At 66.4% G+C, this 226908-nt stretch carries 215 protein-coding genes, 8 tRNA genes, 3 rRNA genes, 1 pseudogene and 3 riboswitches (2 of these 230 cut by a window edge); of the genes and pseudogenes, 62 read left to right on the top strand and 165 right to left on the bottom strand.

Annotated features, from left to right (window positions below):
* On the top strand, positions 1-1084 hold the 3' portion of the coding sequence (locus tag KR541_RS01885) for a Do family serine endopeptidase (protein WP_050013118.1). The gene continues 122 nt to the left of window position 1, outside the view; only the last 1084 of its 1206 coding nucleotides appear in the window; its start codon lies off the left edge, out of view; the stop codon is at positions 1082-1084.
* A 196-nt stretch (positions 1085-1280) separates the two neighbouring features.
* On the opposite strand, the gene tatC is transcribed toward KR541_RS01885, so the two are convergent.
* From tatC to KR541_RS01740, 29 genes are all read right to left on the bottom strand, one after another.
* Complete coding sequence (tatC, locus tag KR541_RS01880; protein ID WP_050013119.1) at positions 1281-2069, bottom strand: twin-arginine translocase subunit TatC; 789 nt, start codon at positions 2067-2069, stop codon at positions 1281-1283.
* 41 nt (positions 2070-2110) lie between these two features.
* Complete coding sequence (tatB, locus tag KR541_RS01875) at positions 2111-2644, bottom strand: Sec-independent protein translocase protein TatB (RefSeq protein ID WP_089488091.1); 534 nt, start codon at positions 2642-2644, stop codon at positions 2111-2113.
* Between the two features lie 24 nt (positions 2645-2668).
* Positions 2669-2899, bottom strand: coding sequence for a Sec-independent protein translocase subunit TatA (gene tatA / locus KR541_RS01870; RefSeq protein WP_006477115.1), 231 nt, complete (start codon positions 2897-2899; stop codon positions 2669-2671).
* Between the two features lie 94 nt (positions 2900-2993).
* A complete protein-coding gene (locus tag KR541_RS01865) occupies positions 2994-3359 on the bottom strand; it encodes a histidine triad nucleotide-binding protein (protein WP_050013121.1) in 366 nt (121 codons plus the stop codon).
* 31 nt (positions 3360-3390) lie between these two features.
* Entirely contained in the window at positions 3391-3783 is a 393-nt protein-coding gene (locus KR541_RS01860; RefSeq protein WP_050013122.1) for a DUF4870 family protein, read from the bottom strand.
* A gap of 70 nt (positions 3784-3853) precedes the next feature.
* A complete protein-coding gene (locus KR541_RS01855) occupies positions 3854-4219 on the bottom strand; it encodes a phosphoribosyl-ATP diphosphatase (protein WP_011546603.1) in 366 nt (121 codons plus the stop codon).
* Complete coding sequence (hisI, locus tag KR541_RS01850; protein ID WP_011546604.1) at positions 4216-4632, bottom strand: phosphoribosyl-AMP cyclohydrolase; 417 nt, start codon at positions 4630-4632, stop codon at positions 4216-4218. Before hisI ends, KR541_RS01855 begins: the two co-directional genes overlap by 4 nt.
* Complete coding sequence (gene hisF, locus KR541_RS01845) at positions 4632-5405, bottom strand: imidazole glycerol phosphate synthase subunit HisF (protein WP_027783356.1); 774 nt, start codon at positions 5403-5405, stop codon at positions 4632-4634. Before hisF ends, hisI begins: the two co-directional genes overlap by 1 nt.
* A 106-nt stretch (positions 5406-5511) precedes the next feature.
* On the bottom strand, positions 5512-6267 hold the full coding sequence (gene hisA / locus KR541_RS01840) for a 1-(5-phosphoribosyl)-5-[(5-phosphoribosylamino)methylideneamino]imidazole-4-carboxamide isomerase (protein WP_006477123.1): 756 nt from the start codon (positions 6265-6267) through the stop codon (positions 5512-5514).
* Positions 6268-6431: 164 nt separating this feature from the next.
* Entirely contained in the window at positions 6432-7073 is a 642-nt protein-coding gene (gene hisH, locus KR541_RS01835) for an imidazole glycerol phosphate synthase subunit HisH (RefSeq protein ID WP_050013124.1), read from the bottom strand.
* Positions 7070-7690: a YchE family NAAT transporter gene (locus KR541_RS01830; RefSeq protein ID WP_050013125.1), complete on the bottom strand. Its 621-nt coding sequence runs from the start codon at positions 7688-7690 to the stop codon at positions 7070-7072. Before KR541_RS01830 ends, hisH begins: the two co-directional genes overlap by 4 nt.
* A 60-nt stretch (positions 7691-7750) precedes the next feature.
* On the bottom strand, positions 7751-8338 hold the full coding sequence (gene hisB, locus KR541_RS01825) for an imidazoleglycerol-phosphate dehydratase HisB (RefSeq protein ID WP_011546606.1): 588 nt from the start codon (positions 8336-8338) through the stop codon (positions 7751-7753).
* Between the two features lie 64 nt (positions 8339-8402).
* A complete protein-coding gene (gene hisC, locus KR541_RS01820) occupies positions 8403-9476 on the bottom strand; it encodes a histidinol-phosphate transaminase (RefSeq protein ID WP_050013126.1) in 1074 nt (357 codons plus the stop codon).
* Positions 9477-9616: 140 nt separating this feature from the next.
* Positions 9617-10933: a histidinol dehydrogenase gene (gene hisD, locus KR541_RS01815; RefSeq protein ID WP_216089324.1), complete on the bottom strand. Its 1317-nt coding sequence runs from the start codon at positions 10931-10933 to the stop codon at positions 9617-9619.
* Positions 10934-10957: 24 nt separating this feature from the next.
* Positions 10958-11611, bottom strand: coding sequence for an ATP phosphoribosyltransferase (gene hisG, locus KR541_RS01810; RefSeq protein WP_050013128.1), 654 nt, complete (start codon positions 11609-11611; stop codon positions 10958-10960).
* Positions 11608-12870 carry a UDP-N-acetylglucosamine 1-carboxyvinyltransferase gene (murA, locus tag KR541_RS01805; protein ID WP_486195637.1) on the bottom strand — a complete coding sequence of 421 codons (1263 nt, stop codon included), beginning with the start codon at positions 12868-12870 and terminating at the stop codon, positions 11608-11610. The genes hisG and murA overlap by 4 nt, the downstream gene beginning before the upstream one ends.
* 101 nt (positions 12871-12971) lie before the next feature.
* On the bottom strand, positions 12972-13211 hold the full coding sequence (locus KR541_RS01800) for a BolA family protein (RefSeq protein WP_006477131.1): 240 nt from the start codon (positions 13209-13211) through the stop codon (positions 12972-12974).
* A gap of 55 nt (positions 13212-13266) precedes the next feature.
* On the bottom strand, positions 13267-14088 hold the full coding sequence (locus KR541_RS01795) for an ABC transporter permease (protein ID WP_252996639.1): 822 nt from the start codon (positions 14086-14088) through the stop codon (positions 13267-13269).
* On the bottom strand, positions 14085-15011 hold the full coding sequence (locus KR541_RS01790) for an ABC transporter ATP-binding protein (RefSeq protein WP_050013130.1): 927 nt from the start codon (positions 15009-15011) through the stop codon (positions 14085-14087). The genes KR541_RS01795 and KR541_RS01790 overlap by 4 nt, the downstream gene beginning before the upstream one ends.
* Positions 15012-15203: 192 nt before the next feature.
* The gene (locus KR541_RS01785) at positions 15204-15479 is read right to left on the bottom strand and encodes an STAS domain-containing protein (protein WP_050013131.1); all 276 of its coding nucleotides are present in this window, start codon (positions 15477-15479) and stop codon (positions 15204-15206) included.
* Positions 15476-16105 carry an MlaC/ttg2D family ABC transporter substrate-binding protein gene (locus KR541_RS01780; RefSeq protein ID WP_050013177.1) on the bottom strand — a complete coding sequence of 210 codons (630 nt, stop codon included), beginning with the start codon at positions 16103-16105 and terminating at the stop codon, positions 15476-15478. The genes KR541_RS01785 and KR541_RS01780 overlap by 4 nt, the downstream gene beginning before the upstream one ends.
* Positions 16106-16216: 111 nt before the next feature.
* Positions 16217-17179 (bottom strand): MlaA family lipoprotein, encoded by a 963-nt coding sequence (locus tag KR541_RS01775; RefSeq protein ID WP_050013178.1) that lies wholly within the window; start codon positions 17177-17179, stop codon positions 16217-16219.
* Positions 17180-17209: 30 nt separating this feature from the next.
* Entirely contained in the window at positions 17210-17770 is a 561-nt protein-coding gene (gene mlaD, locus KR541_RS01770) for an outer membrane lipid asymmetry maintenance protein MlaD (protein ID WP_050013132.1), read from the bottom strand.
* A gap of 24 nt (positions 17771-17794) precedes the next feature.
* Positions 17795-18562: a lipid asymmetry maintenance ABC transporter permease subunit MlaE gene (gene mlaE, locus KR541_RS01765; RefSeq protein ID WP_050013133.1), complete on the bottom strand. Its 768-nt coding sequence runs from the start codon at positions 18560-18562 to the stop codon at positions 17795-17797.
* The gene (locus tag KR541_RS01760; protein WP_050013134.1) at positions 18559-19380 is read right to left on the bottom strand and encodes an ABC transporter ATP-binding protein; all 822 of its coding nucleotides are present in this window, start codon (positions 19378-19380) and stop codon (positions 18559-18561) included. The genes mlaE and KR541_RS01760 overlap by 4 nt, the downstream gene beginning before the upstream one ends.
* Before the next feature lie 84 nt (positions 19381-19464).
* Positions 19465-20589, bottom strand: a complete 1125-nt coding sequence (gene thiE, locus KR541_RS01755) for a thiamine phosphate synthase (RefSeq protein ID WP_124631193.1) — start codon at positions 20587-20589, stop codon at positions 19465-19467.
* Positions 20586-21401 carry a thiazole synthase gene (locus KR541_RS01750; RefSeq protein WP_089488086.1) on the bottom strand — a complete coding sequence of 272 codons (816 nt, stop codon included), beginning with the start codon at positions 21399-21401 and terminating at the stop codon, positions 20586-20588. The genes thiE and KR541_RS01750 overlap by 4 nt, the downstream gene beginning before the upstream one ends.
* Before the next feature lie 38 nt (positions 21402-21439).
* Complete coding sequence (gene thiS / locus KR541_RS01745; protein ID WP_027783340.1) at positions 21440-21637, bottom strand: sulfur carrier protein ThiS; 198 nt, start codon at positions 21635-21637, stop codon at positions 21440-21442.
* Positions 21638-21669: 32 nt separating this feature from the next.
* Positions 21670-22806 carry an FAD-dependent oxidoreductase gene (locus KR541_RS01740; RefSeq protein WP_089488085.1) on the bottom strand — a complete coding sequence of 379 codons (1137 nt, stop codon included), beginning with the start codon at positions 22804-22806 and terminating at the stop codon, positions 21670-21672.
* A gap of 225 nt (positions 22807-23031) precedes the next feature.
* A riboswitch (TPP riboswitch) is annotated at positions 23032-23155 on the bottom strand.
* A 270-nt stretch (positions 23156-23425) separates the two neighbouring features.
* Between KR541_RS01740 and KR541_RS01735 the strand changes: the two genes are divergently transcribed.
* From KR541_RS01735 to KR541_RS01720, 4 genes are all read left to right on the top strand, one after another.
* Positions 23426-25195, top strand: coding sequence for an ABC transporter ATP-binding protein/permease (locus KR541_RS01735; protein ID WP_050013136.1), 1770 nt, complete (start codon positions 23426-23428; stop codon positions 25193-25195).
* The gene (locus KR541_RS01730; RefSeq protein WP_089488084.1) at positions 25192-25968 is read left to right on the top strand and encodes an SDR family NAD(P)-dependent oxidoreductase; all 777 of its coding nucleotides are present in this window, start codon (positions 25192-25194) and stop codon (positions 25966-25968) included. The genes KR541_RS01735 and KR541_RS01730 overlap by 4 nt, the downstream gene beginning before the upstream one ends.
* Before the next feature lie 130 nt (positions 25969-26098).
* Positions 26099-27361: an MFS transporter gene (locus KR541_RS01725; protein ID WP_216089323.1), complete on the top strand. Its 1263-nt coding sequence runs from the start codon at positions 26099-26101 to the stop codon at positions 27359-27361.
* Between the two features lie 25 nt (positions 27362-27386).
* Complete coding sequence (locus KR541_RS01720) at positions 27387-28670, top strand: D-amino acid dehydrogenase (RefSeq protein WP_216089322.1); 1284 nt, start codon at positions 27387-27389, stop codon at positions 28668-28670.
* 78 nt (positions 28671-28748) lie between these two features.
* Here the strand turns inward: KR541_RS01720 and thpR are convergent, their stop codons facing one another.
* The 5 genes from thpR to KR541_RS01700 all read right to left on the bottom strand — a co-directional run bounded on the left by thpR (position 28749) and on the right by KR541_RS01700 (position 36876).
* Complete coding sequence (thpR, locus tag KR541_RS01715) at positions 28749-29318, bottom strand: RNA 2',3'-cyclic phosphodiesterase (protein ID WP_050013140.1); 570 nt, start codon at positions 29316-29318, stop codon at positions 28749-28751.
* Positions 29315-29449 carry a hypothetical protein gene (locus KR541_RS36900; protein WP_265183412.1) on the bottom strand — a complete coding sequence of 45 codons (135 nt, stop codon included), beginning with the start codon at positions 29447-29449 and terminating at the stop codon, positions 29315-29317. Before KR541_RS36900 ends, thpR begins: the two co-directional genes overlap by 4 nt.
* 169 nt (positions 29450-29618) lie before the next feature.
* Entirely contained in the window at positions 29619-31085 is a 1467-nt protein-coding gene (locus KR541_RS01710; RefSeq protein ID WP_050013141.1) for a glutamate synthase subunit beta, read from the bottom strand.
* Positions 31086-31170: 85 nt separating this feature from the next.
* Positions 31171-35874: a glutamate synthase-related protein gene (locus tag KR541_RS01705; RefSeq protein ID WP_050013142.1), complete on the bottom strand. Its 4704-nt coding sequence runs from the start codon at positions 35872-35874 to the stop codon at positions 31171-31173.
* Between the two features lie 288 nt (positions 35875-36162).
* A complete protein-coding gene (locus KR541_RS01700) occupies positions 36163-36876 on the bottom strand; it encodes a transposase (protein WP_027783329.1) in 714 nt (237 codons plus the stop codon).
* A 193-nt stretch (positions 36877-37069) separates the two neighbouring features.
* On the opposite strand from KR541_RS01700, the gene KR541_RS01695 reads away from it, so the two are divergent.
* The gene (locus KR541_RS01695) at positions 37070-37801 is read left to right on the top strand and encodes an OmpW/AlkL family protein (RefSeq protein ID WP_050013143.1); all 732 of its coding nucleotides are present in this window, start codon (positions 37070-37072) and stop codon (positions 37799-37801) included.
* A 187-nt stretch (positions 37802-37988) separates the two neighbouring features.
* On the opposite strand, the gene ugpQ is transcribed toward KR541_RS01695, so the two are convergent.
* The 12 genes from ugpQ to KR541_RS01635 all read right to left on the bottom strand — a co-directional run bounded on the left by ugpQ (position 37989) and on the right by KR541_RS01635 (position 50136).
* Entirely contained in the window at positions 37989-38759 is a 771-nt protein-coding gene (gene ugpQ / locus KR541_RS01690; RefSeq protein ID WP_216089321.1) for a glycerophosphodiester phosphodiesterase, read from the bottom strand.
* A 28-nt stretch (positions 38760-38787) separates the two neighbouring features.
* Complete coding sequence (locus KR541_RS01685; protein WP_089488079.1) at positions 38788-39873, bottom strand: sn-glycerol-3-phosphate import ATP-binding protein UgpC; 1086 nt, start codon at positions 39871-39873, stop codon at positions 38788-38790.
* 32 nt (positions 39874-39905) lie between these two features.
* Complete coding sequence (gene ugpE, locus KR541_RS01680) at positions 39906-40751, bottom strand: sn-glycerol-3-phosphate ABC transporter permease UgpE (protein WP_089488078.1); 846 nt, start codon at positions 40749-40751, stop codon at positions 39906-39908.
* The gene (gene ugpA / locus KR541_RS01675; protein ID WP_027783324.1) at positions 40748-41632 is read right to left on the bottom strand and encodes a sn-glycerol-3-phosphate ABC transporter permease UgpA; all 885 of its coding nucleotides are present in this window, start codon (positions 41630-41632) and stop codon (positions 40748-40750) included. The genes ugpE and ugpA overlap by 4 nt, the downstream gene beginning before the upstream one ends.
* A 96-nt stretch (positions 41633-41728) precedes the next feature.
* The gene (gene ugpB / locus KR541_RS01670) at positions 41729-43063 is read right to left on the bottom strand and encodes a sn-glycerol-3-phosphate ABC transporter substrate-binding protein UgpB (protein WP_089488077.1); all 1335 of its coding nucleotides are present in this window, start codon (positions 43061-43063) and stop codon (positions 41729-41731) included.
* Between the two features lie 88 nt (positions 43064-43151).
* Positions 43152-44360: a deoxyguanosinetriphosphate triphosphohydrolase gene (locus tag KR541_RS01665; RefSeq protein WP_050013148.1), complete on the bottom strand. Its 1209-nt coding sequence runs from the start codon at positions 44358-44360 to the stop codon at positions 43152-43154.
* Between the two features lie 40 nt (positions 44361-44400).
* Entirely contained in the window at positions 44401-45480 is a 1080-nt protein-coding gene (gene aroB / locus KR541_RS01660; RefSeq protein WP_050013149.1) for a 3-dehydroquinate synthase, read from the bottom strand.
* Positions 45477-46031 carry a shikimate kinase AroK gene (gene aroK / locus KR541_RS01655; RefSeq protein ID WP_050013150.1) on the bottom strand — a complete coding sequence of 185 codons (555 nt, stop codon included), beginning with the start codon at positions 46029-46031 and terminating at the stop codon, positions 45477-45479. Before aroK ends, aroB begins: the two co-directional genes overlap by 4 nt.
* A 40-nt stretch (positions 46032-46071) precedes the next feature.
* A complete protein-coding gene (locus tag KR541_RS01650) occupies positions 46072-47703 on the bottom strand; it encodes a type IV pilus secretin PilQ (protein WP_050013151.1) in 1632 nt (543 codons plus the stop codon).
* Positions 47700-48566 (bottom strand): hypothetical protein, encoded by an 867-nt coding sequence (locus KR541_RS01645; RefSeq protein ID WP_050013152.1) that lies wholly within the window; start codon positions 48564-48566, stop codon positions 47700-47702. The genes KR541_RS01650 and KR541_RS01645 overlap by 4 nt, the downstream gene beginning before the upstream one ends.
* The gene (locus tag KR541_RS01640; protein ID WP_050013153.1) at positions 48563-49216 is read right to left on the bottom strand and encodes a hypothetical protein; all 654 of its coding nucleotides are present in this window, start codon (positions 49214-49216) and stop codon (positions 48563-48565) included. The genes KR541_RS01645 and KR541_RS01640 overlap by 4 nt, the downstream gene beginning before the upstream one ends.
* Entirely contained in the window at positions 49213-50136 is a 924-nt protein-coding gene (locus tag KR541_RS01635; RefSeq protein WP_050013154.1) for a type IV pilus biogenesis protein PilM, read from the bottom strand. Before KR541_RS01635 ends, KR541_RS01640 begins: the two co-directional genes overlap by 4 nt.
* 226 nt (positions 50137-50362) lie before the next feature.
* Here KR541_RS01635 and KR541_RS01630 point away from each other — a divergent pair, with 226 nt between their 5' ends.
* Positions 50363-52750, top strand: a complete 2388-nt coding sequence (locus tag KR541_RS01630) for a penicillin-binding protein 1A (RefSeq protein WP_089488075.1) — start codon at positions 50363-50365, stop codon at positions 52748-52750.
* An 81-nt stretch (positions 52751-52831) separates the two neighbouring features.
* Here the strand turns inward: KR541_RS01630 and cyaY are convergent, their stop codons facing one another.
* Entirely contained in the window at positions 52832-53158 is a 327-nt protein-coding gene (gene cyaY / locus KR541_RS01625) for an iron donor protein CyaY (RefSeq protein ID WP_050013156.1), read from the bottom strand.
* Between the two features lie 36 nt (positions 53159-53194).
* Between cyaY and lptM the strand changes: the two genes are divergently transcribed.
* On the top strand, positions 53195-53473 hold the full coding sequence (gene lptM, locus KR541_RS01620; RefSeq protein ID WP_050013157.1) for an LPS translocon maturation chaperone LptM: 279 nt from the start codon (positions 53195-53197) through the stop codon (positions 53471-53473).
* Between the two features lie 81 nt (positions 53474-53554).
* Here the strand turns inward: lptM and msrQ are convergent, their stop codons facing one another.
* The 5 genes from msrQ to KR541_RS01595 form a co-directional block, all read right to left on the bottom strand.
* Positions 53555-54241, bottom strand: coding sequence for a protein-methionine-sulfoxide reductase heme-binding subunit MsrQ (gene msrQ, locus KR541_RS01615; protein ID WP_176015605.1), 687 nt, complete (start codon positions 54239-54241; stop codon positions 53555-53557).
* 20 nt (positions 54242-54261) lie between these two features.
* On the bottom strand, positions 54262-55257 hold the full coding sequence (msrP, locus tag KR541_RS01610; RefSeq protein ID WP_124631185.1) for a protein-methionine-sulfoxide reductase catalytic subunit MsrP: 996 nt from the start codon (positions 55255-55257) through the stop codon (positions 54262-54264).
* A 160-nt stretch (positions 55258-55417) separates the two neighbouring features.
* Positions 55418-56596, bottom strand: coding sequence for a c-type cytochrome biogenesis protein CcsB (gene ccsB, locus KR541_RS01605; protein WP_050013160.1), 1179 nt, complete (start codon positions 56594-56596; stop codon positions 55418-55420).
* 4 nt (positions 56597-56600) lie between these two features.
* The gene (locus KR541_RS01600; protein WP_050013161.1) at positions 56601-58814 is read right to left on the bottom strand and encodes a cytochrome c biogenesis protein ResB; all 2214 of its coding nucleotides are present in this window, start codon (positions 58812-58814) and stop codon (positions 56601-56603) included.
* A 214-nt stretch (positions 58815-59028) separates the two neighbouring features.
* Positions 59029-59682, bottom strand: coding sequence for a c-type cytochrome (locus KR541_RS01595; RefSeq protein ID WP_050013162.1), 654 nt, complete (start codon positions 59680-59682; stop codon positions 59029-59031).
* A 214-nt stretch (positions 59683-59896) separates the two neighbouring features.
* Between KR541_RS01595 and yihA the strand changes: the two genes are divergently transcribed.
* Together yihA and hemB are read left to right on the top strand one after the other, a co-directional pair.
* Positions 59897-60556 carry a ribosome biogenesis GTP-binding protein YihA/YsxC gene (yihA, locus tag KR541_RS01590; RefSeq protein ID WP_050013163.1) on the top strand — a complete coding sequence of 220 codons (660 nt, stop codon included), beginning with the start codon at positions 59897-59899 and terminating at the stop codon, positions 60554-60556.
* 253 nt (positions 60557-60809) lie between these two features.
* Entirely contained in the window at positions 60810-61808 is a 999-nt protein-coding gene (gene hemB / locus KR541_RS01585) for a porphobilinogen synthase (protein ID WP_050013164.1), read from the top strand.
* A gap of 129 nt (positions 61809-61937) precedes the next feature.
* Here the strand turns inward: hemB and dsbD are convergent, their stop codons facing one another.
* The 55 genes from dsbD to KR541_RS01310 form a co-directional block, all read right to left on the bottom strand.
* A complete protein-coding gene (dsbD, locus tag KR541_RS01580; protein WP_124631184.1) occupies positions 61938-63791 on the bottom strand; it encodes a protein-disulfide reductase DsbD in 1854 nt (617 codons plus the stop codon).
* Complete coding sequence (gene cutA / locus KR541_RS01575) at positions 63784-64110, bottom strand: divalent-cation tolerance protein CutA (protein ID WP_050013166.1); 327 nt, start codon at positions 64108-64110, stop codon at positions 63784-63786. The genes dsbD and cutA overlap by 8 nt, the downstream gene beginning before the upstream one ends.
* Positions 64111-64309: 199 nt before the next feature.
* Positions 64310-64705 carry a 50S ribosomal protein L17 gene (gene rplQ / locus KR541_RS01570; protein WP_006477175.1) on the bottom strand — a complete coding sequence of 132 codons (396 nt, stop codon included), beginning with the start codon at positions 64703-64705 and terminating at the stop codon, positions 64310-64312.
* Positions 64706-64853: 148 nt separating this feature from the next.
* Positions 64854-65831 carry a DNA-directed RNA polymerase subunit alpha gene (locus KR541_RS01565; RefSeq protein ID WP_006477176.1) on the bottom strand — a complete coding sequence of 326 codons (978 nt, stop codon included), beginning with the start codon at positions 65829-65831 and terminating at the stop codon, positions 64854-64856.
* A gap of 124 nt (positions 65832-65955) precedes the next feature.
* Positions 65956-66579, bottom strand: coding sequence for a 30S ribosomal protein S4 (gene rpsD / locus KR541_RS01560; protein ID WP_006477177.1), 624 nt, complete (start codon positions 66577-66579; stop codon positions 65956-65958).
* A 154-nt stretch (positions 66580-66733) separates the two neighbouring features.
* Positions 66734-67135, bottom strand: a complete 402-nt coding sequence (gene rpsK / locus KR541_RS01555) for a 30S ribosomal protein S11 (RefSeq protein ID WP_004197937.1) — start codon at positions 67133-67135, stop codon at positions 66734-66736.
* A gap of 28 nt (positions 67136-67163) precedes the next feature.
* Positions 67164-67529, bottom strand: coding sequence for a 30S ribosomal protein S13 (gene rpsM, locus KR541_RS01550; RefSeq protein ID WP_006477178.1), 366 nt, complete (start codon positions 67527-67529; stop codon positions 67164-67166).
* 38 nt (positions 67530-67567) lie between these two features.
* Complete coding sequence (gene rpmJ / locus KR541_RS01545; RefSeq protein ID WP_004199844.1) at positions 67568-67684, bottom strand: 50S ribosomal protein L36; 117 nt, start codon at positions 67682-67684, stop codon at positions 67568-67570.
* 20 nt (positions 67685-67704) lie between these two features.
* Entirely contained in the window at positions 67705-67923 is a 219-nt protein-coding gene (gene infA, locus KR541_RS01540; RefSeq protein ID WP_004521905.1) for a translation initiation factor IF-1, read from the bottom strand.
* 7 nt (positions 67924-67930) lie between these two features.
* Positions 67931-69280, bottom strand: a complete 1350-nt coding sequence (gene secY, locus KR541_RS01535) for a preprotein translocase subunit SecY (RefSeq protein ID WP_050013167.1) — start codon at positions 69278-69280, stop codon at positions 67931-67933.
* Positions 69281-69322: 42 nt separating this feature from the next.
* Positions 69323-69757, bottom strand: a complete 435-nt coding sequence (gene rplO / locus KR541_RS01530; protein ID WP_006482880.1) for a 50S ribosomal protein L15 — start codon at positions 69755-69757, stop codon at positions 69323-69325.
* A 26-nt stretch (positions 69758-69783) separates the two neighbouring features.
* Entirely contained in the window at positions 69784-69966 is a 183-nt protein-coding gene (gene rpmD, locus KR541_RS01525) for a 50S ribosomal protein L30 (RefSeq protein WP_006400644.1), read from the bottom strand.
* Positions 69967-69981: 15 nt separating this feature from the next.
* Entirely contained in the window at positions 69982-70500 is a 519-nt protein-coding gene (gene rpsE / locus KR541_RS01520; RefSeq protein ID WP_006752931.1) for a 30S ribosomal protein S5, read from the bottom strand.
* A 14-nt stretch (positions 70501-70514) separates the two neighbouring features.
* On the bottom strand, positions 70515-70880 hold the full coding sequence (gene rplR, locus KR541_RS01515) for a 50S ribosomal protein L18 (protein WP_006477183.1): 366 nt from the start codon (positions 70878-70880) through the stop codon (positions 70515-70517).
* Between the two features lie 12 nt (positions 70881-70892).
* Positions 70893-71423, bottom strand: coding sequence for a 50S ribosomal protein L6 (rplF, locus tag KR541_RS01510; RefSeq protein WP_006477184.1), 531 nt, complete (start codon positions 71421-71423; stop codon positions 70893-70895).
* Between the two features lie 18 nt (positions 71424-71441).
* A complete protein-coding gene (rpsH, locus tag KR541_RS01505; RefSeq protein WP_006477185.1) occupies positions 71442-71837 on the bottom strand; it encodes a 30S ribosomal protein S8 in 396 nt (131 codons plus the stop codon).
* A 14-nt stretch (positions 71838-71851) separates the two neighbouring features.
* Positions 71852-72157: a 30S ribosomal protein S14 gene (gene rpsN, locus KR541_RS01500; RefSeq protein WP_006482884.1), complete on the bottom strand. Its 306-nt coding sequence runs from the start codon at positions 72155-72157 to the stop codon at positions 71852-71854.
* Positions 72158-72164: 7 nt separating this feature from the next.
* Positions 72165-72704, bottom strand: a complete 540-nt coding sequence (gene rplE / locus KR541_RS01495) for a 50S ribosomal protein L5 (RefSeq protein ID WP_006477186.1) — start codon at positions 72702-72704, stop codon at positions 72165-72167.
* Positions 72705-72720: 16 nt separating this feature from the next.
* Positions 72721-73029 (bottom strand): 50S ribosomal protein L24, encoded by a 309-nt coding sequence (rplX, locus tag KR541_RS01490; RefSeq protein ID WP_006477187.1) that lies wholly within the window; start codon positions 73027-73029, stop codon positions 72721-72723.
* Between the two features lie 9 nt (positions 73030-73038).
* Positions 73039-73407 (bottom strand): 50S ribosomal protein L14, encoded by a 369-nt coding sequence (rplN, locus tag KR541_RS01485; RefSeq protein ID WP_006482918.1) that lies wholly within the window; start codon positions 73405-73407, stop codon positions 73039-73041.
* 309 nt (positions 73408-73716) lie between these two features.
* Positions 73717-73989: a 30S ribosomal protein S17 gene (gene rpsQ / locus KR541_RS01480; protein ID WP_006477189.1), complete on the bottom strand. Its 273-nt coding sequence runs from the start codon at positions 73987-73989 to the stop codon at positions 73717-73719.
* On the bottom strand, positions 73986-74180 hold the full coding sequence (gene rpmC, locus KR541_RS01475; protein ID WP_006400652.1) for a 50S ribosomal protein L29: 195 nt from the start codon (positions 74178-74180) through the stop codon (positions 73986-73988). Before rpmC ends, rpsQ begins: the two co-directional genes overlap by 4 nt.
* A gap of 9 nt (positions 74181-74189) precedes the next feature.
* On the bottom strand, positions 74190-74606 hold the full coding sequence (rplP, locus tag KR541_RS01470) for a 50S ribosomal protein L16 (protein WP_006482873.1): 417 nt from the start codon (positions 74604-74606) through the stop codon (positions 74190-74192).
* A gap of 2 nt (positions 74607-74608) precedes the next feature.
* Positions 74609-75409 carry a 30S ribosomal protein S3 gene (rpsC, locus tag KR541_RS01465; protein WP_006482899.1) on the bottom strand — a complete coding sequence of 267 codons (801 nt, stop codon included), beginning with the start codon at positions 75407-75409 and terminating at the stop codon, positions 74609-74611.
* An 11-nt stretch (positions 75410-75420) separates the two neighbouring features.
* Complete coding sequence (rplV, locus tag KR541_RS01460) at positions 75421-75750, bottom strand: 50S ribosomal protein L22 (RefSeq protein WP_004199272.1); 330 nt, start codon at positions 75748-75750, stop codon at positions 75421-75423.
* Positions 75751-75762: 12 nt separating this feature from the next.
* Positions 75763-76038 carry a 30S ribosomal protein S19 gene (gene rpsS, locus KR541_RS01455; protein WP_004199273.1) on the bottom strand — a complete coding sequence of 92 codons (276 nt, stop codon included), beginning with the start codon at positions 76036-76038 and terminating at the stop codon, positions 75763-75765.
* A 10-nt stretch (positions 76039-76048) separates the two neighbouring features.
* Positions 76049-76876, bottom strand: a complete 828-nt coding sequence (rplB, locus tag KR541_RS01450; RefSeq protein ID WP_006482900.1) for a 50S ribosomal protein L2 — start codon at positions 76874-76876, stop codon at positions 76049-76051.
* A 2-nt stretch (positions 76877-76878) separates the two neighbouring features.
* Complete coding sequence (gene rplW / locus KR541_RS01445) at positions 76879-77193, bottom strand: 50S ribosomal protein L23 (protein WP_004199275.1); 315 nt, start codon at positions 77191-77193, stop codon at positions 76879-76881.
* The gene (gene rplD / locus KR541_RS01440; RefSeq protein WP_006477192.1) at positions 77190-77810 is read right to left on the bottom strand and encodes a 50S ribosomal protein L4; all 621 of its coding nucleotides are present in this window, start codon (positions 77808-77810) and stop codon (positions 77190-77192) included. The genes rplW and rplD overlap by 4 nt, the downstream gene beginning before the upstream one ends.
* A complete protein-coding gene (gene rplC / locus KR541_RS01435) occupies positions 77810-78460 on the bottom strand; it encodes a 50S ribosomal protein L3 (protein WP_006482922.1) in 651 nt (216 codons plus the stop codon). The genes rplD and rplC overlap by 1 nt, the downstream gene beginning before the upstream one ends.
* A gap of 178 nt (positions 78461-78638) precedes the next feature.
* On the bottom strand, positions 78639-78950 hold the full coding sequence (gene rpsJ, locus KR541_RS01430) for a 30S ribosomal protein S10 (protein WP_004199280.1): 312 nt from the start codon (positions 78948-78950) through the stop codon (positions 78639-78641).
* A gap of 284 nt (positions 78951-79234) precedes the next feature.
* Positions 79235-80425, bottom strand: coding sequence for an elongation factor Tu (gene tuf / locus KR541_RS01425; protein WP_011350666.1), 1191 nt, complete (start codon positions 80423-80425; stop codon positions 79235-79237).
* A gap of 41 nt (positions 80426-80466) precedes the next feature.
* Entirely contained in the window at positions 80467-82569 is a 2103-nt protein-coding gene (gene fusA / locus KR541_RS01420; protein ID WP_044849034.1) for an elongation factor G, read from the bottom strand.
* A gap of 123 nt (positions 82570-82692) precedes the next feature.
* The gene (gene rpsG / locus KR541_RS01415) at positions 82693-83163 is read right to left on the bottom strand and encodes a 30S ribosomal protein S7 (protein ID WP_006477195.1); all 471 of its coding nucleotides are present in this window, start codon (positions 83161-83163) and stop codon (positions 82693-82695) included.
* Between the two features lie 172 nt (positions 83164-83335).
* Positions 83336-83716 carry a 30S ribosomal protein S12 gene (rpsL, locus tag KR541_RS01410; protein WP_006400662.1) on the bottom strand — a complete coding sequence of 127 codons (381 nt, stop codon included), beginning with the start codon at positions 83714-83716 and terminating at the stop codon, positions 83336-83338.
* Between the two features lie 226 nt (positions 83717-83942).
* A complete protein-coding gene (gene recQ / locus KR541_RS01405) occupies positions 83943-85790 on the bottom strand; it encodes a DNA helicase RecQ (protein WP_050013168.1) in 1848 nt (615 codons plus the stop codon).
* 277 nt (positions 85791-86067) lie between these two features.
* On the bottom strand, positions 86068-90309 hold the full coding sequence (gene rpoC / locus KR541_RS01400; RefSeq protein ID WP_050013169.1) for a DNA-directed RNA polymerase subunit beta': 4242 nt from the start codon (positions 90307-90309) through the stop codon (positions 86068-86070).
* Positions 90310-90330: 21 nt separating this feature from the next.
* On the bottom strand, positions 90331-94437 hold the full coding sequence (rpoB, locus tag KR541_RS01395) for a DNA-directed RNA polymerase subunit beta (protein ID WP_050013170.1): 4107 nt from the start codon (positions 94435-94437) through the stop codon (positions 90331-90333).
* A gap of 381 nt (positions 94438-94818) precedes the next feature.
* Entirely contained in the window at positions 94819-95193 is a 375-nt protein-coding gene (rplL, locus tag KR541_RS01390) for a 50S ribosomal protein L7/L12 (RefSeq protein ID WP_006477198.1), read from the bottom strand.
* A gap of 63 nt (positions 95194-95256) precedes the next feature.
* Complete coding sequence (gene rplJ, locus KR541_RS01385; RefSeq protein WP_011546647.1) at positions 95257-95754, bottom strand: 50S ribosomal protein L10; 498 nt, start codon at positions 95752-95754, stop codon at positions 95257-95259.
* A 308-nt stretch (positions 95755-96062) separates the two neighbouring features.
* A complete protein-coding gene (gene rplA / locus KR541_RS01380; protein ID WP_006482906.1) occupies positions 96063-96761 on the bottom strand; it encodes a 50S ribosomal protein L1 in 699 nt (232 codons plus the stop codon).
* A complete protein-coding gene (gene rplK, locus KR541_RS01375) occupies positions 96762-97193 on the bottom strand; it encodes a 50S ribosomal protein L11 (protein WP_006477201.1) in 432 nt (143 codons plus the stop codon).
* A gap of 141 nt (positions 97194-97334) precedes the next feature.
* Complete coding sequence (gene nusG / locus KR541_RS01370; protein WP_006400672.1) at positions 97335-97892, bottom strand: transcription termination/antitermination protein NusG; 558 nt, start codon at positions 97890-97892, stop codon at positions 97335-97337.
* A gap of 1 nt (position 97893) precedes the next feature.
* Positions 97894-98274, bottom strand: a complete 381-nt coding sequence (gene secE / locus KR541_RS01365; protein WP_006482892.1) for a preprotein translocase subunit SecE — start codon at positions 98272-98274, stop codon at positions 97894-97896.
* 42 nt (positions 98275-98316) lie between these two features.
* Positions 98317-98392, bottom strand: a tRNA-Trp gene (locus tag KR541_RS01360).
* A gap of 59 nt (positions 98393-98451) precedes the next feature.
* Positions 98452-99642 carry an elongation factor Tu gene (tuf, locus tag KR541_RS01355; protein ID WP_011350666.1) on the bottom strand — a complete coding sequence of 397 codons (1191 nt, stop codon included), beginning with the start codon at positions 99640-99642 and terminating at the stop codon, positions 98452-98454.
* A 66-nt stretch (positions 99643-99708) separates the two neighbouring features.
* Positions 99709-99783 (bottom strand) — tRNA-Thr (locus KR541_RS01350).
* A gap of 22 nt (positions 99784-99805) precedes the next feature.
* Positions 99806-99879: transfer RNA gene (locus KR541_RS01345), tRNA-Gly, on the bottom strand.
* Between the two features lie 43 nt (positions 99880-99922).
* A tRNA-Tyr gene (locus tag KR541_RS01340) sits at positions 99923-100008 on the bottom strand.
* A gap of 1755 nt (positions 100009-101763) precedes the next feature.
* Positions 101764-101876 (bottom strand): 5S ribosomal RNA (rrf, locus tag KR541_RS01335).
* Positions 101877-102102: 226 nt separating this feature from the next.
* Positions 102103-104983: ribosomal RNA gene (locus KR541_RS01330) — 23S ribosomal RNA — on the bottom strand.
* 286 nt (positions 104984-105269) lie between these two features.
* A tRNA-Ala gene (locus tag KR541_RS01325) sits at positions 105270-105345 on the bottom strand.
* 38 nt (positions 105346-105383) lie between these two features.
* Positions 105384-105460, bottom strand: a tRNA-Ile gene (locus KR541_RS01320).
* A gap of 63 nt (positions 105461-105523) precedes the next feature.
* Positions 105524-107056: ribosomal RNA gene (locus tag KR541_RS01315) — 16S ribosomal RNA — on the bottom strand.
* The 16S, 23S and 5S rRNA genes sit together here with 2 tRNA genes alongside, the layout of an rRNA operon.
* Before the next feature lie 566 nt (positions 107057-107622).
* Positions 107623-108897 (bottom strand): SGNH/GDSL hydrolase family protein, encoded by a 1275-nt coding sequence (locus KR541_RS01310; RefSeq protein WP_050018274.1) that lies wholly within the window; start codon positions 108895-108897, stop codon positions 107623-107625.
* Between the two features lie 200 nt (positions 108898-109097).
* Here KR541_RS01310 and paaA point away from each other — a divergent pair, with 200 nt between their 5' ends.
* From paaA to KR541_RS01270, 8 genes are all read left to right on the top strand, one after another.
* Positions 109098-110096 (top strand): 1,2-phenylacetyl-CoA epoxidase subunit PaaA, encoded by a 999-nt coding sequence (paaA, locus tag KR541_RS01305; RefSeq protein WP_050018275.1) that lies wholly within the window; start codon positions 109098-109100, stop codon positions 110094-110096.
* Positions 110097-110132: 36 nt separating this feature from the next.
* Complete coding sequence (gene paaB, locus KR541_RS01300; protein WP_006482881.1) at positions 110133-110417, top strand: 1,2-phenylacetyl-CoA epoxidase subunit PaaB; 285 nt, start codon at positions 110133-110135, stop codon at positions 110415-110417.
* 10 nt (positions 110418-110427) lie between these two features.
* The gene (gene paaC, locus KR541_RS01295; protein WP_050018276.1) at positions 110428-111231 is read left to right on the top strand and encodes a 1,2-phenylacetyl-CoA epoxidase subunit PaaC; all 804 of its coding nucleotides are present in this window, start codon (positions 110428-110430) and stop codon (positions 111229-111231) included.
* A gap of 25 nt (positions 111232-111256) precedes the next feature.
* A complete protein-coding gene (gene paaD, locus KR541_RS01290; RefSeq protein WP_050018277.1) occupies positions 111257-111811 on the top strand; it encodes a 1,2-phenylacetyl-CoA epoxidase subunit PaaD in 555 nt (184 codons plus the stop codon).
* Positions 111812-111813: 2 nt separating this feature from the next.
* A complete protein-coding gene (paaE, locus tag KR541_RS01285; protein ID WP_050018278.1) occupies positions 111814-112902 on the top strand; it encodes a 1,2-phenylacetyl-CoA epoxidase subunit PaaE in 1089 nt (362 codons plus the stop codon).
* Positions 112903-113341: 439 nt separating this feature from the next.
* Positions 113342-114154: a DUF1835 domain-containing protein gene (locus KR541_RS01280; protein WP_050011867.1), complete on the top strand. Its 813-nt coding sequence runs from the start codon at positions 113342-113344 to the stop codon at positions 114152-114154.
* 16 nt (positions 114155-114170) lie between these two features.
* Entirely contained in the window at positions 114171-114776 is a 606-nt protein-coding gene (locus tag KR541_RS01275) for a TetR/AcrR family transcriptional regulator (RefSeq protein WP_006482923.1), read from the top strand.
* A 232-nt stretch (positions 114777-115008) separates the two neighbouring features.
* Positions 115009-115656 carry a GNAT family N-acetyltransferase gene (locus KR541_RS01270; protein ID WP_124556854.1) on the top strand — a complete coding sequence of 216 codons (648 nt, stop codon included), beginning with the start codon at positions 115009-115011 and terminating at the stop codon, positions 115654-115656.
* 56 nt (positions 115657-115712) lie between these two features.
* Here the strand turns inward: KR541_RS01270 and KR541_RS01265 are convergent, their stop codons facing one another.
* A complete protein-coding gene (locus KR541_RS01265) occupies positions 115713-116237 on the bottom strand; it encodes an Lrp/AsnC family transcriptional regulator (RefSeq protein WP_040143005.1) in 525 nt (174 codons plus the stop codon).
* Between the two features lie 215 nt (positions 116238-116452).
* On the opposite strand from KR541_RS01265, the gene hppD reads away from it, so the two are divergent.
* Positions 116453-117550, top strand: coding sequence for a 4-hydroxyphenylpyruvate dioxygenase (gene hppD / locus KR541_RS01260; protein ID WP_050011865.1), 1098 nt, complete (start codon positions 116453-116455; stop codon positions 117548-117550).
* Between the two features lie 133 nt (positions 117551-117683).
* Here hppD and KR541_RS01255 read toward each other — a convergent pair whose 3' ends face one another.
* On the bottom strand, positions 117684-117878 hold the full coding sequence (locus tag KR541_RS01255) for a hypothetical protein (protein WP_050011864.1): 195 nt from the start codon (positions 117876-117878) through the stop codon (positions 117684-117686).
* A gap of 330 nt (positions 117879-118208) precedes the next feature.
* On the opposite strand from KR541_RS01255, the gene KR541_RS01250 reads away from it, so the two are divergent.
* Positions 118209-121799: an indolepyruvate ferredoxin oxidoreductase family protein gene (locus KR541_RS01250; RefSeq protein ID WP_089488061.1), complete on the top strand. Its 3591-nt coding sequence runs from the start codon at positions 118209-118211 to the stop codon at positions 121797-121799.
* Between the two features lie 151 nt (positions 121800-121950).
* Here KR541_RS01250 and KR541_RS01245 read toward each other — a convergent pair whose 3' ends face one another.
* A complete protein-coding gene (locus tag KR541_RS01245) occupies positions 121951-124221 on the bottom strand; it encodes an NADP-dependent malic enzyme (protein ID WP_124556851.1) in 2271 nt (756 codons plus the stop codon).
* 459 nt (positions 124222-124680) lie between these two features.
* Between KR541_RS01245 and KR541_RS01240 the strand changes: the two genes are divergently transcribed.
* The 7 genes from KR541_RS01240 (at position 124681) to KR541_RS01210 (ending at position 132218) form a co-directional block, all read left to right on the top strand.
* Positions 124681-125367, top strand: coding sequence for an orotate phosphoribosyltransferase (locus KR541_RS01240; RefSeq protein WP_011546659.1), 687 nt, complete (start codon positions 124681-124683; stop codon positions 125365-125367).
* A 239-nt stretch (positions 125368-125606) separates the two neighbouring features.
* On the top strand, positions 125607-126203 hold the full coding sequence (locus tag KR541_RS01235; protein ID WP_050011860.1) for a YbhB/YbcL family Raf kinase inhibitor-like protein: 597 nt from the start codon (positions 125607-125609) through the stop codon (positions 126201-126203).
* Positions 126204-126419: 216 nt separating this feature from the next.
* The gene (locus KR541_RS01230) at positions 126420-126992 is read left to right on the top strand and encodes a flavodoxin family protein (protein WP_011546661.1); all 573 of its coding nucleotides are present in this window, start codon (positions 126420-126422) and stop codon (positions 126990-126992) included.
* 178 nt (positions 126993-127170) lie between these two features.
* Positions 127171-128121, top strand: a complete 951-nt coding sequence (gene argC, locus KR541_RS01225; protein ID WP_089466425.1) for an N-acetyl-gamma-glutamyl-phosphate reductase — start codon at positions 127171-127173, stop codon at positions 128119-128121.
* A 434-nt stretch (positions 128122-128555) separates the two neighbouring features.
* Entirely contained in the window at positions 128556-129977 is a 1422-nt protein-coding gene (locus KR541_RS01220) for a DUF2957 domain-containing protein (protein ID WP_089488060.1), read from the top strand.
* A gap of 147 nt (positions 129978-130124) precedes the next feature.
* Positions 130125-131366, top strand: a complete 1242-nt coding sequence (locus KR541_RS01215; protein ID WP_050011856.1) for a DUF2957 domain-containing protein — start codon at positions 130125-130127, stop codon at positions 131364-131366.
* 18 nt (positions 131367-131384) lie between these two features.
* Complete coding sequence (locus KR541_RS01210; protein WP_089488059.1) at positions 131385-132218, top strand: OmpW/AlkL family protein; 834 nt, start codon at positions 131385-131387, stop codon at positions 132216-132218.
* A gap of 190 nt (positions 132219-132408) precedes the next feature.
* On the opposite strand, the gene KR541_RS01205 is transcribed toward KR541_RS01210, so the two are convergent.
* Positions 132409-133338 (bottom strand): LysR family transcriptional regulator, encoded by a 930-nt coding sequence (locus KR541_RS01205; RefSeq protein ID WP_216089318.1) that lies wholly within the window; start codon positions 133336-133338, stop codon positions 132409-132411.
* 94 nt (positions 133339-133432) lie between these two features.
* Between KR541_RS01205 and KR541_RS01200 the strand changes: the two genes are divergently transcribed.
* Positions 133433-134722 (top strand): MFS transporter, encoded by a 1290-nt coding sequence (locus tag KR541_RS01200; RefSeq protein ID WP_216089317.1) that lies wholly within the window; start codon positions 133433-133435, stop codon positions 134720-134722.
* Between the two features lie 88 nt (positions 134723-134810).
* Here KR541_RS01200 and KR541_RS01195 read toward each other — a convergent pair whose 3' ends face one another.
* The 3 genes from KR541_RS01195 to KR541_RS01185 form a co-directional block, all read right to left on the bottom strand.
* Positions 134811-135449, bottom strand: coding sequence for a LysE family translocator (locus tag KR541_RS01195; RefSeq protein WP_050011852.1), 639 nt, complete (start codon positions 135447-135449; stop codon positions 134811-134813).
* A gap of 76 nt (positions 135450-135525) precedes the next feature.
* Complete coding sequence (locus KR541_RS01190; RefSeq protein WP_280884377.1) at positions 135526-136512, bottom strand: NAD(P)-dependent oxidoreductase; 987 nt, start codon at positions 136510-136512, stop codon at positions 135526-135528.
* A 62-nt stretch (positions 136513-136574) separates the two neighbouring features.
* Complete coding sequence (locus tag KR541_RS01185; protein ID WP_012327737.1) at positions 136575-136808, bottom strand: hypothetical protein; 234 nt, start codon at positions 136806-136808, stop codon at positions 136575-136577.
* Between the two features lie 359 nt (positions 136809-137167).
* Between KR541_RS01185 and KR541_RS01180 the strand changes: the two genes are divergently transcribed.
* Genes KR541_RS01180 through KR541_RS01165 form a run of 4 tightly spaced genes read left to right on the top strand, consistent with a single transcriptional unit; the run spans position 137168 to position 141423 of the window.
* Entirely contained in the window at positions 137168-138373 is a 1206-nt protein-coding gene (locus tag KR541_RS01180; protein WP_050011850.1) for an efflux RND transporter periplasmic adaptor subunit, read from the top strand.
* Positions 138374-138376: 3 nt separating this feature from the next.
* The gene (locus tag KR541_RS01175) at positions 138377-139075 is read left to right on the top strand and encodes an ABC transporter ATP-binding protein (RefSeq protein ID WP_050011849.1); all 699 of its coding nucleotides are present in this window, start codon (positions 138377-138379) and stop codon (positions 139073-139075) included.
* An 18-nt stretch (positions 139076-139093) separates the two neighbouring features.
* Positions 139094-140248: an ABC transporter permease gene (locus tag KR541_RS01170; protein ID WP_050011848.1), complete on the top strand. Its 1155-nt coding sequence runs from the start codon at positions 139094-139096 to the stop codon at positions 140246-140248.
* An 8-nt stretch (positions 140249-140256) separates the two neighbouring features.
* Positions 140257-141423: an ABC transporter permease gene (locus KR541_RS01165; protein WP_050011847.1), complete on the top strand. Its 1167-nt coding sequence runs from the start codon at positions 140257-140259 to the stop codon at positions 141421-141423.
* Positions 141424-141445: 22 nt separating this feature from the next.
* On the opposite strand, the gene KR541_RS01160 is transcribed toward KR541_RS01165, so the two are convergent.
* The 3 genes from KR541_RS01160 to KR541_RS01150 all read right to left on the bottom strand — a co-directional run bounded on the left by KR541_RS01160 (position 141446) and on the right by KR541_RS01150 (position 144281).
* Entirely contained in the window at positions 141446-142777 is a 1332-nt protein-coding gene (locus tag KR541_RS01160) for a carotenoid oxygenase family protein (RefSeq protein WP_124631745.1), read from the bottom strand.
* 15 nt (positions 142778-142792) lie between these two features.
* Entirely contained in the window at positions 142793-143425 is a 633-nt protein-coding gene (locus tag KR541_RS01155; RefSeq protein ID WP_124631746.1) for a DUF2239 family protein, read from the bottom strand.
* A 124-nt stretch (positions 143426-143549) separates the two neighbouring features.
* Complete coding sequence (locus tag KR541_RS01150) at positions 143550-144281, bottom strand: glutathione S-transferase family protein (protein ID WP_050011844.1); 732 nt, start codon at positions 144279-144281, stop codon at positions 143550-143552.
* Positions 144282-144321: 40 nt separating this feature from the next.
* Here KR541_RS01150 and KR541_RS01145 point away from each other — a divergent pair, with 40 nt between their 5' ends.
* The 4 genes from KR541_RS01145 to KR541_RS01130 all read left to right on the top strand — a co-directional run bounded on the left by KR541_RS01145 (position 144322) and on the right by KR541_RS01130 (position 148768).
* Positions 144322-145296 carry a LysR substrate-binding domain-containing protein gene (locus tag KR541_RS01145; protein WP_204383555.1) on the top strand — a complete coding sequence of 325 codons (975 nt, stop codon included), beginning with the start codon at positions 144322-144324 and terminating at the stop codon, positions 145294-145296.
* Positions 145297-145507: 211 nt separating this feature from the next.
* Positions 145508-146848 carry an MFS transporter gene (locus KR541_RS01140; protein ID WP_050011842.1) on the top strand — a complete coding sequence of 447 codons (1341 nt, stop codon included), beginning with the start codon at positions 145508-145510 and terminating at the stop codon, positions 146846-146848.
* A gap of 62 nt (positions 146849-146910) precedes the next feature.
* Positions 146911-148314 carry an enolase C-terminal domain-like protein gene (locus tag KR541_RS01135; protein ID WP_216089316.1) on the top strand — a complete coding sequence of 468 codons (1404 nt, stop codon included), beginning with the start codon at positions 146911-146913 and terminating at the stop codon, positions 148312-148314.
* A 142-nt stretch (positions 148315-148456) separates the two neighbouring features.
* Positions 148457-148768: a hypothetical protein gene (locus KR541_RS01130; RefSeq protein WP_050011841.1), complete on the top strand. Its 312-nt coding sequence runs from the start codon at positions 148457-148459 to the stop codon at positions 148766-148768.
* Between the two features lie 68 nt (positions 148769-148836).
* On the opposite strand, the gene KR541_RS01125 is transcribed toward KR541_RS01130, so the two are convergent.
* The 5 genes from KR541_RS01125 to KR541_RS01105 form a co-directional block, all read right to left on the bottom strand.
* Positions 148837-148912, bottom strand: a tRNA-Ala gene (locus tag KR541_RS01125).
* Between the two features lie 66 nt (positions 148913-148978).
* Positions 148979-149341: a c-type cytochrome gene (locus KR541_RS01120; RefSeq protein WP_050011840.1), complete on the bottom strand. Its 363-nt coding sequence runs from the start codon at positions 149339-149341 to the stop codon at positions 148979-148981.
* Positions 149338-150138 carry a BON domain-containing protein gene (locus KR541_RS01115; protein ID WP_050011839.1) on the bottom strand — a complete coding sequence of 267 codons (801 nt, stop codon included), beginning with the start codon at positions 150136-150138 and terminating at the stop codon, positions 149338-149340. The genes KR541_RS01120 and KR541_RS01115 overlap by 4 nt, the downstream gene beginning before the upstream one ends.
* A gap of 17 nt (positions 150139-150155) precedes the next feature.
* Positions 150156-150740 carry an SIS domain-containing protein gene (locus KR541_RS01110; protein WP_209926131.1) on the bottom strand — a complete coding sequence of 195 codons (585 nt, stop codon included), beginning with the start codon at positions 150738-150740 and terminating at the stop codon, positions 150156-150158.
* Positions 150741-150866: 126 nt separating this feature from the next.
* Positions 150867-151295: a YraN family protein gene (locus KR541_RS01105; RefSeq protein ID WP_176016556.1), complete on the bottom strand. Its 429-nt coding sequence runs from the start codon at positions 151293-151295 to the stop codon at positions 150867-150869.
* A 46-nt stretch (positions 151296-151341) separates the two neighbouring features.
* Between KR541_RS01105 and rsmI the strand changes: the two genes are divergently transcribed.
* Entirely contained in the window at positions 151342-152229 is an 888-nt protein-coding gene (gene rsmI, locus KR541_RS01100; protein ID WP_050011836.1) for a 16S rRNA (cytidine(1402)-2'-O)-methyltransferase, read from the top strand.
* Between the two features lie 103 nt (positions 152230-152332).
* On the opposite strand, the gene KR541_RS01095 is transcribed toward rsmI, so the two are convergent.
* Positions 152333-152944 (bottom strand): septal ring lytic transglycosylase RlpA family protein, encoded by a 612-nt coding sequence (locus KR541_RS01095; protein ID WP_050011835.1) that lies wholly within the window; start codon positions 152942-152944, stop codon positions 152333-152335.
* Here KR541_RS01095 and KR541_RS01090 point away from each other — a divergent pair.
* The 4 genes from KR541_RS01090 to KR541_RS01075 all read left to right on the top strand — a co-directional run bounded on the left by KR541_RS01090 (position 152826) and on the right by KR541_RS01075 (position 155452).
* Positions 152826-153140, top strand: coding sequence for a hypothetical protein (locus KR541_RS01090; RefSeq protein ID WP_162484451.1), 315 nt, complete (start codon positions 152826-152828; stop codon positions 153138-153140). The genes KR541_RS01095 and KR541_RS01090 overlap by 119 nt on opposite strands.
* A gap of 461 nt (positions 153141-153601) precedes the next feature.
* Positions 153602-154246 carry an MBL fold metallo-hydrolase gene (locus tag KR541_RS01085; protein ID WP_050011834.1) on the top strand — a complete coding sequence of 215 codons (645 nt, stop codon included), beginning with the start codon at positions 153602-153604 and terminating at the stop codon, positions 154244-154246.
* Entirely contained in the window at positions 154243-154902 is a 660-nt protein-coding gene (locus tag KR541_RS01080; RefSeq protein WP_050011833.1) for a 3'-5' exonuclease family protein, read from the top strand. The genes KR541_RS01085 and KR541_RS01080 overlap by 4 nt, the downstream gene beginning before the upstream one ends.
* Positions 154903-154981: 79 nt before the next feature.
* A complete protein-coding gene (locus KR541_RS01075; protein ID WP_006477376.1) occupies positions 154982-155452 on the top strand; it encodes an Lrp/AsnC family transcriptional regulator in 471 nt (156 codons plus the stop codon).
* A 57-nt stretch (positions 155453-155509) separates the two neighbouring features.
* On the opposite strand, the gene KR541_RS01070 is transcribed toward KR541_RS01075, so the two are convergent.
* The 3 genes from KR541_RS01070 to KR541_RS01060 form a co-directional block, all read right to left on the bottom strand.
* Positions 155510-156667 carry a cation diffusion facilitator family transporter gene (locus KR541_RS01070; RefSeq protein ID WP_050011832.1) on the bottom strand — a complete coding sequence of 386 codons (1158 nt, stop codon included), beginning with the start codon at positions 156665-156667 and terminating at the stop codon, positions 155510-155512.
* Between the two features lie 242 nt (positions 156668-156909).
* Entirely contained in the window at positions 156910-157203 is a 294-nt protein-coding gene (locus KR541_RS01065; RefSeq protein WP_006491875.1) for an H-NS histone family protein, read from the bottom strand.
* Positions 157204-157562: 359 nt separating this feature from the next.
* On the bottom strand, positions 157563-158222 hold the full coding sequence (locus KR541_RS01060; RefSeq protein WP_216089315.1) for a HugZ family pyridoxamine 5'-phosphate oxidase: 660 nt from the start codon (positions 158220-158222) through the stop codon (positions 157563-157565).
* Between the two features lie 284 nt (positions 158223-158506).
* Here KR541_RS01060 and KR541_RS01055 point away from each other — a divergent pair, with 284 nt between their 5' ends.
* Entirely contained in the window at positions 158507-159619 is a 1113-nt protein-coding gene (locus tag KR541_RS01055) for an MFS transporter (protein ID WP_425542614.1), read from the top strand.
* Positions 159620-159707: 88 nt separating this feature from the next.
* On the opposite strand, the gene KR541_RS01050 is transcribed toward KR541_RS01055, so the two are convergent.
* Both KR541_RS01050 and KR541_RS01045 read right to left on the bottom strand, forming a co-directional pair.
* Positions 159708-160850 carry a branched-chain amino acid ABC transporter substrate-binding protein gene (locus KR541_RS01050; protein WP_050011830.1) on the bottom strand — a complete coding sequence of 381 codons (1143 nt, stop codon included), beginning with the start codon at positions 160848-160850 and terminating at the stop codon, positions 159708-159710.
* A 437-nt stretch (positions 160851-161287) separates the two neighbouring features.
* Entirely contained in the window at positions 161288-162370 is a 1083-nt protein-coding gene (locus KR541_RS01045; protein ID WP_089488051.1) for an NAD(P)H-dependent flavin oxidoreductase, read from the bottom strand.
* A gap of 223 nt (positions 162371-162593) precedes the next feature.
* On the opposite strand from KR541_RS01045, the gene KR541_RS01040 reads away from it, so the two are divergent.
* Entirely contained in the window at positions 162594-163286 is a 693-nt protein-coding gene (locus KR541_RS01040; protein WP_050011828.1) for a dienelactone hydrolase family protein, read from the top strand.
* Positions 163287-163367: 81 nt separating this feature from the next.
* Entirely contained in the window at positions 163368-164846 is a 1479-nt protein-coding gene (locus tag KR541_RS01035) for an amidase (RefSeq protein ID WP_216089625.1), read from the top strand.
* Between the two features lie 105 nt (positions 164847-164951).
* Here KR541_RS01035 and metF read toward each other — a convergent pair whose 3' ends face one another.
* From metF to flhD, 25 genes are all read right to left on the bottom strand, one after another.
* Complete coding sequence (gene metF, locus KR541_RS01030; RefSeq protein WP_050011827.1) at positions 164952-165782, bottom strand: methylenetetrahydrofolate reductase [NAD(P)H]; 831 nt, start codon at positions 165780-165782, stop codon at positions 164952-164954.
* Positions 165783-165816: 34 nt separating this feature from the next.
* Positions 165817-166170 (bottom strand): phage holin family protein, encoded by a 354-nt coding sequence (locus tag KR541_RS01025; RefSeq protein WP_011882923.1) that lies wholly within the window; start codon positions 166168-166170, stop codon positions 165817-165819.
* A gap of 96 nt (positions 166171-166266) precedes the next feature.
* Positions 166267-167685 (bottom strand): adenosylhomocysteinase, encoded by a 1419-nt coding sequence (ahcY, locus tag KR541_RS01020; protein ID WP_050011826.1) that lies wholly within the window; start codon positions 167683-167685, stop codon positions 166267-166269.
* Between the two features lie 32 nt (positions 167686-167717).
* Positions 167718-167846: riboswitch (S-adenosyl-L-homocysteine riboswitch) on the bottom strand.
* Between the two features lie 112 nt (positions 167847-167958).
* Complete coding sequence (locus tag KR541_RS01015) at positions 167959-168693, bottom strand: RNA polymerase sigma factor FliA (protein ID WP_006484033.1); 735 nt, start codon at positions 168691-168693, stop codon at positions 167959-167961.
* Between the two features lie 22 nt (positions 168694-168715).
* Positions 168716-169534 carry a nucleotide-binding protein gene (locus tag KR541_RS01010; RefSeq protein ID WP_050011825.1) on the bottom strand — a complete coding sequence of 273 codons (819 nt, stop codon included), beginning with the start codon at positions 169532-169534 and terminating at the stop codon, positions 168716-168718.
* Positions 169527-171299, bottom strand: coding sequence for a flagellar biosynthesis GTPase FlhF (gene flhF / locus KR541_RS01005; RefSeq protein ID WP_050011824.1), 1773 nt, complete (start codon positions 171297-171299; stop codon positions 169527-169529). Before flhF ends, KR541_RS01010 begins: the two co-directional genes overlap by 8 nt.
* Positions 171296-173398 (bottom strand): flagellar biosynthesis protein FlhA, encoded by a 2103-nt coding sequence (gene flhA, locus KR541_RS01000; protein ID WP_050011823.1) that lies wholly within the window; start codon positions 173396-173398, stop codon positions 171296-171298. Before flhA ends, flhF begins: the two co-directional genes overlap by 4 nt.
* Positions 173395-174594, bottom strand: a complete 1200-nt coding sequence (gene flhB, locus KR541_RS00995) for a flagellar biosynthesis protein FlhB (RefSeq protein WP_050011822.1) — start codon at positions 174592-174594, stop codon at positions 173395-173397. Before flhB ends, flhA begins: the two co-directional genes overlap by 4 nt.
* 338 nt (positions 174595-174932) lie before the next feature.
* Positions 174933-175313 (bottom strand): DUF805 domain-containing protein, encoded by a 381-nt coding sequence (locus tag KR541_RS00990; RefSeq protein WP_050011821.1) that lies wholly within the window; start codon positions 175311-175313, stop codon positions 174933-174935.
* Between the two features lie 439 nt (positions 175314-175752).
* Positions 175753-176250: a VOC family protein gene (locus KR541_RS00985; RefSeq protein WP_050011820.1), complete on the bottom strand. Its 498-nt coding sequence runs from the start codon at positions 176248-176250 to the stop codon at positions 175753-175755.
* A 164-nt stretch (positions 176251-176414) separates the two neighbouring features.
* On the bottom strand, positions 176415-177644 hold the full coding sequence (locus KR541_RS00980; protein WP_050011819.1) for a DUF3443 family protein: 1230 nt from the start codon (positions 177642-177644) through the stop codon (positions 176415-176417).
* Positions 177645-177660: 16 nt separating this feature from the next.
* Positions 177661-178164 (bottom strand): DUF2844 domain-containing protein, encoded by a 504-nt coding sequence (locus tag KR541_RS00975; protein WP_050012090.1) that lies wholly within the window; start codon positions 178162-178164, stop codon positions 177661-177663.
* Positions 178165-178437: 273 nt separating this feature from the next.
* A complete protein-coding gene (gene cheZ, locus KR541_RS00970) occupies positions 178438-179169 on the bottom strand; it encodes a protein phosphatase CheZ (protein ID WP_069618698.1) in 732 nt (243 codons plus the stop codon).
* Between the two features lie 2 nt (positions 179170-179171).
* Positions 179172-179567, bottom strand: a complete 396-nt coding sequence (gene cheY, locus KR541_RS00965) for a chemotaxis response regulator CheY (protein WP_006754880.1) — start codon at positions 179565-179567, stop codon at positions 179172-179174.
* Between the two features lie 67 nt (positions 179568-179634).
* On the bottom strand, positions 179635-180726 hold the full coding sequence (locus KR541_RS00960; protein ID WP_050011817.1) for a protein-glutamate methylesterase/protein-glutamine glutaminase: 1092 nt from the start codon (positions 180724-180726) through the stop codon (positions 179635-179637).
* Positions 180723-181460 carry a chemoreceptor glutamine deamidase CheD gene (gene cheD / locus KR541_RS00955; protein ID WP_050011816.1) on the bottom strand — a complete coding sequence of 246 codons (738 nt, stop codon included), beginning with the start codon at positions 181458-181460 and terminating at the stop codon, positions 180723-180725. The genes KR541_RS00960 and cheD overlap by 4 nt, the downstream gene beginning before the upstream one ends.
* Positions 181457-182449 carry a CheR family methyltransferase gene (locus tag KR541_RS00950; protein ID WP_050011815.1) on the bottom strand — a complete coding sequence of 331 codons (993 nt, stop codon included), beginning with the start codon at positions 182447-182449 and terminating at the stop codon, positions 181457-181459. The genes cheD and KR541_RS00950 overlap by 4 nt, the downstream gene beginning before the upstream one ends.
* 3 nt (positions 182450-182452) lie before the next feature.
* Entirely contained in the window at positions 182453-184420 is a 1968-nt protein-coding gene (locus KR541_RS00945) for a methyl-accepting chemotaxis protein (RefSeq protein ID WP_060733873.1), read from the bottom strand.
* 37 nt (positions 184421-184457) lie between these two features.
* Positions 184458-184976, bottom strand: a complete 519-nt coding sequence (gene cheW / locus KR541_RS00940; RefSeq protein ID WP_050016005.1) for a chemotaxis protein CheW — start codon at positions 184974-184976, stop codon at positions 184458-184460.
* A 48-nt stretch (positions 184977-185024) separates the two neighbouring features.
* Positions 185025-187289: a chemotaxis protein CheA gene (gene cheA / locus KR541_RS00935; protein WP_050016003.1), complete on the bottom strand. Its 2265-nt coding sequence runs from the start codon at positions 187287-187289 to the stop codon at positions 185025-185027.
* A gap of 33 nt (positions 187290-187322) precedes the next feature.
* Entirely contained in the window at positions 187323-187700 is a 378-nt protein-coding gene (locus KR541_RS00930; RefSeq protein ID WP_050016002.1) for a response regulator, read from the bottom strand.
* Positions 187701-187716: 16 nt separating this feature from the next.
* A complete protein-coding gene (motB, locus tag KR541_RS00925) occupies positions 187717-188736 on the bottom strand; it encodes a flagellar motor protein MotB (protein WP_050015998.1) in 1020 nt (339 codons plus the stop codon).
* 13 nt (positions 188737-188749) lie between these two features.
* Positions 188750-189610, bottom strand: a complete 861-nt coding sequence (gene motA, locus KR541_RS00920) for a flagellar motor stator protein MotA (protein WP_050015994.1) — start codon at positions 189608-189610, stop codon at positions 188750-188752.
* 168 nt (positions 189611-189778) lie between these two features.
* Positions 189779-190333 (bottom strand): flagellar transcriptional regulator FlhC, encoded by a 555-nt coding sequence (flhC, locus tag KR541_RS00915; protein WP_050015993.1) that lies wholly within the window; start codon positions 190331-190333, stop codon positions 189779-189781.
* Positions 190334-190425: 92 nt separating this feature from the next.
* Complete coding sequence (gene flhD / locus KR541_RS00910; RefSeq protein ID WP_011350590.1) at positions 190426-190746, bottom strand: flagellar transcriptional regulator FlhD; 321 nt, start codon at positions 190744-190746, stop codon at positions 190426-190428.
* A 659-nt stretch (positions 190747-191405) separates the two neighbouring features.
* Here flhD and KR541_RS00905 point away from each other — a divergent pair.
* Positions 191406-192470 carry a glycosyltransferase family 4 protein gene (locus tag KR541_RS00905; RefSeq protein ID WP_050015987.1) on the top strand — a complete coding sequence of 355 codons (1065 nt, stop codon included), beginning with the start codon at positions 191406-191408 and terminating at the stop codon, positions 192468-192470.
* 102 nt (positions 192471-192572) lie between these two features.
* Here KR541_RS00905 and KR541_RS00900 read toward each other — a convergent pair whose 3' ends face one another.
* Positions 192573-192869: an H-NS histone family protein gene (locus tag KR541_RS00900; protein WP_006489320.1), complete on the bottom strand. Its 297-nt coding sequence runs from the start codon at positions 192867-192869 to the stop codon at positions 192573-192575.
* Between the two features lie 299 nt (positions 192870-193168).
* Between KR541_RS00900 and aqpZ the strand changes: the two genes are divergently transcribed.
* Positions 193169-193909, top strand: a complete 741-nt coding sequence (gene aqpZ / locus KR541_RS00895; protein WP_050015977.1) for an aquaporin Z — start codon at positions 193169-193171, stop codon at positions 193907-193909.
* Between the two features lie 131 nt (positions 193910-194040).
* Here the strand turns inward: aqpZ and KR541_RS00890 are convergent, their stop codons facing one another.
* Together KR541_RS00890 and KR541_RS00885 are read right to left on the bottom strand one after the other, a co-directional pair.
* Positions 194041-194865 carry a Cof-type HAD-IIB family hydrolase gene (locus KR541_RS00890; protein ID WP_050015975.1) on the bottom strand — a complete coding sequence of 275 codons (825 nt, stop codon included), beginning with the start codon at positions 194863-194865 and terminating at the stop codon, positions 194041-194043.
* A gap of 136 nt (positions 194866-195001) precedes the next feature.
* On the bottom strand, positions 195002-195883 hold the full coding sequence (locus tag KR541_RS00885; RefSeq protein ID WP_050015973.1) for a glucosamine kinase nucleotide-binding domain-containing protein: 882 nt from the start codon (positions 195881-195883) through the stop codon (positions 195002-195004).
* Positions 195884-196025: 142 nt separating this feature from the next.
* Here KR541_RS00885 and KR541_RS00880 point away from each other — a divergent pair, with 142 nt between their 5' ends.
* Complete coding sequence (locus tag KR541_RS00880; protein ID WP_050015971.1) at positions 196026-196628, top strand: DNA-3-methyladenine glycosylase I; 603 nt, start codon at positions 196026-196028, stop codon at positions 196626-196628.
* 90 nt (positions 196629-196718) lie between these two features.
* On the opposite strand, the gene KR541_RS00875 is transcribed toward KR541_RS00880, so the two are convergent.
* A complete protein-coding gene (locus tag KR541_RS00875; protein ID WP_050015969.1) occupies positions 196719-197960 on the bottom strand; it encodes a PepSY-associated TM helix domain-containing protein in 1242 nt (413 codons plus the stop codon).
* Between the two features lie 386 nt (positions 197961-198346).
* Positions 198347-198559, bottom strand: a complete 213-nt coding sequence (gene rpsU, locus KR541_RS00870; RefSeq protein WP_006401410.1) for a 30S ribosomal protein S21 — start codon at positions 198557-198559, stop codon at positions 198347-198349.
* 521 nt (positions 198560-199080) lie between these two features.
* On the opposite strand from rpsU, the gene KR541_RS00865 reads away from it, so the two are divergent.
* The 3 genes from KR541_RS00865 to KR541_RS00855 all read left to right on the top strand — a co-directional run bounded on the left by KR541_RS00865 (position 199081) and on the right by KR541_RS00855 (position 201836).
* Positions 199081-199899 carry a flagellin domain-containing protein gene (locus KR541_RS00865; protein WP_027783219.1) on the top strand — a complete coding sequence of 273 codons (819 nt, stop codon included), beginning with the start codon at positions 199081-199083 and terminating at the stop codon, positions 199897-199899.
* A gap of 193 nt (positions 199900-200092) precedes the next feature.
* Positions 200093-201508, top strand: a complete 1416-nt coding sequence (gene fliD, locus KR541_RS00860; RefSeq protein ID WP_089488043.1) for a flagellar filament capping protein FliD — start codon at positions 200093-200095, stop codon at positions 201506-201508.
* A gap of 31 nt (positions 201509-201539) precedes the next feature.
* The gene (locus tag KR541_RS00855) at positions 201540-201836 is read left to right on the top strand and encodes a flagellar protein FliT (RefSeq protein ID WP_027783217.1); all 297 of its coding nucleotides are present in this window, start codon (positions 201540-201542) and stop codon (positions 201834-201836) included.
* Between the two features lie 241 nt (positions 201837-202077).
* Here the strand turns inward: KR541_RS00855 and KR541_RS00850 are convergent, their stop codons facing one another.
* The 3 genes from KR541_RS00850 to KR541_RS00840 form a co-directional block, all read right to left on the bottom strand.
* Complete coding sequence (locus KR541_RS00850; RefSeq protein WP_216089314.1) at positions 202078-204564, bottom strand: tetratricopeptide repeat protein; 2487 nt, start codon at positions 204562-204564, stop codon at positions 202078-202080.
* Entirely contained in the window at positions 204561-206759 is a 2199-nt protein-coding gene (locus KR541_RS00845; RefSeq protein WP_089488041.1) for an O-linked N-acetylglucosamine transferase family protein, read from the bottom strand. Before KR541_RS00845 ends, KR541_RS00850 begins: the two co-directional genes overlap by 4 nt.
* 241 nt (positions 206760-207000) lie before the next feature.
* Complete coding sequence (locus KR541_RS00840) at positions 207001-208788, bottom strand: O-linked N-acetylglucosamine transferase, SPINDLY family protein (protein WP_124631516.1); 1788 nt, start codon at positions 208786-208788, stop codon at positions 207001-207003.
* On the opposite strand from KR541_RS00840, the gene KR541_RS00835 reads away from it, so the two are divergent.
* The 7 genes from KR541_RS00835 (at position 208787) to KR541_RS00805 (ending at position 217325) form a co-directional block, all read left to right on the top strand.
* Positions 208787-209050, top strand: coding sequence for a hypothetical protein (locus KR541_RS00835; RefSeq protein ID WP_060733872.1), 264 nt, complete (start codon positions 208787-208789; stop codon positions 209048-209050). The genes KR541_RS00840 and KR541_RS00835 overlap by 2 nt on opposite strands.
* Before the next feature lie 144 nt (positions 209051-209194).
* Positions 209195-209980 (top strand): class I SAM-dependent methyltransferase, encoded by a 786-nt coding sequence (locus tag KR541_RS00830; RefSeq protein ID WP_014722216.1) that lies wholly within the window; start codon positions 209195-209197, stop codon positions 209978-209980.
* Positions 209977-211362, top strand: coding sequence for an NAD(P)/FAD-dependent oxidoreductase (locus KR541_RS00825; RefSeq protein WP_213345879.1), 1386 nt, complete (start codon positions 209977-209979; stop codon positions 211360-211362). The genes KR541_RS00830 and KR541_RS00825 overlap by 4 nt, the downstream gene beginning before the upstream one ends.
* Positions 211359-212081, top strand: a complete 723-nt coding sequence (locus tag KR541_RS00820; protein ID WP_089488038.1) for a WbqC family protein — start codon at positions 211359-211361, stop codon at positions 212079-212081. The genes KR541_RS00825 and KR541_RS00820 overlap by 4 nt, the downstream gene beginning before the upstream one ends.
* A gap of 10 nt (positions 212082-212091) precedes the next feature.
* Positions 212092-212739, top strand: a complete 648-nt coding sequence (locus KR541_RS00815) for a class I SAM-dependent methyltransferase (RefSeq protein WP_050015944.1) — start codon at positions 212092-212094, stop codon at positions 212737-212739.
* Between the two features lie 57 nt (positions 212740-212796).
* Entirely contained in the window at positions 212797-213954 is a 1158-nt protein-coding gene (rffA, locus tag KR541_RS00810) for a dTDP-4-amino-4,6-dideoxygalactose transaminase (RefSeq protein WP_050015942.1), read from the top strand.
* Between the two features lie 2 nt (positions 213955-213956).
* A complete protein-coding gene (locus tag KR541_RS00805) occupies positions 213957-217325 on the top strand; it encodes a glycosyltransferase family protein (RefSeq protein WP_176016517.1) in 3369 nt (1122 codons plus the stop codon).
* Between the two features lie 70 nt (positions 217326-217395).
* Here KR541_RS00805 and KR541_RS00800 read toward each other — a convergent pair whose 3' ends face one another.
* Positions 217396-218919: a TIGR04222 domain-containing membrane protein gene (locus KR541_RS00800; protein WP_216089313.1), complete on the bottom strand. Its 1524-nt coding sequence runs from the start codon at positions 218917-218919 to the stop codon at positions 217396-217398.
* A 270-nt stretch (positions 218920-219189) separates the two neighbouring features.
* Positions 219190-219675 carry an RICIN domain-containing protein gene (locus KR541_RS00795; RefSeq protein WP_124555798.1) on the bottom strand — a complete coding sequence of 162 codons (486 nt, stop codon included), beginning with the start codon at positions 219673-219675 and terminating at the stop codon, positions 219190-219192.
* Positions 219676-220117: 442 nt separating this feature from the next.
* Here KR541_RS00795 and KR541_RS00790 point away from each other — a divergent pair.
* Positions 220118-220345, top strand: a pseudogene (locus KR541_RS00790) (tyrosine-type recombinase/integrase); the annotation flags it as partial.
* A 54-nt stretch (positions 220346-220399) separates the two neighbouring features.
* On the opposite strand, the gene KR541_RS00785 reads toward KR541_RS00790, so the two are convergent.
* Positions 220400-220475, bottom strand: a tRNA-Arg gene (locus tag KR541_RS00785).
* Positions 220476-220726: 251 nt separating this feature from the next.
* Between KR541_RS00785 and KR541_RS00780 the strand changes: the two genes are divergently transcribed.
* Positions 220727-221614, top strand: coding sequence for a c-type cytochrome (locus KR541_RS00780; RefSeq protein WP_089488035.1), 888 nt, complete (start codon positions 220727-220729; stop codon positions 221612-221614).
* A 110-nt stretch (positions 221615-221724) separates the two neighbouring features.
* Here KR541_RS00780 and KR541_RS00775 read toward each other — a convergent pair whose 3' ends face one another.
* Positions 221725-223812 (bottom strand): UvrD-helicase domain-containing protein, encoded by a 2088-nt coding sequence (locus KR541_RS00775; protein WP_089488034.1) that lies wholly within the window; start codon positions 223810-223812, stop codon positions 221725-221727.
* Between the two features lie 308 nt (positions 223813-224120).
* Here KR541_RS00775 and KR541_RS00770 point away from each other — a divergent pair, with 308 nt between their 5' ends.
* The 3 genes from KR541_RS00770 (at position 224121) to KR541_RS00760 (ending at position 226750) form a co-directional block, all read left to right on the top strand.
* Entirely contained in the window at positions 224121-224828 is a 708-nt protein-coding gene (locus tag KR541_RS00770; protein ID WP_050015910.1) for an SGNH/GDSL hydrolase family protein, read from the top strand.
* Positions 224829-225122: 294 nt separating this feature from the next.
* On the top strand, positions 225123-226175 hold the full coding sequence (locus tag KR541_RS00765; RefSeq protein WP_124555781.1) for an oxidoreductase: 1053 nt from the start codon (positions 225123-225125) through the stop codon (positions 226173-226175).
* 209 nt (positions 226176-226384) lie between these two features.
* Positions 226385-226750: a hypothetical protein gene (locus tag KR541_RS00760; RefSeq protein WP_050015906.1), complete on the top strand. Its 366-nt coding sequence runs from the start codon at positions 226385-226387 to the stop codon at positions 226748-226750.
* Positions 226751-226864: 114 nt separating this feature from the next.
* Positions 226865-226908: riboswitch (glycine riboswitch) on the top strand; it runs 59 nt beyond the window's last position.

Genomic DNA, 226908 nt, shown 5'->3' with positions numbered 1-226908 from the left:
CGCCACGCCGATCGTCGCGCTGCGCGAGGTCGCGCCGGGCATCGGCGGCGCTCCGGCGACCACGTCGTATGCCGAAGCCGCGCAGAAGGCGATGCCGGCCGTCGTCAACGTGTTCTCCAGCAAGGACGGCTCGCTGCCGCCCGACCCGCGCGCGAAGGATCCGCTGTTCCGCTACTTCTTCGGCGACCGCAACGCCCGCAAGCAGCAGGACGAGCCGGCCGCCAACCTCGGCTCGGGCGTTATCGTGAGCCCTGAAGGTTACATTCTAACGAACCAGCACGTCGTCGACGGCGCCGACCAGATCGAAGTCGCGCTCGCCGACGGCCGAACGGGCACCGCGAAGGTGATCGGCAGCGATCCCGAAACGGATCTCGCGGTGCTGAAGATCAACATGACGAACCTGCCGACGATCACGCTCGGCCGCTCCGACCAGTCGCGCGTCGGCGACGTCGTGCTCGCGATCGGCAACCCGTTCGGCGTCGGCCAGACGGTCACGATGGGGATCATCAGCGCGCTCGGCCGCAACCACCTCGGCATCAACACGTTCGAGAACTTCATCCAGACCGACGCACCGATCAACCCCGGCAACTCCGGCGGCGCGCTGGTCGACGTGAACGGCAATCTGCTCGGCATCAACACGGCGATCTACTCGCGCTCGGGCGGCTCGCTCGGCATCGGTTTCGCGATTCCGGTTTCGACCGCCCGCACGGTGCTCGAAAGCATCATCACGACGGGTTCGGTCACGCGCGGCTGGATCGGCGTCGAGCCGCAGGACGTCACGCCGGAAATCGCCGAGTCGTTCGGGCTCCAGCAGAAATCGGGCGCGATCGTCGCGGGCGTGCTGCAAGGCGGCCCGGCCGACAAGGCCGGCATCAAGCCGGGCGACATCCTGGTGAGCGTCAATAGCGAGGACATCACCGACACGACGAAGCTGCTGAACGTCGTCGCGCAGATCAAGCCGGGCACGCCGACCAAGGTGCACGTCGTACGCAAGGGCAAGCAGTTCGACGTGAACGTCGTGATCGGCAAGCGCCCGCCGCCGCCGAAGCAGACGCTCGACGAGCAGGACGGCGATAGCGAATGACGGTCGGCGGGCGGCACGCCGCCCGCCGGTCATGATGCGACGCGGAAACGGAAAAGGGCAGCCGGTTGGCTGCCCTTTTGCTTTGCTTCAAACGACGTCTGGTGCCGGAAGGTAGCTTTGCGATGCGCTGGCTGGCGGCCCACCGCAGTACCGGGCGCCTCCGGCCGGGCCGGAAAGCCGCCCCGGCGCCGCGCCGTCAACTCGCGGCTTCGCCGTTCCCCGCCTCGCCCTCTTCTACCGGCTTCTTCGGCACGAAGAACCGCGCGGCCAACAGGCCGATCTCGAACAGCACGATCAGCGGCAGCGCGAGCATCAGTTGCGAGAACACGTCCGGCGGGGTGACGACCGCCGCGACGACGAATGCGCCGACGATCACGTACGGCCGCATCTCCTTCAGCTTCTTCAGGGACAGCACGCCCATCCTGACGAGCAGCACGACGACGATCGGCACCTCGAACGTGACCCCGAACGCGATGAACATCCCGAGCACGAAGCTCAGGTAGTTGTCGATGTCGGTCGTCATCTCGGCGCCGAGCGGCGCGTTGTAATGCGCCATCACGCGGAAGATCGTCGGGAACACGAGGAAGTACGCGAACGCCATCCCGCACAGGAACAGCACGTAGCTGCTGCCGACGAGTGGCGTGACGAGCTTCTTCTCGTGCTGGTACAGCCCCGGCGCGACGAACGCCCAGATCTGATACAGCACGATCGGCAGCGCGATCACGAGCGCGACGAGCATCGTGACCTTCATCGGCACGAAGAACGAGCCGGTGACGTCGGTGACGATCATCTTGCCGTCTTTCGGCAGGTTCTCCATCAACGGCCGCGCGAGCAGCTTGAAGATGTCCGGCGCCCAGTACACGAGCCCGACGAACACGACGATCACGGCCAGCCCCGCGCGAATGATGCGATCGCGAAGCTCGACGAGATGGGAAATGAAGGTTTCTTCCGGGGCGTCGCCCGGGTTCTGCTGGGGGTCGCTCACACCGGCCCTCGGTAGGATTGACGAGCGAGCATGCGCTCGACTCAGAAGAAGCGCGTCGGCCGGCGCAGGCTGGCCGGCTGGTGGCGCGCGACACGCGCGGCGCCCGACTGCACGTGCGTGCGGCGGGTCGTCGCGCGCTTGTACCAGACAGGCGTCGCCGCCTGCTTGATGCGCCAGTTGCGACGCTTCGGCGCAAGCGCGGCCGTGCTGCCGCCACGCCACGACGGCGCCGCGGGCGTGTCGCTACCGTGCAGGCCGGCATCGACCGAGCCTTCGTTGAGACCGCCGACCGCGGAATGCCACGTATCGTTCAGTTCCTTCTCGTGCTCGCGCAGGTTATCGTGAATCGTCGTCTCGACATTGCGCGCGGCCGATTCGAAATCGGTCTTCATCGTCCGCAGCGCGTCGAGTTCGATTTCGCGCGAGACCTCGGCCTTCACGTCGTTGATGTACCGCTGCGCGCGGCCGAACAGCGCGCCTGCCGTACGCGCGACGCGCGGCAGGCGCTCGGGGCCGAGCACGACGAGCGCGACGACGCCGATCAGCGCCATCTTTGAAAGACCGAGATCCAGCATCGCGAATGCCTCAGCGTGCCGGCGTTACGCCTTGTTCGAATCGGAACGCGTCGTTTCCTTCGCGTTGACGTCGACCGCGCCCGAACGCGGCAGTTGCTGCGCGTCGGCCGGCGTTTCGCCTTCCTTCATGCCGTCCTTGAAACCCTTCACGGCGCTGCCGAGATCGTTGCCGATGTTGCGCAGCTTCTTCGTACCGAAAACCAGCGCGACGATCAGCAGCACGATCAGCCAGTGCCAAATGCTCAATCCACCCATGATGAAACCTCTCCTCAACCACGCCGCGGTGCGGCGTAAATCGCCGGCGACGCGCCGGCTTCGACTATCGGATGCGGGGAAACGCCCCGCGTCGTCAACCCATCCGTTGCCACGGGCGCGGGCCGGCCAGGATATGCGCGTGCAGGTGGTAGACCTCCTGCCCGCCGCCCGGGCCCGTGTTGATCACCGTGCGAAAACCGGTTTCGCCGCCCGTATACGCGACGCCGAGCTGGTCGGCCAGACGCGCGACGAGCAGCATCAGCCGGCCGAGCATCGGCGCATCGGCGTCGACCGCCGCCGACAGCGTCGGCAGGTGCCGGCGCGGAATCACGAGCACGTGCGTGTCGGCCGCCGGGCGGATGTCGCGGAACGCGACGAATTCGTCGTCCTCGTGCACCTTCGTGCTCGGGATCTCGCCTGCCGCGATCTTGCAGAACAGGCAATTCGGATCGTGACTCATGTTGCTCCTGCAAACGCCCGCGTGCGGCCGGTCAGAACCACGCCTGCGGATCGAGCGTCTTGTTGTCGTTCAGGTACAGCCAACCCTTGATGATACGGTACAGCGTCCAAATCCACGTGACAAACATCACGACGAATCCGACCACGACGAACATCAGCGCGAACCCGATCACGTAGGCGATCAGCGCGCGCCAGAACGTGCGGATCTGCCACTCGAAGTGATCGGCGTACGGCGTGCCGGCCACGTCGCCGCGCTTCACGTAGTTGATGATGATCGCGATGATGCCCGTGACGCCGCCCGTCAGCCAGTGAAACGCATAAAGACCGTACAGCACGTGGGTCAGCGTGCGCAGCCCGTTCAGGCGCTCGGCATCCGCGGCGCCCGGCACCGCCGGCGTCGGAAACTGGTTCGACGTATCGTTCATGATGCTACCCCCGTTAGATGACAATTCTTACAGCTTACCGCACTGTTGCCACCGCGGCGGACCCTGTTCGTCAGCCGCCGTTTTCCTCGCGCTCGCGGCGCTTGCGCAGCGCTTTTTCCTCGATGCCCGACAAGCCTTCGCGGCGCTCGAGCTCGGCGATCACGTCGGCCGGGCTCAGGTCGAAATGCGACAGCATCACGAGGCAGTGGAACCACAGGTCGGCCACCTCGCCGACGAGCGCGCTCGGCGCGCCGCCCTGGCGCACGTCCTTCGCGGCCAGCACGACTTCCGTCGCCTCTTCGCCGATCTTCTTCAGCACGGCGTCGTCGCCCTTGTGGAACAGGCGCGATACGTACGATTGATCGGGATCGCCGCCCTTGCGGCTGTCGATCACGGCCGCGAGGCGCAGCAGCGTGTCTTCGGTCGATTGCGTCATTTGTAGATGTGTTCGGGGTCTTTCAGCACCGGCTCGACCGCGACCCAGTCGCCGCCGTCCACCGTACCTTCGAATTTCTGGAAGAAGCACGAATGCCGGCCGGTGTGGCACGCGATGCCCGACACCTGCTCGACCTTCAGCAGCACGACGTCCTCGTCGCAGTCGAGCCGCACCTCGTGCACGTGCTGCACGTGGCCCGACTCCTCGCCCTTGAACCACAGGCGCTTGCGCGAACGCGAATAGTAGACCGCGCGCTGCGTCTCGATCGTCTTCGCGAGCGCCTCGCGGTTCATCCACGCGAACATCAGCACGTCGTTCGTCGACGCTTCCTGCGCGATCACCGGCACGAGGCCGTTGTCGTCCCAACGGACCTTGTCGAGCCACGCGGGCAAGGATTTCGTTTCGGTATTCATCACAGCCTCACCGCGATGCCCTGGTCGGACATGAAGCGCTTCGCCTCGCCGACCGTGTGCTCGCCGTAGTGGAAGATGCTCGCGGCCAGCACCGCGTCGGCGCGGCCGTCCTTGATGCCGTCCGCGAGATCCTGCAGGCAGCCGACGCCGCCCGATGCGATCACCGGCACCGGCACCGCGTCCGACACGCCGCGCGTGAGCGCGAGGTCGAAGCCCGATTTCGTGCCGTCGCGGTCCATGCTCGTGAGCAGGATCTCGCCCGCGCCGAGCTCGGCCATCTTGCGCGCCCATTCGATCGCGTCGAGGCCCGTGTTCTTGCGGCCGCCGTGCGTAAACACTTCCCAGCGCGGCGTCTCGCCGTCGGCCGACACGCGCTTCGCGTCGATCGCGACGACGATGCACTGCGAGCCGTACTTGTCGGCCGCGTCGCGCACGAGTTGCGGATTCGCGACCGCCGATGAATTCATGCTGACCTTGTCCGCGCCCGCGTTCAGCAGGCGCCGCACGTCCTCGACGGCGCGCACGCCGCCGCCGACGGTCAGCGGAATGAAGACCTGCGATGCGACGGCTTCGATGATCGGCAGGATCAGGTCGCGCTGGTCGGACGTCGCGGTGATGTCGAGAAAGGTCAGTTCGTCGGCACCCTGGTCGTCGTAGCGGCGGGCGATTTCGACGGGGTCGCCGGCGTCGCGCAGCTCGACGAAATTGACGCCCTTGACGACACGCCCGGCGGTCACGTCCAGGCAGGGGATGATGCGTTTAGCTAGAGCCATGATGTTGCGCCAAATGCCGCGCTGGGACGGCCGGTTGCGGAAGCCTCGCGCGAGGCTTCCGGTCGGGGCCGCCCGCGGGCGGCCCCGGCGAACGGGACGGACGCGGTTACGCGTTGTCGAGTTCGCCGTTCAGTTCGTCCGCGCGCTTTTGCGCGGCCGCGAAATCGAGATCGCCGGAGTAGATCGCCCGGCCGCAGATCACGCCTTCGACGCCGTGCTCTTCCACCTCGCACAGGCTCTCGATGTCCGTGAGGTTCGACAGGCCGCCCGATGCGATCACCGGGATGCCGACCGCCTGCGCGAGCTTCACGGTCGCGTCGATGTTGATGCCCTGCAGCATCCCGTCGCGGCCGATGTCCGTGTAGACGATCGATTCGACGCCGTAGTCCTCGAACTTCTTCGCGAGGTCGATCACCTCGTGGCCGGTCAGCTTGCTCCAGCCGTCGGTCGCGACCTTGCCGTCCTTCGCGTCCAGCCCGACGATGATGCTGCCGGAGAACGCGGTGCACGCGTCCTGCAGGAAGCCCGGGTTCTTCACGGCCGCGGTGCCGATGATCACGTAGGACAGGCCGGCGTCGAGATACTTCTCGATCGTCTCGAGGCTGCGGATGCCGCCGCCGAGCTGGACCGGGATTTCGTCGCCGACTTCGTCGAGGATCGCTTCGATCGCCTCGAGGTTCTTCGGCTTGCCGGCGAATGCGCCGTTCAGGTCGACGAGATGGAGCCGCCGGGCGCCGAGATCGACCCATTTGCGGGCCATCGCCGCCGGGTCCTCGGAGAAAATCGTGGCCTGGTCCATATCGCCCTGTTTGAGGCGCACACACTGACCGTCTTTGAGGTCGATGGCCGGAATCAGCAACATAGCAATCGGGTGTCGTCGTGGAAAATGAAAAGAATCAGGCGCGTACCGGCCAAACCGGTGCCGCGCCGTCTCGCTAGTTTAGTACAACTCTTTCGGCGCTTACGCGCGAGCGCCCCGCGCGACAGGCCGTTCGGCCAGGTCGACTGTGGCTCGCGCGCCACGTTTTACGGCTTCCAGTGGACGAAGTTGCGATACAGACGCAATCCGACCTCCGCGCTTTTCTCCGGGTGGAATTGGGTCGCGAAGATGTTGTCCCGCGCGACCGCGGACGTAAACGGCGCGCCGTAGGCCGTTTCGCCAACCGTGTGCGCCGGGTTGTCCGGGCTCACGTAATAGCTGTGCACGAAGTAGAAATACGCGTCGTCGGGCACGCCGTCCCACAGCGGGTGCGGCTGCGCCTGGCGCACGCGGTTCCAGCCCATCTGCGGCACCTTGAAGCGCGAGCCGTCGTCCTGCAATTGGCCGTCGAGATCGAAGCGCACGACCTTGCCGGGCAGCAGGCCCAGGCCCTTCGTGTCGCCTTCCGCGCTCCAGTCGAACAGCATCTGCTCGCCGACGCACACGCCGAGCAGCGGCTTCGTGCGCGACGCGTCGATCACGGCCTCCTGGAGGCCCGACTCGCCGAGGCAGCGCATGCAGTCGGGCATCGCGCCCTGGCCGGGCAGCACGACGCGGTCGGCCGCGCGAATCGCGGCCGGCGTGTCGACGATCGCCACGTCGGCGGCCGGTTCGGCCTTCTTGAGCGCCTGCGCGACCGAGCGCAGGTTACCCATCCCATAATCCACAATCGCAATCGAAGTTTTCATCTCAGTGCAGGCAGTAGCGCCCTCAGTCCATTGACGATGAATTCCACCGCCAGCGCCGACAGCATCAGACCCATCAGCCGCGTGGCGATGTTGATGCCGGTGCGGCCGATCCAGGTCGCGATCGGCTCGGCGAGCCGCATCGCGACGAAACACAGAAAAGCCAGGACCGCGCCGATCGCGACCAGCCCGGCCCGCTCATACCAGTGATGCGCGTTCGCCGCATAGATGATCACCGTGCTGATCGAGCCGGGGCCCGTGAGCAGCGGAATCGCGAGCGGCACGACCGCGATGTTGTCCTTCAGCTCGGCTTCGTGGCGCTCCTCCGGCGTCGACCGCGTGTTGCCGATCTGCGCGTTCAGCATGTTGATCGCCATCAGCAGCATGATGATCCCGCCGCCCACTTCGAGCGACCCGACCGAAATGCCGAAGAAGTTGATGATCTGCTGCCCGAGCAGCGCGGTCACCGTCATCACGCAGAACACCGACACCGATGCGATCCGGATCGTGCGCCGCCGCTCGTCGTCCGTCTGCTGCGCCGTCAGGCTCAGGAAGAACGGCACCGCGCCGACCGGATTGATCAGCGCGAGCAGCGAAATGAACGATTTGAGCAGATCCATCGCAAGCCGGCGCGCCGCGCCGAAGCCGTGAGGTTGTCCTTGGCGTCGTCCGTTCGGAAGTTAGAGGCTGCCTTTCGTCGACGGAATCTGCCCCGCCGCGCGCTCGTCGAGCTCCACCGCCGCGCGCAGCGCGCGGCCGAAGGCCTTGAACACGGTCTCGAGCTGATGGTGCGCGTTGATCCCGCGCAGGTTGTCGATATGCAGCGTGACGCCCGCGTGGTTCACGAACCCGCGGAAGAATTCGATCGACAGGTCGACGTCGAACGTGCCGATCCGCGCGCGCGTGAACGGCACGTGGAATTCGAGGCCCGGCCGGCCGGAGAAGTCGATCACGACGCGCGACAGCGCCTCGTCGAGCGGCACGTACGAATGGCCGTAGCGGCGGATGCCCTTGCGGTCGCCGATCGCCTTCGCGACGGCCTGACCGAGCGTGATGCCGACATCCTCGACCGTGTGGTGATCGTCGATATGCGTGTCGCCGTGCGCTTCGACCTCGAGATCGACCAGACCGTGTCGCGCGATCTGGTCGAGCATATGGTCGAGAAACGGCACGCCGGTGGCCAGCTTCTGCCGGCCGGTGCCGTCGAGATCGAGCTTCACACGGATCTGCGTTTCGCTGGTATTGCGAACGACTTCCGCCACACGCATGGCAATTCCTTGATTGAGTCTATGTAAATGGGGATTGATCGTCGCGCGCCGCCGCGCCCTGGGCTCAACCGGGCAGCGCGAGTTTCAAGGCGGCCAGCAGGCGGGCGTTTTCGTCGGGAGAACCGACGGTCAGCCGCACGCATTCGGCCAGCAACGGATGCATTTTACTCACGTTTTTGACCAGCACCCGCTCGGTGAGCAGCACATCGAACACGGCCGCGGCGTCCGGCACGCGCACCAGCAGGAAATTGCCGGCGCTCGGGAACACCGTCGCGCCCGGCAGCGCGGCCACCGCCTGCGCGAGGCGCGCGCGTTCCGCGCGCAATTCGGCCGCCTGCGCGTCGAGCACGTCGAGGTGGTCGAGCAGGAAATCGGCGGTCGCCTGGGTCAGCACGTTGATGTTGTACGGCGGGCGCACCTTGTCGAATTCGTTCAGCCACGCGGGCGAGCCGACCAGATAGCCGAGCCGGATGCCCGCGAGGCCGAGCTTCGACACCGTGCGCATCACGACGACGTTGTCGAACTCGCCGGCGCGCGGCAGCCACGAACGCTCGGCGAACGGCTGGTACGCCTCGTCGATCACGATCAGGCTGTGCCGCGCGGCCGCGACGATCCGCTCGACGTCGGCGTCGTCGTACAGCGTGCCGGTCGGGTTGTTCGGATACGCGAGATAGACGATCGCCGGCCGGTGCTCGGCGATCGCCGCGAGCAGCGCGTCGGCGTCGAGCGTCAGGTCCGCCTTCAGCGGTACGCCGACGAATTCGAGCTGCGCGAACTTCGCCGACAGCTCGTACATCACGAAGCCCGGCACCGGCGCGAGCACCTTGGCGCCCGGCTTCGCGCACGCGACCGAGATCATGCTGATGATTTCGTCGGAGCCGTTGCCGAGCAGCACGTCGCAGCCGGCCGGCACGCGCATCGCATGGCGCAGCTTGTCGAGCAGCGCGGCCGGACGCGGCGCCGGGTAGCGGTTCAGCGCGACCTGCGCGAGCCGCTCGCCGAGCGCCGCGGCGAGCGGCGCCGGCAGCGAATACGGGTTCTCCATCGCGTCGAGCTTCACGAACCCGCTCGCGTCGGGAACCGGATAGCTCGTCATCGCGAGCACGTCGCGGCGGATGATGTCTTGTGGCGTCGTCATGGTCTCAAGCCGGCGTGCATCGCGCCGGCATCAAATGGTCGGCAAGGCGGCGGCTGCCGCCCTGCGCTCGTCCCCTGCCCCGATCCGGGGCGGCCGGCGCCGGCGCCTCGGTGCCCGCCCGGCCCGCGCACCCTGCGCGGTCAGCCCTTCATCCGGAACTCGGCGCTCCTTGCGTGCGCCTGCAGCCCTTCGCCGTAGGCGAGCTCGGACGCGATCTCGCCGAGCGTCTGCGCGCCTTCCGCGCTGACCTCGATCAGGCTCGAGCGCTTGATGAAGTCGTACACGCCGAGCGGCGACGAGAAGCGCGCGGTGCGCGACGTCGGCAGCACGTGGTTCGGGCCCGCGCAGTAGTCGCCGAGGCTCTCGCTCGTGTAGCGGCCGAGGAAGATCGCGCCCGCGTGGCGGATCTGCTGGCCCCATTGCTGCGGCTCCAGCGCCGAAATTTCGAGGTGTTCCGGCGCGATGTCGTTCGCGATCCGGCACGCCTCGGCCATGTCGCGCACCTTGATCAGCGCGCCGCGGCCGTCGAGCGACGCGCGGATCACGTCCTGGCGCGGCATCGTCGGCAGCAGCTCGTCGATCGCCTTCTCGACGCGATCGAGGAACGCACCGTCCGGGCACAGCAGGATCGACTGCGCGAGTTCGTCGTGCTCGGCCTGCGAGAACAGGTCCATCGCGACCCAGTTCGGATCGGTCGTGCCGTCGCACAGCACGAGGATTTCCGACGGCCCGGCGATCATGTCGATACCGACCGTGCCGAACACGCGGCGCTTCGCCGACGCAACGTACGCGTTGCCGGGGCCGCAGATCTTGTCGACAGCCGGCACCGTCGCCGTGCCGTACGCGAGCGCGCCGACCGCCTGCGCGCCGCCGATCGTGAACACGCGATCGACGCCGCCGAGCAGCGCCGCGGCAAGCACGAGGTCGTTCTTCACGCCGTCCGGCGTCGGCACGACCATCACGATCTCGCCGACCCCCGCGACGCGCGCGGGAATCGCGTTCATCAGCACCGACGACGGATACGCGGCCTTGCCACCCGGCACGTACAGGCCGACGCGGTCGAGCGGCGTGACCTTCTGGCCGAGCACCGTGCCGTCGCTTTCCGTGTACTGCCAGCTATGCGTGCCGCACTCGATCTTCTGCTTCTCGTGGTACGCGCGCACCCGCGCCGCCGCCGCTTCCAGCGCCGCGCGCGCCTTCGGCGCGAGGCCGTCGAGCGCCGTCTGCAGCGCGTCCTGCGGCAGTTCGAGCGCGGCGACGCTGTTCGCGCTCAGCCGGTCGAAGCGGTTCGTGTACTCGAGCACCGCGGCGTCGCCGCGCGACTTCACGTCGGCGAGGATCTGCGCGACCGACTGCTCGATCGCTTCGTCTTCGCTCGCCTCGAACGCGAGCACGGCGCGCAGCGCGGCGCCGAAGCCTTCGTTCGTCGAATCGAGCTTGCGGATGGTGATGGACATGGGAGTTCCGTTACGGTGATGCGCTCAACCGCCATTCTGCGACGCGCGTTCGAACGCGTCGAGGATCGGCTTGAGCGCCGCGCGCTTCAGCTTGAGCGCGGCCTGGTTCACGACGAGGCGCGACGAGATCGCCATGATCTCCTCGACCTCGACCAGATTGTTCGCCTTCAGCGTGCCGCCCGAGCTGACGAGGTCGACGATCGCGTCGGCCAGCCCGACCAGCGGCGCCAGCTCCATCGACCCGTACAGCTTGATCAGGTCGACGTGCACGCCCTTCGCGGCAAAATGTTCGCGCGCCGTTTCGACGTATTTCGTCGCGACCCGCAGGCGCGCGCCCTGGCGCACCGCGTTCGCGTAGTCGAAACCGGCGGACACGGCCACCGACATCCGGCAGCGCGCAATGTTCAGATCGATCGGCTGGTACAGGCCGGAGCCGCCGTGCTCGACCAGCACGTCCTTGCCGGCCACGCCGAAATCGGCCGCGCCGTATTCGACGTAGGTCGGCACGTCGCTCGCGCGCACGATGATCACGCGCAGGTTCGGGTCGGTCGTCGGCAGGATCAGCTTGCGCGACGTTTCCGGATCCTCGGCCACCTGCACGCCGGCCGCCGCCAGCAGCGGCAGGGTTTCCTCGAAAATCCGGCCCTTCGACAGGGCGAGGGTCAGCGGCGCGGTCATGCTTGGCTCCCGGAGAGGCGGCGCACGTTCGCGCCAACGGCGGTCAGTTTGGTTTCCATGCGGTCGTAACCGCGGTCCAGGTGATAGATGCGGTCGACGAGCGTTTCGCCGTCCGCACGCAGCCCGGCGATCACGAGGCTCGCCGACGCACGCAGGTCGGTCGCCATCACGTTCGCGCCGGACAGCTTGTCGACGCCGGTCACGAGCGCCGTGTTGCCGTCGATCGTGATGTTCGCGCCGAGCCGGTTCAGCTCCTGCACATGCATGAAGCGGTTCTCGAAAATGGTTTCGACGACCTGCGCGGTGCCCGTCGCGACCGTATTGAGGGCCATGAACTGCGCCTGCATGTCGGTCGGAAACGCCGGGTATTCCGACGTGCGGATCGTCACCGCCGACGGGCGGCGGTCCATCTTCACGCGCAGCCAGCTGTCGCCTTCCTCGATCGACACGCCGGCTTCGCGCAGCTTGTCGATCACAGCGTCGAGGATGTGCGGGCGCACGCCCGTCAGCATCACGTCGCCGCCGGCCGCCGCGACCGCGCACAGGAACGTGCCGGCCTCGATACGGTCGGGGATCACCGAATGGCGCGCGCCGTGCAGCCGCTCGACGCCCTGGATCACGAGGCGATCGGTGCCGATGCCGTCGATTTTCGCGCCCATCGCGACCAGCAAGTGTGCGAGATCGCTCACTTCCGGCTCGCGCGCGGCGTTTTCGATCACCGTCTCGCCGTCGGCGAGCGTCGCGGCCATCAGCAGGTTTTCCGTCCCCGTCACCGTGATCATGTCGGTCACGATGCGCGCGCCCTTCAGGCGCTTCGCGCGCGCTTCGATGAAGCCGTGCTCGATGCTGATCTCGGCGCCCATCGCCTGCAGGCCCTTGATGTGCTGGTCGACCGGCCGCGCGCCGATCGCGCAGCCGCCCGGCAGCGACACCTTCGCCTCGCCGAAGCGCGCGAGCAGCGGGCCGAGCACGAGGATCGACGCGCGCATCGTCTTCACGAGCTCGTACGGCGCGACGAGGTTGTCGACGCGCGACGCGTCGAGCTGCACGCGGGCGCCGTCGGTCTCGCTCTTCACGCCCATCTGGTTCAGCACCTTCAGCGTGGTGCGCACGTCCTTCAGGTTCGGCACGTTGTCGAGTTCGACCGGCTCGGCGCTGAGCAGCCCCGCGCACAGGATCGGCAGCGCGGCGTTCTTCGCGCCCGACACGACGATCTCGCCGGCCAGGCGGCGACCGCCTTCGATCACGAGCTTGTCCATCCCCTGTCCCTGCGATTCCCCGTTGGCGGCCGGGTGTGCCGTGGCGACGCTCTGGACGGCGTCGCGCTCGTTGACGGTGACTTGCACTCAGTGATTTCCGTTTATGCGTTCTGCCATTCGGCGGGCGTCAGCGTCTTCATGCTGAGCGCGTGAATTTCCTGCTTCATGCGATCGCCGAGCGCCGCATAGACGAGCTGGTGCCGCTGGATCGGCCGCTTGCCTTCGAAGGCCGCCGACACGATCGTCGCGAAGAAATGCTGGCCGTCGCCTTCGACTTCCAGATGCGTGCAGGCGAGACCGCCGGCGATGTATTGCTTGACCTGTTCGGGAGTCGGCAACATGGTGTAAGGCTCCTGTCGGCGCACGCCGCCCCGGGGCGGCCGCGGCCTGTCGATATCAATGACGCAGTTTGTAGCCGGTCGCGAGCAGCCGCATCGCGATCAGCGCGAGCAGCACGAAGAAACCGGTGACGATCGCGAGGCTCGCGAACGGGTTGATGTCGGACGCGCCGAAGAACCCGAAACGGAAGCCGTCGATCATGTAGAAAAACGGGTTGAGACGCGACACTTCGCGCCACACGGGCGGCAGCGAGTGCGTCGAATAGAACACGCCGGACAGGAACGTCAGCGGCATGATCAGGAAGTTCTGGAACGCGGCGAGCTGGTCGAATTTCTCGGCCCAGATCCCGGCGATCAGGCCGAGCGTGCCGAGAATCGCCGAGCCGAGCAGCGCGAACGCCATGATGAACAACGGCGCCGCGAAGTGCATCGGGATAAACCAGATCGTCACGACGAACACGCCGGCGCCGACCGCGAGCCCGCGCACGACGGACGCGAGCACGTACGCGCCGAAGATGTCGCGATACGACAGCGGCGGCAGCAGCATGAACACCAGGTTGCCGGTGATCTTCGACTGGATCAGCGACGACGAGCTGTTCGCGAACGCGTTCTGCAGCACGCTCATCATCGCGAGGCCCGGCACGAGAAAGCTCACGTACTCGACGCCCGGATACACCTCGACGCGGCCCGACAGCGCATGGCCGAAGATCGTCAGGTACAGCAACGCCGTGACGATCGGCGCGCACACCGTCTGGAACGACACCTTCCAGAAACGCAGCAGTTCCTTGTAGAACAGCGTTCGAAACCCGTTTCCCGGCACGCGCCGGGCCGCCCCTTCGAGCGGCAGCGAACGCAGTTCGCGTGGGGAGTGTTGATTCATGCCAGACCCTCGATGACCTCGGCCCCGTTCATCACCTGGACGAACACATCCTCGAGGTCGGCCTTGCGGACCTCGATCTCGTCGAACGTGCAGCCGGCCGCACGGCATTGCGCGAGGATGCGTTCGACCTCGTCGTAGCTCGCGAGGCGCAGCAGGTGCTCGCCCGGCGCGCGCGCGGCCGGGTCGGTTTCCAGCCCGCGCAGCTCGGCCGGCAGCGCGCCGGTCGCGAACCGCAGGTACAGTTGCAGGCCCGCGAAGCGGCGCAGCAGCGCGTCGGTGCGATCGAGCGCGACGACTTCGCCGCGGCGCAGCATCGCGATGCGGTCGCACAGCGACTCGGCTTCCTCGAGGTAATGGGTGGTCAGCACGATCGTGTGGCCCTCGCGGTTCAGGCGCGAGATGAATTTCCACAGCGTCTGGCGCAATTCGACGTCGACGCCGGCGGTCGGCTCGTCGAGCACGATCACCGGCGGCCGGTGCACGAGCGCCTGCGCGACGAGCACGCGGCGCTTCATCCCGCCCGACAGCGCGCGCATGTTCGCGTCGGCTTTCTCGGTGAGATCGAGATTGGCCATCACTTCGTCGATCCAGTCGTCGTTGCGGCGCAGCCCGAAATAGCCGGACTGGATCCGCAGCGTCTCGCGGACGGTGAAGAACGGGTCGAAAACGAGTTCCTGCGGCACGACGCCGAGCGAGCGGCGCGCGTTGCGGAAATCCTGGACGACGTCGTGACCGCGCACCGAGATACTGCCTTCGTCGGCCCGGGCGAGTCCGGCGAGGATACTGATGAGCGTGGTCTTACCTGCGCCGTTGGGGCCGAGCAGACCGAAAAACTCGCCTTCCTCGACCGACAGGCTGACGCCCTTGAGCGCCTGAAGCGACTTGTAGCGCTTCTTGACGTGACGGATTTCTATGGCTGACATGACTGTGCGCGACGCCAGGGCCGCGACGCCTATTTTGTGCTTGCTGCGAAAGAAAATGGGGGCCGGACGCCGATTGGCTGCCCCGCAAAACGCTTGATTATAGGGCAAACCGGCTGGGGGAGCCGGCGCCGGCGGCGCGCGGCCTGAAGCGTGCGCGCGCCGGCTGGCGCGGCAGGCGTCGATCGGACAGCGTCAATGTCGGCCGGTGCCTTCGATGAGCGCGTCGACGCCGTACGCGCGCGCGAGGCTGGCGAGCTTCGGAGGGAGATTGAGGATGTCGAGAGCTGCGCCGCGCGTTTTGGCGGCACGTTGCCATGCGAGCAGCACGGCGAGCGCGGACGAATCGAACTGCGTGAGCGCCGCGCAATCGACGGCGGTCGCGCCCGCGCCGATGCGCGCAAGACCGTCCGCGAGCGCGGACTTCGCGCTCGCGACGGTCAGCGAGGAGCCGGCTTCGAAGCCGCTCACGACGCTTGCTTGCCGGCGGCAAGTTGCTGGTTGCGCTGCGTCAGGAACTGGATCAGCCCTTCGACGCCGCTTTGCTGGATCTTCTCGTTGAACTGCTGCTGGTACGTCTGGATCAGCCACGCGCCGAGTACGTTCAGGTCATACACCTTCCAGCCGTTCGCCGTCTTGTACAGGCGGTAGTCGATCTGGACCGGCTGGCCGTTGTTCATCGCGACCGTCTTCACGACGACGTCGGTGTCGGCCGGATCGGCGCGGAACGGCGGGTACTGGATCTGCTGGTCCGGCTTCAGCTGCGCGAGCGCACCCGAATACGTGCGGATCAGCAGCAGCTTGAACTGCTCCTGAACCTGCTGTTGCTGCTCGGCCGTCGCGGTGCGCCAGTTGCGGCCCATCGCGAGCTGCGTGGTGCGGCGGAAATCGGTGTACGGCAGGATGTCCTTGTTGACGATCGTGATGATGCGATTGGTGTCGCCCTGCTTGATCGTCTGCTGCTTGACTTCGTCGAGCACCTGCTGCGTCGCCGTCTTGATCAGCGCCTGCGGGTTCGACTGGTCGACTTGCGCGTGAGCCGCGCTGCCGAACGAGAACAGCGCCGCGAAAACGGGGATCAGGAACAGTTTTTTCATCATAGTGGCCTGCATGAATGAGTCGATGCGAAGGTTGGAGCAGGTAGCTTACGCGCAAGTTCGCATACGCTACCGACTGAATCGTTTCCGGCTGTAACGAATGTAAATCCGTCAGTGCAGCCGGATGCTCGGGAACCGGAACCCGCCCGGCGACGGAGGCGCCACCTGCATCGCCGGCACGTTCGTCTCGCTGGCCGGGTTCGGCGATTCGGCCGTGCCCGAGGCCGGCGCAGCAACCGCCGCGCCCGACGCGGGCGCCGGCGCCGCGCCGCCCACCGCTGCCGCGCCCGCCGTACCGGCCGCGCCGGCTGCCGCCGGTGCCGCGCCGTCTTCCGGCAGGTCGTACTTCGGCAGCGCGTCGTTGCTCGACGTCGCGGCGGCCTCGCCGCGCGCGTTGCTGATCAGCATCTGGCGACGCTGCAGGTACGCGTTGCGCACGAACGAATACTTGTCGAGCGCCGCGGCATCCAGCACGTCGCCCGCGCCGAGCAGGTTCGAGCGCGTGTTGACCAGGTTCACGCCGAACAGGCCCCAGCTCAGGCCGTCCGGCTTCACGTAGGTGAGCGGGTTGCCGACGTAGTCGACGCCGAGGCCAGCCGTGTCGCGCAGCGTGCTCGGCCCAAGCAGCGGCAGGACGAGATACGGGCCCGACGGCATCCCGTAGCGGCCCATCGTGATCCCGAAGTCGGCCGTGTGCTTCGGCAGCTTCGCGATCGTCGCGACGTCGAACAGGCCGCCGACGCCGAACACCGTGTTGATCACGACGCGCATGATGTCGCCGACGCCGTCCGCGATCCGCAACTGCACGATGTTGTTCGCCGCGATGTAGACGTCGCCGATGTTCGAGAAGAAGTTCGTCACGCTGTCGCGCACCGGCTGCGGCACCACGTACTGATAGCCCTTCGCGACCGGCTTCAGCGCGTACGTATCGACGGTGTCGTTGAACTTGTACATCGTCCGGTTGAAGCCTTCGAGCGGATCGCCCTTGGTCGGCGTCTGCACGGTCGCGCAGCCGCTCAACGCGGCGACTGCCGCCATCGCCAGCGCGGCGTGCCTGATGCGGATCGTGTGCATGGTCATTCCCTCTTGTTTTCTCTCGTGTGGTTATTGGCCGGCCGAACCGGACACCGCCGATGCCGGCACCGCCACTGGTGCGGGCGCGGCGGGTGCGGCGGGCGCGCCCGATGCCGGCTTCGCACCGCCCGCATCGGCGGCCTTGCTGTACAGGAACTGGCCGATCAGGTTCTCGAGCACGATCGCCGATTGCGTCATCGTGATCGTATCGCCCGCCTTCAGCATTTCGGTGTCGCCGCCCGGCTCGAGGCCGATATATTGCTCGCCGAGCAGGCCCGACGTCAGGATCTTCGCCGACGAATCCTTCGGGAACGGGTACTGGCCGTCGACGTCGATCGTGACGAGCGCCTGGTACGTGTTCGTGTCGAAGCCGATCGACTTCACGCGGCCGACCACGACGCCCGCGCTCTTCACGGCCGCGCGCGGCTTCAGCCCGCCGATGTTGTCGAATTTCATCCTCACCGAGTAGGTCGGCTGAAACGACAGCGAGCTCATGTTGCCGACCTTCAGCGCCAGGAACAGCACCGCAAGGAAGCCCACCACCACGAACAGGCCGACCCAGAAGTCGAGAGCAGTCTTTTTCATCGTCATCCCAAAATTTGGCTTGGCTGAGGCTTAGCTGAACATCAGCGCGGTCAGCAGGAAATCGAGGCCGAGTACGGCGAGCGACGCGAACACGACCGTCTTGGTGGTCGCGCGCGACACGCCTTCGGGCGTGGGCTTCGCTTCATACCCTTGAAACAGTGCAATGAAGGTCACGGCGAACCCGAACACGATGCTCTTGATCACGCCGTTGCCGACGTCGGCCCAGACCTGGACCCCGCCCTGCATCTGCGACCAGAACGCGCCCGGATCGACGCCGATCAGCACGACGCCGACGAAGTAACCGCCGAGCACGCCGACCGCGTTGAAGATCGCGGCCAGCAGCGGCATCGCGATGATGCCCGCCCACATGCGCGGCGCAATCACGTTCTTGATCGGGTCGACCGCCATCATCTCGAGCGCGGTGAGTTGCTCGCCGGCCTTCATCAGGCCGATCTCGGCCGTCAGCGACGTGCCCGCGCGGCCCGCGAACAACAGCGCGGTGACGACGGGGCCGAGCTCGCGCACGAGCGACAGCGCGACCAGCAGGCCGAGCGCCTGCTCGGAACCATAGCGGTTCAGCGTGTAATACCCCTGCAGGCCGAGCACGAAGCCGACGAACAGCCCCGACACGGCAATGATCACGAACGAATAGTTGCCGAGGAAATGGATCTGCTTCGTGACCAGCCGCGGCCGGCGCAGCAGCGGGAAGAATTCCAGCACGAGGCGCACGAACAGGCGCGTGCCGTAGCCCGCCCGCTCGAGGCCGCCGATGACGTAACGTCCGATCGCGCTGATCATGCGCGCCCTCCGCCGAGGCCGAAATCCGCTGCTAGCGGCGGGCTCGTGTAATGAAATTTGAACGGGCCGTCCGGCGCGCCGTCGATGAATTGCCGCACGCTCGGATCGGTCGACGCGCGCAGCTCGTCTGGCGTGCCCTGCGCAAGCACGCCGCCGTTGGCCAGAAAATACACGTAGTCGGCGATCGCGAACGATTCCGGCACGTCGTGCGTGACGAGGATCGACGTCGCGCCGAGCGCCTCGTTCAGCGTGCGGATCAGGTTCGCGGTGATGCCGAGCGAAATCGGATCGAGGCCCGCGAACGGCTCGTCGTACATGATGAGCTGCGGATCGAGCGCGATCGCGCGCGCCAGCGCGATGCGGCGCGCCATCCCGCCCGACACCTCGGACGGCATCAGGTCGCGCGCACCACGCAGCCCGACCGCGTTCAGCTTCATCAGCACCAGATCGCGGATCAGGTCTTCGGGCAGGTCGGTATGCTCGCGCAGCGCGAACGCGACGTTCTCGAACACCGACATGTCGGTGAACAACGCGCCGAACTGGAACAGCATGCCCATCTTGCGGCGCAGCGCATACAGGCCGTCGCGCGTTTGCGCGCCGACGTCGGCGCCGTCGAACAGCACCTGGCCGCGGTTCGCGCGCACGAGGCCGCCGATCAGGCGCAGCACGGTGGTCTTGCCGCAACCCGAGCCGCCCATGACCGCGACGACCTGCCCGCGCCCGAAGCGCAGGTTCAGGTTGGACAGGACGAGGCGGTCGCCGTAGCCGAAGTCGACGTCGCGAAGTTCCAGCAGGGTCTCGGTAGGAGTGGGGCTCACGGAGCTGACAGTCCTTTTACGCAGAACGCCGAATTATAGGGCCTGCATTGGAATGATGTCGTGACGCCGTTCCGGGCCCTGCGGTCAATGATTGTCAAATTGTCGGGCAAAGCACTGCTGCAGCGCAACAAGCGCCGTCCGATAGTCGTCCGCGCCCGTGACCGCGCTGACCACCGCGACGCTGCCGACGCCCGTCGCCAGCACGGCCGGCAGCGTGTCGAGCCCGACCCCGCCGATCGCAACGAGCGGCGCGCTCGCGCCGGCGAAGCGCGCGTAGCGGGCAATCCGGGCGAGGCCCTGCGGCGGCGCGGCGACGGCCTTGGTGGCGGTCGCGTACACGGGGCCGAGCGCGAGATAGCTCGGCCGCTCGTGCAGCGCCCGCAACATCTCGTAATAACCGTGGCTCGACAGTCCGAGCCGCAGGCCCGCGCGCGCGATCGCTGCCAGATCGGCCGTTTCGAGGTCCTCCTGGCCGAGATGCACGCCGTATGCGCCTTCTTCTGCAGCGATTTGCCAGTGATCGTTGATGAACACGCGCGCATCGGGATAGCGGCGCCCGGCCGCGACCGCGCGCGCGATTTCCCGGCGTAGCGCGTCCGGCGTCGCGTCCTTCACGCGCAGTTGCACGGTTCGCGCGCCGCCGTCGAGCACGCGCTCGACCCATTCGGCGCTCGGCACGACCGGATAGAGGCCGAGCCGCGCGGGACACGGCGCAAATGCTGGTTCCGGCGCAGGCGGCAGCCCGGCGACGCGCGGGAATTGCGCGGCATCGACCGGCCATGCATCGGCGGCGCCCGTCTCGTCGCCGTCGCGCCACGCCAGCGCGAGCACCAGCGCGTCGACCGGCGCGAAGCCGCAATCGAGGAAAGCGGCGAGCGCCGCGATCCAGTCGTCCGCGAGCGGATGCGCGGCGTCGAGCGCGTAGCGCACGCCGGCCGCATGCAGCACGGCGCCCTGCTCGTCGAATTCGATCGCCACCGCGTCCGGCGACGCAGGCCGCGACACGGCCGACACGCGCGCCTGCGCGGCACGATCGCCGGCCGACACGATCAGCACGTCGCCATCGGCGGGCACGTCAGGCGCCGCCACGCAGAGCCGCCACGGCGCCGCGCCGTCCGGCCAGTCGCCGAGCCGCGCGCGAATCCGCTCGGCCGCTTCGGCCAGCTCGTCGGCCGGCGGCCAGAACGCATCGGCGAAACGCGCGCTCATGCGCCGCCCCCATCCTGGTGCCAGAACGGCATCCCGACGACCGGCGTGCTCGCGTGCGCGGTGTCGCGCGCATCCATCGGGCCGGCGAGATACGCGGCGCGGCCGGCCTCGACGCCCTGCGCGAACGCGCGCGCCATGATCTCCGGATGCGTGGCCTGCGACACGGCCGTGTTCAGCAGCACGCCGTCGAAGCCCCATTCCATCACCTGGCACGCGTGCGACGGCACGCCGAGCCCGGCGTCGACGATCAGCGGCACGTCCGGCAGCCGTTCGCGCAGCACGCGCAGCCCGTACGGATTCACGACGCCCTTGCCGGTGCCGATCGGCGCGCCCCACGGCATCAGCGCCTCGCAGCCGACGTCGAGCAGGCGCCGGCCGATCACGAGATCCTCGGTGCAGTACGGCAGCACCTTGAAGCCGTCCTTGACCAGTTGCGCGGCGGCCTCGATCAGCCCGACCGGGTCGGGCTGCAGCGTGTAGTCGTCGCCGATCAGTTCGAGCTTGATCCAGTCGGTATCGAATACCTCGCGCGCCATGTGCGCGGTCGTCACCGCTTCGGCGACGGTCTGACAGCCGGCCGTATTCGGCAGCAGCGGCACCGCGTGGCGCTTGAGCAGGTCGAAGAAGCCGGCTTCGGCGGTGCCGCCCGTCATCTGGCGGCGCAGCGCGACCGTCACCATCCCGGGACGCGACGCGGCGATCGAATCGGACAGCGACTGCAGCGACGGATAGCGCGACGTGCCGAGCAGCACGCGGCTGGCAAAGGTGACGCCGTACAGCGTCAATGCGTCGGCGGAGGAGTGGGACGTCATGTCGTTTTCCTGAAAGAGCGGGGACGAACCGGCGGCGCTCAGCCGCCCGCGACGGGGTGCACGACGTCGAGCTTGTCGCCCGCCGCGAGCGCGCGCGCCGCATGCTGCGTGCGCGCGACGAAGTTGCCGTTCAGCGCCACCGCGTACGGCGGACGCGCGCCGTACGCGGCCAGCGCGTCGGCCACGGTCGCGCCGTCGGGCAACGTCAGGGTCTGTTGATTGATCTGGATATCCATGAGGCTCGGTCGGATTCGGTCGGCGGCGCGCGTCAGGCCGGCTGGCGCGCGTCGTTGCGGTGATGAAGCAGCGTCGGCCAACGGGCGGCGTCGCGCCACGCGGCAAACGCGTCGGCGTCGCCGAGCTTGCCGCCGAGCGCGGCCTGCGCGAACGCGACGGCCGCGTGCGCGACTTCCGGCGCGATCATGAAGCCGTGCCGGTACAGGCCGTTGACGGCGAGCGTCGACGCGCCGTCCCAGATCACCGCCGGGCGATGATCGGGCAGCGTCGGCCGGCACTGCGCGTTGAGTTCGAGGATGCGCGCCTCGCCGAACGCCGGATGCACGGAGAACGCCGCGCTCAGCAGTTCGAGCGCGGAGCGCACGCTGACGGGCGACATGTCCTCGCCCTCCACCTCGGTCGCGCCGATCACATAGAGATCGTCCTGCTTCGGCGCGACGTACAGCGGGTAGCGCGGATGCAGCAGCCGCACGGGCCGGGTGAGCCCGATGCCGGGCGCGTGCACGCGCGCGACTTCGCCGCGGATGCCGCGCAGCGCCGGCAGCGCGGGTTTCGCGCCGAGCCCGCGGCAATCGATCGTGAAATGCGCGGCGGGCAGGTTCGCGTCGTCGACCGGCGTGTGCCAGTGCAGCGCGACGCCGCGTTCGGCGAGGCCCGCCGCGAGCGCGCGCAGCGCCTGGCGATTGTCGAGCTGGCCTTCGCGCGGCAGCAGCAGCCCGCGCGCGAAGCGGCCCGCGAGCGCGGGTTCGGCCGCGTCGACCTGCGCACCGGCCAGCGTCACGAAGCCGCCGTCGAACAAGTCGGCCGGCGCATTCGCGCGCACGCGCCGCTCGAACAACGGCGCCTCCGCGCGGTCCGCGTGATGCCAGACGACGAGCGTGCCGTGCTGCTGGAAGAAGACGGGTTCGGGCAGTTCCGCGAGCCACTGCGGCCAGCGCGCGAGCGACGCGGCGCCGAGCTCGGTGATCAGCAGCTCCGCGCTGGCGGCTTCCGCGAGCGGCGCGAGCATCGCGGCCGCGACCCACGCGGCCGACTGCTCGCCGTCCGGGCCGCCGCGCTCGTAGAGCGCGACGCGATGCCCGTTGCCGGCAAGGCGCCACGCGATCAGGCGGCCGACGAGACCGCCGCCGAGCACCGCGAAATCGGGCCGTGCATCGCGGACGTTCATCGCGCGCCCTCCGCGCGGTCACGCGCGACGAACGCCGACGCGCGCGCGCCGTTGCATGCGAACGCATGCGATATCGGGCCGGGGACCCTGCAAAAGACTGAAGATTGTGCGGCCATCATTCCTTCCGTAACGCGCAATGCGCGTACCCAAAAGGACGAAACCGGCAGCAAAGGCCGGCCGGGCGGGACTCGGGCGCTGACCATGTGGGATGGCGGCCAGCGCGGCCCGGCGGGATCAGAAACTTCCCTCGCCGGTATTACCCGGATCGGGTGCGAAGGGTCTTTCTCAGCCTCGCCGCGCTGCCCGGAACATCCGCCGGCCGCGCCACGAAGCACCCCTGTTTCGTCGTCGGCCATTAGACCATAAAAGCGGAAAGCGCCGCAAACTGTCCCCCTTGCGGCAATTTCGCCGGCGTGTCGCGCCGCTCTGGCACAATGCCCGCAGGCCGGCCGCGCGAGCGGCCGGTTGCCGCGTCACCGCCGGTTTTTAAGTGCCGTTTAAGACGCACGGGCGACCATCCGGACGCCCGCCGTCAGTCGGCGCCGCGCCCCGGCATGCCGTATCGCGGCGCGCGCCCGGTTTCGCCCGGCCCGCGCGCCGGCTCATCATCAGGAAGCACATGACCCAATCGATCGATCCCGTCCGCTCCGCCTCCGACGCGCCGCAGGACGAGCGCCCGGTATCCGCATGGAGCCTCATCAAGCCCTACTGGGTATCGTCCGAATGGAAAATCGCGTGGGGCCTGCTGGTCACGATCATCGCGATCAACCTCTGCGTGGTCTGGATCAACGTCCGGCTGAACAAATGGAACGCGCAGTTCTACAACGCGCTGCAGTCGAAGGACGTCCACGACTTCCCGAACCTGCTGATGCAGTTCTCCGCGCTCGCCTTTGCATTCATCATCCTCGCCGTGTACGGCCGCTACCTGCGGCAAATGCTCGGCTTCCGCTGGCGCCAGTGGCTCACCGACCGCTTCCTCGGCCAGTGGCTCGGCGATCGCGCGTTCTACCGGATCGAGCGTGACCGCCTCGCGGACAACCCCGACCAGCGGATCACCGACGACCTCCAGTCGTTCGCGACCACGACGCTCGCGCTGTCGCTCGACCTGCTGTCGACGGTCGTCACGCTCGTGTCGTTCATCACGATCCTGTGGTCGCTCGCCGGCGCGCTGACGTTCACGCTCGGCGCGACGCCGATCGCGATTCCCGGCTACATGGTGTGGGCGGCCGCGCTGTACGCGGTGGTCGGCTCGCTGATCATCCAGAAGGTCGGCCATCCGCTCGTGTCGATCAACTACCAGCAGCAGCGCGTCGAGGCCGATTTCCGCTTCGGGCTGATCCGCGTGCGCGAGAACGCCGAGCAGATCGCGTTCTACGACGGCGAGAAGACCGAGACCGGCAACGCGCAGACCCTCTTCATGCGCATCCGCGACAACTGGTGGCGCGTGATGAAGTACACGAAGCGGCTCACGTTCGTGCTGAGCTTCTACGGACAGATCGCGATCATCTTCCCGCTCGTCGTGGCCGCGCCGCGCTACTTTGCCGGTGCGTTCTCGTTCGGCGTGCTGATGCAGATCTCGTCCGCGTTCGGCACCGTCAGCGATTCGTTCTCGTGGTTCATCAACAGCTACTCGACCCTCGTCGAATGGCGCGCCACCGTCAACCGTCTGCGCGAATTCAAGCGCGTGATGGGCACGTCGCACCTGAAGGAAAGTCTGTCGCCCGCGACCGAGCACGGCGGCATCAACCTGCATTACGTCGACGCAGCGAAACTGTCCACGTCGTCGCTGAAGCTCGCGCTGCCGAACGGCAACGCGCTGGCGAACATCGGCGACGTCACGATCGAGCCCGGTTCGCGCTGGCTCGTGATCGGCAAGTCGGGTTCCGGCAAGAGCACGTTCATGCGCGCGCTCGCGGGCCTGTGGCCGTTCGGCGACGGCGCGATCGACGCGCCGGTCGGCGCGCGGATGATGTTCGTGCCGCAAACCAGCTATTTGCCGATCGGCACGCTGAAGGCCGCGCTCACCTATCCGGCGACGCCCGACGCGTTCAGCGACGAAGCGTGCCGCGATGCGCTGCGCGCGTGCCGCCTCGGGGATTACGTCGAGCGCCTCGACGAAACCGCGCACTGGACCCGCGTGCTGTCGCCGGGCGAACAGCAGCGCCTGGCCGGCGCGCGCGTGCTGCTGCACAAGCCCGACTTCCTGTTCCTCGACGAAGCGACCAGCGCGCTCGATGCCGACAACGAAGCGCGCCTCTATCACCTGTTCGCCGAACGGCTGCCGAAGGCCGCGATCGTCAGCATCGCGCACCGCGAATCGCTGGCCGCGTTCCATATCGGCACGATCAACGTCGAGCGCGTGAACGACGACGACAAGGTCGCTGCGTGAGCCCACGCGCCGCGCACCTCGTGCGGATTGCGCTGATCACCGGCGCAGGTGCGGGGATCGGCGCGGCGCTCGCGCGGCGGCTCGCGGCACCCGGCGTCGCGCTGGCGCTGCATGCGCGCGGCGCGGACGATGCGGCACGCGCACGGCTCGCCGACGTCGCACAAGCGTGCACGGCGGCCGGCGCGGAATGCCTGACGCTGACCGGCGATCTCGGCGAGCCGGGTATTGCCGCGACGCTCGTCGATGCCGTCGCCACCCGCTTCGGCCGGCTCGACCAGCTCGTCGCAAACGCCGGCTTCGCCGCGCGGCAATCCTTTTTCGATCTGTCCGCGGATGCGCTCGCGTCCGCGTTCGCGGTGATGCCTGGTGCGTTCTCCGCGCTCGCGGGCCGCGCGCGGCCGCTGCTCGAAGCGTCGGCCGCCCCGCGGATCGTCGCGGTCAGTTCGTTCGTCGCACACCGCTACCGCGCCGATGCGCCGTTCGCGGCGACCGCCGCCGCGAAGGCCGCGCTGGAATCGCTGGTGCGTAGCGCAGCCGCCGAATTCGCCGCGCCCGGCATCACCGTCAACGCGGTCGCACCGGGCTTCACGCGCAAGGACCACGGGCCGAGCGCCGGCAACGCCGCCGCGTGGGCGCAGGCCGAACAGGCGACGCCGCTCGGCCGCATCGCCGAACCCGACGACGTCGCCGCGCTGATCGCGTTCCTGCTGTCGGATGCGGCGCGGCAGATCACCGGCCAGGTCATCCACGTCGACGGCGGCCTGACGCTCTGACGCGTCTTTCCTCCTCCCCGCTTTCCCGCACGACCCTGCATCCGCCTTTTTGGCGCGCCGGAACGCGCCCGTAAAATAACCGCGACGCGACGCGGCAACGCGGGACGAGACAAGAGAGAGGGCGGCAAGCATGCAGGCATTCCAGTGGTTCAACGCATTGTCGACGCGCGAGCGCCGGACGCTGTACGCCGGATTCGGCGGCTATGCGGTCGATGCGTTCGACTTCATGATCTATTCGTTCCTGATTCCGACGCTGATCGCCAGCTGGGGCATGACGAAGAGCGAGGCCGGGATGATCGCGACCAGTTCGCTGATCTCGTCGGCGATCGGCGGCTGGGTCGCCGGCATCCTCGCCGACCGCTACGGCCGCGTGCGCGTGCTGCAGTGGACGATCGCGACGTTCGCGCTGTTCACGTGCCTGTCCGGCTTCACGCATTCGTTCTGGCAGCTCCTCGCCACGCGCACGCTGCAGGGTTTCGGCTTCGGCGGCGAATGGTCGGTCGTGACGATCATGATGGCCGAGACGATCCGCTCGCCCGAGCATCGCGCGAAGGCCGTCGGCACCGTGCAGAGCAGCTGGTCGTTCGGCTGGGGCGCGGCCGCGATCCTTTACTGGGCGTTCTTCGCACTGCTGCCCGAGCAGGTCGCGTGGCGCGCGTGCTTCTGGATCGGCATCGTGCCCGCGCTGTGGATCCTGTACATCCGCCGCAACGTCAGCGATCCCGACATCTACACGGCCACGCGCCGCGCGCGCGACGAAGGCCGTGTGTCGGGCCACTTCCTCGAAATCTTCTCGCCGCCGCACCTGCGCGCGACGCTGTTCGGCAGCGCGCTGTGCACCGGCATGCTCGGCGGCTACTACGCGATCACGACGTGGCTGCCCACCTATCTCAAAACCGTGCGTCACCTGTCGGTGTTCAACACGAGCGGCTATCTGGTCGTGCTGATCGTCGGCTCGTTCGTCGGCTACGTGGCCGGCGCGATCCTGTCCGACCGGCTCGGCCGCCGCGCGTCGTTCATCCTGTTCGCGATCGGGTCTTTCTCGCTCGGCATGGCGTACACGATGCTGCCGATCACCGATACCGCGATGCTGCTGCTCGGCTTTCCGCTCGGCATCGTCGTGCAAGGCATCTTCGCGGGCGTCGGCGCGTATCTGTCGGAGCTGTATCCGGGCGCGATCCGCGGCTCGGGCCAGGGCTTCTGCTACAACCTCGGCCGCGGGCTCGGCTCGTTCTTCCCGATCCTCGTCGGCGCGCTGTCGCAATCGATGTCGCTCGTGAAGGCGATCGGCCTCGTCGCGGGCGGCGGCTACCTGCTCGTGATCGTCGCGGCGCTCGTGCTGCCGGAAACGCGCGGCAAGTCGCTCGCCGACGATCCGGCCGTCGCGTCGTGAGCCACCGTTTCATCCCGGACACCGCATGCACGTGATCGTTCTCGGCGCCGGCGTGATCGGCGTCACCACCGCCTGGCACCTGCGCGAAGCAGGCTGCGACGTCACCGTGATCGAACGCGAGGCCGACGTCGCGCAAGCGACCAGCCTCGGCAACGCGGGCGTGATCGCACCCGGCTACGTGACGCCGTGGGCCGCGCCCGGGATGCCCGGCAAGATCCTCAAGTACCTGTTCAAGCCCGCGTCGCCGCTGATCTTCCGGCCGACGCTCGATGCCGCCCAGTGGCGCTGGATCGCGCGCTGGCTGCGCGAATGCGAGTTCGAGCGGTTCCGCGTGAACAAGCAGCGGATGCAGCGCATCGCGTATTACAGCCGCGCGTGCCTGCATGCGTTTCGCGAGCGCTATCCATTCGACTACGGCGCGAGCCGCGGTTACCTGCAACTGCTGCGCGGCGCGTTCGACGTCCAGATGGCGCAGCCCGCGCTGAAGGTGCTGCGCGATGCCGGCATCGCGTTTCGCGAACTGGACGCGGCCGGCTGCACCGCGATCGAGCCGGGCCTGCGCTGGGCCAGGCAGGCCCCCGTCGGCGGCATTTACCTGCCCGACGACGAAGCCGGCGACTGCGCGCGCTTCACCCGCGAACTGCGGACGCTGTGCGAGGCGAACGGCGTGACGTTCCGGTTCCGCACCGGCATTCGAGCGCTTGATGTCGCGGGCGGCAAGGTGCGCGGCGTGCGGGTCGACTCGCTCGAAGCAGGCGCGGCCGGTCAGCGCGATGCGCTGCTCGCTGCGGACGCGATCGTCGTCGCGCTCGGCGTCGACAGCGCCGGCCTGCTGCGACCGCACGGCATCGACGTGCCGCTGTATCCGGTGAAGGGCTACTCGGCCACGCTCGCGGTCGTCGACGACGAAAAGGCGCCGTGCGCCGCGCTGATGGACGAATCGCTGAAGACCGCGATCACGCGCTTCGGCCCGGCGCTGCGCGTCGCGGGCACCGCGGAGCTCGGCAACCGCCGCGCGACGCTGCGGCAGCAGGCGCTCGACACGCTGATGAAGGTGCTCGACGACTGGTTCCCGCATGCGGCCGACCGCGCGTCGGCGCGCTTCTGGGTCGGCCGCCGGCCGATGACGCCCGACGGGCCGCCGCTGCTCGGCGCGAGCGGGATCGAGGGTCTCTGGCTCAACGTCGGCCACGGCTCGACAGGCTGGGCAATGTCGATGGGGTCGGGAAAGGTGGTCGCGGATCTCGTCACCGGGCGCGTACCGGAGATCGATCTGGCCGGGCTGACGCTCGCGCGTTACGACCGGTAGTGCAGCCGGCGGGTCATGCCGTCGAAGCGATGCGCGGTCGCGACCGGCGGCATGGCGCGCGGTCGTCAGCGCGTGTCGCTACCGCGGCGGCGTCCGGCATTCGGCCGGGGCGATCGGCGCCGACATGATCGGCCGATGCGACACGCCCTCCTGCGACAGCCGGCTTTCGAACAACGTCAGCGCTTCGACGCGCACCTCGACAGGCCGCCCCGGCGCGCCGCCGTGCGCGGGCTGGCCGACCGCATCGTGCGGCAGGCGCGCGAGCGTCACGTGCGGCCGGAACGGCCGCCGGTCGGCCGGCACGCCGAGTTCCTGCATCAGCGCCGCCAGCCCCGCATTCAGCGCGACGCAAGCGGCATCGGAAGCGAGCTCCGCAACGATCAGCCGCGCGCGCGGCAGGCTCGGCCACCACGCGATCCGCTCGACCGGCAACGACGGCAGCGCATGCGCGGCGGCGAGCGCGGGCAGGTACGCGGCCAGCGCGTCGCACCGCTCCCGCTCGATTGCGCCGATGAACGCGAGCGTCATGTGCAGTTGCGCGGGCAGTGTGCGCCGCGCGCCACGGGTGACCGGCAACGCGTGCAGCGCGTCGCGCGATGCCGCATCGGGCATCAGCGCGACGAACGCACGGAGCCGGTCGCCGTTCATGACTCGCGCACCACCACGCGCACTTCGGCCACCGCATCGATCGACGCCGGACGCCGCGGCAGCGCGATCGGCGCGTCGCTCCACAACACGCCGTTGACGGCGTCGATCAGCCGATGCGCGAATGTTTCCATCCAGAGCCCCCGTAAATGAAATCCCCGATGTGATCAGATTAGGCGACATTAGGCGACGCTCGACGGAAATGACGGGGGCTGCGCCAGCACGCAGCCGCGCCGAGCATAAAAAAACCGGGCGCCCTCTCGGACGCCCGGCGTTCATCGAAACCCGCTCGCGCGATTCAGCTCAGCGCGGCAGTTCCGAATGCCCCATCAGGTATGCATCGACCGAGCGCGCGCACTGGCGGCCTTCGCGGATCGCCCACACCACGAGCGACTGGCCGCGACGCATGTCGCCTGCCGCGAACACCTTGTCGACCGACGTGTAGTATGAACGATCGCCTTCGGTCGCCGCGCGCGCATTGCCGCGCGCGTCCTTCGCGACGCCGAACGCGTCGAGCACCGGCGCGGCCGGTTGCGTGAAGCCCATCGCGAGCAGCACGAGATCGGCCTTCATCTCGAACTCGGAACCCGGCACTTCCTGCATCTTGCCGTCCTTCCACTCGACGCGCACCGCGATCAGCTTCTCGACCTTGCCGTTCTTGCCTTCGAGACGCTTCGTCGCGACCGCCCAGTCACGCTCGCAGCCTTCCTCGTGCGACGACGACGTGCGCAGCTTGATCGGCCAGTATGGCCACACGAGCGGCTTGTTTTCCTCTTCCGGCGGCTGCGGCAGCAGCTCGAACTGCGTGACCTGCTTCGCGCCGTGGCGATTCGACGTGCCGACGCAGTCCGAACCCGTATCGCCGCCACCGATCACGATCACGTGCTTGCCCTTCGCGAGCAGCTGGTCGACGAGCTTGTCGCCCGCGTTCACGCGGTTCTGCTGCGGCAGGAAGTCCATCGCGAAATGAACGCCCGCGAGCTCGCGGCCCGGCACCGGCAGGTCACGCGGCGTTTCCGAACCGCCGGCGATCACGACCGCGTCGAACTCTTCCTTCAGCGTGTCCGGCGAGATGGTTTCCTTCGCGAGGCTGCCGATCGACTCGGGCAGCGGCTCCTTGCCGATGAACACGCTGGTGCGGAACGTCACGCCTTCCGCTTCCATCTGGCGCATGCGGCGATCGATCAGCCACTTCTCGAGCTTGAAATCGGGAATCCCGTAACGCAGCAGGCCGCCGATACGGTCGTTCTTCTCGAACACCGTCACGTCGTGGCCCGCGCGCGCGAGCTGCTGCGCGGCGGCGAGGCCCGCGGGGCCCGAACCGACGACCGCGACCTTCTTGCCGGTCTTGTGCTCGGCCGGCAGCGGCTTCACCCAGCCTTCGCCCCAAGCCTTGTCGATGATCGCGTGCTCGATCGACTTGATGCCGACCGGGTCGTCGTTGATCCCAAGCGTGCACGCCGCCTCGCACGGCGCCGGGCAGATGCGGCCCGTGAACTCGGGGAAGTTGTTGGTCGAGTGCAGGACTTCGATCGCCTGCTGCCAGTCCTGGCGGTAAACGAGATCGTTGAAGTCCGGGATGATGTTGTTGACCGGGCAGCCGTTGTTGCAGAACGGGATGCCGCAATCCATGCAGCGCGCGCCCTGGACCTTCGCGTCCGCGTCAGTCAGCGCCGCGACGAATTCCTTGTAGTGCTTCACGCGCGTGAGCGGTGCTTCGTACGCCTCGTGGCGGCGTTCGAACTCCAGAAAACCGGTTGCCTTGCCCATAAGGTGCTCTTCTGTTCGATGTATCGGGTGGGGGAGCCGCGCGCGGCCGTCAGGCGCGCGCGGCATTCGCTATGTCGTTCGTCGCTCAGGCGGCCAGCACTTCCTTCGCCGCCTTCTTCGCACCGATCTCGCCCAGCGCGCGCTTGTATTCGTGCGGGAACACCTTCACGAACTGGCGGCGCGCCGCGTCCCAGTTTTCCAGCAGCGACTTCGCGCGCGGCGAACCCGTGAACTGGAAATGACGCTCGACGAGCCCCTTGAGCAGCGCTTCGTCCGTCGTGCCTTCGTGCCAGAGCGCGCGGTCGACCGTGCGCTCCTGTTCGGCCTGCTGCAGCACCGGCTCGAGCGCGACCATCGACTTGTTGCACTTGGCCGCGAACGTGCCTTCCGGATCGTAGATGTACGCGAGACCGCCCGACATGCCGGCCGCGAAGTTGCGCCCGGTCTCGCCAAGCACGACGACCGTGCCGCCCGTCATGTATTCGCAGCCGTGGTCGCCCGTGCCTTCGACGACCGCCGTCGCGCCCGAGTTGCGCACGCAGAAGCGCTCGCCGGCCACGCCGCGGAAGAAGGCTTCGCCTTCGATCGCGCCGTACATCACCGTGTTGCCGCAGATGATGTTTTCCTCGGACTTGCCGCGGAAGTCGTTGGTCGGGCGGATGATGATCCGGCCGCCCGACAGGCCCTTGCCGACGTAGTCGTTGCCGTCGCCGACGAGGTCGAGCGTCACGCCCTTCGCGAGGAACGCGCCGAAGCTCTGGCCGGCCGTGCCCTTCAGCTGGATGTGCACCGCGTCGTCGGCCAGGCCGTCGTGGCCGTGCTTCTTCGCGATCACGCCCGACAGCATCGCGCCGACCGTCCGGTTCACGTTGCGCACCGGCTGGATGAACGACACGTGCTCGCCGTTCTCGATCGCGGCCTTCGCCTTCTCGATCAGCACGTGGTCAAGCGCGCGCTCGAGGCCGTGATCCTGCACGTCGACGTGACGCGGCGCGACGTCCTCGCATTCTTCCGGCTGGTAGAACACGCGCGAGAAGTCAAGGCCCTTCGCCTTCCAGTGCTCGATGCCCTTGCGGGTGTCGAGCAGGTCGGCGCGGCCGATCAGGTCGTCGAACTTCGCGATGCCGAGCTGCGCCATGATCTCGCGCACTTCCTCGGCGACGAAGAAGAAGTAGTTCACGACGTGCTCGGGCTGGCCCTTGAACTTCGCGCGCAGCACCGGATCCTGCGTCGCGACGCCGACCGGGCATGTGTTCAGGTGGCACTTGCGCATCATGATGCAGCCTTCGACGACGAGCGGCGCCGTCGCGAAGCCGAATTCGTCCGCGCCGAGCAGCGCGCCGATCACGACGTCGCGGCCGGTCTTCATCTGGCCGTCGGCCTGCACGCGGATGCGGCCGCGCAGGCGGTTCAGCACCAGCGTCTGCTGCGTTTCGGCGAGGCCGAGCTCCCACGGCGTGCCCGCATGCTTGACCGACGACAGCGGCGACGCGCCCGTGCCGCCGTCATGGCCGGCGATCACGACGTGGTCGGCCTTCGCCTTCGCGACACCGGCCGCGACCGTGCCCACACCCACTTCCGACACGAGCTTCACGGAGATGCTCGCGCTCGGGTTCACGTTCTTCAGGTCGTGGATCAGCTGCGCCAGATCCTCGATCGAGTAGATGTCGTGGTGCGGCGGCGGCGAGATCAGGCCGACGCCCGGCACCGAGTAACGCAGCTTGCCGATGTATTCCGACACCTTGTGGCCCGGCAGCTGGCCGCCTTCGCCCGGCTTCGCGCCCTGCGCCATCTTGATCTGGATCTGGTCGGCCGATGCGAGGTACTCGGCGGTGACGCCGAAACGGCCCGACGCGACCTGCTTGATCTTCGAGCGCAGCGAATCGCCGTCCTTCAGCGGAATGTCGCTGACGATCTCGTCGCCGATCACCGACTTCATCGTCTCGCCCGACTTGATCGGAATGCCGCGCAGTTCGTTGCGATAGCGCTTCTGGTCCTCGCCGCCTTCGCCGGTGTTCGACTTGCCGCCGATCCGGTTCATCGCGACCGCGAGCGTCGCGTGCGCTTCGGTGCTGATCGAGCCGAGCGACATCGCGCCGGTCGCGAAGCGCTTGACGATCTCCTTCGCCGGCTCGACGTCGTCGATCGGGATCGCCCTGGTCGGCTCGACCTTGAATTCGAACAGGCCGCGGAACGTCATGTGACGCTTGGTCTGGTCGTTGATCAGGTGCGCGTATTCCTTGTAAGTCTGGTACGAGTTGCTGCGCGTCGCGTGCTGCAGCTTCGCGATCGAATCCGGCGTCCACATGTGGTCTTCGCCGCGCACGCGGTACGCGTACTCGCCGCCCGCGTCGAGCATGTCGCGCAGGACCGGGCTGTCGCCGAACGCATCGCGGTGCAGGCGGATCGCCTCTTCCGCGACTTCGAACAGGCCGATGCCGCCGACCTTCGACGCCGTGCCCTTGAAGTACTTCTCGACGAGGTCGCTCGACAGGCCGAGCGCTTCGAAGATCTGCGCGCCCGTGTACGACATGTACGTCGAGATGCCCATCTTCGACATCACCTTCTGCAGGCCCTTGCCGACCGCCTTCGTGAAGTTGTAGACGGCCTTCTCCGGCGACAGGTCGCCCGGCAGGCCTTCGGCCATCTTCGCGAGCGTTTCCATCGCGAGGTACGGGTGCACGGCTTCCGCGCCGTAGCCCGCGAGCAGCGCGAAGTGGTGCGTTTCACGCGCGGAGCCCGTCTCGACGACGAGGCCCGTGCTCGTGCGCAGCCCTTGCTGGACGAGGTGCGTGTGGATCGCCGACGTGGCGAGCAGCGCGGGAATCGCGACGTGCTCGGCGTCCGTCTTGCGGTCCGACACGATCAGCATGTTGTAGCCCGACTTCACCGCGTCGACGGCTTCCGCGCACAGCGACGCGAGGCGCGCCTCGATGCCTTCCTTGCCCCAGGCGACCGGATAGCAGATGTTGAGCTCGTACGCGCTGAACTTGCCGCCCGTGTACTGGTCGATCGCGCGGATCTTCGCGATGTCCTTGAAGTCGAGCACCGGCTGCGACACTTCGAGACGCATCGGCGGGTTGATGTTGTTCGTGTCGAGCAGGTTCGGCTTCGGGCCGATGAACGACACGAGCGACATCACCATGTTCTCGCGGATCGGGTCGATCGGCGGGTTCGTGACCTGCGCGAACAGCTGCTTGAAGTAGTGATAGAGCGTCTTGTTCTTGTTCGACATCACCGCGAGCGGCGAGTCGTTGCCCATCGAACCGACGGCTTCCTCGCCCTGCTGCGCCATCGGCGCCATCAGGAACTTCAGGTCTTCCTGCGTATAGCCGAACGCCTGCTGGCGGTCGAGCAGCGCGGCGCCCTGCGTGCGGCCGGCCGCGACTTCCTCGGCCTTCGGCTCGATCTCGTCGAGCTTGATGCGCACCGCGTCGATCCAGCTCTTGTACGGCTTCGCGTTCGCGAGGTTGTCCTTCAATTCCTTGTCGTCGATGATGCGGCCGTGTTCCATGTCGATCAGGAACATCTTGCCCGGCTGCAGGCGCCACTTCTTGACGATCTTCGATTCGGGGATCGGCAGCGTGCCGGCCTCCGACGCCATGATGACGAGGTCGTCGTCGGTCACGATGTAGCGCGCCGGGCGCAGGCCGTTACGATCGAGCGTCGCGCCGATCTGGCGGCCGTCGGTGAACGCGATCGCGGCCGGGCCGTCCCACGGCTCCATCATCGCGGCGTGGTATTCGTAGAACGCGCGGCGGTTCTCGTCCATCAGCGTGTGCTGTTCCCACGCTTCCGGGATCATCATCATCACCGCGTGCACGAGCGGGTAGCCGGCCATCACCAGCAGTTCGAGACAGTTGTCGAACGATGCGGTATCCGACTGGCCCGGGTAGATCAGCGGCCACAGCTTCGGCAGATCGTCGGCGAGCACGTGCGACGCGATCGCGCCGGTACGCGCGTTCAGCCAGTTCACGTTGCCCTTCACGGTGTTGATCTCGCCGTTGTGCGCGATCATCCGGTACGGGTGAGCCAGCTCCCACGCCGGGAACGTGTTGGTCGAGAAGCGCTGGTGCACGAGCGCGAGCGCCGACACGACGCGCGGGTCCTGCAGGTCGCGGTAGTACACGCCGACCTGGCCGGCCAGCAGCAGCCCCTTGTAGACGACCGTGCGCGCCGACATCGACGGCACGAAGTATTCCTTGCCGTGCTTGAGCTTCAGCGCCTGGATGCGGTGGCTCGCCGTCTTGCGGATCACGTACAGCTTCCGCTCGAGCGCGTCCGTCACCATGATGTCCTTGCCGCGGCCGATGAAGATCTGGCGGATCAGCGGCTCGCTCGCCTTCACCGTCGGCGAGATCGGCATCGCATGGTCGACCGGCACGTCGCGCCAGCCGAGCACGACCTGGCCTTCGGCCTTCACCGTACGCTCGAGCTCCTGCTCGCACGCGAGACGCGATGCGTTTTCCTTCGGCAGGAAGATCATCCCCACCCCGTATTCGCCGGCCGGCGGCAGGTCCACGCCCTGCTTCGCCATTTCCTCGCGATAGAACGCGTCCGGAATCTGGATCAGGATGCCCGCGCCGTCGCCCATCAGCGGATCGGCGCCGACCGCGCCGCGGTGATCGAGGTTCTCGAGGATCTTCAGACCCTGCTGAATGATCTCGTGACTCTTCTTGCCCTTGATGTGAGCGACGAAGCCGACGCCGCAGGCGTCGTGTTCGTTTTGCGGGTCGTACAGACCTTGTGCGGCGGGCACCGCGGCGAGCGGCTGCTGGTGGTCGTTCATGGGGACACCGTCGTAAAGGGGGCCTGGAGGCCGTTGAACCGTTTTCTTGTTGCCATCGATCCCGCTCCCGGCGGGAGACGGCGCGGCCGACGGTGGTTGGGCAGGCTTCGCCCGGGCCACCGGAATTCGGAATATACGCGACGAATCAAGGGAATAGCAACAAAAACCGCTTGATCGAACCCCAATTAAATGAGTGCCTTGATGTGGTGCCTTTTTATTAGGGGCGTATCGATTTGGTGCAAAAAGAAGCGGCGCCCGCTGCGCCGCTTCCAGCCTGCCTTTCCGGGGTTACTGCTGGATCGGCGGCGTGTTCTCGCGCACCTTTCTGGGGCGTCCGCGCGGCAACGGCGACACACGCCGGTTCGCGGTGCGCGCCGCCCACTCGCGGTAATTCTCGCCGCCGAGCACCCAGCCCTTCAGCGTCGCCTGCTGCAGCTGGTCGGCCTGCCGCTCGTCGAGCGGCTGCTCGCACAGCTCCTTGTACGCGCGCTGGCGGTCGAACGGCGTGTTGCCGAGCGCCCAGTAGAGCGGATGGTCGGTGATCAGGCTGTCGACGGTGAGCCCGACGTGATGCCGGTAGCTCGACCAGCGATAGGCCTCGGGCGTCGCGACGAGCTGCGAGCGCACCGGGCTCATCTCGACCACGCGGCTCGCGAGCAGGAAATAGCGCTCGCCTTCGATCACCGTCGCCCGATAGCGGCCTTCCCACAGGGTGCCGCGCCGCGAATAGCGCCGGTTGAAATGCGCGACGTAGCGACGGCCGACGGCCTGCATCGCCTTCGGCAGGCTGGCCTCGTCGCTCGGCGTCACGAGCAGTTGCACCTGGCGCGGCAGCAGCACGTAGGCATGCACCGACAGGTGGTGATCGCGTGCGGCGGCCTTCAGGCAATCGATGAAGAGTTCGTAGTCCTGGTCGTCGACGAACGCGGGTTGCTGATCCAGGCCGCGCAGTATCACGTGCTGCGGCTGGTCGGGAACGTAGAGTCGTGCTAACCGTGCCATGCTGAATGTCCGTTTGAACGCGTTAGGAAATACCCGGAGGTCCGAAATTGCGCACCTGCGTGGAATGCCTGCCCCAGCGGCGCGCGTAAGCGTACGGTCGTGCGAATCCTAGGGAGAAAACTCTAACTTACGAGCTTGTTTGGTTTTAAACGCAGTCGTCATAATGAGCACGCCTTTGATCGGAGGAGACACAATGAAACGAAAACTGGCCATTACGGGGGCCGCAGCGCTCGCATTCGCATTCGCGGGCGGTACGGCACACGCACAATCCGCAGGTGATTTCTACGTCAGCACCGGCTGGCTGCACCTTTCGCCGCAGGACAGCAGCGACCCGCTGTTCGTCTACCGCGTGGGCGGCACGCCCATCAACCAATCCATTCCCAACACCGGCGCCGGCATCAACGACGCCGACACGCTGGGCCTCGCGGCGGGCTACTTCGTCACCGACCATATCTCCACCGAGCTCGTGATGGGGATACCGCCGAAGTTCGACATTACCGGCAAGGGTCAGTTCGAAAGATTCGGCGTACTCGGCCGTGCGTACCAGTGGAGCCCCGCCGTGTTGCTGCGCTACCACTTCAACGACGCCAATGCGAAGTTCCGTCCGTATGTCGGCGTCGGCGCGACGTACGTCTGGTTCACCGGCGCGAAGATCACGAACAGCAGCTTCGAGAACGGCGTGCTCGGCGGCCCGACCAGCGCGACGACCAGCAACCAGTGGGCGCCCGTCTTCAACGCCGGCTTCACGTACAACTTCACCAAACACTGGTTCGCGGGGCTGTCGCTCTCGTACATCCCGGTCAAGGTGACCGCGACCTTCACGACGGCCCGCCGGACGCCGGTCGGTACCCTGACCGAAACGTCGAAGGCGAAGATCTCGCTGAACCCGATCGTCACGTACCTGAACGTCGGCTACCGCTTCTAAGCGTAGTCGAATATTTGGGGAATGGTTAATCCTGCTGCAATTTGTAGCGGATTTTTCCTGACGTAACGTCGCCACGATGCAAAACGCCCCGGCGGGAATCCCGTCGGGGCGTCGTTTTTTCGCGTCAGGCACGTTCCGCGCAACGGTTTCGCCAGCGCCGCCGCGGCGCAAGCCGTGGCTGCGGCCATCAGACGGCGTCGATGCCGTCCAGCGCGTCGGGCGCAATCAGGTCGATGCGGTCCGTGCAGATGGCATCGACGCCCCAACGCGCGAGTTCGCGCGCCCGTTCGAGGTCGTTCACCGTGTAAACCAGGATGCGCAGCCCGGCGGCCTTGATCGCGCGCACGAGCGGTTCGTCGAGCCGACTGTGGTCTACATGCAACGATACGCAGCCGAGCGCATCGATCACCTGCGCCTGCCAGTCGTCCGGCACGACTTCGTAGAGCATCCCGCGCGGCAGGCCCGGCACGGTCGCGCGCGCCTGCTGCAATGCGTCGAACGAGAATGACGACAGCAGCGGCGCCACCGCGGCATCGCGCCAGTACGCGGCCGCGTCGGCCGCCACACGCTGCCCGGTTTCGCGTTCGCGCCCCGGGCACGGCTTGATCTCGACGTTCGCGGCCAGCCCGTGCGCGATGCAGCGCGCCGCGGCCGCCTCCAGCGTCGGCATCCGTTCGCCCGCGAAGCGCGCGTCGAGCCACGCGCCCGCGTCGAGCGCGGCCAGCGCCGCATAACGCATGCCCGCCGCCGCACCCTGCCCATTCGACGTGCGATCGACCGTGTCGTCGTGCAGCAGGAACGTCACGTCGTCGGCCGACAGCTTCGCATCGAACTCGACCATCCGGTGGCCGCGGCGCGCACCCTCGTCGAGTGCGGCGAGCGTGTTCTCCGGCGCGAGCGTGCCGCCGCCGCGATGGGCGACGACGCGCGGATAGGGCCAGCCGGTACGGGATGTCATCGTCGGTCTCTCGGCAGGTGCAGCAGGTTCAGCCGGCACGCTTGCCGGTCTCGGGATCGAAGAAATGCAGCCGGTGCGCAGGCAGCGCAGCCGCGAGCGCCGTGCCGCGCGCGGGACGATCCGCGTGCGGCAGGCGCACCGCGACATCGTGATTGCCCCAGCGGCCGTGCGCGAGATTGTCCGCGCCGAGCAGTTCGCACGAGTCGACCGGCAGCGTCGCCTGCGCGACGCCCGGCTGCGGCGTCATGTGCTCGGGACGCACGCCGAGCACCCAGTCGCGCCCGGTGGCGATCTCCGTGCCGATGCCGGGCGCGCCGGCGACCGGCAGCGCGGGGCCGCCGCCCGCAACCGTAAACGTCGCGCCGTCGTCCGACAGCCGGCCGTGCATCAGGTTCATCGCCGGCGAGCCGATGAAGCCCGCGACGAACACCGTCGCCGGCTTCTCGTACACGTCGACCGGCGCGCCGATCTGCTCCGCGTAGCCGCGGTTCATCACGATCACCCGCTGCGCGAGCGTCATCGCCTCGATCTGGTCGTGCGTCACGTACACGCTCGTCGTCGCGAGCCGCGCATGCAGCCGCTGGATCTCGAGCCGCATCTGCACGCGCAGCTTCGCGTCGAGGTTCGACAACGGCTCGTCGAACAGGAATACCGACGGCTCGCGCACGATCGCGCGCCCCATCGCGACACGCTGCCGCTGCCCGCCCGACAGTTCGCGCGGCCGCCGCGCGAGCAGCGGCTCGAGCTCGAGGATCTTCGCGGCCGCGGCCACCCGCGCATCGATCGTCGCGCGCTCGATCCCGCGAATCTTCAGCCCGTAGCCCATGTTCTGCGCGACCGTCATGTGCGGGTACAGCGCATAGTTCTGGAACACCATCGCGATGTCGCGGTCCTTCGGCTCCAGCGTGTTGACGACCCGGTCGCCGATCGCGATCTCGCCGTCCGTCACGCTCTCGAGCCCCGCGATCATCCGCAGCAACGTCGACTTGCCGCAGCCCGACGGGCCGACCAACACGATGAATTCACCGTCGGAGATCTCCACGTCGATGCCATGCAGCACGTGCTGCTTGCCGTCGTAGGATTTCCTGACGCCCTTCAAGCTCAGCGCAGCCATACCTGGTCCTTCTCCCGGTTACCGTCGGTCATTCATTTCTCGGAATCGACGAGGCCGCGCACGAACCAGCGCTGCATCGCCAGCACGACGACGAGCGGCGGGATCATCGCCAGCAGCGTCGCCGCCATCACGTATTGCCATTCGGTCGCGGCGTCGCCGCTCGCGATCATCGTCTTGATGCCCACCACCGCAGTCGACAGCGACGCTTCCGTCGTGATCAGGATCGGCCACAGATACTGGTTCCAGCCGTAGATGAACGTGATCACGAACAGCGCGGCGATGCTCGTCTTCGACAGCGGCAGCACGACGTCCCAGAAGAAGCGCAGCGGCCCCGCGCCGTCGATGCGCGCCGCGTCCATCAGCTCGTCGGGCAGCGTCATGAAGAACTGGCGGAACAGGAACGTCGCGGTCGCCGATGCGATCAGCGGCAGCGAGAGCCCCGCGTAGGTGTTCGTCAGGTGCAGCGTCGACACGACCTGCACGGTCGGAAAGATCCGCACTTCCACCGGCAGCATCAGCGTGACGAAGATCAGCCAGAACGCCGTATTGCGGAACGGGAAGCGGAAATAGACGATCGCGTACGCGGACAGGATCGACACCGCGATCTTGCCGACCGCGATCCCGAGCGCCATCGCGAAGCTGTTCACGAGCAGCCGGCCGAACGGCGCCGTCGCGCCGCCGCTGCCGTGCCCCCAGATGTACGCGACGTTCTCGAACAGGTGCGTGCTCGGCACGAGCGACAGCGGCACCGCGAACACTTCCTGCGCGTTCATCGTCGCCGCGCAGAACGCGACGTAGACGGGAAACACGATCAGCACGACACCCGCGATCAGCACCGCGTGGCAGAACAGGTCGAAGCCCTTGCGATTTTCGATCATGCGTATTGGACCCTGCGCTCGACGAAGCGGAACTGGATCACCGTGAGCCCCACGACGATGATCATCAGCACGACCGACTGCGCGCCCGAACTGCCGATGTCGAGCCCCTGGAAGCCCTCCGCGAAGATCTTGTAGATCAGCGTCTTGGTGCTCTGCGCCGGGCCGCCGCCGGTGGCCGCGTCGATCACCGGGAACGTGTCGAAGAACGCGTAGACGAGGTTCACGACCAGCAGGAAGAAACTCGTCGGCGACAGCAGCGGCAGCACGATGTTGAAGAAGCGCCGCACCGGCCCCGCGCCGTCGATCGCGGCCGCCTCGATCAGCGAGCGCGGAATCGCCTGCAGCCCCGCGTAGAAGAACAGGAAGTTGTAGCTCACCTGCTTCCACACCGACGCCAGCACGACGAGGAACATCGCCTGGCCGCCGTTCAGCGCGTGGTTCCACACGATGCCGCCCTTCGCGAGCGCATACGTGATCAGCCCGATGCTCGGGTTGAACAGGAACGCCCACAGCACGGCCGCGATCGTCGGCGCGACCGCGTACGGCCAGATCAGCAGCGTGCGGTACACGCGCGCGCCGCGGATCACGCGGTCGGCGCATGCGGCCAGCAACAGCGACACGACGAGCCCGCTCACGGTGACGAGCGAACTGAACACAAGCGTCGTGCGGAACGAATCGAGATACAGCGGATCGGCGAACAGGTGCGTGAAATTCGCGAAGCCGACGAATTCGCTCGACGTGCCGAACGCGTCCTGCATCTGCGTGGACTGCCACAGCGCGACGCCGGCCGGCCACAGGAAGAACACGGCGGTGATCGCGAGCTGCGGCGCGATCAGCAGGTACGGCACCGGGCTCGTACCGAAACGGGAACGGGATTGCATCGCGGATATCCGGTCAGGCGAAACGGAAGGGAAACCGCGCCGCCGGACGGCACGCGCTCGCGCGCGGCGCCGCCGGCGGCACGACGCGATGCGTGCTCAGCCGCCCGACTTCTCGAAGCGGCGCAGCAGTTCGTCGCCGCGCGACGCGGCCGAATCGAGCGCGTCCTTCGGCGACTTCTTCTGCGCCCAGACCTGTTCGAACTCCTCGTCGACGACCGTGCGGATCTGCGGCATGTTGCCCAGCCGCAGCCCCTTCGTGTACGGCAGCGGCGGCTTGTTCAGCATCTGCTTGATCGCGGTTTCGGCGCTCGGGTTCTTCGCGTAGAAGCCCTGCTGACGCGTCAGGTCGTACGCGGCGGTCGTGACCGGCAGGTAGCCCGTGTCCTGGTGCCACTTCGCGGCGACCGCGGGCGACGCCAGGTAAGAGAGGAATTTCGCGACGCCCTTGTAGGTCGCCGGATCCTTGCCGGCCAGCACCCACAGGCTCGCGCCGCCGATGATCGCGTTCTGCGGCGCGCCCTTCACGTTCGCGTCGTACGGCATCATGCCCGTGCCGTAGCTGAACTTCGCGAACTTCTGCACGTTCGCGAGCGCGCCCGACGACGTCGTCAGGATCCCGCAGTCGCCGCTGTAGAACTTCGCCGACGCTTCATCCTTGCGGCCCGCGTACGTGAACGTGCCGTCCTTCGCCATCTGCTGCAGGAAGGCGACATGTTCGATCTGCTGCGGCTTGTTGAACTCGAGCACGGCGTCGGTGCCGTCGAAGCCGTTGTTGCGGCTCGCGAACGGCAGCCCGTGCCATGCGCTGTAGTTTTCGAGCTGGATCCAGCCCTGCCAGCCGGTCGTGAAGCCGCACGCCATCCCCGACTTGCGCAGCTTCTCGGCATCGGCCTTCACGTCGGCCCACGTCTTCGGCGGCTGGTTCGGATCGAGGCCGGCCTTCTTGAACGCGTCCTTGTTGTAGTACAGCACCGGCGTCGAGCTGTTGAACGGCATCGACACGAGGTGGCCCGTCTTCGCGTCGCTGTAGTAGCTCGCGATGGTCGGCACGAACGCCTTCTCGTCGAGCGTCACGCCGGCCTGCTTGAACACGTCGTAGACGGGCACGACCGCCTTCTTCGCCTGCATCATCGTCGCCGTGCCGACTTCATAGACCTGCAGGATCGCCGGCGCGTTGCCGCTGCGATAGGCCGCGATGCCGGCCGCGAGCGCCTGGTCGTAGGTGCCCTTGAAGACCGGCACGATCTTGTAGTCGCTTTGCGACGCGTTGAACTGGTCGGCGATCGCGTTGACCCGCTCGCCGAGCGCGGCCTCCATCGCATGCCAGAACTGAATTTCCGTCGCGGCGAGCGCCACGTGCTGCACCCCGAACATCAGCGCGCCGCCGAGCGCGATCGAACGAACCAGTGTCCCCGCAGGCTTCTTCTTCATCGACCTCTCCTATGAAAACGTTACCAACAGCGTGTGCAACCTTCCCGTCGCCATTGAACCGGCGAAGTCTAGTGATCGTTTGTGACAGTCAGTTGTCGCTGATGACGAACAGGCGCTGATATTCCTTCAGCGCGAAGCGGTCGGTCATGCCGGCGATGTAGTGCGCGACGAGACGCGGCTGCTGCGCCGCGTCGTCGGACTGGTACGGCGGCGGCAGCAGGCGCGGATCGTCGATGAACGCGTCGAACAGCCCCGTGACGACGCGTTGCGCCTTGCTCGCCATGCGCATCACCTTGTAGTGGCGATACAGGTTCTTGAAGAGGAAGCGCTTGAGGGCCGCTGCCTGCGCGGCGACCTCGGGGCTGTGCGACACGAGCGGCGGCGCGTCGCGCACGTCGTCGAGCGACGCGGGCGCGACGCGCACGAGATTGCGCGTGGTTTCGTCGATCAGGTCGACGATCAGCGTGTTGATGATGCGGCGCACCGTCTCGTGCACGAGACGGCGGCCTTCGAGGTGCGGGAATTCGGCGAGCGCCGCGTCGTAGTGACGCTGCCACAGCTCGACTTCCGCGAGCTGCTCGATCGTGATCAGGCCGGAACGCAGGCCGTCGTCGACGTCGTGGTTGTTGTAGGCGATCTCGTCGGCGATGTTCGCGAGCTGCGCCTCGAGCGACGGCTGGCGGCCCTGCAGGAAGCGCTCGCCGAGCGCGCCGAGCTTGCGTGCATTCTCGCGCGAGCAGTGTTTCAGGATGCCTTCGCGCGTCTCGAAGCACAGGTTCAACCCGTTGAACGCGCCGTAGTGCTCCTCGAGCTCGTCGACCACCGCAAGGCTCTGCAGGTTGTGCTCGAAGCCGCCGTGCTCGCGCATGCACGCATTCAGCGCGTCCTGCCCGGCATGGCCGAACGGCGTATGGCCGAGATCGTGCGCGAGCGAGATCGCTTCGACGAGATCCTCGTTCAGTCGCAGGTTGCGCGCGACCGAGCGCGCGATCTGCGCGACTTCGAGGCTGTGCGTGAGGCGCGTGCGGAACAGGTCGCCTTCGTGATTGACGAAGACCTGCGTCTTGTATTCGAGCCGGCGAAACGCGGTCGAATGGACGATGCGGTCGCGATCGCGCTGGAATTCGGTGCGCGCCGCCGGCGGGGTTTCCGGATGGCGGCGGCCGCGTGACTGCGACGCGTGCGCGGCATACGGAGCGAGATGGGCTTCCAGCGCCGCCAGCGTCGGCGGCTCGGCCACCGGCGCAGCAGATGCGCGGCTGGCTTCGGGCAATGTGCTGCTGGATGTCTCGCTCACGTCTCCTCCATGTCAGGCGCGCCGGCGGATCCGGGCGCCGTTAGCCGGTCGTTTGCGCCAGTGTAGCGAATACCGCTTCGTCCGGCGCCTGCGTGATCAGCGTATCGCCGAATCGCTTCAGCAGGATGAACTTGATCGCGCCGGCCTCAGCCTTCTTGTCGACGCGCATCAGGTCGATGTAGCGCGCATCGCCGAGCGCCGGCCCGCGGGTCGGCAGATGCGCGGCCGCGATCACCGCATCGAGGCGCTGCCGCGACGCTTCGTCGAGCAGGCCGAGCCGCACCGACAGGTCGCCCGCCATCACCATTCCGCAGCCGACCGCCTCGCCGTGCAGCCATTCGCCGTAGCCTAGCCCGGCCTCGATCGCATGGCCGAACGTGTGGCCGAAGTTCAGGATCGCGCGCAGGCCGCCTTCGCGCTCGTCGGCCGCGACGACGCTCGCCTTGATCTCGCACGAACGCTTCACCGCATGCGCGAGCGCGGCGGGCTCGCGACGATTCAGCGCATCGACGTTCGCCTCGATCCAGTCGAAGAATGCCGCATCGGCGATCGCGCCGGTCTTGATGATCTCGGCCACGCCGGCCGCCAGCTCGCGATCGGGCAGCGTCGTGAGCGCGCCGATGTCCGCGATCACGGCCTGCGGTTGGTAGAACGCGCCGATCATGTTCTTGCCGAGCGGGTGGTTGATGCCCGTCTTGCCGCCGACCGACGAATCGACCTGCGACAGCAGCGTCGTCGGCACCTGGATGAACGGCACGCCGCGCATGTAGCACGCGGCGGCAAAGCCGGTCATGTCGCCGACCACGCCGCCGCCGAGCGCGACGAGCGTCGTCTTGCGATCGGCGTGATCCGTCAGCAGGCCGTCGAAGATCAGGTTCAGCGTTTCCCAGTTCTTGTATGCCTCGCCGTCCGGCAGCACGACCGTCGACACGCGCTTGCCGAGCGGCGCGAGCGCCGCGCGCAGCGCGTCGCCGTAGAGCGGATCGACCGTCGTGTTCGTGACGATCGTGACCGACGAACCCTTGATGTGGGGCGAGAACAGCTCGGTGCGGCCGATCAGGCCGGCGCCAATATGAATCGGGTAGGCGCGGTCGCCCAGATCGACGTTGACAGTAATCATGCTTGTAGCGGCTTGGCGATGACGCCGGCCAGTTCGAGTTGCATCAACACCATGTTGACGAGACCGTTGACCGACGGACGGCCGGTCTCGATGACGAAATCCGCGCATTCGCGGTACAGCGGGTCACGCACTTCGTACAGCGCTTCCAGACGCCCCTTCGGATCTTCGGTCTGCAACAGCGGGCGATTCTTGTCCTTGCGCGTGCGCAGCCATAGATCGTGCGGGTTGGCGCGCAGGTAGACGACGATGCCGTTGGTTTTCAGGCTGTTGCGGTTTTCCGGGCGCAGCACCGCGCCCCCGCCGGTCGCGAGCACGATGTTCTCGCGCTGCGCGAGCTCGGCGATCACCTGCGTTTCGCGATCGCGAAAGCCGGCCTCGCCCTCCAGCTCGAAGATCACCGGAATGCGCGCGCCCGTACGGGCCTCGATTTCGTGGTCGGAGTCGAAGAACGTCCTGTCGAGACGACGCGCGACCGCACGGCCCACGGTGGTCTTACCCGCTCCCATAAGGCCGACGAAAAATACGTTTGCATGTGGGTCCCGCGCTTGCAACGGCTTCCTCTGCTTCAATCTTGCTGGTGTGTGGCGCAGCTTACTGGCAAAGCGGCTGCCTTGTCGAGCCTGCGCCGGCGGCTTCCGGCCCCGTTTCCTCGGCATCCGCGTCGCCCGCGCCGGGTGCGCCGCAACGCGCATCGACGACGGTCGGCGTGATGAAGACGACCAGTTCGTTGCGTTGGTCGCGCTGCGCGCGGTGCCGGAAAAGCGCGCCCAGAAACGGTATTTTGCCCAAGAGCGGCACCCGCGTCACATCGTTCCGGCTCAGTTGTTCATAGATGCCGCCGATCGCGACCGTCCCGCCATTCTCGACCTCGACGCGCGTCTGCACGTGCTTCGTATGGATCGCGGGGCCGGCCGCGGTCGGCTCGCCGACGCTGTCCTTCGTCACGTCGAGATCGAGCACCACGCGCCCGTCCGGCGTAATCTGCGGCTCGACCTCCAGCTTCAGCGTCGCGCGGCGGAACTGCACGCCGCTCATGCCGTTGCCGACCTTCGCCTGGTACGGCAGCTCGGCGCCCTGCTCGACGATGGCCTTCACGCGGTCGGCCGTCACCACCCGCGGACGCGAAACGATCTGGCCCCGGCCTTGCGCTTCCAGCGCGCTCAACTCGATGTCGAGTACGCGGCTGAGCGGCGCGGCGAACAGCGTGAAGCCGGCGGTCGCCGCATCGAAGCCGCCGAGCGGCCGCGCGGCGAGATCCAGCGCGTTGCGCGCGTCCGCCGTGAAGGACGTGCCCTCGGCCGACGACGGCCACCCCTGCGCACGCAGTGCGACACGTGCGCCGAGGTTGCGCGAGAAACCCTGCTCGCCTTCGACGATGCGGGCCTCGATCCGGACCTGCCGCGACGGCCGGTCGATCGCGTCGATCAGGCCCGCGATCTGCACGATGCGCGGCGCGAGATCGGTCACGAACAGCAGGTTCGTACGGGGATCGGCCGCCGCCGCGCCGCGCTTCGACAGCAGGCGCTGGCCGGTCGCGCCGGCCAGCAGCCGCTGCACGTCCTGGGCGCGCGGATAGTGCAGCACGAACGTACGGCTTGCGAGCGGCTCCAGATCGGCGGCCCGCGCATGCATGTCGAAGCGCTCGCGTTCGCGCGCGGCCAGCTCGGCGGCCGGCGTGACCCAGATCACGTTGCCGCGCCGGGACATCGCCAGCCCGTGCGTGTCGAGCAGCGTGTCGAACGCGTCGCGCCAGCGGACATTGTTCAGACGTAACGTGACCGTGCCGCGCACCTGCTCGCCGACGACGATATTGAGCCCCGTGAATCGCGCGATCGCGTCGAACGCCGCCGCGAGCCCGACGCCCTGCAGATTCAGCGAGATCCGCCGCTCGTCGTCCGCATCGCCCGGTTGCCGTGCCGCGGCGTCGCTCATCCGGGCCGGCGGCGCCAGCGGGATCGGCGGCCCCTCGAGCGCGGGGACCGGCGCGGCGGCTTCCGTCTGCAGCGCCGTGCGCGCCGCCTGATCGAACGGCGGCGGGCCGGCGTCCTCCGCTACCGCGCTGTCCACGCTGTCGGCCACGCGCAGCGGCTGCGGCAGGCGCGGCACCGACACATTCGTCGGCCCGGCCGGCCAGACCGCCGGCAGCGGCGGCACCGACGCGCTTGCGCCGTCCGCCGTCACGCCGGCCCAGATGACGAGCATCCAACAGCCGTGCTTCGTCATGGCCGGCCTCCGTCGTCAAGCACAAGCCGCTGCGATCCGTCCGCCGTCGCAAGCGTCACGGCCGCGCGGTCGATACGCACCACGCGCGCGGCCCCCAGCACCTCGCCAGGTGCGACGGCCGTGAACGCGCCGTCGCCGTCGTCGAACAACGCGAGACCGGTACGCGCGTCGCGAATCGTGCCGGCAAGGCGGGCTGCGCACCCCGCCGCTTCGGCGAGGCCCCCCTCGTCGAATGGATCGGCGTCGGGCGCAGCGGCGCGAACCGGCGTGTTGCCCGCCGCGGCCGTTGTCGCCTGCAGCGCCGGAAATACGTCGACGGACATATCCACCCGCGCCGCCGACATGCCACGCTCGATACGCAGCGCCGACGGTACCGCCAACACCGGGAAGCGCGCCAGCCCGCCAACCATATGCAGCAACGCGTGAAAGCCGCCGTCCGCGGCGATGTGTACGGTGCGTCGGCCGTCCGGTGCCGCGCCATCGGCGCGCTGCGGTTCGATCGATACGCCGTGCAACCCGCTCGACGCGGCGAGATCGGCCAGCGCCAGCATCAGCGCGGCCCATTCCGGCGTAGGCGGCAAGCGATCGTCACGCGTCGACGCAGGATGCCCGTCGCGTCGTTGTCCGGCGGAAGCCAGGACGCGCTGCGCGTCGGCCGCGCGCGCCTGCGCCGCGGCGAGCAACGCGCGACTACGTGCCAGCCCGCTCCAGTCGGCCGCATTCGCCAGATGAATGCTGCCTGCCAGCACGGCCGCGAACGCCAGCACGCAACCCGCGGCATGCGCGGCGGCCGCCGACACGCGCGGCATGTGGCCCGCCCTGGCGCCCGCGCGCAGCGCCGGCCAATGCGCGAGCGCCGTCATGCGCCCCCTCCCGACACCGTCCGCGACGACGTCGCATCGTGCCAGCGCAACTGCACCGAGAACCGGAACGGCATCCCGGCCGTCGAAGCCGGCGCATCCGACGCAGGCTTCAACGTATCTATATCGATCCGCCAGTCGCGCTGCTCGCGCGCCATCGCGGCGAGCCACAGCGCAGCCGCCCGGTAACTCGCGGCGCGCGCATCGAGCACGGCGCCGGTCGTCGTCATGCGCAGCGCATCGAGCCGGACATGATCGGCGCGCACCTGCTTCAGGGTCGCCAGCAACCCGGCCACGCGCCGGTAAGGTGCGGCCAGCGCAGCCGCCTGCGCGTCGCGTCGCGCGACGGCGGCGGCTGCATCGGCCGCGCGCGTCGCAACGGCCACCCGCGGCTGCACCTGTCGCAGCCGCGCCTCCACGCCGGCGCGCTCGGCATCCACCCGCCACCGCGACAACACCGCAGCGCCCGTCCACAGACCGGCGCCAAGCACGCCGAGCAGGATCGCCACACCGCACTGCGTGGCCCGCCGACGCCGCAATGCCCGCGCCAACCGCTCGCGGTACGGCAGCAGGTTGAAGTCGCCGAGTACCGCCTGTACGAGCTGCTGCGCCGCCGCGCCGTCTCCGTTTGCCGCCACGTGACCGGCCGTCATTCCCACACCCCACGCAACGCGAGCCCGAACGCGACGGCAAACGCCGGGCCGCCTGGCACGGCGGCGCGCGCGCACGGCAGGCCGTCCCAGCCCGTGCAGTCGAACGGGACCACTGCCGTGCCGAGCACGTCGCCGATCTCGGCAATCGACGTATCGAAGCGGGCGATACATCGCTCGTCCCCGGCGACGAGTACGCAGCCCACGACCCCCAGCACGCGCCGACGCAACGCATCGGGAAGCGCCTCCGGCAACGTGCCGGACAGGGAGAGCACCTGCATCGCCGACCGTCCCTCGATTCGCCAGCCGCGCACGCCCGCGTCGCAGAACCAGAGCACGGCGTACGCGCCCTGCGCATCGAGTTCGAACCGTGCGGCATAGCGCAGCGCGCGCAGCACGGCGGCCGACTCGCCGTCGATCACCGTCAGGTCGATACCGGCCTGCGCGGCCACGTCGATCCGCCGCTCGAGCAGCGCCAGCGGCGCGACCGCCACCGCGATCTCGCCGGACCGCGCGCCGCCGTAGTGCCGCCAGTCGAACGCGAGACTGTCCGGCGCGAGCCCCGAGATGCGTTCGGCGGCCTGCCGCGCGGCGTCCGGGATGTCGCCGCGCCCGGCCAGATCGAGCGTCGCGGTGCGCATCTCGTCATCGTGCAGCGCCATCACGCCGCGCGCGTCGCACTGCACGTCGGACGCCGACAGCCGCGCCACGGCCGCCGCCAGCGACCGCGCGACCGCCGCCCAACGCGCGTCCTCCGGCCCGCCCGCCAAGCCAACCGGTTCGCGCTCGAGCCCCTCGACGCGCACCTCCGCTTCCCTGCCGCGCCGGCTCAGCACGGCCACCCTCACTTCGTGCGCACCGACGTCGATTCCCGTCGACCGGTGCCTGCCCTGTGCAAACCGCGCCACCCATCGTCCTGCCATCCCAGCCTCCCGAGATCGTCGCGGCCCATGCCGCGCATCCGAGACCTGATTCTGCAAAGCGACGCGCGCCGCCGACAGTCGGCCAAACGGCCAGCATTGGTCCACGGCGGCCGTGCACGGACTATGCTGACGGCACGCCGACCCGCGGCTTGGCGACGGGCGGCCCCCGCGTCAGGAGCGCTCTTACCGGGCAGCTATAATCGCGGGACTGTTTTCCGGTATGCCTATGCAATCCACGACTCCTACGTCCCCGCCTCCCGCCCCGGAGCCGAAGAAGCGGCCCTGGTGGCAAAAAGTCCTGCTCGGCTTCGCCGCGATGTGCGTGGCCCTCGTCGTGGCCGGCGGCCTCGTGCTCGGCTACGCGCTCGTCGTGGCCTGGCCGAACATGCCGTCGCTCGATGCGCTGACCGACTATCGCCCGAAGGTGCCGCTGCGCATCTACACGTCCGATCACGTGCTGATCGGCGAATTCGGCGAGGAGCGCCGCGACGTCGTCCATTTCAAGGACGTGCCCGACTCGCTGAAGAAGGCGATCCTCGCGATCGAGGATGCGCGCTTCTACGATCACGGCGGCGTCGACCTCACCGGCATCATCCGCGCCGGCTTCGTCGCGCTGACGAACGGCCACGCGTCGCAGGGCGCGAGCACGATCACGATGCAGGTCGCACGCAACTTCTTCCTGTCGAGCGAGAAGACCTACACGCGCAAGATCTACGAGATGCTGCTCGCGTACCGGATCGAGCGCGCGCTGACGAAGGATCAGATTCTCGAGGTCTACATGAATCAGATCTATCTCGGCCAGCGCGCGTACGGCTTCGCGAGCGCCGCACGGGTCTATTTCGGCAAGGACCTGAAGGACATCACGCTCGCGGAAGCCGCGATGCTCGCGGGGCTGCCGAAGGCGCCGTCCGCGTACAACCCGGTCGTCAACCCGAAGCGCGCGAAGGTACGCCAGGAATATATCCTGCAACGGATGCTCGAGCTGAACTTCATCACGCGCGAACAGTACGACGAAGCGTCCGCGCAGCCGCTCGTCGTCAAGGGTCCGGGCCGCGATTTCAGCGTGCACGCGGAGTACGTCGCCGAAATGGTCAGACAGATGATGTACGCGCAGTACCGTGAGGAAACCTACACGCGCGGCTTCAACGTCGTCACGACGATCGATTCCGCGGATCAGCAGGTCGCGTACACCGCGCTGCGCAAGGGCATCATGGATTACGAGCGCCGTCACGGCTATCGCGGGCCGGAAGGCTTCATCGAGCTGCCGGCCGGTGCCGACGACCGCGAACAGGCGATCGACGACGCGCTGCTCGAGCATCCCGACAACGGCGAGCTGATCGCCGCGGTCGTGACGGCCGCGAGCCCGCGCCAGATCACGGTGGCGTTCATCGACGGCAGTACCGCGACGATCGACGGCGACAACCTGCGCTTCGCGTCAGGCGCGCTGTCGGCCAACGCGCAGCCGAACCGCCGGATCCGCCCGGGCGCGATCGTCCGCGTGGTGAAGAACGACGCCGGCAAGTGGTCGATCACGCAGTTGCCGCAGGTCGAGGGTGCGTTCCTGTCGATCGTCCCGCAGGACGGCGCGATCCGCTCGCTCGTCGGCGGCTTCGACTACAACAAGAACAAGTTCAACCACGTCACGCAGGCATGGCGGCAACCGGGTTCGTCGTTCAAGCCGTTCATCTACTCGGCGTCGCTCGACAAGGGCCTCGGGCCGGCGACCGTGATCAACGACGGCCCGCTGTATTTTAGCGCCGCGGAAACGGGCGGCCAGCCGTGGGAGCCGAAGAACTACGGCGGCGGCTTCGAGGGCCCGATGTCGATGCGCACCGCGCTGCAGCGCTCGCGCAACCTCGTGTCGATCCGGATCCTGAACCACATCGGCACGAAATACGCGCAGCAATACATCACGCGCTTCGGCTTCGACGCCGAGCGCCATCCGGCCTACCTGCCGATGGCGCTCGGCGCCGGCCAGGTCACGCCGCTGCAAATGGCAGGCGCGTACTCGGTCTTCGCGAACGGCGGCTACCGCGTCAATCCGTACCTGATCGCCGAGGTCACCGATCCGAACGGCGCGATCGTCGCGCGCGCGCAGCCGCTCGTCGCCGAGCAGAACGCGCCGCGCGCGATCGACGCGCGCAACGCGTACGTGATGAACAGCCTGCTGCAGAGCGTCGCGCAGCGCGGCACGGGCGCGCGGACCAACGTGCTGAAGCGCGCCGACCTCGCGGGCAAGACCGGCACGACGAACGACTCGCACGACGCCTGGTTCGCCGGCTACCAGCACACGCTCGCCGCGATCGCGTGGATCGGCTACGACAATCCGCGCAGCCTCGGCGATCGCGAAACCGGCGGCGGCCTGTCGCTGCCGGTCTGGATCGACTACATGGGTGCGGCGCTGAAGGGCGTGCCGGAATTCAAGCCGACGGTGCCGGACGGCGTCGAGTCGCTCGGCGGCGAGCTGTATTTCACCGAGTTCACGCCGGGGCACGGCTTCGTGTCGACGGTCGGCGTGCCGCAGGCGCCGGCCGCGCAGAACGTCGACGAGGCCGTGCCGCACGTCGACGAACAGGAAAAGCAGGACATCATGAACCTGTTCCAGGGCCACTGACCCGCGGCCCGACCATGAAAAAAGCGCCCCGCGGGGCGCTTTTTCTTTGGGCACGACATTCGGGACCCGCTGCCCCGGCCGTCACGCGCCGAACGTGATCGGCAGGCCGGCCTGCTGCGTCGCGTATTCGGTGAGCGCCGAGAAGAACTCGGTGCCCGTGCGCGTATCGCGCCACGCACCGTCGACGAAACGGTAGTGGAATCCACCGGCCTTCGCGGCGATCCACACTTCCTTCATCGGCGGTTGCAGGTTGACGATGATCTTCGAGCCGTTTTCGAACGTCAGCGTCAGCACGCTGCCGTTGCGCTCCAGATCGATGTCGTGATCGCCGTCGTTCGCGACGTCCACGGTACGCTCGACGGCCGCCAGCACGGCCTCGGCACGGGCCAGGTATTCAGTATCGGACATGCTAAACTCTATCGGTTAAATTGTTCAGGGACGATCATGCGAGTCGTTTTCCGGATGAGCGCGATTGTAGCGGCTTTGGCGATTCTTGCCGGCTGCGGTCAAAGCGGCGCGCTCTATCTGCCCACCGTACCCCCGATGCCCAAGCCGATCCAGCAGCAGAACACGCCGCCGTCGGACGTGAAACCGACCGACGAAAACGCGTCGTCCGACGAGACGCCCGACACGTCCGGCTCGCCGCTCACGCTGTCGCCCGAACTGTCGAGCACCGCATCGACCATGCCCGCCCCGGCATCGGGCCCGGCAGCCACGAAGTAACGACGCGATGCCGCCCGCGCGGCGCGCGCAACGAGGCGATGACTCCCCGGTCATCGCCTTTTGTTTTTTCGGGCCGCCGCGTCACGCACGCACGCGCCGCCAGCCCCACGCAACCACCCGCCAGCCGAGCAGCGCGGCGACGATCGCCGCGTAGAGCTTCGGCTGCGCGAGATCGTGCTTGCCGGCCCGCATCCACCAGAAGTGCAGCACGCCGAACAGCGCGATCGCATAGATCGCGCTGTGCAGCGTCGCCCAGTGGCGCCCCAGCCGGCGCACCATCGCGCGCGGCGACGTCGCGGCGAGCGGAATCAGCAGCACGAACGCCGCGAAGCCGACGGTGATGAACGGGCGCTTGCCGACGTCCTTCAGGATCGCGACGACGTCGAACCACTTGTCGAACCACAGGTAGGTCGTGAAATGCAGCGTCGCGTAAAAGAACGCGAACAGCCCGATCATCCGGCGAAAGCGCAGCAGCGACGCGAAGCCCGTGATGCGCCTGAGCGGCGTGACGGCAAGCGTGATGCACAACAGGACGAGCGTCCACAAGCCGGTCGAGCGCGTGATGAATTCGATCGGGTTCGCGCCCAGCCGGTCCGTCAGCCCGAACAGCACGACGCGCGCGAGCGGATACAGGCCGGCCGCGAACGCCAGCACCTTGGCCGGTGCGAGCCAGCGCGGCGCGGCGGGACGGATCGCACCGGTCCGCGCGGTGCGTGCGGCCGACCGGACACCCGCGGCGCGCTCGGAAGTGAGCGTCGAAGGACGCATGTCGTTTCTCACCGTCGTGCTCAGAAATTCTTCTTCAGGTCCATGCCCTGATACATCGAGGCGACCAGATCGCCGTAGCCGTTGAACATCAGTGTCTTGCGCTTCGGCGTGAAAAAGCCGTCCTCGCCGATGCGCCGCTCGGTCGCCTGGCTCCAGCGCGGATGATCGACGTTGGGGTTCACGTTCGAATAAAAGCCGTACTCGTTCGCGGCGTACGTGTTCCAGCTCGTCTTCGGCTGCTTGTCGACGAAGCGGATCTTCACGAGCGACTTCGCGCTCTTGAAGCCGTACTTCCACGGCACGACGATCCGCACCGGCGCGCCATTCTGGTTCGGCAGTACCTGGCCGTAGACGCCCATCGTCAGCAGCGTCAGCGGATTCATCGCCTCGTCCATGCGCAGCCCTTCCGAATACGGCCAGTCGAGCACGGGCGTCGACAGGCCGGGCATTTGCGACGGATCGGCCAGCGTGACGAACTGCACGTATTTCGCGTTGCCGGTCGGCTGCACGCGCTTGATCAGCTCGGACAGCGGCACGCCGATCCACGGGATCACCATCGACCAGCCCTCGACGCAGCGCAGCCGGTACACGCGCTCCTCGAGCGGCGCGAGCTTCAGCAACTCGTCGAGATCGAACACTTTCGGGTGCTGCACCTCGCCTTCGACGCTCACGCGCCACGGGCGCGGCCGCAGCGTGCCGGCGTTCTGCGCCGGGTCGCTCTTGTCGGTGCCGAATTCGTAGAAGTTGTTGTAGGACGTGATGTCCTTGAACGGCGTCACCTTGTCGATGGCGACGAACTTCGGGTTCGTTTTTGCCGCGAGCTTCGCCGCGCGCGGATCGGGCGACGCATACGCGGCGAGCGCCGCGCCGCTGGCGCCAAACAGGCCGCCCGCGGCCGCGAGGCCGGCCGCCTGCAATACGCGCCGCCGGTTCTCGAACACCGCGCGCGGGGTGATCTCGCTCGGCGCGATGTCCGCGCCGGTCAGTACGTTACGCAAAGGGCGTTTGATCCACATCGTGCAGTTCCTCCCGCATGCGCGGCGCGCATGCTTCATCAGCGTTCGACCCGGCCCGTCACGCGCCGTTCGACGCCCGGTTCGCCCGCCGCGTTACAAAAGAAAACCGCCGGGCACGCAGTGCACCGGCGGTTCGATAGTCGGACGAGCGTCGGAAATCTTACAGTTTGCCGTAGCTGTGCAGCCCGGACAGGAACATGTTGACGCCGAGGAACGCGAACGTCGTGACCAGCAGGCCGGTGAGCGCCCACCACGCGGCCACCGCGCCGCGCAGGCCCTTCATCAGCCGCATGTGCAGCCACGCCGCGTAGTTCAGCCACACGATCAGCGCCCAGGTTTCCTTCGGATCCCAGCTCCAGTAGCCGCCCCACGCTTCGGCCGCCCACAGCGCGCCGAGGATCGTCGCGATCGTGAAGAACGCGAAACCAACCGCGATCGACTTGTACATCACGTCGTCGAGCACTTCCAGCGTCGGCAGGCGATCCGCGAGGATCCCGCGCTCCTTCATCAGATACGCGACCGACACCATCGCCGACAGCGCGAAGCTGCCGTAGCCGATGAAGTTCGCCGGCACGTGGATCTTCATCCACCAGCTTTGCAGCGCCGGCACGAGCGGCTGAATCTGCTGCGCATCGCGCGCGACCGAGTACCACATCAGGAAGCCGACCGCCGCGCTGATGACCAGCAGCACGAACGCGCCGAGCGAACGCGTGCCGTAGTGGCCTTCGTAATACAGATAAAGCAGCGCGGTGATCAGGCTGAACAGGACGAACACTTCATACAGGTTCGACACGGGGATATGCCCGACGTCCGCACCGATCAGGTAGGACTCGTACCAGCGCACCATCAGCCCGGTGAAGCCCATCAGCACGGCGACCCACGTGAGCTTCTGGCCGATCGCGGCGCCCGTTTCGGAGCGCGCGAGCAGGCCGATCCAGTAGAAGATCGTCGCGAGCACGAACAGCGCGCTCATCCACAGGATCGCCGACTGGCTCGACAGGAAGTACTTGAGGAAGAACGCCGAATCGGCGCGCGCGAGATCGCCCTGGTAGATCTGGATCGACAGCAGCGACAGCACGGCGATCGACGCCATCATCAGCCGCGCGGGCTTCCAGCGCCAGCCGAGCGCGACAAGCGCCGGCACGGTGCCGATCATCACCGCCTTGTCGTAGTAATCCATGTGCGCGTTGTAGTGCACGAGCGCATAGCCCGCGCCCGCCACCAGCGCCAGCGCGAACAGCCAGTCGAACAGCGACAGGCGCGCGAGGAACGGACGGTCGTCGAACAGCGGCGACGCTGCCGGCGCCGTACGGGAAGAGGAAACTTGCGTGAGATCCATGATGTTACCGGGTGGAATTCTCGGAATCGGAACCGCCGCCGGCAGGCGCGCGGGCCGTCGAAGCCGCACCGGCGGGTGCGGCGTCGCGAGGTGCGGCGTGCAAGGCGGCGCCGGCCGCGTCGCGCGTCTGCACGAATTCTTTCTCGAAATCGAAGGTCTTGCGGGCCGTGGACATGGCCATCACCACCTCGACGCCCGAACCGGCGTCCTTCAGCCAGAACCAGAGCCGCCGCTCGCGCACGTAGAACATCGAGAAGATGCCGGCGACCAGCAGCAGGCTGCCAAGATACACCAGATTCTTGCCGGGCGCGCGCGTCAGCTGAAATACCGAAGCTTGCACCTGCTTGAAGGAGTCAAGCTGCAAATAGACCGGCGATCCATACAGGAAGCTGTCGGATAGCGCATTGATCGCGTTCTGCACGAAGCGGATCGTGTCGGCGCCTTGTTGCGCGGCCGGCTCGCCCGCATGCTCGCGCGCGATCTGCCACACCTCCCACATCGAGCCCTCGAGCATCCGCAACAGCAGGCTCGCGGCCTTCTCCTGCTCGCCCTTCGGCACCGAGCGGTCGATGAACGTCGCCACCGCCTGGAAGCCGCCGATCGGCTGGCCGTCCGCGCCGCGGCCGACGCTGTCGTCGCTCGCCGCGAAAAGGGTCAGCACCTTCGACGCACTGTCCTGCAGGCGGCCGCGCAGCGACGCGTCGCCCGGCAGCGAGCGCTGCGCGAAGCGCGCGGCGGCCTCGGTGCGCACGGCCGGATCCTCGAGCGCGGCGCGCAGGCGCATCCATTCGCCGATCGAATCCTGGCTGTCGGCCGGAATCCGCATGTAGCGGAACGGATCGTTCGGACTCGCGCGCACGCCGGCGAGGAACACGCGCTCGCCGTTCATGTCGACGGGTAGCATGTAGTTGTTGAATTCGCGCGCCTGGCCGTCCTTGCCGCGAATCTTGTACTGCACCGACGGCCCGATGTTGTGGAGCTGCGTCGGCTTCGACGTCTTCGCGCCCGAGCCGAGCCGCTCGTCGAACACTTCCTTCAGCGAGCTGGTGGTCGCGACGCCGCGCACGTCCGGCTTGCCTTTCGCGTCGGCCATGTTCTCGACGTTGATCGCGCGGAAATCGGAGAATTCGATCGTGTCGCCGTCGGCGCCCGGGACCTGCAGCGGCGCCGAGCTGCCGATCGTGCCCTTCACGGGGACGGTCGCCGCGTGGCTGCCCGTCATCGGATAGGCCGTCATCTGCATCTGCGAGCCGCCGTCCTGGAAGCTCGACTGATAGATCGACACGCCCTTGTACGTGAACGGCTTGTTGACCTCCACCCGCGCCGGGATCTTCCGGCCGGTCTCGCGATCGATCACGACGATGTCGCTCGCGAACAGCTTCGGCATGCCGGTCGTGTAGTAATCGACGATGAATTTGTCGAGCTGGATCGAGAACGGCAGATCCTGAATCAGCGAGCCGCTCGGCTGGTTCAGGATCGCGGTCGACACGAACTGGCCCTCCGGCACCCACGCGTAGCCGCGGAAGGTCGGGTTCGACGCGGACAGCCGATGGTCGGGCGAGATATCGCTGATCGTCGCGCTCGTGTTGACCGGGCTCTTGCCGAACATCAGCATCTGGAATTTGATCGGCAGGTTGCTGTCGAGCAGGCCGCCGATACAGATCACGACGATCGCGAGGTGCGCGGAGATATAGCCCCACTTGGTCATCGCGCCGCGCTTCGCGGAGATCAGCGTCGCGCCGTCGGTTTCACGCACGACGTGCTTGTAGCCAGCCTTCGTGACGAAGGCGGCGAGCGTCGCCGCGACGCTCGCGCGCGTGCCGGACGCCGTGTATTCGGCCTTGTGGTGGAAGGCGCGCAGGCTGCCTTCGCGGACCTTGTCCTTCCAGCTCTTCGCATCGGCGAGCATCTTCGGCGCGTTGCGGATCACGCACAGCGAGATCGACGTGACGAGGAAGATCAGGATCAGCATGAACCACCACGCGCTGTACACGTTGTACAGGCCGAGCGAACGGAAGATGTCCGCCCAGAACGGCCCGAACTGGTTCACGTAGTTCGGATACGGATCGTCCTGGGTCAGGACCGTGCCGATGATGCTCGCGATCGACAGCACCACCAGCAGCGCGATCGCGAAACGCATCGAGCTCAGCAACTCGACCGCACGTTTCGACGCACCCTGACCCGACTTCGACTGCAACCCCGACGTGGTAACGCTCATTCAAACTCCGACTAAGGGGAAACCACCCCCACGCTCACTATGTTCGCTCGGGGAGCGCAGCTCCCCATCGCCTGCCAGCCGCGCCATCCCGGCCCGGCGAGTGCCGGCAAAAAAGAAGGGCGAGGCAACCGCGACGGCGCGGCGCCCCACCCTTTTCTTGTTCTGACTCCGGCCGCCCTTCGGGCGCCCGGTCATTCCATTCGCGGCTGACCGCTCAACGCAGGCCCGCGATGTAATCCGCGACGGCCTTGATCTCGGTATCCGACAGCCGCGACGCGATCTGATGCATCGCCTCGTTGTTGTTGCGCGCGCCGGCACCCTGCTGGAACGCGGTCAACTGCGCGACCGTGTAATCGGCCCATTGCCCCGACAGACGCGGGTACTGGACCGGGATCCCCTGCCCCGTCGGCCCGTGGCAGCTCGCGCAGGCGGGAACGCCCTTTTCCGCGATGCCGCCGCGATAGATCTTCTGGCCGATCGGCACCGTCGCCGCATTGCGTGCGGTACCGAGCTTCGTCGTCTGCGACCCGTAGTACGCGGCGACGTTGCGCATGTCGTCCGCGCTCAACGCGCTCGCGAATCCGACCATCACCGCGTTGTTACGCACCGGCCCCTTCGCGCCCGGCTGCGTCTTGAAGTCGTTCAACTGCTTGACCAGATATTCGGGATGCTGGCCGGCGAGCTTCGGGAAACTGCCCGACGCGCTGTTGCCGTCGGCGCCGTGACACGACGCGCAGACCTGCCCGGCAATCGCCTTGCCGCGGTCCAGATCCGGCTTGGCCGCATCTGCCGCGTTTGCCTCCGCTACGAAACCTACGAACCCTGCTGCAACCTGAAGCACCATCAGAGACTTGCACAGTCGATTCATTCGCACACCCTGTTTCGTCTTGTGGGAATTTGAGGTTCTGCAAAAAACGACGGCGTTCAGTCTACCGCAGAAGCCACATAAAAGCGCGAGGCAGGCGCCCGGTGGCCTTCGGCAAAACCGTCGTATTGTACAATATCGTGCTGAAAGCTCCCGCGCCTATCGGGGCTACCCCGCCTCCACCACGCGGCTCGCGCCGCCCGTCCTTCCGGTTCCCATGGCCTTTCTGCTCCATCAAGCCCGCTTCTACACGACCGTCAACCATCTGCGCGACCTGCCGCCGACGGTCCAGCCGGAAATCGCGTTCGCGGGCCGCTCGAATGCCGGCAAGTCGACGGCGATCAACGTGCTGTGCAACCAGAAGCGGCTGGCCTTCGCGTCGAAGACGCCCGGCCGCACGCAGCATATCAACTACTTCTCCGTCGGCCCGGCCGCCGAGCCCGTCGCGAACCTCGTCGATCTGCCCGGCTACGGCTATGCGGAAGTGCCCGGCGCCGCGAAGGCGCACTGGGAAATGCTGCTGTCGTCCTATCTCGCGACGCGCTCGCAGCTCTGCGGCCTGATCCTGATGATGGATTCGCGCCGTCCGCTGACCGATCTCGATCGGCGCATGATCGAATGGTTCGCGCCGACCGGCAAGCCGATCCACACGCTGCTGACCAAGTGCGACAAATTGACGCGCCAGGAAAGCATCAACGCGTTGCGCAACACGCAGAAGGGGCTCGACGCGTATCGCGACCAGGGCGTGAAGGGCAAGCTGACGGTCCAGCTGTTCTCGGCGCTGAAGCGCACGGGGCTCGACGAGGCCCATGAACTGATCGAGAGCTGGCTGCGGCCGTCCGTCGCCGACGAAAACAGCGAGCCTGTAGCACAATGAGCGGGCAACGCGCGGCTGGGATCGGCCCTGCGCACCTGACGGCGCCTGCGGATTCGGCCGGCTCATAAAAAAACCCGCCGTTGAACGGCGGGTCAAACAGCCTAATCGAAAAACGACAGGCACCCGCTCAGGGAGGAGAAGCGGGGAGCTGCACGCAACGCGTGCCGCTCGATCGCTATCATATACCAACGATCTCGAAAATGACCTAAGGGTTCCGTAAGGTCCTTCTTGCCCTGATTTCTGCCAAATCGCCATGAGCTTCCATCCGCTTCATCGTCCGCGCCGGATGCGCCGCGACGACTTCTCCCGCCGCCTGATGCGCGAAAACCGCCTGACCACCGACGACCTGATCTACCCGGTATTCGTCGTCGAAGGCACCAACGAGCGCCAGCCCATCCCGTCGATGCCCGGCGTCGAGCGCGTGTCGGTCGATCTGCTGATGCACGTCGCCGAGCAGTGCGTCGAACTCGGCGTGCCCGTGCTGTCGCTGTTCCCGGCCATCGAGCCGTCGCTGAAGACACCCGACGGCCGCGAGGCGGCCAATCCGGAAGGCCTGATCCCGCGCGCGGTGCGCGAGCTGAAGAAGCACTTCCCCGAACTGGGCGTGCTGACCGACGTCGCGCTCGATCCGTACACGAGTCACGGCCAGGATGGCGTGCTCGACGAAAACGCCTATGTGATCAACGACGACACGATCGAGATCCTGGTCGACCAGGCGCGTGCGCAGGCGGAAGCCGGCGTCGACATCGTCGCGCCGTCGGACATGATGGACGGCCGCATCGGCGCGATCCGCGAGATGCTGGAAAGCGACGGCCATATCCATACGCGGATCATGGCCTATTCGGCGAAGTTCGCATCGGCGTTCTACGGCCCGTTCCGCGATGCGGTCGGTTCGGCGTCCAACCTGGGCAAGGGCAACAAGATGACCTACCAGATGGATCCGGCGAACAGCGACGAAGCGCTGCGCGAAGTGCGCCTCGACATCGACGAAGGCGCCGACATGGTGATGGTCAAGCCCGGCATGCCGTATCTCGACATCGTGCGCCGCGTGAAAGACGAGTTCCGCTTCCCGACCTACGTGTACCAGGTGAGCGGCGAATACGCGATGTTGAAGGCGGCCGCGATGAACGGCTGGCTCGACCACGACAAGGTCGTGCTCGAATCGCTGCTCGCGTTCAAGCGTGCGGGCGCCGACGGCGTGCTCACGTACTTCGCGCTCGATGCCGCGCGTCTGCTGAAAGCGCAGCGCTGATCGCGCGCCGGCACGCGCCAGCAAAAACGGCGGGACACCTCGGTGTTCCGCCGTTTTTTGTTTACCGTCGATCGCGACCGTCAGCCGGCCGCGGATCTTCCGTTCGCCGGTCGCCGCAGCCGCCCGTCGTCATACCGTCGGAACGGCCGCCCGATCGAGGCTGCGCAGGAACGTGTCGGCCGCCTGATAGCCGACCACGCGGCCGATCTCGCGGCCATTGCGATCGAAGAAGATGATGCCCGGCGGCCCGAACAGATTAAAGCGCTTGAGCAGCGCCTGATCGTCCGGGTTGTTCGCGGTGACGTCCGCGCGCACGAGGTGAAGCTGCGCGAGCCGCGCCTGCACGCGCGCGTCGGTGAAGGTCAGATGCTCCATCTCCTTGCAGCTCACGCACCAGTCGGCGTAGAAGTCCAGCATCACCGGCTGGCCCGACGTCTTCAGCAGCGCGTCGAGTTCGCCGCTGGAGCGCACCGGGGCAAACGCGGGGCCGTCCTGCGCGGCAGCCGCGCCGGCCGTCGCCGCGCCGCCGGACGCCACCGTACGCGCCGCCAGCACGGCCAGCGGCTTGACGGGATCGGTCGAGCCCGCAGCCAGGCCGACGAGCAGCGTCGCGGCCCAGATCGCGAGCGCGGCGCCTACGCCGCGGCCCAGGCGGCGCCAGATCGACGCGGCGCCGGCATTCGGCGTGAACAACCCGAGCGCTGCGGCGGCGATCAGCAGCCACAACGCCGCGAGCACCATCTTCAGCCCGCCCGCCAGCACCGGCCACACGATCCACAGCGCGGCCGCGAGCAGCACGATGCCGAAGAACACCTTCACGCCGTCCATCCACGCGCCTGCGCGCGGCAGCACCGTCCCCGCTCCGACGCCGACGACCAGCAGCGGCACGCCGAGGCCCAGCCCCATCGCGAACAGCGCCGCGCCGCCGAGCCACGCATTGCCGGTGTGCGCGATGAACGCGAGCACCGCGAACAGCGGCGCCGTCATGCACGCGCCGACGACCAGCGCCGACAACGCGCCCATCGCCGCGACCGCGACGAAGTGGCCGCCCTGGCGCGCGCTCGATGCCTCGGCCGCGCCGTTCTGCCAGCGCTCCGGCAGCGCGATGTCCTTGCCCGAGATCAGCGACACCGCGAACGCGCTCAGCAGCACGCCGAACGCGCCGAGCACCCACGGGTTCTGCAACCATGCGCCGAGGCTCTGGCCGACCAGCGCGGCGGCGATGCCGAGCACCGTGTAGACCAGCGCCATGCCGACCACGTAGGTCAGCGACAGCGCGAAGCCGCGTGCATGCGTCGCGCGCGTGCCCTGGCCGATGATGATCGCGGACACGATCGGAATCATCGGGTACGAACACGGCAGCAGGCTCAGCACGACACCCGCGACGAAATAGAGCGCGACGATCGTGAAGAAGCCGTGGCCTTCGAGCAGCGACTGCGCGAAATCGGCGCTCGTGACCTTGTCGAACCAGCTGCCCGCGGCAGCCGTGTCGCCGGACGGCGACGCGGCGCCGAGCGCGGCGCCATCGACCTTCATCACGTGCTCGGCCGGCGGATAACAGATCCCTTCGTCCGCACACCCTTGCGACGTCACCGCGAGCTCGAACGGCCCGGCCGCCTGCTTCACCGGCACGTGAACGACGACTTCATCGCGGTAGGTCTCGACGTCCTTCTGGAACGTCTGGTCGAACTTCACGTGGCCGGCCGGGAATTGCGGCTCGCCGAGCGTGGCTTGGCCGCTTTTCACCGCGAACGCGAAGCGCTCGCGGTACATGTAGTAGCCGTTGGCGATCTTGAAGCGGACGTCCACCTGTCCCGGCGATTCGCTCGCGCTGAACTTGAACGCAACCGACGGATCGAGGAAATCGTCGGCCGCACGCGCGGCGGACAACCCGCCCAGCACGAGCACGAGCACGAACGACAACAGGACCGCAAGAAACCGCAGCGCGCGCACGCGCACCGAAAGCGCCATACCGTTAAACATGAAATAAACGTTGAGTTTCGTTGGTCACCCATTGGCCATACGCGGCCGATGCCGTCGTCTGCCACGAGACGATTTCAGGCGTCTCGTACGGATGATGCGCGAGAATAAATCGCTCCAGTTCGAGCGCCCGAACCGGGCTCGTCTTGAACAGCAACTGGATCTCGTCGGCCGTTTCGACCTTGCCCTGCCAGTGATAGCGCGACTTGATCGTACCGAGCTCCGACACGCACGCGGCAAGCCGCGCGTCGAGCGCGCCGTCGGCGAGCGCCGCGGCCGTCGGCGCATCGGGGACCGTCGTCAGCATCAGCACCACTATCATCCGCTCTCCTCGCTGGTCTGCAGGCGCCTGCCGGCGCCGGTTACCCGCCCAGGGACCGCACCGGTTGCCCGTATCGTAGCGCAGCCCGCGCAACGCTGCCGGCACCAGCCTGCGACAATCGACCGCAACCGGCATCCCAAAAACAAAAAGGGCCAAGCAATCGCTCGGCCCCTTTCAGATCCTGCTGCGTACCGGAAGCTTATTCAGCTTCTTGCACGTTTTCCGTTTCGTCGACTTCCGGACGGTCGAGCAGTTCGACCAGTGCCATCGGTGCGTTGTCGCCCACGCGGAAGCCGAACTTCAGCACGCGCAGGTAGCCGCCCGGACGGTTCGCGAAACGCGGACCGAGCACGTCGAACAGCTTCGCGACCGAGTCACGATCGCGCAGGCGGTTGAACGCCAGGCGACGGTTTGCCAGCGACGGCTTCTTGCCAAGCGTGATCAGCGGCTCGACGACTTTACGGAGTTCCTTCGCCTTCGGCAGCGTCGTCTTGATGACTTCGTGCTCGATCAGCGAGTTGGACATGTTACGGAGCATAGCCAGACGGTGGCTGCTCGTGCGGTTCAGTTTCCGCAGACCATGACGATGGCGCATTTCAGTTTCCTTGATTCAAAGTTTTGGTCCAGCTCTTCTATCGCGCCTCGGAGGGCGCACGGGCCGGTAACGAAAAAAGCAAGATGCGGATTTTAAAGGAAAATCCGCATCTTTGCCAACTACAGCGATAGCCAGGCTACAACCGGGATTACTTGTCGAGACCAGCCGGCGGCCAGTTCTCGAGCTTCATGCCCAGCGTGAGACCGCGCGAAGCGAGCACTTCCTTGATCTCGTTGAGCGACTTGCGACCGAGGTTCGGCGTCTTCAGCAGCTCGTTTTCCGTGCGCTGGATCAGATCGCCGATGTAGTAGATGTTCTCGGCCTTCAGGCAGTTCGCCGAACGAACCGTCAGCTCGAGATCGTCCACCGGACGCAGCAGGATCGGATCGATCTGCGGTGCACGCGACGGCGCTTCGGCTGCCGTTTCCGTGCCTTCCAGCGCCGCGAACACGGACAACTGGTCGACCAGGATGCGGGCCGACTGGCGGATCGCTTCTTCCGGCGTGATCACGCCGCTCGTCTCGATGTTCATCACGAGCTTGTCGAGGTCGGTACGCTGCTCGACCCGTGCGCTTTCGACCGCATAGCTCACGCGGCGAACCGGCGAGAACGATGCGTCGAGGACGATGCGGCCGATGATCTTGGCCGTGTCTTCGCCGTAGCGACGGACGTTGCCGGGCACATAGCCGCGACCCTTTTCGATCTTGATCTGAACGTCGAGCTTGCCGCCCTTCGACAGGTGCGCAATCACGTGATTCGGGTTGATGACTTCGCAATCGTGCGCCAGCTCGATATCGCCGGCCGTCACGACGCCTTCACCTTCCTTGCGCAGCGTAACCGTCACTTCGTCACGATTATGCAGCTTGAACACCACGCCCTTCAGGTTCAGCAGCAGGTTGACGACGTCTTCCTGCACGCCATCCAGCGTCGAGTACTCGTGCACCACGCCTGCGATCGTGACTTCGGTCGGCGCGTAGCCTACCATCGACGACAGCAGCACGCGGCGAAGCGCATTGCCCAAGGTGTGGCCGTAACCGCGTTCGAACGGTTCCATGACCACCCTCGCGTGGTTCTCGCCCAGCGATTCCACGGCGATGATCTTGGGTTTCAGCAAACTGGTTTGCATGGGCTTTCCTTTTCAATACCCTCGGCTCGTTACACCGATAAGGCTGACCGGTAACAACCAGAAAATAAACAGCCGAGGCCCCTCCTTGCGCAACGCAATCGGGGTACCTCGGCCGTCAATCGGATTAACGCGAATACAATTCGACGATCAGGCTTTCGTTGATGTCGCCTGCGATTTCAGCGCGTTCCGGCATTTGCTTGAACGTGCCTTCGAACTTCTTCGCATCGACTGCAACCCAGCTCGGCATGCCGCCTTGCTCGGCCAGCGACAGCGCTTCGACGATACGCGCCTGCTTCTTCGCCTTTTCGCGGATCGCGACGACGTCACCCGCCTTCACTTGCTGCGACGGGACGTTTGCGACGACGCCGTTCACGGTGATCGACTTGTGGCTCACCAGCTGACGCGCTTCAGCGCGGGTCGAGCCGAAGCCCATGCGATACACGACGTTGTCGAGGCGCGACTCGAGCAGTTGCAGCAGGTTTTCACCCGTGTTGCCCTTCCGGCGATCGGCTTCAGCGAAGTAGCGACGGAACTGACGTTCCAGCACGCCGTAGATACGCTTGACCTTCTGCTTTTCGCGCAGCTGCGTACCGTAGTCGGACGTACGTGCGCCCGAGGTACGGCCGTGCTGGCCCGGCTTGCTGTCGAGCTTGCACTTGTCGGCGAGCGAGCGGCGCGCGCTCTTCAGGAACAGGTCGGTGCCTTCACGGCGGGACAGCTTGGCTTTGGGGCCGATATAACGTGCCACTTTGCATTCCTTTATCAATCAGTCACGCGGATCGAAATCCGCGCTAGTCCGCTCCCTTTGGGGCGAACGGTGGGCTTAGTCAATCAAAAAAGCAACGCCCGTCGACGCTGAGCGGCGACAGGCAATGCGCTAGCACGAACGTGCCAGCACATCCTTAGATACGACGACGCTTCGGCGGACGGCAGCCGTTGTGCGGAATCGGGGTGACGTCCGAAATCGCGGTGATCTTGATGCCGAGGCCGTGCAGTGCACGCACTGCCGACTCGCGACCCGGGCCCGGGCCCTTGATCCGCACTTCCAGATTCTTCACGCCATATTCCATCGCGACGCGGCCAGCCGATTCAGCTGCGACCTGAGCGGCGAACGGCGTCGATTTGCGCGAGCCCTTGAAGCCCTGGCCGCCCGACGTCGCCCATGCCAGAGCGTTGCCTTGGCGATCGGTGATCGTGATGATCGTGTTGTTGAACGACGCGTGAACGTGAACCACGCCTTCAGCGACGTTCTTCTTAACCTTCTTGCGAACGCGTTGCGCCGCGGTGTTCGAAGCCTTAGCCATTACGTTTTCCTGTAACTGTCAGTTCCGCTTACTTCTTCAGCGCTTGCGCTGCACGACGCGGACCCTTGCGGGTACGTGCGTTCGTACGCGTACGCTGACCGCGCATCGGCAGGCCCTTGCGATGACGGACGCCACGGTAGCAACCGAGGTCCATCAGGCGCTTGATGTTCATCGTCACTTCACGGCGCAGATCGCCTTCGACGACAAACTTGCCCACTTCTTCACGCAGCTTTTCCAGGTCTGCGTCGGTCAGATCCTTGACCTTCTTCGAAAAATCGACGCCAGCTGCCACGCAGATGCTGCGCGAACGGGTGCGGCCGACACCAAAGATAGCCGTCAGGCCGATCTCGGTGTGCTGGTGATTCGGGATGTTAACCCCTGCGATACGAGCCATTGTTTTTCCTCAAACAAAAAGCGCAAACAAACGCGCGGTCAGCCTTGGCGCTGCTTGTGGCGCGGATCCGAGCTGCAGATCACGCGAACGACGCCTTTGCGCTTGATGATCTTGCAATTGCGGCAAATGCGCTTAACCGATGCCATCACTTTCATGATAATACCCTTTTTTCAAATCACTTCGCCCGGAACACGATCCGCGCACGAGACAGATCGTAAGGCGTCAACTCAACCGTCACCTTGTCGCCGGGCAGAATGCGGATGTAGTGCATCCGCATCTTTCCGGAAATATGCCCCAACACGACATGGCCGTTTTCCAGCTTCACACGGAAGGTCGCATTCGGGAGGTTTTCAATCACCTCGCCCTGCATCTGGATTACATCGTCTTTGGCCATAGTCCTTTCAACGCATCGGGATGTTGCCGCCCTTGAAGTTTGCCTTCTTGAGCAGAGACTCATACTGTTGCGACATAACGTACGACTGCACCTGCGCCATAAAGTCCATCGTGACGACGACAATGATCAGCAGCGACGTTCCACCAAAATAAAACGGCACGTTCCAGCGCAGCACCAGGAATTCCGGCAGCAGACACACGAAGACGATGTAGATCGCACCGGCCAGCGTCAGACGCGTGAGGATGCGGTCGATATATCGTGCGGTCTGATCGCCCGGACGGATGCCCGGAACAAACGCGCCGCTCTTCTTCAGGTTGTCCGCGGTCTCCCTGCTGTTGAACACCAGTGCGGTGTAGAAGAAGCAGAAAAACACGATTGCCAGCGTGTACAGCAGCACATAGACCGGCTGGCCCGGCTTCAGCGCTTCCGCAACGTTATGCAACGTATTGGAAATCCAGCTTCCCGTCGGCTGACCGGTACTGAACCAGCCGAGAATCGTTGCCGGGAACAGAATGATCGACGATGCAAAGATCGGCGGAATCACGCCCGACATGTTCAGCTTCAGCGGCAGATGCGACGACTGCCCGCCGTAGATCTTGTTGCCGACCTGGCGCTTCGCGTAGTTCACGAGGATCTTGCGCTGACCGCGTTCGATGAACACGACCAGGTAAGTCACCGCGGCGATCAGAACGACGATGATGATCGCCGAAATGATGCTCATCGAACCCGTACGCACCAGCTCGAACAACCCGCCCACGGCATTCGGGAACCCTGCTGCGATCCCGCCGAAGATGATGATCGAGATACCGTTGCCCAGACCACGCTCGGTAATCTGCTCGCCGAGCCACATCAGGAACATCGTGCCCGTCACCAGCGTCACGACCGTCGTCAGACGGAACAGCGTGCCGGGATCGGTGACGAGGCCCGGCTGGTTTTCCAGCGCGGCCGCGATACCGAATGCCTGGAAGGTCGCGAGCACCACGGTGAAATACCGCGTGTACTGCGTGATCTTCCGTTGCCCTGCCTGCCCTTCCTTCTTCAGCGCCTCGAGCTGCGGCGAAACGATCGCCAGCAACTGCATGATGATCGACGCCGAGATGTACGGCATGATCCCCAGCGCAAAGATCGTGAAGCGGGAAAGTGCGCCACCCGAGAACATGTTGAACATGCCCAGGATGCCGCCCGCCTGGCTCTGGAACAGCTTGGCCAGTTGATCCGGATCGATGCCCGGCACGGGAATGTGCGCGCCGATGCGATAGACGATCAGCGCCAGGAGCAGGAACATCGCTCGCCGGCGCAGATCGCCGAATTTCGCCGTGCTTCGACCGGGTTTTGCAAGACTCGGGCTGTTAGCCAAGTACCTTCTCCGATGAATGCAAGTGACGACGCGCTACGCGTGTCACTCGGCGAACGAACCGCCAGCCGCTTCGATCGCAGCGCGCGCACCCTTGGTGGCACCGAGACCCTTCACGACGATCTTGCGCTTCAGTTCGCCCGTCGCGATGATCTTTGCGCTCTTCGTCAGCTCGCCGACCAGGCCGGCTTGCTTCAGTGCGAGCAGATCGATCTCGTCGACCGGCAGCTTCTCGAGGTCGCCCAAGCGCACTTCACCGACGAATTCCTTCGTCAGCGACGTGAAGCCGCGCTTCGGCAGACGACGTTGCAGCGGCATCTGACCGCCTTCGAAACCGACTTTGTGGAAGCCGCCCGAACGCGATTTCTGACCCTTGTGACCACGGCCAGCCGTCTTGCCGAGGCCCGAACCGATGCCACGACCGACGCGACGCTTGGCGTGCTTGGCGCCAGCTGCCGGCTTCAGGTTATTCAATTCCATATCAACTCCTTGATCCGTAGGGCCGCTTACGCGATGACCTTAACGAGGTACGAGACCTTGTTGATCATGCCGCGGACCGCCGGCGTGTCCTGCAGCTCGCTAACCGAGTTGAGTCGGCGCAGGCCCAGGCCACGCACGGTCGCGCGGTGCGATTCGCGGGTCCCGATCAGGCTCTTCACGAGCTGAACCTTGACAGTTTTTTCAGACATGGTGACCACCCGGGCTTAGCCCAAAATATCTTCGACGGACTTGCCGCGCTTCGCCGCGATGTCTGCCGGGGTCGACTGCTTGCGCAGGCCGTCCAGCGTGGCGCGAACGAGGTTGTACGGGTTCGTCGAACCGTGGCTCTTCGCCACGACGTTCTGAACGCCCATCACGTCGAACACTGCGCGCATCGGGCCGCCTGCGATCACGCCCGTACCTGCCTTCGCCGGAGCGAGGAGGACAGCGGATGCGCCGTGCTTGCCGTGCACTTCGTGCTGCAGCGTGCCGTTCTTGAGCGGCACCTTGAACATGTTGCGGCGAGCTTGTTCCATTGCCTTCTGGACAGCGACCGGCACTTCCTTCGCCTTGCCCTTGCCCATACCGATGCGGCCATCACCGTCGCCAACCACGGTCAGTGCGGCGAAGCCGAGAATACGGCCACCCTTCACGACCTTGGTCACGCGATTGACCGAAATCATCTTTTCGCGAAGGCCGTCGTCGCGCTCGTCAGCCTGAACTTTCGCTTGCATCTTTGCCATGACGAATTCCTTCCTTAGAACTTGAGCCCAGCTTCGCGAGCTGCCTCAGCCAGCGCCTTGACGCGGCCGTGGTAGCGGAAGCCCGAGCGGTCGAAGGCGACGGATTCGATGCCGGCAGCCTTTGCCTTTTCGGCAATACGCTTGCCGATCAGCGTCGCGGCATTGACGTTGCCGCCCTTGCCCGACTTGTCGGCCAGTTCTGCGCGCACTTCTGCCTCGAGCGTCGACGCGCTGGCGAGCACCTTGGTGCCGCAGGGCGAGAACACTTGAGCGTAGATGTGCGTGTTCGTGCGATGCACGGCGAGACGCGCGACCTGCAGCTCAGCGATCTTGATACGCGTCTGGCGAGCGCGGCGCAGGCGAGATTGAGTCTTATCCATGATTGCGCACCCTTACTTCTTCTTCGTTTCTTTGAGGATCACAACCTCGTCGGCATAACGCACGCCCTTGCCCTTGTAGGGCTCCGGCGGACGGTAACCGCGGACTTCCGCAGCCACTTGACCGACTTGTTGCTTATTGATCCCCTTGATCACGATTTCGGTTTGCGTCGGGGTTTCAGCCTTGACGCCTTCCGGCATCTGGTGCACCACCGGGTGCGAGAAACCCAGCGACAGGTTCAGCTTGTCGCCTTGCGCTTGCGCACGGTAACCGACGCCAACCAGCGTCAGCTTGCGCTCGAAACCCTTGGTCACGCCGTGCACGGCATTCGCGATGATCGCGCGCATCGTGCCCGACAGTGCATTTGCTTCGCGGCTTTCGTCGACCGGCGACAGATTCAGCGTGCCGTCGTTGTTCGCCACGTTCACGAGCGGATTGATCGCTTGCGTGATGGTGCCCAGCGGACCCTTGACGGTGATTGCACCGTCGGCCAGCTTGACTTCCGCGCCTTGCAGCGCGATCGGGCTTTTACCTACTCGAGACATGTTTCTCTCTCCTCGGCTTTAAGCGACGTAGCAGATGACTTCGCCGCCGACGCCGGTAGCGCGCGCCTTGCGGTCGGTCATCACGCCCTTCGGCGTCGACACGATTGCCACACCGAGGCCATTCATGACCTGCGGAATGTCGTTGCGGCCGCGGTACACGCGCAGACCAGGCTTCGACACGCGCTCGAGGCGTTCGATGACCGGGCGACCTGCGTAGTACTTCAGCGCGATATTCAGTTCGGACTTCGCACCTTCCGCCTTCACGGCGAAATCGTCGATATAGCCTTCGTCCTTCAGGACTTGCGCGATTGCAACCTTGACCTTCGACGAGGGCATCGCGACCGATACCTTCTCGACCATCTGCGCGTTGCGGATGCGAGTCAGCATATCGGCGATAGGATCACTCATGCTCATTTACGTTTCTCCTATTACCAGCTCGCCTTGGTCAGGCCAGGAATCTCGCCACGGAATGCGATTTCACGAATCTTGTTACGCGCGAGGCCGAATTTACGGAACGTGCCACGCGGACGGCCCGTGATCGCGCAGCGGTTACGCTGGCGGGTCGGGTTTGCGTTGCGGGGCAGTTGCTGCAGCTCCAGGCGTGCTTCGTAGCGCTCTTCTTCCGACTTGCTTTGGTCTTCGACGATCGCCTTCAGCGCTTCGCGCTTTGCTGCGAACTTCGCGACCAGGCGGGCGCGCTTCTTTTCACGTTCGATCAGTGCCAGTTTAGCCACGGTAACCTCAGTTTCTGAACGGGAACTTGAAGCTGGCGAGCAGAGCCTTTGCTTCGTCGTCGGTCTTCGCAGTCGTCGTGATGCTGATGTTCAGCCCACGCAGTGCGTCGATCTTGTCGTAATCGATTTCGGGGAAAATGATCTGCTCTTTCACACCGATGTTGTAGTTGCCACGGCCATCGAAAGCACGACCCGACACACCGCGGAAGTCACGCACGCGGGGCAGGGCAACCGTCACGAAACGGTCGAGGAATTCGTACATCGCCTGGCCACGCAGCGTCACCATCGCGCCGATGGGATAACCCTGGCGGATCTTGAAGCCTGCGATTGCCTTGCGAGCCTTCGTGACGACCGGCTTCTGGCCGGCGATCTTCGTGAGGTCGCCAACGGCGTTCTCGATGATCTTCTTGTCAGCGATCGCTTCGCCAAGACCCATGTTCAGCGTGATCTTGGTGATGCGCGGCACTTCCATGACCGACTTGTAACCGAACTTCTCGATCAGGCCGGGCACAACCTTTTCTTTGTAAAACTCTTGAAAACGAGCCATTTTTTACTCCGCTGCGTCAGGCGCTCAGTACGGCACCGGTCGTCTTCAGGAAGCGAACCTTCTTGCCTTCCTCGACCTTGATGCCAACACGCGACGCCTTGCCATTCGCGTCGACCAGTGCGACGTTCGAAATATGCAGGGGCATCGTCTTCGCTTCCACGCCGCCCGTCGTACCCTTCATCGGGTTCGGCTTCACATGCTTCTTGACGAGGTTGATACCTTCAACCGTCACATGTTCAGCACCGACAGCCAGCACGACGCCGCGCTTGCCCTTGTCCTTGCCAGTGACGACGATGACTTCGTCACCTTTGCGAATCTTGTTCATCGCGACTCCTTACAGCACTTCCGGCGCCAGCGAAACGATCTTCATGAATCGTTCGCTACGCAGCTCACGCGTCACCGGCCCGAAGATACGGGTGCCGATCGGCTCGAGCTTGTTATTCAAAAGCACAGCGGCGTTGCCGTCGAACTTGATCAGCGAGCCGTCTTGACGGCGCACGCCCTTGGCGGTGCGAACCACCACGGCGTTGTAGATTTCGCCTTTCTTCACGCGCCCGCGCGGCGTTGCCTCTTTGACGCTCACCTTGATGATGTCGCCAATGCCGGCATAACGACGCTTCGAGCCGCCGAGCACCTTGATGCACAGGACTTCACGTGCACCCGTGTTGTCGGCTACTTCGAGCCGAGATTCGGTCTGGATCATGGTTTGTCTTTCCCAACTTAATCCGGATGCACCACCATGATGCATTCGGTCAGTCTTGGTCCCGTCAGCCAATCGGCTGCTTGGGTTGGAACAGCAGCGACGGCAAACGAAACCCGCCATCGCAATTCGGTGAATCTTTCGGACAGGCAGGCGCCAGTCCGCTTCCCCCACCAACTTCGCCCGCGACGGGGCTCCCATAAAGAGGGAAGACCAGGATTATAACAAATAATCCTGGTCCCGCAAGCAAAAACTTTGCGATTTCAAGCACTTCGTGACGAAGTGCCCGTTACTGCCTACTGCGCTGCCCGCTTAGATGACGCGAGCGGCTTCGACGAGGCGCGACACCGTCCAGGCCTTCGTCTTCGAAACAGGACGCGTTTCCTGGATTTCGACGAGATCGCCTTCGTTGTAGGTGTTCGCTTCATCGTGCGCGTGGTACTTCTTCGAGCGCACGACATACTTGCCGTAGATCGGATGCTTGACGCGGTGCTCGATCAGCACGGTGACGGTCTTGTCCATCTTGTTGCTGACGACCCGACCGACCAGCGTCCGCTTCAGCGAGGTTTTCACGCTATCGTTCATTTCTGGTTCGCCTTCTGAGTCATGACGGTCCGCACACGTGCGATGTCGCGACGAACCTTCTTCAGCTGGCTCGTGTTCGTGAGCTGCTGGGTCGCGAGTTGCATGCGCAGGCCGAATTGCGCCTTCAGCAGGTCCGCCAGCTCCTTGTTGAGCGCGGCCTGGTCTTTCTGGAGAAGTTCGGAAGCCTTCATGTTTTCTCCTTAGGCGCCGAGCTGGCGCACGATGAATGCCGTCTTCAGCGGCAGCTTGGCTGCGGCCAGACGGAACGCTTCGCGTGCCAGTTCTTCGGTTACGCCGTCCATTTCATAGAGCATCTTGCCCGGCTGAATCTCGGCGACGTAGTACTCCGGGTTACCCTTACCGTTACCCATACGCACTTCGGCCGGCTTCTGCGAAATCGGCTTGTCCGGGAAGATCCGGATCCAGATGCGGCCGCCACGCTTGATGTGACGCGTCATTGCACGACGCGCCGCTTCAATCTGACGTGCGGTCAAACGACCGCGACCGATCGCCTTCAGGCCGAATTCACCGAACGACACTGCGTTGCCGCGCGTCGCCTTGCCGGTGTTACGACCCTTCTGCTCTTTACGATACTTTCTGCGTTTCGGTTGCAGCATCGTTATTCTCCAGTCTTGCCGTCTTCGGGCTTGCCGGCGCCACGGCGCGGTGCGCCACGACGAGCACCCGGAGCGCCGCCTTCGCCGTCACGGCGCGGACGACGGTCGCCCGGACGCGCATTGCGACGCGGACGCTTGTCTTCGGCTACTTCTTCCACCACCGGTGCGTCGTTGCGGCCGAGCGTATCGCCCTTGTAGACCCACACCTTGACGCCGATGATCCCGTAAGTCGTCTTCGCTTCCGAAGTCGCGTAGTCGATATCAGCACGCAGCGTGTGAAGCGGCACGCGACCTTCGCGATACCACTCCGTACGAGCGATTTCGATACCGTTCAGACGGCCTGCGCTCATGATCTTGATGCCTTGGGCACCCAGACGCATCGCGTTCTGCATCGCACGCTTCATCGCGCGACGGAACATGATCCGGCGCTCGAGCTGTTGCGTGATCGAGTCAGCGATCAGCTGAGCATCGGTTTCCGGCTTGCGGATTTCTTCGATGTTGACGTGAACCGGCACGCCCATGCGGCGTTGCAGTTCCGTCTTCAGCTGTTCGATATCCTCGCCCTTCTTGCCGATGACCACGCCCGGACGCGAGCTGTAAATCGTGATGCGCGCGTTCTTCGCCGGACGCTCGATGACGACCCGACCGACCGAAGCGTTCTTCAGCTTCTTCTTCAGGTACTCACGAACACCGATGTCTTCCTGCAGCATCGCCGCGAAATTGTTGTTGTTCGCGTACCAACGCGAAGCCCAATTGCGGCTGACAGCCAGGCGGAAGCCAGTCGGATGAATTTTCTGTCCCATCGTATGGCTCCTTAATTCCCGACCGTCACAGTGATGTGACAGGATTGCTTCTCGATGCGGTTACCGCGGCCCTTGGCGCGCGCGGTGAAACGCTTGAGCGATGCAGCCTTGTCGACGTAGATGCTCTTGATCTTGAGCTCGTCGATATCAGCGCCTTCGTTGTGCTCCGCATTCGCGATTGCCGACAGCACAACCTTCTTCACGATGCCAGCCGCCTTCTTCGGCGAGAACGTCAGAACGTTCAGCGCCTTGTCGACCGGCAAACCGCGGATCTGGTCAGCCACAAGGCGCGTTTTCTGCGCCGAGATGCGGGCACCGCGATGAATTGCTTTCACTTCCATCTTGATTGCCCCTTATTTCTTGGCCTTCTTGTCGGCTGCGTGACCCTTGAACGTACGGGTCAGTGCGAACTCGCCAAGCTTGTGGCCGACCATGTTTTCCGAGATGTACACCGGAACGTGTTGACGGCCGTTGTGAACAGCGATCGTCAGGCCGATGAAATCCGGCAGAATCGTCGAGCGACGCGACCAGGTCTTGATCGGCTTTTTGTCGCGCGAAGCTGCAGCCGCCTCAACTTTCTTCAGCAAATGGGCGTCGCAGAACGGACCTTTTTTAACAGAACGTGCCATTGCCTACTCCTTAACGCTTGTGACGGCGCTGGACGATCATCGTCGTCGTGCGCTTGTTGCTGCGGGTGCGGTAACCCTTAGCCGGCGTACCCCACGGGCTCACCGGGTCGCGACCTGCAGCCGTCTTGCCCTCACCACCACCGTGCGGGTGATCGACCGGGTTCATCGCAACGCCACGCACCGTCGGGCGGATACCGCGCCAGCGGTTCGCGCCAGCCTTGCCGATCTGGCGCAGGCTATGCTCTTCGTTGCCGACTTCACCGATCGTTGCACGGCACTCGATGTGCACGCGGCGGATTTCGCCCGAACGCAGACGAACCTGCGCGTAGACGCCTTCACGTGCGAGCAGCATGGCCGACGTGCCAGCCGAACGCGCCATTTGCGCGCCCTTGCCCGGCAGCATCTCGATGCAGTGGATCGTCGTACCGACCGGAATGTTGCGGATCGGCAGCGTGTTGCCTGCACGGATCGGCGCTTCCGAACCCGACATCAGCTGTTGGCCGACGGTCAGGCCCTTCGGGGCGATGATGTAGCGACGTTCGCCGTCTGCGTAGAGCACCAGCGCGATGTTCGCGCTGCGGTTCGGGTCGTACTCGAGACGTTCGACCTTTGCCGGGATGCCATCCTTCGTGCGACGGAAATCGACGATACGATAGTGCTGCTTGTGACCACCACCCTTGTGACGCGTGGTGATACGACCGTTGTTGTTACGGCCGGCGGTCGAGCTCTGCGAGTCGAGCAGTGCCGCGAACGGCTTGCCCTGGTGCAGGTTCTTGTTGACCACCTTGACCATCGCGCGGCGACCCGGCGATGTCGGCTTAACTTTAACGATTGCCATGATTACTTGGCCTCCGCTTCAAAGTTGATTTCCTGGCCGGGCTTCAGGCAAACGTACGCCTTCTTCACGTCCTTGCGGCGGCCCATCGAACGGCCGAAGCGCTTTTGCTTGCCCTTCTGAACCAGCACGTTGACCGAATCAACTTCAACCTTGAACAGCAGCTCGACAGCCGCCTTCACTTCCTGCTTCGTGGCATCCGGTGCGACTTCGAACACGACTTGCTCGTTCTTGTCGGCAACCAGCGTCGCCTTTTCCGAGATCACCGGTGCGAGCAGGACCTGCATCAAACGATGATCGTTCTTGCGAATCTCGCTCATGACAGCAACTCCTCGATCTGGGCGACCGCAGCCTTCGTGACCAGCACTTTCTTGAAGTAGATCAGCGACAGCGGGTCAGCGTAGCGCGGCTCGACAATCGCCACGTGCGGCAGGTTGCGCGAAGCCAGGTACAGGTTCTCGTCGACCGTGTCCGTGATGATCAGAACGGAGTCGAGACCCATGGTCTTGAATTTGTCGGCCAGCAGCTTGGTCTTCGGCGCTTCGAGGATGATGTCCTCGACGACCGACAGACGGCCTTCACGGGCCAGCTGCGAGAAGATCGAGCAGAGACCTGCGCGATGCATCTTCTTGTTGACCTTGTGCGAGAAGTTTTCTTCCGGCGAATTCGGGAAGATACGACCACCGCCACGCCACAGCGGGCTCGACGACATACCGGCACGAGCGCGGCCCGTACCCTTCTGGCGCCACGGCTTCTTGGTCGTGTGCTTGACTTGCTCACGGTCCTTCTGTGCGCGGTTACCCTGGCGAGCATTCGCCTGGTAAGCGACGACGACCTGGTGGATCAGCGCTTCGTTGTAGTCACGACCGAACACGACGTCCGATGCGTTGACCACTGCACCTTCCTGACCATTTTCGTTCAGGAGCTTGAGTTCCATTATTTCGCCCCCTTGGTCTTGACGGCCGGCGTCACGAAGACCTTGCCGCCCTTCGCGCCCGGAATCGCACCCTTCACGAGCAGCAGCTTGCGCTCTGCGTCGATACGGGCGATTTCGAGGTTCTGCACCGTCACCGTCACGTCACCCATGTGACCCGTCATGCGTTTACCCGGGAAAACACGACCCGGATCCTGCGCCATACCGATCGAGCCCGGCACGTTGTGCGAGCGCGAGTTACCGTGCGTGGCACGGCCGGAGGAGAAGTTGTAACGCTTGATCGTACCGGCGTAGCCCTTACCGATCGACACGCCTTGCACGTCGACCTTCTGGCCCACTTCGAAAAGATCTGCACCGACCACGGCGCCATTCGACAGCTCGGCTGCCTTGGCCGCGTCAATGCGGAATTCCTTGAGGATTTCACCGGCTTCGACACCGGCTTTGGCGAGATGACCTGCCAGCGGCTTCGTCACGCGCGATGCGCGGCGGGAGCCGAATGCAACCTGCACGGCCGTGTAGCCGTCGGTTTCAACAGTCTTGATCTGCGTCACGCGGTTGTCCGACACGTCCAGCACGGTGACGGGAATCGAATCCCCTTCAGCCGTGAAGATACGGGTCATGCCAACCTTGCGACCTACGAGTCCAAGGCTCATCATTTTCTCCATTCCCGACTGCGATTGGTCGGGGCTGATTTACAAAATGCCGGGCACGCAAGGCCCAACTTTTTTACGCGAATACGCGAAAAGCCAAGCAGTATAGCCCGACTTCTCGATTTCCGCAAGCAATACAAAGACTTAGCGCCGCCCGGCATGCCGACCGGCGCTGGAAGCCTTACTGCAGCTTGATTTCCACGTCGACACCAGCCGGCAGGTCGAGCTTCATCAGCGCGTCAACGGTCTTGTCCGTCGGGTCGACGATGTCCATCAGGCGCTGGTGGGTGCGGATTTCGAGCTGATCGCGCGACGTCTTGTTGACGTGCGGCGAACGCAGGATGTCAAAACGCTGAATGCGCGTCGGCAGCGGCACCGGGCCACGGACGATTGCGCCAGTCCGCTTCGCGGTATCGACGATTTCGGCAGCCGATTGATCGATCAGACGATAGTCGAATGCCTTCAGGCGAATGCGGATTTTCTGTTGCTGCATGACAATTCCTTGAAAAGAGCGAGGCGATGTTGCATCGCCGGACACTAAAAGAACGTGAAACATGACGCCTGCGGGGAGCGAAGCATCAGGTTCCGGACAGGACTTCCACTGCTAAGCCCGCGATTCTACACGAAAATTCGCGGTGGCGGGCGTTTGTCAATAGGGCGATTCGCACGCCACAAAGAAAAACCGGGTGCCAGATCGAACTGGACACCCGGTTTCGACGGTACACAGCTGCTTACCGTGCAATCGCGGACCCCGTCGGGATCCGCGGATCGTCGATCTTACTCGATGATCTTGGCGACGACGCCGGCGCCGACGGTACGGCCGCCTTCGCGGATCGCGAAGCGCAGACCTTCTTCCATCGCGATCGGAGCAATCAGCTTCACCGTGATCGACACGTTGTCGCCCGGCATCACCATTTCCTTGTCCTTCGGCAGCTCGATCGAGCCCGTCACGTCCGTCGTACGGAAGTAGAACTGCGGACGGTAGTTGTTGAAGAACGGCGTGTGACGGCCGCCTTCGTCCTTGCTCAGCACGTACACTTCAGCCGTGAAGTGCGTGTGCGGCGTGATCGAACCCGGCTTCGCCAGAACCTGGCCGCGCTCCACGTCTTCACGCTTCGTGCCGCGCAGCAGGATACCGACGTTGTCGCCTGCCTGGCCTTGGTCCAGCAGCTTGCGGAACATTTCAACGCCCGTGCAGGTCGTCTTCACCGTCGGCTTGATACCGACGATTTCGATTTCCTCGCCGACCTTCACGATGCCGCGCTCGACGCGACCCGTCACCACCGTACCGCGGCCCGAGATCGAGAACACGTCTTCCACCGGCATCAGGAACGCGCCGTCAACTGCACGCTCCGGCGTCGGGATGTACGTGTCCAGCGCGTCGGCCAGGCTCATGATCGCCACTTCGCCCAGCTCGCCCGTGTCGCCTTCCAGCGCCAGCTTTGCCGAACCCTTCACGATCGGCGTGTCGTCGCCCGGGAAGTCGTACTTCGACAGGAGCTCGCGAACTTCCATCTCGACCAGCTCGAGCAGTTCTGCGTCGTCCACCATGTCGCACTTGTTCAGGAACACGATGATGTACGGAACGCCAACCTGACGCGCCAGCAGGATGTGCTCACGCGTTTGCGGCATCGGGCCGTCTGCTGCCGAGCAAACCAGGATCGCGCCGTCCATCTGCGCTGCGCCCGTGATCATGTTCTTCACATAGTCAGCGTGGCCCGGGCAGTCGACGTGTGCGTAGTGGCGGTTAGCCGTTTCGTACTCGACGTGTGCCGTGTTGATCGTGATGCCGCGCGCCTTTTCTTCCGGTGCCGCGTCGATCTGGTCGTACGCCTTCGCTTCGCCGCCGAACTTCTTCGTCAGAACCGTCGTGATCGCTGCCGTCAGCGTCGTCTTGCCGTGGTCAACGTGACCAATCGTACCAACGTTCACGTGCGGCTTGGTCCGCTCAAATTTACCTTTTGCCATGATTCTCTTCTTTCAAAAATTATCGGTTGGTAGCTGCAGATTTACTTCGACTTCGCGCTGATGATCGCTTCGGCAACGTTGCGCGGAGCTTCAGCGTAGTGCTTGAACTCCATCGTGTACGTTGCACGACCTTGCGTCAGCGAACGCAGCGACGTCGAGTAACCGAACATTTCCGACAGCGGCACTTCGGCGCGCACGATCTTGCCGCCGCCGACCATGTCTTCCATGCCCTGGACGATACCGCGACGGCCCGACAGGTCGCCCATCACGTTGCCCATGTAGTCTTCCGGCGTCTCGACTTCGACAGCCATCATCGGCTCGAGGACGACCGGGTTCGCCTTGCGCATCGCTTCCTTGAACGCCATCGAACCGGCCATGCGGAACGCGTTTTCGTTCGAGTCAACGTCGTGGTACGAACCGAACGTCAGGTGAACCTTCACGTCGACGACCGGGAAGCCAGCCAGCACGCCCGACTTCAGCGTGTCCTGGATACCCTTGTCGACCGCCGGGATGTATTCGCGCGGAATCACACCACCCTTGATCTCGTCGAAGAACTCGTAGCCCTTGCCTTGTTCGTTCGGCTCGAGCGTGATGACCGCGTGACCGTACTGGCCGCGACCACCCGACTGCTTGACGAACTTGCCGTCGACATCCTTCGCCGTCGAACGGATCGTTTCGCGGTACGCAACCTGCGGCTTGCCGACGGTCGCTTCCACGCCGAATTCACGCTTCATCCGGTCGACCAGAATTTCGAGGTGGAGCTCGCCCATCCCCGAAATGATGGTCTGGCCCGACTCTTCGTCGGTCTGCACGCGGAACGACGGGTCTTCCTGAGCCAGACGGTTCAGCGCGAGGCCCATCTTTTCCTGGTCGGCCTTGGTCTTCGGCTCGACTGCCTGCGAAATCACCGGCTCCGGGAACACCATGCGTTCGAGAACGATCGGGTTCGCCGGGTCGCACAGCGTGTCGCCCGTGGTCGCTTCCTTCAGGCCGACCGCTGCGGCGATGTCGCCTGCGCGGACTTCCTTGATTTCTTCACGCTGGTTCGCGTGCATCTGCAGAATACGGCCGAGGCGTTCCTTCTTGCCCTTGGTCGAGTTCAGCAGCGTGTCGCCCGAATTGACGACGCCCGAGTACACACGGAAGAAGATCAGCTGGCCGACGAACGGGTCGGTCATGATCTTGAACGCGAGCGACGAGAACTTCTCTTCGTCCGACGCCTTGCGCTCGGCTTCTTCGCCGTTTTCGAGTTCGCCCTTGACCGGCGGGATGTCGACCGGCGACGGCAGGAAGTCGATCACGGCGTCGAGCATACGCTGCACGCCCTTGTTCTTGAACGCGGTACCGCACAGCATCGGCTGGATTTCGCATGCGATCGTACGATCACGCAGCGCCTTGACGATGTCGGCTTCCGGCAGATCGCCTTCTTCCAGGTACTTGTTCATCAGGTCTTCGCTGGCTTCGGCAGCCACTTCGACCATCTTTTCGCGCCATTCCTTGCAGGTTTCCGCGAGCTCGGCCGGGATGTCGACGTAGTCGAACTTCGTGCCTTGCGACGCTTCGTCCCAAATGATCGCCTTCATCTTGATCAGGTCGACCACGCCCTTGAAGTTTTCTTCCGAGCCGATCGGCACCACGACCGGAACCGGGTTCGCCTTCAGGCGCAGACGGAGCTGGTCGTAGACCTTGAAGAAGTTCGCGCCGGTACGGTCCATCTTGTTGACGAACGCGAGACGCGGCACCTTGTACTTGTTCGCCTGGCGCCACACCGTTTCCGACTGCGGCTGCACGCCGCCCACTGCGCAGTACACCATGCACGCGCCGTCGAGCACGCGCATCGAGCGCTCCACTTCGATCGTGAAGTCGACGTGGCCCGGGGTGTCGATGATGTTGATGCGGTGTTCCGGATAGTTGCCGCCCATGCCCTTCCAGAAGGCCGTGGTAGCAGCGGACGTGATCGTGATGCCACGTTCCTGTTCCTGCTCCATCCAGTCCATCGTGGCTGCGCCGTCGTGGACTTCACCGATCTTGTGGTTCACACCGGTGTAAAACAGAATGCGCTCGGTCGTCGTCGTTTTGCCGGCGTCGATGTGAGCGCTAATACCGATATTGCGGTAGCGCTCGATAGGAGTCTTGCGAGCCACTTTGATCCTCTACTGGGATGACGTGATGCAGCCCTGCCGCATCACGCCTCAACACAAACGGGCGAGGCGCCTGAAAAGCGCACCCGCCCGGAATTTATTTCCGCAAACAGCCCAGCCAGGCGCTTAGAAACGGAAATGCGAGAACGCGCGGTTGGCTTCTGCCATGCGGTGAACTTCGTCGCGCTTCTTCATCGCGCCGCCACGGCCTTCGGCCGCCTCGGAGAGTTCACCTGCCAGGCGCAGGGCCATCGACTTCTCGCTGCGCTTCTTCGCAGCCTCACGCAGCCAGCGCATCGCCAATGCCATACGACGCGACGGGCGCACTTCGACCGGAACTTGATAGTTGGCACCACCAACGCGACGGCTCTTCACTTCGACCACCGGCTTCACGTTGTTGAGCGCAACCGTGAACACTTCCAGCGGGTCCTTGCCACCCTTGGTCTGGATTTGTTCGAATGCGCCATAAACGATGCGCTCTGCGACCGACTTCTTGCCGGACAGCATCAGCATGTTCATGAACTTGGCAACATCAACGTTACCGAACTTCGGATCCGGCAACACTTCCCGCTTGGGGACTTCGCGACGACGCGGCATGATTCTTCCTTTACTTGTTCAGTTGGAGCTGGATTCAGCTCCGCGGCCACCAACAAACCCGATCACATCTTCACGACTAACCAGCTTGGCCGGGTGACCACTTACTCGACAGCACCGGCAATCCGGCACTCCCGCCTTGACCGCCCTGCGGCGATCCCTGATCAAAAACTGCTTACTTGGCAGCCTTTGCACGCTTCGCGCCGTACTTCGAACGCGCTTGCTTACGGTCCTTGACGCCCTGGGTATCCAGCGAGCCGCGAACCATGTGGTAACGCACACCCGGCAAGTCCTTCACACGGCCGCCGCGGATCAGCACAACCGAGTGTTCCTGCAGGTTGTGGCCTTCACCGCCGATGTACGAAATCACTTCGAAGCCGTTCGTCAGACGAACCTTGGCGACCTTACGGAGTGCCGAGTTAGGCTTCTTCGGCGTCGTCGTGTACACACGGGTGCACACGCCGCGACGCTGGGGGCAGTCCTGCAGGGCCGGGCTCTTGCTCTTCGTCGTTTCCGACTGACGGCCTTTGCGAACCAGTTGGTTGATGGTTGGCATTGTTTATTCCTGAAATTGAACAAAATCTGCACGCCGATTTCGGGCAAAGCGAGAATCGACGCACAGTTGACTTCCGAACCGGCGAATCGGGTGCGAACTGTCGAACGCGACTCGGCCCACCGAATACCGGAACCCAGCATGATATTCCGGAAATGCCAACTAAGTCAACGGCTTGCGTGATTTGCCGGCCGAGCGCGCGGTTTACAGCAGGGGTCGGAACGCTGTGTCAGGCCGATTCGACGACGTCGATGATCTCGTCGCCGAAGCGCTCGAGCTTGCGCACGCCCATGCCGGGGATGTGGCGCAGGTCCTCGATCGTCTCCGGCGCGTTGCGCGCGATTTCGGCGAGCGTCGCGTCGTGGAAGATCACGTAGGCCGGCACGCCGTCCGTCTTTGCGGTTTCCGCGCGCCAGGCGCGCAGCGCGTCCCACCGTGCGCGCTCGCGGGCGCCCATGCCGGCCGTCGGGTCGACGCGCGTGCCGCTGCGGCTCGACGACTGGCGCGTGCGCTGCGGCTTCACGTAGCGGCGCAGCGTGACCTTTTCCTCGTTCTTCAGCACCGGCTTCGCGGCCTCGGTGAGCACCAGCGCGCCGAAGCCGCCATGATCGACGGCCAGGTAGCCGTACGCGACCAGTTGCCGGAAAATCGCGCGCCACTCGGGCTCGGAGAGCGCCGCGCCGATCCCGAACGTGCTCAACTGGTCATGGCCGCGCTGCAGCACCTTCTCCGTGCGGCCGCCGCGCAGGATCTCGATCAGATGGCTCGCGCCGAAGTTGAAGCCGCTTGCACGCTGCGCGCGGAACACGCACGACAGCGCCATCTGCGCCTCGCGCGTCGCGTCCCAGGAATCGGGCGGCTCGAGGCACGTGTCGCAGTTGCCGCACGGCTGGCTCGCCTCGCCGAAGTAGTTCAGCAGCCGGACGCGGCGGCACGAGATCGTCTCGCACAGCCCAAGCAGCGCGTCGAGCTTCGACGTCTGCACGCGCTTGTGCGCGTCGTCCGCGTCCGACTCGTCGATCATCTTGCGCTGCTGGACGACGTCGCCGAGGCCATACGCCATCCACGCGTTCGCGGGCATCCCGTCGCGGCCCGCGCGGCCGGTCTCCTGGTAGTAGCCTTCGACGCTCTTCGGCAAATCGAGGTGCGCGACGAAGCGTACGTCGGGCTTGTCGATGCCCATGCCGAACGCGATCGTCGCGCACATCACGATGCCTTCCTCGCGCTGGAACATTTCCTGGTGCTTCTGCCGCACCTCGAACTCCATGCCCGCGTGATACGGCAGCGCGCGCACGCCCTGCGCCTTCAGCCATTCGGCTGTTTCCTCGACCTTGCGGCGCGACAGGCAATAGACGACGCCGGCGTCCGTCGTGCCGTCGGCATTCGTGTGCTCGGCGCGGATGAAGTCGAGCAGCTGCGAACGCGCGTTGTCCTTCTCGACGATCCGGTAGCGGATGTTCGGGCGGTCGAAGCTCGACACGAACACGCGCGCGTCGTCGAGCGCGAGACGATGGATGATTTCGTCGCGCGTGATCGCATCGGCAGTGGCGGTCAGCGCGATGCGCGGCACCGACGGGAAGCGCTCGTGCAGCACCGACAGCTGAATGTATTCCGGGCGGAAATCGTGCCCCCATTGCGACACGCAGTGCGCTTCGTCGATCGCGAACAGGCCGATCTTCGCGCGCTCGAGCAGCTCGAGGAAGCGCCCGGTCATCAACCGCTCCGGCGCGACGTACAGCAGATCGATGTCGCCCTCGCGCAGCGCGCGCTCGGTGGCCGCCGCCTCGGCGCCCGACAGCGTCGAATTCAGGTAGGCCGCACGCACGCCGACTTCGCTCAACGCGGCGACCTGGTCCTGCATCAGCGCGATCAGCGGCGACACGACGATGCCGGCGCCCTGCCCAGCCTCGCGGCGCAGCAGCGCGGGGATCTGGTAGCACAGCGACTTGCCGCCGCCGGTCGGCATCAGCACGAGACAATCGCCGCCGCCGGCGACGTGCTCGACGATCTCGCCCTGCTGGCCGCGAAAGGCGGAGTAACCAAAGACTTCGTCGAGTATTTCGAGGGCGCGGGACATGAATGAGACCAGGGACGGCTAAACGATGACCGCAATTTTAACAACCCGCTCGCGCGACGCGTGGCGAATCGCACGATGTTGGCCATTCGGTCAGGGTTCGTTCGCGTGCATCACGGGCCTGTCGCGGTCATACCGAAGGCGATCGCGGGGCATGCGCCGGCGCGGCACAGGCACGTCATGCGCGTGAACGAAGGATGAAAAAAAACCGCCCGGCAGAACCGGGCGGTTTCGGTGACAGCGATGATAGCAAGGCAACGCGGCTTGCGCCGCGCCGCGCTTACTCGGCTGCCGGGTGTTGCGGCTCTTCCGCCGGCGCGCTCGGCGTGCCGAAGTCGAATGCCTCTTCCGCTGCGATCTGGTCGAAACGCTCGCGATCCGAAGATTCCTTCGCCTTGCGTGCCTTGTGGAACGCGAGACCCGTACCGGCCGGAATCAGACGGCCGACGATCACGTTTTCCTTCAGGCCGCGCAGATCGTCGCGCTTGCCCATGATCGCCGCTTCGGTCAGCACGCGGGTCGTTTCCTGGAACGATGCCGCGGAGATGAACGAGTCGGTCGACAGCGATGCCTTCGTGATACCGAGCAGCACGTTGTCGTACGAAGCCGGACGCTTGCCCTCGGCGATCATGCGATCGTTCTCGTCCAGCATGTCGGAACGCTCGACCTGTTCGCCCGGGATGAAGCGCGTATCGCCGTTGTCGGTGATCTGCACACGACGCAGCATCTGGCGAACGATCACCTCGATGTGCTTGTCGTTGATCTTCACGCCCTGCAGACGGTACACGTCCTGCACTTCGTCGACGATGTAGCGCGACAGCGCCTCGATACCCTGCAGACGCAGGATGTCGTGCGGATCGGCCGGACCGTCCACGATCATTTCGCCCTTGTTGACGACCTGGGCATCGTGAACCAGAACCTGCTTTTCCTTCGCGATCAGGAACTCGTGCTGGTTGCCCTCGAGGTCCGTGATGACGAGACGCTGCTTGCCCTTCGTGTCCTTGCCGAACGACGTCGTACCGGTGACTTCCGCGAGAATGCCGGCATCCTTCGGCGAACGCGCTTCGAACAGTTCCGCCACCCGCGGCAGACCGCCGGTAATGTCACGCGTCTTCTGCGCTTCCGTCGGGATACGTGCGAGCACTTCACCGACCTGCACCTGCTGGCCATCCTTCACGGTGATCAGCGCGCCGACCTGGAAGCCGATCTGCACTGCGTGCTCCGTGCCCGGAATCTTCACTTCCTCGCCGTTCGCGTCGAGCAGCTTCACCTGCGGACGCACGCTCTTCGAAGCCTGCGAACCGCGGCGCTTCACGTCGATCACGACCAGCGTCGACAGGCCGGTCACGTCGTCGATCTGCTTCGCGACGGTCACGCCTTCCTCGACGTTCTCGAACTTCACCGTACCACCGTACTCGGTGATGATCGGACGCGTCAGCGGATCCCACGTGGCGAGCTGCGTGCCGGCCTTGATCGTCGCGCCGTCGAGCTGCAGCAGCGTCGCGCCGTACGGCACTTTGTGACGCTCGCGCTCGCGACCGAAGTCGTCGGTGATCATCGCTTCGCCCGAACGGGAAATGACGATCTGCTCGCCCTTCGCGTTCGTGACGTAGCGCATCGTCGCCGTGAAGCGAACGATACCGTTGCTCTTCGCTTCGACCGACGAAGCCACTGCCGCACGCGATGCCGCGCCACCGATGTGGAACGTACGCATCGTCAGCTGCGTGCCCGGTTCGCCGATCGACTGCGCCGCGATCACGCCGACCGCTTCGCCGACGTTCACGAGCGAGCCGCGGCCGAGGTCGCGACCGTAGCAGGCTGCGCACAAGCCGTAACGCGTCTCGCAGGTCAGCGGCGTGCGCACGCGCACTTCGTCGATGCCGAGGCGTTCGATTTCCTCGACCGCCGTTTCGTCGAGCAGCGTGCCCGATTCATACAGCGTTTCCTGCGTTTCCGGGTTCACGACGTCCGCGACCGCGACGCGGCCGAGGATACGGTCGCGCAGCGCTTCGACGACTTCACCGCCTTCGACCAGCGCCTTCATCGCCACGCCGTTCGACGTGCCGCAATCGTCTTCCACCACGACCAGATCCTGCGTGACGTCGACCAGACGACGTGTCAGGTAACCCGAGTTCGCGGTCTTCAGTGCCGTATCAGCCAGACCCTTACGTGCACCGTGGGTCGAGATGAAGTACTGCAACACGTTCAGACCTTCGCGGAAGTTCGCGGTAATCGGCGTCTCGATAATCGAGCCGTCCGGCTTCGCCATCAGGCCACGCATACCGGCCAGCTGACGAATCTGAACCGCCGAACCCCGGGCGCCCGAGTCGGCCATCATGTAGATCGAGTTGAACGACTCCTGGCGCGTCTCGTTGCCGTCGCGGTCCGTCACCGGCTCCGTCGACAGCTGCTCCATCATCGCCTTGCCGACCGCTTCCGACGTTGCCGACCAGATGTCGACCACGTTGTTGTAGCGTTCCTGCGCGGTGACGAGACCCGACATGTACTGGCGGTCGTACTCCTTCACCTTCTTCGCGGCGTCGCCGACGATCGTTTCCTTCTGCGGCGGCACGAGCATGTCGTCCACGCAGATCGAGATGCCGGCACGCGTCGCGAGACGGAAACCCGACTGCATCAGCTGGTCGGCGAACACGACCGTCGCACGCAGACCGCACTTGCGGAACGCCGTGTTGATCAGGCGCGAGATTTCCTTCTTCTTCAGCGGCTTGTTCAGCACCGAGAACGGCAGGCCGTGCGGCAGGATCTCCGACAGGATCGCGCGACCGACGGTCGTCGCGTACAGCGTGATCTTCGGCACGAACGGCGGCGCGCCTTCGGACGTGTCTTCGTTGTGGACCATTTCGGTGATCCGCACGTTGACGCGCGAGGCCAGCTCGACTTCCTTGTTCTCGTACGCGCGAATGACTTCCGACACGCCCGTGAACGACAGGCCTTCGCCCTTGCCGTTGACCGCTTCGCGGGTCGCGTAGTACAGACCCAGCACGATATCCTGCGACGGCACGATCGACGGATCGCCGTTGGCCGGGAACAGCACGTTGTTCGACGCCAGCATCAGCGTGCGCGCTTCCATCTGCGCTTCGAGCGACAGCGGCACGTGAACGGCCATCTGGTCACCGTCGAAGTCGGCGTTGAACGCCGCGCAGACGAGCGGGTGCAGCTGGATCGCCTTGCCTTCGATCAGGACCGGCTCGAACGCCTGGATACCGAGACGGTGCAGCGTCGGCGCACGGTTCAGCATCACCGGGTGCTCGCGGATCACCTCTTCGAGGATGTCCCACACCACCGGCGTCTGGTTCTCGACTTCCTTCTTCGCAGCCTTGATGGTCGTGGCAACGCCCATCACTTCCAGCTTGTTGAAGATGAACGGCTTGAACAGTTCGAGCGCCATCAGCTTCGGCAGACCGCACTGGTGCAGCTTCAGCGTCGGGCCGACCACGATGACCGAACGGCCCGAGTAGTCGACGCGCTTGCCCAGCAGGTTCTGACGGAAACGACCGCCCTTGCCCTTGATCATGTCGGCGAGCGACTTCAGCGGACGCTTGTTCGCGCCCGTCATCGCCTTGCCGCGACGACCGTTGTCGAGCAGCGAGTCGACGGCTTCCTGCAGCATCCGCTTTTCGTTGCGGACGATGATTTCAGGCGCCTTCAGCTCGAGCAGACGCTTCAACCGGTTGTTACGGTTGATCACGCGGCGATACAGGTCGTTCAGGTCCGACGTCGCGAAACGGCCGCCGTCCAGCGGCACCAGCGGACGCAGTTCCGGCGGCAGCACCGGCAGCACTTCGAGGATCATCCACTCGGGCTTGATGCCCGAACGCTGGAATGCCTCGAGGACCTTCAGGCGCTTCGCGTACTTCTTGATCTTCGCTTCCGAGCCGGTGTTCTTCAGCTCGGTGCGCAGCGTCTCGACCTGCTCGTCGATATTGATCGCGCGCAGCAGTTCACGCACGCCTTCCGCGCCCATTTCGGCACGGAATTCGTCGCCGTATTCCTCGACCTTGTTGTAGTAATCCTCTTCGGTCATGATCTGCCGCGCCTTCAGCGGCGTCATGCCCGGTTCGATCACCACGTACGCTTCGAAGTACAGCACGCGTTCGATGTCGCGCAGCGTCATGTCGAGCACCATGCCCAGACGCGACGGCAGCGACTTCAGGAACCAGATGTGCGCGACCGGCGAGGCCAGTTCGATGTGGCCCATCCGTTCGCGACGCACCTTCGCCAGCGTCACTTCGACGCCGCACTTCTCGCAGATCACGCCGCGGTGCTTCAGGCGCTTGTACTTGCCGCACAGGCACTCGTAGTCCTTGATCGGCCCGAAGATCTTCGCGCAGAACAGACCATCGCGTTCCGGCTTGAACGTACGGTAGTTGATGGTCTCCGGCTTCTTCACTTCGCCGAACGACCACGAACGGATCTTGTCGGGCGAGGCCAGACCGATCTTGATCGCGTCGAAAACTTCTTCCTGTTGGACTTGCTTGAATAGATCGAGCAGAGCTTTCATTGCTTTCTCTCCGTAGTCCGATTAATTGCGGTCGAGATCGATATCGATACCGAGCGAGCGGATTTCCTTCACGAGCACGTTGAAGGATTCCGGCATGCCTGCATCGATCACGTGATCGCCCTTGACGAGGTTTTCGTACACCTTCGTCCGGCCGGTCACGTCGTCCGACTTCACCGTCAGCATTTCCTGCAGCACGTAGGACGCGCCGTACGCTTCGAGCGCCCACACTTCCATTTCACCGAAGCGCTGGCCACCGAACTGCGCCTTACCACCCAGCGGCTGCTGCGTGACGAGCGAGTACGGGCCGGTCGAACGCGCGTGCATCTTGTCGTCGACCAAGTGGTGCAGCTTCAGGTAGTGCATGTAGCCGAGCGTCACGCGACGTTCGAACATTTCACCCGTGCGGCCGTCGTACAGGCGGACCTGGTTCTTCGACGGGTTCATGCCGAGCTGTTCGGCGATGTCGTCCGGGAACGCGAGGTCGAGCATCTTGCCCATTTCTTCCTCGGTCGCACCGTCGAACACCGGCGTCGCGAACGGCACGCCTTCGCGCAGGTTCTTCGCGAGTTCGAGGATCTCGTCGTCGGTGAAGCTTTCCAGATCTTCCTGGCGGCCCGACTCGTTGTAGATCTTCGTCAGGAACACGCGCAGTTCCTCGATCTTCGCCTGACGCTGCAGCATTTCGCCGATACGCCAGCCGAGGCCCTTCGCAGCCCAGCCGAGGTGCACTTCCAGAACCTGACCCACGTTCATCCGCGACGGCACGCCGAGCGGGTTCAGCACGACGTCTGCCGGACGGCCGTCGGCCATGTACGGCATGTCTTCGATCGGGACGATCTTCGACACGACACCCTTGTTACCGTGACGGCCTGCCATCTTGTCGCCAGGCTGCAGACGGCGCTTCACCGCGAGGTACACCTTGACCATCTTCAGCACGCCCGGCGGCAGTTCGTCGCCTTGCGTGAGCTTCTTGCGCTTCTCTTCGAACGCGAGGTCGAACTGGTGACGCTTCTCTTCGATCGAGTTCTTGATCGCTTCGAGCGATGCCGCTGCTTCGTCGTCCGCGAGGCGGATGTCGAACCAGTGGTAGTGGTCGAGATCTTCCAGGTAAGCCTGGTCGATCTTCGTGCCCTTCGCGAGCTTCTTCGGACCGCCGTTCGCGACCTTGCCCACGAGCATGCGCGCGAGACGCTGGAACGCGTCGCCTTCCACGATGCGCAGCTGGTCGTTCAGGTCGAGACGGTAGCGCTTCAGTTCGTCGTCGATGATCTGTTGCGCACGCTTGTCGCGCTGGATGCCTTCACGCGTGAACACCTGGACGTCGATCACGGTGCCGCTCATGCCCGACGGCACGCGCAGCGACGTGTCCTTCACGTCCGAAGCCTTCTCGCCGAAGATCGCGCGCAGCAGCTTCTCTTCCGGCGTCAGCTGGGTCTCGCCCTTCGGCGTGACCTTGCCGACCAGCACGTCGCCCGCTTCGACTTCCGCACCGATGTACACGATGCCCGATTCGTCGAGACGGCCGAGCTGGACTTCCGCCAGGTTCGAGATGTCGCGCGTGATTTCTTCCGGCCCGAGCTTCGTGTCGCGTGCAACGACGTTCAGCTCTTCGATGTGGATCGACGTGTAGCGATCGTCCGCGACCACCTTCTCCGAGATCAGGATCGAATCCTCGAAGTTGTAGCCGTTCCACGGCATGAACGCGATCAGCATGTTCTGGCCGAGCGCGAGCTCGCCCAGGTCCGTCGACGCGCCGTCGGCCAGCACGTCGCCGCGCGAGACCTTGTCGCCCATCTTCACGATCGGACGCTGGTTGATGTTCGTGTTCTGGTTCGAACGCGTGTACTTGATCAGGTTGTAGATGTCGACACCGACTTCACCTGCGACCGCTTCGTCGTCGTTCACGCGAATCACGATACGGCCTGCGTCGACGTAGTCGACCACACCGCCGCGGAACGCCTGGACCGTCGTACCCGAGTCGACCGCGCAGGTGCGCTCGATGCCCGTACCGACGACCGGCTTTTCCGGACGCAGACACGGCACGGCCTGACGCTGCATGTTCGAACCCATCAGCGCACGGTTCGCGTCATCGTGCTCGAGGAACGGGATCAGCGACGCTGCCACCGACACGATCTGCGACGGCGCGACGTCCATGTACTGGATACGGTCCGGCGTGACCATCATCGTCTCGCCGGCTTCGCGCGACGACACGAGTTCGTCGATCAGCTGGCCGTTCTCGTCGATCGCGGCGTTCGCCTGGGCGATCATGTAGCGGCCTTCCTCGATCGCCGACAGGTAGTCGATCTGGTCGGTCACCTTGCTGTCCACGACCTTGCGGTACGGCGTCTCGAGGAAGCCGTACTCGTTCAGGTGCGCGTACAGTGCGAGCGAGTTGATCAGGCCGATGTTCGGACCTTCCGGCGTTTCGATCGGGCACACGCGGCCGTAGTGGGTCGGGTGCACGTCGCGGACTTCGAAGCCTGCGCGCTCGCGCGTCAGACCGCCCGGGCCCAGTGCGGAAACACGGCGCTTGTGCGTGATTTCCGACAGCGGGTTGGTCTGGTCCATGAACTGCGACAGCTGCGACGAACCGAAGAACTCGCGGATCGCCGACGAAATCGGCTTCGAGTTGATCAGGTCGTGCGGCATCAGGTTTTCGCTTTCGGCCTGGCCGAGGCGTTCCTTGACCGCGCGCTCGACACGCACGAGACCCGCGCGGAACTGGTTTTCCGCCAGTTCGCCGACGCAACGCACGCGACGGTTGCCGAGGTGGTCGATGTCGTCCACTTCGCCCTTGCCGTTGCGCAGCTCGACGAGGATCTTGATCGTCGCGAGGATGTCGTCGTCCTGCAGCGTCATCGGGCCGACGATCTCGTCACGGCCGACGCGGCGGTTGAACTTCATACGGCCGACCTTCGACAGGTCGTACGCTTCTTCGCTGTAGAACAGACGGTTGAACAGCGCCTCGACCGCTTCTTCGGTCGGCGGCTCGCCCGGACGCATCATGCGGTAGATCGCGATGCGCGCGGCCGTCTTGTCGGTCGTTTCGTCGACACGCAGCGTCGACGAGATGTACGGACCCTGGTCCAGATCGTTCGTGTAGAGCGTCTGGATGTCCTTGATGCCCGCTTCGCGCAGCTTCTCGAGCACGCTTTCCGTGACTTCGTCGTTCGCGCTCGCGATCACTTCGCCGGTGTCGCCGTCGACGACGTTCTTCGCCAGCACGCGGCCGAGCAGATAGTCTTCCGGCACCGAGATGAACTTGGTCTTCGCGGCTTCGAGGTCGCGAATGTGCTTCGCGTTGATCCGCTTGTCCTTCTGGACGATGACCTTGCCGTCGCGATCCGTGATGTCGAAACGCGCGACTTCACCACGCAGGCGCTCGGGCACGAACTCGAGTTGCGCGCCTTCGTCCATCAGCGTGAAGTTGTCGAACACGAAGAAGTTCGCGAGGATCTGTTCCGGCGTCAGGCCGATGGCCTTCAGCAGGATCGTGACCGGCATCTTGCGGCGACGGTCGACGCGGAAGTACAGGATGTCCTTCGGATCGAATTCGAAGTCGAGCCACGAGCCGCGGTACGGAATGATCCGTGCCGAGAACAGCAGCTTGCCCGAGCTGTGCGTCTTGCCCTTGTCGTGTTCGAAGAACACGCCCGGCGAACGGTGCAGCTGCGAGACGATGACACGCTCGGTGCCGTTGATGACGAACGAGCCCGTCGGCGTCATGAGCGGAATTTCGCCCATGTACACTTCCTGCTCCTTCACTTCCTTGACGACCGGCTTGTTCGGCGATTCCTTGTCGAGGATGACGAGGCGGACCTTCGCGCGCAGCGCGGAGCAGTACGTCAGGCCACGCTGCTGGCATTCCTTGATGTTGAATGCCGGCGAGGACAGCGCATAGCTCACGAACTCGAGGCGCGCGAAACCGTTGTGCGAAACAATGGGAAATACCGATGTGAACGCGGCCTGCAAACCCTCAGGCTTACGTTGCGTCGCGGGCACATCGGCTTGCAGAAACGTGCTGAATGATTCAAGCTGGGTAGCCAGCAAGAACGGAACTTGGTGAACGATGGGGCGCTTCGCGAAACTCTTGCGAATGCGCTTCTTCTCGGTGAAGGAATATTGCATACGATCTCCGAATCACGGCGGGTGCTATCGAGGCGGAATACCTGGACGTTTCAAACCCGAGTGTTCACCGACTGAGACCCGATGGCCGTTCGACGGCTTGAACGAGCCGAGAAGCTTGGTGGTTGGCCGCTACCAACCGCTGGCTGACGGCAGCGGATGCCTGTGTTGCCCGCTACCCGACCAAACTTGCCTTCTGCAGTCGCTTCAGAAGACAAAGAGAACCGCCAATCGTGAGTGATCCATCACAACGATCAGGCGGTTTTCTTTGGCTTCTGGGGCCGATTATTCGGGCTCCCGAATGAGTGCCAGAATAACGACCCCACAAAGCACAAAAAGGCCGGCGGTGAAAATACCGCCAGCCTTCGCACAGCGCGCCGAAACTTACTTGACTTCGACCTTCGCGCCAGCTTCTTCCAGCTTCTTCTTGGCTTCTTCAGCAGCAGCCTTGTCGACGCCTTCCTTGACGGGCTTCGGTGCACCGTCAACCAGATCCTTCGCTTCCTTCAGGCCCAGGCCCGTCAGTTCGCGAACGGCCTTGATGACCGAAACCTTGTTGGCGCCGGCTTCAGCCAGGACGACCGTGAATTCGGTCTTCTCTTCTGCTGCAGCAGCTGCGCCGCCGCCTGCCGGGCCAGCGACTGCCACTGCAGCTGCCGACACGCCAAACTTCTCTTCGAACGCCTTGACCAGTTCGTTCAGTTCCAGAACGGTCATCCCTTCGACTGCTGCCAGGATGTCTTCTTTTGCGATTGCCATTTGAAATACTCCTAAATTGAATTCGGATACAGCCAGCGATCAGTAACGCTGATGCACGTTCGCTTACGCAGCTTCCGCTTGCTTCTTCTCGGCCAGCGCGGCGAGAGCACGCGCGAAGCCCGAAACAGGCGATTGCATAACGAACAGCAGCTTCGAGAGCAGTTCTTCGCGGCTCGGGATGCTTGCCAGCGCTTGCACGCCAGCCTTGTCCATCACCTTGCCATCGAACGAACCAGCCTTGATGACCAACTTTTCATTGCTCTTGCTGAAGTCGTTGACGACCTTGGCAGCAGCAATGGCATCTTCCGAGATGCCGTAGATCAGGGGACCAGTCATCTGCTCTGCCAGCGGAGCAAAAGGCGTACCTTCGACGGCGCGACGCGCCAGCGTGTTCTTCAACACGCGCAGGTAAACCTGTTGCTCACGCGCTTTCGCGCGCAGCTTGGTCAGATCGCCAACCGCAATTCCACGATACTCAGCCAGCACAACGGTCTGGGCCTTCGCGACTTGCGCGGAAACCTCAGCGACGACGGCTTGCTTGTCTTCTCTATTAAGCGGCACGGTTAGCCTCCAGAAACGATACGTTCGGCGTGGCCGGTATGGCCGAAACCTCACGTACCTCGTTCAACAACGGCGTCCGACCTCGTTAGGAGTATTTCCACCTCACGCCGCGAATCGCTTCGCGGCCTGCGGCTTCACCACTGCAAAACTTTTTCGGGTTCGCCATCTGCGTTGGCTTGAATTAAGGGATCGCCTGCCTGCTGCGCCCCACCAACGGTCTTTGATAACCGGTTGTTCGCCCTGCTGCACGAACAACCGCCCAAAGCCCATGTAGGCCGCCTCGCGAACGAAGCGGCCCGAATACTTGCTTACTGCGCTGCCAGCGTAGCCTGGTCGACGCGCACGCCGACGCCCATCGTGCTCGACAGTGCGATCTTGCGCAGGTACACGCCCTTGCTCGTTGCCGGCTTCGCCTTCTGCAGCGCTTCGATCAGCGCCGACAGGTTCGAACGCAGCGCGGTCGGCTCGAACGATGCACGGCCGATGGTCGCGTGGATGATACCGGCCTTGTCGACACGGAATTGCACCTGACCAGCCTTCGCGTTCTTGACGGCGGTTGCGACGTCCGGCGTGACCGTACCGACCTTCGGGTTCGGCATCAAGCCGCGCGGGCCGAGGATCTGGCCGAGCGTACCGACGATACGCATCGTGTCCGGCGAAGCGATCACGATGTCGAAGTCCATCTGGCCAGCCTTGATCTGCTCAGCCAGGTCTTCCATACCGACGATTTCCGCGCCTGCTGCACGTGCCTGCTCGGCCTTTTCGCCTTGCGCGAACACGGCAACGCGAACCGACTTGCCCGTACCTGCCGGCAGAACGACCGAGCCACGAACGACCTGGTCCGACTTCTTCGCATCGATGCCGAGCTGGACTGCGACGTCGATCGACTCGTCGAACTTCGCGCTCGCGCATTCCTTCACGAGGCTCAGTGCGTCTTCGATCGCGTACAGCTTCTGACGGTCGACCTTGGCGGCAAATGCCTGACGGCGCTTGGAGATCTTAGCCATTTACACGCCCTCCACAGTGATACCCATCGAGCGTGCGCTACCAGCGATGGTGCGAACGGCTGCGTCCAGATCAGCTGCCGTAAGGTCCGGCATCTTGGTCTTCGCGATTTCTTCGGCTTGAGCGCGCGTGATCGAACCGACCTTGTCGGTGTGCGGCTTGCTCGAGCCCTTGTCCACCTTCGCCGCCTTCTTGATCAGGACGGTTGCCGGCGGCGTCTTCATCACGAACGTGAAGCTCTTGTCAGCGAATGCCGTGATGACCACCGGCACCGGCAGACCCGGCTCCATGCCTTGAGTCTGCGCGTTGAACGCCTTGCAGAACTCCATGATGTTCAGGCCGCGCTGGCCCAGTGCCGGACCGACCGGCGGCGACGGGTTGGCTTTACCTGCAGGGATCTGCAGCTTGATAAAGCCGATAATCTTCTTTGCCATTTGAAACCTCATTGGAACGCCGGAGAAGGCGTTCGGTGAGTGATAACGCGCGTTCGCCGCTGGCTACTGACGCTCCTCAACGGCCATGACGCGGGCCGTAAGCGCGAAGGTGGGCAGCCGAGGCTGCCCACCGAATCGGGGTCAAACTTTTTCGACCTGGCCGAATTCGAGTTCGACCGGGGTGGATCGACCAAAGATGGTGACCGACACGCGTACACGCGATTTTTCGTAGTTGACTTCTTCGACGGTGCCATTGAAGTCCGTGAACGGGCCTTCCTTGACACGCACCATCTCGCCGACTTCGAACAGGGTTTTCGGGCGCGGCTTTTCGACGCCTTCCTGCATCTGCGACATGATCTTCTCGACTTCCTTCGGGGAAATCGGGGTCGGGCGGTTACGCGCACCGCCGACGAAACCGGTGACCTTCGCGGTGTTCTTCACGAGGTGCCACGTTTCGTCCGTCATTTCCATTTCCACCAGCACGTAGCCGGGGAAGAAACGACGCTCGGTCACAGCCTTGTGGCCGCCTTTGACTTCGACCACTTCTTCGGTCGGGACCAGGATCTGACCGAATTTGTCCTGCATGCCAGCACGTTCAATGCGCTCCTGAAGCGCACGTTGCACGCTCTTCTCCATACCGGAGTAGGCGTGCACGACGTACCAACGCTTTCCGCTCGGGGATGCCGGAGTATCGCTCATATCATTTCCAACCCAGAATCGCCGAGAAAATCACCCATTCGATCGATTTGTCGCTCAACCAGAGGAAAATCGCCATCACGAGCACGAAACCGAACACGACGAGTGTGGTTTGCGTTGCTTCCTTGCGGGTGGGCCATACGACCTTCCGGACTTCCTTGTACGAATCCTTGGCAAACGCGATGAGGCTCTTGCCAGGGGCGGACATCAGCCCGACGGCCACGCCGGCGATGATACCTACCGCCAACGCGGCACCGCGGACATACCACTGCTGATTGGCCAGCCAGAAGAAGCCCACGAATCCGGCCAACACCAGCAATACGCCCAGGGCCAGCATCAGCTTATCGCCGGAGGTATTTACAGTTTCGACGGATGGATTCGCCATAACACCTTAAAACAAATGCCACGTGGGACACGTGGCGATTTTTGGCAGGGGCAGAGGGAATCGAACCCCCAACCTTCGGTTTTGGAGACCGACGCTCTGCCAGTTGAGCTATACCCCTAAACCATGCTGGGGCCGGCTGACGCCAGCCCCAAAACTGTCGATCAACGAATAACTGGCTTACTCGATGATCTTGGCGACGACGCCGGCGCCGACGGTACGGCCGCCTTCGCGGATCGCGAAGCGCAGACCTTCTTCCATCGCGATCGGAGCAATCAGCTTCACCGTGATCGACACGTTGTCGCCCGGCATCACCATTTCCTTGTCCTTCGGCAGCTCGATCGAGCCCGTCACGTCCGTCGTACGGAAGTAGAACTGCGGACGGTAGTTGTTGAAGAACGGCGTGTGACGGCCGCCTTCGTCCTTGCTCAGCACGTACACTTCAGCCGTGAAGTGCGTGTGCGGCGTGATCGAACCCGGCTTCGCCAGAACCTGGCCGCGCTCCACGTCTTCACGCTTCGTGCCGCGCAGCAGGATACCGACGTTGTCGCCTGCCTGGCCTTGGTCCAGCAGCTTGCGGAACATTTCAACGCCCGTGCAGGTCGTCTTCACCGTCGGCTTGATACCGACGATTTCGATTTCCTCGCCGACCTTCACGATGCCGCGCTCGACGCGACCCGTCACCACCGTACCGCGGCCCGAGATCGAGAACACGTCTTCCACCGGCATCAGGAACGCGCCGTCAACTGCACGCTCCGGCGTCGGGATGTACGTGTCCAGCGCGTCGGCCAGGCTCATGATCGCCACTTCGCCCAGCTCGCCCGTGTCGCCTTCCAGCGCCAGCTTTGCCGAACCCTTCACGATCGGCGTGTCGTCGCCCGGGAAGTCGTACTTCGACAGGAGCTCGCGAACTTCCATCTCGACCAGCTCGAGCAGTTCTGCGTCGTCCACCATGTCGCACTTGTTCAGGAACACGATGATGTACGGAACGCCAACCTGACGCGCCAGCAGGATGTGCTCACGCGTTTGCGGCATCGGGCCGTCTGCTGCCGAGCAAACCAGGATCGCGCCGTCCATCTGCGCTGCGCCCGTGATCATGTTCTTCACATAGTCAGCGTGGCCCGGGCAGTCGACGTGTGCGTAGTGGCGGTTAGCCGTTTCGTACTCGACGTGTGCCGTGTTGATCGTGATGCCGCGCGCCTTTTCTTCCGGTGCCGCGTCGATCTGGTCGTACGCCTTCGCTTCGCCGCCGAACTTCTTCGTCAGAACCGTCGTGATCGCTGCCGTCAGCGTCGTCTTGCCGTGGTCAACGTGACCAATCGTACCAACGTTCACGTGCGGCTTGGTCCGCTCAAATTTACCCTTGGCCATTTTCGACTCCCAGAAGGAATTTCACAGGTTGCGCCGCGCGCAAACAAGACACTGACTTTTTACTGCTGGTGCCCATGGGCAGGATCGAACTGCCGACCTCTCCCTTACCAAGGGAGTGCTCTACCACTGAGCCACATGGGCGCTACGCTTCAACTTAGCGGTCTGGAGCGGGTGAAGGGAATCGAACCCTCGTCGTAAGCTTGGAAGGCTTCTGCTCTACCATTGAGCTACACCCGCACGGGCCACTAACGATTCCTTGCCGCTCACTGCGCTGATATCTTGGTGGAGGAGGTTGGATTCGAACCAACGTAGGCGTAAGCCAACAGATTTACAGTCTGCCCCCTTTAGCCACTCGGGCACCCCTCCGTAGAGAACTGACGATTATGGGGGTGCATCGCACTCCTGTCAAGCATATCTGGAAGATTATTTTCACTCTCTTCCCGACTTCCGCTTCCCACCGATCCCCGCTCTCGCCCGGCTAAGGCAAGCGCGAGATGTTGCCGACCGGCGCCACATCTTCGTCAGACTCCGCCTTCAACGCCGATCTGCATCTGCGCTAAAAACGAAAGACCGCCATCATACGATCTCTTTCGCATAATGCCAAGCGGGTAGACACAAAATTTCGGCAAATTTCGTGCCGGGCGGGTTTGGTGAGCCGGCTGTGGTTGCTCGCGGGAGGGTTGGTGGTGCTTCCGGCGCGCAATCGCGGTCCGGCAGCCGGTGCCGCGGACCGCCTGGTGGTCATTTGCCGCGGGCGCCGTGTACGGGCGGGCGTCCTTCTCGCGGTTGCAGCGGGTCAGCCCCATCACCGAATTCGGCCACAGTCGTGTTCGACGGCCTCATGGGAACGCACGATACTCGTCTGGAGTCGCTCTCCCACACCGGCACAAGGCTCCATGCGCCCGCTTGCTCTGTAACGACATTCTTCGTGGTTGCAGCTGCCCCTGCCACGCTGCGGCAGGGGCCCGGCGCCACACGCGGCCGATCGGGAAGATCCGACTGCAGGCCTGGCTGATGGCTTCTCCGCGGAGCCCGGGAGGGATGCTCGGCGCCTGGGGCGCATCAGCAGTTGAAGACCGCACTCGAAGCCGAGTGCGCGGGTTGGGCGCCCATCGGGTAGCGCGCGCACAACGGATGAATCGGCACGCACTGGTCCGACGATGTCCCCGAGGATAAATCCTGGCGATTCTGCGGGCCCTGCGATGCTTACAGCCGCTACTCGGCGACGACGTGCGTGGAGGTCCAACCGTCCCCATAACCTTCCCGCCACCGCATCGATTGGTCCTCATGCTCGGCGGCCCTACGCCCCTTCGTGGAAGGCGCCTAACGCCACCGGCCGGCTTATCGCAGCGAATCTTTGCGTACAGTCGATATCGCTACTGCTCGTGCCGCGCCCGCCTCGCCCCTGGACACGAATATCCGCGCCGGATTCGACGCAGGCGCCTTCGCCGTACCTCACGCATCCGAAGTCGTTATAAAACCGATATATGGCGCCAGAGCGTCGACATCCAACGTGCGCTGTCCGGCAATGCTCAAGCTGACGCGCGATCATAGCTAGAACGCGGTACACGAGCTGACCTGCCGGAGGCTCTCAGTTCGGCGGTCCGAATACGATACGCGCCGAACGCGCGCCAAGCGTCGGCGCAGTCAGCACATAGCCCGCGCCGGCGGGGAAACAGCGAGTCCGCGTAGGCGGCGCAGCCTATTCGCTCATCGAGGAAATCTACGCGCTACTGGACGGTCAACGAGTGGGCGTCAGAAGAGACTGCGCCGGTTTTTGATCTCGTCCGGCCCGCTACGCACACGGCGCTGGCGGCCCCTCGGTCGGGTCTCTTTGATCAAAGATGGAGTAGACGAGGTGGCGGGCTGCAGGAAGCGGGTCGCGCAATCGCGCTCGTCGATATACGTTTGCGGGGAGCAAATTGCGGTTTTGATCGAAGATACGGTCGATAATCGGCGGAATCGCCGGAGATGGAAGCGGTTGGGGGAGTTTGATGCTGCAATGGTTTACGGCAGAGGAGCCCGGCGTACGTAGCCTCGGTCACGCCTCGCCACATGCTTTTTGGAATGCCGAAATGCAAAAACCCCCGCCTTGTCGGGCGGGGGTTTCTGGCTTAGGGAGCCTGACGATTACCTACTTTCACACGGGAATCCGCACTATCATCGGCGTAGAGTCGTTTCACGGTCCTGTTCGGGATGGGAAGGGGTGGGACCGACTCGCTATGGTCATCAGGCAAAGGGGGTTGTTGCGTTGCTTCGCAGCGCAACCAATCTTGGAAGAAGCAGTAATTTTGAGTTGTGTGTATCACACACGAGAATCCAACTTGTCTCGTCTTGCTACGCAGGTCGCCGGTACTTCAACCGGCGCGCCGCATCGATCAGCTTCGCTGCTCGACGCTCTGCGTGGGATGCTCGTAAGTGCTGAAGCACTAACGATCATCGACAAGGCAGACTTGTTATAGGATCAAGCCTTACGGGCAATTAGTATCAGTTAGCTGAACGCATTACTGCGCTTACACACCTGACCTATCAACGTCCTGGTCTCGAACGACCCTTCAAGGGGATCTAGTCCCCAGGGATATCTCATCTTAAGGCGAGTTTCCCGCTTAGATGCTTTCAGCGGTTATCTCTTCCGAACATAGCTACCCGGCGATGCCACTGGCGTGACAACCGGTACACCAGAGGTTCGTCCACTCCGGTCCTCTCGTACTAGGAGCAGCCCCCTTCAAATATCCAACGCCCACGGCAGATAGGGACCAAACTGTCTCACGACGTTTTAAACCCAGCTCACGTACCTCTTTAAATGGCGAACAGCCATACCCTTGGGACCGGCTACAGCCCCAGGATGAGATGAGCCGACATCGAGGTGCCAAACACCGCCGTCGATATGAACTCTTGGGCGGTATCAGCCTGTTATCCCCAGAGTACCTTTTATCCGTTGAGCGATGGCCCTTCCATACAGAACCACCGGATCACTATGACCTGCTTTCGCACCTGCTCGACTTGTCGGTCTCGCAGTTAAGCACGCTTATGCCATTGCACTATCAGCACGATTTCCGACCGTACCTAGCGTACCTTCGTACTCCTCCGTTACGCTTTGGGAGGAGACCGCCCCAGTCAAACTGCCTACCATGCACTGTCCCCGACCCGGATCACGGGCCAAGGTTAGAACCTCAAACAAACCAGGGTGGTATTTCAAGGACGGCTCCACCGAAACTAGCGTTCCGGTTTCATAGCCTCCCACCTATCCTACACAGATCGGTTCAAAGTCCAATGCAAAGCTACAGTAAAGGTTCATGGGGTCTTTCCGTCTAGCCGCGGGTAGATTGCATCATCACAAACACTTCAACTTCGCTGAGTCTCGGGAGGAGACAGTGTGGCCATCGTTACGCCATTCGTGCAGGTCGGAACTTACCCGACAAGGAATTTCGCTACCTTAGGACCGTTATAGTTACGGCCGCCGTTTACCGGGACTTCAATCAAGAGCTTGCACCCCATCATTTAATCTTCCGGCACCGGGCAGGCGTCACACCCTATACGTCCACTTTCGTGTTTGCAGAGTGCTGTGTTTTTATTAAACAGTCGCAGCCACCAGTTTATTGCAACCCCTTCACCCTCCTGGCGCAGGCCAGTCAAGCTACAAGGGCGTACCTTATCCCGAAGTTACGGTACCAATTTGCCGAGTTCCTTCTCCCGAGTTCTCTCAAGCGCCTTAGAATACTCATCTCGCCCACCTGTGTCGGTTTGCGGTACGGTCATCGTTAGACTGAAGCTTAGAGGCTTTTCTTGGAACCACTTCCAATTGCTTCGCTCCCTAAGGAGCTCGCGCCACACCCTTGAATTGCGCGCCCGGATTTGCCTAAGCGCCTTCTCCAATGCAGCGACCGGGACTTCCAACACCCGGACAACCTTCCGCGATCCGTCCCCCCATCGCATCTAACAATGGTGCAGGAATATTGACCTGCTTCCCATCAGCTACGCATTTCTGCCTCGCCTTAGGGGCCGACTCACCCTACGCCGATGAACGTTGCGTAGGAAACCTTGGGCTTACGGCGAGGGGGCCTTTCACCCCCTTTATCGCTACTCATGTCAGCATTCGCACTTCCGATACCTCCAGCACCCTTTACAAGGCACCTTCGCAGGCTTACGGAACGCTCTCCTACCATGCGAGCAAGCTCGCATCCGCAGCTTCGGTATATAGCTTAGCCCCGTTACATCTTCCGCGCAGGACGACTCGATCAGTGAGCTATTACGCTTTCTTTAAAGGGTGGCTGCTTCTAAGCCAACCTCCTGACTGTTTTAGCCTTCCCACTTCGTTTCCCACTTAGCTATATTTGGGGACCTTAGCTGGCGGTCTGGGTTGTTTCCCTCTTGACACCGGACGTTAGCACCCGATGTCTGTCTCCCGTGATTGCACTCTTCGGTATTCGGAGTTTGCTATGGCGGGGTAATCTGCAATAGACCCCCCAACCATGACAGTGCTCTACCCCCGAAGGTGAGACACGAGGCACTACCTAAATAGTTTTCGGAGAGAACCAGCTATTTCCAGGTTTGTTTAGCCTTTCACCCCTATCCACAGCTCATCCCCTAACTTTTCAACGTTAGTGGGTTCGGACCTCCAGTACGTGTTACCGCACCTTCATCCTGGCCATGGATAGATCACCTGGTTTCGGGTCTACGCCCAGCAACTGAACGCCCTATTCGGACTCGCTTTCGCTACGCCTGCCCTATACGGTTAAGCTTGCTACTGAACGTAAGTCGCTGACCCATTATACAAAAGGTACGCCGTCACCCCTTGCGAGGCTCCGACTGTTTGTATGCATGCGGTTTCAGGATCTATTTCACTCCCCTCCCGGGGTTCTTTTCGCCTTTCCCTCACGGTACTGGTTCACTATCGGTCGATCACGAGTATTTAGCCTTGGAGGATGGTCCCCCCATCTTCAGACAGGATTTCACGTGTCCCGCCCTACTTGTCGCACACCTAGTTCTTTCATACTGTTTTCGCCTACAGGGCTATCACCTGCTATGGCCGCACTTTCCAGAGCGTTCGGCTAACAATACAAATAAAGAGTGCAAGGCTCATCCCATTTCGCTCGCCACTACTTTGGGAATCTCGGTTGATTTCTTTTCCTGCGGTTACTTAGATGTTTCAGTTCACCGCGTTCGCTTCACTGGACCTATGTATTCAGTCCAGGATGACCCAAAAGGGCCGGGTTTCCCCATTCGGACATCTACGGATCAAAGCTCGTTTGCCAGCTCCCCGTAGCTTTTCGCAGGCTACCGCGTCCTTCATCGCCTGTGATCGCCAAGGCATCCACCACATGCACTTGTTCGCTTGACCCTATAACGAGTCTGTCTCTCGACAGCCGCTACAGGTTGAGTTCTCGCGTTGTGCCGTATTCCAATTTAAGTCGAACATGGAGTTCGAATCATCTTGAGATACATCGATACAATCACAACCCGGATAACTTCCACGTCCATCTCGAGACGCTTCCGCTATCCAAATTACTTACTTCTTCCAGATTGTTAAAGAACGACAGCCGATACTTTCGTACCGCTCTGACTGGCTCAATCGCCAATGACAAAGGCTCGCACGACGCTTCGTTCGAACGCTTGTCATTGAAGATTGGTGGAGGCAGACGGGATCGAACCGACGACCCCCTGCTTGCAAAGCAGGTGCTCTCCCAGCTGAGCTATGCCCCCATGAGTACAGATGCCTCAGGTGTGTTACCGCCAGACAATGGTGGGTCTGGTTGGATTCGAACCAACGACCCCCGCCTTATCAAGACGGTGCTCTAACCGACTGAGCTACAGACCCCTGAGTCTGTCTTTGATTTACAGCCGATAAGCGTGAGCGCTCAACTTGTGCGAGAAGCTCTGGAAAGGAGGTGATCCAGCCGCACCTTCCGATACGGCTACCTTGTTACGACTTCACCCCAGTCATGAATCCTACCGTGGTGACCGTCCTCCTTGCGGTTAGACTAGCCACTTCTGGTAAAACCCACTCCCATGGTGTGACGGGCGGTGTGTACAAGACCCGGGAACGTATTCACCGCGGCATGCTGATCCGCGATTACTAGCGATTCCAGCTTCATGCACTCGAGTTGCAGAGTGCAATCCGGACTACGATCGGTTTTCTGGGATTAGCTCCCCCTCGCGGGTTGGCAACCCTCTGTTCCGACCATTGTATGACGTGTGAAGCCCTACCCATAAGGGCCATGAGGACTTGACGTCATCCCCACCTTCCTCCGGTTTGTCACCGGCAGTCTCCTTAGAGTGCTCTTGCGTAGCAACTAAGGACAAGGGTTGCGCTCGTTGCGGGACTTAACCCAACATCTCACGACACGAGCTGACGACAGCCATGCAGCACCTGTGCGCCGGTTCTCTTTCGAGCACTCCCACCTCTCGGCAGGATTCCGACCATGTCAAGGGTAGGTAAGGTTTTTCGCGTTGCATCGAATTAATCCACATCATCCACCGCTTGTGCGGGTCCCCGTCAATTCCTTTGAGTTTTAATCTTGCGACCGTACTCCCCAGGCGGTCAACTTCACGCGTTAGCTACGTTACTAAGGAAATGAATCCCCAACAACTAGTTGACATCGTTTAGGGCGTGGACTACCAGGGTATCTAATCCTGTTTGCTCCCCACGCTTTCGTGCATGAGCGTCAGTATTGGCCCAGGGGGCTGCCTTCGCCATCGGTATTCCTCCACATCTCTACGCATTTCACTGCTACACGTGGAATTCTACCCCCCTCTGCCATACTCTAGCCTGCCAGTCACCAATGCAGTTCCCAGGTTGAGCCCGGGGATTTCACATCGGTCTTAGCAAACCGCCTGCGCACGCTTTACGCCCAGTAATTCCGATTAACGCTCGCACCCTACGTATTACCGCGGCTGCTGGCACGTAGTTAGCCGGTGCTTATTCTTCCGGTACCGTCATCCCCCGACTGTATTAGAGCCAAGGATTTCTTTCCGGACAAAAGTGCTTTACAACCCGAAGGCCTTCTTCACACACGCGGCATTGCTGGATCAGGCTTTCGCCCATTGTCCAAAATTCCCCACTGCTGCCTCCCGTAGGAGTCTGGGCCGTGTCTCAGTCCCAGTGTGGCTGGTCGTCCTCTCAGACCAGCTACTGATCGTCGCCTTGGTAGGCCTTTACCCCACCAACTAGCTAATCAGCCATCGGCCAACCCTATAGCGCGAGGCCCGAAGGTCCCCCGCTTTCATCCGTAGATCGTATGCGGTATTAATCCGGCTTTCGCCGGGCTATCCCCCACTACAGGACATGTTCCGATGTATTACTCACCCGTTCGCCACTCGCCACCAGGTGCAAGCACCCGTGCTGCCGTTCGACTTGCATGTGTAAGGCATGCCGCCAGCGTTCAATCTGAGCCAGGATCAAACTCTTCAGTTCAAACCTGTTACTGTTTTCGGTTCGGTTAAGAACCGGTCGCTCACTCAAAGCTGACAGGAATATGAATCACTTCATAAACCTGACTTACTTTAGTGTGAGACTCTTGATACTTTCGCTATCTGATCCGAGGATCAGCTCGCTTTCATCAAGCGCCCACACTTATCGGCTGTTAATTTTTAAAGAGCATTCTGCGAGGAACTTCGTATTTCCCGGCAGCGCCGCGTTTTCAGCAGCAGAGAAGCGAGATTATGAACCGTGTTTCGCAGCTCGTCAACAACTTTTTACACTACATCGTTGCGACTGCGGGGCTCAACTTCCTGTACCGCCAAGGCTCGCTACGACCGAACCCCAACAGCACCGCTTCCCTTCCTTCCGCGCCGCGTTTCCGTTAGCGCGAAAGAGGCGTGATTCTATGCATCCGCCCCCATCCGCGCAAGCCCTTTATGAAGAAAGTTTGAAAAAGCCTCCGTGCGCTGACGCACACGGAGGCTTCAGGCTCGACGGACGATGTCGCGCTGCCGGCCCGCAGGCCGTCGGCAACCTTTCCCTCTATATATAGAGCCGCGTCATTTGCCGCCCACCGCAGCCTGCAGTTGCTCGATCGGCACCGCATCGGCCATCGCCGTGTAGCCCGCATCGCTCGGATGGATGCCGTCGCCGCTATCGTATCGGCGCTGCAGCACGCTCGGGCGCGCCGGATCGCGCAGCACAGCGTCGAAGTCCACCACGCCGTCGAACCCGCCTCCGCTCCGGATCCACCGGTTCACCTCGAGCCGGATCGCTTCGCGTCCGGGCGGCAACGCCGCCGGCGTCAGCGTCGCGCCGAAGACCTTCACGCCCTGGCGGTGCGCCGCGTCGATCAGCCGGCGATAGCCGTCGATCAGCGACGCGGCGGTCACCTGCGTATGCGGGTGATCGCAATCGAGCCCCGCGCGCGGCGGCATCGCCGCAAAGTTGATGTCGTTGATCCCGATCAGCACGATCACCGCCTTCACGCCCGAGCGCGACAGCGCGTCACGCTCGAACCGCGACGCCAGCGACGTGCCGTAACACGCGGAATCGCTGAGCAGCCGGTTCCCGCTGATGCCGAGATTCACGACGCCGATCGAATCGGCACTCGACGCCATCAGCCGGCGTGCGAGCGCGTCGGGCCAGCGACGGTTGCGGTTCACGCTGGAGCGCAACCCGTCGGTGATCGAATCGCCGATCGCGGCGACGCTGCCGCGTGCGGAGCCGGCTTCGACGGCAAGTTCCGTCACCCATGCATATTGAGTAAAGCGGGTGCGGAACACGTCGGCGCCCGGATTGCCCACTTGATCGCCCGGCGCGGACACATAGTTGAACTGGTTCGACACGCGATGCCAGACCGTCATCCGCTGGTTCGGCCCCATCTGGAGACTAATCGCATATGGCTGCGCGGCCGTCACGTCGATCGACACCGGATCGCTTTCGCGCGCCTGGCCCGGTGCGAGCGTCACCGACGCGCTGCCGCCGAACCGGACCGGTACCACCGCGCCGCCGGCGAGCGCGGCCCCTTCGCCGGCACGCGCGAGGCTCGCGGCCTCGACGACCAGCGGCGCGCGACCGTAGGCGTTGCTCACGCGAATCCGCGCGGCCCGCCCCGACACGGTCGGGTAGACGATCTGCCGCACGGTTCTCCCGGCCACGTCGGGTGCGCGGTAGAGCGGCGGCGGTGCGGCGAGGTCAGGAATCGGCTGCAGCGCGGTCGCCCACGCGGCGACCCAACCCACCGGCGAGCCCGACGCCGCCGACGCCGCAAGCGGCGACACGAAAACGGCCGCGCCCAGCACGGCCGCGGCGACACTGCTTCGAAATGACATCGGCAAAATCCTCATCGGAAAGCGGGCATTGTGCCGCAGAAGACGCGAGACCCACGTGCGAGGCCACACGTGCGCGACCGGATCGCGCCCCGACGTCCCTCGTTTACCCGTGTCTCGCCGAAAATTCGCAACAAATTTATTAACCGACCGGTCGGTTGGTTTATACTTCGCACACATTCAACCGGACGAGAGCTTTCGCCATGTACACGCAATCCCTCGACATCCCCGGCAACGTCGCGCCGCTCGATGCCGCAGCCGAGTCGCCCGAACAGGCGCGGTTCGATGCGGTGATGGCCGCGGACGGCAAGATCGAACCGCAGGACTGGATGCCCGACGCATATCGCAAGACGCTGGTACGCCAGATCTCGCAGCACGCGCATTCGGAAGTCGTCGGCATGCTGCCGGAAGGCAACTGGATCTCGCGCGCGCCGAGCCTGAAGCGCAAGGCGATCCTGCTCGCGAAGGTGCAGGACGAAGCCGGCCACGGCCTCTACCTGTACAGCGCGGCCGAAACGCTCGGCGTATCGCGCGATTCGCTGATCGACGCGCTGCACGCCGGCAAGGCGAAATACTCGAGCATCTTCAACTACCCGACGCCGACCTGGGCCGACGTCGGCGTGATCGGCTGGCTCGTCGACGGCGCCGCGATCATGAACCAGATCCCGCTGTGCCGCTGCACGTACGGCCCGTATGCGCGCGCGATGATCCGCGTGTGCAAGGAAGAGTCGTTCCACCAGCGCCAGGGTTTCGACGCGCTGCTGTCGATGATGAAGGGCAGCGACGCGCAACGCGCGATGGTCCAGCAGGCCGTCGACCGCTGGTGGTGGCCGGTACTGATGATGTTCGGCCCGAGCGACGCCGATTCGGTCCACAGCAGCCAGTCCGCGAAATGGGGCATCAAGCGGATCTCGAACGACGACCTGCGCCAGAAATTCGTCGACGCGACGGTCGATCAGGCAAAGGTGCTCGGCGTGACGCTGCCCGACCCCGACCTGAAATGGAACGAGGCGCGCGGCCACTATGACTACGGCGCGATCGACTGGGACGAATTCTGGCGCGTCGTCAATGGCGACGGCCCGTGCAACAAGGAACGCCTCGCGACTCGCGTGAAAGCACACGAGGACGGCGCCTGGGTGCGCGAAGCCGCGCTCGCGCACGAAGCGAAGCGTCGCGCCCGCGCCGAACAGCACGCCGCCTGAGCGGCACCCCCCGAATTCAGGAATCAGGAGAAAGCGATGAACAAGGAATGGCCGATCTGGGAAGTGTTCGTGCGCAGCAAGCAGGGCCTCGACCACAAGCACTGCGGCAGCCTGCACGCCGCCGACGCGACGATGGCGCTGCGCATGGCGCGCGACGTCTACACGCGGCGCCAGGAAGGCGTGAGCATCTGGGTGGTGCCGTCGTCGGCGATCACCGCATCGGACCCGAGCGAGAAGGCCGAACTGTTCGAACCGGCGGGCGACAAGATCTACCGTCACCCGACGTTCTACACGTTGCCCGACGAAGTCAACCACATGTAACGCCCGCACCATGACGATCACGCCCGAACACCTCTCCTACGTGCTGCGCCTCGCGGACAACGCGCTGATCCTCGGTCAGCGCAACGCCGAATGGTGTGGCCATGGCCCGATCCTCGAGGAAGACATCGCGCTCACCAACATGAGCCTCGACCTCATCGGCCAGGCGCGCATGCTGTATACGCACGCGGCCGAGCTCGAGCGTCAGCTCACCGGCGCGGCGAAGACGGAAGACGATTACGCGTACTTCCGCACCGAGCGCGAGTTCGCGAACTTCACGCTCGCCGAACTGCCGCACTACGGGCCCGTCTCCGGCACCGCACACGCCGACAAGGACTACGCGGTGACGATCGTGCGCAACTTCCTGTACGCGGCGCTGATGCTGCACGTGTGGAGCGCGCTGGAAACGTCGACCGACACGCAGCTCGCCGCGATCGCCGCGAAATCGGTGAAGGAAACCCGCTATCACGTCCAGCATGCGCGCGAATGGCTCGTGCGCCTCGGCGACGGCACCGACGAATCGCACCGCCGCGCGCAGGCCGCGCTCGATTACCTGATGCCGTACACGCGCGAATGCTTCGCCGCCGATGCGATCGACGACGCGATCGTCGCCGCGGGCATCGGCCCGGCGCCGGCCGCGCTCGAGGCCGCGTGGCGCGCGGACGTGGACGACGCGCTCGCGGAGGCCACGCTCGCGCTGCCGGCACCGGTGAAGCACGTGACGACCGGCAAGCAGGGCGAGCATTCGGAACACATGGGCTACCTGCTCGCCGAAATGCAGAGCCTCGCGCGCCAGCACCCCGGCGCGAGCTGGTAACCGGCCCACGCCACGGAGCCCGCCGATGTCCGCCCAGACCGCCGCCCCTACCGCCGCCGCGCACCGCGACGATCCGCTGCTCGCCCACGCGTGGGACGTACTCGAAGCCGTGCCCGATCCGGAGATTCCGGTCGTGTCGATCCGCGAGCTCGGCATCCTGCGCGACGTCCGCCGCGCGGACGACGGCCAGCTCGAAGTCGTGATCACGCCGACCTACTCGGGCTGCCCGGCGATGTCGCAGATCGCCGAGGACATCGCCGCCGCGCTGCAGGCCGCCGATCTGCCGCCGCACCGGATCGAGACGGTGCTCGCCCCCGCGTGGACGACCGACTGGATCACGCAGGAAGCGCGCGACAAGCTGCGCGCGTACGGCATCGCGCCGCCGGTCGGCCAGTGCGGCAGCGCCGTGCCGCGGGAGAACGTCGTGCGCTTCGTGCCGCGGCCGGTCGCGGCGCCCACCTGCCCGCGCTGCGGCTCCGCGCGCACCGAACGTCTCGCGCAATTCGCGTCCACGGCCTGCAAGGCGCTGTATCGCTGCGTCGACTGCCGCGAACCCTTCGACTACTTCAAACCCTACTGAATATGGCGACCCCGCAATTTCACCCGCTGCGTATCCGCGACGTGCGGCCCGAGACCGCCGACGCCGTGACCGTCTCGTTCGACGTGCCGCCCGAGCTGCGCGACGCGTACCGCTTCACGCAGGGCCAGTTCGTCACGTTGAAGGCCCACATCGACGGCGAGGAGACGCGCCGCTCGTATTCGATCTGCGTCGGCACGACGGACTACGATCGCGACGGCGAACTGCGCATCGGCATCAAGCGCGTGCGCGGCGGCCGCTTCTCGAACTTCGCGTTCGACACGCTGAAGCCCGGCCACACGATCGACGTGATGACGCCGGACGGCCGCTTCTTCACGCACCTGAACGCCGACCATGGCAAGCAGTACGTCGCGTTTTCCGGCGGCTCGGGAATCACGCCGGTGCTCGCGATCGTGAAGACGACGCTCGAACTCGAGCCGCGCAGCACGTTCACGCTGATCTACGGCAACCGCAGCGTCGACGCGATCATGTTCGCGGAGGAGCTCGAGGACCTGAAGAACCGCTACATGAACCGCTTCGTCCTCTATCACGTGCTGTCGGACGACCTGCAGGACGTCGAGCTGTTCAACGGCGTGCTCGACCAGGCGAAATGCGCGGAATTCCTCGCGACGCTGACGCCGGCCGACGCGATCGACGAGGCGTTCATCTGCGGCCCGGCGCCGATGATGGACGCGGCCGAAGCCGCGCTGAACGCGGCCGGCGTGCCGCAGGCGAAGGTGCACGTCGAGCGCTTCGGCACGCCGCTGCCGCAGGCCGGCGCACCGGTCGTCGAGATCACCGACCAGACGCCGGCCGCCGACCTCGAAATCGTGCTCGACGGCAAGAAGCGCAAGCTGCGTCTGCCGTACGAAGGCGTGAGCCTGCTCGACGTGGGCCTGCGCGCGGGCCTCGCGTTGCCGTACGCATGCAAGGGCGGCGTGTGCTGCACGTGCCGCGCGAAGGTGGTCGAAGGCGAAGTGCGGATGGAGAAGAACTACACGCTCGAGGCGCACGAAGTGAAGGACGGTTTCGTGCTCACGTGCCAGTGCCACCCGATCAGCGACAAGGTCGTCGTGAGCTTCGACGAGCGTTGAGCGGCGTCGCGTCGCGGCGCCTGACGGTTTCTCGCCGTCACACATCTCGCTTACACTAGGGTCTGTTTACATATGGAACGCGCATGCGTTGCCACGAGAACGGCCGCTCGCGAGGCGCGCGACGCCGCGAATACTGACGTATTCGCAAGGAGCGCAACGCGGCGAGCGGCCATTCTCGTGGCAACCCCAAATTAAAAAATCATTCCACGGGAATGCCCGAAATCGCCCGTATGGCGGCGTCGCTCGTCGCTTGTTTGGCTCGGCCAAACGGCGCTCCTCACTCCTTGCCATACGCCCCGGAGGAAGTCCCCTTGGGGGACGAGCGATTTCGGGCATTCGCATGCGCGTTCCATATGTAAACAGACCCTAGGGGCCGCCGGCCGGCTGGACATCGCAACGTCCGCCCGGCCGGCGGTTTTCTTTTGTTGACGACAGGCCGATGAGTACCATTCATGTGATTCAGGGCGGCACCGCCGCCGCGTCGCTGCGCGAAGCCCTCGCGCAAACCGGACGCGACGAGCGCGTCGTCGGTTTGCTCGACGATCTCGGCGTCGGGCCGCTGAAGGGCGCCGACGAGACGCCCGACACGCGCGCCACCTTCTGGCAGCACGTGCTCGGCGACCAGATCCCCGACTGGAACGCGGAAATCGAGGCCGAATTCGCGCGCCTCGACCAGCTCGCGACGGAGACCGGCCAGGTCGTCGTGTGGCACGCGCCGAGCGTCGGCGACAAGCTGCTGCTGCGCCGCGTCGCCTATCACCTGCGCAACGTGCCGCAGCGCCTGAACGAGGTGCGGCTGTCGGCCGCCGATCTCGACGCCGCGCAGCGCGCAGCGCTGTCGCGTACCGACCAAGCCTGCGCGACCGGGATGTTCTCGCCCGCGGAACTGGCGCGCAAGCGGCCGGCGGCCGCGCCGGTCTCGGTCCTGCGCATCGGCCGCCTCGCGCTCGAATGGCAGGAAGCGAAACATCTGAACGCCGAACTGCGTTATTGGGTCAGCAACACGATCAAGAGCGGCCACTACGCCGATCTCGACGCGTTGATCGTCGAGCGCGCGGAAACCGACTGGCAGCCCGCGCGACATCTCGTTGGCAGCATCATGGCCGCCGCCGACCGCGGCGGGCTGTTCGTCAGCGACTCGCTCGCGTGGTGGCGCTGTCGCGAACTCGCGGCCGCCGGCCGGCTCGAGCTGCAGGACGACGCGCCCGACGCCCTCTCTTCCACGCAGGTGCGCGCCGCCGCGCACCGCTAATCTTCCGCATTCGACCATGGCCCGAACCCGAGCGCCCGACCACGAATCCCAGCGCGAGCAGATCCTCGACCTGGCCGCCGAGAAATTCGCGCAGACGAGCTACCCGAGTACGTCGATGTCCGATCTCGCGACCGCGAGCGGCACGTCGAAGGCGCGGCTCTATCACTATTACGAGAGCAAGGAAGCGATCCTGTTCGACCTGCTCGACCGCTACACGAAACGGCTGATGCTGATCATCGCCGAGGTCGAGGGCGCGAGCCAGCGGCGCGGCCTCAGCGAGCGCGACGCGTTCGCCGAACTCGTGCGCGCGTTCCTCGCCGAATACGAGACGTCGCACAGCCGCCACGTCGCGCTGCTCAACGACGTGAAGTATCTCGAGGACGCACAGCGTGAAATCGTGCTCGACCGCCAGCGCGACATCGTCGCGGCGTTTACGCGGCAGCTCGCGCGTGCGTACCCGGACCGCATCTCGAAGGAAAACCAGACCTCGGTGACGATGATGGTGTTCGGGATGATCAACTGGACCTTCACGTGGCTGAAGCCGGGCGGCCGCCTCGGCTACCGCGACTTCGCGGAACAGGTGATCGACCTCATCGAGCGCGGGCTGTCGACGGCGGCCTGATTGCCGCGCAGCAGCATGCGTTGCGCGACGGGCACAGCCGACCGCCCGCCGCGCATTTCATATGATGAATTTTAAATTCGCTTAAAATCAATAACTTAAAGAATGAACTAAGCGGTTTTAGAATTCCCCCTCAGCACAAATAACGTCAAATACGGGTTTTCCCCAACCTCGCTCGGGTAAAATGCTGTTGCATTGCACAACCCGCTTGTGCACCCACACTGAGGAACCCACGATGAACACGCAATTCAACGGCCGTGCCGCTGCTGTCGGCAAGGTCGCTACTGCGCCGGTTCTCGTCAGGGAACTGGCTTCCAAAGACCGTGAGCAGATGCTCACCCACTTTCTCTCGCTCGACGAAGAGGACCGCCTGCTGCGCTTCGGCCAGATGGTGCCCGATCACGTGATCGAGAACTATGTCCGCACGCTCGACTTCGGTCGCGATACGGTGTTCGGCGTGTTCGACCACGACCTCGAACTGATCGGCGTCGGCCACCTGGCCTACCTGCCGGCCGAGGGCGACACGCGCACGGCCGAATTCGGCGTGTCGGTGCTCGAAAGCGCGCGCGGCCGCGGCGTCGGCTCGAAACTGTTCGAGCGCGCGGCGATCCGCAGCCGCAACACGCACGTGACGATGCTGTACATGCACTGCCTGTCGCGTAACGCGACGATGATGCACATCGCGAAGAAGTCCGGGATGCGGATCGAGTACGCGTACGGTGAAGCCGATGCGTATCTGTCGCTGCCGCCGGCCGACCACTCGACGATCATCGCCGAGATGCTGCAGGAACAGGCCGCGGTGTTCGACTACGCGATGAAGCGCCAGGCGCGCCGCACGACGAAGTTCATCGAATCGCTGATGCCGGCCACACTGACGGCCTGACGTCGGCCAGCCGGGCCGCGCCTGCGGCGCGCCCGGCGCCCCCCTTCCCCGCCACGCTAGCGCACCGAACGAATCGGCAACGCCGTCGTTTCCTTGAAGCAATCGAGCGAGAAGCTCGTCTTCACGTCGATCACCGACGGGTGATGCAGCAGATGCTCCTGCACGAAGCGGGAGAAATGCGCCATGTCCTCGACCTGTACGCGCAGCAGGTAATCCATGTCGCCCGTCATCGCATGGCACGCGACCACTTCCGGCCAGGTCTGCACGGCCGCGCGGAACAGCTCCGCGTGGGTCGCGCCCGCGCGCGCCGACGTCTCGTCGGCCCGGACCGGCGCGAGGCCGCCGCGCTTTTCGAGCCGCACGCTCACGTAGGCGAGCAGGTCGAGCCCGAGCTTCTGCGGATTCAGCAGCGCGACGTAGCCGGTGATCACGCCGATTTCCTCGAGCCGCCGGATTCGCCGCAAGCACGGGCTCGGCGACAGGTTCACGCGCTCGGCGATCTCCTGGTTCGACAGGCGCCCGTTCTCCTGAAGAATCGCGAGAATGCGCCGGTCGATGGCATCCAATTCGGCTTGCGCCATCTTCTGCCCTCCACTGAGTGTTTTGAGACTGGAAATTGCGCCATCGTAGGCGCGGGCGATTAAGTTCGCAAGTTTCCGCTCGCGGCCGCCCGCTACACTCTGTCGCATGTCTCGGCTTGCCGCGCACGCTCGTGATGGGCGCGGCCGTCGACATCGAACCACGCCGGGCACGCGCACGCCGCCCCCGGCCGATCGCCCCGCACAGGAGACACGACATGCAGATCCCCACCTGGGACAACCCCGTCGGCACCGACGGCTTCGAATTTATCGAATACACGGCACCGGACCCGAAAGCACTCGGACAACTGTTCGAACGGATGGGTTTCACCGCGATCGCGCGCCACCGCCACAAGGACGTGACGGTGTACCGCCAGGGCGACATCAACTTCATCATCAACGCCGAACCCGATTCGTTCGCGCAACGCTTCGCGCGGCTGCACGGCCCGTCGATCTGCGCGATCGCGTTCCGCGTGCAGGACGCCGCGAAGGCGTACCGGCACGCGCTGGAACTCGGCGCATGGGGCTTCGACAACAAGACGGGCCCGATGGAGCTGAACATCCCGGCGATCAAGGGGATCGGCGATTCGCTGATCTACTTCGTCGACCGCTGGCGCGGCAAGAACGGCGCGCAGCCGGGCGCGATCGGCGACATCAGCATCTACGACGTCGACTTCGAGCCGATTCCCGGCGCGAACCCGAACCCGGTCGGCCACGGCCTCACCTACATCGACCACCTGACGCACAACGTGCATCGCGGCCGCATGCAGGAATGGGCCGAGTTCTACGAGCGCCTGTTCAACTTCCGCGAAGTGCGCTATTTCGACATCGAAGGCAAGGTGACGGGCGTGAAGTCGAAGGCGATGACGTCGCCGTGCGGCAAGATCCGCATCCCGATCAACGAGGAAGGCTCGGACACGGCCGGCCAGATCCAGGAATACCTCGACGCATATCACGGCGAAGGCATCCAGCACATCGCGCTCGGCGCGAGCGACATCTATCAGGCAGTCGACGGGCTGCGCAGCAAGGAAGTGAAGCTGCTCGACACGATCGACACGTATTACGAACTGGTCGACCGCCGCGTGCCGAACCACGGCGAATCGCTGGACGAACTGAAGAAGCGCAAGATCCTGATCGACGGCGCACGCGACGACCTGCTGCTGCAGATCTTCACCGAAAACCAGATCGGGCCGATCTTTTTCGAGATCATCCAGCGCAAGGGCAACCAGGGCTTCGGCGAAGGCAACTTCAAGGCGCTGTTCGAATCGATCGAGCTCGACCAGATCCGCCGCGGCGTCGTGCAGGACAAGGCCTGACGCCCCCGCCGCGCGGCGCCTCCGAGCAACCGGGGGCGGCCGCGCGATCCGGCCGCACAAAGAAAAAGGGCGGGAATCCGAGGATTCCCGCCCTTTTTGCATGCCGGCGAGGCCCGCGGGCCGCGCGATCGCATCAACGCACGTTCGCCTTCGACGCGGCGGCGCGCTCGACCGACGGCTGAGCTGCGGCGTCCTGAGCGGGCACGATCTGCTGCATCTGTGCGCCGGCTGCCGCCAGCGCGCTCGCGCCTCGCGCGTGCACCGGGCCCGTCATCGAGAAAAACGCGGCGGACACGATCAGGAAACTCTGGATATGACGTGTGTTCATTGCACCTCCTGTAAAACTGCCGGCGCCTCCCCGACTGCGTCGGAACGAACCCACGCGGCCGGGCACCTCCGGCAGGCCGACAAGATTAACGGCATTTGCCCGCAGATCAACGCCGCTTTACATGCTTTTACATGATGTAACGCATGATCTCGCCCTGTTTCATGGTGCGTGGCGGCCCTTTCCCTCGCGTTGCGACCGATGGGCGGCGGGTTTGCCCCAGTGCTACCATCCCTTAAAACCGGCGAACATGCCGGCCACTGCGGACGCGTCCAAAAGATGCCGACGCAACCGAAGTTTTGGTGATCCCAGACCGGGTGGAGGAGACAGTTAATGAATGCCCCGCTAGACGCAGACCAACGCGCGTCGCTAGAAGCCGCGCTGAAGTCCGTCACGCTTGACGACAAATACACGCTGGAACGCGGCCGCGCGTACATGAGCGGCATCCAGGCCCTCGTGCGCCTGCCGATGCTCCAGCAGGAACGCGATCGCGCCGCCGGTCTCAATACGGCCGGTTTCATCTCCGGCTACCGCGGCTCGCCGCTGGGCGGCCTCGATCTGTCGCTGTGGAAAGCCAAGCAGCACCTGGCCGCCCACCGGATCGTGTTCCAGCCCGGCCTCAACGAAGATCTCGCCGCCACCGCCGTGTGGGGCTCCCAGCAAGTGAACCTGTACCCCGGCGCGAAGTACGACGGCGTGTTCGGCATGTGGTACGGCAAGGGTCCGGGCGTCGATCGCACGGGCGACGTGTTCAAGCACGCGAACTCGGCCGGCTCGTCGCAGCACGGCGGCGTGCTGGTGCTGGCCGGCGACGATCACGCGGCGAAATCGTCCACGCTCGCGCATCAGTCCGAGCACATCTTCAAGGCCTGCGGGCTGCCGGTGCTGTTCCCGTCCAACGTGCAGGAATATCTCGACTTCGGCCTGCATGGCTGGGCGATGAGCCGTTACTCGGGCCTGTGGGTCGCGCTCAAGTGCGTGACGGACGTCGTCGAATCGTCGGCGTCGGTCGACATCGACCCGCATCGCACCGAGATCGTGCTGCCGACCGACTTCATCCTGCCGGAAGGCGGGCTGAACATCCGCTGGCCCGACCCGCCGCTCGTGCAGGAAGCGCGGCTGCTCGACTACAAGTGGTACGCGGCGCTCGCCTACGTGCGCGCAAACAAGCTCGACCGGATCGAGATCGACTCGCCGCATGCGCGCTTCGGGATCATGACCGGCGGCAAGGCGTACCTCGACGTGCGCCAGGCGCTGACCGACCTCGGCCTCGACGACGAAACCTGCGCGCGGATCGGCATCCGGCTCTACAAGGTCGGCTGCGTGTGGCCGCTCGAAGCGCAGGGCGCGCAGGCGTTCGCGCGCGGCCTCGACGAAATCCTGGTCGTCGAGGAAAAGCGCCAGATCCTCGAATACGCGATCAAGGAAGAGCTGTACAACTGGCCCGACGCGCAGCGCCCGCGGGTGTTCGGCAAGTTCGACGAGAAGGACGGTGCCGGCGGCGAATGGTCGGTGCCGATGGGCAACTGGCTGCTGCCCGCGCACTACGAGCTGTCGCCCGCGATCATCGCGAAGGCGATCGCGACGCGGCTCGAGAAGTTCGAGTTGCCGTCCGACGTGCGCGCGCGCATCGCCGCGCGGCTCGCGGTGATCAACGCGAAGGAAATGGCGCTCGCGAAGCCGCACGTGCAGACCGAGCGCAAGCCGTGGTTCTGCTCGGGCTGCCCGCACAACACGTCGACCAACGTGCCGGAAGGCTCGCGCGCGATCGCCGGGATCGGCTGCCACTACATGACCGTGTGGATGGACCGCAGCACGAGCACCTTCAGCCAGATGGGCGGCGAAGGCGTGCCGTGGATCGGCCAGGCGCCGTTCACCGACGAGAAGCACGTGTTCGCGAACCTCGGCGACGGCACCTATTTCCATTCGGGCCTGCTCGCGGTGCGCGCGGCGATCTCGTCGAAGGCGAACATCACCTACAAGATCCTCTACAACGACGCGGTCGCGATGACGGGCGGCCAGCCGGTCGACGGCGTGCTGACGGTGCCGCAGATCACGCACCAGCTCGCGTCCGAAGGCGCGAAGAAGATCGTGATCGTCACCGACGAGCCGGAGAAGTACGACAGCCAGAAGGCGCTGCTCGCGCCGGGCGTGACGATCCACCATCGCGACCAGCTCGACGACGTGCAGCGCGCGCTGCGCGAGATCGAAGGCACGACGATCCTGATCTACGACCAGACCTGCGCGACCGAGAAGCGCCGCCGCCGCAAACGCGGTACATACCCGGACCCGGCGAAGCGCGTCGTGATCAACGACGCGGTGTGCGAAGGCTGCGGCGACTGCTCGGTGCAGTCGAACTGCCTGTCGGTCGAGCCGCTGGAAACCGAATTCGGCACGAAGCGCCAGATCAACCAGTCGAGCTGCAACAAGGACTTTTCGTGCGTGAAGGGCTTCTGCCCGAGCTTCGTCACGGTCGAGGGCGGCCAGTTGAAGAAGCCGAAGGCGGTGGCGGTCGACGGCGGTGCGCTGCCGCCGATTCCCGAACCGACGCTGCCGGCGATCGATCGCGCGTACGGCGTGCTCGTCACCGGCGTGGGCGGCACGGGCGTCGTCACGATCGGCGCGCTGCTCGGGATGGCCGCGCACCTGGAAAACAAGGGCGTGACCGTGCTCGACGTCACCGGCCTCGCGCAGAAGGGCGGCGCGGTGATGAGCCACGTGCAGATCTCGCACGCGCCGACCGACATTCATGCGACGCGGATCGCGATGGGCGAAGCCGATCTCGTGATCGGCTGCGATGCGATCGTCACGGCCGGCGACGAATGCACGTCGCGGATGCGGCACGACACGACGCGCGTGGTCGTCAACAGCGCGCAGACGCCGACCGCCGAGTTCATCAAGAACCCGAACTGGGCGTTCCCCGGCGTGTCCGCAGAGAACGACATCCGCGCGGCAGCCGGTGAAGCGGTCGACTTCATCGATGCGAACCGCTTCGCGGTCGCGCTGCTCGGCGACGCGATCTACACGAACCCGTTCGTGCTCGGCTACGCGTGGCAGAAGGGCTGGCTGCCGCTGACGCTCGCGTCGCTCGAACGCGCGATCGAGCTGAACGCGGTATCGGTCGACAAGAACCGCGCGGCGTTCGACTGGGGCCGCCGCGCCGCGCACGACCTGGCCAGCGTGAAGCAGGCCGCGGCCGGCGACGCCCGGCCCGCGCAAGGCGCGACGGTGATTTCGCTGCACACGAAGAAGGCGGTCGACGCGCTGATCGCGAAGCGCGTCGAATTCCTCACCGCGTACCAGAACGCCGCGTACGCGTCGCGTTATGCGGCATTCGTCGACAAGGTGCGCGCCGCCGAGCGCGCGCTCGCCGACGGCGACACGGTGCAGGAGCCGCTGACCGAAGCGGTCGCGCGCAACCTGTTCAAGCTGATGGCGTACAAGGACGAATACGAGGTCGCGCGGCTGCAGTCCGATCCCGCGTTCCTCGCGCGGCTGACCGCGCAGTTCGAAGGCGACTGGAAGCTGAAATTCCACCTCGCGCCGCCGCTGTTCGCGAAGACGGACGCCCACGGCCATCTCGTGAAGAAGGCGTACGGCCCGTGGATGATGTCCGCGTTTCGGCTGCTCGCGAAGGCGAAGTTCCTGCGCGGCACGGGGCTCGACCCGTTCGGCCGCACCGCGGAGCGCCGCACCGAGCGCGCGCTGATCGGCGAATATGAAGCGCTGATCGGCGAGGTGCTGGGCAGGCTGAACGCGGCCAACCGGCCGCTCGCGCTCGAGCTTGCGGCGCTGCCGGACGGCATTCGCGGCTACGGCCACGTGAAGGAGAACAACCTGCGCGCAGTGCGGCAGAAGTGGGACACGCTGCTCGCGAAGTGGCGCTCGCCGGCAGGCGGCCAGTCGCATCAGCAGGTCGCGTAACGGTGCGCGCGGCGGGCGTTCGCGGTCCGGATGCCCGCCCCGCGCCGCCGTCGCCCTTAGGGTTCACGCGAAAAAAAAACGCCACGGAACGCAGGTTCCGTGGCGTTTTTCATTGTGCCGCGCGTGACGCGCGGCACACGCGAGCGTGGACTTACTTCGTGTTCACGTTCGCAGCGGCAACGGCCGTCATGTTGATGATCCGGCGCACGGTCGCGGCCGGCGTCAGGATGTGGACCGGCTTGGCCGCGCCGAGCAGGAACGGGCCGACCGTCACGCCTTCGCCGCCGACCATCTTCAGCAGGTTGTACGCGATGTTCGCCGCTTCGACGTTCGGCATGATCAGCAGGTTCGCCTCGCCCGACAGCGTCGTGCCCGGGAACGCCTGCTTGCGGATCAGTTCCGACAGCGCCGCGTCGCCGTGCATTTCACCGTCGACTTCGAGGTTCGGCGCACGTTCGACGATCAGCTTGCGGGCCTCGGCCATCCGGCGCGACGACGCCGACGGCGCACTGCCGAAGTTCGAGTTCGACAGCAGCGCGGCCTTCGGCGTGATGCCGAAGCGCTCGATCTCGGCCGCGGCCTGGATCGTCATGTCGGCGAGCTGGTCGGCGCTCGGCAACTCGTTCACGTACGTGTCGCACACGAACAGGTTGCGGCCCGGCAGCATCAGCAGGTTCATCGCGGCGAAGTGCTCGGCGCCCTTCGCGCGGCCCAGCACCTGCTCGATGAACTTCAGGTGGCTGTGGAACGTATCGATCATCCCGCAGATCATTCCGTCCGCATCGCCCAGGTGCACGAGCATCGCGCCGATCAGCGTGTTGAACTTGCGCATCGCGGCCTTCGCGACTTCCGGCGTCACGCCGTCGCGCGCGCCGATCTCCTGATACGCCTGCCAGTAGCGGTGGTAGCGCGCATCGTCTTCCGGATCGACGATTTCGAAATCGGTGCCGGCCTTCAGCTTCGAGCCGATCTTCGCGAGGCGCATGTCGACGACCGACGGACGGCCGATGATGATCGGCTTCGCGATCTTTTCCAGCAGCACGAACTGCGCGGCGCGCAGCACGCGCTCATCCTCGCCTTCGGCGAAAACGATGCGGGCCTCCTTCTGCTTCGCGGTCGCGAACACCGGACGCATCACCATGCCGGTGCGGTAGACGGTCGCGCCGAGCTGTTCGCGGTACGCGTCCATGTCCTGGATCGGGCGCGTGGCGACGCCCGAATCCATCGCGGCTTGCGCCACGGCCGGCGCGATCTTGATGATCAGGCGCGGGTCGAACGGCTTCGGAATCAGGTATTCCGGCCCGAACTCCAGCGAATGGCCTTCATACGCCTTCGCGACCTCCTCGCTCTGGTCGGTTTCCTGCGCCAGTTCGGCGATCGCGCGCACGCACGCGAGCTTCATTTCTTCCGTGATCGTCGTCGCGCCGACGTCGAGCGCGCCGCGGAAGATGAACGGGAAGCACAACACGTTGTTGACCTGGTTCGGGTAGTCCGAACGGCCGGTCGCGACGATCGCGTCCGGGCGCACGGCCTTCGCGTCTTCCGGGCGGATTTCCGGTTCCGGGTTCGCGAGCGCCAGGATCAGCGGGCGCTCGCCCATCGTCTTGACCATGTCCTGCTTCAGCACGCCCGCGCTCGAGCAGCCGAGGAACACGTCGGCGCCGACGATCGCATCGGCGAGCGAGCGCGCGTCGGTGTTCGCCGCATAGCGCTGCTTCGACGGATCGAGGTTGCCGCGCCCTTCGTAGATCACGCCCTTCGAATCGGCGACGAGGATGTTCGTCTTCGTGAGGCCGAGGTTCACCAGCAGGTCCAGACACGCGATCGCGGCCGCGCCGGCGCCCGAACACACGAGCTTCACTTCCGACAGCTTCTTGCCGACGACCTTCAGGCCGTTCAGGATCGCGGCCGATGCGATGATCGCGGTGCCGTGCTGGTCGTCGTGGAAGACGGGGATCTTCATGCGCTCGCGCAGTTTCTGCTCGATGTAGAAGCACTCCGGCGCCTTGATGTCCTCGAGATTGATGCCGCCGAGCGTCGGCTCGAGCATCGCGATCGCCTCGACGAGCTTGTCGGGGTCGGACTCCGAGAGTTCGATGTCGAACACGTCGATGCCCGCGAATTTCTTGAAGAGGCAGCCCTTGCCTTCCATCACCGGCTTCGCGGCGAGCGGGCCGATGTTGCCGAGGCCGAGCACGGCCGTGCCGTTCGTGATGACGCCGACGAGGTTGCCGCGCGACGTGTACTTCTGCGCGTCGAGCGGATCGGCGTGGATCGCCTCGCACGCGGCGGCGACGCCCGGCGAATACGCGAGCGACAGATCGAGCTGGTTCGACAGCGGCTTGGTCGGGGTGACCGAAATCTTGCCGGGTTTCGGGTTCAGGTGATAAGCGAGAGCGGCCTGCTTCAGTTGTTCGTCCATGATTGACCTGCGAGAGACATGCGAAATATTGACGACTCAGTACACCGCACCTTCGGCCGCGTCTGCCTGAATCGAGGGGATGGTCGACTGCGAGACGGCCCGCGACGCGCCGGATGGGCACGCCAACGAACCTTGGCGGGTGGCAAGAGGAAAGTACAAAGTACTGAACGATTTCTTAGGGTCGCCTAGTGTACACCCCCTAAATGACCTCCGTTGGTGCACCGCCGCATCCCCGGCGTCCGTGTCGGACTGGTCGTGCCCCGTTTGTTTCGCCGGTGGCGAGCGGCGCGGCGGCGCGCGCGAATTCCGCCGAAAACCGGCCTGAATCGGGTAAAATAGCGGGCTACGCGCGCAGCGATGCGATTGGTCCGCCAATCGCGCCCCGGCCCTTCGGGCAGGTTCCCCTTGCTGCGCCATCGGGCCCGCGCCCGCTCCTCGCTCATCACCCAAGGAATGCCCATGACAGGCTACGATCGTCAGTCGATCTCGGATACGACCGCCAAAATCCTGCTCGAAGTGCAGGCGGTGCACTTCAATGCCGAAAAACCGTTCATCTTCACGTCCGGCTGGGCAAGCCCCGTCTATATCGACTGCCGCAAGCTGATCTCGTATCCGCGCGTGCGCCGTGCGCTGATGGAAATGGCGGAAACGACGATCACGCGCGACATCGGCTTCGAGCAGATCGATGCGGTGGCGGGCGGCGAGACGGCCGGCATCCCGTTCGCGGCATGGATCGCGGACCGGATGATGGTGCCGATGCAGTACGTGCGCAAGAAGCCGAAGGGTTTCGGCCGCAACGCGCAGATCGAAGGCCATCTCGAGGAAGGCTCGCGCGTGCTGCTGGTGGAAGACCTGACGACCGACAGCCGCAGCAAGATCAACTTCGTCAACGCGCTGCGCACCGCGGGCGCGACGGTGAACCACTGCTTCGTGCTGTTCCACTACGACATCTTCAAGGAAAGCGTGTCGGTCCTGAAGGACATCGACGTCGACCTGCACGCGCTCGCCACGTGGTGGGACGTGCTGCGCGTCGCGAAGGCGTCGGGCTACTTCGAGACGAAGACGCTCGACGAAGTCGAGAAATTCCTGCACGCACCGGCCGAATGGTCGGCCGCGCACGGCGGCGCGACGGCCCCGAAGGAATGACGCCACGCCGGCGCACGCGCCGGCACACTGGCTGAAGAGCCGCCTGCTTCATCGCAGGCGGTTTTTTTTCGTCTGCCGACTAGCGCGCTGACCGATCGCGATCGCGGGCGCCGGTGTGCGTCGCTCATCGAACCCTAATGCTAGACTTGACCCATCGCCGCCCTCAGCGGCGCGGGCAACACACAACGCCAACAATGCCGGGCGCCGCGGCCCGGCCCACGTGACGGGAGAAACGCCATATGCGTGTGGATCGCCGGATCACTCCGCCTGCGCCATCGGGCCGCCCGTCTGCGTTCCGCCTCCCCGCCCTCCTGTGCGCTGCCGTTTTCGCGGCGCTGCCCGCGCATGCGGAAGGCCCGTTCACCGTGACGAGCGACGACCTGACGCCCGGCGCCCGCGTGCGGGCCGCGAACGTGTTCGACCGCGGCGACTGCAAGGGCGCGAACCGCTCGCCGCAACTCGCGTGGCGCAACCCGCCGCCCGGCACGCGCGGCTACGCTGTCACGGTCTTCGATCCCGATGCGCCCGGGCATGGCTGGTGGCACTGGGCCGTCGCGGGCATTCCGGCGACCGTCACGAGCCTGCCGGCCGACGCGAGCGCATCCGGCTTCCTGCGCCGCATCGGCGCGAGCGAGGCACGCAACGACTACGGGATCGACGGCTACGGCGGCCCGTGCCCGCCGCCCGGCAAGCCGCATCGCTACGTGATCACCGTCTACGCGCTCAAAGGCACCGACCTGCGCATTTCGCAGGGCCGCCCGGCGCCGATGTTCGAGCACGAGATCGGCACGCTCGCGATCGGCACCGCGCAACTCACGGTCACTTACGGCCAGTAGCCGCACGGCGTCTCGCCTGGCAGTGGCGCCGCGATTGCAGACCGCCGCGAATTTCGGTGCGCCGCACGCGCACGTTGTCTCGTCATTTCGGCTTGCTAGACTCGTCGTCACCGGTCGCGGCATCCCCTGCCGCGCGACCGTCGCGCCGCCTGCCGGCGACGCGTGACGCGGCGAGCCGGCGGCCCGCCGTTCCTGTCCCTTTCCGGAGAACGCTTCATGTCGAACATCGTCATCGTCTATCACAGCGGCTACGGTCACACGCAGAAGCTGGCCGAAGCCGTGCACGCCGGCGCGCAGGACGCGGGTGCGAACGTGCGCCTGATCGCCGTCGGCGACCTCGACGACGCAGGCTGGGCCGCGCTCGACGCGGCGGACGCGATCGTCTTCGGCGCGCCGACCTACATGGGCGGCCCGTCCGCGCAGTTCAAGCAATTCGCCGATGCCACGTCGAAAGCGTGGTTCACGCAGAAATGGAAGGACAAAATCGCCGCGGGCTTCACGAACTCCGCGACGATGAACGGCGACAAGTTCTCGACGATTCAATATTTCGTCACGCTGGCGATGCAGCATGGGATGGTGTGGGTCGGCACGAGCCTGATGCCGGCGAACTCGAAGGCGGCCACGCGCAACGACATCAACTATCTCGGCGGCTCGACGGGCCTGCTCGCGCAGTCGCCGGCCGATGCGACGCCCGACGAAGGGCCGCTGCCGGGCGACCTCGAGACCGGCAAGGCATTCGGCCGGCGCGTCGCCGAAGCGACCGCCCGCTGGGACGCCGGCGCCCGCTGAGCGCGCGCGTTCCCCGGCCCGCGCACGTACCGGCGGGCGTCAAAGGGACACGAAGATGGACGCGAAGACGGCCCGCCGGCCGTCTTTTTTCGCCCCGCGCGCTGCAGTGCCGCCGGATGACGTCTTAAAATGGCGGTTTCAGGGCGCCGCGGCTCCCGTTTCATTCAGTGAGAGCGAAATGAGCACCAAAGTTTTTGTCGACGGCCAGGAAGGCACGACGGGCCTCAAGATCTTCGAATATCTGTCGGCACGCAGCGACATCGAGATCCTGCGCATCGAGGAAGCGAAGCGCAAGGACGTCGACGAGCGCCGCCGCCTGATCAACGCGTCGGACGTCACGTTCCTGTGCCTGCCGGACGTCGCGTCGCGCGAATCCGCGTCGCTCGTCGAGAATCCGAACACCACGCTGATCGACGCGAGCACCGCGTTCCGCACCAGCGCCGACTGGGCGTACGGCCTGCCCGAGCTGACCCGCGCGCAGCGCGAGAAGATTCGCACGTCGAAGCGCATCGCGGTGCCCGGCTGCCACGCGTCGGCGTTCGTGCTCGCGATGCGGCCGCTCGTCGATGCGGGCATCGTCGCGCCGACGTTCGCCGCGCACAGCTACTCGATCACCGGCTACAGCGGCGGCGGCAAGTCGATGATCGCCGAGTACGAAAGCGCCGCGCCGGGCGGCAAGCTCGCGAGCCCGCGCCCGTACGCGCTCGGCCTCGCGCACAAGCACCTGCCGGAAATGGCCGCGCACACGGGCCTCGCGCACGCACCGATCTTCACGCCGATCGTCGGCCCGTTCCTGAAGGGCCTCGCGGTGACGACCTACTTCACGCCCGAGCAGCTCGCGAAGCGCGCGACGCCGCAGGACGTGCAGCGCGTGTTCGCCGAGTACTACGCGGACGAAGCGTTCGTGCGCGTCGCGCCGTTCGATGCGGACGCGAACCTCGACGGCGGCTTCTTCGACGTGCAGGCGAACAACGACACGAACCGCGTCGACCTGTTCGTGTTCGGCAACGCGGAGCGCTTCGTCACGGTCGCGCGCCTCGACAACCTCGGCAAGGGCGCATCGGGCGCCGCGATCCAGTGCATGAACCTCAACATCGGCGCGGCCGAGGACGCGGGCCTCAAACGCTGATTCAACATCGCATGCCATGCAAAGCCGGCCGTTGGCCGGCTTTTTATTTACCCGTATCAGGCAATATATAAAAACACCGCGCCGCGCATTTACAAATATTTACAAGCTTTCCATTGCGCGATTACAAGTGGATTAATTCGCCCCTTCCTTATCCAGTCAATCCCGAATAGGGATAAACCGGATACCCGTTGATTTAAACGCTGCCGTTATACGCCAGAAGGTGCTGCGAGAGCGTGCCGGGCGTCGCGCATCCCCCACTCCGGCAGCTTTCGGTAGCCCGTTCCGCGTTTAAATTCTTACCGTTTGCCTTATTGGGCAAGCATTCAATTCGCATATCCCGTTTCAATCGCCTTTTTTAGACGGGTTCATCAATTGACAGCAAAAACACAGGCAGCGACATTAGCTCGCACAATTAAACGATTGGAGACAGCGGCATGTCGCACACCTTATCGAAGGGGGTGGCAACGGCCTTTGCCATTGCCCCTTTCCTGGTTGCATGTGGTGGGGGGGACTCAGGCGGCGCGCTCGCGCCGATCAACGCGCCCCAATGTTCCGGCTCGAGCTGCGGCACGCAAGGGCAGCCGCCTTCGCAACCGATCAACGGCGCACTGTGCCCGGCCAACGCGGATATCGTGAAGAGCACGTATCTCGGCGGCGCGGGTAGCGGCGAGATCGTCAGCGTCAACATCGACGCGGTCGCGATGACGTACACGCTCAAGTGGCTCGAATCGCCGATCCCGTTGAAGACGGGCACCGTCACGCCGAGCCGCGTCGGCACGACGATCACCGGCAAGGTCATCCATCCGCCGACCGGCACGCTGCCGACCGCCGAGCAGACGCGCTGCGCGTTCGTCCTCACGCCGGGCACCGGCCCCGCGCCGGATGGCTCGACCTATTCGACGGCCGCCGACTTCAACCAGGCGAACCCGCCGATGCTGCTGGTCGGCATGGGCGTGGCGGGCGGCGGCATTCCGGGCGCGACGATCCAGTACGACGGGCTGACGATCATCCCGGGCGTCGTGCAGAACGTCGGCCAGGTGCCGAACCGTCACTTCGACTTCTATCCGTTCCTCGGCTTCGCAAACACGACGACCGATCTGTCAAAACTGCCGGGCACGTACAACGCGCTGCTCTACCACCTCGTGCCGTCGGGCAACTACGCGACGAAGGGCTCGACCTCGAGCGAGACGTTCGACGCGAACGGCGCGTGCACGTCGAGCGGGTCGGGTGGCTGCCAGACGACCGGCGATCCGTGGAAAACGAGCGCGAACGGCGGCTACTTCGACAGCGCCAAGGCACCGCAGACGCTGCCGCAGACGCAACTGCCGATCGTCGGCGCGACCGGCAAGTCGGCCACCGCGCACATGGTGATCGGCCAGCTCAACGGCGCGACGGTGCCGGTGATCGTGCGCACGGGCAACGTGAACCTCGGCACGCCGCCACTGCACCTCGATGCGCAGGTCGACGACGAATCGGGCATCGCGGTGCTCGGCGCGGCGACGGCGATCACGTCGGGCGCGATCGATGGCGGCTACGCGGGCGCGGACTCGAACTTCAAGTACACGGCCGCACTGATCCGCGGCGGCAACGCGTCGTTCATCAACCCGTCCACGCAGGCCGAGGAAGACGGCTTCACGCTCGACTACGGCCAGACGACACCGGGCCTGCTGAACGCGAAAACCGCCCCGCCGAGCGGCGCGAGCTACCCGTCCGCATCGGGCGTGGTGATCGCGACCGGCGGGCTATACGCGGCGCTGATCCAGGGCACGGTGAACGGCGGCGTCACGTCGACGTCGGCGAATTCGACGACGTCGTCGACCCCGTACTTCGGCGTGGGCGCGCAGATCAGCAAGTAGCGATCGGGGACGCGGCGGCCGGCCTGCCGCCGCGTGACGCAGGGAAGGCACGAAGGCGCCCGGCACGGCGCCAACAAGACGAGCACGACCAACAGAAGCGGCCGACAGGGAGCTGGCCGCCGCACAAGACAAATCTGGAGGAGCAACATGAAGCGCAACCTCATTCTGGCGGCGGCCTTTGCCGGCCCCCTTCTTTCCGCCTGCGGCGGCGGCAGCGACAACCCGCCGCCGCTCGTCGAAGAGCGGCTTTGCCCTGCCACGCTCGACTACAACACCGTGTTTACGGGCGGCGCGGGCAGCGGCGAACTCGCGAAGGTCCAGCTCGACACGACCAAGATGACCTGGCAGGTCACCTATGTCGAATCGGCGGTGCCGCAAAAGACCGGCACCGTCACGCCGACCCGCGCGGGCACCGTCGACAGCGGCACGCTCACGCAGGAAACGCTGCTGCCGACCAACAAGCTGAACCAGTGCGCGTTCCGCCTGAACGGCGCGAGCCTCGATGCGTCGCGTCCGGCGCGCATCTTCGTCGGCTTCGGCGTCGCGGGCGGCACGATTCCCGGCAAGGAGATCCAGTTCGACGGCGTGCTCGGCCAGGCCGCGGTGCCCGACACGAAATTCCCGTACTACCCGTTCATCGGGTTCTCGTCGATCGAAACCGACATCACGAAGGTCGCGGGTACGTACAGCCACATCGGCTTCGGCGAAGTGCCGTCGCAGAAATTCGGGCCGGCGTCGATCGACGCGAAAGTGACGATCAACGCGGACGGCACATGGACCAAGTGCGACACGACCGGCCAGTTCGCCGGCGGCGCGTGCACGCAGCAGGGCACGAACTTCGTGCAGTCGGCCGACGGCAGCGGCGCGTTCCAGTCGAACAACTACGCGAGCCAGCTGAAGCCGACGCTGTCGGCCACGCCGCAGGGCAAGGGCTTCATGGTCGTCGGCAAGCTGCGCAACCAGCTCGTGCCGATCCTCGTGCGCACGGGGGTCGCGAACCCGAACCCGACGCCGGACAGCAACGGCGTGCCGGGCCTGACCGCCGACGACGAATCGAGCATCTCGATCCTCGCGCCGCAGACGGCCGTCGCGGCCGGTTCGCAGAACGGCGAATACATCGGCGTCGACAGCCAGTTCGATTACCGGACCACCGCGCTGATCGACAAGCAGGCCACGCTGCTCGATCCGTTCCAGCCGTCGCAGGCGTCGCTCACGAGAGTGCTCGACCTGGACTACACGCAGAAGGTGCCGGGCACGGTCACGACGATCCATACGGGTTCGGGCAGCACGTCGCCGACCGGCAAGTTCATCTTCTCGGGCGGCGTGTTCGGTTTCCTCGACAACGCGGGATCGACGCCGTATTTCACGATCGGCGCATTCGTCCAGTAAGCGGAGGGGAAAGCCGTGATGAAGAAAACCCTTCTCTGCGCGGCGGCCGGCGCCGCCGCCGTGGCGCCGCTCGCCGCGCACGCGCAGAGCGCCGGCAGCAACGTCGTCACGCTGGGCTGGTTCCACATCATGCCGCAGCAGAGCAGCACGCCGATGACGACCAACGTCGCGCCGACGCCGATCAACACGCCGCTGCGGCTGCCGCCGTCGTTCACGTCGGCCGGCACCGGGCTGCACACGAGCGGCGCCGACACCGTCGGCCTGACGGTCAGCCACTTCCTGACCGACCATATCGCGGTCACGTCGGTGGCCGGCGTGCCGCCGGTGTTCAAGGTGTCGGGCCAGGGCACGATCAAGCCGCCGGGGCCGGCCGGCGCGCTCGGCACGCAGAACATCGGGCTGGCCTCGGTCAATCCGATCGTGAAGAGCGTACGGCAGTGGAGCCCGGCGGTGATCCTGCAGTACTACTTCGGGCAGGCGACCGCGAAATTCCGCCCGTTCCTCGGCCTCGGCGTGTCGTACAACTGGTTCAGCGACCTGCAGCTCAATACGAACTTCATCAAGCAGACGCAGGACAACCTCGGCGCGATCCTCGCGGCGGGCGCGGGCAAGCCGGGTACGACGTCGGTGGAGGCGAAGGCATCGTCGTCGTGGCAGCCGGTGTTCAACGCGGGCCTGCAGTACAACCTGACGGAACACTTCGGGCTGGTCGCGTCGGTGACCTACATCCCGCTGAAGACAACGTCGACGGTGACGATCAAGGCGGCGGACGGCTCGGTGCTCGCCGAGTCGAAATCGGACCTGAAGGCGGACCCGATCATCAGCTACGTCGGGATGACATACAAGTTCTGAGCGCGGCGGCCGTCGGCGAATGGAAATGGAGCGCTGCGACTCAATCGCAGGCAAAAAAAAGCCCGCCTGATCGGCGGGCTGAATCCATATCAGAGGAGACATGGAGGAGACAGGTGCAATCATATCGAATCGGTTTCCGCAATGCAACATTTCCGTAGAGAAAATAAGGATTTTCCCTCGAACGCGGCCTCTACTTGTCCGTCACGGCGCCTGACCCCTTTCCGCTCTCCCGCTCCAGCACCTCGCCCAGTGCGTCGCGCAGCAGCGCGACCGGCCGCATGAGGCGGCCCGGCAGCGTGCCGTGCACGATCCATACGTTGATCCGCGTTTCCAGCCCCGCCGTTTCCACCACCCTCAGCGCATCGCGATGCGCGCTGCGCGCCAGCGCGTTCGGCGGCGCGATGCCGATGCCGGCGCCGCGCGCGACGAGCGACAACTGCAGTTCCGAGCCGAATGCCTCGACCGCGACGTCGAACGGCAGCCCGGCCGCGCCGAGCGCGCGGCTCAGCGCCGAACGCATCCCACAGCCGTCCTGGCTCAGTACCCACGGAAAGCCCGACAGCGTGTCGAGCGACAGCGGGCCGTCCGGCAGCGGGAAATCGCGTGCGGCCACGAGCACCGTCGGCTGCGTGGCGAGCAGCGTCGCCGTCAATGCGTCTGGCAGCGCCGCGCTCGCGGGCACCATCACGGTCGCGACGTCGAGCGCACCGCGCTCGATGCCCTGCACCAGCGCGGGCGACCAGCCGGCCGTCACGCGCAGCGTGAGGCGCGGAAACGCGTCGCGCAGCCGGTCGATCGGCCGCTCCAGCGCGAGTTCGGACAGAAACGGCGGCACGCCGATGCGCAGCTCGCCCGACGGCTCGCTGTCCGGTGTGCCCGCCGCCATCAGTTCGTCGACCGCGCCGAGCACGTTGCGCGCGAGCGCGTAGACGTCGCGCCCGGCGGCGGTCGGCTTCAGCGGCTTGCTCTGCCGTTCGAGCAACGGCACGCCAAGCAGCGTTTCGAGGTTCTGCACGCGCCGCGTCAGGCCCGGCTGCGTCAGGTGGAGCTTCGCGGCCGCGGCGACCATCGACCCGCTGTCGACGACCGCGACGAACGCCTGGAGATCACGCGTATTCAAAACAAACTCGCATAATCATATTAGACATATTTCAATTGTCGCATAAAGATCGGACGCCTACGATGAGCGTTCCTTCGACTCCTCCTGGTTTGCAATGAACTGCCCTGCCAATCGTTGCTCCGCCCCCGTTTCTCCGACCGTCGCCGCGCCCGCGCCGCCTGCACTGAGCACCGGCATGACGCTGTTCTTCGCCGCGACGGTCGGCGTGATCGTGATGGACCTGTTCGCCGCGCAGCCGTTGACCGGCCCGATCAGCGCGGACCTGCACCTGCCGCCCGGCCTCGCGGGCCTCGTCGCGATGCTGCCGCAGCTCGGCTATGCGGCCGGGCTCGCGTTGCTCGTGCCGCTGGTCGACCTGCTCGAGAACCGCCGTTTGATCGTCGCGACGCTCGCCGTCTGCGCGGCCGCGCTCGCGCTGCCCGCCTTCACGCAGTCGGGCACCGTGTTCCTGCTCGCGACGCTCGCGGCCGGCGCCGCGTCGAGCGTGATCCAGATGCTCGTGCCGATGGCCGCGTCGATGGCGCCCGACGCGCAGCGCGGCCGCGCGGTCGGCAACGTGATGAGCGGGCTGATGCTCGGGATCCTGCTGTCGCGGCCGCTCGCGAGCCTGATCGCGGGGTCGGCAGGCTGGCGCGCGTTCTATCTGCTCGCCGCGCTCGCGAACGCGGCGATCGCGGTCGTGCTCGCGCTGCGCCTGCCGGCGCGCACGCCGTCGATCACGGCCAGTTACCGCGCGTTGCTCGCGTCGATGGGACGGCTGCTTGCCGACGAACCGGTGCTGCGCCGGCATGCGCTGTTGGCCGCGCTCGCGATGGCCGCGTTCAGCGCGTTCTGGACCGCCGTCGGGCTGCGGCTCGCGCAGCCGCCGTTCGCGCTCGATCTGCGCGGCATTGCGCTGTTCGCGTTCGCCGGCGCCAGCGGCGCGATCGTCACGCCGCTCGCCGGCCGCGCGGGCGACCGCGGCCACGGCCCGACCGCGCAACGGCTCGCGCACGGCACGATGCTCGCGGCGCTCGTCGTGCTCGGCATCACCGGCGCAGGCTGGTTCGGCTTCGATGCGCACGCGCATCGCGGCGTCGCGCTCGCGCTGCTGGCCGGCGGCGCGGCGCTGCTCGATGCGGGCGTGATCGTCGATCAGACGATCGGTCGCCGCGCGATCAACCTGCTGAACCCGGCCGCGCGCGGACGCCTGAACGGGCTGTTCGTCGGGCTGTTCTTCGTCGGCGGCGCGCTCGGCGCGGCGCTCGCGGGCAGCGCGTGGGCATGGGGCGGCTGGAGCGCGGTGTGTGGCGTCGGATTCGCGTTCGCCGGCGCGGCGACCGTGTTCGGGCTGGCGACCGGACGCGGGCCCGGCGCGGCGGCGCTGGATCGGCCGCGTGCGTGAGCACTCACGGTGAAGCGGCGCCCAAAAGCCGAACGCCCCACCCTCTTGCGAGAGATGGGGCATTCGGTACGCCGGGGTCGGCCGGGAATCAGTGACGGACCAGCGCCATCATCGCGCCGAAGCCGACGAACAGCCCGCCCGTCAGCCGGTTGAACACCTTCGCGACGCTCTGGCTCTTCAGCGTGGCGCCGATGCGCGTGCCGAACGCCGCGTAGACGAGATACCAGCTCACCTCGATCACCGCGAACGTGACGACGAGGATGCCGAACTGCGGCAGCGTCGGCTCGGCCGCGTTGATGAACTGCGGCAGCAGCGCGGCCGCGAACAGGATCGCCTTCGGGTTGCTGCCCGCGACCAGGAAGCCGTTGCGGAACAGCGCGACGCGCGATGTCGAGGCCGCTTGCGACGACACCGCATCGACGTCGGCCGCCGGCGCGTCGTCCACGCGCGCGCGCCACGCCTTCACGCCGAGATAGATCAGATAGGCTGCGCCCGCGAAGCGCAACGCATCGAACGTCGCCGGCCATGCTTCGAGCACCGCGCCGAGCCCGGCCGCGGAGACCGCGAGCATCAGCACCAGCGCGCTCAGGCAGCCGGCCATCGTCGCGGACGAGCGCCGCAGCCCGTGGCGCGCGCCGTGCGTCATCACGAGCAGCATGTTCGGGCCCGGAATCGCCGACACGACGAACACCGTCGCCACGAAAAGCCACCACGTATGCAAGTTCATGACTGCCTCTGCCTGAAATGAATGTAGGGAAAACGGACTGTCGATTATGCCGTGCGCACCGCGCTTCTGTCGCGTGTCAGCGGCCCGCGCGGCGCAGCGCGGCCTCGCCGAGCACCGCGAAATCCTGGTCGCCGCCGCCGTGCGCGAGCGCATCGAGCAGGCTGTCGCGCACGACGCTCGCCACCGGCAGCGGCACCGACGTCGCGTCGCCGGCCTCCAGCGCGAGCCGGACGTCCTTCAGCCCGAGCCGCGCCTTGAAGCGCGCGGGCTCGTAGCGCCGCTCGGCGATCATCGCGCCGTAGCCTTCGTAGACGGGCCCCGGAAACACGCTGCTGGTGATCACGTCGAGGAAATCGCGCATCGCGACGCCGTGCGCGCCGAGCAGCGCGGACGCCTCGCCGAGCGTCTCGATCGCCGACGCGAGCGTGAAGTTCGCGGCGATCTTCGCGACGTTCGCATGCTGCGGCAGCGAGCCGAAGCGCCAGGTCTTCTGGCCGATCGCGTCGAACAGCGGCTGCATGCGGTCGATCGCCTCGGCCGGGCCGCCGGCCATGATCGTCAGGCGCGCGGCGGCCGCGACGTCGGGCCGGCCCATCACCGGCGCGGCGACATAGTCGATGCCGCGCGACGCATGTGCGTGCGCGAGCGATTCGGCGAGCGCGACCGACACGGTCGCCATGTTCACGTGGATCAGCCCGCGCGGCGCCTGGGCCAGCAGCGCATCGTCGAACACCGCGCGCGCGGCCGCATCGTCGCCGAGCATCGAGAACACCGCGTCGCCGCGAAACGCGTCGGCCGGCGTGTCGACGATCTGCGCGCCGAATGCCGCGAGCGGCTCGGCCCGCTCGCGCGACCGGTTCCAGACCCGCACCGTGTGGCCCGCCTTCAGCAGGTTCGTCGCGATCGCCTGCCCCATTTCGCCCAGCCCGATAAACCCGAGATCCATGTCTCGCTCCTTCGCTCCGTGAAGCCGCGAGTTAAACACAGATGCCGGCGCGCTGCAGCGCCTGCCGCCGGCCGGGCGCGGTGCGCATTCTGCGCCTGAAAAAACAAAACCCCGCATGCCGGAGCATGCGGGGTTGGCCGACCGATGACCGGCAACGCCGGCCGTGGCGGCGGAACCGCTTAGTTCTGCGTGCCTGCGTCGTTCGTGCCGGCGGCCGATGCGGCTGCAGCCTTCGCCTGGCCCTTCTTCGAGCCGTGGTGCTTCAGCTGGTGCTTCGGCTTGCTGTGATCCTTCTTGGCCGGTGCCGATGCGGCAGCCGACGTGTCGGCTGCCGGCGCGGACGCCTGTGCGAATGCCGAAACCGATGCGAGTGCGAATGCTGCGGCGATGATCGAAGCGAGCGTCTTCTTCATTGTTCTTCCTTTAGCGGAGAAAAAATCAAACGTACCGGTAAGTAAAGATGCGAGGCATTCGCACCGGAGCCCCAGGCCGCGAGGCCGGCTTTCGCCGTTCCGTCGCGACAAAACCTGACGCACTGGTTCCATAACGCACCGCATTCGCGGCAAGTTGACACGTTGCTTGCATCCTCGGGTTTCCCCGGGGGCGGGCGCGTCGGCCGGCGCCAGCGGGCCGGACGGGCCGCCGCCGCACGGCGCCGCAAACCGGCTCGCGCGGCGCCGGAGCGACGCTTATACTGGCGTCCATCCGTCCCTTTCCCCGGAAACCGGATCGCGGCCGGTCGCACGACCGCCGCCGTCTCGAGGCGCTCAAATTGCCCGATCACAATCTGGACAAACTGAAAATCGACCGGCGTCCGATCGCCCCGGCGCCGCGCCGGCGCCGCTGGGCGCGCTATGCGGTCGCCGCCGCGCTCGTCGTCATCGCGATCGTCGCCGGCCTCGCGCTCACCGGCCGGCCGGCCGTCGACACCACGTCCGTCACGTCCGCCTACCCGTACCAGAACGATACGCAGCTCAATGCGACCGGCTACGTCGTGCCGCAGCGCAAGGCCGCGGTCGCGTCGAAGGGCCAGGGGCGCGTCGAGTGGCTCGGCGTGCTCGAAGGCACGCGCGTGAAGCAGGACCAGATCATCGCGCGTCTCGAAAGCAACGACGTGCAAGCGTCGCTCGCCCAGGCGCGTGCGCAGGTGCAGGTGTCCCGTGCGAACCTCGGCGTCGCGCAGGCGGAACTCAAGGATGCGGAGATCGCGCTGCGCCGCACCGCCGCGCTCGCGCCGAAGGGCGCCGTGCCGGCCGCGCAGCTCGACACCGACACGGCGCGCGTGAACAAGGCGCGCGCGACGCTCAACAGCGACCAGGCCGCGATCGTGTCGGCCGAAGCGAACGCGCAGGCCGCGCAGGTGGCGGTCGACCAGACGGTGATCCGCGCGCCGTTCGACGGCATCGTGCTCGCGAAGCATGCGAACGTCGGCGACAACATCACGCCGTTCTCGTCCGCGTCGGACAGCAAGGGCGCGGTCGTGACGATCGCCGACATGGAGACGCTCGAGGTCGAGGCCGACGTCGCCGAATCGAACATCGCGAAGATCCGCGCCGAGCAGCCGTGCGAGATCCAGCTCGACGCGCTGCCCGACATGCGCTTCGCGGGCCGCGTGTCGCGCATCGTGCCGACCGTCGACCGCTCGAAGGCCACCGTACTCGTGAAGGTGCGCTTCGTCGACCGCGACGAGCGCGTGCTGCCCGACATGAGCGCGAAGATCGCGTTCCTGTCGAAGCCGGCGACCGCGCAGGACCGGCAGCCGGTGACGGCCGTGCAGGCGAGTGCCGTGGTCGAGCGCGACGGCCGGCCGGTCGTGTTCGTCGTGAAGGACGACGCCGTGCATGCGGTGGCCGTGACGAAGGGCGCGCGGATCGGCGAGCTGGTCGCCGTGCGCGGCGTGAAACCCGGCGACACGGTCGTGCTCGCGCCGGGCGCGAAACTGAAGGACGGCGCGAAAGTGACCGTCGCGAAGAAGTAGCGCGTGAACGACGCCCGGCCACCCCTCGTCGAGCTCAGCCACGTCGCGAAGTCGTACCGGCGCGGCAACCAGATCGTGCCCGTGCTGACCGACATCACGCTCGACATCGGCGAAGGCGACTTCGTCGCGCTGATGGGGCCGTCGGGCTCCGGCAAGAGCACGCTGCTGAACCTCGTGGCCGGCATCGACCGGCCCGACAGCGGCGAGCTGCGCGTCGGCGGCCTCGACATCTCGCAACTCGCCGAGGCGCAACTGGCCGAATGGCGCGCGGCGAACGTCGGCTTCATCTTCCAGTTCTACAACCTGATGCCCGTGCTCACCGCGTTCGAGAACGTCGAGCTGCCGCTGATGCTCACGCACCTGTCGCGCCGCGAGCGGCGCGAACGCGTCGAGCTCGTGCTCGACATGGTGAATCTCGGCGATCGCACGAGCCATTATCCGTCGGAGCTGTCGGGCGGCCAGCAGCAGCGCGTCGCGATCGCGCGCGCGCTGATCACCGATCCGGTGCTGATCGTCGCCGACGAGCCGACCGGCGACCTCGACCGCGCATCGGCCACCGACGTGCTCGCGATGCTGCAGCGGATGAACGCCGAGCTCGGCAAGACGATCATCATGGTCACGCACGACGCGCACGCGGCCGGCGCCGCGCGCTCGCTCGTCCATCTGGAAAAAGGGGAGCTGATCGATGGGCACGCGGCCTGATCGACGCGAGCGCGCGCGATGTACGTGCTGAAGCTGATCGCGCGCAACGCGCTGCGGCACCGGCTGCGCACGCTGCTGACCGTGCTCGGGCTCACGATCGCCGTGCTCGCGTTCGGGCTGCTGCACACCGTCGTCGACGCATGGTATGCGGGCGCGGCCGCCGCGTCCAGCGGCCGGCTCGTCACGCGCAACGCGATCTCGCTGGTGTTTCCGCTGCCGGTGAGCTACGAGAACCGGATCCGCGGCGTCGACGGCGTGACGGCCGTGGTCCGCTCGAACTGGTTCGGCGGCATCTACCGCGACCCGAAGAACTTCTTCGCGAGCTTCGCGGTGTCGGAGAACTATCTCGACCTGTATCCGGAATTCATCCTGCCGGCGCAGCAGCGCGCCGACTACGATCGCGACCGCCGCGGCTGCCTCGTCGGCCGCCAGCTCGCGACGCAGTTCGGCTTCAAGGTCGGCGACGTGATTCCGCTGAAAGGCACGATCTATCCGGGCACGTGGGACTTCGTCGTGCGCGGGATTCTCGACGGCCGCGACGACTCGACGATCACGCGTCAACTGGTGTTCCACTGGGATTACCTGAACGAGACGGTGCGCAAGCGCACGCCGAAGCAGGCCGACCAGGTCGGCGTGTTCGTGCTCGGCGTCGCGAACCCCGACGACGGCGCGTCGATCGCGCGCAACGTCGACGCGGTGTTCAAGAACTCGCTCGCCGAAACGCTGACCGAGACCGAGCAGGCGTTCCAGCTCGGCTTCGTCGCGATGTCGAACCAGATCATCGCGGCGATCCGCCTCGTGTCGTACGTGGTGATCCTGATCATCATGGCCGTGATGGCCAACGCGATGGCGATGAGCGCGCGCGAGCGCACGGCCGAATACGCGACGCTGAAGGCGCTCGGCTTCGGCCCCGGGTTCCTCGCGCTGATCGTGTTCGGCGAATCGGTCGTGATCGCGGTGGTCGGCGGCGGGCTCGGGATGCTCGCGACGCCGCCCGCCGCGAACCTGTTCAAGCAGGCGGCGGGCGGCATTTTCCCGGTATTCAAGGTGTCGACCGAGACGGTCGTGCTGCAGGCCGCGTGCTCGGTCGCGGTCGGCTTCGCTGCGGCAATCGTGCCGGCTTGGCAGGCGGCGCGCGTGCGCGTGGTCGAAGGCCTGCGGGCGATCGGATAGAGACGCGCATGGCGATCCCGCTCACCTACATCGCACGCAACCTGTGGACCCGGCGGCTCACCACCGCGTTGACCGCCGGTGGCATGGCGCTCGTGATCTTCGTGTTCGCGACGGTGCAGATGCTCGATGCGGGGCTCACGAAGACACTCGTATCGACCGGCGAACCCGACAACGCGGTGGTGATCCGCAAGGGCGCCGAGACCGAGATCCAGAGTTCGATCGACCATCAGCAGGCCAATGCGCTCGAGATGCATCCGGCCGTCGCGCTCGGCCCCGACGGCCGGCCGCTCGTGTCGAAGGAGGCCGTGGTGCTGATCTCGCTCGTGAAGACGTCGACCGGCAAGCCGTCGAACGTCGTGATCCGCGGCGTGTCGCCGGCGGGCCTCGCGCTGCGGCCGCACGTGACGCTCGTGGCCGGCCGCCCGTTCGCGCCGGGCTCGTCGGAGATCGTCGTCGGCAGCGCGATCGCGAAAGGCTTCAGCGGCACGCAGCTCGGCGATCGCCTGCACTTCGCGCAGCGCGACTGGACCATCGTCGGCATCTTGGACGCGGGCGGCAGCGGCTTCGATTCGGAGATCTGGGGCGACGTCGACCAGCTGATGCAGTCGTTCCGGCGCACCAGCTATTCGTCGATGGTGCTGCGCATCCCGAGCGCCGACGGCTTCGCGCGCTTCAAGGCCGACATCGACGTCGATCCGCGCCTGACCGACGAGGCGAAGCGCGAGCAGACCTTCTACGGCGACCAGTCGAAGGCGCTGTCGACGTTCATCAACATCCTCGGCATCACGCTGTCGACGATCTTCTCGATCGCCGCGATGATCGGCGCGATGATCACGATGTATGCGTCGGTCGCGAACCGCGTGGCCGAGATCGGCACGCTGCGCGCGCTCGGCTTCAAGCGCACCAACGTGCTCGCCGCGTTCCTGCTGGAGGCGTTGCTGCTCGGCTTCGTCGGCGGCGTCGCGGGGCTCGCGTGCGCGTCGCTGATGCAGTTCGCGTCGTTCTCGACGACCAATTTCCAGACCTTCTCGGACCTGTCGTTCCGCTTCGTGCTGACGCCCGCGATCGTCGTGAAGACGCTCGTGTTCTCGCTCGTGATGGGGCTCGTCGGCGGGTTCCTGCCGGCGATGCGCGCCGCACGACTGAAGATCGTCGACGCGCTGCGCGCGCAGTGACGCGCGCCGCCGACGCGCACGTTCAACGTTCGCGCGGCACCCACGCGCCGTGGAACCCGGCCGGCACGCGGCGCGGCAGGTGCACGGTCGCGACCGGCCCCGCGTCGATCGCGCGCGCATCGAGGATCACGACGTCGCTCGTGTCCGTCGCCGCGCGGTAGACCATCACCAGCAGCCAGCCGTCGTCCTCGTCCGCGCCGCCCGGGCGCGGCACGAACACCGGCTCGCCGTTCTGGTCGCCGGCCGGCACCGCGTAGTGCGTGGTCGTGCCGCGCGCGTGGTCGAAGCGCATCACGCCGCGCATTTCCGCGTTATTCGGCTGCTCGACCGCATATAGATAGCGGTAGCCGCGCCCGGTCCGGCTTTCGTTGATGCGCGGCAGCTCGATGCCGCCGTCGGCGAGCGGCCCTTCGTCGATCAGCCCGTTCGCCGTATCGATCACGTAGCGCCACAGCTCGCCGACCGGGTTGTCGGCGAAGCGGCCCGTGCCCGCGTCGAGCCGCAGGAACGACGGATAGCGCACCGCGTCGAGCACGATGCACGACGCGTCGCAGTCGTACGCGTTCACGACGTGCTGGATGAAGCACGGCTCGACGCCGAACCAGCGCACGTCGCCGCCGTGGCGCGGCAGCACGCCGATGCGCGCGGGCCGGTCGTCGTGCCAGCGCAGCGGCATCCGGTGGCCCTGCTTCAGCAGCGAGAAGTCGTAGCCGACGTTCAGGTCGAGCAGCAGGCTGCGGGTTTCGGTGATCGCGAGGTCGTGCATCATCGACGGCGCGCCCAGCTCGATCTCGAAATCGACGCGCGGCACGCCGAGCGCATCCGCGACGCCGTAGCGCAGCCACGGTGCGCGCCAGTCCGCGCGAAACAGGATCAGCTCGCCGGTTACCGGATCGACCTTCGGATGCGCGGTCATCGCGCCGTCGAAGCCCGCGTGCCGCGTCGGCACGCCGAACGAATCGAGCGCGGCGGTGATCGCGAGCGGCACGCCGCCCTCGGCCAGCGCGAGCAATTCGCCCGCATGCTGCAGCACGCTCACGTTCGGATTGGTGTCGGGCAGATGCGGCGCCTGCCCCGGTGCATGGACGGCGGCCCAGCGCCGCGTGCGCGCCCAGCGGTTCCGGTAGCCGGCCGCGCGGCCGTCGTCGAACGCGATCGCATGCAGCATCGCGGCCTCCGGCCACCACGACAGCATGTCGTTGCCGTCGAAGCGGCCGCCCGGCGGGTTCGGGCCGTTGCGCAGCAACGTGCCGTCGAGTTCGCGCGGAATGGCGCCCGTCACACGCAGGTCGACGACGTCGACTTCGTCGGCGACCGGCGCGATCGCGCCGCGGTTCAGGTCGAATACGGTCATCGCGTCGGCGCTCCGTCAGCAGTCGTCGGCGGCCGGCGGCAGATCGCCGCGCGCCAGTGCGAGCGCATGGTCGCGCACGTCGTGGGGCCAGCCGGCGATCAGTTCGGCCAGCCGCGCCGGATCGTTCGCATACAGCGCCCGCGCGGCTTCCTCGAAACCGGGCAGGTCGCCCGCCATCGCCGACATGAAGTGGTATGCGCGCGCCTGCGCGTCGCGCTGCCGGTCGGCCGCCGCATGCGTGCGTCGCGCGTCCTCGACGAGCTTGCGCAGCGCGACCGACGCACCGCCCGGCTGCGCGCCGAGCCATTCCCAGTGGCGCGGCAGCAGCGTGACCTCGCGCGACACCACGCCAAGCTTCGGCCGGCCGCGGCCGCGCTGTTCGCCTGCGACCGCGCCTGCCGGCTCGCCGGCGCTGCCCGCTGCGTCGCCCGACGGCGCCGCATAGCGCGCCCGGATGTCGTCCGCCGTGCCGCGCAGGTCGAGGTCGATCGAGCGGCCGGTCGCGTCGTCGAAGATCAGGATCGTGCCGGGCGTCGCGTCGCCGGCCGCCTGCCGGACCGCGAGCGCGACCGTCGCAAGCGGGCCCGACGCGAGCCGCCGATGGCCGTCGAAGGCCGTGTACGAAGGAAGAAGCGTGGAAGAGGTCATCGTGGTCGCCCGGGGGCTGGAATCGTAATGACGCTATTTTCATCCGGGTATTAATTGGATGTCAATATTATCCGGGTAAAAAAATCGTCGCCACCGAATCCTGCCTGGCGACCGGCGCGGCCGATCAGGTCGCCCGTGCCCGCGCCACGATCCCGCGCGCGCTGGCCAGCGCGTCGTCGAGCGACACATGCCCTTCGAACGCCGACGACGCCGGCGGCGGCAGGTTCTCCTCGATCGCGTGCGCGAACCGCACGCCGGCATCGTCGGCGAGCCGCGCGCGCAGCGCGGCGACGCGCGGGAACGCATCGCGCTCGAACACCGCGTGATAGTCGGCCCAGCGCGCGATTCCCGTGAAGTACGCGTCGGCCAGCGTGCGCCGCGCGCCCAGCAGCCACGGGCCTTCGCCGCGTTCGAGCAGCGCTTCGAGCTGCCGGTGCGCCTTCAGCACCTTGCCGCGGCCGTACGCCTGCAGCGCCGCCTTCTCCGCGCCTTCGGTGTCGTGTTCGTACACGTACCAGAGCGCACCGAATGCACTGAAGAACGTCGTGTTCAGCCATGCCAGCATCCGGTTCAGCCGGTCGAAATCCGCGCTGCCCTGGCGAAACGCGAGGCCGCTGTCGAGCGCCTGCGCGCCGATATGGCCGAGGATCGCGATGCTTTCGGTCAGCACGTCGCCGGCCGCGGTGACGAACGCCGGCGTCTCGGCGACGGGGTTCAGCGCGACGAACGCGTCGCTCGTCACAGTGCCCGGCATCGTGATGCGCGACAGCCGGTACGGGCGGCCGGTCCATTCGAGCGCGACGATCGAGCCGAACGAGCAGCCGGCGGGAATACCGTAGAGAAGGATCGGAGACATCGGGGAATTCCGCGGAAGTTGAACGAGCAGTCATGCTCCCATGGCGAACGATGGCGCAGTAGTCGCTAAAATCGAAACCCGTCGTTTCTCCATATGGACGCCGGAAGTGAATCTGAACGATCTCTACCTGTTCGTGCAGGCGGTCGACGCAGGCAGCATGTCGGCGGCCGCGCGCCGGCTCGACCTGCCGAAATCGACGGTCAGCAAGCGCGTGGCCGAGCTCGAGCGCACGCTCGGCGCGCGGCTCGTGCATCGCACGTCGCGCAGCTTCCGGCTCACGCCGGTCGGCGCCGAATTCTTCGAGCATGCGCGCGCCGCCGTGATCGAGGCCGACAGCGCGCGCGACGCGGTGCTGCGGCAGGCCGCCGAGCCGGCCGGCGTCGTGCGGATCACGAGCTCGGTGCCGGTCGCGCAGCACATCCTCGCGCCGTGCCTGCCGGCGCTGGCGATCGCGCATCCGAAGCTGCTGCTGCAGATCCATGCGAGCGACCGCCTCGTCGACATCGCGCAGGAAGGCTTCGACATCGCGGTGCGCAGCCATTTCGCACCGTTGCCCGATTCCGCGCTCGTGCAACGGCCGCTCGCGGCGTCGCCGATCGTCGTCGTCGCGGCGCCAGCCTATCTCGCGCGGGCCGGTACGCCCGACATGCCGGCCGACCTCGCGCAGCACGACGGGCTTCACCCGGGCCCGCAGCCATGGCGGCTGCAGCGCGGCGGCGATGCCGTCGACGTGACGCCGCGCCTGCGGCTGCAGGCCGACGAATCGACATTGCTCTTGCAGGCGGCAACGGCCGGTCTCGGCCTCGCGTGCCTGCCCGACTGGATCGCCGGCGCCGCGCTCGCATCCGGCGCGCTCGTGCGCGTGCTGCCCGGCTGGCGCGCGGGCACCGTCACGACGACGCTGCTGATGCCGCATCGGCGCGGCCAGTTGCCCGGCGTGCGCGCCGCCGTCGAGTTTCTGGCGCAGCACGTGGCGCGCCATCACGGCGCCGGCGCGGACCACGCACGCGCATGACCGCCCACTTCATTCGATCGATTCAAATGCTGAATCGATCAAGTCAGCAATTGGCATGAAAGCGCAAATATCGACATGACAGAATGGCCCGGACGCTCTGCCTGCCTCGGCGTCCGGTGCCCGGCCTCCGCCGGCGGCATCACTACATTACGCGCGCACCCGACGCGCGTGCCGCTCGACGGCGCCTTCCGCCCTTCGGAGGAGACAAGTCATGAATCCGCTTCACGCATTGCCGGCGTCCGCGTCGGCAACGGCCCGGCGCACCCGCGTGCGCTGGCTGGTGCTGGCCGTGCTGTTCGCGGTCACGACGATCAACTACGCGGATCGCGCGGCAATCGCGATCGCGGGCCCCGCGCTGGCCCGCTCGCTGCACCTGAGCCACGTGCAGATGGGCTTCATCTTTTCCGCGTTCGGCTGGTCGTACGTGATCGCGCAATTGCCGGGCGGCTGGCTGCTCGACCGTTACGGATCCCGCATCGTCTACGCGTTCAGCATCTTCTTCTGGTCGCTGTTCACGCTGCTGCAGGGCGGGATCGGCTTCTTCGGCGGCGCGGCCGCGTTCGCGCTGCTGTTCGGGCTGCGCTTCCTGGTCGGTGCGGCCGAGGCGCCGTCGTTCCCGGCCAACAGCCGGATCGTGTCCGCGTGGTTCCCGGCCGCCGAGCGCGGCACCGCATCGGCGATCTTCAACGCCGCGCAGTACGCGGCGACCGTCGTGTTCGCGCCGCTGATGGGCTGGCTCGTGCACGCGTTCGGCTGGCAGTCGGTGTTCGCGGTGATGGGCGTGCTCGGCTTCGCGTTCGTGCTGGTGTGGAACCGCACGATGTACGACCCGAAGGCGCACCCGACCATCAACCGCGCGGAACTCGACTACCTCGCCGAAGGCGGCGCGCTCGTCAACATCGACCAGGCGACGGGCGCACGCGAAGGCGGCCCGTCGATGCGTCACGTGAAGGCGCTGCTGAGAAACCGGATGCTGGTCGGCGTGTACGTCGCGCAGTACTGCATCAACGCGCTCACCTACTTCTTCATCACGTGGTTTCCCGTCTATCTGGTGCAGGCGCGCGGGATGTCGATCCTCAACGCGGGGCTCGTCGCGTCGATCCCGGCCGTGTGCGGGTTCCTCGGCGGGATTCTCGGCGGCGTCGTGTCCGATGCGCTGCTCAAGCAGGGCCGGTCGCTGTCGGTCGCGCGCAAGGTGCCGATCGTGTTCGGCATGCTGCTGTCGATGTCGATGATCGTCTGCAACTACACCGATTCGCATGTGCTCGTCGTGCTGTTCATGGCGCTGTCGTTCTTCGGCAAGGGGCTCGGCGCGCTCGGCTGGGCCGTCAACGCCGACACCGCGCCGCGCCAGATCGCCGGCCTGAGCGGCGCGCTGCTCAACACGTGCGGCAACCTTTCCAGCATCACGACGCCGATCGCGATCGGCTATATCGTCGACCGCAGCGGCTCGTTCAACGGCGCGCTCGTCTATGTCGTCGCGCATGCGCTCGTCGCCGTGATCTGCTACCTGTTCGTCGTCGGCGAGATCCGCCGCGTCGAGCTTCAATGAACGGCGCGGGCTGCGCCGGCGCGTCCGGCGGCCCGCGCGCCAACGGAACCAGGAGCGAACCGATGTCCGAACCCAGCCGTGCCGGCACCCCGCGCGTCACGCGCATGCAGGTGATTCCCGTCGCCGGGCGCGACAGCATGCTGCTCAACCTGTGCGGCGCGCACTCGCCGTACTTCACGCGCAACCTCGTGATCCTCGACGACAGCAGCGGACACACGGGCGTCGGCGAAGTACCGGGCGGCGAAGGGATCCGCCACGCGCTCGAGCGCATGACGGATCGCGTGGTCGGCCAGTCGATCGGACGCTACCAGGCGACGCTCAATGCGGTGCGCGCGGCGCTGTCCGGTGGGGGCGCGGGTGCCGGTGCCGGCCGCACGATCCGCCACGAAGTGACGTCGGCCGGCGAGGCGGCGGTGCTGCGGCAGCCGCACGAGATCAACCTGCGGCTCGACAACGTGATCACCGCGATCGAAGCCGCGCTGCTCGACCTGCTCGGCCAGCACCTCGACGTGCCGGTCGCGGCGCTGCTCGGCGAAGGCCAGCAGCGCGACGCGGTGCCGATGCTCGCGTATTTGTTCTACATCGGCGACCGGCGCCGCACCGATCTGCCGTATCGCGACGAGGCCCATGCATCGAACGCCTGGTTCCGGTTGCGCAACGAGGCAGCGCTGACGCCGGCCGCGATCGCGCGGCAGGCCGAAGCCGCGGTCGAGCGCTACGGTTTCGCCGATTTCAAGCTGAAGGGCGGCGTGATGGCCGGCGCCGACGAGATGGAAGCGATCGCGGCAATTAAGGCGCGCTTTCCCGACGCGCGCACGACGCTCGACCCGAACGGCGCGTGGTCGCTCGACGAGGCCGTCGCGCTGTGCCGCGGGCAAGGCCACCTGCTCGCGTACGCGGAAGATCCGTGCGGGCCGGAAGGCGGCTATTCGGGCCGCGAGGTGATGGCCGAATTCCGCCGCGCGACGGGGATCCCGACCGCGACCAACATGATCGCGACCGACTGGCGGCAGATGGATCACGCGGTGCGGCTGCAGGCGGTCGACATCCCGCTCGCCGATCCGCATTTCTGGACGATGCAGGGCTCGGTGCGGCTCGCGCAGCTGTGCCGCGACTGGGGGCTCACGTGGGGCTCGCACTCGAACAACCATTTCGACGTGTCGCTCGCGATGTTCACGCATGCGGCGGCGGCCGCGCCCGGCACGATCACCGCGATCGACACGCACTGGATCTGGCAGGAAGGCGACGCGCGGCTCACGCGCGAACCGCTCGCGATCGTCGGCGGCCAGGTGGCCGTGCCAGAGCGGCCGGGGCTGGGGATCGAGCTGGATATGGCGCAGGTCGAGGCCGCGCATGCGTTGTACAACGCGGTGGGCGGTACGGCGCGCGACGATGCGGTGGCGATGCGTTATCTGGTGCCGGGGTGGACGTACGATCCGAAGCGGCCGAGTTTGGGGCGGGTTTAGGGGTAGTTTAGGGCGGGATGACGGGGTGGCAGGCGGTGGCGGTTGCCAAACATGGAAAACGGTCGCATCCTGCCGACTGCCTTGATCGGCCCGTGCGGCGGACGGTCGAGGGCCCCCGTCCATCCGCAACAGAACGCGCTCCATGACGTCATCCGATCCGACACCGCGACAGATCATCGTTTTCGTGCTGTATTCGGTGCTGTGCCTGCCCGCGAGCATCACCGTCGCCGGGTATGCCGCGACCCGGATCACGCAGAACGTATCGAATTTCGAAGGCGGGGCGGGCTATGCGGCGCTGTGGTGGATCGTCATTCTGACCTGCGTGTTCTGCGGGCTGTCGATCGTCGTCTGCGCGCTGCTGCGGAAGAGGACCGCCGTGCTCGCGGTCATGACGGTGGGGTTCGCGGTGTTGTCGGTGCCGACGTTCAGGTTGATCCACGAACTGGCGACTTAGCGCGCCGACCACGGTCCTGCGGGAAAACAAAAAGGCCCGATCTCGCGATCGGGCCTTTCAAATTCCGTTGGTGGAGCGGAGGAGGATCGAACTCCCGACCTTCGCATTGCGAACGCGACGCTCTCCCAGCTGAGCTACCGCCCCAACAGTCGACCATCATACACACGCATTTCCGCGCTTGGCAATAGGGGTTACGTCACCCGCAGCGCATTACTTTGACGGCGCGCCGGCCAGCACCCATTCGACCACCGACCGGACGTCGGCGTCGCTCATGCGCGGATGCGCGGGCATCGGAATCGCGCCCCAGACGCCCGAGCCGCCGTCCTTCACCTTCTTCGACAGCTTCGCGACGGCCTGCGGATCGGACTTGTAGCGCGCGGCGATATCCTTGAACGACGGGCCGACGAGCTTGCGGTCGACCGCGTGGCAGCCCATGCACGCGTTGCTGCGCGCAACCTTCAGGCCGTCGCCGACGTCCGCGTGCGCGGCGCCCAGCGTGCCGGCCACGAGCGCCGCGGCCGCGGCGCCCTGCACCATCCATCGTTTGATCTGCGTCATCTGCCTGCCCGTCATTGCGCCTTCGCCTTCGGATTGCCCGGATGCACGCTCGACGAATTCGAGATCGGCGCGGGCGGCTGCAGCGGCGCGGACTGCACCGACGCGTCGGGCACCGCGCCCACCGTCGCGCTGTCCGCCGGGGCGGCAGCCGCCTGCGCGCCGGATGCGCCGCTCGCGGGCGACGCGTCCTGCAGCGCCTGCGCGTCCTGCGGCTTCACGTACTGGAATACCTTCACGACCTTCTCGACGCCCGGCACCTGGCTCGCGGCTTCGGCGCCGCGATTGCCTTCATCGACCGTGACGAGCCCCATCAGATAAAGATTGCCGCGCTCGCTGACGACCTTGTAGTAGTTCGCCGAGATGCCCTTCGTCGCGATCAGCTCCGATTTCACGCGCCCTTCGAGGTACGAGTCGTTCGCGCGCGACGACAGCGACGACGCCGGCCCGACCGACAGCTCGTTGACGATGCCGTTCACGTTGTTGATGCCGCGCACGATTTCCTCGGCGCGCTGCTTCGACGCATCGTTCGGCACTTCGCCCGTCAGCAGCACGCGGCGGTTGAACACCGTCACGTTCACGTGCGACTGGTCGGGCAGCCCGTTGTTGATCTGCGTGAGCGACTTGACCTGGATCTCGCGATCCTCCGTCTGCGCGCCGAGCGTGCGGCGATCGGTCGCGATCAGCGCGCCGCCGCCGGCCGCTGCGCCCACGACCCCGAGCACACAACCCTGCAGCGACACGGCGAGGCCCGCCGTCAGCGCGGCGAGCAGCGTGGTTCTGACGAGCGTCTGTTTGACGCGGCTTTGATTCATCGACGGCTCTCCTTCGTTCAATCCTCACCCAGCAGCATCGCGTCGATGCCGTCGCACAGGCAGTGGATGGTCAGCAGATGGACTTCGTGGATGCGCGCCGCGCGAACGGCGGGCACGCTGATCGGAATATCGGTATCGGACAGCGCGGCCGCGACCGTCTGGTCGTTGCCGCCCGTCAACGCGACGACGGTCATCTCGCGCTCGTGCGCCTCGTCGATCGCCGCGAGCACGCGCGGCGAAGCGCCGAGCGCGTCGAGCACCAGCAGGATGTCGCCCGTCTGGCCCAGCACGCGCACCTGCTGCGCGAACAACTGCTCGGCCGCCGCCGCGCCCGCGAGGCCGGCCTGCGATGCGTCGGTGGCCAGCGCGATCGCGGGCAGGCCCGGACGCTCGCGCTCGAAACCGCCGACGAGCGACGCGGCGAGGTACTGCGCGGCGGCGGCCGACGGGCCGTCACCGCACGCGACGATCTTGTTGCCGTTCGCCAGTGCGGCGAACATCGCATCGACCGCGGCTGCGATCGGCAGCGACAGCGCGTCGGCCGCTTCGGCGTGAAGCGCGGCGCTGTCGCGGAATTGTTGCTGAATACGTTCGACTGACATCGATTCCTGGTGAACTGGGCGCGCGGCACAACTCGCGCGACATCGTGGGTGCGGCGAGTTTACCGTACTCCGGCGCCCTCTCCGGCGGTCCGGCAAGAACTCTTTACATCTCGTCACAGCTCGCGGCTATGCATCGTCGGTACGAAATGCGTCGCGCAGCCACGCAAGCCGTCCGGCCTCGAACGCGACGACGTCGAAACGGCACGCGGCGCCGGCGCCGTGCCGCGACCAGAACTGCAACGCCGCCGCGACCAGACGCCGCCGCTTGCGCCAGCCGACGCTCGCGGCCGCGCCGCCGTGCCGGGTGCTGCGCCGCGCGCGCACTTCGACGAATACGAGCATGCCGTCTGGCTCGCGCATCACGAGATCGAGCTCGCCGCCGCGCATCGTCACGTTCGCGGCAACGAACCCGAGGCCACGACGCTCGAGAAACTGCCGCGCGCGCTGCTCGAACGCCGCGCCGACCGGTTTGGATCGCGCCGCGCCGGAAAAGTTGTCGCCCGAACGCGGCCGATCGCTGGCGCCCTCCGGCCGCGCCGGCGCCGCGTGGCACAATGCCGTCCTTGTTCCGCTCGTGCCGCGATTGCGTGCATTGCCTGCCATGACTGCCCTCCTCGAACTCGCGCATACGCAGCACTACCCGGACGCCGCGCTCTACGTGGTCGCCACGCCGATCGGCAATACGGCCGACATCACGCTGCGCGCGCTGCACGTGCTCGGCCTCGCCGACCGCATCGCGGCCGAAGACACCCGCAATACGGGCCAGCTGCTCGCCCGCTACGGGATCTCGAAACCGCTCGTCGCCGTGCACGAGCACAACGAACGCGAAGCCGCGCAGCGCGTGATCGAACTGCTGCGTGGCGGCGAACGCGTGGCCTACGTGTCGGACGCCGGCACGCCGGGCATCTCGGACCCCGGCGCGCGGCTCGTCGACGCCGTGCGCGCGGCCGGCTTCCCGGTGGTTCCGCTGCCGGGCCCAAGCGCGGCCGTGACCGCGCTGAGCGTGGCCGGCGACTGGGCCGGCGCGTTCACGTTCGCGGGCTTCCTGCCGCCGAAGGCGAAACAGCGCGCGACCGCGCTGCAGGCGCTGGCGTCGCACCCGTACGCGCTGGTGTTCTACGAAGCGCCGCACCGGATCGCCGAAACCGTCGACGCGCTCGCCGACGCGTTCGGCCCCGCGCGCCGGCTGCTGATCGCGCGCGAGCTCACCAAGCTACACGAGCAACTGTTTCAGGGCACCCTGGCCGAAGGACAGAGCTGGCTCGCCGGCGATGCGAACCGGCAGCGCGGCGAGTTCGTGCTGGTCGTCGAAGGCGCGCCGGCGGCAAGCGGCGAAGCCGACGACACCGCGCACGACGCGCTGCTCAAGCTGCTGCTGGAAGAGGTGCCGGTGAAGAGCGCGGCCAAGCTCGCGGCCGCGCTGACAGGCGCATCGCGCAACACGCTGTATGCGCGTGCGCTCGTGCTGAAGGAAGGCGACGAAGGCTGACGCGCGACGCCGCCGCGCGGAAACACAAAGGGCTGCCGGAAGGCAGCCCTTTGCGCAGGAGCGGACGATCCGCCGGGTTGTTGCGTCGGGTTGTTGCGCCGCGTTACTTCGCCGAGATCGATGCGAACATTTCGTTGCGTGCATCGCGCGCTTCCTGCGGCGACAGCCCTTCGATCTTCACGCGGCCCGTGCCGGCGTGCACGAGGCCGATCACCTTGGCCGCCGCATACGACAGGTCGAGCACACGGCCGCGCTTGAACGGCCCGCGATCGTTGACCTTCACGACGACCCACTTGCCGGTCGATGCGTTCGTCACCTTGATGTACGACGACAGCGGCAGCGTGCGGTGCGCGGCGGTGAACGCGTTCATGTTGAAGCGTTCGCCGTTCGCGGTGCGGCGGCCGTGGAAATCCCGCCCGTACCACGATGCGCGGCCGCTCTGGCGGAAATCGGACACATCCTTGCCGTCGATCGGCTCGGCATCCGCCAGCGACGACTTCTTCGCGTCCTTGCTGTCTGCAGCCGGCATCGATGCCAGCGCGGAATCGAAATTGAGCGGCTGCTTGTCGTCGTCCGCCTTCGCGGCGGCGGCGGTCTTGTCGACCGCCTTCTTCTGGCTCACGCTGCCGGTGGTCTGGCTGGATGGCACCGCACAGCCCGTCAGCGCAAAAAACAATGCAATGGTTCCGAATCGGCTCGGAAAACGTAAATTCATCGACGTGTCGCCTTCTGGTTCGGGCCGCATCGATACAACGCTGCTTCACAACGCAGACATATGCGGCCCGGACGGCAAATGCGTGCACGCCCCGCTCGAATGCGAGCAGGCGGCTAGCATGGGCGCGGCGTTCGTCCTGGCCGCAACCGTCCTGATTAGCTTTCACGTCTGGCGCAACCTGTCCCCAACAGCCTGACCAGACCCCACATGCCGCCATCGAACATGGCTCCACGTTCGCGCGCGTCGCTACGACCAACGCACAGGAACGGCGGCACAGGCCTCATCCGGCGGCGCGGCAGCAGGGCCGCAGGCGGGCGCGCAGCACCCGGCCGGACAAGACGTGAGCACCGACTGCTCGGTGCTGGATACACCGCCGGACTCCCCGGCGGCTGATGCTTGACGGTGGATCGGACGCCTCGTTTAACGGGGCCGATACACCAGCGAATGGCGTGAAATTCACGCGCAATGGGGCGCATTATACATAAATCAAAACCTTGTCTCGAAAAGGGCCCCCGGCGGACCATTGATTCTCGCTATGGCTGTAACAATCGGCATGCTCCGGGAATGCCCTGATCCGCGTGCTGCGGCATGCATCGTACGCACGGCAGGCCACGCGCGCGACCGGTACAATCGCTCCTTTTAGCCGCCGGTGCCCTCATGAAAGTCACGCTCATTCCGGTCACGCCGTTCCAGCAGAACTGCTCGCTGCTCGTCTGCGAGAAGACGGGCCGCGCCGCCGTCGTCGATCCGGGCGGCGATCTCGACCGGATCGAACAGGAAGTCGCGCGGCAGAACGTGCAGGTCGAGAAAGTGCTGCTCACGCACGGGCACATCGATCACTGCGCGGGCGCGAAGACGCTCGCGACGCGCTACGGCGTGCCGATCGAGGGGCCGCAGGAAGAAGAACGCTTCTGGATCGAGAAGCTGCCGACGCAGAGCGAGCGCTTCGGCTTTCCGGCCGCCGACGTGTTCGAGCCCGACCACTGGCTGAACGACGGCGACACCGTGCGGTTCGGCGACGAGACGCTCGAGGTCTATCACTGCCCGGGCCACACGCCCGGCCACGTCGTGTTCTTCAGCCGCGCGCATCGCGTCGCGATCGTCGGCGACGTGCTGTTCGCGGGCTCGATCGGCCGCACCGATTTCCCGCGCGGCAATCACGAGGATCTCGTGCGTTCGATCAAGGAAAAGCTGTGGCCGCTCGGCGACGACGTCACGTTCGTGCCCGGCCACGGCCCGGTGTCGACGTTCGGCGACGAGCGCCGCACGAACCCGTTCGTATCCGACAAGGTATTCGGATGAACCAGACCGCCATCCCGGAAATTTACGTCAGCACCGACGTCGAAGCCGACGGCCCGATTCCCGGCCCGCATTCGATGCTGAGCTTCGCGTCGGCCGCCTATACCGAGGACAAGCAACTGATCGCGACGTTCTCGGCGAACCTCGAGACGCTGCCCGGCGCCAGCGCTCACCCGGTGCAGGAAGCGTGGTGGAAGACCGAGCCCGAAGCCTGGGCCGCGTGCCGGCGCGATCTGCAGACGCCCGACGCGGCGCTGGTCGCGTACGTCGAATGGGTCGAGGCGCTGCCCGGCAAGCCGGTGTTCGTCGCGATGCCGGCCGGCTTCGATTTCACGTTCATGTTCTGGTACATGATGCGGTTCGCGGGGCGCTGCCCGTTCTCGTGGTCGGCGCTCGACATCAAGACGCTCGCGTTCGCGATGACGGGCCTGCCGTACCGCAAGGCGATCAAGCCGCGCTTTCCGAAGCACTGGTTCGACGACCATCCGCACACGCACGTCGCGCTCGACGACGCGATCGAGCAAGGCGCGCTGTTCTGCAACATGCTCGCCGACCTGCGCCGGCAGCAGGCCGCGCTCGCGGGCCTGGCCGTGTCGGATACCGATCGGTCGGAAAGCGCGGGGGCGGGACAAAATCCCACGGATCCGCGAGCAAATTAGCGAATCTCGCTCAACGGCGCGTCGCCAGATTGCCTTTCGTTCCCCGGCGCTCTAACATTCAGCGTGTTGTAGCTGCCGCATGGAGGCGCAGGTGACGCTCGATTCCTTTTCGCAAAAAATCCTTCGCCTGTTGCAGCTCGACGCGCGCCGTTCCGTTCAGGAAATCTCCGACCAGGTCGGGCTGTCGAGCACGCCGTGCTGGCGCCGCATCAAGGACATGGAACAGTCGGGCGTGATCCAGCGCTACACGGCGCTGCTCGATCGCGAGAAGCTCGGCCTGCACGTCTGCGCGCTCGCGCACGTGCACCTGACGCGCCACAACGAAGGCGGCGTCGAGCAGTTCGAGCGCGAGATCGCGACCTGCCCGGAAGTCACCGAGTGCTACAGCACGACCGGCGAAGCCGATTACATCCTCAAGATCGTCGCGCCGGACATCAAGGCCTACGACGTGTTCCTGCACGAACGCATCTTCAAGATCCCGGCCGTGTCGCAGGTGCGCACGAGCGTCGTGCTGCGCGAAATCAAGTTCGACACGCAACTGCCGCTGTAACGCGCGGGCCTGCCCTGCGGCGGGCCGCGTTCGCCGGTGCCGGCCGCCGGTTGCCGGTCACGTCTGCCCGGTCAACGTGCGCGTGAAGCCGATCCGGCGTGCGCCGAACTCGCGCTTCAGCGTGTCGATGTCGAGCCGGGCGGCCAGCGCCGCATCGGTGTCGCGCGGATCGCCGTCGAGCGTCACGTCGACCTCGAGCCCCGTACTCAGGTAATGCAGGTTGATCGCCGCCGCATGCAGCCCGCGCTGCGCGAGCGCGGCCTCGAGCCGCGCCGCCAGTTCGCCGCGCGGCGGCAGCGCGAGCGCCGGACGGCGCGCCGCATCGTTCTCCGGGTCGACATGGATCAGCGCATCGAGCACGCGCGGGTCGGACAGCACGCGCGCCCGCGCGGTCTCGGCGATGTAATGCCCTTCCGAGACGGAGATCTTCGGATCGACGAGGATGTGCGCGTCCACGAGCGCGGCATCGCCCATCTTGCGCGTGCGCAGGTCGTGCACGTCGCGCACGCCGGGCGTCGCGACGAGCAGCGCGCGGATCTCGGCCGTGTCGGCCGTATCGAGCGCGCGGTCGGAGAGGTCCTGCAACGCGTCATAGCCGAACGTCCAGCCCATGCGCGCGACCATGAAGCCGACGATCGCCGCCGCGATCGGGTCGAGCAGCCGCACACCGGCCAGGCTGCCGACGATGCCGATCGCGACGACGAGCGACGACGCCGCATCCGAACGCGCATGCCATGCGTTGGCGACGAGCATCGCCGAGCGCACGCGCCGCGCTTCGCGCAGCATGTAGCGAAACAGCGCTTCCTTCGACACGAGTACCGTCAGCGCCACGATCAGCGCGGAAAAATGCACGGCCGGAATGTTTTCGAGATTAACGAGGCGGTCGCCGGCGCGCCAGAGCATGCCGATACCGACCGCGATCAGGATCGCGCCGAGAAACAGCGACGCGACCGTCTCGTAGCGGCTATGGCCGTAATTGTGGTCGGCATCCGGCGATGCGCCGCTATGCCGATTCGCAACCAGCACGACAAAATCCGAGATCAAATCGGAAATCGAATGCACACCGTCCGCAATCAATGCTTGCGAATGCGCAATCACGCCGACCGCGATCTGAAATGTCGCAAGTACGACATTGAGGACAATACTGACGAGCGTGCTCTTGCGCGCAACGGCGTGCTTATCTGCGCTCTGCGCGTCGCCGGAAAACGTGGACATGAAATATGAGATATCGGTGTGCGGTACGCAATTCTATCAAAGGCGCCCCGCCAGCCCGGCCAATATCCACAAATTTCTCATTTAAATCAATCGCTTATGCGAACGTGTCGCATTTTCATTCACCGGACATGCTTACAGCTTCATGACGACCCGGCTGGGCCGCCGGTGTCCGGAAAACAAAAAAGCCGCGCTCCTCGACGGACACGCGGCTCTTTCGAAGAGCGGGCAACCTAAACGAACGCTTAAATCGCAAACTGTTCGCGGTTCTTGCCGGCGATCCAGCGCGGCGGCTTGCCACGACCCGACCACGTCGCGCCCGTTTCCGGATCGCGATACTTGGCCGCCACGCCTGCGCGCGGACGACCGACCTTGCCGGCCTTCGCGCGGCTGAGGCCGAGTTCGGCGAGCGAAAAGCCGTAGTCGGCAATTTTCTGCTTCACGTCATTCAGCACTTCAGCGTATTCACGCGACTTCGCTTCTTCGATTTGCTTCTCCAGCTTCTCCCGCTGGGCCAGCAGGTCCTTGTAAGAAGACATAGTTTCCCTTTCTATCTATCTGACCAATGGCGCCGGTCTGAGCCAGCTCACCATTCATGAAATATATGTGCCTCGGATTTTTGAAGGCAGAGATTAGCACAAAAAAGATTTGATAGAAGCGAGATTCATGAAAATCCCGAGATCAATTGAAATTCGCACATGTCATTTTGACCGGCCGCGGCCTTTTCTCAAATTTTTACGCTCCTCCATAGAGATTAGGACATTAGCGATTGGCTATTAGGTCTTTCAACATACGCAATTACCCTGCATTGAAGAAAATCAAAGCTTTCATCGGACGAGAGTTTCGCGAAAACCAGATGACGCCGTTTGCTAAACGAACAAATCACTGACCCGTGACGTCACGTCACATCCTTTGCGCGGGCGATCAGCTGTTCGCGCAGCGCACCGATGTCGGCCGACGGCGCGTCGAACGGCGTGCGCACGCGGCGGCCGTCGCATCGCCAGTCCGCGCCATGGCGATCGACGCCGAGCAGGTCGAGCCCGTCGCGGCGGGCGTCGCCCGCGTCGTATGCCGCCCACAGTGCCCGTTCGTCGTCGAACGCGAGCGGCGGCAGCGCATCGAGCTGCACGCCGTCGATCCAGCCCATCCGCCCGAACCCGACGATATGGCGCAACCGCTCGATCTCGAGCGCCCAGAACCCGAAATCGCCGAGCGCGAGATAGCGCGCGGCGCTCGGTTCGTAGCGCAGGTAACGCGCGGCGACGTGCGGATCGTCGCCGAGCGGCACGAACCGGCCCAGCAGCGTCGCACGCTCGGCACTCAACACATCGCCGGGGCTGACGTCGACGACGAGGAAACCCGCGCGCGGATCGGCTGCGAGATTGCGCGTGTGCTCGGCCAGACCGCTCGCCAGGATCACCGGCCGATGGCTTGCATCGGGTGCAAACGGCACGACCGTCGGATACGGGAAGCCCTCCGGTTCGCGCGCATGGGTGGCGAGCGTGCCGAACGTGCAGCGGTGCAGCAGATGCAGCGCGAAGGCGGGATCGATGTTCAAGGTGACTCCTGCGGTCGAAAGGCGGCGCGTCGGCCAGGGTTTCGATGTTACCCGCGGGCGCCGCACGCCGCGCATCGGCCGAACGGCCATCGCCCGGCAGGATCGTAAGCGGTTCGATAGAATCGGACAAATCCGATCGGCGCCGCGTGCGCCCGCGCATTTTCCTGACGAGCCTTCCCGTGTCCGAATCCCCTTCCTCCGAATCGCCGTCCCCGTTCGCCGCGCCGCCCGACGCGCATCGCGTGCTGCCGCTGCCGGCGCGCCAGCGCGCGCGCACGGCGTCGATGGCGCTGTTCTTCGTCGCCGGCATGATGTACGCGTCGTGGGGCGTGCACGTGCCGACCGTGCGCGACAAGTTCTCGCTGAGCCCCGGGCTGCTGTCGATCGCGCTGTTCGCGGTCGCCGGCGGGTCGATCGCCGCGATGCTGACCATCGCGCGCTGGATCGCGCGCGTCGGCTCGCGCACCGCGTGCGTCGCCGGCGGGCTCGTGATGTCCGCGTGCGCGGCGCTGATCCTCGTCGTGCCCGACTACTGGATGCTGCTCGTGGTGCTCGCGCTGTTCGGCTTCTCGATGGCGACACTCGACGTCGCGATGAACGCCGAGGCCAGCGCGGTCGAAATCGCGCTCGGCAAGCCGATCATGTCGTCGCTGCACGGGATGTTCAGCATCGGCGGGATGGCCGGCGCGGCGGCCGGCGGCGCGCTGCTGTCGGCCGGCATGGCGCCGGTCGCGCATCTCGCGCTCGCGGCGGCGGCGAGCGCCGCGGTGCTCGTGGCCGCGAGCCCGGCCGTGCTGCCGCACGTACCGCACCACGAACAGGCGCACGGCGGCGGCAACCGCTGGCGCTCGCCCGCGTTGTGGATGCTCGGCGGCATCGCGCTGGTTGCGCTGATCGCCGAAGGCGCGATGTACGACTGGGCGACCGTCTACATGCGCGACGTCGTCGCGGCGAGCCCCGCGCTCGCGAGCGCCGCGTACGCGGCGTTCTCCGGCGGGATGGCCATCGCGCGCTTCGCGGGCGACGCGGTGCGCGCCCGCTTCGGCGCGCCGCAGCTCGTGTTCGCGAGCGCGTCGCTCGCCTGTGCGGGGATGATCGGCGCGCTGCTGCTGCCGAATCCGGTCGCGGTGCTGACCGGTTTCACGCTGATGGGCCTCGGGCTGGCCAACATGATGCCGGTGCTGTTCGCGGCCGCCGCGCGCGTGAAGGGCATCCACGCGGCCGAAGGGCTCGCGCACGTGGCCGGGCTCGCGTATTTCGGACTGCTGTTCGGTCCGGTCGTGATCGGCGCGGTCGCGCAGGCCGCGAACCTGACGATCGGCCTGTCGGTCGTCGCACTGTGCGCGGCGCTCGTCGCGCTCGTCGCACCCAGGGTGCTCGCGCACCTGAAGATCTGACGGCGCGGCGGCGTAAGCCGGCCCAAAAAGAAAGCGCGCATGCGTTGCCGCATGCGCGCTTTCCCCCCTTCTGTCGGCCGCTGAAGCGTTACATCTTCACTTCGTCGAGCAGCGACTTCTTGCCGCTCTTGTAGTTGTACAGCGAAATCACGCCGTGCTGCAGGTCGCCCTTCGCGTCGAAGGTCGTCGTGCCGATCACGCCCGTGTACTTCGTCGCCGGCATCGCCGCGAGGATCTTCGCCGTGTCGGTCGAGTTCGCGCGCTTCATCGCGTCGGCGATGATGTACACGGCGTCATACGTGAACGGTGCGTAGATCTGGATCGGCTGGCCGAAGCGCTTCTCGTACTTCGCCTTGAACGCCGCGCCGCCCGGCATCTTCTCGAGCGAGGCACCGGCCTCCGAGCACACGATGTTGTCGGTCGCGTCGCCGGCCAGGTCGGCCAGCTTTTCCGTGCACACGCCGTCGCCCGCGAAGATCTTCGCGCGCAGGCCGAGCTGCTTCGCCTGTTTCGCGAACGGGCCGCCGGTGGCATCCATGCCGCCGTACATGATCGCGTCCGGGTTTTCGCCCTTGATCTTCGTCAGAATCGCGCGGAAGTCGACCGCCTTGTCGTTCGTCGCGTCATGCGACATCACCTTCAGGCCGAGCGCCTTCGCCTTCTTCTCGAACTCGTTCGCGAGACCCTGGCCGTACGCGGTCGAATCGTCGACCACCGCCACGCTCTTGATGCCCTTCGAGTGCGCGTAGTTCGCCAGTGCCGGGCCCTGCTGCGCATCGGTCGCCACCACGCGGTACGTGGTCTTGAAGCCTTGCTGCGTGTAGGCCGGGTTGGTCGCCGACGGCGAGATCTGCACGATGCCCGCATCGCTGTAGATCTTCGAGGCCGGGATCGACGTGCCCGAGTTCAGGTGGCCGACCACCGCGACGACCTTGTCGTCGACGAGCTTCTGCGCAACCTGCGTCGCCTGCCGCGGGTCGGCGGCGTCATCCTGCGGGTCGAGTTGCAGCGTGATCTTCTGGCCGCCGATCGTGAGACCCTTCGCGTTGATCTCCTCGACTGCGAGACGCGCGCCGTTTTCGTTGTCCTTGCCCAGGTGTGCAATGCCGCCCGTCAACGGCGCGACGTGGCCGATCTTGACGACTTGATCGGCGGACGCGTTGCTTGCAGCTGCAGCGCACAGCATTGCCGCTGCGGTGATCGGCAACAGCTTTTGCATCTTGATATTCATGTAAGTCTCCAGTTCGGTCCCAAAAAACGCCATCGCCCGGTGCCCCGCTGCCATCCCCGTGTTTGCAATCACTGGACGATTCGCCGGTTGCATCCTTCATGCACTTGGCCTCAAGCACGTGAAAACCGCCGCTTTTAGCAGCCGCCCGCTCGTACTTGCGCGCAAGTGTAGGTGATCAAATTAATTTGTGGGACTTTTTTAGGATAGTGGTAACACTACCGATATGCGCGCTTTGGAAGGATGATTCGAATCGCGCTGCAAGCCCCGGCGGATAAGGGTTTCCGCTAATTTCGACGCACTGTCGAAAGGTCGTTTCAAGCGAGTCGCGCGGGCATTTCGATTCGGTATTTTGTGACCTGGATCATTGAATGAAACGCGCGTGACACCACGCGCGTTTCGTCGCCCCACATGAACGGCTCAAGCGGCCGAAACGGTGTTCAGGCAGCCGATGCGCGCCATTCCGCATCGAGCGCGGCGACCAACTGCGACGTCGTCAGCGCATCGCCGCGCCGCCGCGCGAGCGGCGCGCCCTGGCCGGCCCACAGCGACAGGTAGTCGCCGTCGTTCGCGCGCGCGGCCGCCTGCCGCAGCGGCTGGGTCAGCGCGTTCTGCACCGGATACGGTGGGACGTCGACCACGTGCTCGCCGAGCCGCGCCATCAGCGCGTTGCGCAGCCCGCGTGCGTGACGGCCGGTGATCGCACGGGTGACCTGCGTCGACGTATCGGCGCTCGCGAGCAGACGCGCCTTCCAGTCCGCGGCGATCGCGCTTTCCGCGCACGTGAGGAACGCGGTGCCGAGTTGCGCGGCCTGCGCGCCAAGCGCGAGCGCGGCCGCGATGCCGCGGCCGTCCATGATGCCGCCCGCGGCCAGCACCGGCAGGCCCGTCGCGTCGACGAGCTGCGGGACGAGCGCGAGCGTGCCGATCAGCGCGTCGTCGGCGGCACCGATGAAGGTGCCGCGGTGGCCGCCCGCCTCGGCGCCCTGCGCGGAGATCGCGTCGGCGCCGGCCGCCTGCCACGCGAGCCCTTCGGCCACGTGCGTCGCGGTGCCGATCACATAGGTGCCGGCGGCTTTCAGGCGTGCGACGTCGGCTGCGTCGAGCACGCCGAACGTGAAGCTCGCGACCGGCACGCGCAGCGCGACGAGCGCATCGAGCTGCGCGCGGAAATCGGGCGCGTAGCGCGCGGGCGCCGTGCCCGGCGGCAAGCCGAGCGTGGCATTCAGCGGGTCGATCGCCGCCAGCGCGCGCGCGACGGTCGCCGCGTCGGGCGCGGCTTCATCGGGCAACACGAACAGGTTGATCGCGAACGGGCGATCGGTCGCCGCGCGGATCGCGGCGACTTCGGCGTCGATCCGTTCGGGCGCGAGCGCGCCGGCGCCGAGGCTGCCGAGCGCACCGGCATTCGATGCGGCGGCGACCATCGCGGTCGTGGTCGCGCCGACCATCGGCGCCTGCACGAGCGGCAGACGCAGGCCGAAGCGTGCGGAAAAGGGCGTGGAAAACGAGCGGGCAGACATGGCGAATCCTTCGATGACGGTGCGCGAAAGCGCTTTGTAAAGGCCGGTACATCGACTCTATCGAAGCGGCGCGGCGCCGAAAAATGAATAATCGAGATCGAAACGATCGCTGCGCGAGAAGCGGCCGCGTGCGCTGCAGCAGCGGGCGATTGGTGGCACACTAGGCCGCCTCTTTTCATCCCCGGGGGCGCCTCCCGCACCCCGCACGCCAGGAGTTCAGAACGTGACTGCCCAATGGATCGACATCCCGACCGGTAACGACAGCTTCGGCGGCTATCTCGCCCTGCCCAAGCGCGGCAAGGGCCCTGCCGTCATCATCATCCAGGAGATCTTCGGCGTGAACGCGCACATCCGCGCGGTCGCCGATCAGTACGCGGCCGACGGCTTCGTCGCGCTCGCGCCGGACGTATTCTGGCGCACGCAGCCGCGCGTCGAGCTGACCTACGAGGGTGCGGATCGCGACAAGGGCATCGAGCTGCTGAAGAAGACCGACGTGGGTCTCGCGGTCGCGGACATCGTCGCGGCGGCCGACGCGTTGCGCGCGCGCCCCGAAGTGGCCGGCAAGCTCGCCGCGATCGGCTACTGCTTCGGCGGCCAGCTCGCGTATCGCGCGGCCGCGACCGGCAAGCTGGACGCGGCGGTGGCCTATTATGGCGGCGGCATCCAGAATGCGCTCGACCTCGCCGGCCAGGTCACGCAGCCGATCCTGTTCCACTACGCGGAAAACGACCACGGCATTCCGCTCACGGCCGTCGATCAGGTGAAGGCCGCATTCGCCGGCCGCGGCAACGCTTCGTTCCACGTGTACCCGGGCGCCGAGCACGGCTTCAACTGCACGGACCGCGCGTCGTACAACCAGCGCGCCGCGGCGCTCGCGCACGGCCGCACGCTGACCTTCCTCGCCGAGCATCTCTAAAAAGGCCCGGCCGCGGGCCCGGCGCGCCGGGCCCGCGTTATGCTCGCACCATCGCCACGAGTCACAACGGGGGTGACCGCGATGCACTCGGACTATCTCGCGCATGACGCAATCGGCCTCGCCGCGCTCGTGCGCGACCGCCACGCCAGCCCGCGCGAACTGCTCGACACCGCGATCGGCCAGGCCGAAGCGGTGAACGGCGCGATCAACGCGATCGTGCTGCAGGACTACGAAGCCGCGCGCGCGCGCGCGGCGGCCGCGCCCCAACCCGGCGCCGACGCGCCGTTCGCGGGCGTGCCGTATCTCGTCAAGGATCTCGGCGCGGCGGTCGCCGGGCTGCCGCTGTCGATGGGCAGCCGGCACTACCGGTACTTCGTGCCGGCCGACGATTCGCCGGTGATCGCGCGCAGCCGCGCGGCGGGCCTGAACGTATTCGGCAAGACCAACACGCCCGAGATCGGCCAGATGCCGTACACGGAACCGGAACTGTTCGGCGCGTGCCGCAACCCGTGGAATCTCGACCACACACCCGGCGGGTCGAGCGGCGGCGCGGCGGCGGCCGTCGCGGCCGGCATCGTACCGCTCGCGCATGCGTCCGACGGCGGCGGCTCGATCCGCATTCCGGCGTCGTGCTGCGGGCTGTTCGGGCTGAAGCCGAGCCGCAACCCGGTGCTCGTCGACCTGCCGTCGAACGGCGAACTCGTCGTCCAGCACGCGGTGTCGCGCAGCGTGCGCGACAGTGCGCTGCTGCTCGACGTGACGACCGGCCAGACGCTGCCGCCCGGCGCGCCCGGCACCTTCCTCGGCGCGCTCGATACGCCGCCCGGCCCGCTGCGGATCGGCCTCGTCGTCGATCCGATGCTCGCGCCGGCACTCGCCGACGACACGCGCGCGGCGCTCGACGACGCGGCCGCGCTGCTCGAATCGCTCGGCCACCGCGTCGAGCCGGCGACGCTGCCGATCGACTACGCGCGCGCGGCCGAAACCTTCCTGACGCTGTGGGCGACGATCGCCGAGGACATGGTGCTCGGCGCACGCGCGCTGACCGGCCGCACGCCCCGGCGCGGCGAATTCGAGGCCGCGACGTGGGCGATGGCGGTGGTCGGCCGACGGCTCGCGCGCACGCGCCTGCCGGACGTGCTCGAATGGCAGCGCCAGCTCACCGTGCAGGTCGCCGGTCTCGTGTCGCGTTACGACGCGATCCTGTGCGCATCGCTCGCGGGGCCGCCGGTGAAGATCGGTGAATTGCAGCCGACGCCGTTCGAATCCGCGCAGATGAAGCTGCTCGCCGCGCTGCCGGTGAAGCCGCTGCTGAAGGAAATGCTCGCGAAATCGTCGGAGAAGGCGTTCGCGTGGGCCGGCTGCACCGAGCTGTTCAACCTGACCGGGCAGCCGGCGATGTCGGTGCCGCTGTACTGGAATGCGCGCGGGCTGCCGATCGGCGTGCAGTTCGCCGCGCGCCACGCCGACGACGCGCTGCTGCTCCGGCTCGCGCGGCAGCTCGAACACGCGCGGCCGTGGTTCGACCGCCGTCCGCCGCTGATGCAGGCGCAGCGCTGATTCGGCGGCTTGCGCCACGCGGCATGCGCGGCGCGTCACGATAAAAAAGCCCCGCCGGCGCAAACCGGCGGGGCTTTCACGCAGGCAACCGCGTGACGGCGCTCGTTACACCGCGAGCCGTTCGCAGATCGTCCGCGTCGCGACCGCTGCGTTCAGCGTATAGAAGTGCAGCCCCGGCACGCCCGCGTCGATCAGGCGCTGGCACAGGCTCGTGACGACGTCCGCGCCGAACGCGCGGATCGACTCGCGATCGTCGCCGAAGCTCTCGAGCCGGCGCGCGACCCAGCGCGGCACTTCGGCGCCGCACATCTCGGAAAAGCGCATCAGCTGCGAGAAGTTCGTGATCGGCATGATGCCCGGCACGATCGGCACGTCCACGCCGAGCTTGCGCGTGTCGTCGACGAAGCGGAAATACGCATCCGCGTTGAAGAAGTACTGCGTGATCGCGGAATTCGCGCCGGCTTTCACCTTGCGCGCGAAATTCTCGAGATCGGCCTTCGGCGAACGCGATTGCGGGTGGTACTCCGGATAGCCGGCGACCTCGATGTGGAACCAGTCGCCATGCTCGGCGCGGATGAAGCTGACGAGCTCGGACGCATAGCGCAGCTCGCCGACCTCGCCCATCCCCGACGGCAGGTCGCCGCGCAGCGCGACGATGTGCCGGATGCCGTGCGAGCGGTACTGGTCGAGGATCGCGCGCAGGCTGTCGCGCGACGAGCCGATGCACGACAGGTGCGGCGCGGCCTCGAGGCCGTCCTTCTGCATGTCGAGCACGGTATCGAGCGTGCCCTGCTGCGTCGAGCCGCCGGCGCCGAACGTCACGGAGACGAATTTCGGCTTCAGCGGCAGCAGCTGCGCGCGCGTGGCGCGCAGCTTCTCGACGCCGTCCGCCGTCTTCGGCGGGAAGAATTCAAACGAGAGTTCGATCGGTTTCATGATTCGATGGGGTTGAGCCTGCGCCCGCTCGCCGTCAGCCGATGTCGCGCTGGCCGAAGATCAGGGCGGACAGCAGCCACGACACGATGCTGTACAGGATCGAACCGAAGAACGCGGACCAGAACCCCGACACCTCGAAGCCCTTCAGCAGCGACGACGCGAACCAGAAGCACAGCGCGTTCACGACGAGGATGAACACCCCGAGCGTGACGATCGTGACGGGCAGCGTCAGCAGGATCAGCACCGGCCGGATCACCGTGTTGATCAGCCCGAGCACGACCGCGACGATCAGCGCGGTGCCGAAGCTCTTGATGTGGATCGACGGCACGAGGTACGTGATGATCAGCAGCGCGAGCGCGTTGATGACCCAGGTGAGGATGACGCTCATGGAGGGCTCCGGTTCGGTTGTCGATCGGTACGATCGGTGAGCGCCGCCGCACCGTGCGCCCGCCACGGGCGCGCACGGTGCGGCGGCCGCCGCGCATCAATAGCGGTAGTGGTTCGGCTTGAACGGGCCGTCCTTCTGCACGCCGATGTACGCAGCCTGCTCGTCCGACAGCACCGACAGGTTCGCGCCGATGCGCGCGAGGTGCAGGCGCGCGACCTTTTCATCGAGATGCTTCGGCAGCACGTACACCTTGTTCTCGTACTCGTTGCCGCGCACGAACAGCTCGATCTGCGCGAGCGTCTGGTTCGCGAACGAGTTCGACATCACGAACGACGGGTGGCCGGTCGCGCAGCCGAGGTTCACGAGGCGGCCTTCGGCCAGCAGGATCACGCGCTTGCCGTCCGGGAAGATGATGTGGTCGACCTGCGGCTTGATGTTTTCCCACTGGTACTGGCGCGTCGACGCGACGTCGATTTCCGAGTCGAAGTGACCGATGTTGCAGACGATCGCGTTGTGACGCATCGCCTTCATGTGATCGTGGTTGATCACGTGGTAGTTGCCGGTCGCCGTCACGAAGATGTCGGCCTTGTCCGCCGCGTATTCCATCGTCACGACGCGGTAGCCTTCCATCGCCGCCTGCAGCGCGCAGATCGGATCGATTTCGGTGACCCACACGGTCGCGCCCAGGCCGCGCAGCGACTGCGCGCAGCCCTTGCCCACGTCGCCGTAGCCCGCGACGACCGCGACCTTGCCCGCGATCATCACGTCGGTCGCGCGCTTGATGCCGTCGACGAGCGATTCACGGCAGCCGTACAGGTTGTCGAACTTCGACTTCGTGACCGAATCGTTCACGTTGAACGCCGGGAACGGCAGGCGGCCGTCCTTTTCCATCTGGTAGAGACGGTGCACGCCGGTCGTGGTTTCTTCGGTCACGCCCTTGATGTGCGCGAGGCGCTTCGAGTACCAGTTCGCGTCGACGTCGAGGTGCGCCGCGATCGACTTGTACAGCGCGACTTCTTCCTCGTTGGTCGGCTTCGCGATCACCGAACGGTCCTTCTCGGCCTTCGCGCCGAGGATCAGCAGCAGCGTTGCGTCGCCGCCGTCGTCCAGGATCATGTTCGCGAATTCGCCGTTCGGCCATTCGAAGATGCGGTGCGAGAACTCCCAGTATTCGTCGAGCGACTCGCCCTTGAACGCGAACACCGGCGTGCCGGCTTCGACGATCGCGGCCGCCGCGTGATCCTGCGTCGAGAAGATGTTGCACGACGCCCAGCGGACGTCCGCGCCGAGCGCCTTCAGCGTCTCGATCAGCACGCCCGTCTGGATCGTCATGTGCAGGGAACCGGCGATGCGCGCGCCCTTCAGCGGCTGCTGCGCCTTGTATTCGTCGCGGATCTGCACGAGGCCCGGCATTTCGGTCTCGGCGATGTTCAGTTCCTTGCGGCCCCAGCCGGCCAGCGCCATGTCGGCGACGACGTAATCGTGGGAAGCCTTGGAATCGATAATGGCGTTCATCACGCCCTCCTTTCTAAAAAGTTTCTAGATTGGTGACGTGAGCGCCGTTCAGGAAGCGGGGCCGGCGCGACGGTCGCTCGAAACGATCGCCGCACGGCTGCTTGGTGAAGCCTTCCGAGCCTGGCGGACGCTGATGGTCCGTCGCAACGCTCCTCGGAAAACGGAGGGGATTGTAGCAAATCGGCGCGCGAAATGCGCAACGACGACGCGTCGGCACGAGACGCGCGCGGCGCGGGCACGCGCGGCCGTGGCCGAAAGGGCAGGACTTCGGGGTCAGGACTCCGCGCCGACCCACGCCTGTTCGCGCAGCCGTGCGCGCAGGCGCGCGACGGCCTGGCTGTGGAGCTGGCATACGCGCGATTCGCTCACCTCGAGCACCGCGCCGATTTCGCGCAGATTCAGACCCCGTTCGTAGTACAGCGACATCAGCAGCTTCTCGCGCTCCGGCAGCCGCTCGATCGCCTCGACGAGCGCCTCGCGCAGATGCTCGTCGAGCAGCGCCGACAACGGATCGGCATGATCGACGCGATAGCGGTCGAGGAACGGCTCGTCGTCGGCCGCGCGATCGAAATCCTCGTAGTAGATGAGCTGGCTGCCGTGCAGGTCCTGCAGCATCCCCTGGTATTCGTCGAGCGGCATGTTGAGGTGCTGCGCGATCTCGGTCTCGCTCGCCGAGCGGCCGAGGTGCTGCTCGACCTGGTGCACCGCATGCTCGACCTCGCGCGACGTCTTGCGCAGGCTGCGCGGCAGCCAGTCGTTGCTGCGCAGCTCGTCGAGCATCGCGCCGCGGATGCGCTGCGTCGCGTAGGTCTCGAACTGCGCGCCCTGGTCTTCCTTGTAGCGGCCGGCCGCGTCCATCAGGCCGATCATGCCGGCCTGGATCAGATCGTCGAGATCGACGCTCGCCGGCATCTTCGCGACGAGTTGCAGTCCGAGGCGGCGCACGAGCGGCGCATATTGCGCGAGCACGTCGGCCTGGGACATCTTTCCTTGAGCGTTGTACATCATGGCTCCCTCCTTCGGGTGGCGCTCACGCGGCGTGTGCCGCGCCCGCCTCATACGACGGCTTGCCGCCGGCGTGGACCGCGCGGCCCGCGCCCGAACCGGGGCGCATCGGCCAGTACAACAGGTCGGCGGCAATCTGCCGGTAATCGCGCGCGGCAGCCGACGACGGGAACGCGTCGACTACCGCATGCATCAGTTCGCGGGCGTGCTCGACGAGCGGATCGGCGCTCACGCAGCCCGCATCGGCGATCGACACGGTCAGGTAGCGGCTCGCGACGCCCGCGAGGTTGTCGAAGGCCGTCTTCGCGTCCGCGTGGCTGGCGACCTGATTGGTCAGCACGCGGAACTGCGCGAACGCGTGCGCGAAATGCAGCCGCTTCATGCACGCATACGCCTCGGTGATCGCCTGCACGGCAACCCGCGTGACGATCAGCACGTCGTGCGCTTCGCGCGCGAGCGCCGACAGCGATCCGTCGGCGCCGAGCTGCGCGTCGACGAGGACGATGTCGGCCGGGCCGTCGATGAAGTCGCTCAGCTGCGCGTCGCTGTAGCCGGCGCGCGCGAGCTGGGCGGCGCCGCACAGGCCGAAGCCGGCCGCCACCCGCGTGCGTTCGCCGTCGCGCAGCCACGCGCCGGCGAGCGTCGCGCTGGCCGAATGCACGTCGGCGCGCTCGTCGACGACGAGCACGTCCTTGCCGAGCGACGCGAGCGCCGCCGCGAGGTTCACCACGGTGGACGTGCAGCCGACGCCCGCCGGCCCGCCCGTCACCGCGACGATGCGCGACGCGCGCCCGGCCAGCAGGCGCCGCAGCCCTTCGGCCTGGTCGATGATCCGTTTATCCAAATCGCACCTCGTGCAGCTCGGCGGTGGAACGTGCGGTCAGTGCGGAAAGCAGCGTCGGCATGTCCTCGTCTTGCGGCACGAAGGGCGAGCCGTCGCGCGGCACACAGAACGCGCTCTTCAGCAGGAATTTGGTCGACGCGACGTACAGGTTCTCCGGCACCTTCTGGCCGGTCGACACGTAGTGGACCGGCAGCTTGTAGCGGATTACCGTGTCGAGCACGCTGCCGAGGTGGGTCGCCTCGTCGAGCTTCGTGAGGATGCAGCCGGCCAGGTCAGGGTGCTCGCCCGCGCTGCGGTACGCCTGCACGACTTCGTTCAGCGTATCGCCATGGCTCGTCGCGTTCAGCAGCAGCAGGCGCTGCACCGGCGCGTTCGCGCCGTGCAGCATCGCGATCTGGTCGGACACCGCGCGGTCGCGCTGGCTCATGCCGATCGTGTCGATCAGCACGATGTGCTTGTTGCGCAGCTCGGACAGCGCGAGCGCGAGGTCGCCCGCATCCTTCACCGCGTGAACCGGCACGCCGAGGATCTTGCCGAAGATCCGCAGTTGCTCGTGGCCGCCGATCCGGTAGCTGTCGGTGGTCAGCAGCGCGACCTTGCTCGCGCCGAAGCGCATCACGCAGCGCGCGGCCAGCTTCGCGGTGGTGGTCGTCTTGCCGACGCCGGTCGGCCCCATCAGCGCGAACACGCCGCCGCGCTCCATCAGCGCGTCCTCGCTGTCGAGCACCGGCAGGTTCGATGCGAGCACCGACTGCGCCCATTCGGCGGCCTGCTCGAAGGTCTGCGCGCCGTCGCCGGACGGCAGGTTGTCGACCAGCATCCGCACGAGCTGCGCGGAGAAGCCGGCCGCGAACAGGTGCTTCGTCAGCGCGCCGTGCACGGAGCTGCGACGCTGGCGGTCGTGCCACATCAGGCTGTCGAACTGCTCTTCCATCATCCCGCGCAGCTCGCCCAGCTCCTGCATCACCGTGTCGTTGACGATCCGCTCGATGCGCGACTTCACCGCATCGGCCACCACGGCGGCCGCGTCGGCGGACAGGCGCGTGCGGTCGGTCTGCTTGGCGCCGTACGCGGCGCCCGTGTCGGCTGCGCGCTTGGCGGCGGCCGGCGCTGCGGCGGCCGGCATCCGGCGCTCGGCGTCGCGCACGATGTCGCGCGCCCAGTCGGGCGGCGTCGCGCGGGCGGCGGCTTGCGGCGCGGGCGCGCTCGCCTGCGGCTCGGCGGGCGCCTGCGCACGGGCGATCAGCGCGTCGCGCTGCTGCGTCAGGCGCTTCGCGTGCTCGACCAGCCACGGTGCGGGTTCGGAAGTGGCGGCCGGCGATCCGGCGGCCGGCGATCCGACCGCGGCCGATGCAGCGCTCGACGGCGCTGCCGCCGCGGGCGCGTCTGCATCGATCGACGCGGGGTGCGCATCCGCGTCTTGCGCGTCGGCGCTCGCGCCGAACACGGACGAGAACACGTCCGGCAGCCCGCCTTCGCCGGCCGCATACGGATTGGCGGCCGGGCGCGGGGCGGTCCCCGGGCGCGACACGATGCCCGGCACGGCGGCGGCCGGCACGGAGTCCGGCGCGCGCGACGTGGCGAGGCGCCCACGCGCGGCCGGCGGCGCCACCGCGGCGAGATCCGAATCGGCGAGTGCAACGATTTCGACGCTGCCGTCATCGAGCGTGCGGTTCGACAGCACGACCGCGTCGGCGCCGAGCGCCTCGCGCACGAGACGAAGTGCGTCGCGGCTCGTTGCGCCGGTGAATTTGCGAATGTTCAAGCGGAACCCCCGATGACGTTAACGACTTTGATCGTGCGTGTGTCCGGCACTTCGGCGTACGACAGCACTTTCAGTTGCGGCAGGCTGCGGCGCAGGAAACGCGCGAGCATCGCGCGCAGCGCGTGCTGCACGAGCAGCACGGGCGGCAGCCCGAGATTCTGTTGACGCAGCATCGCTTGCTGCGTGCCGGTCAGAAGGTTGTGCGCGAGACCGGGTTCGAGGCCCGGGTTCGCGCCGGTGGCGAGCGCCTGCGACAGCACGCGCTCCAGGTTCGCGTCGAGGCCCATCACCTGCATTTCGCCGTTGCCCGGATACCACTGCTGCGTGATCGCGCGGCCGAGCGAGAGCCGCACCGCGGCCGTGATCTCGAACGCGTCGCCGCGGCCCGCATGCTCGGACACGGCCTCGAGGATCGTGCGCATGTCGCGAATCGGCACGCCTTCCTCGAGCAGGTTCTGCAGCACCTTCTGCAGCGTGGTGAGCGAGATCGTCTTCGGCACCAGGTCCTCGACGAGCGACGGCGCGTCCTTGCCGGTGCGCTCGACGAGCGCCTGCACTTCCTGGCGGCCGAGCAGCTCGGCCGCGTGCTGGACGACGAGATGGTTCAGGTGCGTCGCGACGACCGTGCTTGCGTCGACCACCGTGTAGCCGTACACCTGCGCCTGCTCGCGCAGCGCGACGTCGATCCACACGGCCGGCAGCCCGAACGCCGGGTCCTGCGTGACGGCGCCCGGCAGCGCGGCTGTCACCTGGCCCGGGTTGATCGCGAGCCACTGGCCCGGGAACACTTCGCCGAAGCCGATCTCGACGCCCTTCAGCGCGATCCGGTACGCGTTCGGCCGCAGTTCGAGGTTGTCGCGGATATGGATCACCGGCGGCAGGAAGCCGATTTCCTGCGCGAATTTCTTGCGGATGCTCTTGATGCGCTTGAGCAGCTCGCCGTCGCTGTTCTTGTCGACGAGCGGGATCAGCCGGTAGCCGACTTCGAGGCCGAGCGGGTCGATCAGCTGCACGTCGTCCCAGGTCGCTTCGTGGCTGTCGGCCGGCAGCACGGCGGGCGGCGCGATGTCGGTCACGTCGCCGGCCGCCTTGCGGGCCGCCGCGCGCTTGGTCTGCGTGCGCGCCAGCCAGATCGCGCCGCCGCCGAGCGCGAGGAACGCGAAGTGCGGCATGCCCGGGATCAGCCCCATCAGCACGATGATCGCGCCGGTGATGTTCAGCACGCGCGGGTTCGTGAACAGCTGGCCGGTGATCTGCGTGCCGATGTCCTCGTCGGTGGCGACGCGCGACACGATCACGCCGGCCGCGGTCGAGATCACGAGCGACGGGATCTGCGCGACGAGGCCGTCGCCGATCGTCAGCAGCGTGTAGTTGGTGCCGGCCGCGGCGAAGCTCATGTCGTGCTGGACCATCCCGACGATCAGCCCGCCGATCACGTTGATCGCCATGATGATCAGGCCGGCGATCGCATCGCCGCGCACGAACTTCGACGCGCCGTCCATCGACCCGTAGAACTCGGCTTCCTGCGAGACGGCCAGGCGCCGCTTGCGCGCCTGTTCCTCGTTGATGAGGCCCGCGTTCAGATCGGCGTCGATCGCCATCTGCTTGCCGGGCATCGCATCGAGCGTGAAGCGCGCGGACACTTCGGCGATCCGCCCCGCACCCTTCGTGATCACCATGAAGTTGATGATCATCAGGATCACGAACACGACGATGCCGACCGCGAAGTTGCCGCCGACGAGGAAGTGGCCGAATGCTTCGATCACCTGGCCGGCCGCGTCGGGCCCGGTATGGCCTTCGAGCAGCACGACGCGGGTCGACGCGACGTTCAGCGACAGGCGCAGCAGCGTCGAGAACAGCAGCACGCTCGGGAACGCCGCGAAGTCGAGCGGCTTCATCGTGTACATGCTGACGAGCAGCACCATCACGGACAGCGCGATGTTGAACGTGAACAGCAGATCCAGCAGCATCGGCGGCAGCGGCAGGATCATCATCCCCAGGATCATGCAGATGAGGATCGGGCCCGCGAGCGCGCGCAGGTTGGTGCCCGCGAACGGGTTCGCGCGCTTGCCGAACAGGCCGGTGGTCGGGGTGCTCATGCCGCGTTCCCTTGCTGGCCGAGGGCGTCCTCGGCTTCTTCACGTTCGTCGTCGGCGGCGACCGACGTGCCCTTGTCGAGTTCGGCCGGCACGTCGAGATCGACCGGCATCGCCGGGAACGCGCCGCCTTCCGAGCGGAAGCGCTTGAGCTGGTAAACCCATGCGAGCACTTCGGCCACGGCCGAGTACAGCGAACCGGGGATCTCGCGCTCGAGTTCGACGTTGTGATACAGCGCACGCGCGAGCGGCGGCGCTTCGAGCAGCGGCACGTTGTGTTCGGCCGCGAGTTCGCGGATGCGCGCGGCGACGAGGTTCACGCCCTTCGCGACCACCTTCGGCGCGCGCATCTCGCCGTCCGTGTATTGCAGCGCGACCGCGAAGTGCGTCGGGTTCGTGACGACCACGTCGGCCTTCGGCACGGCCGCCATCATCCGGCGCCGCGCAATCGCGCGCTGCTGCTGGCGGATCCGCCCCTTCACGTGCGGATCGCCTTCGTTCTCGCGATGCTCGCGCTTCACTTCTTCCTTCGTCATGCGCAACTTCTTGTTGTACTGCCAGAGTTGGTAAGGCACGTCGAGCCCGGCGACCACCAGCATCCCGGCGACCGTCGTGCCGCAGCACACGGCGACCAGATGCAGCGCATCGGGCAGCGCGGCGCCGAGCGGCTGCGTCGCGAGGCTGAGCAGCTCGTCCTTGCTGCGCCAGATCGCGATGCCGCCGATCCCGCCGACGACCAGCGTCTTCGCGATCGACATCCCGAGCTGGATCGGCCCCTGGATCGAGAAGATCCGGCCGAGGCCCGAGATCGGGTTCAGGCGGTCGAACTTCAGCTCGAACGTCTTCTGCGAAATCAGCCAGCCGCCGAGCGCCATCGGCGCGAGCAGCGCGGCGACGCCGGTGAGCGCGAGCAGCGGCAGCAGCGCGGCGAAGCCTTCGCGGCTCGCGCTGCCGGCCGCCGACAACATCCGGTGGGTGTCGAACGCGGTCGCGCGATCGAACGTGAACGCGCCGCGCAGCATCGCCTGCAGATGCCCGCCCGACGGGCCCGCGAGCAGCCATGCGCCGTAGAACCCCGCCGCGAGCAGTGCGAACGAAGCCAGCTCGCGCGAACGCGCGACCTGCCCCTCCTCGCGCGCCTTCTCGCGGCGCCTGGGAGTGGCGGCTTCGGTCTTGTCGAGATCGCTCTCGTCTGCCACGGGGCCTCCAGTCGGGTACGGCGGAATGCCGCTTTCCAGTGACACCGATTATTCATGGACGCGTCAAACGCCGATCGGTCGAGCAAAGCCGGGAAAGGGGGGTATTTCGGGGAATCGGGCGAGCGGCCGCGAACGCGGCCGGAACGGGGGCGGAGCGACGCGCGGCGTGGCGGAAAAACGGGACCGGCCGGCGCATTGGCGAGGCGGCGGCCGCAAGCGGGACGGCAGCGGCTTCACGCGCGGGGAACGGTGAAACGACGGACGGGAAAGACGGGAGAGAAGCGGGGCAAGCAGGCCCCGACGCAACGGCGTCGCGCGTCGGTCGGGGCAGGCGTCGGTCAGACGGCCGGGATCGGGTCCGCGCCGAAACGGTTCGGGCCTTCGGTGCCGCGCGAGCACATCCACACGAGCAGCAGGATGCCGCCGACGATCGGAATCAGCGCGAGCAGCAAGAACCAGCCCGAGCGGCCCGTATCGTGCAGGCGGCGCACGCTGACCGCGATGCCCGGAATGATCAGCGCGAGCGACACCAGGAAGATCACGCCGAGCAGCAGCAGCGTGATCAGGCCCGCATCGCGGCCGGCCGCGCCGATGATCTGACCGGCGACCGACAGCACGGAGGTCAGCAGCGCGAAATACCAGTATTCGGCACGACGCGCACGGCCTTCGAATGTTGCGTATTTATTCAGTACGGTACGAACGGCTTCGGAAAAATTCATTTTATTACCCTCCTGTTTTATATTGGCACCCCGGAAACAACGCCGGAATTATAAGATCGAAGTTCGGTGGATTCCATCTCTTTTCGCATATGGGGCAATACGCGCCCATATGGCGCAGGAAAGGCTGCAAGAGCGGATTTCGGCGTGCCGGCTTGCATGCCGCGTCATTTTAATAATCGTGAGGATCTGACAGAAATGGCAGCCGCGAATAATCCGGCTTTGATTACAGCCGAATGAAATCGCACGAATCGATAATCGACTCGAGTGTCCGGCATTCGATTAACCGACCGGCCGGCGATACGCAGGCGCGCCGGTCGCGGCGCCTTTCGGCGTCGCCGGTTCCGCCCGAATCGCAGCCTGCGGCGTCGGGACGGGACGGCCGACCATCGCCGGCCCGAACGGCGTGATCGACCGAAGCGACCTAGGGCGTGTTCACGCCCTAGCCGGCCGCCGCCCGCTGCAACGCGCCGAGATCGAGCTTCTTCATCGTCATCACCTGCGCCATCACGCGCTCGGCGCGGGCCGGGTCGCCCGTCATCAGTTCGGCCATCTGCACGGGCACGACCTGCCACGACACGCCGAAGCGGTCGCGCAGCCAGCCGCATTGCTGCGCGCGCGCGTCGCCACCTTCGGACAGGCGCGCCCAGTAATGGTCGATCTCGTCCTGGTCGCGACAGTTGACGACGAACGACACGGCCGGCGTCATCTGGAACACGGGGCCGCCGTTCAGCGCGACGAACGCCTGCCCGTCGAGCTCGAACGCCACGGTCATCACCGCGCCCTCGGCGTTGCCGGACGCATGCGCGCCGGTCTTGCCGTAGCGCGCGACGTGCACGATGCGCGCGTTGTCGAACACCGATACGTAGAAACCGGCCGCCGCCTCGGCGTCGCGGTCGAACCACAGGAACGGCGTGATGCGCTGGATACGCGGGTTCATGCGCTGTCTCCTTCGATGTCGTGCCGGCACCGGTGCCGGTCTTACATCGTAGGCGCTATGCCGGCGCGTGGCAGCGATCCGGTCCGTAGTGCACGCACGGCGCGCCGGAATAAAAAAAGGGGGCGATCGCTCGCCCCCTTGTTCCTGCGTCCGGCGACGCCGCGTCAGAATGCGACGAACGGCTGCGCGCCGCCGCTCGCGGTCTTGTCCATCCCGAAGTAGATCGTCTTGCCGTAGAAGTGCGGCATGCCGATGTCGAGCCAGTTGGACGAGCCGAACGGCCCCGCGATGTCGTTGAACGCGAACGTCGACGCGTTCGAGAACAGCGAATCCGCGTTCGCGACCGGCATCGACACGGTGCCCGACGCGCCGTTCTGGCCGCTCAGCGTGGCCGAATAGGTCGTCGTCGCCGACGGGCAGTAGAACTCCGTATTCCTCGAACAGACCGTCTGCGCCGAATCGTTGAAGAAATACGCGTTCGAGCCCGTATCGAAGAACGCGGTCACGTTGCGCCCCTGGAACGTCGCGCTGACGTCGCCGGTCGTGGTCGACGTCAGCACCGTCTTGCCGCTCAGGTTCGGCAGGCCGAACGTCAGCGTGCCGGTCGCGCTCGCCTGCCCGTTGTTCGAGATGGCCGGCATCTGCACGCTCACGCCGTCGTTGTTCGCGAACCGATGCACCGGGTTGGCCACCTGCTGCGCGAGCGACACGAGCGTGACGGCGCAGCTCGCGTTGTCGCCGTTCGGGCACGCGTAGTAGTTGTTGCTCGTCGACGTCGACGTCGCGCAGGTCGTGCCGCAGTCGTACGGCGCCGGCCCGATGCCGAGGATCCCGTTCGCGCCGAGCGCGCTCGTCGAGTTGGCCGACGCGCCGCCGTTCGTGCACGAGCTCGGCACGTTCGTCGTGCCGAGGTCGCCGATGATCTGCACGGGCAGCGACGCGGCCTGCTCGGTGCCGATCGACAGGTCGACGGTGCGCACCGAGCCCCACGTGTAGCTCGACACGAACTTGCCGCATTCGGCGACCGGCGCGCCGCCGCTCTTCACCTGCGGCAGGCTGTCGTGCACGCCGGCCACCGCGCTGCCGACGAGCCGCAGCCCGTAGGACGCGGTATCGACGAGCACGTTGTTGACGATCTGGCAGTTCGACGTGCCCGGCACGCAAACCTTCACGCTGATGGTCGGGATGTTGATCACGTTCGCGGCGCCGGCGGCGACCGTGACGACGGCCGTGTTGCCGCTGTTGCCGTCGGAGCCGCTGTTGCCGGTATTGCCGTTGTTGCCCGAACTGCCGCCGCCGTCATCGCCGCCGCCGCAGGCCGTCACGAGCACGGCCGTCGCGGCCAGGAGGCCCAGCACGCCGAACCAGCGCTTGAATGTACGAGTCATGCTCAAGATCGCTCTCCCGCTGTCACTGGATATCGGTGCCGGCCACGCCGGTCGGCAGCGCCGACGGCAGCCATGCCTGGCCGGAGAAGGCGCCCATGTGGCCGCCCGTCCGGATCACGAGGCCGCTCGTCTCGACGGCCACCGGCGCACGCCAGCCGCGCGCCCGGTGCGCCGCCTGGACGCCGGCGGTGTACTGCGGGAAATAGCTGCCGAGCAGCGACGCGAGATCCGGCATCGTCGGCCCGCGCCACGCGAGGCCGAACACGCTGCCGGCGGCCGACGTGTATTCGTGGATGACGGTGCCCGATCCGAGCGTGATCTCGCGGACGGTATAGGCGGCCGTGCTCGTCTGCACGCCGTCCGCCGAGCGCATCGCGCGCTGCAGCGCGCGCACGGTGGCGGCCTGATCGTCCGCCGGCGGCGACATCGGCGCGCCGCCCAGTTCCGCGTGTGCGTGGACGGCCCACAGCACACCCATTGCAGCCGTCGCGTGCGCGACGGTCCAGCCCAAGCGTTTCAGCTTCACGTTCCCCCCCAAGGGACTGGCTTCGGTGCCGACGGCGCCGCCATCGGCCCGCGCCGTCTGCCCACTGATGAATCGTACGAATGACGCTACGTTGCTGCTGACGCGTAGTATGCCTGCGGAGTGTGTCGAAGTGTCAATTCGACGCAGGATCACGCTGCGCCGCGCAGCGGCGCCGGGCGAGGGGAAACGAGGCGGGAACGGGGCATGCGCGCGTCGGCCGGCGCCGCGGAACGGGGCGCCCGGCAATGGGACGCGCGATGCGCACCGGCAGGATCAGAAGCCGAGGCTCGCGAGCAGGTCGTCAACCTGCCCCTGGTCCTGAACGACGTCGGATTTGCCTTCCGGCGCGATCTGCGGGCCGTTCAGCAGCGATTCGGGGCTGCCGGTCGCGCTCATCGCTTCGGCCGCGAATGCCGCCGCGGTGGCCGCGAACTGCTCGCGCCGCTCCGGCGCGATGTTCTCGACGAGCACGGTGAGGAGCTGCTGCTCGATCAGGTAGACCATGTCCATGATCTTCTTGATCACCTGCCCCGTCAGATCCTGGAAATCCTGCGCAAGCATGATCTCGAGCAGTTGCGCGCGGGTCGCCGCCGTCGATTCGGGCAGCGTGCGCAGGAACGCGCGCGTGTCGTCCATCAGCTCGCGCACTTCCGCGTGCTCGATCGGCGCGGCGTACCACTGCGCCCAGCGTGCGTCAAGCGCCTCGGCCTCGTTCTGCACGCGCTCCTGCATCGGCTTCGCGATCTCGATCGCATTCAGCACGCGCACCGCGGCCTGTTCGGTCATCGTCGCGACGTAGCGCAGCCGGTCGCGCGCATCGGGCACGGCTTCCGCCGCGCGCTCGACATGCTTGTCGAGCCCGAGCTCGCGCATCGAATCGCGCAGCGTGCGCGTGACGTGGCCGATGCGCGCGAGGATCCGGTCGCTCGCGTAATCGGCGCCTTCGGCATGGCCGTCGGCATTGACCGCCGCGCCGGCAAGCGCCGCATGGATCGGCTCGTTCACGTTCAGCTCCCGGCCTTGGCCATCTTGTCGATGATCTTGTTCAGCTTCTCGTCGAGCGTCGCGGCCGTGAACGGTTTCACGACGTAGCCGCTCGCGCCGGCCTGCGCGGCCGCGATGATGTTCTCCTTCTTCGACTCGGCCGTGACCATCAGCACCGGCAGATGCGTGAGCGTCGCGTCCGCGCGGATCTCCTTGAGCATCGCGAGACCGTCGAGGTTCGGCATGTTCCAGTCCGAGATCACGAAGTCGAAGCCGCCGCCGCGCAGCCGCGCGAGGCCGGCCGCGCCGTCCTCGGCCTCATCCACGTTCGTGTAGCCCAGTTCCTTGAGCAGGTTGCGGACGATCCGGCGCATCGTCGGGAAATCGTCCACCACCAGGATTTTCATGCTCTTGTCCATCGTCGTTCCTTTCCAGATTCGTTTCCGTCGGGACGCGTATCGTGGCACGCGCCCCGTGACAGTCCATTCACACGCGCTGCACGCGGTCGCCCATCGTCGCCAGGCGGGCCATCACGCGGCGGCTCATGTCGGCGAGCGGCGCGACCTCGTCCGCCCCGCCGAGCGCGATTGCCTCGCGCGGCATCCCGAACACGATGCAGCTCGCCTCGTCCTGCGCGAACGTGTAAGCGCCCGCGCGTTTCATTTCCAGCAGGCCGGCCGCGCCGTCGCGGCCCATCCCGGTGAGGATCACGCCGATCGCGTTCTTGCCCGCATGCGTCGCCGCCGAGCGGAACAGCACGTCGACCGACGGGCGGTGCCGGTTCACCGGCGGCTCGTCCGACAGTTGCGCAATATAGTTCGCGCCGCTTCTCGCGAGCAACAGGTGCGCATGGCCCGGCGCGATGTACGCATGGCCCGGCAGCACGCGTTCGCCGTGCTCGGCTTCCTTCACCGCGATCCGGCACAGGCCGTTCAGCCGCTGCGCGAACGATTTCGTGAAGCCCGGCGGCATGTGCTGCGCGATCAGCACGGCCGGCGCGTCCGGCGGCAGCGGCGTCAGCACTTCGCGGATCGCCTCGGTGCCGCCCGTCGACGCGCCGATGATGATCAGCTTCTCGGTACTGACGAGCGGGTTGTTGATCATCGGCGCGGCCGCGGCGCTGTCCGCCGTGCGGGCAACGGCCTGCGGCTGCGGCGCCTGGCGCACGCGCGCGCGCGACGCCGCGCGGATCTTGTCCGCGAGCTTTTCCGCGTAGTCGAGCATCCCGTCGCGAATCCCGACGCGCGGCTTCGTGACGAAATCCACCGCGCCGAGTTCGAGCGCGCGCAGCGTGATTTCCGAGCCGCGCTCGGTCAGCGACGACACCATCACGACCGGCATCGGCCGCAGGCGCATCAGCTTCTCGAGGAAGTCGAGCCCGTCCATGCGCGGCATTTCGACGTCGAGCGTGAGCACGTCGGGGTTGTGCTGCTTGATGAGCTCGCGCGCGACGAGCGGATCGGGCGCGGTCGCGACCACCGTCATGTCGGGCTGGCTGTTGATGATCTCGGTCATCAGGCTGCGGATCAGCGCCGAATCGTCGACGCACAACACTTTGATCTTCTGCACTGCGGTCATGCCTCCTGCTTTCTTGATAGGGTCGCCGTCCGCGCGGCGGCGGCCGCGGCCGCGCTACCGCCGCCGGCCGGCGCGGCGCCGCGCCCGCCGAACAGCTCGATGCGCGGACGCGCCGGCTGCGGCGCGGCAGGCCGCTTCGCGGCAAACAGCTCGACGTGCGCGCGACGGGCGCGCTCGGCCTCGCGCGCGAGCGCGGCTTCGCGCTCGGTCACGCCCGGCACCTGCAGCCGCAGTTTCTTCACCATCGCACGCCCGCTGTGCGGCATGAACGCGACCTTGCGCGGATGCACGCCCTGCAGGTCTTCCGCGGTGATGCGGATGCGCTCGAGCGCCAGATAGCGGCGCACGAAATCCGCGTTGCGATCGCCGATGTTGATCGTCGTCATCCCGGCCAGCACGGCCGCGCCGCCGAACACCTTCGCCTCGAAGCGCTCGCGGCGCCCGCCGGCCTTGATCAGCTCGTTGATCAGCACTTCCATCGCATACGCGCCGTAGCGCATCGATTCCGACGCGGCCGCGCCCGGATCGGCGCCGTCGTCCGGCAGCATGAAATGGTTCATCCCGCCGATGCCCGCGTACGGGTCGTGCAGGCACGCGGCGACGCACGAGCCGAGCACGGTCATCAGCACCATGTCCTCGGCGGTCGTGTAGAACTCGTTCGGCAACAGCTTCACGCCGGGGCGCTCGAAGTGGTTGTCGAAGTAGCGATTGGTCGCGATCGGCAGTGCGCTCATCCGCGCTCTCCAAGAGCCGGCGCGCCGCCTGCGGCCCGCGCGCGCGCGGGCGACGGCATCGCGGCCGCCGCGCTCGCCTGCGCGCCGCGCGAGCGCGCACCCTGCTCGGCGTCGCGCGTCAGTTCGTACACCGTCTGCCCGCGCAGCCGGAACGCCTGCGTCACGTACGTGAAGTTCTCCGAATGGCCGGCGAACAGCAGCCCGCCCGGCTTCACGAGCGGCTCGAAGCGCGACAGCACCTGCCCCTGCGTCGGCTTGTCGAAATAGATCATCACGTTGCGGCAGAAGATCGCGTCGAACGGCTTCGCGATCCCGTAGTCCGCATCGGTCAGGTTCAGCTGCTCGAAGCGGATCATCGCGCGCAGCTCGGGGCGCACCTTCACGCGGCCGGCCTGCGCGCCCGTGCCCTTCAGGAAGAAGCGCTTGAGCCGCTCCGGCGACAGGTGCTTGACCTGGTCGTACGTGTAGATGCCGGCTTCGGCCTTCGCGAGCACCTGCGTGTCGAGATCGGTCGCGAGGATCGTCGCGCTGCGCGCGGCCGCGTCGCCGAGCGCCTCGATCAGCGTGATCGCGATCGAGTACGGCTCCTCGCCGGTCGACGCCGCCGAGCACCAGACCGAGACCGGCGCCGGCCGCGATTTCACGAATTCCGCCAGGATCGGGAAATGGTGCGACTCGCGGAAAAACGCGGTCAGGTTGGTGGTCAGCGCGTTGGTGAACGCTTCCCATTCGAGCGGATCGTCTTCCTGCTCGAGCAGGTCGAGGTAGTCGCGGAACGTGTCGAGGCCGCGCGCCCGCAGCCGTCGCGCGAGCCGGCTATAGGCCATGTCGCGCTTGTGCTCGGACAGCGAGATGCCCGCGCGTTGATGGATCAGCGCGCGGATGCGTGCGAAATCCGCACCGGTGAACGCGAAGTCGCGCCCCGGCTCGCCCGCGCGAGGCGAGGCATCCGGTGCATCGGGTCGAAACGGCGCGCGCGCGTGCTGCATGGCTTAGAAGGTCTCCCAGTCGTCGTCGGACGCGCCGGCTGACGCCAGCGCCGGCTTCTCGCCGTTCAGCGCCGGGCGCACGAGCGCGGGCTTCGCGGCCGGCTTGTCCGCCGGCGCGGCCGTCTTCGCGAGACGCGGGCCGTAGCCGCCCGCGGCGGCGGCGCCACGGGCGGCCGGTGCATCCTTTTGCGTCCGCGCGGCGGCCTCGGCCGCACGCGTCGGTTCGGACGCGGCGGCCGCGGCGCCCGACGCAGCCGCACGCGACGCCGGCGCGGCGCGCCGTGCCGCCGGTTGGGCCGCAGCCTGCGGCGCCGGCAGCGCGGCGACCGGCGCATCGTGGCGCGGCGCCGACGGCAGCGCCGCCGGTTCGTGCGCGACCGGCCGCGCGACGCTGCGCGCCGGCGCGAGCGCAATGCCGCCCGCGACGCGCCAGCCCGACACGATCGCCTTCATCTGGCGCGTCTGCTCCTCGAGCGACGCGGCCGCGGCCGCCGCCTGCTCGACGAGCGCCGCGTTCTGCTGCGTGACCGCATCCATCTGGCCGACCGCGCGATTGACCTGCTCGATGCCGGTCGACTGCTCGTCGGACGCGGCGCTGATCTCGCCCATGATGTCGGTCACGCGGCGCACGGCCTGCACGATCTCTTCCATCGTCGAGCCGGCGCGCGCGACGAGCGCCGACCCGCTGTCGACCTTCTCGGCCGAATCGCCGATCAGCTGCTTGATTTCCTTCGCGGCGCTCGCGCTGCGCTGCGCGAGCGAGCGCACCTCGCCCGCGACCACCGCGAAGCCGCGGCCCTGCTCGCCGGCCCGCGCCGCTTCGACGGCCGCGTTCAACGCGAGGATGTTGGTCTGGAACGCGATCCCTTCGATCGTGCCGATGATGTCGACGACCTTGCCCGAGCTCGCCGCGATGTCCTGCATCGTCGATACGACCTGGCCGACCACGTCGCCGCCCTGGGTCGCGATGTCCGACGCGTTCACCGCGAGCTGGCTCGCCTGCCGCGCGTTCTCCGCGTTCTGCCGCACGGTGCCCGTCAGTTGCTCCATGCTCGACGCGGTTTCCTGCAGCGACGCGGCCTGCTCCTCGGTGCGCTGCGACAGGTCGATGTTGCCGGTCGCGATCTCGCGCGCGCCGACGTCGATCGATTCGGTGCCGCGATGCACGGCCTGCACCATCGTCGTGACGGCGTCCTGCATCCGCTTGATGCCGCCGAACAGGCGGCCGATCTCGTTCGTGCTGGAGGCGTTCACCGGCTGCGTGAGGTCGCCGCCGGCAATGCGCTCGAAATGCGCGATCGCGTCCTCGATCGGCTGGACGATCAGCCCGCGCAGCACGAAGCGGATCGCGATCACGACGACGAACGCGATCGCGATGCCGGCCGCGATCAGCGCGATCATCATCGAGATCTGCGACTGCGTCTCGGTCTGACGGTCTTGCGCGCGCTTCTGCAGCGCGGCGATCACGGCCGCCGCCGTCTGGTCGAACGCGACGAACATCGGGCTGATCTTCGTGTCCGCGACCGCGTGGTACGCGGCCATGTCGCCCGCGCGCGCCGCGGCGAACTCGGGCTCGACGCCTTCCTTCACGATCGTCGTGTAGCGTGCGGCGAGCTCGTCGAGCAGCGCCTGATCGACCCCGAGCTTCGGCGTCGACTGGAACGCCTGCCAGTTCTGGTTCGACTTCGCATACAGCTCCTGCGCGCGGTCGAGCACCTTCGCCGCGTCGGCCGCATTGCCGCCTTCGGTCAGCGTACGAAAGCGATCGAGCGCGACGCGCGAGCGCAGCAGCTGCGCGGCCGTGTCGTCGAGCGTGTGGATCGCCGGCAGGTCGACGTGCGCGATCTCGTCGAGCGAGCGGCTCGCGTGATCGAGCGCGTAGAGGCCGAGCCCGCCGACCGCGGCGGTCAGGCACACGAGGATGAGTCCGACCGCCGTGAGCGTCGTGCGGATCGACCAGTTATGCAACATTGCAGATTCTCCCGAAATTGCTGCGCGCGCGGCGCGCTTACCCGCCGAGCGTCTCGATCAGCGCCATTTCCCGGCTCGACATCAGCTTCTCGATGTCCATCAGGATCAGCATCCGGCCGTCGACCGTGCCGAGGCCCGTCAGGTACTCGGTCGTCAGCGTCGCGCCGAATTCCGGCGCCGGCATGATCTGGTCGGTCTGCAGCGTCAGCACGTCCGACACGCCGTCGACCACCATCCCGACCACGCGGTTCGACACGTTCAGGATGATCACGACGGTCTGGTGGTCGTACTCGACGCGGCCCAGGTGGAACTTGATCCGCATGTCGACGATCGGCACGATGATCCCGCGCAGGTTGATCACGCCCTTGATGAACTCGGGCGCGTTCGCGATCCGCGTGACGCTGTCGTAGCCGCGGATTTCCTGCACTTTCAGGATGTCGATCCCGTATTCCTCGTCGCCGAGCGTGAAGACGAGAAATTCCTGGCCCGTCGCATCGCCGTGTTCGGCGTCGCGGCGGCTGGTCGCCGCCGCATTCGCCGCGGCCGTATTGATCATTTGGACTTCAGCAGACACGTTTGCCCCCAATCGGTTGAATGGCGAGAGTCAGAAGACGGCGAGCTCGGCGCCGGCTCGGGCGCCGTGCATCGCACGGGTTTCGCGGTTCAGCGCCGCGACGTCGACGATCAGCGCGACGCTGCCGTCGCCGAGGATGGTCGCCGCCGAGATGCCGTGCACCTTGCGGTAGTTGGTTTCGAGGTTCTTCACGACCACCTGCTGCTGGCCGACCAGTTCGTCGATCAGCATCGCGAAACGACGCCCCTCGGTTTCCATGATCGTGACGATCCCCTGCGTCGGGTCGGTGCGCGCGTCGTCGACCGAGAACACCTCGTGCAGCGCGACGAGCGGCAGGTATTCGCCGCGCACGCGCACCACGCGTTCGCCGTTGCCGACCGTGTAGATGTCGTCGTTCGACGGCTGCAGCGACTCCATCACGAAGTTCAGCGGCAGGATGAAGATCTCGCTGCCCACCTTGACCGACATCCCGTCGAGGATCGCGAGCGTGAGCGGCAGCACGATCCGCGTGGTCGTGCCGCGGCCCGCCTGCGACGAGATCTCGACGTGGCCGCCCATCGACTGGATGTTGCGCTTCACGACGTCCATCCCGACGCCGCGGCCCGACACGTCGGTCACCGTCTCGGCGGTCGAAAAGCCCGGCGCGAAGATCAGCTGCCACACTTCGTCGTCGCTGATGTTCTCGGAGATCTGCATGCCCTGCTTCGCGGCCTTCGCGAGAATCCGCTCGCGGTTCAGGCCCGCGCCGTCGTCGCTCACCTCGATCACGATGTTGCCGCCGTGATGCGCGGCCGACAGCACGAGCTGGCCGACCGCATCCTTGCCGGCGGCGACGCGCTTGTCGACGGTTTCGATCCCGTGGTCGAGGCTGTTGCGCACCAGGTGCGTGAGCGGATCGATGATCCGTTCGATCAGGCTCTTGTCGAGCTCGGTCGCCTGGCCGAACGTGACCAGTTCGACCTGCTTGCCGAGCTTGCCGGCGAGGTCGCGCACGAGCCGCGGGAAGCGGCTGAACACGTAGTCCATCGGCATCATGCGGATCGACATCACCGCTTCCTGCAGGTCGCGCGCGTTGCGCTCGAGCTGCGCCATCCCGTTGAACAGGCGGTCGTGCAGCGCCGGATCGAACGCGCTGGCCGTCTCGGCCAGCATCGCCTGCGTGATCACCAGTTCGCCGACGAGGTTGATCAGCTGATCGACCTTCTCGACGCCGACGCGGATCGAGCTGCCTTCGGCGCCGCCTGCCGCCGCGGCGGCCGGGCGCGCGCGCTTGTCGTCGTGATGCGCGGCGGCGGCCGGCGCCGCGTGATCGGCCGGCTGCGGTTGAGCGGGGGGTTGCGACTGCGGCTGCACTGCGGCGGCCGGAGCCGTAGCGGGCGCCGCGGCAGCCGGTTGCGGCGCGGCGGCCTGCGGCGCGAACACCTCGACGCGCGCGGGCTGCGCGGCGGCGGCCGGTTCGGCAGCTTCAGCAGCCACGGCTGCGGCGGCCGGCGCGACGGCCGGCGCCGCCTGGGCAGCCGGCGCCGTGCCGCGCCCGACGCGGATCTGGCTTTCGTCGATCACGAAGCAGCACACCGCGACGATGTCGTCGGACGGCACGTCCGATTCGACCCACAGCGTCAGGTCCGCGCCCACTTCCTCGCGGCCGACGATCCGGCCGAGGTTGCCGAGTTCTTCGGTGAGCAGCGCCTGGTCCTTCGCGTCGACGCCGACCAGCGTGATCTTCAGGTGCGGGCCGTCGGCGCCGGCATCGGCGTCGGCCGCCGGATGCGCGGCCGCGACGGCCTGCTCGACCACATGGTCGGGCGCCCGGTCGTCGCCGACGGCGGGCGCGGCAGCCGGCGCGACGGCGGCGGCAACCGGCGCGGCCGGCGTAGGCGCGGCCGGCGCAGGCGCGCCCGCACCGCTTTCGGCCTTCAGCCGTTCGAGCTTCGCGCAGATCGCCGCGGCGGCGGCCGCGTCCGGCTCGGCGCTCGCGCGGTAGTCGACGAGCTGGTCGGACAGCACGTCCTTGGTTTCCAGGAACGCGTCGACCATCTCCTTGGTCAGCGTCAGCTCATGGTTGCGCGCACGGTCGAGCAGCGATTCGAGGATGTGCGTCGTATCGGTCAGCGCGGAAAAGCCGAACGTCGCCGCGCCGCCCTTGATCGAATGCGCGGCGCGGAAGATCGCCGCCAGATCCTCGGGATCGGGCGCATCGACGTCGAGGTTCAGCAGCAGCTGCTCCATCTGCGCGAGCAGCTCGTCCGCTTCGTCGAAAAAGGTCTGGTAGAACTGAGTGATGTCGAGAGTCATGCCCGGTCACCGGTTGAAATCGTCGCGTTCATGTCAGGAGGCAGCCGGCTCGGACAGCGTGGCGACCAGGTCGACCAGCACGCCCGGGTCGATCGGCTTTTCGATCCAGCCGGTCGCACCCGCGTCGCGTGCGGCGTCCTTGAACGCGTCGCTGCCTTCGGTCGTCAGGATGAGGATCGGCGTGTCCGCGTACGCGGTCAGCTTGCGCAGCGCGGCGATCACCTCGAGCCCGCTCTTGCGCGGCATGTTCTGGTCGGTCAGGACCAGGTCGTACGGCGTCGTCGCCGCCATGTCGAAGCCGGCTTCGCCGTCCGGCGCCACCGTCACGTCGTAGCCGGCCTGCGCCAGCGTGGCCTGCAGCAGCGCACGCATGGTCGCGGAGTCGTCGATGGCGAGAATGGTTCGGATCATGTCTGTCTCGGAAACGTCAGGGTTTCGGCGCCACGGCGACGGCGCTCGCCACGACCGGGCGCGCCGCCGGCGTCGGGCCGCCGAGCTGCTGCGCGAGCAGCTTCGAGCCGGCCGCGTCGGCGGACAGCGTCGTCGTCGTCGCGTCGTCGCGCATCAGCGCTTCTTCGGATTTGCGATTCAGCACGATCACGCTGATCCGGCGGTTTTCCGGATCGAGCGGATCGGCCTTGTTCAGGTTCTGCGTCGACGCGAGGCCCAGCACGCGCAGCACTTTCGCCTCGTCCATGCCGCCGGAGATCAGCTCGCGGCGCGATGCGTTCGCGCGATCGGCCGACAGCTCCCAGTTGCTGTAGCCGCCCTCGCCGCCCGCGTACGGCACGGCGTCGGTGTGGCCCTGGACGATGATCCGGTTCGGCACGTCGTTCAGCGTCTTGCCGATCTCGCGCAGGATGTCGCGCATGTACGGCTCGACGTGGTCGCTCGACATCGCGAACATCGGCCGCTTCTGCGAATCGACGATCTCGATGCGCAGCCCCATCAGCGTCGAATCGATGCGGATCTGCTGCTTGAACTGGCGCAGCGTCGGATTGGCCTCGATCGCGGCCATCAGCTTGATCTGCAGGTCGTGCAGGCGCGTCTGCTCGAGCCGGTCCTGCGCGCCCTCCGCCTGCGACCGCGAATGCTCGTCGCCCGCCTTCGCGAGGCGCTCGGCGAGCGACGTCGTGCCGTCGGTGCGGCGCAGCGTGCCGGCATCCGTGCTCGACAGGTCGCGGCCGCCGCCGTTGATGATGCTGGAATCCTGCGAGCTGCGGTCGCCGCTGCCGAGAATCGCGGCCTTCAGCGGCATGTTGAAATATTCGGCGATCCCCTTCAGCTGCACCGGCGTGACCGAGCTCAGCAGCCACATCAGCAGGAAGAACGCCATCATCGCGGTCATGAAGTCCGCGTACGCGAGCTTCCATGCGCCGCCGTGGTGGCCCTTCTTCGCCGGGGCCACCCGCTTGACGACGATCGCGCGATCCTTGCTCTTGCTCATCGTTCGCTCCGCCTCACTTGGCCTTCACGCGGCGCACGTGCTCTTCGAGCTCGGAGAACGACGGACGCTCGGTCGAGAACAGCACCTTGCGGCCGAACTCGACCGCGATCGCCGGCGCATAGCCGTTCAGCGTCGCGAGGATCGTCACCTTGATGCACTGGAACATCTTGGTCGACTCGGCCACCCGCTGCTCCGCGAGGCTCGCGAGCGGCCCGATCAGCCCGTACGACAGCAGGATCCCGAGGAACGTGCCGACCAGCGCCTGCGCGATCATCGCGCCGAGCACCGCGGGCGGCTTGTCGGCCGACGCCATCGTGTGCACGACGCCCATCACGGCCGCGACGATCCCGAACGCCGGCATCGCGTCGCCGACGCGCATCAGCGCGTGCGCGGGGCCTTCGCCTTCCGTGTGGTGCGTCTCGATCTCCTCGTCCATCAGGCTTTCGATCTCGAACGCGTTCATGTTGCCGCCCACCATCAGGCGCAGGTAGTCGGTCAGGAATTCGACGATGTGGTGATCGGCGAGGATCTTCGGGTATTGCGTGAAGATCGGGCTCTTTTCCGGATCGTCGATGTCGGCCTCGAGCGTCAGCGTGCCCTCCTTGCGTGCCTTCGCGAGCAGCACGTAAAGAAGCGCCATCAGCTCCATATACACGTCCTTCGTGTATTTCGAGCCCTTGAAGAGCGTCGGCAGCACGCGCAGCGTGGCCTTGATGGTCTTGCCGCCGTTGCCGAGGATGAACGCGCCGACGCCGGCGCCCACGATCATCAGGATCTCGATGGGCTGGATCAGCGCGCCCAGATGCCCGCCTGCCAGCGCATAACCGCCGAAGACGGACAACAGCGTCACGAGTGTTCCCACGATAATCAGCACTGCCTGTCCCTCACGAAAGACCGGCGGGAAGACCGCCGTTAAACAGGTTTACGGCAGTCGGCAGGAAAACTTTCGCGGCCGCCCGGCGGCAGCCCGACGGTGTTTACCAGCAATGCGTGGACGATTCGCGCGGCGCGCGGACGTCGCTCGCGGCCCGCCCGGCCGAGCTCAGGCCACGGCGGCGGCCAGTTCGGCGCGCGCGGCGGCGGCCTTGCGGGTCTTGCCGGCACGCGACGGCGGCTGGCACAGGCCGCACACGAAACCTTGATGCGGATCATGCGCATGGGCGACGAAGTGGCCGCCGCAGCGCGTGCACGGCGTCATCTGCAGCATCCCCGAATCGAAGAAGCGCACCAGCGTCCACGCCCGCGTGAGGCTCAGCGCGGCCTCGTCGCCGGACAGGTTCACGTGCTCCAGATACAGCCGGTACGCCTTCACGATCGACTGGATCGGGTCGCAGCGGCCGTGGTCCTGCATGAACCGATACATGTTGTAGAACAGCGACGAGTGGATGTTCGGCTGCCACGTCATGAACCAGTCGGTCGAGAACGGCAGCATCCCCTTCGGCGGCGATACGCCCTTCAGTTCCTTGTACAGCTTGATCAGACGGTCCCGCGACAGGCTCGTCTCCGCCTCCAGCAGCTGCAGCCGGGCGCCCAGTTCGATGAGTTCGATGGCGAGGGTGATTTCCTTCACCTCGATCACGACGCTTTTGCTTGCCATGGTGATAACCGTCCGCTTGACGTTATGCGAATGAATGGCCAATACGCTGCCGGCCGGCGCGGCACGCCGGGACACACGCAAGGCGGGATGGATCAGCGGACGCCTTCGACCTGCTGCCCGGCCATCAGGATGGCCGAGTGGGCGTGCGCGACGACATCGCTGCGGCCCTTGTCGGCGAGCGACGACAGCAGCGCGTGATCATCGAAGCGGAAGCGGCACAGCATCTGGTTCGACGCGGCCAGCTTCACGGTCTGGGCGAGCGTGAGGTTGGCGAGCACGTCGGCGAGTTCCTGGGAAATGCCCATGCGAAACATGCCCATCGCCTTGTCTTCCCGCAGCAGTCGCTGCGCGAGGAGGAGGTACGACAGGTTGACCTCTTTGATCTCACTGAGCATTTCACTGGTAGCGCTCATGATTCCCCCGTTAAAAAGCTGTGCTTTGGCCATTCATGTTATGAAAACGTTTGCTCGATCAGCGCGCACTGGGCGCTCAGTCGGCTCGTTTATAGTCTTACAGGGCGAATTTTGGCCAAACGGGATTTATGTCGGTATCAGCGAAGTGGCGTATGCCATGCAGGATTTGTCTGTAAACCGTGTAGGAATTTTTCCGACAAGGCGAATTGAAAGGAGCCATCGGAAAAACGGGTTGCAACGCGGATTCGGTTGCGAGAGGGTCCGATTGCCGCCGCGCCGGTGGCGGAAGGCTTGCCGGCAGGGCGCCGGCAATCGGATCGGTAAAAATTATAGTGGTTTTTCACGATAGCGCAACAATAGTTATGGCTGTCGCGATTCCGTGCCCTTTTTGTCGGGGTTTTCGCGTATTTCATCGTGTAACAAGCCTTAAGTGTTTGAAAAAACACTCGAACCCCTCAGGGCGATATCGATAATGGACTTCAATGGGCGGCGGCGCGAGCCGTGCCGGCCCGCCCCGCAGCTTGCCGTCCGGCGCTCCGCGCACCCCGCCCAGGGCCCGGCCACGTATCGCGAACCGCGTGCGTCGGCAAGTTCCGCAACCTTGTAAGGGATCCGCATCAGCGCCGTCGCGCGCTCGGATCGACACAGGAGAAACCCCCATGCGAATTGCCCAGATCGCGCCGCTTTACGAAGCCGTTCCGCCGAAACTCTACGGCGGCACCGAGCGAGTCGTGTCCTACCTCACCGAGGCGCTCGTCGAACTCGGCCACGACGTGACGCTGTTCGCCAGCGGCGACTCCGTCACGTCGGCCCGTCTCGAGGCGGCGTGGCCGCGCGCGCTGCGGCTCGACCCGTCGGTCCGCGATTCGATGGCGCCCCACATGCGGCTCCTCGAGCAGGTCGCGCGGGTCGCGCACGAATTCGACGTGCTGCACTTTCACCTCGACTACCTGCCGTTCCCGCTGATGTCGCGCCTCGACACGCCCTACGTGACGACGCTGCACGGCCGTCTCGACCTGCCGGAGCTGCAGCCGGTGTTCGACGCGTTCCCGGATTCGCCGGTCGTGTCGATCTCGAACAACCAGCGCAAGCCGCTGCCGCAGGCCGCGTGGGCCGGCACCGTGTACCACGGGCTGCCCGACACGCTGCTCACGCCGCAGCCGGACGTGAAGCCCGAATACCTCGCGTTCCTCGGCCGGATCTGTCCCGAAAAGCGTGTCGACACCGCGATCCGGATCGCCGCGCAAAGCGGGCTGCCGCTGAAGATCGCCGCGAAGGTCGACAAGGCCGACGCCGACTACTTCAAGGAAGTGATCGAGCCGCTGCTCGGCCAGGCGCATGTCGAATTCATCGGCGAGATCAACGAAGCGCAAAAGCCCGCGTTCCTGTCCGGCGCGAAGGCGCTGCTGTTCCCGATCGACTGGCCGGAGCCGTTCGGCCTGGTGATGATCGAGGCGATGGCCTGCGGCACGCCGGTCGTCGCGTTCAACCGCGGCTCGGTGCCGGAAGTGATCGAGGACGGCGTGACCGGCTTCATCGTCGAGGACGTGCAGGGCGCGGTCGGCGCGCTGCACCGGATCGACAGCCTGTCGCGCACCGCGATCCGCGCGCGTTTCGACACGCGCTTCAGCTCGAAGGCGATGGCGCAGCGCTACGTCGAGACCTACGAATCGCTTTGCGCGGCCACCAAGCAACCGGCATTGCGCCGGGTCGCGGGCGCCTGACACGGAAATCCGCGCGGAAATCGGCGGTAAATCCGCGCGGAAATCGGCGCGCAAAAACAAAGAGCCGCATCGTCGATGCGGCTCTTTCCATTTGGCTTTCCGTCACTCGATCAGGAAACGATCGCGGTTTTTGCCAACGATCCAATTCGGCGGCTTGCCGCGCCCGCTCCAGGTTGCACCCGACTTCGGATCGCGGTATTTCGGCGGCAGCGGCGCCTTCTTCGGCGGACGCCCGCGCCGCGCTCGCTCCGCGAAGCCCAGATCCTGGGCCGTCAGGCCATATTCGGCAATCATGCGCTGGACATCGGCGATCACCGCCGCCACTTCCTGGCGCCGCACGTCGTCCGCCTGGGCTTGCAGATCGGCGATCTGCGCCTTGAGTTTCGCGTATTGAGACATTTTTCGACTCCCCTTTTCGATGATGCGGCCCCGGCGAATCCAGCCGGGACACCAACATCCGTTACGTCATCCGCACTGCCGCCCTGCCCTTCGAAATTAATGCTGCCATCTTTAACCGAATCGCCTATATCGAGAATGCGGACTTATTCTAATAAAAGGCATTCGCCAGCCATTCAAATTTAACAATCGTTTACCCTCCCGGGCCCGATTCATTTCCTATAATCCAGACCAATTCCCGGTAGCGCAATAAATCCGTTGCGTCGCCCCGGGTCTTCAACCCACCTGGACGAGGTCCTTACATGAATCTTTCTCAGCGTCTCGCTGCAGAGGTATTCGGCACGTTCTGGCTGGTGCTCGGCGGGTGCGGAAGCGCCGTGCTGGCCGCCGCCTTTCCGGGCCTCGGCATCGGCTTTGCCGGCGTCGCACTCGCCTTCGGCCTGACCGTGCTGACGATGGCATTCGCAATCGGCCACATCTCGGGTTGCCACCTGAATCCGGCGGTCAGCGTCGGCCTGACGGTCGCCGGCCGCTTCCCGGCACGCGATCTCGCGCCGTACATCGTCGCGCAGGTCGTCGGCGCGACGCTCGGCGCGTTCGTCCTGTACCTGATCGCAACCGGCAAGCCGGGTTTCGACGTGGTCGGCAGCGGCTTTGCGACGAACGGCTTCGGCGATCGCTCGCCCGGCCACTACTCGCTCGCCGCGGCGTTCATCTGCGAGGTCGTGATGACGGGCTTCTTCCTGTTCGTGATCCTCGGCGCGACCGACAAGCGCGCGCCGGCCGGCTTCGCGCCGATCGCAATCGGGCTGTGCCTGACGCTGATTCACCTGATCTCGATTCCGGTCACCAACACGTCGGTGAACCCGGCGCGCTCGACCGGCCCGGCGCTGTTCGTCGGCGGCGACGCGATCGGCCAGCTCTGGCTGTTCTGGATCGCGCCGCTGATCGGCGCGGCGCTCGCCGGGATCATCTATCCGCTGGTCGCCGGGCGTGACGACGCCGTCGGCCTGCTGCCCGCATCCGCTCGCACAAGCGAATAAAACACTACGGGGTCAAGCGAGCAGAGCAGCGAGCCTCACGCTGTCGAAGAACACGAGGCAGGCAATTTCGACGGGCGCCCCTGGCGCCCGTTTTTCATTTCCGCGCACGGAAACGGCGCCGGGGCGGATGCTCAGGACGCGACGACGTCGTCTTCGAGCGAGAACAGCGTGCGCAGGTGGCGGGCGACGCCCGCGTCGAAGTTGTTGCCGATCCGCGGGATGTGCGGCAGCCGCGCCACCAGGTCGGGGTTCGCGTTGTTCATCATGAACGCGTGACCGGCGGTTTCGAGCAGGTCGATGTCGTTCATGTTGTCGCCGAACGCGATGCAGTGGCCGGTATCGATGCCGAGCCGCGCGAGCACCGTGCGCAGCGCGCGCCCCTTCGACACGTTCGCGGTCATCACTTCGAGGCAGTCGGGCAGCGAGTACGTGACGTACAGCTTATCGCCGAACTGCACGCGCATCTGCTCGGCGACGACCGCCAGATCGGCCGGTTCGCCGATATACAGCACCTTCGCGATATCCGCGCCGTCGTGCGCGGCCATGTCGGTCACGTCGTACCGGAAGCCCGAATCCTGGTGGAATTCGAGCAGGTGCGGCGCGTCGCGGTCGATCAGCCAGCCGTCGTTGGTGAACAGGTTGACGATCACGCGGCCGTGCGCGCCGACAACTTCCGGCTGCACGAGGCGGCGCACGATCGCTGCGTCGACGTCCTGCGCGTGGATCCTCGTGTCGTCCGGCGCATGCACGCGCGCGCCGTTCGACGTGATCAGGTACGGCCGGATGCCGAGCACGTCGCGAATGCCGGCGACGTCCGCATAGTGGCGCCCCGTGGCGATCACGAACTGCACGCCGTCGCGGTCGAGCCGGCGAACGGTGTCGATCGTGTACGGGTCCAGCTGGTGGTCGCTGTTCAGCAGCGTACCGTCGAGATCGGTGGCGATGACTTTGTACATGGGACGGGAGAGCGGCGCGCGCGGCACGGAGGAAGCGTCATTCTAACGTCGTGCCCGGCGGCGCGCCGGGCGGTTGCCGGCCACGCGCCGCCCGGGGTGCCGCTGCGGCGCGGCATCCATCCCGCTCGCGCTCCGCTCAGCCGCCCTCCGTCGCCCGTAACGCCTGCAGCGCGAGCCGCAGCGCGCCATGCGCCGAATCGTCGAGCGGCGCGCGCAGCCGGGCGGCGTGCCGCGCCGGCACGGCCGGCGCGAGCGCGTCCGCCAGCCCGCCGCACAGCGCGACCGGCAGCGCCTGCCGAGGATCGAGCGCGTCGATCATCTTGCCGATCTCGTCGCCGGCCTGCGCGATCAGCGCGCTCGCGACCGGATGCGTGCGGTGCGCGAACACGATCGGCGCGAGACGCGCGTAGATCGTCTGGTTCGCGTCGCACGACCACTGGACGAGCGCGTCGCGATCCTGCGCGCCCGTTTCCGCGAGCAGGGCCGTGGCGAACGCGTCGCGCGGCACGCGGCCGTCGAGCGCCTGTTGCGCATAGGCGAGCGCGCGCACGCCGAGCCACGCGCCGCTCGCCTCGTCGCCGGACGGAAAGCCGAAACCGCCCGCGATCCGGCACGCGCCGCCCGCATCGAGCGCCGCCGCGATGCTGCCGGTGCCGAGCGCGACGATGAGCCCCGGCGCGCCGCCATGCGCGCCGACGACAGTCGTATACGCGTCGCTCTCGACCGCGAGCGCGCCGAGCGGCGCCTGCGCGCGGAATGCGGCGAGCCACGCCGCGTTGTTGACGCCCGCGAGCCCGCAGCCAAGCGCGCACTGCGACCAGTCGAACGCGAGACCGGCGTGCGTGAACGCGTCCGCGCACGCCGCGCCGATCGACGCCCATGCGCGCTCGATGCCGAGACCGAGCCCCGACGGGCCGCCGCGCCCCTGCGCGAGCTCGCGCCCGTGCCGGTCGGCCAGCACCGCGCGCGTGCCCGTGCCGCCGCCGTCGATGCCGATCGCAAAAAGTAATGCCGCCATGCCTTCATCCCGCTGATTCGAACAGGCGCCAAGCTTAACCGGATCGGCGCCGCGCGCCCATCTGCCGTTCGGCCGGCTATCCCGCCAAAAGGGCTTCCGCTATGCTGGCGCGATCGAATCGATACTGAAAACGAGGCAGACGATGTCGCAGCGGTGCAACTGGGTGAAGACGGAAGCGGACGCTCACTACCACGATACCGAGTGGGGCGTGCCGTCGCACGACGATCGCCACCTGTTCGAAATGCTGATCCTGGAAGGCGCGCAGGCCGGGCTGTCGTGGTCGACGATCCTGAACAAGCGCGCGGGCTATCGCGAAGCGTTCGCCGATTTCGACGTCGATGCCGTCGCGCGCTTCACGCCCAAGCGCATCGAGAAATTGCTGGAGAACCCGGGCATCGTGCGCAACCGCGCGAAGGTCGAATCGGCGGTGACCAACGCGCGCGCGGTGCAGCGCATTCGCGAAGAGCATGGGTCGCTCGCCGCGTTCCTGTGGTCGTTCGTCGGCGACACGCCGATCCAGAATGCGTGGCAGTCGTACCGCGACGCGCCCGCATCGACCGGGCAGTCCGACGCGCTCAGCAAGGCGTTGAAGGCGTACGGCTGCAAGTTCGTCGGCTCGACGATCTGCTATGCGCTGATGCAGGCAACCGGCATGGTCAACGATCACGAAGCCGGCTGCCCGTGCCACGCGCAGTGCGCGGCGCTCGGCGGCAAGCAGCCGGCACGTCGGCGCAAGGCGAGCTGACGGCGCAGGCGCAAACGTGGCGCCGACGCTGCCCCGCGGCGGTTGCGCCGTCCGCGTGCTGCTTGCTGGTTGCCGCTTGCCGCCTAACCCTTACCGCGCGGCGCGCGACGACGACGTCGCCGGCACGACCGGCCGCGCGCTCCGCGCGGCCCGCGCGCGTGCGCTGCGCTTCTTCACCCAGATGCAGACGCCCGTCACGCTCAGCATCGCGATCACGATGCCGAGCACGCTCACGACCGCCCGTCCGGCGACCCCGGCGATCCGCCCCGAGTGCAGCGGAAACTGCGCCTGCATGAACAGGTCGCCGGCCGAACCGCGGCCCGGCACCTGCGCCGCGACGGGCTTGCCGGTCACCGCATTCCAGTACAGCCACGCATTGCCGAGCCCGACGTCGCCATGGTCGTTGCCCGGCGTGAAGAACCCGACCGCATAGGCATTCATCGCCGGCGCGAACAGCAGCGCGCCCGGCGGCGCGGCGAAACCCGCGTCGCGGCCGGCCGAGCGTGCGATCTCGACGATCCGTTCGCGCGGCAGCGCCTGGCTGCCCGGCCGGGCCGGCGGGAAATGTTCGGGATTCGTATACGGCGTTTCGGCGAGCGGCGAAACCAGCGACACCAGCGGGCGTACGACCGGAACGGCGAGGTTCATCGAGATCGACGTGACCGCGACGACGAGCAGCAGCCCCCACACCCACACGCCGCCCGAGCGGTGCAGGTCGAACACGAGCGGGTAGCCGCCGCGCCGCACGCGGAACGCGAACGACTTGCGCCAGCTTTTCAGGTTCGGAAACGCGAGCACGAGCGCGATCAGGCTGTCGATCGCCCACACGATGCCGACGACGCCCATCACCCAGAACCCGAAATTGATCCCGCCGTACACGGGCAGGAACAGCGAGTAGTGCAGCCGGTAGATGAACGGCATCAGGTCGAGCCGTGCGAGCGACAGTGCGCCCCATTCGCGGCGGCCCTGCACCGCGCCGGTCGCAGGATCGACGGCGATCTGGCTGAAACCGAGTGGGTACGGCCGGCCGGTCGCCGGATCGGTACGCGGCATCACGCCCGCCTGCAGCGTGTGTCCCGGTTCGACCGCGAGCGGCAGATAGGTCACCTGCACGCGCGGATCGGCGGCCTCGATGCGCGCCGCGAGTTCGAGCGGCGCAAGCGGCGCCGCGCCGCTGCGCGCGGTATAGAAATCCGGGTTCAGCGCCGCGTCGAGCTCATGGTCCCACGCAATCAGCGCGCCGGTGAGCCCCGCGACGAACAGGAACAGCGCGATGGCGAGCCCGAACCAGCGGTGCAGGCGCACGAGAAACGGTCGCAGGAACGCATTCATCGCGTGCGCAGCGAAAGTAAAGCGGGCCGGCACGCGCGGCGGCCCCGATTCGACGGGATGCAGTCCATTGGATGTCGGGCGCCGCGCGGCGATCGTCCGGCCCGATCAGGCGAGGCCGGATGCCGTTGTACGCGGCATGGAATTGTTGCGCGGTCGGCGGGTGTTGATACGATCCGCGACATTCTATACCAATGAGAATGATTCTTACTTGCGTTTTTACGCAAGCACGGGCACGTGTGCGGGAGCGCGACAGCCGGCTGCCGGACAGTCGGCGGAAACCGACCCACGGCAACGATCCCGAGGTTTCCCGGCCCGCAAAAGCAAAACGGCGGAGCGGCCTCTTTCGAGGCACACTCCGCCGTTTCGCGGCGAACCGTCAGATGCTCTTAGTGGAGCTTCTTCGGCAGCATCTGGCTGCGCAGGCGCTTGTGCAGGCGCTTGACGGCTGCTGCCTTCTTGCGCTTGCGGACTGCGGTCGGCTTTTCGTAAGACTGGCGCTCACGCAGTTCAGCGATCAGGCCATTTTTTTCGATAGCGCGACGAAAGCGGCGAATCGCCACTTCGAACGGCTCGTTTTCTTTCAGAAGAATCGTCGTCATGTCGTTCCTAAATTGCTTAAACGGTCAAAAACGTAGCGGCCAAGCGCCACGCACCGGCCATCCGAGCGTCCCCACAACAGGCGAAACGAGCGGAAATACGGCCTCGGAGGCCGGAAAAGAGAGGCGGAAAGCACCGCGAGTACGCTTCACAACCGCGTGCAGCGCCGCGTTTGACTGCCAGCAGACATGCCGAAACCGGCAAAGGCGTGACAGAAAATCTCAATTCAGCCCGCCATGATAGCAGGGAATCACAGACAAAACCACCCTTTTGTCGGTCGCGGGCAAACGTTCCGCCCAACCGCGCGATTCTCGCGCCACGGCCGCCACGCCGCCCGCCATGCCCCGTGCGCCTTCCCGGCGAAACCGATCCTTCGGTCCCGAATTTCCTCAAACATCCCGCTAAAGTTTTCGCCGGGTGCCGCCGTCAACCAGGAAAGGCGGGCAGCGCCAGACGCAAAAAAGCGCCACGCCGAAATCAGAACCTGTCTGTATCTCAGGCATTTTCCAAAACGAGGAAGCAAATGCTGAACATCAACACCAACATCCTTTCGCTGACGACGCAGACGAATCTGTCGGGCTCGCAAAGCGCACTGTCGCAAGCAATCAACCGCCTGTCGTCGGGCAAGCGCATCAACACCGCTGCTGACGATGCAGCAGGCCTGGCGATCTCGACGTCGCAAACGGCGGCAATCAATGCGCTGACGCAAGGTGTTGCAAACGCGAACAACGGCATCTCGATGATCCAGACCGCCAACGGCGCGCTGCAATCGACGGTCGACAACCTGCAGCGTATCCGTACGCTGGCGCAACAAGCGGGCGACGGCTCGCTGGATTCGAGCGCCCGCGCGAACCTGCAAGCTGAAGTGACGACGCGTCTCAGCGAAATCGACCGTGTCGCATCGCAAACGACGTTCAACAGCCAGACCATCCTGGGCGGCGCCGGCAGCGTCACGTTCCAGATCGGCGCAGCAGCGAACCAGGTCGTTACCGTCGACTTCGGCACGGCGAACTGGAACAGCACGGGCATGAGCGTGAACAGCCTGAGCGTCGCCACCCAGTCGGGCGCGCAATCGGCGATCACGGCGATCGACGCGGCACTGAAGCAAGTCAACACGTTCCAGGCAACGCTGGGCGCAGCACAGAACACGTTCCAGGCTGCGATCTCGACGACGCAAACCCAGGCAACCAACATGACCGCCGCTCGCTCGCAGATCACCGACGCGGACTTCGCGACGGAAACGGCGAACCTGAGCAAGGCGCAAGTGCTCCAGCAAGCTGGTATCTCGGTTCTGGCGCAAGCGAACTCGCTGCCGCAGCAAGTCCTGAAGCTCCTCGGCTAATCGAGCAGCACCCGCGGCGGGCCACGTGCCCGCCCGCCTCCGGGCACGGCGGCGTCGCCATGCGACGCATCGCGACGCCGCCGAAACCGCCCGGACCGGAATTCTCCAGGGAGGCACGCCTCCCTCTTTGCATTGAACCGCGGCGCCCCGCCGCATCGCGCACGTTGATTGCGCGGACGACCGGAGCAACGGCATGGCCACCACCCCCGTCAGCAGCACGGACATCAGCACCATCCTGGCGAATGCAGGTCAATCGATCATCAGCGGCGCGACCAATTCGACGCTCGACGTCAATACGCTCGTCACGACGCTGGTGAACGCGAAGACGGCCGGGCAATTGCAGGCCCTGCAGACCCGACAGACGAACGACAATACGCAGCTGTCCGCGATCGGCCAGCTGAAGGGCGCGCTGTCCGCGCTGCAGACCGCGCTCACCGGCCTCTCGGACGGCACCGCGCTCGGCAGCCTGGCCGCGACGGCGAGCGGCACGGGCATCGCGACGACGATCAAGAGCGGCAGCGGCGCGGTGGCCGGTTCGTATTCGGTCAATGTCACGCAGCTCGCGACCGCCAACAAACTGTCGTCGGCCGGCGTGACGTCGGCGGACACGATCGCGGCCGGCTCGCTGAGCATCACGTTCGGCAGCAATCCCGCGTTCAACGTCAACGTGGCGGCCGGCGCGTCGCTGTCCGACATCGCGTCGTCGATCAACTCCGCGTCCGGCAATGCCGGCGTCACCGCGTCGGTCATCACAGGTTCGGACGGCCAGCATCTCGTGATGCAGTCGAACGCCACCGGCGCGGCCAACACGATCTCGATCACGGGCACCGGCGTCAATTCGAAACTGACGTCGGGGTACACGACGGTCACGCCGGCCGCCGACGCGAAGCTGACGATCGACGGCACGCCGGTGTCGAGCGCGTCGAACAACGTGTCGGGCGCGCTGACGGGCGTCACGCTGGCGCTGTCGCAAGCCGCGGTCGGCACGACGCAAACCGTCACGCTGTCGCAGGACACGGCCGCGGCGACGACCGCGATCAACAATTTCGCGACCGCGTATACCAACTTCGTGAATACCGCGAAATCGCTGTCGAGCTACGACGCGACGGCGAAGACCGCCGGCCCGCTGCTCGGCGACGCGATGCTGAACACGATCAGGAGCACGCTCGCGACGACGCTCAGCAGCGGCGTCACGACGGGCGGCACGACCTATGCGCTCGGCAGCATCGGCATCAACGTGGACTCGACCGGCGCGATGTCGGTCGACACCGCCGCGCTGACCACCGCGCTCAAGTCGAACGGCTCCGCGGTGACGGCGATCTTCAACCAGACGAACGGCATCGCCCAGGCGCTCAATGCGAACATCAACTCGTACACGCAGACGTCCGGCCTGATCGACCAGCGCACCAACGCGATCAACGCCGATCTGAAGAGTGTGCAGGGTCAGGCGACGCAGCTGCAGAGCTACTCGGACCAGTTGACCAAGCAATACAATGCGCAGTTCACCGCGCTGAACACGCTGATGGCGACGATGGCGAACAACACCCGCTACCTGACCCAGCTGTTCGGCGGCCAGAACAGCGCCGGCGCGATGGCCAACAACAAGTAAGCGTTGGCCGCCCCCCCTTCGGAGCAGAACCATGACGAACGACACCCTGTCCCGCGCCTTCGACCTGACCCGTGCCATGCAGTCGGCGGCCGATGCGCGCGACTGGGTGCGCGTCGCGGCCCTCGCCGACGAACGCTCGCCGCTGCTGATGAACCTGTCCGGCGAGCAGACCCCGGACGTGCTGGACCAGGTGCGGCAGATCATGGCGATCGACGCGTCGATCACCGAGCATGCGCAGACGGACCGAGACCGCCTGGCTGCGGAATTTGCACAGTCCCGGGAGCGGATCAAGGCCGCGAGCCAGTACCAGAAGGCCGGCATGCTGTGACCGGCCGGGCGTCTCGCCCGCCGCGCACGTCGAATTAAAAGACGCCGCCAGTCGAGCGGTCCGTTGTCGCCGTACCGTCGAGCCGCTTCAATGCGGCTTTTTTTTCGCCTGCAGGCGGGAACGCGAGCCTGATCGCACCGGCTACGCCCGCGTCGCCCGCTCGACGGCCGCGTCGATCATCTCGGGCGGCCGGCCCGACGATGCGCGAGCGCGGCTTCCTGCCGTGGAGCGATCCCGTTCGTCACGCGTCCCGGGGCGCCGTCTCGCCGGCCGCGTAGCGGGTCCACATGCCGTGCAGCGCGTCCTCGAGGTTGCGTGCGAAGCGCGACGCATCGCACAGCGGCGACGCCAGCGCCCGCTCGCGCAGCGTTGCACGCAGCGTCGCCAGCCCGTCGCGGTCGCGCGCGAACGCGACGGCCTTCGCGAGGTACGCATCCTCGTCTTCCGCGATCCAGTCGCCCATGCCCGCCGCGTGCAGCAGGCTCTCGCAAATATGCGTGACGAACCGGCTGCCCTTCATCCCGAGCACCGGCACGCCCATCCACAGCGCTTCGGCCGTGGTCGTGCCGCCCGGGTACGGGAACGGGCTCAGCGCGATGTCGATGCGGTTATACGCGGCGAAGTACTCCGCACGCGGCGAACCGCCTTCGAGAATCAGCCGATCCGCGCCGATGCCGTGCCGCGCGAAGCGGTCGAGCGTCGCCCGGTTCACGTCGCCGGCGCCGAGCTCATGGGCCTTCAGCAGCAGGCGTGCGTCCGGCAGGGCGTGCAGGATGCGCGACCACAGCGCGACGACCTCGTCGCTGATCTTGATCAGCTTGCCGAAGCAGCCGAACGTGACGCCGCCATGAGCCGCCATCGGCAGCGGGCCGACCGCGACATCGTACGGCGGCGGCGTGAAGCACAAGTAGCTGTCCGGCAGCCGCCACGGCCGCTCGGTGAAGTGATGCGCCTCGTCGGCCGGTAGCGTATGCGCATCGCCGATGAAATAGTCGATCGCGCGGCAACCGGTCGTCGCGAAGAAACCGAGCCAGCTCGCCTGCACCGGCGCGGGCTTGTGCCCGAAGATCGGCAGGCCGCTCCAGTTGGTGTGGCCTGCCATATCGATCAGGATGTCGATGCCGTCGTCGCGAATCAGTTGCGCGGCCTCCTCGCGGCCCAGGCTGACCAGCTTCTTCCAGCTCGCGAAGTTCGGCCTGAGCCGCGCGGTCACGTCGTCCTCGCCGACGAAGGTCACATAGGCATGCGGCTCGATGCGCGACCGGTCGATCCGCGCGAGCACGCTTTCAAGGAAGATGCCGACCGGGTGCTGCCGCAGGTCGCCCGACACGAAGCCGACGCGCAGCGGCCGTCCCTGCGCCTGCGCGACGCGCTGCGCGCGGTCGTGCTCGAACGGGTGCGCGTCGCGCTCGAGATGCTCGCCGTAGCGACGCGCTTCAGCGACCCACTCCTGCGGCTCGAATGCGGGTGAGCTCGACATGTTGAACAGCATCCGCGAGTACGCGCGATGCAGGTCGTGCCGGATCGCCGAGCGGAACGCATCCAGCGCGCCGGCGAGATCCCCTTTCGCCCACAGGATGTCGCCGAGCGTCATCTGGACCTTCAGCGGATCGATGCCGAGCGCCCTCGCGATCTCGGTGTGCTTCATCGCCTCGTCGAGCTTCTCGAGCCGAAACAGCGCGGCGGCGAGGTTGTGATGCGCGTCGGCATCGTCCGGGTTCAGGTCGATCGCATGCCGGTGGCTCAACTCCGCGGCGGCCAGCAAGTTGAGGTTGTGATACGCGAAGCCCAGGAAGTTGTATGCGTCGGCCAGTTCGGGATCGAGCTCGATCGCACGCCGGCACACCTGCACCGCCTGCCCGTATTCGCCCTGCTGGTTGCGCAAATCGCCGAGCCACGCCCATGCCTGTGCATGCGCGGGGTCGATCGCGACCGCCTGCTCGAGCAGTTCGAGCGCCTTGTCGAAATCGCCGATGCGCTGCAGCAACCTTGCCAGCACGCAGTGCGCGTCTGCGTCGCCCGGATCGAGCCCCTCGCGCGCATGGTCGATCGCGCCGTGCAGATCGCCGGCCGCGCGCAGCGTCGCGCTCAGCCCCCGGTGCGCGACACGGAAGCCCGGTTGCAGCGCGATGGCGCGACGATAGGCATCCGCGGCAGCGTCGAATTTCTCCTGCGCATGCAGCGCGTTGCCGAGATTGCAGTACGCATCCGCGTACTGCGGCTGGTGCGCGACGGCCTTGGCGTAGCTCGCGGCCGCCGCTTCGTGCTCGCCCAGGTCCTGCAGCGCGTTGCCGAGATTGTTGTACGCCTCCGCATAACCGGGGCGCAGCTCGATCGCGCGCGCGCAGCTCTGCATCGCGGCCGCCGGCTCGCGTGCGTCGCGCAACGCGTTGCCGAGGTTGTTGTGCGCCTCCGGATAGTCCGGTCGCAGCCCCACCGCGCGCCGGTAGTGCACGATCGCGTCGTCGAGCCGGCCGCTTTCGCGCAGCATGTTGCCCAGGTTGTTGAAGTACGACGCATCCGGCCGCTCGACGAGCGATTGCTCCATCAGCGCGAGCCCCGCGTCGTACTGCTTCAGCTGGCACGCGAGCAGCCCGAGGAAATGCAGTGCATCCGGCTGGCCCGGCTGCGCAGTGAGGATCGCGTCGTACAGTGTCTTCGCTTCCGCGAGACGCCCCGCCTGATGATGCGCCAGCGCGGACTGCAGCGTGTCGTGGATATCGTTCATGCTTCCTGCTCCGAGTTCGTATAGCGTTGCCACATGGCGAGGAACGCCGCTTCGAGATGCGCCGCGAACCGGCGCGCGTCGCACAACGGCGACGCGAGCAGCTGCGCACGCAGGCTCGCGCGCAGCGCCGCGAGGCGCTCGCGATCGTGCACCGCCGCGATCGCCTTCGCGACATAGCTGTCCTCGCCGTCAGCGACCCATTCGCCCATGCCCGCCGCGTGCAGCACGCTTTCGCAGATGTGCGTGACAAAGCGCCCGCCCTTCATGCCGAGCACCGGCACACCCATCCACAGCGCTTCGGCCGTGGTCGTGCCGCCCGGGTACGGGAACGGGCTCAGCGCGACGTCGATGCGGTTATATGCGCCGAAGTATTCCGCGCGCGGCGAACCGCCCTCGAGGATCAGCCGGTCCGCGTCGATGCCATGCCGCGCGAAGCGCGCGGCGGTCGCGTCGCGCACGCCCTCGCGACCGAGTTCGTGCGCCTTGAGCAGCAGCCGCGCGTTCGGCAGCGCATGCAGGATGCGCGACCACGCGCGCACGACGTCGTCGCCGATCTTCACGAGCTGGCCGAAGCAACCTAACGTCGGATGGCCGCTCGCCGCCATCGGCAGCGGGCCGACTTCGACGTCGCAGGCCGGCGGCGTGAAGCACAGGAAGCTGTCCGGCAGCCGCCACGGCTTCTCGACGAAGTGATGCGCTTCGGCGTCCGGCAGCGTGTAGCGGTCGCCGATGAAGTAGTCGATCGCGTCGCAGCCGGTCGACGCGAAGAAACCGAGCCAGCTCGCCTGCACCGGCGCGGGTTTCCAGCCGAACACGGGGAGTCCGCTCGATTGCGTATGGCCCGCGAGGTCGACGAGGACGTCGATTTCGTCGTCGTGAATCATCCGCGCGGCCAGGTCAGGACCCAGCGCGGCGATCGAGCGCCAGCCGTTCGCGTGCGGCTTCAGTTTCGCGGTGATCGCGTCCTCCTCGTCCGTGGTCACGTACACGCGCAGGTCGATGCGCGTGCGCTCGAGGTGCGCGAGCACGCTTTCCAGGAAGATCCCGACCGGGTGCAGGCGCAGGTCGCCGGACACGAAGCCGACGCGCAGTGGCCGCCCCTGCGCGCGCGCGGCCCGCTCGCGCGGATCGTGCGCATGGCGCGTCGAACGCGCGGCCAGGTGCCGGCCGTAGCGCCGCGCGTCGGCCAGGTAGTCGGCGGGGTTCACGCAAGCGGACGCCGCCGCGCTGAACAGCAGCCGGTTCAGCACGGTCGCCGCCACGTCGTCGGCGTCGTCGCGCACCAGCGCGAGCGCGTCGCGATAGGCCTGGACCGCGGCATCGACGTTGCCCTGCGCGCGCAGGATGTCGCCGAGATTGACGTGCATCAACACGGCCGGCGGACCGGCCTGCAACGCCTGCCGGCAATACACGAGCGCCTCGTCGAGCCGCTGCAGCTTCAACAGCACGACGGACAGGTTGTGGCACGCGCCGGCGTCCGCCGGATTGAGCGTGACGGCCGTGCGATGGCACGCTTGCGCATCCTCGAGCCGGTTCAGTCCGTGATACGCGTTGCCCGCGTGGTTATGTGCTTCAGCGAGGTTCGGCGCGAGCCGGATCGCGTCCTGCGCATGCGCGAGCGCTTCCGCGCAGCGCAGTTGCTTGTGACGCACGGCGCTCAGGTTCGCGTGGGCCATCGCCATCGACGCATCCAGCTCGATCGCGCGGCCGTAATGCGTGGCGGCGCCATCGAGGTCGCCCAGATCCTGCAGCGCATTGCCGAGGTTGTTGTACGCCTGCGCATAACCGGGGCGCAGCTCGATCGCGCGCGCGCAGCTCTGCATCGCGGCCGCCGGCTCGCGTGCGTCGCGCAATGCGTTGCCGAGGTTGTTGTGCGCCTCCGGATAGTCCGGCCGCAGCGCCACCGCGCGCCGATAGTGCGCAATCGCGTCGTCGAGCCGGCCGCTTTCGCGCAGCATGTTGCCCAGGTTGTTGAAGTAAGACGCGTCCGGCCGCTCGACGAGCGATTGCTCCATCAGCGCGAGCCCCGCGTCGTACTGCTTCAGCTGGCACGCGAGCAGCCCGAGGAAATGCAGCGCATCCGGCTGGCCCGGCTGCGCGGTGAGGATCGCGTCGTACAGCGTCTTCGCTTCCGCGAGACGCCCCGCCTGATGATGCGCGAGCGCCGCCTGCAATGCCTGTCCTGTTCCGTCCATCTCGTCTGCTTTGCTCATTAGGAATGCGGATCGCGTCCGAAGCCGATCCGCCTGCCGCCGTGTCCGATCATCACGGCCGACGCCGCCATCCCATCGCGTGCCATCCCGACGACGGTGTCGCGCACGCGCCACCGGTCGGAATGACGATCACGTCGGCCGGCGCGGTGTTCGGCGCGAGGGCCGCCATGTTCCGCTTGCCGCCACCATGGAAATGCCCACGCACGTCAAGTCGTAGGCGGCCTCACACGGATGCGACCGGCGCGGCTTCGACGTGCTGCGCCCACATGCCGTGCAGTGCGTCCTCGAAGTGGCGCGCGAAGCGGGGCGCATCGCACAGCGGCGACGCGAGCACCTGCGCGCGCAGCGTCGTGCGCAGCGCCGCCAGCTCGGCCGGCTGGCCAACCTGCGCGACGGCCTTCGCGACATACGCGGCGTCGTCGTCCGCGATCCACTCGGGCAGCCGCGCCGAATGCAGCAGGCTCTCGGCGATGTGCGACAGGAAGCGCTCGCCGCGCCGGCACAGCACGGGCACGCCCATCCACAGCGCTTCGGCGGTCGTCGTGCCGCCCGGATACGGGAACGGGCTCAGCATCAGGTCGACACGCCGGTACGCGGCCAGGTATTCGGCGCGCGGCGAGCGGCCTTCGAGGATCAGGCGCTGCGCGCCGATGCCGTGCGCCGCGAAGCGCGCGGCAAGCGCCTGCTGCTCGCGCGGATCGTCGAGATGCTCGGCCTTCACGAACAGCTTCGCGCCCGCGACCGATTGCAGCACGCGCGACCAGACCGCGACGACATGATCGGTAATCTTCGCGAGCTTGCCGAAATAGCCGAAGGTCGGATGGCCGTTCGCGAGCATCGGCAGCGCGCCGACGTCGACAGGCTCGGCCGGCGGCGTGAAGCACAGATAGCTGTCCGGCAGGTGCCACGGCCGCTCGGTGAAATGCGCGGCCTCGGCGGGCGGCAGCACGTGACGGTCGCCGATCACGTAGTCGATCGCGCCCACGCCGGTGCTCGCGAAATAACCGGGCCAGCTCGCCTGCAGCGGCGCCGGCTTCCACGCGAACAGCGGCAGGCGGTTGTAGACCGTGTGGCCCGCCGCGTCGAGCAGCACGTCGATGCGGTCCGCGCGGACACGCGCAGCCGCCGCTTCGTCGCTCAGGCCGGCGATGCTGGTCCATGTCGAGAAGGCCGGCTTGATGCGGGCGGTCACGTCGTCCTCGACGTCGCGCGTCGGGTACGCATGCATCTCGATCCGGTTCGCGTCGAGATGCTTCAGCATGCTCTCGATGAAATAGCCGACCGGATGCGACTTCAGGTCGCCCGACACGATGCCGACCTTCAGCGGCCGCCCGACCCGGGGAGCCAGGTCGACGAGCCAGTCCGTCCACGGCGTCGCGCACCGCGTGACGAGTTCGTCGTAGCGCGCGGCCTCGGCGAGATAGGCGTCGTGGTCGAACGCTTCGCTGAAGTGGCTCGCGAACAGCAGGTTGCTGCGCGGCTCCGGCAGTTCGGGGCGCAGCGCGACCGCGTGCCGGTAAGCCTCGAGCGCGGCCGGAATCTCGTTCAGGTCGAACAGCGCATTCCCAACGTTGTTGTAGGCCTGGCCGTTGTCCGGCTTCAGCGCAATGGCCTGGCAGAACGCATCGACGGCCGCGCGCGCGTCGCCGGCGAGCCGCAGCGCGTTGCCGAGGTTGTTGTACGCATCGACGTAGTCGGGTCGCAGCTCGATTGCGAGACGGAAGCACTCGGCGGCGGCGGCGTGACGGTTGTCCGCCTGCATCACGTTGCCGAGGTTGTAGTAGTACATCGCGTCCGGCCGGATCTCGATCGCCGCCATGATCAGGTCGGATGCCTCCTGATAGCGCCCGTACTGATGGCCGATCAGGCCGAGGAGGTGAAGCGCGTCCGCGTGCCGGGGATCGGTGTCGAGGATCTGCCGGTACAGCGTCTCGGCCTCTTCCAGCCGGTCGGCCTGATGGTGCGCCAGCGCCTGTTCGATCGTGGCGGCGGCGGGGGAGGTGGGCATCATGAGCTTTGTCGTCCTGGTAGCCAATACGGGATTCGAATCGCGGCCGGCGCCGCTGCGTCGGCACACGCCTTCGCCCGCGGACGCACGCACCGACGGTCTCCGACGTGTCCGAATTCTCCACGCGCTCGCCGCGTTCCAATTTGGCGAGCAGGTGCTGGAATTGGTCGCTATTCCCGCGACTGCACGCCGCCCCCTCGGGCGCCCCGAATTCGCGCCGGACACGCGCGCATCCATCGAAATGCGGGGTGAAACCACCCGCTAATCCGACATTCGATCCTGGCGGCGCTCGCTAGACTTGATCGTAGAAAGATGTCCGACCTGCGACGCTCGGACGGTTGCGCATTCCGATGCCACCGTGCCGACACGCGCTCGTCCGGTCACACCCTTTGCGCCTGGAGCCCTGTGTATGCACGAATCAGCGATCATCACCAACGCAGATGGCGATCAGCTCGCGGCGCGCCGCGAACTGTTCGACCTGATGCAGACCTACCCCGCGACGCGCGAGGAACTGGAACGGTCGCTCGGCCTGTTCGTGCGCGGCTCGCTCCTCGCACGCATTCTCGCGACCTTCGAGATTTATCAAAAAATCGTGCCGCTGCCGGGCGCGATCCTCGATCTCGGCACGTGGCGCGGGCAGACCGCCGTGCTGTGCGAGAACTTCCGCGCGATTCTCGAGCCGCTGAACTTCCAGCGCCGGATCCACGCATTCGATACGTTCACGGGCTACACGGGCTTCGCCGAGCACGACACCCGCGACCGCAAGCTGTTCTCCGACGGCACGTACTCGCTGTCCGGCGAGTACGCCGACCTGCTGCGCAAGCTGCTGAACCTGCACGAGCGCAGCAACGCGATGGGACACGTGCATGACAAGCACCACGTGTGGGAAGGCGACTGCCGCGATACGCTGGCGGCGTTCGACGAAGCGCATCCCGGCGAGATGGTCGCGCTCGCGTGGTTCGACCTGAACGTGATCGAGCCGACCCGGCACGCGTTCGACGCGGTGATGGAGCGGCTGGTGCCCGGCGGCGTCGTCGCGTTCTGGCAGCTCACCCGCGGCGGCCAGCTGCCCGCGGAAGGCGTCCATTACCTGCGCGACCTGCTCGGCAACCGTCCGCACCAGATCCACAAGGCTGCGGCCTATCCGTCGCTCTGCTACCTGTCATTCCCCGAAGGTGGGGGCACACGCAAATGAAAATCGCAATCCTCGGCAACGGCATTCTCGGCCTGATGACGGCCCGAGCATGGCAGCAGGCCGACGCGGGCGTCGAACTCGTGATCGTCGGCCACGCGCATCGGCCCGGCTCGGCCACGCGCGCTGCGGCGGCGATGCTCAATTCGTTCACCGAGCTGGAAGGCGATTCGCTCGGCACGCCGATCGACCGCTTCAAGTTCGAGCTGAGCCGCGGCGCGACGGCGGCCTGGCCCGCCGTATTCGCTGAAATCTGCACGCCGGCGCGCGCGGTCGCGCACGGCTTCGGCACCTTCGTGCTGAACAACGCGGCGACCGACGCGCTCGACGACGAGAACTTCGCGGCCATGCAGCGGTTCTGCCGCGAATTCGAGGAGCCCTGCGAGGCGGTCGATCCGTCAGGCATCCCGAACTATCATCCGGACCCGCGCTATCGCGCGCTGAAGGCGGTCTTCCTGAAGCGCGAAGGCTGGGTCAATCCCAAACAGTTTCTCGACGCGCTGACCGCGTCGGTCGCGCAAGCCGGCAACGTGCGCTTCATCGACGCCGAGGTCGAGCGGCTCGACACCGCGGCCGGACGCGTCACCGGGGCGCGCCTGTCCGATGGCAGCGTGCTCGGCGCGGACCGCTTCATCCTCTGCAACGGCGCCAACGTGACGCGCGTGCTGCAGGCGAGCCTGCCCGAGCTGCCGGTGCAGCGGATGTTCTACGGCATCGGCATGTCGATCGAACTGCAGAGCACGGAGAACGTGCACACGCACTGCGTGCGCACGACCAACCGCGGCCTCGCGTGCGGTGTGTATTCGGCGCCGTACGGGCCCGACCGGACCCTCGTCGGCGCCAGCAACTACATCAGCCCGGTGCCGCACGAGCACGGCCACGCCGGCAGCGCGTACACGCTGCTCAAGTCCGCGATGGACCAGATCAACACCCGCTTCTCGCGCGCGAACCTGGTCAACGTCAACGTCGGCTGGCGGCCGACGACGTCCGACCTGTATCCGCTGTTCGGCGAAACCAGCGTGCGCGGCCTGTGGATTCTCGGCGGCACCAAGCGCGACGGCTTCCACCTGTCGCCGGTGCTGAGCCGCGATCTCGTCGCGGCGATGCGCGGCGAGCCGATCGATCCGCGCTACGCGGAACTCGCGCCCGAACGCCCGCTGATCCGCAACATGACGCGCGAGGCGGCGATCGCGAAGACGGTACGCCATCAGATCAATGCCGCGTACCAGCACGACTTCGTGCCGGCGCGCAACCGCATGGTCGAACAGCTCCGGAACGCGATGCGCGCGGACCTGGAGGCGCTGCACGACAAGCTGGGCGCAACGGACTGGGGCATTCCGCCCGAGCTCGTCGACATGTACCGGTACGGCCACATTCCGGCATGAGCGGTGCGACCATGAACCGCGACGCGAAGCGGGTGGCGATCGTCCAGTCCAACTACATTCCGTGGAAGGGCTACTTCGACCTGATCGCCGCCAGCGACGAGTTCATCCTCTACGATGACGCGCAGTACACGCGCCGCGACTGGCGCAACCGCAACCAGATCAAGACGCCGCAGGGCGTGCAATGGCTGAGCGTGCCGGTGAAGGTGAAGGGCAAGTATCACCAGTCGATCCGCGAAACCGAGATCGACGGCGCCGACTGGGCGCCGCTGCACTGGAAGGCCCTGCAGCAGAACTACGCGCGCGCGCCGCACTTCGCGCGCTATGCGGACGAGCTCGAAGCGCTCTACACCGGTCGCACCTACGGGATGCTGAGCGAGCTGAATGCCGCGATGCTGACGTGGGTCCTGCGGCAACTGGAAATCGGCACGCGCGTGTCGTCGACGTCGGACTATGCGCTCCACGGCGACCGCACCGAGAAGCTGCTGAACCTGTGCGTGCAGGCGGGCGCGTCCGAGTACCTGTCCGGCCCGGCCGCGCGCAGCTACCTCGACGAGAACCTGTTCGCCGATGCCGGCGTCGCGGTGCGCTGGTTCGACTATCCGAGCTATCCCGAGTATCCGCAGCAGTGGGGCGACTTCGTCCACGGCGTGACCGTGCTCGACGTGCTGTTCAACTGCGGTCCCGACGCGCGTCGGTACGCGCTGACCTCGAAAGACTGAGGCGATGTCCATGAGCGAATCCCGGCATGCGAGCCTGCTGGAAGAAGTGGCCGCGTACTACAGCGCGCGGCTGGCCGAGCACGGCGCGACCGCGCGCGGCGTCGACTGGAACGGCGAAACCGGCCAGTTCCTGCGCTTCGAACAACTGACGAAGATCCTGCCCGAGTCCGGCGGCCACTCGGTGAACGATATCGGCTGCGGCTACGGCGCGCTGGTCGATTTCCTGAAGGCGCGTGCGCTGCCGGACGGCTTCGCGTATGCGGGCTACGACATCTCGTCCGACATGGTCGACGCCGCGCGGCAGCGCTATCGCGACGACGCGAACGTCGCGTTTCATGTCGGCGCGGTGCCGCAGGCCGCGTCGGACTACGGGATCGCATCCGGCATCTTCAACGTCAGGCGCGGTCACGGCGACGACGCATGGCTCGACTACATCCACGCAACGCTCGACACGCTGCACGCGACGAGCCGACTGGGCTTCGCGTTCAACTGCCTGACGTCGTATTCCGATCCGCCGTTCATGCGCCCGGACCTCCTGTACTACGCGGACCCGTGCGCGCTGTTCGATCGCTGCAAGCGCCGCTATTCGCGCCACGTCGCGCTGCTGCACGACTACGGCCTGTACGAATTCACGATTCTCGTCCGCAAGGACATCTGAGCGGCGCCGCGCGCGAGTCGCGCGGCCGAACGTCCCCCCTTACTGCGGAGCCTGACCATGTTCGGCCCACCCAATCTCGACGTCATTCCGTTCGGCCGCCCGTTCGTGGTCGGCAAGGAGCTCTACTACATCGCGAAAGCGGTCGAGCAGGGCGGCCTCGCCGGCGACCAGGCGTTCACGAAGCTCTGCCACCGCTGGCTGGAAGCGCGCATCGGCTGCCAGCGCGCGCTGCTCACGCACTCGTGCACGGCCGCGCTCGAGATGGCCGCGATCCTCGCCGACGTGCAGCCCGGCGACGAAGTGATCATGCCGTCCTACACGTTCGTGTCGACCGCCAACGCGTTCGTGCTGCGCGGCGCGACGCCGGTGTTCGTCGACATCCGCCGCGACACGCTGAACCTTGACGAGACGCAGATCGCCGCCGCGATCACCCAGCGCACGCGCGCGATCGTGCCGGTGCACTACGCGGGCGTCGCATGCGACATGGACGTGATCGGGCAGCTCGCGGCGGACCACGACCTGTGGGTGATCGAGGACGCCGCTCAGGCGCTGCAGTCGTCGTGGAACGGCAAGCCGCTCGGCAGCCTCGGCCACCTCGCGTGCCTCAGCTTCCACGAGACCAAGAACGTGATCTCGGGCGAAGGCGGCGCGCTGCTGGTCAACGACCCGCGCCTCGTCGAGCGCGCGGAAATCATCCGCGAGAAGGGCACCAACCGCAGTCAGTTCTTCCGCGGGCAGGTGGACAAGTACACATGGGTCGACGTCGGCTCGTCGTTCCTGCCGGGCGAGCTGATCGCGGCGTTCCTGTACGCGCAGTTCGAGCACGCCGACGTGATCACCGCGCAGCGGCGCGCGACCGTGCAGCGCTACCAGGACGCGCTGCGGCCGCTGCACGCGGACGGGCTGATCGAGCTGCCCGCGATTTCGCTCGCCGAGCGCGGCAACGGCCACATGTTCTATTTCCTCGCACGCACCCTCGCCGAACGCACCGAGTTGCTGCAGCAGATCCGCGCGGTGGGCGTGAACGCGGTGTTCCACTACGTGCCGCTGCACAGTTCGCCGGCCGGCCAGCGCTACGGGCGCTGCGGGTCCGGCATGGCGGTGACGGACCTCGTCGCCGACCGGCTCGTCCGGCTGCCGCTTTACCACGACATGACCGAAGCCGAACAGGATCGCATCCTCGACGTGGTCTTCGATTTCTACCGCACCCGATAACGATGACGACTCCCAAACTTGGCCTGGCGCACGGCGGTTCGCGCATTTTTACGCGACTCGGCCACCCGTACTACATCCTCGCGCCGAATTTCCGGCAAACCTCCGGCGGGATCCGCGCGATGCACTACCTGTGCCACGTGCTGAACCTGCTCGGCCACGAAGCGTACGTCTGCACGCCGGTCGTGCATCCTGACCTGCGCACGCCGCCGCTGACCGACGACATCGTGCAGGCGCACGCCCGCGCGAATCGCAGCCCGATCGTCGTCTACCCGGACGTCGTCACCGGCAATCCGTTCAACGCGCGCTGCGTCGTACGCTACCTGCTGGCCGAGCCCGGCCGCATCAACGGCGAACCGATCACCCTGCAGCCGAACGACCTCATCTTCACGTTCGGGCCGTCGCTGGTGCCCGAAGAATGGCAGGCGGACCTGCTGCGCATGCCGCTGGTCGACACGCGCATCTTCAACAGCGACGGTGTCGACGACGCCCGCCGCAACGGCACGGCCGTCTTCATCAATCGCCACCTGCGGCGCGGCGGCACGCTGCATCCGGTCACCGCCGAGTCGATCGAAATCTCGACCCGCGTGCCGGAACGTTCGGCGCACGAACTCGCGGCGCTGTTCCGACAGGTCGAGTGCGTGTACATGTACGAATGGTCCACCGCCGTGTTCGAAGCGCTGCTGTGCGGCTGCCCGGTCGTGTGCATCATGAATGACGCGTCGCTGTCGGAGCCGACCCGGTGGGTGATGGACGGCAAGGGCATCGCGTGGGGGCTCGACGAACACGAGATCGCCCACGCGAAGGCCACCGTTCACGAAGCGCGCAGCGTCTACCTGAAGGAAGAGGAGGCGTTCTGGCAGCAGTTGCAGAACTTCGTCGAGCGGACCCAGGCCCACGCGGACACGCTGGATGCGCAGGCCTTCGCGACGGGCGCCGCCGCCCAGGGACGGCCCGCGTCCGCGCCGCGCTCGTGCATCGCGGTCGTCACCGCCGAGCCGGCCGACCACGCGCGCACCAGCATGCGCTTCGCGCAGCCGTTCGCGCGGCTGGACCGCGAATGGGCGCTGACGTTCCCTGTCACGCCAGCCGGCATCGATCCCGACGCGCTGCAGCGCGCTGACCTGATCGTGCTGCAGGGCGACACGCCGGGCCTGCTGTCTCCCGCCACGCTGGAACACCTGTTTTCGCTCGGCAAGCCGGTCGTCCTCGAGATCGACACGCCGCTCGACACGCTGCTCGCCGACATCCCCGGCGCGGCCGACAACGCGCGCCGCAAGGCGGGCATCCGCAGCGCCGTGCAGCGCGCGCATGCGCTCGTCGTGCCGTCGGAAGCGCTGGCGCGGCAGTACCGTCATGTCAACGCATCGGTCCACGTGCTGCCGACCGGCGTCGATCTCGAGCGTCTGCACCGCGCGGCGCCCGGCGTGCGCGACCACGTGAACCTCGCGGTTTCCGGCACCGGTCTCGACGACGTGCGTCTCGAGCAGGTCCGCCAGGCGCTGGTCGAGCTCCGCCGCCGGTTTCCGGGGAAGCTCCGGGTATCGTTCGTCGGTGCGGCGCTGCCGGCCGGCTGGGACCGCGAACCGGACGTCACGCTGATCGCGGAGCCTGCCCCTTACGACAGCTACGCCGACGCGCTGAAGCGCGCGGACCTCGACATCGCGCTGGTCGCGGCGCCGGTCAAATTGCACGACGACGCGCCGCCGCGCGCATGGCTCGAATGCTCGGCGGCCGGCGCGGCCACGGTGCTCGTCGCCACGCCGGCGGAAGGCTGCCCGGTTGTCCACGGCCGCACGGGCTGGCTCGTCGCCGACACCGCCGACGCGTGGGTCGACGCGATCGCGCACCTGATCGAGCATCCGCAAACCCGCGCGCAACTCGCCGCGGCCGCGCAGGATGCGATCCGTGCGCAGCACGACATCGGCCGCAACGCCGCGCGCCACGGCGTGCTGTACGCGCGGCTGCTCGCGGAGAACCGGACGCTGGCGCCCGTCGCCGCGACGGCGGACGCCGCACCGCGCCGCAAGCGCCTGATCGTGTACTCGATCGATCCGGACGCGTGCGCGTCATCGCGAATTCGCCTCACGCTGCCGTTCGGTCTGCTGAACGACGAATGGGAACTCGTCCCGGGCATCCGGGACGGCCAGATCGACAGCAGCGTGCTGGCCACGGCCGACGCCATCCTGCTGCACCGGCTGACGCCCGGCATGCTGACGGGCAACGACCTGTACACGATCTTCAAGCATGAAAAGCCGGTGATCTACGAGACCGACGACCTGCTGACCGACCTGCCGGCCGCGCATCCGCTCGCCACGCAAGGCGGGATGGCCCGCGCGGGGATCGAGCTCGTGCTGCGCAACGCGGACGCCGTGATCGTATCCACGCCGTTCATCGCCAGCCGCTACCGGCTGTCGCACCCGCGCGTTCACGTGCTGCCCGACAGCGTGGACTTCGACCGGTTCTACCGCCCCGTGACGGCGCGCGGCGACGACTGCGTGACGATCGGCATCGCCGGCGCGTCGCTGCGCGCCGACAACTTCGCGCTGGTCGACGCGGCGCTGCACGCGATCTGCGCACGCCATCCCGGCAAGGTCAAGGTGAGTTTCGTCGGCGCGGACGTCCCGCCAGGCTGGGCCGGCCACCCGGCCGCCGGGTGCGAGCCCGAGCTTCACGACTACGACGCGCACGCACGACGCCTGCCGGAACGGCGCTGGGACGTCGCGCTGCTGCCGCTCGCCGACCACGACTACAACGCCGGCACGAGCACGATCCAGTGGCAGGAATACGCGGCGGCCGGCATCGCGTCGATCGTCAGCGACCGGCCAGCCTATCGCCTCGCGCTGCACGACGGCTGCGACGGCCTGCTGGTCCCGGACGAACCGCAGGCCTGGGTCGACGCGCTCGATCGGCTGATCGCGAACCCGGCGCTGCGCCGCGGGCTCGCGCGCACGGCGCAGGCGAAGGTCCGCAAGCATCACGCGCTGCAGCAGGCGCTGCCGCGCTATCGCCATGTGTATCAGCAGTGCATCGACAAAGGCGCGGTCGGCAACCCGCCCGGCCGGCCGGATGCGCCGATCCCCGGCGCGCTGATCCTGGACGCCGAAGGCGACCTCGACAAGGTCCGGCTGAGCCTGCAGGAAATCGCAAGGCGGCCGGAACAGGATCTGCTGGCGGTCGTGGTGACCTCGTCGCAGGCGCCGCTGCCCGAATGGACCGACAAGGTGCGCTATCTGCACGCGCCCGAGCACGAGTACACGGCCACCGTCGAGCAAGTCTGCGCACTGCCGGCGTTCGACTGGACGCTGATCGTCGAGGCGGGGGACGGGCGCGCTGCGCAGGCACGAACGCCTGCGGATGCCGCGATCGCGTAGTTCGACGCGCGCCGTGCCGCTTGCCTGACGCTGGCGACCCGGCGCGCTGTTCCGGCAGCGCGCCCTGTGCTCAGCTGCTTGAACAGCCGCCGCAACTGCTTGAGCTGCATGAGCTCGACGAACTGCAGCTCGACGAACTGCAGCTCGACGACGAGTCACTCGAACTGTAGGACGAACCGGTCGATCCGCCCGCCCGCGCGGCGGTCGGCGTCAACGGCGGCGGCTCCATCAGCACCATCGAATACGCGGCCCATGCGGTGCCGGTCAGCGCGCCCGCGCCGAACAGCGCGGCGGTCCACAGCAACGCGTCCGGCCGGTCGTGTTCGTCGCTGCGCACAATCCGTCGGGCGACGAGCGACGCCTGCCCGCCGACCGTCAGGCCGGGCCGCCCGAACCCGGTCAGCCGCCCCACGACGATGCGGTATGCAATCGCGAACGCCGCCATGCAGATCACGAGTAACAAGACCGGCCGTCCGCGACTCAGCCCGACCACCAGTTTCGCCGCGCCCGTGCCGAGCACCCCCAGCGCGATCGCGCGGGCCATGCGCGCCGTCCGCATGTCGCCCGGCGCCCAGAAACAGCCACGCGCGCGCAACGATTTCGCCTGCTCGGCAGCGCGACGCGCCAGCAACTGACGGAACGCGCCGAAGCTGGCCTCCCCCTCAGGCTGCCCGGCCAGCCATTCACATTCGTCCCCGTATTCGCCCGCCCGTGTCGCATCGACGAGCCGCACGCGCCCGCCCAGTCGCCCGGCCATCGCCAGCTCGATCGCGCCGGCGTGAACGAGCGACAGCGTCGCGACCTGCACGACCCGCGACTCGTCGCCGGCGAGGTACGCGGCCTGCTCGACCGTCAGGTCCGACGAGAATGCGCGCCTGCGCCGGCACCGGTATTCGATCTGTTGCGCAAGCCCGATCAACAGCAGCGCGGCCACGCAGGCCGGGATGTAGAACGCGAGAAACTGCGGCCCCGTGTAGTTCAGCACGTCGAAGTCTTGCGCCGATGCGCAGGTCGCGGCGACGCTCGCGGCGGCCGCCGGCCACGCGAGTTTCGGCAGCCGGTTGCGCCACGTGCTCCGCGTCGGCGCGAGGGCCGGCTCATCTGCCTGCGGCGGCACCGCTTCGGCCGGCCGGTCAACGGGGCGCGGCCAGATCGATTCCGGCGGCTCATAGCCGAACAGCCGGCGGTAGCTGTCGAGCGTGTCGCGATAGCGCTGCGCGTACACCGCGCCCTCGTCCGGCGCGCCCGTGGCGGGCATGTGATGCAGTCGCGCACGCAGCACGCCGGCGCAGAAGACGTCCCAGTATTCGAGCGTGTACTGCAGGTGGAAATGCCACGCGGCATCGACCGCGACCGACGGCGTGACCGGGTGCCCGGCCGCCTGCGCGAGAAACGCGAAACGCTTGTACTCCTCGATCACGGCCAGCGCGTGCGCATGCGACCAGCCTTCGGCTTCGGCAAGGCGGCGGCTGTATGGCAGCGGCGCGTGCGGATCGTCGGGAGAATAGGTGTTCAGACGCGCGAGCAGCGCCTGCTGCGCGTCGGTCAGCGCGCAGGCAGCGACTGCGGTCGGGGTGGGCGGAATGGCAGCCATCGGAGTCGGCGCGATGCGCGGACGGCCGCCGCGATCAACGCTTGGAGTTGTGGTTGCGGGCGATTCTCGCACAATGGAAAGGCGGGGGAATAGCGGGGGAAATGACGGCGCGATACCGTGCGGTGACGCTACGCCTGGACGACTTCAGGAAAACGGATCGGGGAATTCGACACCTGGATTCACTCACATCGAAGGGGCCCAAGAGCCCCTTCGATGTGATGCGATGGCAATGTCGGCCGGAACGGCGACGACCGCGGCCCGAAAAATCAATTACGCGTATTGGGGCGCTTTGGCGGCTAACGCATCCAGCACCTTGGTGACTCTCCACTGCTGCGCCTGAGTCCCGTTATAGGCAAACGCCCAAATGACGTTGTTGCCTTGCAAACTGTCGAAGTGGTCGTCGATCACGAGATTCGGATTTGCCACCGACGTGATATATCCCGGGCGCATAGTCAGGCTCCACCGCTGAGATACCGCACCGGTAAATTTACGCACGACGAGCGGTGTCTCGGCAGCAACCTTTCCGTCCTTAAAATCGATCGCCAACTGCTCCGCTGGAGAGTCAGGACTGGTGAAATCGAGAATGAAGAACCCTGGGCTGGCACGAAAATGCCACACGTTTAGTACATCCTGTTCGGTCAGATAGCGCAGTGCCAACGGCGAGTTGGGACCTACAAAGCCGCCCTGGCCAGAATCGGGCACAACGCCGATGCAGCGGCTCCGATCCGCGGCGAATTCAATGATCACGTCACTCATGATATTTTCCTTAAGATAATTGAGAAAATAATCGGCCTCGTCCTTCTTAAAACCCCCTTGAATTGCAAGGCCAGAGCGACCCGCGATCCAAAGGTATCGGCAAGCCACCCTTATCGGTTCTCACCTGGATATAAAATAGACAAATGGCCTCTCGATCTCAATTACACTTGATTACACATGGACGAAAATCGAGATCGATTGAATATTCGATGCCGACGAGTTTGGACTACATGTTGCGACCGGTGACTTGCCTGTTGTTCTTCAGCAAATGCCCGTCTGCTGCCCGCCGCAGGACGCACGCTCGCCGCAGTCGGTCGGCCGGCGAGAACCGTCCGTTCCTCATCACCGACGTGCGGGCAGCAATCGGCCGCGCCGGCACGAAGGGCACGCTCGCGCGTTCGCTCGACGCGATCGCGGCGCAGACGCGACCGAAACCTGGCGAAAGACGTCGAAGCGTGCACGTATCAGTGACTTCCGCGGGCACAACCTGCGCGGCACCTGGGCAAGCTGGCACGTGCGACGCGGCACGCCGCTGCAAGTGCTGAAGGGACCGGGCGGATGGGAGACGATGGAAATGGTGCAGCGGTACGCTCACCTGTCAGCCGATCATCTGGCGCACAGCGTCGCGCCGCTCACGGCCGAGCCCGCGCCGATTCCGGCTGCAATCTAGCTGCAACGGTACTGCACGACGAAGGAAGGAAACCGCTGAGAGCCTGACTAGGCTTGGCGCGCCCGGCTGGGATCGAACCAGCAACCCCTGCCTTCGGAGGGCAGTACTCTATCCATTGAGCTACGGGCGCGTGAGACAGTGAAGCGACCCCATATACAGGCCGCCCACGATTGGCAAGACGGCAAGGATACCCGGTTTCCCAAGACGCGTCCACCTCGCCCGCCGAATCGCCGCCGGACGGCCCTGCGTGCGGGTAAACACGCGCCATCGCGCCGCTCGCCGTGATGTAAACGTTCCGTCTATAATCGTCCGTGCTTCATTGGACTGCCATTTTGCCGTTGCACCGCGCTCACAATTCCTATTCATGGAGACGAGGCAAGCATGAGCGAAGCACCCCACGAATCTCCCGTCAAAACCCCCGGGCAGCTGATTGCCGTCATCATCGCGTCGTTCGCGATTCCGATCGTCCTGATCGTCCTGTTCGCCAATTACGCGAACCATGCATTCCGCTCCGGCGCCGGCACCGACGCGCTATCCGACCAGCAGGTCGCCGCCCGTATCGCGCCGATCGCGAAGGTCGACGTGAAGGACGCCAACGCGCCCCGCACGTACAAGACCGGCGAGGAAGTCTACAAGGCCGTCTGCGTGACCTGCCACGGCACCGGCGCCGCCGGCGCGCCGAAGTTCGGCAACAAGGACGACTGGGCGCCGCGCATCTCGCAAGGCTTCGACACGCTGCTGAAGACGGCCCTCGCGGGCAAGGGCGCGATGCCGGCGCGCGGCGGCACGAGCCCCGACGACGTCAGCGACTATGAAATCGCCCGCGCGATCGTCTACATGGCCAACAACGACGGCGCGAACTTCCCCGAACCGGCCGCGCCGGCCGCCAACGCCGCGCAGCCCGCCAGCGGCGCCCCCGCGTCGGGCGCCGACGCATCGAACGCGCAGGCCGCCGCGGCCATGGCCGCGATCGCCGCGATCCCGAAGGCCGGCGAAAAGCCCGCGGCCGCCCCGGCGGGCGCCGATGCAGCAATGGCCGGCAAGGCGCTGTACGCGTCGACCTGCCAGGCCTGCCATGCAGCCGGCGTGCTCGGCGCACCGAAGTTCGGCAACAAGGCAGACTGGGCGCCGCGCCTGAAGGAATCGATGGATACGGTCTACAACTACGCGCTGCACGGCAAGGGCGCGATGCCGCCGAAGGGCGGGTCGAACGCGTCGGATGCCGACGTGAAGGCGGCCGTCGACTACATGGTCAACGCGGCGAAGTAACGCGCCCGTACGGCCATCCGTAAAAAACCCCCGCGACGCCTTTGAATCGCGGGGGTTTCGTTTTGGTGTCGCCGGTTCATCGCGCCGTGACTAAGGCAGCGCCGCACCCATCACTTCTGCAGCAACGCCTTCAGGCTCGCAAGCCGGTCCTTCGGCGACATCGGCGCTTCTTCCGGCGTCGGCGGCGGCGCTTCGTCGAGCCCCATCTCCGGGATGAAGCGCGACGGTTCGCACACGACCGTCTCGCGCGCCCGCTTGCGCTTCTTGCACCAGTTCAGGTGCAGGCTGCGCTGCGCGCGGGTGATCGCGACGTACATCAGCCGGCGCTCCTCCTCGATCCGTTCGTTGTCGATCGGGCCGTCGTCGTCGCTGCCGCCTCGGTGCGGCATGATGCCTTCCTCGACGCCGACCAGGAACACGTGCGGATACTCGAGCCCCTTCGACGCATGGACGGTCGACAGCCGCACGGCGTCCGGGTCTTCATCCTTGCCTTCGAGCATCGACATCAGCGCGACGGTCTGGATCAGGCCGAGCAGGTTCTTGCCCGTATCGGCGAGGCCGTCCGCGTTGTGGAAACCTTCGGCCTCGCCGTCGACGGCCTCCGTCTCGGGCTTGGTGCCCTTGCGCTTCAGCCATTCGAGGAATTCGAGCACGTTCTGCCACTTCGACTGCGCCTGCCGCTCGTCGAACGCGTCGTACAGGTACGCCTCGTAGTGGATCGCCTCCATCATGTCGTCGAGCACGACGGTCGCGGGCTCCTTGTCCGCGCGCTCGGTCAGGCGCTGGATGAAGTCGCAGAACATCCGCAGCGGCTCGACCTGGCGCGCCGACAGCCGCGCCTCGATCCCGCCCATGTACACGGCCTCGAACAGCGACACCTTCGCCTGCCCCGCGAACGAGCCGAGCGCCTCGAGCGTCGTGTTGCCGATGCCGCGGCGCGGCGTGGTGACGGCGCGGATGAACGCGGGATCGTCGTCGGCGTTCGCGATCAGCCGCAGGTACGCGCACAGATCCTTGATCTCGGCCTTGTCGAAGAACGACTGGCCGCCCGACAGCACGTACGGGATCCGCTCGCGCCGCAGCACCTGTTCGAAGATGCGTGCCTGGAAGTTGCCGCGATACAGGATCGCGTAGTCGCGGAACTGCGCGCGCCGCTCGAACTTGTGCGCGGACAGCCGGAACACGACCGATTCGGCCTCGTGCTCCTCGTCGTTGCACGCCGTGACGGTGATCGAGTCGCCCATCCCGTGCTCGGACCACAGCTTCTTCTCGAACAGCTTCGGGTTGTTCGCGATCACGTTGTTCGCGGCGGTCAGGATCCGCACCGTCGACCGGTAGTTCTGCTCGAGCTTGATCACGTGCAGCTTCGGGAAATCCTTGCCGAGCTGCGCGAGGTTCTCGAGCGTCGCGCCGCGCCAGCCGTAGATCGCCTGGTCGTCGTCGCCGACCGCCGTGAACGCGGCGCGCGGGCCCGCGAGCTGCTTCAGCAGCTCGTACTGGCACGCATTGGTGTCCTGGTACTCGTCGATCAGCAGATAGCGCAGCTTGTTCTGCCAGCGGTCGCGCACCGGCTCGTTCTTCGCGAACAGCTCGGCCGGCAGGCGGATCAGGTCGTCGAAGTCGACCGCCTGGTACGCGTGCAGCGTCGCCACGTAGTTGCGGTAGACCAGCGCGGCCTGGTGCTCGTCCTCGTTGGCCGCGGTCGCCATCGCCTCGTCGGGCATGATCAGGCCGTTCTTCCACAGCGAGATGATGCTCTGGATCTTGCGGATCAGCCCCTTGTCGGTCGTGCCGAGCTGCTCCTGGATCATCCCGAAGCAGTCGTCCGAATCCATGATCGAGAACTGCGGCTTCAGCCCGACGTGCTCGGCCTCCTGGCGCAGGATCTGCACGCCCAGCGAGTGGAACGTGCAGACGGTGAGCTGGTTGACGGGCACCTTGCGGCCTTCCTTGCCGGGCGTGGTGAGCGTCTTGCCTTCCAGCAGCTTCGACACGCGCTCGCGCATTTCGGCGGCCGCCTTGTTCGTGAACGTGACGGCGGCGATATGGCGCGGCTCGAAGCCTTTCGCTTCGATCAGGTGCGCGATCTTCTGCGTGATCACGCGAGTCTTGCCGCTGCCCGCGCCGGCGAGCACGAGACAGGGACCGTCGAGATAGCGCACCGCTTCATTCTGAGCGGGATTCAGGCCTGCGGACATGATGGCGGATGGTGTTGCTGGTTGACGGCGGAGGGCCGGGAGGATGCCGTGCGCGACAGGCTGGGGAAGCAGGCGGACACGCAGGCAGGACGCGCATGTTAACACGTCGGCGGCACGTATTTCGGGCGCGCGGCCGGACGGGCGCGGGCAGGCTTGCCGGGCGGGCGCCCCCTGTCCGTCCGGCGGGGTCGTGCCTGTCCGCTCGGCCAATCTGGCCCCGTCCGCGCCGGGATCGGACACAATATGTACTCCCCGGCGCCGTCCGCGCCGGCCCGCTTCAATTGCCTGAACCGTCGCCGGATCGACTCATGGGATACCCGTTCGCCACCGCCGCCCTCGGCCCGCTGCTGTTCGTGCAGGGGCGCTACGTGCGCCGCGTCACGCCGCGGCTGCCCGAGGCGGCCGGCCCGCGCGACGGCGTGGCCGGCGACGGCCCGCCGCTGCGCGTGCTGGTGGTCGGCGATTCGGCAGCCGCGGGCGTCGGCGTCGCGACGCAGCACGATGCGCTCGCAGGGCAACTGGCGAACGCGCTGGCGGCCACGCACCGCGTGCGCTGGAAACTGCTCGCGCGCACCGGCCTGACCACGCGGGAGCTGGTCGACTGGCTCGCCGCCGAGCCGGCCGAGCCGTTCGACGTGGCCGTCACGTCGCTCGGCGTCAACGACGTGACGGGCGGCGTGCCGCCCGCACGCTGGCTCGCGCAGCAGGCCGAGCTGGTCCGGCTGCTCGCCACGCGCTTCCAGGTCGGGCACGCGATCCTGTCGGCGGTGCCGCCGATGGAGCGCTTCCCGGCGCTGCCGCAACCGCTCGCGTGGTATCTCGGCCTGCGCGCGAGGCGGCTCAACGCGGTGCTCGCAGGCTGGGCCGGCACGCAGCCGGACTGCACGTTCCTCCGGGTCGATTTGCCGCTCGAACGTCACCTGATGGCCGCCGACGGCTTCCATCCCGGCGCATCGGCGTGCGCGGTATGGGCCGCGCAGGTCGCGGCCGCCGTGCGGCAGCGGGTGGGCGCATGACGCGGCACGCTACGGGCAGGTTGGCCGCCACGGCTCGCCGCGCGGCGCGCGCCATGTCACGCCACGCCGAGAGCCGCGAACCGAGCAGAGCCGAGCCGAAAGCCGGGCAGTCGCGCTGCCCGGCACCCGATCTCGCGCAAAATGCCGGCATTCCTTGCGCAGTTGCCGCATCACATCGCGCGTTTCGCCCGACGCGTCTATGCAGGCGGCGGCGCCATGCCAAAATAGCCGGTCGTCTCCGCGCCGCCGCTCCGGCGCGCCATCCTTTAGTTTCCTTCGCAGCCAGGAATTGCCATGTCGTCATTGCTCAGGATTGGTTTGATGGGTTTCGGTTTCGCCGGCGCGACGTTCCACGCGCCCGTGATCGCCACGAGCGGCCGCACTGAAGTCGCCGCGATCGCGACGGGTCAGTCCGATCGCGCGCACGCCGCGTATCCGGGCGCGCGCATCGTCCCCGACCTCGACACGCTGCTCGGCCTCGACGATATCGAATGCGTGGTGATCGCCACGCCGAACGACACGCACTTCACGCTCGCACGCCAGGTGCTCGAAGCGGGCCGCCACGTCGTCGTCGACAAGCCGGTCACGCTCACCGCCGACGAGGCGCTCGCGCTCGCACGGCTCGCGAACGCGCGCAGCCGGCTGTTCGCGCCGTTCCACAACCGCCGCTGGGACGGCGATTTCCTCACCGTGCGTCGCGTCGTCGAATCGGGCGAGTTGGGCCGCCTCACCTACTTCGCGTCGCACTTCGACCGCTTCCGGCCGACGCCACGCCCGCGCTGGCGCGAGGAGCCGACCCGCGGCGGCGGCCTGCTGCTCGACCTCGGCCCGCACCTGATCGATCAGGCGCTCGCGCTGTTCGGCACGCCGGAAACGGTGAGCGCCACCGTCAAGACGCGCCGCGACAACGGCACGGCGCCCGATTTCGTGCACCTGCTGCTCGGCTATCCGGACAAGGACGTCGCGCTGCATGCAAGCGCGCTGTCGGCGATCGAACCCGCGCGCTTCACGCTGCACGGCACGCGCGGCAGCTATCAGAAGTTCGGGCTCGACACGCAGGAAGACCAGCTCAAGGCCGGCCTCACCGCCGACGACGTCGAATTCGGCGGCGGCAACCCGCCCGGCCTGCTGCGCGTGCTCGACGGCGACCTCGAAGTCGAACGTCCGGTGCCGACGCTCGACGGCCAGTACGCGGAGTTCTACCGCGCGCTCGCCGCGTCGATCCGCGACGGCGCGCCGTTCCCGGTCACAGCGCAGGACGCGGTCGACGTGATGACGATCATCGAGCTCGCCGCGCAGAGCGAACACGACGGCCGCCGGGTGCCGTTCGTGCGCCGTAGCGTCTGATGGCCGCCGGGCGGGCCGGTGCCGCCCCGGCCGCCCACCGCGCCACGCCGCCACGCGTCGGCGTCGGCGCTGCGTCTGCCGCCACACCGCCCCGTCGGCCCGGCTCCCAACATTCCGTTACAAATGGTGCGGGAACGAAAGTCAGCGGTCGTCCGGTCTGACGCGTTTCTCAAAATGTCGATTCGACACTTATCCGTCAGGAGAATGTGATGCAACGGTTGATTCGCGCAGCGGCATGCTGCGTCCTGGTTTCCTCGCTCGCGGCGTGTGTCGTGCAACCGCAGCGGCCGGTCCGGCAGGCGCCTCCGCCGCCGCGACCGAATCCGCAGGTCGTCGCGAACGACCGCATGCAGGAGGTCCAGGGCCGGATCGACAATCTGCATCGCCGGATCGACGCGCGCGTGAACGGCGGCTACTACCCGCCGCCGTACGGCGCGCAGTTGCACCACCGCCTCGACGTGATCCGCCAGGAAGCGAACGACATGTCGGCCCAGCACAACGGCGGCCTGTCCGGCGACGAGCAGCGGGTGCTGAACCAGGAACTCGACACGGCCGCACGCGCGATCGGCGAGTGACGCGCCGGCGCCCGCCGGAGCGGAGAAAAGCGGCGGCGCCGGCCGCCGCCGCTTGTCGCGAAGCGACATTCTTTTGCTCAAATTGACAATGCCGACCCGCTCGCGTACAGTCGCCCGCACGCGTCGGGAGAGCGTGTGACCGGGTCGTTCCGACACCG

Origin of the sequence: Burkholderia sola (genome assembly GCF_905400185.1) — a bacterium.
GTDB lineage: Bacteria > Pseudomonadota > Gammaproteobacteria > Burkholderiales > Burkholderiaceae > Burkholderia > Burkholderia sola.
Note: the sequence above shows the minus strand (reverse complement) of the source record. Positions and strands in the feature narration are given on the sequence as shown.

Excerpts from the sequence above, each read along its gene's own strand:
- KR541_RS00780 (WP_089488035.1), top strand. The coding sequence starts at position 220,727 with ATGAGCGAAGCACCCCACGAATCTCCCGTCAAAACCCCCGGGCAGCTG.
- rpsQ (WP_006477189.1), bottom strand. The coding sequence starts at position 73,989 with ATGAACGATAGCGTGAAAACCTCGCTGAAGCGGACGCTGGTCGGTCGG.
- KR541_RS01045 (WP_089488051.1), bottom strand. The coding sequence starts at position 162,370 with ATGTCTGCCCGCTCGTTTTCCACGCCCTTTTCCGCACGCTTCGGCCTG.
- thpR (WP_050013140.1), bottom strand. The coding sequence starts at position 29,318 with ATGAACGGCGACCGGCTCCGTGCGTTCGTCGCGCTGATGCCCGATGCG.
- rplW (WP_004199275.1), bottom strand. The coding sequence starts at position 77,193 with ATGAGCGAGATTCGCAAGAACGATCATCGTTTGATGCAGGTCCTGCTC.
- KR541_RS00835 (WP_060733872.1), top strand. The coding sequence starts at position 208,787 with ATGAGCTTTGTCGTCCTGGTAGCCAATACGGGATTCGAATCGCGGCCG.
- KR541_RS01185 (WP_012327737.1), bottom strand. The coding sequence starts at position 136,808 with ATGAAGAAGACGCTCGCTTCGATCATCGCCGCAGCATTCGCACTCGCA.
- KR541_RS01600 (WP_050013161.1), bottom strand. The coding sequence starts at position 58,814 with ATGAGCGTTACCACGTCGGGGTTGCAGTCGAAGTCGGGTCAGGGTGCG.
- ahcY (WP_050011826.1), bottom strand. The coding sequence starts at position 167,685 with ATGAACGCCATTATCGATTCCAAGGCTTCCCACGATTACGTCGTCGCC.
- KR541_RS01780 (WP_050013177.1), bottom strand. The coding sequence starts at position 16,105 with ATGAAAAAACTGTTCCTGATCCCCGTTTTCGCGGCGCTGTTCTCGTTC.
- rplR (WP_006477183.1), bottom strand. The coding sequence starts at position 70,880 with ATGGATAAGACTCAATCTCGCCTGCGCCGCGCTCGCCAGACGCGTATC.
- KR541_RS01255 (WP_050011864.1), bottom strand. The coding sequence starts at position 117,878 with ATGAACACACGTCATATCCAGAGTTTCCTGATCGTGTCCGCCGCGTTT.
- aqpZ (WP_050015977.1), top strand. The coding sequence starts at position 193,169 with ATGAATCTTTCTCAGCGTCTCGCTGCAGAGGTATTCGGCACGTTCTGG.
- KR541_RS00950 (WP_050011815.1), bottom strand. The coding sequence starts at position 182,449 with ATGCAGCACGCGCGCGCGCCGTTTCGACCCGATGCACCGGATGCCTCG.
- mlaE (WP_050013133.1), bottom strand. The coding sequence starts at position 18,562 with ATGATCAGCGCGATCGGACGTTACGTCATCGGCGGCCTCGAGCGGGCG.
- KR541_RS01145 (WP_204383555.1), top strand. The coding sequence starts at position 144,322 with ATGGCGAACGATGGCGCAGTAGTCGCTAAAATCGAAACCCGTCGTTTC.
- KR541_RS01110 (WP_209926131.1), bottom strand. The coding sequence starts at position 150,740 with ATGTCAGTCGAACGTATTCAGCAACAATTCCGCGACAGCGCCGCGCTT.
- rplK (WP_006477201.1), bottom strand. The coding sequence starts at position 97,193 with ATGGCAAAGAAGATTATCGGCTTTATCAAGCTGCAGATCCCTGCAGGT.
- yihA (WP_050013163.1), top strand. The coding sequence starts at position 59,897 with ATGGCCTTTCTGCTCCATCAAGCCCGCTTCTACACGACCGTCAACCAT.
- ccsB (WP_050013160.1), bottom strand. The coding sequence starts at position 56,596 with ATGGATCTCACGCAAGTTTCCTCTTCCCGTACGGCGCCGGCAGCGTCG.
- msrQ (WP_176015605.1), bottom strand. The coding sequence starts at position 54,241 with ATGCGTCCTTCGACGCTCACTTCCGAGCGCGCCGCGGGTGTCCGGTCG.
- KR541_RS01200 (WP_216089317.1), top strand. The coding sequence starts at position 133,433 with ATGAACTGCCCTGCCAATCGTTGCTCCGCCCCCGTTTCTCCGACCGTC.
- KR541_RS00770 (WP_050015910.1), top strand. The coding sequence starts at position 224,121 with ATGGGATACCCGTTCGCCACCGCCGCCCTCGGCCCGCTGCTGTTCGTG.
- KR541_RS00840 (WP_124631516.1), bottom strand. The coding sequence starts at position 208,788 with ATGATGCCCACCTCCCCCGCCGCCGCCACGATCGAACAGGCGCTGGCG.
- KR541_RS01310 (WP_050018274.1), bottom strand. The coding sequence starts at position 108,897 with ATGTCATTTCGAAGCAGTGTCGCCGCGGCCGTGCTGGGCGCGGCCGTT.
- cheD (WP_050011816.1), bottom strand. The coding sequence starts at position 181,460 with ATGAGCGCACTGCCGATCGCGACCAATCGCTACTTCGACAACCACTTC.
- KR541_RS36900 (WP_265183412.1), bottom strand. The coding sequence starts at position 29,449 with ATGGAAACATTCGCGCATCGGCTGATCGACGCCGTCAACGGCGTGTTG.
- KR541_RS01860 (WP_050013122.1), bottom strand. The coding sequence starts at position 3,783 with ATGAACGATACGTCGAACCAGTTTCCGACGCCGGCGGTGCCGGGCGCC.
- KR541_RS00760 (WP_050015906.1), top strand. The coding sequence starts at position 226,385 with ATGCAACGGTTGATTCGCGCAGCGGCATGCTGCGTCCTGGTTTCCTCG.
- KR541_RS01695 (WP_050013143.1), top strand. The coding sequence starts at position 37,070 with ATGAAACGAAAACTGGCCATTACGGGGGCCGCAGCGCTCGCATTCGCA.
- KR541_RS01795 (WP_252996639.1), bottom strand. The coding sequence starts at position 14,088 with ATGAATCAACACTCCCCACGCGAACTGCGTTCGCTGCCGCTCGAAGGG.
- ugpB (WP_089488077.1), bottom strand. The coding sequence starts at position 43,063 with ATGAAGAAGAAGCCTGCGGGGACACTGGTTCGTTCGATCGCGCTCGGC.
- KR541_RS01800 (WP_006477131.1), bottom strand. The coding sequence starts at position 13,211 with ATGTTGCCGACTCCCGAACAGGTCAAGCAATACATCGCCGGCGGTCTC.
- KR541_RS01055 (WP_425542614.1), top strand. The coding sequence starts at position 158,507 with ATGGCGCTGTTCTTCGTCGCCGGCATGATGTACGCGTCGTGGGGCGTG.
- KR541_RS00765 (WP_124555781.1), top strand. The coding sequence starts at position 225,123 with ATGTCGTCATTGCTCAGGATTGGTTTGATGGGTTTCGGTTTCGCCGGC.
- KR541_RS01170 (WP_050011848.1), top strand. The coding sequence starts at position 139,094 with ATGTACGTGCTGAAGCTGATCGCGCGCAACGCGCTGCGGCACCGGCTG.
- KR541_RS01740 (WP_089488085.1), bottom strand. The coding sequence starts at position 22,806 with ATGAACGTCCGCGATGCACGGCCCGATTTCGCGGTGCTCGGCGGCGGT.
- paaE (WP_050018278.1), top strand. The coding sequence starts at position 111,814 with ATGGCGACCCCGCAATTTCACCCGCTGCGTATCCGCGACGTGCGGCCC.
- KR541_RS00885 (WP_050015973.1), bottom strand. The coding sequence starts at position 195,883 with ATGGCGGCATTACTTTTTGCGATCGGCATCGACGGCGGCGGCACGGGC.
- KR541_RS01630 (WP_089488075.1), top strand. The coding sequence starts at position 50,363 with ATGCAATCCACGACTCCTACGTCCCCGCCTCCCGCCCCGGAGCCGAAG.
- KR541_RS01830 (WP_050013125.1), bottom strand. The coding sequence starts at position 7,690 with ATGGATCTGCTCAAATCGTTCATTTCGCTGCTCGCGCTGATCAATCCG.
- paaC (WP_050018276.1), top strand. The coding sequence starts at position 110,428 with ATGACGATCACGCCCGAACACCTCTCCTACGTGCTGCGCCTCGCGGAC.
- KR541_RS01650 (WP_050013151.1), bottom strand. The coding sequence starts at position 47,703 with ATGACGAAGCACGGCTGTTGGATGCTCGTCATCTGGGCCGGCGTGACG.
- KR541_RS01095 (WP_050011835.1), bottom strand. The coding sequence starts at position 152,944 with ATGAATTTACGTTTTCCGAGCCGATTCGGAACCATTGCATTGTTTTTT.
- KR541_RS00875 (WP_050015969.1), bottom strand. The coding sequence starts at position 197,960 with ATGAATGCGTTCCTGCGACCGTTTCTCGTGCGCCTGCACCGCTGGTTC.
- aroB (WP_050013149.1), bottom strand. The coding sequence starts at position 45,480 with ATGATTACTGTCAACGTCGATCTGGGCGACCGCGCCTACCCGATTCAT.
- rpsC (WP_006482899.1), bottom strand. The coding sequence starts at position 75,409 with ATGGGACAGAAAATTCATCCGACTGGCTTCCGCCTGGCTGTCAGCCGC.
- KR541_RS00775 (WP_089488034.1), bottom strand. The coding sequence starts at position 223,812 with ATGTCCGCAGGCCTGAATCCCGCTCAGAATGAAGCGGTGCGCTATCTC.
- KR541_RS01645 (WP_050013152.1), bottom strand. The coding sequence starts at position 48,566 with ATGACGGCGCTCGCGCATTGGCCGGCGCTGCGCGCGGGCGCCAGGGCG.
- rpsL (WP_006400662.1), bottom strand. The coding sequence starts at position 83,716 with ATGCCAACCATCAACCAACTGGTTCGCAAAGGCCGTCAGTCGGAAACG.
- rpsH (WP_006477185.1), bottom strand. The coding sequence starts at position 71,837 with ATGAGCATGAGTGATCCTATCGCCGATATGCTGACTCGCATCCGCAAC.
- KR541_RS01135 (WP_216089316.1), top strand. The coding sequence starts at position 146,911 with ATGTCCGAACCCAGCCGTGCCGGCACCCCGCGCGTCACGCGCATGCAG.
- secE (WP_006482892.1), bottom strand. The coding sequence starts at position 98,274 with ATGGCGAATCCATCCGTCGAAACTGTAAATACCTCCGGCGATAAGCTG.
- KR541_RS00900 (WP_006489320.1), bottom strand. The coding sequence starts at position 192,869 with ATGTCTCAATACGCGAAACTCAAGGCGCAGATCGCCGATCTGCAAGCC.
- thiS (WP_027783340.1), bottom strand. The coding sequence starts at position 21,637 with ATGGATATCCAGATCAATCAACAGACCCTGACGTTGCCCGACGGCGCG.
- KR541_RS01215 (WP_050011856.1), top strand. The coding sequence starts at position 130,125 with ATGAAGCGCAACCTCATTCTGGCGGCGGCCTTTGCCGGCCCCCTTCTT.
- KR541_RS01635 (WP_050013154.1), bottom strand. The coding sequence starts at position 50,136 with ATGGCAGGACGATGGGTGGCGCGGTTTGCACAGGGCAGGCACCGGTCG.
- hemB (WP_050013164.1), top strand. The coding sequence starts at position 60,810 with ATGAGCTTCCATCCGCTTCATCGTCCGCGCCGGATGCGCCGCGACGAC.
- hisB (WP_011546606.1), bottom strand. The coding sequence starts at position 8,338 with ATGCGTGTGGCGGAAGTCGTTCGCAATACCAGCGAAACGCAGATCCGT.
- KR541_RS01720 (WP_216089322.1), top strand. The coding sequence starts at position 27,387 with ATGCACGTGATCGTTCTCGGCGCCGGCGTGATCGGCGTCACCACCGCC.
- rffA (WP_050015942.1), top strand. The coding sequence starts at position 212,797 with ATGTTCGGCCCACCCAATCTCGACGTCATTCCGTTCGGCCGCCCGTTC.
- rpsK (WP_004197937.1), bottom strand. The coding sequence starts at position 67,135 with ATGGCTAAGGCTTCGAACACCGCGGCGCAACGCGTTCGCAAGAAGGTT.
- rplX (WP_006477187.1), bottom strand. The coding sequence starts at position 73,029 with ATGAACAAGATTCGCAAAGGTGACGAAGTCATCGTCGTCACTGGCAAG.
- rplF (WP_006477184.1), bottom strand. The coding sequence starts at position 71,423 with ATGTCTCGAGTAGGTAAAAGCCCGATCGCGCTGCAAGGCGCGGAAGTC.
- rpsM (WP_006477178.1), bottom strand. The coding sequence starts at position 67,529 with ATGGCTCGTATCGCAGGGGTTAACATCCCGAATCACCAGCACACCGAG.
- thiE (WP_124631193.1), bottom strand. The coding sequence starts at position 20,589 with ATGAGCGCGCGTTTCGCCGATGCGTTCTGGCCGCCGGCCGACGAGCTG.
- KR541_RS01750 (WP_089488086.1), bottom strand. The coding sequence starts at position 21,401 with ATGACGTCCCACTCCTCCGCCGACGCATTGACGCTGTACGGCGTCACC.
- KR541_RS01130 (WP_050011841.1), top strand. The coding sequence starts at position 148,457 with ATGACGTCATCCGATCCGACACCGCGACAGATCATCGTTTTCGTGCTG.
- hppD (WP_050011865.1), top strand. The coding sequence starts at position 116,453 with ATGCAGATCCCCACCTGGGACAACCCCGTCGGCACCGACGGCTTCGAA.
- KR541_RS01790 (WP_050013130.1), bottom strand. The coding sequence starts at position 15,011 with ATGTCAGCCATAGAAATCCGTCACGTCAAGAAGCGCTACAAGTCGCTT.
- flhA (WP_050011823.1), bottom strand. The coding sequence starts at position 173,398 with ATGAGCACCCCGACCACCGGCCTGTTCGGCAAGCGCGCGAACCCGTTC.
- KR541_RS01025 (WP_011882923.1), bottom strand. The coding sequence starts at position 166,170 with ATGAGCGTCATCCTCACCTGGGTCATCAACGCGCTCGCGCTGCTGATC.
- KR541_RS01165 (WP_050011847.1), top strand. The coding sequence starts at position 140,257 with ATGGCGATCCCGCTCACCTACATCGCACGCAACCTGTGGACCCGGCGG.
- rpsU (WP_006401410.1), bottom strand. The coding sequence starts at position 198,559 with ATGACGACGATTCTTCTGAAAGAAAACGAGCCGTTCGAAGTGGCGATT.
- KR541_RS01705 (WP_050013142.1), bottom strand. The coding sequence starts at position 35,874 with ATGAACGACCACCAGCAGCCGCTCGCCGCGGTGCCCGCCGCACAAGGT.
- rpoB (WP_050013170.1), bottom strand. The coding sequence starts at position 94,437 with ATGCAATATTCCTTCACCGAGAAGAAGCGCATTCGCAAGAGTTTCGCG.
- KR541_RS00865 (WP_027783219.1), top strand. The coding sequence starts at position 199,081 with ATGCTGAACATCAACACCAACATCCTTTCGCTGACGACGCAGACGAAT.
- KR541_RS01115 (WP_050011839.1), bottom strand. The coding sequence starts at position 150,138 with ATGAATCAAAGCCGCGTCAAACAGACGCTCGTCAGAACCACGCTGCTC.
- KR541_RS01250 (WP_089488061.1), top strand. The coding sequence starts at position 118,209 with ATGAATGCCCCGCTAGACGCAGACCAACGCGCGTCGCTAGAAGCCGCG.
- KR541_RS01280 (WP_050011867.1), top strand. The coding sequence starts at position 113,342 with ATGAGTACCATTCATGTGATTCAGGGCGGCACCGCCGCCGCGTCGCTG.
- rplL (WP_006477198.1), bottom strand. The coding sequence starts at position 95,193 with ATGGCAATCGCAAAAGAAGACATCCTGGCAGCAGTCGAAGGGATGACC.
- KR541_RS01155 (WP_124631746.1), bottom strand. The coding sequence starts at position 143,425 with ATGACCTCTTCCACGCTTCTTCCTTCGTACACGGCCTTCGACGGCCAT.
- msrP (WP_124631185.1), bottom strand. The coding sequence starts at position 55,257 with ATGTGGATCAAACGCCCTTTGCGTAACGTACTGACCGGCGCGGACATC.
- rplC (WP_006482922.1), bottom strand. The coding sequence starts at position 78,460 with ATGAGCCTTGGACTCGTAGGTCGCAAGGTTGGCATGACCCGTATCTTC.
- mlaD (WP_050013132.1), bottom strand. The coding sequence starts at position 17,770 with ATGACGATGAAAAAGACTGCTCTCGACTTCTGGGTCGGCCTGTTCGTG.
- KR541_RS01075 (WP_006477376.1), top strand. The coding sequence starts at position 154,982 with ATGGAGGCGCAGGTGACGCTCGATTCCTTTTCGCAAAAAATCCTTCGC.
- rplO (WP_006482880.1), bottom strand. The coding sequence starts at position 69,757 with ATGGAATTGAATAACCTGAAGCCGGCAGCTGGCGCCAAGCACGCCAAG.
- KR541_RS00820 (WP_089488038.1), top strand. The coding sequence starts at position 211,359 with ATGAGCGGTGCGACCATGAACCGCGACGCGAAGCGGGTGGCGATCGTC.
- KR541_RS01240 (WP_011546659.1), top strand. The coding sequence starts at position 124,681 with ATGACAGGCTACGATCGTCAGTCGATCTCGGATACGACCGCCAAAATC.
- KR541_RS00880 (WP_050015971.1), top strand. The coding sequence starts at position 196,026 with ATGTCGCAGCGGTGCAACTGGGTGAAGACGGAAGCGGACGCTCACTAC.
- cheY (WP_006754880.1), bottom strand. The coding sequence starts at position 179,567 with ATGGACAAGAGCATGAAAATCCTGGTGGTGGACGATTTCCCGACGATG.
- nusG (WP_006400672.1), bottom strand. The coding sequence starts at position 97,892 with ATGAGCGATACTCCGGCATCCCCGAGCGGAAAGCGTTGGTACGTCGTG.
- KR541_RS01120 (WP_050011840.1), bottom strand. The coding sequence starts at position 149,341 with ATGACGGGCAGGCAGATGACGCAGATCAAACGATGGATGGTGCAGGGC.
- KR541_RS01245 (WP_124556851.1), bottom strand. The coding sequence starts at position 124,221 with ATGGACGAACAACTGAAGCAGGCCGCTCTCGCTTATCACCTGAACCCG.
- KR541_RS01220 (WP_089488060.1), top strand. The coding sequence starts at position 128,556 with ATGTCGCACACCTTATCGAAGGGGGTGGCAACGGCCTTTGCCATTGCC.
- cheW (WP_050016005.1), bottom strand. The coding sequence starts at position 184,976 with ATGATCAATACGGCCGCGGCGAATGCGGCGGCGACCAGCCGCCGCGAC.
- KR541_RS00930 (WP_050016002.1), bottom strand. The coding sequence starts at position 187,700 with ATGATCCGAACCATTCTCGCCATCGACGACTCCGCGACCATGCGTGCG.
- fliD (WP_089488043.1), top strand. The coding sequence starts at position 200,093 with ATGGCCACCACCCCCGTCAGCAGCACGGACATCAGCACCATCCTGGCG.
- hisC (WP_050013126.1), bottom strand. The coding sequence starts at position 9,476 with ATGACGACGCCACAAGACATCATCCGCCGCGACGTGCTCGCGATGACG.
- infA (WP_004521905.1), bottom strand. The coding sequence starts at position 67,923 with ATGGCCAAAGACGATGTAATCCAGATGCAGGGCGAGGTGATTGAAAAC.
- rplP (WP_006482873.1), bottom strand. The coding sequence starts at position 74,606 with ATGCTGCAACCGAAACGCAGAAAGTATCGTAAAGAGCAGAAGGGTCGT.
- recQ (WP_050013168.1), bottom strand. The coding sequence starts at position 85,790 with ATGTCCCGCGCCCTCGAAATACTCGACGAAGTCTTTGGTTACTCCGCC.
- KR541_RS01735 (WP_050013136.1), top strand. The coding sequence starts at position 23,426 with ATGACCCAATCGATCGATCCCGTCCGCTCCGCCTCCGACGCGCCGCAG.
- KR541_RS01065 (WP_006491875.1), bottom strand. The coding sequence starts at position 157,203 with ATGTCTTCTTACAAGGACCTGCTGGCCCAGCGGGAGAAGCTGGAGAAG.
- metF (WP_050011827.1), bottom strand. The coding sequence starts at position 165,782 with ATGAAACCGATCGAACTCTCGTTTGAATTCTTCCCGCCGAAGACGGCG.
- KR541_RS00830 (WP_014722216.1), top strand. The coding sequence starts at position 209,195 with ATGCACGAATCAGCGATCATCACCAACGCAGATGGCGATCAGCTCGCG.
- KR541_RS00815 (WP_050015944.1), top strand. The coding sequence starts at position 212,092 with ATGAGCGAATCCCGGCATGCGAGCCTGCTGGAAGAAGTGGCCGCGTAC.
- KR541_RS00805 (WP_176016517.1), top strand. The coding sequence starts at position 213,957 with ATGACGACTCCCAAACTTGGCCTGGCGCACGGCGGTTCGCGCATTTTT.
- KR541_RS01035 (WP_216089625.1), top strand. The coding sequence starts at position 163,368 with ATGCACTCGGACTATCTCGCGCATGACGCAATCGGCCTCGCCGCGCTC.
- KR541_RS01140 (WP_050011842.1), top strand. The coding sequence starts at position 145,508 with ATGAATCCGCTTCACGCATTGCCGGCGTCCGCGTCGGCAACGGCCCGG.
- KR541_RS01710 (WP_050013141.1), bottom strand. The coding sequence starts at position 31,085 with ATGGGCAAGGCAACCGGTTTTCTGGAGTTCGAACGCCGCCACGAGGCG.
- ugpQ (WP_216089321.1), bottom strand. The coding sequence starts at position 38,759 with ATGACATCCCGTACCGGCTGGCCCTATCCGCGCGTCGTCGCCCATCGC.
- argC (WP_089466425.1), top strand. The coding sequence starts at position 127,171 with ATGAGCACCAAAGTTTTTGTCGACGGCCAGGAAGGCACGACGGGCCTC.
- KR541_RS01085 (WP_050011834.1), top strand. The coding sequence starts at position 153,602 with ATGAAAGTCACGCTCATTCCGGTCACGCCGTTCCAGCAGAACTGCTCG.
- rplB (WP_006482900.1), bottom strand. The coding sequence starts at position 76,876 with ATGGCAATCGTTAAAGTTAAGCCGACATCGCCGGGTCGCCGCGCGATG.
- KR541_RS00905 (WP_050015987.1), top strand. The coding sequence starts at position 191,406 with ATGCGAATTGCCCAGATCGCGCCGCTTTACGAAGCCGTTCCGCCGAAA.
- rpmJ (WP_004199844.1), bottom strand. The coding sequence starts at position 67,684 with ATGAAAGTGATGGCATCGGTTAAGCGCATTTGCCGCAATTGCAAGATC.
- KR541_RS01150 (WP_050011844.1), bottom strand. The coding sequence starts at position 144,281 with ATGTCTCCGATCCTTCTCTACGGTATTCCCGCCGGCTGCTCGTTCGGC.
- KR541_RS01685 (WP_089488079.1), bottom strand. The coding sequence starts at position 39,873 with ATGGCTGCGCTGAGCTTGAAGGGCGTCAGGAAATCCTACGACGGCAAG.
- rpmC (WP_006400652.1), bottom strand. The coding sequence starts at position 74,180 with ATGAAGGCTTCCGAACTTCTCCAGAAAGACCAGGCCGCGCTCAACAAG.
- flhD (WP_011350590.1), bottom strand. The coding sequence starts at position 190,746 with ATGAGCGCTACCAGTGAAATGCTCAGTGAGATCAAAGAGGTCAACCTG.
- rpsG (WP_006477195.1), bottom strand. The coding sequence starts at position 83,163 with ATGCCGCGTCGTCGCGAAGTCCCCAAGCGGGAAGTGTTGCCGGATCCG.
- KR541_RS01070 (WP_050011832.1), bottom strand. The coding sequence starts at position 156,667 with ATGTCCACGTTTTCCGGCGACGCGCAGAGCGCAGATAAGCACGCCGTT.
- rplA (WP_006482906.1), bottom strand. The coding sequence starts at position 96,761 with ATGGCTAAGATCTCCAAGCGCCGTCAGGCATTTGCCGCCAAGGTCGAC.
- KR541_RS01775 (WP_050013178.1), bottom strand. The coding sequence starts at position 17,179 with ATGCACACGATCCGCATCAGGCACGCCGCGCTGGCGATGGCGGCAGTC.
- KR541_RS01565 (WP_006477176.1), bottom strand. The coding sequence starts at position 65,831 with ATGCAAACCAGTTTGCTGAAACCCAAGATCATCGCCGTGGAATCGCTG.
- rplN (WP_006482918.1), bottom strand. The coding sequence starts at position 73,407 with ATGATCCAGACCGAATCTCGGCTCGAAGTAGCCGACAACACGGGTGCA.
- KR541_RS00890 (WP_050015975.1), bottom strand. The coding sequence starts at position 194,865 with ATGTACAAAGTCATCGCCACCGATCTCGACGGTACGCTGCTGAACAGC.
- rplV (WP_004199272.1), bottom strand. The coding sequence starts at position 75,750 with ATGGAAGTGAAAGCAATTCATCGCGGTGCCCGCATCTCGGCGCAGAAA.
- KR541_RS00945 (WP_060733873.1), bottom strand. The coding sequence starts at position 184,420 with ATGTTGCATAACTGGTCGATCCGCACGACGCTCACGGCGGTCGGACTC.
- tuf (WP_011350666.1), bottom strand. The coding sequence starts at position 80,425 with ATGGCAAAAGGTAAATTTGAGCGGACCAAGCCGCACGTGAACGTTGGT.
- KR541_RS00845 (WP_089488041.1), bottom strand. The coding sequence starts at position 206,759 with ATGGACGGAACAGGACAGGCATTGCAGGCGGCGCTCGCGCATCATCAG.
- KR541_RS01190 (WP_280884377.1), bottom strand. The coding sequence starts at position 136,512 with ATGCGGGGTTTTGTTTTTTCAGGCGCAGAATGCGCACCGCGCCCGGCC.
- KR541_RS01210 (WP_089488059.1), top strand. The coding sequence starts at position 131,385 with ATGAAGAAAACCCTTCTCTGCGCGGCGGCCGGCGCCGCCGCCGTGGCG.
- tuf (WP_011350666.1), bottom strand. The coding sequence starts at position 99,642 with ATGGCCAAGGGTAAATTTGAGCGGACCAAGCCGCACGTGAACGTTGGT.
- tatA (WP_006477115.1), bottom strand. The coding sequence starts at position 2,899 with ATGGGTGGATTGAGCATTTGGCACTGGCTGATCGTGCTGCTGATCGTC.
- hisD (WP_216089324.1), bottom strand. The coding sequence starts at position 10,933 with ATGTCCATCACCATCCGCAAGCTCGATTCGACGAACGAAGGCTTCGGC.
- KR541_RS01230 (WP_011546661.1), top strand. The coding sequence starts at position 126,420 with ATGTCGAACATCGTCATCGTCTATCACAGCGGCTACGGTCACACGCAG.
- KR541_RS01270 (WP_124556854.1), top strand. The coding sequence starts at position 115,009 with ATGAACACGCAATTCAACGGCCGTGCCGCTGCTGTCGGCAAGGTCGCT.
- KR541_RS00795 (WP_124555798.1), bottom strand. The coding sequence starts at position 219,675 with ATGAGTGACGTGATCATTGAATTCGCCGCGGATCGGAGCCGCTGCATC.
- rpsJ (WP_004199280.1), bottom strand. The coding sequence starts at position 78,950 with ATGCAGCAACAGAAAATCCGCATTCGCCTGAAGGCATTCGACTATCGT.
- cyaY (WP_050013156.1), bottom strand. The coding sequence starts at position 53,158 with ATGTCCGATACTGAATACCTGGCCCGTGCCGAGGCCGTGCTGGCGGCC.
- hisG (WP_050013128.1), bottom strand. The coding sequence starts at position 11,611 with ATGACCGCGCCGCTGACCCTCGCCCTGTCGAAGGGCCGGATTTTCGAG.
- KR541_RS00850 (WP_216089314.1), bottom strand. The coding sequence starts at position 204,564 with ATGAACGATATCCACGACACGCTGCAGTCCGCGCTGGCGCATCATCAG.
- KR541_RS01700 (WP_027783329.1), bottom strand. The coding sequence starts at position 36,876 with ATGGCACGGTTAGCACGACTCTACGTTCCCGACCAGCCGCAGCACGTG.
- KR541_RS01725 (WP_216089323.1), top strand. The coding sequence starts at position 26,099 with ATGCAGGCATTCCAGTGGTTCAACGCATTGTCGACGCGCGAGCGCCGG.
- paaD (WP_050018277.1), top strand. The coding sequence starts at position 111,257 with ATGTCCGCCCAGACCGCCGCCCCTACCGCCGCCGCGCACCGCGACGAT.
- ugpA (WP_027783324.1), bottom strand. The coding sequence starts at position 41,632 with ATGCAATCCCGTTCCCGTTTCGGTACGAGCCCGGTGCCGTACCTGCTG.
- flhC (WP_050015993.1), bottom strand. The coding sequence starts at position 190,333 with ATGGCAAGCAAAAGCGTCGTGATCGAGGTGAAGGAAATCACCCTCGCC.
- KR541_RS01275 (WP_006482923.1), top strand. The coding sequence starts at position 114,171 with ATGGCCCGAACCCGAGCGCCCGACCACGAATCCCAGCGCGAGCAGATC.
- KR541_RS01235 (WP_050011860.1), top strand. The coding sequence starts at position 125,607 with ATGCGTGTGGATCGCCGGATCACTCCGCCTGCGCCATCGGGCCGCCCG.
- KR541_RS01865 (WP_050013121.1), bottom strand. The coding sequence starts at position 3,359 with ATGAGTCACGATCCGAATTGCCTGTTCTGCAAGATCGCGGCAGGCGAG.
- rpsE (WP_006752931.1), bottom strand. The coding sequence starts at position 70,500 with ATGGCAAAGATGCAAGCGAAAGTTCAGGCTGACGAGCGCGACGACGGC.
- KR541_RS01050 (WP_050011830.1), bottom strand. The coding sequence starts at position 160,850 with ATGAATATCAAGATGCAAAAGCTGTTGCCGATCACCGCAGCGGCAATG.
- KR541_RS00985 (WP_050011820.1), bottom strand. The coding sequence starts at position 176,250 with ATGAACCCGCGTATCCAGCGCATCACGCCGTTCCTGTGGTTCGACCGC.
- KR541_RS00990 (WP_050011821.1), bottom strand. The coding sequence starts at position 175,313 with ATGAATTTTTCCGAAGCCGTTCGTACCGTACTGAATAAATACGCAACA.
- murA (WP_486195637.1), bottom strand. The coding sequence starts at position 12,870 with ATGGACAAGCTCGTGATCGAAGGCGGTCGCCGCCTGGCCGGCGAGATC.
- rsmI (WP_050011836.1), top strand. The coding sequence starts at position 151,342 with ATGACTGCCCTCCTCGAACTCGCGCATACGCAGCACTACCCGGACGCC.
- ugpE (WP_089488078.1), bottom strand. The coding sequence starts at position 40,751 with ATGATCGAAAATCGCAAGGGCTTCGACCTGTTCTGCCACGCGGTGCTG.
- KR541_RS00825 (WP_213345879.1), top strand. The coding sequence starts at position 209,977 with ATGAAAATCGCAATCCTCGGCAACGGCATTCTCGGCCTGATGACGGCC.
- KR541_RS01160 (WP_124631745.1), bottom strand. The coding sequence starts at position 142,777 with ATGACCGTATTCGACCTGAACCGCGGCGCGATCGCGCCGGTCGCCGAC.
- KR541_RS01640 (WP_050013153.1), bottom strand. The coding sequence starts at position 49,216 with ATGACGGCCGGTCACGTGGCGGCAAACGGAGACGGCGCGGCGGCGCAG.
- hisH (WP_050013124.1), bottom strand. The coding sequence starts at position 7,073 with ATGAAAACTTCGATTGCGATTGTGGATTATGGGATGGGTAACCTGCGC.
- paaB (WP_006482881.1), top strand. The coding sequence starts at position 110,133 with ATGAACAAGGAATGGCCGATCTGGGAAGTGTTCGTGCGCAGCAAGCAG.
- hisI (WP_011546604.1), bottom strand. The coding sequence starts at position 4,632 with ATGAATACCGAAACGAAATCCTTGCCCGCGTGGCTCGACAAGGTCCGT.
- dsbD (WP_124631184.1), bottom strand. The coding sequence starts at position 63,791 with ATGTTTAACGGTATGGCGCTTTCGGTGCGCGTGCGCGCGCTGCGGTTT.
- rplE (WP_006477186.1), bottom strand. The coding sequence starts at position 72,704 with ATGGCTCGTTTTCAAGAGTTTTACAAAGAAAAGGTTGTGCCCGGCCTG.
- paaA (WP_050018275.1), top strand. The coding sequence starts at position 109,098 with ATGTACACGCAATCCCTCGACATCCCCGGCAACGTCGCGCCGCTCGAT.
- rplD (WP_006477192.1), bottom strand. The coding sequence starts at position 77,810 with ATGGAACTCAAGCTCCTGAACGAAAATGGTCAGGAAGGTGCAGTGGTC.
- rpmD (WP_006400644.1), bottom strand. The coding sequence starts at position 69,966 with ATGTCTGAAAAAACTGTCAAGGTTCAGCTCGTGAAGAGCCTGATCGGG.
- KR541_RS00855 (WP_027783217.1), top strand. The coding sequence starts at position 201,540 with ATGACGAACGACACCCTGTCCCGCGCCTTCGACCTGACCCGTGCCATG.
- KR541_RS01265 (WP_040143005.1), bottom strand. The coding sequence starts at position 116,237 with ATGGCGCAAGCCGAATTGGATGCCATCGACCGGCGCATTCTCGCGATT.
- lptM (WP_050013157.1), top strand. The coding sequence starts at position 53,195 with ATGCGAGTCGTTTTCCGGATGAGCGCGATTGTAGCGGCTTTGGCGATT.
- KR541_RS01195 (WP_050011852.1), bottom strand. The coding sequence starts at position 135,449 with ATGAACTTGCATACGTGGTGGCTTTTCGTGGCGACGGTGTTCGTCGTG.
- cheA (WP_050016003.1), bottom strand. The coding sequence starts at position 187,289 with ATGACTCTCGACATCACTCAGTTCTACCAGACCTTTTTCGACGAAGCG.
- motB (WP_050015998.1), bottom strand. The coding sequence starts at position 188,736 with ATGAGCAAGAGCAAGGATCGCGCGATCGTCGTCAAGCGGGTGGCCCCG.
- rplQ (WP_006477175.1), bottom strand. The coding sequence starts at position 64,705 with ATGCGCCATCGTCATGGTCTGCGGAAACTGAACCGCACGAGCAGCCAC.
- KR541_RS01855 (WP_011546603.1), bottom strand. The coding sequence starts at position 4,219 with ATGACGCAATCGACCGAAGACACGCTGCTGCGCCTCGCGGCCGTGATC.
- tatB (WP_089488091.1), bottom strand. The coding sequence starts at position 2,644 with ATGCTGGATCTCGGTCTTTCAAAGATGGCGCTGATCGGCGTCGTCGCG.
- cutA (WP_050013166.1), bottom strand. The coding sequence starts at position 64,110 with ATGATAGTGGTGCTGATGCTGACGACGGTCCCCGATGCGCCGACGGCC.
- KR541_RS00800 (WP_216089313.1), bottom strand. The coding sequence starts at position 218,919 with ATGGCTGCCATTCCGCCCACCCCGACCGCAGTCGCTGCCTGCGCGCTG.
- hisA (WP_006477123.1), bottom strand. The coding sequence starts at position 6,267 with ATGTTGCTGATTCCGGCCATCGACCTCAAAGACGGTCAGTGTGTGCGC.
- KR541_RS00960 (WP_050011817.1), bottom strand. The coding sequence starts at position 180,726 with ATGACCGCAGTGCAGAAGATCAAAGTGTTGTGCGTCGACGATTCGGCG.
- KR541_RS01595 (WP_050013162.1), bottom strand. The coding sequence starts at position 59,682 with ATGAATCGACTGTGCAAGTCTCTGATGGTGCTTCAGGTTGCAGCAGGG.
- KR541_RS01080 (WP_050011833.1), top strand. The coding sequence starts at position 154,243 with ATGAACCAGACCGCCATCCCGGAAATTTACGTCAGCACCGACGTCGAA.
- rpoC (WP_050013169.1), bottom strand. The coding sequence starts at position 90,309 with ATGAAAGCTCTGCTCGATCTATTCAAGCAAGTCCAACAGGAAGAAGTT.
- KR541_RS01015 (WP_006484033.1), bottom strand. The coding sequence starts at position 168,693 with ATGATGTACAACGCTCAAGGAAAGATGTCCCAGGCCGACGTGCTCGCG.
- rpsS (WP_004199273.1), bottom strand. The coding sequence starts at position 76,038 with ATGGCACGTTCTGTTAAAAAAGGTCCGTTCTGCGACGCCCATTTGCTG.
- hisF (WP_027783356.1), bottom strand. The coding sequence starts at position 5,405 with ATGGCTCTAGCTAAACGCATCATCCCCTGCCTGGACGTGACCGCCGGG.